Genomic DNA, 229,589 nt, shown 5'->3' on the forward strand with positions numbered 1-229,589 from the left:
CCGGACGGACCGACACCCCGAGGGCGGCGAGCACCTTCACGAGGGCCTCGTCCGGCACGGTCTGGGCCGAGCCGTCCTGCCCGACGTACTCGGGCTGCACCCCGTGGGCTCGCGCGAGCCGGTGCAGCAGTGCGGGGGCTTCCAGGGCCATCAGGTCCTCCATGCCGTCGTGCGGTTCCACCGACGGCGCCTGCCGTCGCACAGACACCACTCTAGAGGGGACGCCGGTCCGGGGAACACGCAGGGCCCCGGTCGTGACGACCGGGGCCCTGCTGCTCGACGAGCGGTGCGCGAGGGGGGACTTGAACCCCCACGTCCTTGCGGACACAGCGACCTCAACGCTGCGCGTCTACCAATTCCGCCACTCGCGCTCATCGGTGGAGCTCTGGGAGAGGCTCCGTCGCCCACCGCGTTCCGGTCCTGTCCGGTCCGTCCCGCTCCGGGCAACTCGAGAAAGATAGCACGGGTTCGGGCTAGGCTCAAAACCATGGTCGAGAACATCGAGAACCCCGCCCGCTCGCGCCCCGAGGACCGCGTCGTGGAGATCTGCCGCGACCTCATCCGGATCGACACCACCAACCGCGGGGGCAACGTCTCCGTCGGTGAGCCTGAGGCCGCGGAGTACTGCGCCCGGCTCATGACCGAGGCGGGGATGACCCCCCGCTTCTTCGAGTCGGCGCCGGGCCGGGTCTCCGTCGTCGGGCACCTGCCGGGCTGGGATCCGGAGGCGCCGGGGCTCGTCATCCACGGGCACACGGACGTGGTCCCCGCCGAGGCGGACGAGTGGAGCGTGGACCCGTTCGGCGCCGAGCTCAAGGACGGCATGATCTGGGGGCGCGGCGCCGTGGACATGAAGGGCATGGACGCCATGGTGCTCGCGGTGCTGCTGCACCTGGCCCGCACGGGCCGCCGGCCGCGGCGACCCCTGACGGTCGCGTTCTTCGCCGACGAGGAGGCCGGCGGCGTCTACGGCGCACGCTGGGTCGTGGACCATCACCCCGAGGTGTTCGACGGGTGCACCGAGGCGATCTCCGAGGTGGGGGGCTTCTCCACCGAGGTGCACGGCTCGCGCGCCTACCTCGTGCAGACCGCGGAGAAGGGGCTCGCCTGGCTCAACCTCACCGCGGAGGGCGCCCCCGGGCACGGCTCGGCCCCGCACCCGGACAACGCGGTCACCCGGCTGGCCGGCGCCATGACCCGCATCGGCGGGCACGAGTGGCCGCTCGTGTACACCAAGACCACGCGCGCGCTGCTCGAACAGGTGGCCGAGATCATGGGCGTGGACTTCGACGAGACGGACCCGACGCCGCAGCTCGACGCGCTCGGGCAGGCCCGTTCCTGGGTGGCCGGCACCCTGCGCACCTCGTCCAACCCGACGGGGCTGACCGCCGGCTACAAGCACAACGTCATCCCGTCCTCGGCCACCGGCACCGTGGACGTGCGCCTGATCCCCGGGGAGGAGGAGTCCGCCCTCGCCACGATCGCCGAGCTCGCCGGTCCCGACGTGACCATCGCACCCGAGCACCGGGACGTCGCCCTGGAGACCCCCTTCTCCGGGGACCTGGTGGAGCTGATGATCGCCTCGCTGCAGGCGGAGGACCCCGAGGCCCAGGTGCTGCCGTTCATGCTCGGCGGGGGCACGGACAACAAGTCCCTCTCCCGGCTGGGCATCACCGGCTACGGCTTCGCGCCCATGCGCCTGCCCGCCGACCTGGCCTTCACGTCCCTGTTCCACGGCATCGACGAGCGGGTGCCCGTGGACGCGCTCGAGTTCGGCTGCCGGGTGCTCGAGCGGATGCTGGAGCCGCGCTGATCCGGGCCGCGGGCGCGACGACGGCCGGGGCGCCGTCGTCGCGCCCGCGCCTCAGACCGTCTGCAGGGTCGAGGCCACGCGCATCACCCGGCGGCGCATCCAGTAGCGGCGCGCCCCGTCACGGTAGTGCACGGAGCGCTGCAGCTCCCATTGGCCGTACTCCGCGTGCTCCACGAGGCGCCGCCGGGCGTCGGCGAGGGACTCGTGGGCGGCGACCGTCATCACCAGGTACTCCCACTTCTGTCCGCGGGAGATCGCGTCAAGGGTCGAGGACATCAGCTGTTCACGCACCCGCCCATCCTGGCAGACGACGTCGGGTCCGGCGGCCGGTCCCGCACGGCCCACCCCTGGCCGCGTCACCGGCCACCGGGTTACCGTTCACCCATGAGCTCTGACGCCCGCATGGCCCTCGAGGCCCTCACCACCGCCCTGAACGAACACCTCGTGGCCGCGCAGAACAAGCGGGGCGAGGACGACCCCGCCGTCGAAGCCGCCTTCTTCGCCGTGGCCGACGCCTTCGAGGCCTACGAGGACGCCCTGTACGCGGACACCGAGGAGGTCACCCCGCTCGACCTCTTCGACGACGAGGACGACGACGACTGACCGTCCTGCTCGTGACGGACCGCACGGCCCCGGGTTCCCACCCGGGGCCGTGGCGTACAGTGACCCTCCGTGACGTGGATCGAAGCCATCATCCTGGGCCTGGTGCAGGGCCTCACGGAGTTCCTGCCCATCTCCTCCTCCGCCCACATCCGCATCGTGGGCGAGTTCCTGCCCTCCGCGACCGACCCGGGGGCGGCCTTCACGGCCATCACGCAGCTCGGCACGGAGCTGGCGGTCCTCATCTACTTCTGGCGCGACATCACCCGCATCATCGGCCGGTGGTGCGCCGCGGTCACGGGGCGGATCCCGCACTCGGACCCCGATGCGCGCATGGGCTGGCTGATCATCGTGGGCTCGATCCCGATCGCGGTCCTGGGTCTGCTGCTGCAGGACTGGATCGACACGGAGTTCCGGTCGCTGTGGATCACGGCGACCATGCTCATCGTGTTCGGCGTCCTGCTCGCCCTGGCGGACCGGCTCGGCCGTCAGACCAAGCCGCTCGAGAAGCTCACCGTGCGGGACGGCGTCCTCTACGGCCTGGCCCAGGCCCTCGCGCTGATCCCGGGCGTCTCGCGCTCCGGCGGCACCATCGCGGCCGGCCTGGCCATGGGCTACACCCGGCCCGCCGCCACCCGCTACGCGTTCCTGCTGGCGGTGCCCGCCGTGTTCGCCTCCGGCCTGTACAAGCTGTACACCTCGCTCACCGATCCCGGCACGCAGGGCCCGTACGGCATGGGGGAGACGCTGGTCGCGACCGCGATCGCCTTCGTGGTGGCCTACGCGGTCATCGCCTGGCTCATGCGCTTCATCAGCACCAACTCGTACCTGCCGTTCGTCTGGTACCGCATCCTCCTGGGCGGCGTCCTGTTCGCCCTGCTGGGCGCGGGCGTCATCAGCGCCTGAGCCCGCTCCCGCCGCCGGGCATGAGGGCCCGGCACCGCCGAACCACCCCGATCTGAGGAGTCCCGTGAAGTCCTGGAGCACCCCCGCCCCGCCCGCCGTGCCGAGCCGCCCCGACCGGCTGCGGCTGCACGACACCGCCACGGGACGGACCCGGCATCCGGGCAACGATGCCCAGCGCGCCTCGCTGTACGTCTGCGGGATCACCCCGTACGACGCGACGCATCTCGGCCACGCGAGCACCTATGTGGCCTTCGACCTGCTGCACCGCTACTGGCGCGCGGCCGGTCTCGAGGTCGCCTACGTCCAGAACGTGACCGACGTGGACGACCCCCTGCTCGAGCGGGCCGAGGCGACCGGCGTCGACTGGCGCGCGCTCGCCGAGGAGCAGACCGACCTGTTCCGTGCGGACATGGCCGCCCTCGAGGTGCTCGCCCCGGGCCACTACGTCGGCGCGACCGAGGCGGTGGGCCTGGTGGTCGACGCCGTCGAGACGATGCTGGCGGCAGGCCGGGCCTACCGCGTGCCGGGCGGCGACGGCGAGCCCGACGGGGACGTCTACTTCGACGCCCGCGCGGCCCAGTCCGCGACCGACTGGCGCCTCGGGCAGGTCTCCGCGATGGGCCTGGACGAGATGGCCGCGGTGTTCCCGGAGCGGGGAGGCGATCCCGACCGCCCCGGCAAGCGCGACCCGCTGGACCCGCTGCTGTGGCGCGTGCACCGCGAGGGGGAGCCTGCCTGGGACGGTCGGTCGCTCGGCTCCGGTCGGCCCGGCTGGCACATCGAGTGCTCCGTGATCTCCCGGGCCCACCTGCCGGCGCCGTTCACGGTGCAGGGCGGCGGCTCCGACCTGCGGTTCCCGCACCACGAGTTCTCCGCCGCGCACGCCACCGCCGTCGACGGCCTGCCGCTCGCGCACACCTACGCGCACACCGGCATGGTGGCCCTGGACGGCGAGAAGATGTCCAAGTCCCTCGGCAACCTCGAACTCGTCTCCCGCCTGCGGGCGCGGGGCGTCGAGCCGGTGGCCGTCCGCGCGGCGATCCTCGCGCACCACTACCGGTCGGACTGGGAGTGGTCCGAGCAGGTGCTGGCCGACGCCCAGGCGCGGGTGGCCCGCTGGCGCGCCGCCCTGGACGGACCGCATGCCGCCGCCGGCGTCGCCGTGCTGGACGCCGTGCACGCGGCGCTCTCGGACGACCTGGACGCCCCCCGCGCGCTGGAGGCCCTCGACGCATGGGCGGCCGGCACCCTGCCGGGCCTGGTCGAGGCCGCCGCCGACCCGGTGCCGGTGGTCGACGTCGTGGCGGCACTGCTGGGTCTGCGCCTGCGCTGACCCCGCCGGGCGCGGCCGGGCGTCAGCGTCCGCCGCGCCCGCGCAGGTAGCGCTCGAACTCCCGCGCGATCGACTCGCCCGAGGCCTCCGGCAGCTGCTGGGTGTCCTGGGCCTCCTCGAGCTGCCGGACGTAGGCGGCGACGTCGGGGTCCTCGGCGGCCAGCTCGTCCACGCCGCGCTGCCAGGCCCTCGCATCGTCCTCGAGCCCGCGCGTGGACACGCTCACGTGCAGCAGGTCCTCGACCGCCTCGACCAGCCCGAGCAGCGTCTTGGGGGAGGGCGCCTGCGCCACGTAGTGGGGCACCGTCCCCCACAGCGAGAGGCTCGGCAGGCCGCGGCGCGCGGCCTCGTCCGCGATGACGCCGATGATCCCGGTGGGCCCCTCGTAGACCGGACGGTCCGCACCGACGGCCACCCGGACGTCCACGAGCGGCGAGGTCGGGCGGGCGCGCAGGGGCCGGGTGTGGGGCACGTCCGCCAGCAGCGCGCCCAGCGTCACGACGGCGTCCACGTCACGCGCGTCGGCCGCCGTGAACAGCTCCTCGAGGAACGCGCGCCACCGCACGTTCGGCTCCACGCCGACGGCGAGGAGCACACGCACCCCGTCCGGCGGGGCAGCCTCGCCCGCGACGGGCCGACCCTCACGGTCCAGGAGCGCCTCGTGCAGGGTGACCGCCGGCCAGTCCAGCGTCCCCAGCCCGTCGGCGTCGCGCCGGACCAGGGGTCGAGTGACCTGGTAGTCGTAGAACTCGCCGTCGCACACCCGTCCCGCGTCCGCCGCGTCCCACTGCTCCCGCAGCGCGCCCAGGGCCCCGGTCGCGGCCTCCCCGGCGTCGTTCCACCCCTCGAAGGCCAGCAACAGGACCGTGGGGGCCCGCCGCCCGGCCTCGAGCTCGTCCACGGTCGCCGTCAGGTGGGTCCGCAGCGGGCCCAGGACGTCGTCCGGCTGGTCCTCGGAGGTAGCGTCGGTCATGGCGGCCAGCCTAGACACGGCCCGACGACGGGGCCACGGCCCGCGACCCGCCCCGCACACCCCGGCGGCGGCGCTCGATAGGATGCACTCCATGCCCCGCCACCCCGCGCCCGCCCCGGACGACCGTGCCCGCCGCCTGCCACGCGCCGTCCTGTGGGACATGGACGGCACCCTCGTGGACACGGAGCCCCTGTGGAACGCCGTCCAGCGCCGCCTGGTGGTCGAGCACGGCGGCACCTGGTCGGATGACCTGGCCGCCTCCCTCGTGGGACGCCCCCTCGACGAGGGAGCGCGCCGCCTGCAGGAGGCCGGGCTGGACCTGCCCGTGCAGCGGATCATCGACCTGACGATGGACGAGGTCGTCCAGGGGGTCGTCCGTGGGGTGCCATGGCGGCCGGGTGCCCGGGAGCTGCTCGTCGCGCTCGCCGAGGCCGGCGTGCCGGGCGCCCTCGTGACGATGTCCCATGCCCCACTGGCCCGCGCACTGGCCGAGCGGGCGCCGGCGGGCACGCTGGACGTCGTCGTCTCGGGGGACATGGTCTCCCGGGGCAAGCCCGACCCGGAGGCGTACCGGCTGGGCCTGCAGCTGCTGGCCGAGCGGACACCGGGGCTGACGGCCGCCGACTGTGTGGCGGTCGAGGACTCCCCGGTGGGCGTCGGCGCGGCCGTGGCCGCGGGCCTGCCGACGGTCGGCGTGCCCAGCGTGCTGCCGCTGCCGGCGGGGCTCGCGACCGTCGAGTGGACGACGCTTGCCGGCCGCACGCCGGCCGACCTCGCCGCGGTCCGTCGGATCGCCGCCGCGCGCGGGCCCGGGGCGGACGGGGCCGGATGAGCGGGCCCGCCTCCGTCCGGCTGGGCACGATCGCCGGCGCGCCGGTGCGCCTGTCCTGGTCCTGGCTCCTGATCGCAGCGGCCATCACCCTCGCGTTCGGCCCGCAGATCCAGCGCGCGCTGCCCTCGATCGGCGGCGGCGCCTACGGGGTGGCCCTGGGGTACGCCGTGCTCCTGGCGCTCTCCGTCCTGGTCCACGAGGCCGCCCACGCCCTCACCGGCCGCGCCTTCGGCCAGCGCACCGAGGAGATCGCGCTCACCCTGTGGGGCGGGCACACCCAGTTCCGCAGCCCGTCCGCCCGACCGCTGGACACGGTGCTCACCGCGATGGCCGGCCCCGCCGCGAACCTCGTGCTCGCGGGCCTCGCCCACCTGGCGGCCCGCGCCGTGGCCGGCCCGTCCGTCCCCGCCCTGCTGCTCGAGGTCACGGTGTGGGCCAACCTCCTCCTGGCCGCGTTCAACGCGCTGCCGGGCACCCCGCTCGACGGCGGCCGCATGGTCGAGTCCGCCGTCTGGGCCGCCACCGGCTCCCGGGCCCGTGGCGTCGAGGCGGCCGGCTGGGCCGGGCGCGTCGTCGCGGTGGGCGTCCTCGCGGCGGTGCTCGGCCCCCCGACCCTCGCAGGCCGCGCGCCGGACCTGTTCGTCGTCGTCCTGGCGGCCTGGGTCGCCCTCACGCTGTGGCGGGGCGCGGACGACGCCGTGCGCCACGGGCGCTGGAGCCGCCGGCTGGAGACCCTGCGGCTCGAGCAGGTCGAGGCGCCCGCCATCGCCCTGCCCGAGCACCTCAGCGTCGCCGAGGCCCTGGCCCAGGCGGACGGCGGCCGCCGCGCCGTCGTGGCCGTGGACGGGGCCGGTCGGCCCCGCGGCGTGCTGGACCTCACGGCCGCGGCGGGCCTGACCCCGGCGCGCCGCACGACCATCGCCCTGGCCGCGGTCGCCGTCGCGCTGGCCCCGGAGGCCGTGCTCGTCCGCGACGACGTCCCCGCCGCCGGTCCCGGCCTGGCCGCCCGCCTGGCCGACCCCCAGACCCCCGTGTGGGTGCTGACCGACGCGCACGGCCTCGTGCGCTCCGTGGTGCCCCGCGAGACGATCCTCGCCGCCGTCGACGCGACGCGGCGTCCCTGAACCGAAGGAGCCCCCCATGACCGAACCCACCGGCGTGAGCGCGCGCCGCGGCCCCCTGCGGGCCGGCCAGCGCGTGCAGATCAAGGACGCGAAGGGCCGCCTCAACACGATCACCCTGCTGCCCGGCGGGGAGTTCCACAGCTACCAGGGCGTGCTGCGGCACGACGACCTGATCGGCGGCTTCGAGGGCGTCGTGGTCGAGAACTCGGCCGGCCAGCCGTACCAGGTGCTGCGCCCCCTGCTGAACGACTTCGTCCTGTCCATGCCCCGCAGCGCCACGGTGGTCTACCCGAAGGACGCGGCGCAGATCGTGCAGCAGGCGGACATCTTCCCGGGCGCCGTCGTGGTCGAGGCCGGCGTGGGCTCCGGCGCCCTGTCCATGTCCCTGCTGCGCGCCGTGGGCGACCACGGTCGCCTGCACTCCTACGAGCGCCGCCCGGAGTTCGCGGACGTCGCCCGGGCCAATGTGGAGGCCTTCTTCGGCGCCGAGCACCCCGCCTGGTCGGTGCACCTCGGCGACGCGCAGGAGGAGATGCCCAAGGTCCACGAGCCGGGCTCCGTGGACCGGGTGGTCCTGGACATGCTGGCCCCCTGGGAATGCCTCGACGCCGTCGCCGAGGTCCTGGCCCCCGGCGGTGTGTGGCTGAACTACGTGGCCACCGCCACCCAGCTCTCCCGCGTGGCCGAGGCCATCCGGGACTCGGGCCGCTTCACGCAGGTCGAGGCCAACGAGACCCTCGTGCGCGGCTGGCACCTGGACGGGCTCGCCGTGCGCCCCGACCACCGCATGGTCGCGCACACCGGCTTCCTCCTCACGGCCCGCCGCCTGGCCTCGGGCGAGGAGGCGCTGCGCCTGAAGAAGCGCTCCAAGGTCTCCGAGTTCAGAGCCGAGGACGTCGAGGCCTGGCAGCCGGCCGACGAGGCCCGGTGGACGCCCGAGGCCCTCGGCGAACGGCCGATCACAGACAAGAAGGCGCGCAAGGCGGCGAAGGAGGCCCGCCTCATGGCCGCGCGGTCACGCGCCGCCGAGCAGGGCGTGGACGCGTACGGTGGGAGGACCCCGACCGGGGAGCAGGACTGAGTGGACGGAGCACCGGTGGACCACCACGCGCAATCAGGCACGGAGCACGCCGAGCAGCGCCTCGCCGAGGCGCGGGAGCTGCTGCGGCAATCCCAGGCCGAGGCCGAACGGCTGCGGCACCAGCTGCAGTCCGCCCAGCGGCACGCCGCCGGCCTGAGCGAACGCCGTCGGGCGGCCGAGGCCCAGACGCAGACGGCCGCCCGCAACAACCGGCGCATGGTCGAGCTGCTCGAGGCCACGCGCGCCGAGATCACGACGCTCAAGGAGAACCTGGACGCCGTCACGCATCCGCCGTTCACCTTCGCCACCCTCGAGGCCGTCCACGCCCCGCGCGAGCCCGAGGAGGGCGTGGAGACCGGCGCCGTGGTGCGCGGGGGAGCGGACGTCGTGCAGAACGGCCGGCGGCTGCGCGTGACGGTCTCCCCGCTGCTCGACGCCGCCCGCCTCACCCCCGGCGCCCAGGTGCTGCTGGACGAGTCCAGCTCGATCGTCGGCGTCGCCCCGGGCACGGGGTCGGGTCAGCTGCTGCGCGTCAAGGAGGCGCTGCCCGACGGCGGCCTCGTCCTGGCCGGCACGGCGGACGAGGAGCGCGTGGTGCGGCGCGCGCCCGCGCTGGAGGGCGTCGACCTGCGCCACGGGGACGCCGTCACCGTGGACGCCCGCGTCGAATGGGCGCTGCGGCGGGTCGAGCTGTCCGAGGTGGACGAGGTGCTGCTGGAAGAGGTCCCGGACGTCACGTTCGAGGACATCGGCGGCCTCGGCCCGCAGATCGACCGGATCCGCGAGGCCGTCGAGATCCCGTTCCTGCACCCCGAGGTCTACCGCGAGCACGGCCTGCGCGCCCCCAAGGGGATCATGCTGTACGGCCCGCCCGGCACCGGCAAGACCATGCTCGCCAAGGCCGTGGCCAACGCCCTCTCGGCCCGCAGCGCGGACGGCGAGCGCTCGTTCTTCCTCAACGTCAAGGGACCCGAGCTGCTGAACAAGTACGTGGGCGAGACCGAGCGGCAGATCCGCGTCATCTTCGACCGGGCCCGCGAGAAGGCCGACGCCGGCTTCCCCGTGGTCATCTTCTTCGACGAGATGGAGTCGCTGTTCCGCACGCGCGGCTCCGGCGTCTCCTCGGACGTGGAGACCACGATCGTCCCGCAGCTGCTCACCGAGATCGACGGCGTCGAGGCCCTCGAGAACGTGATCGTCATCGGCGCCTCCAACCGCGAGGACATGATCGACCCGGCCGTGCTCCGCCCCGGCCGACTGGACGTGAAGATCCGCGTGGACCGTCCCGACGCCGACGGCGCCGCGGAGATCATGGCCAAGCACCTCACCGTAGACGTGCCCCTGCACGCCGACGACGTCGTCGCGGCCGGCTCCGCGGACGCGGCCCGCGCGACGCTCATCGCCCGGACGGTCGCCGCCCTCTACGACCGCGGCGCGGACACCGCGCTGGCGGAGCTGACGGACGTGTCCGGCACGACCCACGCCCTGCACCTGGCCGACCTCGTCTCGGGCGCCGTGGTGGCCGACGTCGTGGACCGCGCCAAGCGGCACGCGGTGCGCGACTACCTGGCCGCCGGCCAGGCCCCGGCCGCGCTCGGCGTCCGCGAGGGCCACCTGCGCGAGGCCGTGGCCGCGGTGCTGGAGGACCAGACGGACCTGCTGGCCACGGTCGCGCCCGCCGAGTGGGCGCGCACCTCCGGCTGGCGCGGTCCTCGGCTGCGCTCGCTGCGCATGGTCCGGGGGGTCGGGGCATGAGCGCGTTCGGCCGCGGGGCCGCGGACGGCTTCACCCGGGCCGTCGCCGTCGACGTCGGCCCGACCCCCGCCTTCGAGGGCCAGCGCCGGCTGTTCCACGGCGCGGCCGTGCCCCCGAACGGGCGGGACGCCGCCGGCTGGGGCGTGCACCGGGTGATGGGCACGGAGACCGAGTTCGGCATCCACGCGCCGGCCAACCCGGGGGCGCACCACAGCGTGCTCTCGGTCGAGCTCGTGAACGCGTACGCGGACCTGGTCACCCGGTCCGGCTCGACGGTGGCCGGCACGGAGTGGGACTACACGGGGGAGTCGCCGCTCGTGGACGCGCGCGGCTGGCGGCTGCCTCGTTCGGCGGCGCATCCCTCGCAGCTGACCGACGAGGCGCTCGTGGGCCCGGACGGGGAGCCCGTGCACCTGCTGCTGTCCACCGTGCTGGCCAACGGCGCGCGCTGGTACGTGGACCACGCCCACCCGGAGTACTCGTCGCCGGAGACGACCACCCCGCGGGATGCCATGGTCTGGGACGCCGCCGGGGACCTGGTCGCCCAGGCGGCGGCCGAGCACATCGGCCAGGCCGACGGCGCCCCGGAGGTGCTGGTCTACAAGAACAACGTGGACGGCAAGGGCCAGTCCTACGGCGCGCACGAGAACTACCTCGTGGCCCGGTCCCTCGACTTCGAGGAGCTCACCGCCGTCCTGCTGCCGTTCTTCGCGGCACGGCAGGTGCTCGTGGGCGCGGGCCGCGTGGGACTCGGCCCGGCGGGGGAGCGGCCGGGCTTCCAGCTGTCCCAGCGGGCCGACTACTTCGAGGAGCCCGTGGGGCTGGAGACCACGATCCACCGGCCGATCGTCAACACGCGGGATGAGCCGCACGCCCGTCCCGAGGCCTACCGCCGGCTCCACGTGATCATCGGCGACGCGACGCTGAGCCAGCACGCCACGTGGCTGCGGATGGGCATGACCGCGCTCGTCCTCGCGATGGCCGAGGCCGGGACCGCGCCCCGGCTCACCCTGGACGACCCGGTGGCCGCGTTGCAGACGATCAGCCACGACCCGGGCCTGCGGGCCACGGTGCCGCTGCTCGAACGCACCGCGGACGGCCCCGTGCGCCGGCACTGGACCGGGCTGCAGATCCTGCGGTCCTACCTGGACGCGGCCCGCGCCCACTGCGCCGCCTTCGGGGTGACGGATCCGCAGACGCGCGAGGTGCTGGAGGCCTGGGCCATCGACCTCGACGACGCCACCGCGGATCCGCTGTCCCTGAGCGACCGTGCCGACTGGGCGGCCAAGCTGCGCGTCCTCGAGGGCCTGCGGGCCCGCACGGGCGCGGACTGGACCGACCCCCGCCTCGCGATGGTGGACCTGCAGTACGCCGACCTGCGCCCGGCCCGCTCCCTGCACCGCCGCCTCGTGGCCGCCGGCGCCCTCCGGACGCTCGCCGACGAGGCGGAGATCCGTGCCGCCGTCGCCACGCCGCCGCGGGCCACCCGCGCGTGGACCCGCGGCAACCTCGTGGGCCGCCACGGTGACCGCGTGGCCGGCGCCGCGTGGGAGACGCTGCTGCTGCGCGGGGCGGGGGAGCGGGTGCACCGGCTGCACCTGGCCGAGCCGCTGGTCGGCGCCGCCGTGGACCTGCCCGGCTGGTGGGAGGACGCCGCCGCGCCCCGGCCCGACGACGAGGCGCTCGTGGCCACGCTGCCGCCGCTGTTCGGCGCGCGGGCCTGAGGCGAGGGCGGGCGCTCAGCCCGTGACGGCCGCGCGCACGCGGCCCAGCAGGGCGTCCGCCCGCGCGACGAGACGGTCCGCCCGGTCGACGTCGGTGCGCACGATGCCCTCCAGGCCCTCGTCGCGGAGGGGGCCCAGGTTGGTCTCGAGGGTCACCGCGGCGGCGGTGAGGCCGCCCCGGACGCAGCCGAGCGCCGCACCGACGTCGGAGAGCACGTTCGGGTTCGCCGCGTCCAGCACACGCTCGGCCAGGTCCAGCGCACGCTCGGCGACGTCGACGATCCCGCGGGGCGGCTGGACGGCCTCGGCCAGGGCGGCCTGGATCGCGGCCGAGCGCCGGGCCCGGTCCTCCAGGGTGTCGCGGGGCAGCCCGAACGCCTCGGCCACGGCGCCGAAGCCCCGCTCGTCGCCGTCGGCGAGGCCGAGGCACGCCGCGATCAGGCCCTCCGATGCCCGGGCGTCCTCCTCGGCCGCGCTGAACCGGGCCGCCATGGCCAGCAGTCCGGCGCCCTCGGCGACCGCGAGCGCGCCCGTCGCGCCGCCGCCGGGGGTGGGCTCGCCGGAGGCGAGGCGCCCCAGATAGCTCTCGATGCTCTCGTCGCGGATCATGCCCCCACGGTGCCAGACCGGGCCCGACCGTGGCCCGCCCTCAGGCGCGCTCCCAGGAGGCGACCGGCCCCGGGACGATCGTGAACAGCGGGTGCACGTCGGGGACGGGCGTGTCCGACCACCGTTCGAGCCAGGCGGGGCTGCGCGCGGCCAGCTTGGCGCACAGGTGACGCCACTCCAGGTCGCGCTGGCCCGTGGTGGCCGGGATCGGTGCGAGACCGGCGGGCGGGATGCGCACCGCGCCGTCGGGGGCGGGGCACGGCCGGTCGATCCGGGAGTGGTCGAAGCGATAGCCGCGCGCCGTGGCCTCGGCCTCGAGGCCGGAGAGGAACGCACCGATCGCGCCGGACGGGTCCGGGTGCTCCCGGAACCTCAGCAGCTGCGGGTGGTCCCGATACCCGCGCGTGCGGCCGGCCAGGACGGCCTGCGCGAGCAGGGCCTCGCGCCAGGCGCCCGTCAGGCCCTGACGGTCGAGGTGGCGGGGGTGAAGGGTCCACAGGCGCATGCCCCCATCCTGCCAGCGCGGGGCAACCCGGGGGCGTGGGGCTGAAACGTGGCCCGCGCGTGGGGCAGGATGGGTGGACGCGGACGGAGCACACCGACCCGCGTCGACGCACGAGGAGGCCACCATGTCCCAGGAGCAGATCCGCCCACGCCCGTCCGGCGGCGACGACGAGACCGGCGCCGCGGCGGGCCAGGCGCACGTGAAGCCCGCGGCCCAGGACCAGCGCCTGGACAGCCTGCTGGACGAGATCGACTCGGTGCTGGAGTCCAACGCCGAGGAGTTCGTCAAGGGCTTCGTCCAGAAGGGCGGCCAGTGACCGACGCGGACCGCGCCCGCCGGATCTTCGGCCTGGAGACGGAGTACGGCGTCCAGCACTGGAACCCGGAGGGGCGCGCGCTCAGCCCCGAAGAGGTCGTCCGCTACCTCTTCCGGCCCGTCGTCGAGTGGGGGCGGTCCTCGAACGTGTTCGTGGCCAACGGCTCCCGGCTCTATCTCGACGTCGGCTCCCACCCCGAGTACGCGACCGCCGAGTGCTCGACGCTCGACGAGCTCATCGCCTCGGACGGGGCGGGGGACCTGCTGCTGCACGACCTCGTGGTCCAGGCCGAGGAGCGCATGGCCACGGACGGGGTCGGCGGCCGGATCCACCTCTACCGCAACAACGCCGACTCCTCGGGCAGTTCCTACGGCTCCCACGAGAACTACCTGCTGCGCCGGCGCACCGAGTACCGGCGGCTCACCGAGGCGCTCGTCCCGTTCCTCGTCTCCCGGCAGATCCTCGTGGGCGCGGGCCGCGTCGTGCCCGCCGGCACGTGGCCCGAGGGCGAGGGCCCGGCCCACTTCGCGTTCTCCCAGCGCGCCGACTTCGTGCAGGACGGCGTGTCCTCCTCCACCACGCGGTCCCGGCCGATCATCAACACGCGGGACGAGCCGCACGCGGACGCCTCCGAGTACCGGCGCCTCCACGTGATCGTGGGGGACACGAACCTCTCCGAGCACACCCACCTGCTGCGCTTCGGCGCCACCGACCTGCTGCTGCGGATGATCGAGGCGGGCTTCCCGCTCGGGGACCGCGTCGTCGCCCACCCCACCCGTGCGGTGCGGCAGATCTCCCACGACCTCACCGGCACGGCCCGCATCGCGCTCCGGGAGGGGGAGGCCTCCGCGCTCGAGCTGCAGGAGCACTACCTCGAGCGGGCCCGCACCTTCGTCGCCGCGGAGGGCGCCCACCACGACCGGGTGGGGGAGGTCCTCACCCTGTGGGGCGAGGTGCTCGACGCCGTCCGCACCGGTGACCGGTCCCGCATCGAGGACCGCATCGACTGGGCGATCAAGCTGCGCCTGCTGGAGGACTACCGGGCGCGCCACGACCTGGGCTGGGACGCGCCCCGCCTCGCCCAGCTGGACCTGGCCTTCCACGACATCGACCCCGACCGGGGGCTGTTCCGCCTGCTGCTCCGGCGCGGCGCCGTCGCCCGCCTGCTGCCCGAGGACGCCGCCCGGTCCGCCGTCGAGACCGCCCCGCCCACCACCCGGGCCCGCGTGCGCGCGGACTTCGTGGCCCGCGCCCGGGAGCGCGGCCTGGACTACGCCGTCGACTGGACGACCCTGAAGCTCACCGACCATCCGCTGCACGCGATCGTGACGAAGGACCCGTTCGACACGTCGTCGGCCGCCGTCGACCGGCTGTTCGGGCGAATCGCCTGACAGCGCACGCCCAGGACGCGCCGTTAGGGTGACCCGCATGAGTTCGTTCGAGACCCCCCAGCCCCCGACGGCCCGCCGCCGTCGCCGCCTGCTGCCGCTGCTGTCCCTCGGCGCCGCGGGCCTGATGCTGGCCACCGCCTGCGCCACCGGCGACGACGGCGCGGACCAGCCCCACAGCGACACCGCGTCGGCCTCCACGTCGGCCGCCCCCGAGCGGGCGGCCGTCGGCGAGGGCCAGGGGGAGCCGGACGCCCTGACGGGTGTCACCTTCACGGAGGGCGACGGCGGGGCGCCGACGGTCGAGATCGACGGGGAGATCGACACCGACCAGCCCACCACGCGCGTGCTGACCGCCGGCGAGGGGGAGCAGGTGCAGGAGGGCGACGTCCTGAAGATGTCGATCGCCGTCGTCGATCCGGCCAGCGGCGAGGTGGTCGCCGAGAACTTCAGCGGCGAACCGGAGGCCGTGCCCGTGGACGACCAGCTCAAGTCCATGAACCCGGAGATCCACGAGATGCTGGTGGGCAGCGGCGCCGGCACGATCGTCGCCGCGTACAGCCCCGAGTACGACGTCTCCGTCCCGCAGACCGAGAGCGCGTCGCCGAGCGCCTCCCCCTCCACCCAGACGCAGCCCGCCCAGCTGTTCGTCTACAAGATCGACGCCATCCTGCCGAAGCAGGCCGAGGGCGAGGAGGTGACCGAGCGGGACGAGCGCCTGCCCGACGTCACCGTGGACGAGCAGAGCGGTCGGCCGAGCATCGCGAAGCCCGACGGCGAGGCGCCCCAGGAGCTGGTGGTCCAGCCCCTGATCGAGGGCGAGGGCCACGAGGTCGGGGCGGACGACACCGTGACCGTGCAGTACGAGGGCGTGACGTGGTCCGACGGCGAGGTCTTCGACTCGTCCTGGGAGACGGGCCAGGCGATCACGTTCTCCCTCAACCGGGTCATCGAGGGCTGGAAGGAGGGTCTGGCCGGCCAGAAGGTGGGCTCGCGCGTCCTCCTGTCGATCCCGGCCGAGAAGGCCTACGGTGAGCAGGGCAGCCCGCCGGACATCGGCGAGAACGAGCCCCTGCTGTTCGTGGTGGACATCCTGGACGCCCAGGCGTCCGCCACCCCGTCGGCCAACTGACCCCGTCCACGAGAACCCCAGAGGAGAGCACCGTGTCCTTCGGACAGCGCGACTACGACCGCACCAAGCCCGAGATCGACTTCCCGGGCGAGACCCCGCCCACCGAGCTCGTGGTGGAGGACCTGATCGAGGGCTCCGGCCCGGCCGTCGAGGCCGGCTCCCGCGTGCAGGTCCACTACGTGGGCGTGGCCTGGTCCACCGGCGAGGAGTTCGACGCCTCGTGGAACCGCGGCACCCCGCTGCCCCTGACCGTCGGCGTCGGCCAGGTCATCGCCGGCTGGGACCAGGGCCTGCTCGGCATGAAGGTCGGCGGCCGCCGCCGCCTCGAGATCCCGCCGCACCTGGGCTACGGCGCCCGCGGCGCCGGCTCCGCGATCGGGCCGAACGAGACGCTCATCTTCGTCTGCGACCTCGTCTCGGTCGACTGACCCCGGGCCCCGTGACCCCACCCGCCCCGCGGCGCGCCGGCGACGAGGCCGCCGAGCGCATCATCTCGCTGCTGTGGCTGCTGCTCTCGGCGCCGCACGGCCTCGAGCGTGACCGGATCCGACGGCAGGTCGTCGGCTATGAGGGGCTCACGGACACCGCTTTCGAGAAGCTCTTCCAGCGGGACCGCCGCGTGCTGCGCGCCGTGGGGGTCCCGCTGGAGACCCTCGAACCCGCGGGCTTAGACGAGGGCGAGGCGGGGGTGCGGCACCGCGTCGTCCGCGACGCGCTGCTGCTGCGCGACCTCGACCTGACCGTGGACGAGCGCCGCGCCCTCGTGCGGGCGCGGCGCCTGTGGGGCGACTCGCCGCTGCGCGCCGACGTCGTCCGCGCCGTGGGCCTGCTGTTCCAGCCGGCCACCGACCTCACGGGCGATGACGAGCTGGCCGGGTACCACACCCTCATGCCCCGGGCCGACCCCCGGCTCGAGGCCCTCACCCAGGCCGTGGCCGACGAGGCCGTGCTGCGCTTCCCCTACCGCGACGCGCGGGGGCGGGCCACCCGGCGCACCGTGCGGGCCTGGTACCTCACCCTCGTGCGCGGCCGCTGGTACCTCACCGGCTGGGACCTCGACCGCGGCGCCGAGCGCAGCTTCCGGCTCACCCGGATGGAGGGGGAGCCGCGCCGCGTCGAGCGGGCGACGGACGCCCCCGGCCGTCCCGAGGACCACGACCACGCCGGCCTCGTGGCGCGCCTGGCCGGGCAGGCCGACGCCGAGCGGGTCCGGGTGTGGCTCGCGCCCGGCCGGGGTCAGGGCGTCCGCGCGGTCGGTGAGCCCGCCGAGCCCCGGGTCGAGGACGGCGCCGCACCGGGGCCCGACTGGGAGCTCTGGGAGGCCCCCGCCGGGCCGCGCGAGGACGGCCTCGCCGCGGAGATCGGCGGCCTGCTGGGCCGGGCCGTGCCCTCCGCCGCGCACCCGGACCTGACCGACCGCGTCCGCGCGGGCCTGGCCGCCGCGGCGGAGGCCCACGCCGGCCCCGCCGACCCGGCCCTGCTCGAGGTCCCGCTCGCCGCGCCCGTCCGACGTCGCGCCCGCGACTCGAGCGAGGACCTCGTGGGCCGCCTGCTGGACATCGTGGGGCTGGCCAACCGGGCCGGTGGGGTGGACCGGGCGGAGCTGCGCGCCCGCCTCGGCATCACCGACGAGCGCCTCGACGCCGACCTCGAGACGCTGCGCTACTGCGGCATGCCCGAGCGGGACTTCCCCGGCTTCCAGTTCGAGGTGGCGGAGGTCGGTGGCCGCGTCCACGTGGAGCGCGCCGCCGACCTGGCCGGTCCCGTGCGGCTGACGCGCCCCGAGGCGCACAGCCTCGTCGCCGCCCTGCAGACGGTCGCGGACCTGCCGGTGCTGGACGAGGCCGACCGCGAGGCCGCTCGCTCCGCCCAGCGCCGGATCCGCGCCGCGGTCCTGGACGCGGGGGCCCCGGATGCGGACGACGCGGACGACGCCGCCCTCCGGGAGGCCGAGGCGCACACCGCCGGCGAGCCCCCGGTCGCCGTCGCCGCCCACTGGGACGTGGCCGTGGACCCCGCGACGGTGCGCACCCTGCTGGCCGCCGTGGCGGAGCGGGCCGTCGTCCATCTGACCTACCGCTCCGTGCATGCCGATGCCCTCACCGAGCGGGACGTGGAGCCGCTGGCCCTCGTGCAGGACGGGGCGCGCCTCTACCTGCAGGCGTGGTGCCGTCGCGCCGAGGACCACCGGGTGTTCCGGGTGGACCGGATCAGCGCGCCCGCACCCACGGGGGAGACGTTCGCGCCCCGGGCTCGGCCCGCGCGCTGGCGGGTCCATCCCGACGACACTGCGGGGGTGCCGGTGCTGCTGCGCTGGGCCCATCCCGTCCGCGACGCGGCCGCCGGCTACCGCCCGGACGCCCAGGCCGACCTGCCCGACGGCGACCGGCTCACCCGGGTGCATCTGACCGACGCCGCCGTGGCGGCCGCGCTGGTCGGACGCCACGGCGGCGCCGTCGAGGTGCTGGCCCCCGCCGACCTCCGGACGTCCGTGGCGGACGCGCTGGGCGATGCCCTCGCGGCCCTGCCGGCGCGGTAGCCTGGACCCCGGAACCCCATCGAAAGGACCCTTCATCATGGCTGGACTCCAGGGCTGGCAGCTCGTCATCATCATCCTGCTCGCGATCCTGCTCTTCGCGGCGCCGAAGCTGCCCGCGATGGCCCGCAACCTCGGCCAGTCGATGCGCATCTTCTCCTCCGAGGTGAAGCAGATGCGCACCGAGGGCAAGGGCACCACGGACGAGCGCTCCGGCGCCGGCTCCACCGCCGCGGACGAGCCGGTCGAGGGCCGCGTCGTCGAGCGTGACGAGACCGACCCGCGCGACCCGCGCTGAGCCGGAAGGACCCCCACCCGATGACCGAGGTCGACGAGGTCGCCCGCCGCACCCGGCGCCGCCGGAAGCGGCGGGACAACCCCACCGGCGAGATGCCGCTGCGCGAGCACCTCACGGAGCTGCGCAACCGACTGCTGAAGTCGGCGCTCGCCGTCGCGGTCGGCATGGTGATCGGCTTCCTCGTCTACCAGCCGGTCATGGCGGAGCTGTTCCGCCCGGTCAAGGAGATCGCCAGCCAGGGACACACGGCGGCCGTCGCCTATGACACGGTGGCCTCGCCGTTCGACCTCATGCTCAAGGTCAGCATGTTCATCGGGCTCATCTTGTCCAGCCCGGTCTGGCTCTACCAGATCTGGGCATTCATCGTGCCGGGACTGAAGAAGACCGAGAAGAAGTACGCCCTGGGCTTCATCGCCGCGGCCGTGCCCCTGTTCGTGTTCGGTATCGCGCTGGGGTGGCTCGTGATGCCGCAGGCCGTCCAGTTCTTCGTGGGCTTCACTCCCGAGGGCGGCGCGAACCTCCCGACGGCGTCGGTGTACATCAGCTTCGTCACGCGTCTCTACCTCGCGTTCGGCGTGGCCATGGTCCTGCCGGTGCTGCTGGTGGGACTGAACATGCTCGGCATCCTGCCGGGCCGCACGATCGTCCACCACTGGCGCATCACCGTCTTCGTGATCATGCTGATCGCCGCGATCGCCGCCCCCGGTGCGGACGCCATCTCCATGTTCTACATGGCGATCCCGCTCGTCGTCCTCTTCGGCGTGGCCATCGTCCTGTGTCTGTGGGGCGACCGGCGTCGCGACCGTCGGCAGGGCCAGCGTGAGATGGACGTCGAGGCGGAGCTCGCCGCAGGCCCGAAGCCGCTCGATCAGATCTGAGCGGCGCCCGCCGCAGCCCTCCCGCCCGGACGCACGAGCACGACGGTGTCCGGACCCGCCAGTAGGGTGGGGCCATGGCCCACCATCCCGCGTCCGCGACCCCGCACGACGAACCCGAGCTGAGCCCGGCGGGGCGCTACGCCCGTGCCCGGGCGGCCCGGCACCATGCCGGCTCCGAGCTCGGCCGGTTCGCCGCACGCGTGGGCTTCCCCCTCGACGACTTCCAGCGCCGCGCGTGCGCCGAGGTCGAGGACGGCCACGGCGTCCTCGTCGCGGCGCCCACCGGTGCCGGCAAGACGGTGGTCGGCGAGTTCGCCGTCCACCTGGCCCTGGCCCGCGGCACGAAGGCGTTCTACACCACCCCCATCAAGGCCCTCAGCAACCAGAAGCACGCGGACCTCGCCCGCGTGCACGGCGCGGAGAACGTCGGCCTGCTCACGGGGGACACCTCCGTCAATCCGGACGCGCCCGTCGTCGTGATGACCACCGAGGTGCTGCGCAACATGCTGTACGCGCAGTCGGACACCCTCATCGACCTCGGCTTCGTCGTCATGGACGAGGTCCACTACCTCGCCGACCGGTTCCGGGGACCGGTGTGGGAGGAGGTCATCATCCACCTGCCCGAGCACGTGCAGCTGATCTCCCTGTCCGCCACGGTGTCCAACGCCGAGGAGTTCGGCGCCTGGCTCGACACGGTCCGGGGCGCCACCACCGTGATCGTCTCGGAACACCGGCCGGTGCCGCTGTGGCAGCACATCATGGCCGGGGGCCGGCTCTACGACCTGTTCGCCGAGGACATCGCCTTCGAGGACGCCGCGGACCGGGACGGGGAGGCCCTGCTCAACCCCGAGCTCAAGCGCCTGGGGGAGGAGGCCGAGCGCCGGTTCCAGCGCGCCGACTGGGGGCGCCCCGGGCGGCAGCAGCACCGCGACGGGCGCGGGGGCGGCACGAAGGGGCGGGCCAGGGGCGGCCGGCACACGGGTCGCGACGGCGGCCGGGGCCGGACCGGCTCGTCCGCACTGGACCGGGAGCGGCCGGTCTCCGGTCGGCCGGGCGGTCACGACGGCGGCCCGCGGCGCGGACCGCGGCTGTCCACGTCGCGCCCAGAGATGATCCGGGTCCTCGACCGCGACGGGCTGCTGCCATGCATCACCTTCATCTTCTCCCGGACCGGCTGCGACGCCGCCGTGGAGCAGTGCCTGCGGGCCGGGCTCGACCTCACCACGGCGCGGGAGAAGGCGCTCGTGGCCGAGCGGGTCGAGGAGGCGGCGCGCCTGCTGCCCGTCGAGGACCTGGAGATCCTCGGGTTCTGGGCGTGGCGGGACGGCCTGTCCCGGGGCTTCGCGGCCCACCACGCCGGCATGCTGCCCCCGTTCAAGGAGGCCGTCGAGGACCTGTTCACCGCCGGCGCGCTCAAGGCCGTGTTCGCCACGGAGACCCTCGCCCTCGGCATCAACATGCCGGCCCGCTCCGTGGTGATCGAGAAGCTGGTCAAGTTCAACGGCGAGAACCACGTCGACATCACGCCGGGGGAGTACACCCAGCTGACGGGCCGGGCGGGCCGCCGCGGCATCGACGTCGAGGGCCACGCCGTGGTGATGTGGCGTCCCGGGCTGGACCCGGCCGCCGTCGCGCGCCTGGCCTCGCGCCGCACGTACCCGCTGCGCTCCTCGTTCCGGCCCACCTACAACATGTCCGCTAATCTGCTGGCGCAGGTCGGCGCGGAGCAGGCGCGGGGCATCCTCGAGTCCTCGTTCGCCCAGTTCCAGGCGGACCGCTCCGTGGTGGGCCTGGCCCGCGAGCTCCGTTCGAAGCAGGCCAGCCTCGAGAAGTACGAGGAGGCCATGCAGTGTCACCTCGGCGACTTCGCCGAGTACCTCACCCTGCGCAAGGAGCTCGCGGCCGCGGAGAAGTCCGGCTCGCAGGGACGCCGTCGAGCCCACCTGGCCGCCGTGAAGGACTCGCTCGCGAACCTCGCGGTCGGGGACGTCGTCGAGCTCGATGCCGGCCGCTCACTCGGCCGGGCCGTCGTCGTGTTCCCCGCCGGCAACCCCCAGAATCCGCGCGTCGGCGTCGTCACGGACAAGGCGCAGCTGCGCCGCATCACGGTGGACGACGTCGCCGGGCCGGTCGAGCCGGTGGCAGGCGCCGCCCTGCCCCAGGTGGTGCAGGTGAAGACGCCCGCGCAGCGCAAGGACGTCGCCGCGCTCATGCGCGAGGCCGTGCGCACGGGCCGCCCGCCCGCCGGAGGCCGCAGCACGGCGGGCTTCCGCCTCCGGGAGGACCCGGCCGCGCCCCGGGTCGAGGAGCTGCGCCGGGCGCTGCGCCGCCACCCGTGCCACGGCTGCCAGGACCGCGAGGAGCACGCCCGCTGGGGCGACCGCTGGTGGGCCATGCGGCGGGAGGTCTCCGTCCTGAGGGAGCGCATCGCGGGCCGCACCAACACCATCGCCCGCACGTTCGACCGCGTGGTCGGTCTGCTGCGCGCCTACGGCTACGTGCAGGAGGACGCGCCCTCACCCCGTGCGGCGCTCACGGAGCGCGGCGGGGCCCTGCGCCGGATCTACGGCGAGCGGGACCTGTTCACCTCGCTGGTGCTGCAGGATCCGGCCATGGACGGCCTGACGCCGGAGGAGTGGGCCGCCGTCGCCGCGCTGCTCGTGTACCAGGGCAAGGGGGAGACCGAGCCCGGACTGGTCCCGATGCCGACCCCCCGGCTCGCGCGCGTCGCGGAGGCCGCCGAGCGCATCGAGGAGCGCCTGCGCACGGACGAGGCCCAGGCCCGGCTCGAGCCGACGCCCCGGACGGACCCCGGGCTGGTGGCACCCATGCACCGCTGGGTGCGGGGCGCCACCCTGCGCCGCACCCTTGACGGCGCGGACCTCGCCGCGGGCGACTTCGTCCGCTGGGCGCGGCAGGTCATCGACGTGCTGGGCCAGCTGGCCAACGTCCCCGGGGACACCCGTCGCAGCCGTGCCTGCCGCCGGGCCGCGGACCTCGTCTCCCGCGGCGTCGTGGCCACCTCGCTGCCGGCGGCCTCGGCGCCGCGCGCGGACGAGGACTGACACGGGCTAGGGTGGGCGGGTGAGCGCACACCTGTTGACCCGCGGCATCATCCACTCGACGACGGACCCGTACGCACAGGCGCTGCTGGTCCGGGACGGGATGATCGCCTGGCTCGGCGCGGACGACTCCGCGGACCGCGTGGCCGACCCGGGTGACGAACGGCGGGACCTCGACGGCGCCGTCGTCGTGCCCGTGTTCGTCGAGCCGCTGGCCCGGCCCGCGGACGCGCGGGACGCGCTGAGCCGCGGCACCGCCGTCGTGACGGTCCTGGCCGGGCCCGAGGACGCGGGCGCCGCGCCCGCCGACGAGGACGTCCAGACGGTCGTCTACCGGCACGCGGACCGCGTGGACGCCGAGGCGGCCGGGGTGTGGCTGCCCGTCGGGACCGACACCGACCCCGCCACGCTCACCGGCCTCCTGACGGCCTCGACCCAGGCGGGGGAGCAGGCCTACCTCGTCCCCGACGGCGGTGCGGACGCCGGGCCCGCCGCCCAGGACGTGGCCCTGACCGCCCTGCGCTCGGTCGCGGAGGAACTCGGCACCGCCGCCCTGGGCCGCGTGCGCCATCGGCTCGTGGTCACCCACCCGGTCACCGCCGAGGACCGCGCCTTCCTGGCCGCCGCCGGGGTCAGCGCCACCGTCGTCCCCGACGCGGACGGCGTGCTGCACGCCCCCGTGGCGAGCCTGCTGGCCGACGCCGTCACCGTGTGCCTGGGCGCCGGCCCGGCCGGGGACCCGTGGGCCGCCGTCCGGTCGGCGCTGTCCCACCCCGACCCGGACGAGCGCATCTCCGCCCGCTCCGCCTTCGCCGCCGCGACCCGCACCCCGCTGCGCGCGCTGCCCGACGCTCCGGCGGCACGCCTGTCCGTCGCCCCGCGCCTGAGCGTGTCGGCCCCGGCCGTGTTCGGCGTCTGGGACGCGGACGCGGTGGCTGTGCAGTCGCCGGACGGCCGGGTGGCGGCGTGGAGCACGGACACCCGAGCCGGCACCCCGCTGCTGCCGGCCCTCGACGCCGAGACCGCCCTGCCCCGCTGGCGGGCCACCTGGGTGGACGGCCGGATCGCCGCGGAGGACGTGGCCCGCGACGCTCACGACGCCGCGACGCCGGCCTGAGACCTCCGCTTCCTATACTCGAACGGATGCGATGGCCCGTCCGACCGGCGGGCCGCCCCCACGACCCCGGCCGGAAGGCGAGAACCGCACATGCGCGTGCTGACCATCATCCCCACGTACAACGAGATCGAGTCGCTGCCGCTGACCCTCGGCCGACTCCGTGACGCCGTCCCGGAGTCCGACGTTCTCGTGGTGGACGACGCCTCCCCGGACGGCACCGGCGACTGGGCCGACGCCCGCGCCGCCGAGGACCCCTCCGTGGACGTGCTGCACCGCACCACCAAGGACGGCCTGGGCGGCGCCTACATCGCCGGGTTCCGCTGGGGCCTGGAGCGCGGCTACGACGTCCTGGTCGAGATGGACGCGGACGGCTCGCACCAGCCCGAGCAGCTGCCGCGCCTGCTGGAGGCCGTCCGCACCGCGGACCTGGTGATCGGCTCGCGCCGCGTGCCGGGCGGCAAGATGGTGAACTGGCCGACCTCCCGCAAGATGATCTCGTGGGCCGGGTCCCTGTACCCGCGGATCATGCTCGGCCTCAACCTGACGGACATCACGGCGGGCTACCGCGCCTACCGGGCCGACACGCTCCGTGCGATCGACCTGGACGCGATCGAGTCCAAGGGCTACGGGTTCCAGGTGGACATGACCTTCCGCACGGCCCGCCTCGGCAAGCGGATCGTCGAGGTCCCGATCACGTTCGTGGAGCGTGAGCTCGGCGAGTCCAAGATGAGCGGCGGCATCATCGGCGAGGCCGTGGTCAACGTGACCCGGTGGGGCCTGGCCGCGCGCTGGGAGGGCCTGCGCGCCCGCCTCGGCCTCTGAGGCGCACAGCCCCCGAACGACGACGGGGCCGGATCCATGGCGGATCCGGCCCCGTCGTGCATGGGGGAGCGGCGGGTCAGGCGTCGACCTCCTCGCCGCGGCTGGCGCGCAGCTTGTTGAGCTGGATCTTGTAGGTCTCCTCCAGCTCCTCGAGGCTGCGGCGCTCGCGCAGCATGTCCCAGTGGGTGCGCACGGGCTTGCCCTCGGTCTCAGCCGGCTTCTCGCCGCTGACGAGGAACGCCTCCTTGCCGGTCTTCGAGGTCCAGGTGGCCGGCACGTCCGCCTCCACGGAGAAGGTCACGAACACCTGCTCGCCGTCCTCCGTGCGGTACTCCACCCGCTGCCGGGCGGCGGGCTCGACGCCGGCCTCGGACTCCAGGGACTGCGCGCCCAGGCGCATGCCCCGCAGGCTGCGATCGCTCACGTTTCCTCCTCGTCAGGCCGCGCCGAGGCCCGCGCGGGGGCGCGGGCCGATCGAGGCGCGGCGGGTCGTCCTCACTGATGGAACCATTCAGTGTCCCACAGCATTCCCGTCGGCCTCGCCGGCCGGGCGGGTGCCGGGGGTGCGGCCGGCCGACGGGTCGGGCTCAATCTCCTGCGGCGTGGCCAGGGCCTCGTCGAGCGAGGTCTGCGGCATGTCCTCCGCCGTCACCGCGCCGGCGGTCATCGCGTCCATGACGCCGCTGGCGCGCAGGGCGTCCGCGGTGGTGGGGCGGGACCCACGCGGCCGACGCGCGCGCTCCGGGGTGACGCCGACGTGCTCGGCGCCCGGCTCGCCCGCGCGGTCCCCGGAGTCCCGACGCCGGGGTGCGCGCTCCGGGGTGGGGCGGTCGCCGTCGCCGGGGGCGAACGCCTCACCGAGGCCCTGCAGGGCGCGGGTGAGCTCGGCGGGGACCACGAACATGGTGGTGGCCTGGCCGTCGGCGATCTTGGGCAGGGACTGCAGGTACTGGTAGGCCAGGACCTCGGAGTCGGCGCCGCCGGAGTGGATGGCGTCGAAGACCACCTCGATCGCCTCGGCCTCGGCGTTGGCGCGCAGCACGCGTGCCTGAGCCTCGCCCTCGGCGGAGAGGATCTGGGACTGGCGCTCGCCCTCGGCCGTGAGGATGGCGGCCTGCTTCGTGCCCTCGGCGGTGAGGATGGCGGCGCGGCGGTCGCGCTCGGCGCGCATCTGCTTCTCCATCGAGTCCTGGATGGACATGGGCGGGTCGATGGCCTTGAGCTCCACCCGCGAGACCCGCAGGCCCCAGCGCGTGGTGGCGTCGTCCAGCACGCCGCGCAGCTGGGAGTTGATGGAGTCGCGAGAGGTCAGCGCCTCCTCGAGGTTCATGCCGCCCACGACGTTGCGCAGGGTGGTGGTGGTGAGCTGCTCCACCGCGTGGATGTAGTTGGCGATCTCATAGGTCGCGGCCTTGGCGTCCGTGACCTGGAAGTAGACGACCGTGTCGATGGAGACGACGAGGTTGTCCTCGGTGATCACCGGCTGGGGCGGGAAGGAGACGACCTGCTCGCGCATGTCCACCATCGGGAGCATGCGGTCCACGAACGGGATGATCAGGGTCAGCCCGGCGCCGGCCGTGCGGTTGTACTTGCCGAGGCGTTCGATGTTGGCCGTCCGCGCCTGCGGGATGATCTTGACCGAGGAGGCCACGATCACCGCCGCGAGGACGGCGAGGACGACGAGGACGATGAGGGTTTCCATCGGGGTCCCTTCTTCTGGGGTCGGTGCTGTCGGAACGAGGACGTGGGGCGGTTCAGGCGCCGTCCGCCTCCCAGTCGATGCGGGGGAGCGGGCGGACCACCAGGGTGGCCCCGTCGATGCGCAGGACGGTCACCTCGTCGCCGGGGGCGACGTCGGGCGCCCCGGGCTCGACGCGGGCGGACCAGGTGTCGCCGTCGACGGCGAGCGTGCCGGCGTCGCCGGTGATCGCGCCCTGGGCCGCGACGCGGCGCCCCGGGAGCGTGTCCAGGTAGGAGGCGCCGGCGCCGGTGTCCTTGCGCAGGTGGCGCAGGGCGACGGGGCGCACGGCGGCGAGCATCAGCAGGGCGACGGCGGCGAACGCCGCGAGCTGGAGCGCCAGCGGGCCGCCCACGAGCGCGACCACTCCCGCCGCGCCGGCCCCGGCGGCGATCATCAGGAAGACGAGGTCGAGGGTCAGCAGCTCGACGCCGGCCAGGCCGGCGGCCAGCACCAGCCACAGCCAGCCCGCGTTCGCCTCGATCCACTCCATGCGTGCGCTCCCCTCCGTGTCGGGTGCGCGGACGGGTCTGCCGCGCGTCGACGTGTGATCCCCATCCTGCCCTACGCAGTGGCGTTGGACACAGCGTGTCCCCAGGCGGTCCTGGAAGGAGGGGGCTACCGCCCGGTAATGTGAGCTGCATGACATCTTCACCCGTCGCGGTCTCGCCCCTGCTCCAGCCGATCACTCTGGGCCCCCTCCGGCTGCCCAACCGGGTGGTCATGGCCTCGATGCACATGGGACTGGAGGATCGGCACGACGACCTGCCGCAGCTGGCGGCGTTCTACGCGGAGCGGGCACGCGGCGGCGTCGGGCTCATCGTCACCGGCGGCCTGGGTGTGGTCCCGGAGGGCACGGTGACGCTGGGCGGGGGGATGCTCGCCAGCGAGGAGGACGCGCGCGCCCATCGCGTCGTCACGGACGCCGTCCACGCCGCCGGGGGCAGGATCCTCGCCCAGCTGCTGCACGCGGGACGCTACGCCCCCAGCCCCGACCTGGTCTCGGCCTCCGCGGTGCGAGCGCCGATCTCGCGGCACACGCCCCGGGAGATGACGGCCGCGGACATCGAGCGGACCGTGAACGCGTTCGCACGCGCGGCCACGTTGGCCCTGGAGGCCGGATACGACGGCGTGGAGATCATGGCCTCGGAGGGCTACCTCCTCAACCAGTTCCTCGCCCCGGCGACGAACCGACGCGCGGACGAGTACGGGGGTGACGCCGAGCGCCGACGCCGGTTCCCGGTGGCGGTGGTCGCGGCCGTGCGCGAGGCGCTGGGGGAGCGCGGCGTGCTCTCGGTGCGCACCTCGGCGGCGGACCTGGTCCCCGACGGGCAGACGCGCGCGGAGATCACGGACACCGCCCGGGCCTTCGAGGCCGCCGGAGCGGACGTCCTGATGACCGGCATCGGGTGGCACGAGTCGCGTGTGCCGACCATCGTGACCTCCGTGCCGCGCGCCGCGTTCCTCGCCGCCTCGGCTGACCTGACCGCCGCCGTCGACATCCCCGTGATCGCCTCCAACCGGCTCACCACCCCCGCCGAGGCGGAGGAGGCGCTGACGTCCGGGGCCGCCGCGCTCGTCGGGCTGGCCCGGCCCCTGCTGGCGGACCCCGAGTGGATGGCCGCGATCAGCGACCCGCGCGCTCGGACCCTGACCCCGTGCATCGCCTGCAACCAGGCCTGCCTCGACCACGTGTTCACCGGGGCCAAGGTCTCGTGCCTGATGAACCCCCGCGCCGGGCGGGAGACGGAGCCGGAGTACGCCGCGCCCGTCCCGGTGGCCCTCGGCCGCCGGCGCCGGATCGCCGTGGTCGGTGCCGGGCCGGCGGGCCTCACGGCGGCGGAGCGTGCGGCCCGGTTCGGGCACGAGGTCACCCTGTTCGACCGGCACGCCGAGCCCGGCGGCCAGTTCCGGCTCGCCCGGCGCATCCCCGGCAAGGAGGAGTTCGGTCCCGCGCTGGAGCACCTGGCGGCCCGCGCGGCGGCGTCCGGGGTGACGCTCGTGACCGGGGAGGAGGTATCCGCACAGACACTCCTGACCGACGACGGGCGGCCGGGTTACGACGAGGTGCTCCTCACCACCGGCGTGCGGCCCCGGCCCGTCGATCTGCCCGGGGCGGGGGAGCCGGGTGCGCCCGCCGTCCATGCGTACGACGACGTGGTCCTGGGCCACGTCGACGTCGGTCCGCGCGTCGCGGTGATCGGCGCCGGCGGCGTGGGCGTGGATGTCGCCGAGGCCCTGGCGGCCGGCACCGAACGGCCGGACGGGACGCCCGAGACGCAGGAGCACTGGCGGGCCCGCTGGGGCGTGGCCCTGACCGCGGAGACGCCGGGCCAGCTGGCGAAGCCGGCCGCGGCCCACCCCGGACGCGAGGTCCACCTGCTCCAGCGCAGCCCCGGACCGATCGGCGTCCGACTGCGCCCCACCACCGGCTGGGTACACCGCGCCGAGCTGCGGCGGCACGGGGTCCACCTGCACTCCGGTGTGACCTACGAGGGCCTCGGCCCCGACGGCCTGCGCGTGACCGCGCCGTCCCCGGAGGACCCCGAGACACGCGTGCCGCTGACCCTGGATGTGACGGACGTCGTCGTGTGCGCCGGGCAGGAGTCCGAGACGGATCTCGTCGAGGACCTGGTGGCTGCGGGCTACGCGCCGGAGGCGGTGCGCCTGATCGGTGGCGCGGCCGAAGCCCGCGAGCTCGACGCCTACCGGGCCATGGACCACGCCGTGCGAGCCGTGCAGGGCTGAGCCGCGCCGCCGGCCGGCGGGCCCTCCCGGGCGGACGACGTCAGGGCTACGGTCGGGGCATGGCTCTCATCTACACCGCACGCCTGGACCCGGACAAGCCCGAATGGATCCGCCGCCGCCTCGTGGCGCACGGACTGCCCGAGGACGTGACCGCCGAGAAGGTCGGCTCGTACCGGCTCGACGATCCCGCCGGCGAGATCGGCGTCGAGTCGATGGTCGTGCGCGTGGGCGACCGGCTCTACCAGACCCCGTTCGCCTACCGAGGCGACGCACCCGCCGAGGGAGACGTCGTGGCCGAGGTGGAGCACTCCGTCCTGGGACACCGCTGGGTCGTGGACGCCGCCACCGACCCGGACGCGCGCCGTATCCTCGCAGCCGCCGTGCGCGGCGAGATCCCGCAGGCCCGGCTCGAGATGCACGACGAGTCCGGGACCTACCTCGAGACGCGCGCCCCGGATCTCACCCTCCGCGTGATCGGCGCCGATGCGACGGGGGAGCTCGAGGTGCCGGTCGAGCTGTCCGAGACGGACGAGGCGGACGTCGACGGCCCGCGATGCCTGGTCGCCGAGGGAGACGGTGTGCGGGCCGTCGTCGCGCGCCTGTCCTGAGGGGCGGTCCGCGCGGTCAGAGGCCGCGCGGACCCCAGGGCCGCAGCCGGCGATGGCTGGTGAGTGACATGTACGGCGCGATGCACCAGCCGAGGACGGTCCACCCCGTGAGCAGGTTCACCCAGAACACCGCCCACACGTTGGAACGGCCGCGGACGGCGGCAATGGCCCACGGAGCCAGGTAGCCCGCCGTGGCGATGGCCAGGACGACGGCGATCGTCGCGTGCAGGGGGCGGTCGCGCTGGTCGGTCATGATCGTCATGGGTCCAGGCTACGCGCGAGACCCGCCGCGCGGGCGTCCCTGTCCGCCGTTCTGCGTTGCGCCGATAATGTACATTATGTCAACTAGCCCGTTCTTCGCCTCCCCTTCGAGCGCCACCCTGCGTGGCACGCGCTGCGTCGTAAGCTGGGCAAGGTGGCCGCGCCGGGCGGTACAGACGCCGCGTGCCGGGGTTCACTCCCCCGGGTCTGCAGACAGCCTTTCCAGCAACGGCAGGACAGCCGACACCGCCGTCCGGCTCTCGTGCCAGAGCCCGTGCCGCAACCGGGAATGGACGGCCTGCTGACTGATCCCGAGCTCCGCCGCCGCCTCTCGCTGACTGGCACCGGCTTCGACCAGCCGCCCCGCTGCATGCTGGTCACCGGACCGGCGCCGTTCCACCGTGGCGACCAGCTGCAGGGTGGCCTCCGCACAGCGCAGATCAGCCTCTCCGCCGGCCTCCGCGGCGCGGCCCGGGCCACGTCCGTGCGGCAGCACCAGCCGTCCCGGTGCCCGCCGGGCGCGTCGTCGCTCGGCTGGAGTCAGGTGTGATAACGATGAGTTTTTGTCGGAGGCACCCTCGGGATTCAGCAGCACCGCCCAGGACCCGGTCCGCACGGCCCACAGCGCCAGGCCCACCGCAGCCGTCATGTCGTCGAGGACGACGGCCAGCTCGCCGTCGTGCGACGCCGCCTCGCCGTCCGGGTCGGATTGGTCGACACGCCACGCCGCCGAGGTCACAGCCGCGTCCGGGCGGGGATCGTCGAGCAGCGCCGCTGCCAGACGTCGGGCGTCGTCGGCCGTGGCGGCGGTCGGTCGGATGGGCACCAGATGCACGGACACCATACAGAGAGCCTATCTCTGACAATTGTCCTGTCTTGTCGTAGGGCGCGTCCGCCGAGCCGCCCCTGGCCGGACGCTGCGTCCGGACGAGTCGGTGGGCCAGACTGGATGCATGACGTCCTCCCCCTCCGCCCGTCGTGCCGTGCCCGCCGAGCACCGTGACCCGCGCGGCGCCCTGCCGGCGCTGTCCGTCGACCTCCTGCTCACCCTCCTCTTCGTGGCCCTGGGCCAGGGGCAGCACGCGACGGAGCGCGGGCCGCTGGGGCTGCTGGTCACGGCGGCGCCGTTCCTCGCGGGTCTCCTGCTCATGACCGGGCTGACCTCCGGACACCGGACCTGGGCCCGCGTGTGGCCCCACGGCGTGATCGTGTGGCTGGGGACCGTCGCCGTCGGGATGGTCCTGCGCGTGGCCTTCGGCCTCGGTGGCGCACCCGTGTCCTTCGTGCTCGTGGCGCTCGGGGTGCTGGGCGTCCTGCTCCTGGGTCGCCGGGCCGTGACCGCCTGGCTGGTGCGCCGCACCCGGAGGTGAGGGGTCGGCGCGCGGCTAGGATCATCGCGGACACCGGACCCGCAGCATCGAGGAAATGAGGACCGCCCGTGGTCACCGCCATCGTCTTGATCAAGACCGACAAATCCAGCATCCCGGAGACCGCCGAGACCCTCGCCGCGCTCGAGGGGGTCGGGTCGGTCTACTCCGTGACCGGCGCGTGGGACCTGGTGGCGATGGTCACGGTGCGCCGCTACGAGGACCTCGCCGACGTGATCGCCGACCACCTCTCCAAGGTCGACGGGATCCAGGACACCGAGACCATGCTGGCCTTCCGGACCTACTCGTCCGAGGACCTCGGCGAGGGATGGGCGCTCGGCTTCGACTCCTGAGCATCCTCTCGACGACGGGCCCCACCTCGCCGGTGAGGGCCCGTGGTCGCACCATCAGGACCGGGAGAAGGCGACCCAGCGGTCCAGGACGTCACGCGCGGCGCCGGAGTCGATCGACTCGGCGGCCCGCGTCATGTTGGCCGCCAGTCGCTCCATCAGCGGAGCGTCCGCGTCGCGGTCCCAGGCCGTCAGGCCCGCGGCCGCGTTGAGGAGGACGGCGTCGCGGATCGGGCCCTTCTCCCCCGCCAGCAGAGCGCGGACGAGGGTCGCGTTGTAGGCGCCGTCCCGCCCGGCCAGAGCCTGGACGGGGGCCAGGTCGATGCCCAGCTCCCGGGGATCGAGCTCGTGGGTGCGCACACCGTCCCGGACCTCCATGACGGTCGACGGCCCCGACGTCGTGATCTTGTCCCGGCCGTCCGCCCCGCGGAAGACGAAGCCGCGCACCCCCCGGTCCGCGAGCACCTGGGCGAGCAGCGGGACCATGGCCTCGCTCGAGCAGCCCAGGGCCTGGGCGGTGACCTGGGCCGGATTGCTCAGCGGGCCGAGGAAGTTGAACACGGTGGGCACGCCGAGCTGCTTGCGCACCGGGGCCACGTACTTCATGGACGGGTGGTAGTTCTGGGCGAAGAGGAACGTGATGCCCACGGCCTCGGCGCACTCCTCGGCCTTCCGGGCCGGCATGGACAGGTCCACACCGAGGGCCTCGATCACGTCGGCCGCGCCGGCCGTGGACGAGGCGCCGCGGTTCCCGTGCTTGACGATCCGCGCGCCCGCGCCGGCGGCCACGAGCGAGGACATCGTGGACAGGTTCACGGTGCCCAGGCGGTCGCCGCCCGTGCCCACGACGTCGAGGGTCTCCCCCGGCACGTGCACCGGGTTCGCCGCCTGCACCATCGCCTCGGTCAGGCCACGCAGCTCCGGCACCGTCACCCCCTTGGCGGCCAGGGCGAGGAGGAATCCGCCCACCTGCCCCTCGGTGGCATCGCCGGCCATCATCTCCCCCATGGCCCACGCGGCGACGTCGTCGCTGAGGTCCTCACCGACGGTGAGGGCGCGGAAGACCTCCGGCCAGGAGGTCCCCAGGACTGCTGCGGTGTTCTCGGGGGTGCTCACGCACTGAGCCTAGCGGCCCGGCCGCACCCGGCACCGCGTCGTGTCATGCGCCGCCCGCCGTGAACCTGGACATCCCCTGGACGCCAGCCCCCGACTGACACTGAAACCCCCCGACGGTGCTGACGACCTGTCCTGCGACACGGTAGGTTCGATTTACCGCCCGGGCGGTGTTTGGGGCCATAATGGCTGGGTGACCACAGCTAACCCCACTCTCCATCAGCCCACCACGGGGCTCCCGAGCCGGCCGAACATGGTGCAGGTCGGGACCATGGTGTGGCTTGCCAGCGAGCTCATGTTCTTCGGTGGGCTCTTCGCCATGTACTTCACCCTTCGCTCCACGTCTCCGGAGCTCTGGGCCGAGCACACCGCGATCCTCAACGTCCCGCTCGCCGCGGTGAACACGACGATCCTGGTGCTCTCCTCCGTCACCGCCCAGTTCGGCGTCCTCGCCGCCGAGCGCCTTCAGCCCCGCCGCACCGGCGGCTTCCTGCAGTTCGGGAAGTGGGGCATGGTCGAGTGGTTCATCCTGACCTTCATCATGGGCTCGATCTTCGTGGCGGTGCAGTCCTACGAGTACGCGGTCCTCGTCTCCGAGGGTGTGACCGTCGCGGCGAACGCGTACGGCTCGGCGTTCTACATCACCACCGGCTTCCACGCCATCCACGTGACCGGTGGCCTGATCGCGTTCCTCTTCATCATCGGCCGCGCCTACATGGCCCGCCGCTTCGGCCACCACGAGGCCACGTCGGCGATCGTCGTGTCCTACTACTGGCACTTCGTGGACGTCGTCTGGATCGCCCTGTTCTTCATCGTCTACTTCCTGAAGTAAGACGACCCCCACTCACCGCACCGACTTCAGGCCAGGGCCGGCAGCATGAGCGGCCCGCCCCGGAAGAGAACGATAGGAAACCCTCGTGAAGGCACTTTCGCAGAACCGACGCCATCCCCTGATGGGGCTGGCGCTCCTCCTGCTGGGACTCCTGGTGACCGGCGGACTGTACTCCGTCGCGAGCACCGTGAACCAGGCGCAGGCGGCCACGCAGGTCACCGCGGCCGCCTCGGCTGATGACATCTCCGAGGGCGAGAAGCTCTTCAACGCGAACTGCGCCTCGTGCCACGGCACGGGTGCCGCGGGGGGTCCCTCCGGCCCGTCCCTGATCGGTGTCGGCGCCGCCTCCGTCGACTTCCAGGTGGGCACCGGCCGCATGCCGATGCAGATGAACGGCCCGCAGGCCCCGGCCAAACCGAACCAGTTCAACGAGGAGCAGACCGCTCAGCTCGCCGCCTACGTCGCCTCCCTCGGCGCCGGCCCGGCCATCCCAGAGGACGAGTACCTGGATGTGAACCACGAGGACGTGGACATCACCCGTGGCGGCGACCTGTTCCGCATCAACTGCGCCATGTGCCACAACGCGGCTGCGGCCGGCGGTGCGCTCACCCGCGGCAAGTACGCCCCGTCTCTGCAGGGCGTGGACGAGAAGCACATCTACGAGGCCATGGAGACCGGCCCGCAGAACATGCCGGTGTTCTCCGACTCGAACATCAAGCCCGAGGACAAGCGCGACATCATCGCCTACCTCAAGACCATCGAGAACCAGGGCTCCCCCGGCGGCCTCACCCTCGGCTCGCTCGGCCCCGTCTCCGAGGGCCTGTTCATCTGGACCGCGGGCCTGGCGCTGATCATCGGCTTCATGGTCTGGCTCACCAGCCGATCCTCCTGATCCCATCGGCGCAGGCGCGCCGACCACCCGTCATCGACATTCATCACTCGAGTAAAGGAAACAGGACATATGGGCGAGAAAGGCTTTGAAGGGACCGAGCACCGCTCGGGTTCCCTCGAGCACGCCGGCGAGGACGCGCCCCGGTACGCGATCGACAACCCGGGCCTGCCTCCGCACCGTCCGCGCCTGGCCGATGAGGATCCGAAGGCCGCGAAGCGCGCCGAGCGTCAGGTCTCGGTCATGTTCCTCATCTCCATCGTGGGCACGGTGCTCTTCTTCATCGGCTACTTCGGTGTGGGGCAGATCGGCAACGGTGAGGCGTTCAGCAAGATCTACCTGCAGAACCTGCTGCTCGGCCTGGGCACCGCCCTCGCCATGTTCGGCATCGGCATCGGCGTGGTGCACTGGGCCAAGACCCTGATGCCGGACCACGAGACCGTGGAGGACCGTCACGAGATCCGCTCGGAGGACGACCGCGTGGCCGCCACCGGGATGATCTCCGAGATCCTGGACGAGTCGCAGATCAAGCGCCGCCCCCTGCTGCGCAACACCCTGATCGGCGCCGCCCTGCTGGCCCCCCTGCCGTTCATCGCCGTGTTCCGCGATCTGGACGACTCGGACAATTTCTCGGACCAGGAGGCTCACAACTTCGGCCCTGAGCGTCTGCGCCACACCATGTGGGCCGAGGGCGTGCGCCTCGTGCGCGACCCCACCGGCTCCCCCATCAAGGCCTCGGACGTCACGCTCGGCTCCGCCGTGCACGTCATCCCCGACGGCCTGAACGACCTGGGCCCTGACAAGCTCAACCAGAAGGCCAAGGCCGTCGTCCTGCTCATGCGCCTCGACCCGGCCAAGGTGAAGATCACCCCGGGTCGCGAGGACTGGAACGTGGACGGGATCTTCGCCTACTCCAAGGTCTGCACGCACGTGGGCTGCCCGATCGCCCTGTACGAGCAGCACACCCACCACCTGCTCTGCCCCTGCCACCAGTCGACCTTCGACCTGACGCAGGAGTGCAAGGTCATCTTCGGCCCGGCCAGCCACGCGCTGCCGCAGCTGCCGATCACCGTGGACGACGAGGGCTACCTCGTGGCCCAGAGCGATTTCCATGAGCCCGTCGGGCCTGTCTACTGGGAGCGTGGCTGACACCTATGAGCACCACCGTGAATGAGTTCCAGCCGGCGACCACGACCGGCCGCATCGCCAACTTCGTCGACACCCGCATGGGCATGTCGCCGATCGTGAAGTTCTTCGGCCGCAAGATCTTCCCGGACCACTGGACGTTCATGTTCGGCGAGGTCGCCCTGTACAGCTTCGTCATCCTGCTGCTGTCCGGCGCGTTCCTCACCCTCTTCTTCGACCCCTCCATGTCGGAGGTCGTCTACGACGGGGCCTACGCCCCGCTGCGCGGCATCGAGATGTCCGCGGCCTACGCCTCGACCCTGGACATCTCGTTCGACGTGCGCGGCGGCCTGTTCATGCGCCAGCTGCACCACTGGGCGGCGCTGATGTTCGTGGCGGCCATGTCCGTCCACATGCTGCGCGTGTTCTTCACCGGCGCGTTCCGTCGCCCGCGTGAGCTGAACTGGCTGGTCGGCTGCTTCCTGCTGATGGCCGGCTGGGCCGCCGGCTTCACCGGCTACTCCCTGCCCGACGAGGTGCTCTCCGGCAACGGCCTGCGCATCATCGACGGCATCCTGAAGTCGCTGCCGCTGGTGGGCACGTACCTCTCCGCCTTCTTCTTCGGCGGCGAGTTCCCCGGCCACTCGGTCATCGGCCGCCTGTACGCCCTGCACATCATGATCGTGCCGGCCGCCATCCTGCTGCTGATCGGCATCCACCTGTTCATGGTCGTCGTGCACAAGCACACCCAGTACCCGGGCCCGGGCCGCACCGAGGACAACGTGGTCGGCTACCCGGTGGGCCCCGTGTACGCGGCCAAGGCCGGCGGCTTCTTCTTCATCGTGTTCGGTGTGCTCGCGCTCATCGCCTCCACGGTGACGATCAACGCCAACTGGAACTACGGCCCGTACGATCCGTCCCCGGTGCAGGCCGGCACCCAGCCCGACTGGTACATCGGCGTGTTCGACGGCGCCCTGCGCCTCATGCCGGGCATGATCGGCGACTACTCCTTCCTCTGGAACATCCCGATGCCGTGGGGCTCCTCGGTGTCCCTGCCCATGGGCGTGCTCGTGCCGCTGATCCCGGTCGGCGTCCTGCTCGTCGGCATGTGCACCTGGCCCTGGATCGAGCGGTGGATCACCAAGGACAACACTGAGCACCACCTGCTCGACCGTCCGCGCAACGCCCCGGCCCGCACGGGCATCGGCGTGGCCGCCGTCGTCTGGTACTGCGTCATGTGGGCGGCCGCGTCCTCGGACCTCATCGCCACCCACTTCCGCCTCTCCCTGAACGACGTGCTGTACGTGCTGCGCGCGCTGTTCTTCCTCGGCCCGGTGATCGCCTTCATCGTCACCCGCCGCATCTGCCTCTCCCTGCAGCGCAAGGACCGTGAGCTCGTGCTCCACGGCCACGAGGCCGGTGTCATCGAGATGTCCCCCGAGGGCGGCTTCCACGAGCGGCACCGTCAGCTCACCGACTACGAGCTGTACCGCCTGGTGTCCTTCGAGGATCGTCGCCCGGTGCCGGCCATCCCCGGCCGCAACGGCAAGGTGGGCATGCTGGAGAAGGCCCGTGCCGGCCTGAACCGCATGTTCTACCAGGATCGCGTCGCCCCGGTCTCCCGCGAGGAGCTGGTGGAGGCCCGCACCCACGGCCAGCACGGCCACGAGGACGGCGGCCACCACGAGCTGGGCGCCGACCCGAGCTCGCACAACCCGAAGATCGACGGCTGACCGCGGATCCTCTCGGACGCAGAAGGCCCCGCACACCGCTCGGTGTGCGGGGCCTTCCGCTGTCCGGACTCCCGCCCCTTCGCGTCCTCTGTGTCTGGACACTTTCGTCCGGGAAACGGGAGCCTCCGGCGGTGCTTTCGTTCGGGATACGGGAGGCTGCGGGTTCTCAGCCTGCGACCGGGCCACGCCGAACCGGCCGTTCTCCTCCCCTGGAAGCGTCGTCCGGCGCATCTGGACGCCAGACCCACGCGCCGTCGTCGGGGTCCCGGCGCCACCCCTGCACGGGTGCATGCGCGGGTCGGACGACGTCGGTCAGCCACAGCGTCGTGCCCGGGTTCCACCCGGCGAGCACGGTCGCGACGCCCGAGGCGACGGGCAGGCAGCGCGCGGCGGAGGCGAGGCAGCCGAGTGCCGTCAGGTGGAGCGCATCCCACTCCTGGGCTCCACGTTTCCGATCCGGGTGCAACCATCGACCCGCCCTCCCGGTCCCCTGCCACTCGGTCCCCGGTCACCCGGTGCCAGTCGTGCCGCCTGGAGGCGCTCACGTCCAGAGGGACGCTACGCCACAGCCGGGCCCGGTCACCCGGGCTGGTCACCTTGTACGTACGTCCGACATCGTTCCACGGGGTCACGGCGGCCGTCCCCGCCCCGGAGTCGTCTCCGATGAGATCCAACCCCGCAGGCACCTGCGAGACGCTTGCGACGATGGCCACCGGGATCGACCACCAGATCCCGTACCGGTTCGCCGTGGGGTCTGCGGGATTCCTGCCGCTGCGCGGGCTTCCTCCCGCCGCTCCACCCGCGCCCCGGCCTCGAGGACGCCTCGGGAGTGCCCGGGCAGCGAACTCCGGCCTTCTCGCTCCCAGCCGTCGATCACCCACCGGGAGTCTGCCCGCGGACGAGCCCCCTGGCGGGCCGGCCCTGAGCCCAGCACGTACTCCGCCTCCGTCTCCAGGACCGCTCGGATGCTCGGGTGCGCTGCCAGCACGTCCTCTCCGTCGGGCTCCTCTGCCAGTACCTCGCGGCCGCCACCGTGCCGACCAGGGCCGCGTGATCGCGTCGTTCCTCGGCCGGGTCCATGTGAGGTCGAGGCCGGCGAGGGCCTGCACGAGCTGACCAACGGAGACCGCTGGACGAGACTCGGCGCCGGGCCGCCCACTGGTGACGGTGAAGAGGCTGCGGGACGTGCCCCGCGACCCGGGTCACGATCATGTCGGAGCCAGGACGCGAGCCCTGTGGCTCGCGGGCTGAGGATCATCCCCCGTTCCAGGCCGAGGCGGCGTCCGCGCGGGCCGGCCACCCGCTCGTGCCCATGCGACGTCGTCGGCCGATCCACACCGGGAGGACGGTGTGATCGAGATCTGCGCCCGGTCCACGCCCCCGCCACCGTCCAGACCCCCGTGCCGTCGTCGTCGGCCTCCTGGGAGCTCTCCCCGGCCTCGGCGGATTCGGGCCGCTCGATACTCGCTTCCCATCCAGAGGGGCCTGGCGAGGCTCCCGTTTCCCGGACGAAAGCGTTCGGGAAGGCTCCCGTTTCCCGCACGAAAGCGCCGGGGCTCAGCGTCCGGGGGCACGACGACGGCGGGCCGGCCCTCCGAAGAGGACCGGCCCGCCGTCGTCGTCAGCGCCGGTGGCGCTGCGTGATCGACCCGAGGTCAGTGGGCGTACTTGCCCCGAGAGAACTCGTAGACCCACCCGAAGGTGAAGTAGGCGGCGGCGACGATGCCGATGATGAAGACCCACCAGCCGACGGCCAGGCCGGTCACGATGATCGCGCAGCCCAGGCCGAGGCCCAGGGGCCACCAGCTCCAGGGAGCGAAGGTGCCGTAGGTGCCGGCGTACTCGACGATCTGACCGTCCTCGTCATCTGCAGGGCCGACGCCGTATTTGTGCTCGGCGGCCCGCAGGTACCAGGCGATCATCCAGGACATCCCGCCCACGGCGTAGATGGCCGGGATGCCTGCCCACTCGGTCCACTCGACCCAGAACCCGTAGAGGGTGGCGGCTGCGATGAAGAACAGGCCGATGATCCAGAAGATGTTGGCTGCGACCTTCACTGGGCGACCTTCTCTCCGAAGGCCTCAGACGTGTTCTGAGGCGAGTGCGGGAAGAGCTCCGGGTGGTGCAGATCCAGCGCCGGACGCTCGGAGCGGATGCGCGGCAGGGAGTGGAAGTTGTGCCGCGGCGGCGGGCACGAAGTGGTCCACTCGAGCGAGGCGCCGAAGCCCCACGGGTCGTCCACGGTGACCTTCTTGCCATAGCGCGAGGTGATGTAGACGTTCCAGAAGAACGGGATCAGCGACGCGCCGAGAACGAAGGAGAACACCGAGGAGAACGCGTTCATCGCCTGGAAGCTGTCCTCCACCATGTAGTCCGCGTAGCGACGGGGCATGCCGATGACACCGAGCCAGTGCTGGATCAGGAACGTGCCGTGGAAGCCCACGAACAGCATCCAGAACTGGATCTTGCCGAGACGCTCGTTCAGCATCTTGCCGGTGAACTTCGGCCACCAGAAGAAGAAGCCGGCGAACATCGCGAACACCACGGTGCCGAAGACGACGTAGTGGAAGTGCGCCACGACGAAGTACGTGTCGGACACCTGGAAGTCCAGGGGCGGCGACGCCAGGATGACGCCGGTCAGGCCACCGAACAGGAAGGTGACCATGAAGCCGAGCGTCCACAGCATCGGGGTCTCGAAGGTGATCGAACCGCGCCACATGGTGCCGATCCAGTTCACGAACTTCACGCCGGTCGGGACCGCGATGAGCATGGTCATTACGGAGAAGAACGGCAGGAGCACGGCGCCGGTCACGTACATGTGGTGCGCCCACACCGTCACGGAGAGCGCGGCGATCGCCGTCGTCGCGAACACGATGGACTTGTAACCGAAGATCGGCTTGCGGGAGAACACCGGGATGATCTCCGACACGACGCCGAAGAACGGCAGGGCGATGATGTACACCTCGGGGTGGCCGAAGAACCAGAAGAGGTGCTGCCACAGGATGGCGCCGCCGTTCTCCGGGTTGAAGATGTGGCCGCCGAAGCGACGGTCCAGGCCCAGCGCGAAGAGCGCGGCGGCCAGCGGCGGGAACGCCATCATGATCAGGATGCCGGTGATGAGCGTGTTCCACGTGAAGATCGGCATGCGCCACATCGTCATGCCAGGAGCACGCATCGTCAGGATCGTGGTGATGAAGTTGACGCCGCCCATGATCGTGCCGAAGCCCTGGAGGACCAGACCGAACACCCAGAGGTCACCGCCGACGCCCGGCGAGTACGTGGTGTTGGAGAGCGGGGCGTAGGCGAACCAGCCGAACGAGGCCGCACCCTGCGGGGTGAGGAAGCCGGCGGTCGCGATGAGCGAGCCGAACAGGAAGAACCAGAACGCCAGGGCGTTCAGACGCGGGAAGGACACGTCCGGAGCGCCGATCTGCAGCGGCACCAGCACGTTGGCGAAGCCCACGAAGAGCGGGGTCGCGAACATGAGCAGCATGAGCGTGCCGTGCATGGTGAACAGCTGGTTGTACTGCTCCTTCGTCTGCAGGATCTGCATGCCGGGCTCGAAGAGCTCCGCGCGGATCATGAGGGCCATGACGCCGCCGATGCAGAAGAAGATGAAGGACGTGATCAGGTACATGTACCCGAGCACCTTGTGGTCGGTCGTCGTCAGCCAGCTGACGACGATCTTGCCCAGCGAACGGGGCACCACACGAGGCTGCGCCTGTGAGCGCACCTCATCCGTTGCGTACTCGTAAGTGGTCATCAGTGGCTACCTCCACCGCGGGGGGTCTGGAGATCGCGCTCCATCGTCCCGGCGCCGTCAGGGTTGTTGTTGGGGTTGCGGCTGTACTCTTCGCCCACCTGACCCGGCTCCATCTCCTCGAGGCGGTCCACGAACTCGGCCTCGTCCACGACCTCGACGTTGAAGAGCATCTCGGAGTGGTACTCGCCGCACAGCTCGGCGCACTTGCCGTCGTAGCTGCCCAGCTCCTGGGGGGTCAGGTAGAGGTGGTTGGTCTTGCCGGGGATCATGTCGCGCTTCTGGAGGAACTGCGGGATCCAGAAGGAGTGCGCCACGTCGCGGGACTTCAGCTCGAAGTGCACCGGCACGTCGTTCGGCAGGTACAGGACCGGAAGGGTGTCACGCACGCCCTCGGTGCCGTCCAGCTGGGCCTGGATGCCGGAGTAGTGGGCCTCGATGACCTCGCCGTTCTCCTGCTCGTAGGAGTAGTTGAAGTCCCAGGACCACTGCTTGCCGTACACGGTGACGGTCAGCGGCGAGTCGTCCACGGGGCGGTCGACCTCGGTCTGGACGCGGTCGGTGAAGCCCCAGAGGGTGAAGACCGTCAGGATCGGGATGGCCGTGAACATGGTCTCGAGCGGCACGTTGTAGGCCGTCTGCTTCGGGAAGCCCTGGTCGTTCTTGCGGCGGCGGTAGGCCACCATGCACCAGATCATGGCGCCCCAGACGAGCAGGCCGACGACCATGGCCGCGATCCAGGAGTTCACCCACAGGTCGGTGAGCTGGGCGTTGTGGTTGGTGGTGTCCCGGGTGCCGGGGTACCAGCCGCGCTGGACCTCTGCCGAACAGCCGGTCAGCACCAGGAGCGCCGTGGTGCCCACGGCACCGGCGGTCCAGCGGCGGCGAGTCCGACGTCCGGCGTCATTCTGTGCTCTCACAGACGGCCTTCCTCTTCATCTCGTGTGCGAGGGGCGTGCCCGCTCCCCCGGCGATTCGGCGACTTCTCGCAACGTCCTCGCAGGGAGCACGGGTATGCCCTGATGATTCAGAGCCAGTCTAAGCCGAAACACGCGGATTCTCCGCACCGTGACACGTGCCGATCGTGTCTGGGAGTCGGGTCCGAGCATCCTGGGCGCGGTGCCCGGACACGACGACGGCGGGCCGGCCGAGGCCGACCCGCCGGTTCGCGGTCCGTGGCGCTCCGGGCGCCCGCAGATCAGTGGAAGGAGTCGCCGCAGGCGCACGAGCCGCCCGCGTTGGGGTTGTCGATCGTGAAGCCCTGCTTCGAGATGGTGTCCTCGAAGTCGATGGTCGCGCCCATGAGGTAGGGCACGCTCATCTTGTCGACGATCACCTCGACCCCGTCATAGTCACGGACGGTGTCGCCGTCGAGGACGCGCTCGTCGAAGTAGAGCTGGTAGATCAGGCCCGAGCAGCCGCCCGGCTGCACAGCAACGCGCAGCCGCAGGTCCGTGCGGCCCTCCTGCTCGAGCAGCGAGCGCACCTTGCCGGCCGCCACGTCGGTCAGCTCGACCTCGTGCGGGGGCAGGCCCTCGGCGTCCTGGGTCGCGCCGATCTCGACGCCGGTCTCCTCTGCGGACAGAGCCATCGTGACCTCCTCAGATCATGGGGCGCGGACGGGGCCGTCACGCGCGTGTGGTCTCCCGGGCAACACTAGCCGCCCACGGAGCATTCCCGGTCCGCCGCACCGGCGGCGGAACGGGCGGCGCTCATGCGGAGAGCCGCGCGAGCCAGAGCGCCTCGGCCACGACGGCCCGCTGGAAGTCGTCGATGTGCAGCGACTCGTTGGCCGAATGCGCCCGCGTGTCCGGGTCCTCCACGCCCGTGATGAGGAGGGTGGCCTCCGGGAAGACCTGGGCGAGGTCCGCGGTGAACGGGATGGAGCCGCCCATGCCGATCGCCCGGGGCTCGACGTCCCAGGCGTCCTCCAGGGCCGCCATCATCGCGGCCGCGGCGGTGGCCGAGGTGTCCGTCGTGAACGGCTGACCGAACTCCCCCGCGGTGACCGTGATCTCCGCCCCGAGCACCGCCGCGGACTGCGCCTCCAGGTGGGTGCGCAGGGCCTCGAAGGCCTCCGCGGGGTCCATGCCGGGGCCCAGGCGCAGCGAGAACTTGGCGCGCGCCGCGGGCTGGATCGTGTTCGAGGACTCCGCGACCGAGGGCGCGTCGATCCCGATGATGCTCAGCGCGGGAGCGTTCCACAGCCGGTCCGCGACCGGACCGCGGCCGGCCAGGGTCACCCCGTCCAGCACGCCCGCGTCCGCACGGAAGACGTCCTCCGGGTAGTCCAGGCCTGCGGTCTGCCGCGGCTCGAGGCCGGGCACGGCGACCGCCCCGTCCGCGTCGTGGAGCGTCGCGATCAGCCGCGAGAGCAGGACGACGGCGTCCAGGACCGGCCCGCCGAACATGCCGGAGTGCACGGCGTGGTCGAGCACCCGGACGGTCACCGTGCCGTCCACCAGCCCGCGCAGGGAGGTGGTCAGCGCGGGCTCCCCCACGGCCCAGTTGGACGAGTCCGCGACGACGATCGCGTCGGCGTCGAGGCGCGCCCGGTGCTTCTCCAGGAAGGTGCGGAAGGTGGGCGAGCCGGCCTCCTCCTCGCCCTCGATGAACACGCGGACGCCGACGCCGGCATCGGGCAGGACATCCCGCAGGGCGGCGAGGGCGGCGAGGTGGACCATGATGCCGGCCTTGTCGTCGGCGGCGCCGCGGCCGTACAGCCGCCCGCCGCGCTCGGTGGCCACGAGCGGCGGGGTGTCCCAGAGGTCCTCGTCCCCGATCGGCTGCACGTCATGGTGGGCATACAACAAGACAGTGGGCTTGTCTGAGGCGCCGGGCTTCTCACCGATCACCGCCGGCCCGCCGGGCCGGCCGTCGTCGCGGGTCTCGGTCACGATCTCCACATGCTGCAGGCCCGCCGCGCGCAGCAGGCCCGCGACGGCCTCGGCGGACCGCTCGAGCTGGGTGCGGTCCGCTGAGTCCCAGGCGATGCCCGGGATCGCCACGAGATCGGTGAGGGTCTGGAGGGTCGTCGGGAAGCGGGCCTCGACGGCCTCACGGACGGCGGAGACGAGGGCCGCGTCCTGCGGCGCACGGGAGGTGATGTCAGTCATGACGGCCAGCGTAGACGGCGGCCGGGCCGAGGGCCGCGCCTCCGGCCGGGCCGGATGCGCCCCACCACTAGACTGGACGGGTGTTCAAGCGAGACAAGACCCCCGAGACCGCGCCCGCCCCCTCGACTCACGGCTCCTCGGCTGCTCCCGCCGAGGGCGCCGTGTCCGGGGCCGCGCCGCGCGACCGCTCGCAGGGCAAGAAGGGCCCGACTCCACGGCGCCGCGACCAGGAGGCCGCGCGCCGTCGCACCCTGGTCCCCGAGGATCGCAAGGCGGCCCGCAAGGCCGAGCGTCAGGCGATGGCCCAGGAGCGGATGCGCCAGCGCGCCGCGCTGGAGACCGGGGACGAGCGCGGCCTCCCGGCACGCGACAAGGGGCCGCAGAAGCGCTGGGTCCGTGACTACGTGGACGCGCGCACCGGCATCGGCGAGTGGCTCATGCCCGTCGTCTTCGCCTACGTCGTGCTCATGTTCATCCCCGGCCGCGAGGCGCAGCTGATCCTGATGATCAGCCTGTACGCCCTCGTGGCCCTCGTGCTCATCGAGAGCTTCCTGGTCAGCCGGCACATCAAGAAGGGCCTCACGGAGCGCTTCGGCACGCCGGAGCCCGGGACCGGCTTCTACGGCATCATGCGGGCCCTGCAGTTCCGCCGCATGCGTCTGCCCAAGCCCCAGGTCAAGCGGGGCGAGTACCCCGCCTGACACGACACCGCGTGACGGCCCGGACCCCCGGTGGGTCCGGGCCGTCGCGGCCCCGGCGAGCAGACCGTCAGCCCCGCAGGGACCGCGCCAGCCCGGCGGTGGTCCGGCCGGCCCAGAACGGCCCCTCGTAGAGGAACGCGGTGTAGCCCTGGACGAGGTCCGCGCCCGCGTCGAGCCGGGCCTGGACGTCGTCGGCGTCCGTCACCCCGCCCACGCTGACGACGGCGGTGCCCGTCGGCAGCGCCGCCCGCAGGACCTGCAGCACCCGCATCGAACGCTCCTGGAGCGGGGCGCCGGACAGGCCGCCCGCGCCCAGGGCGTCCACGTCGGCACGCGGGGTGCGCAGACCCTCCCGGGAGACGGTCGTGTTGGTCGCGATGACACCGTCGAGTCCGAGGCGCTCGGCGAGCGCCCCGACGGCGCGCACGTCGGCGTCCGCCAGGTCCGGGGCGATCTTCACGGTCAGCGGCACGCGACGGCCCGGGACCGCACGGTCGGCCTCCTCGCGCACCGCCGTGAGGATCGGCTCCAGCGCGTCGATCTCCTGCAGCTGACGCAGCCCCGGCGTGTTCGGTGAGGACACGTTGACCGTCAGGTAGTCGGCGTGGGGCGCGAGCAGGCGGGTCGAGGCCCGGTAGTCGTCCGCCGCGTCCTCGAGCGGGACCACCTTGGTCTTGCCGATGTTCACGCCCAGGACCGGCCGGGCCGGGCCGAAGCGGCGCTCCAGCGTCTGCCGGGTCCGCGCCAGGCGGGGGGCGACGGCCGCCGCGCCGTCGTTATTGAAGCCCATGCGGTTGACCAGCGCCCGGTCGTCCACGAGACGGAACAGTCGGGGCTGCGGGTTGCCGGGCTGCGGCTGCGCCGTGATCGTGCCGACCTCGATGTGGCCGAACCCGAGGTCGGCCAGGGCGGCGGTCCCCCGGCCGTCCTTGTCGAACCCCGCGGCCAGGCCGAAGGGCGTCGGGAACCGCAGGCCCATGACCGTGCGCGCGAGCATCGGGTCCGGGCGGAAGGCGGCGCGCAGGGCGGCGGACGCCCCGGTGCGCTCGGCCAGCCGGATCGCGTCGAAGCCCCGATGATGCGCCCGCTCCGCGTCCATGCCGCCGAACACGGCACGGAAGAAGGGCGGGTACAGGCGAGGCGCGCGGGAGGTCAGGATGCCGTCGACGGCGGACTTGGGATCAGGCAGCTGCATGCCCCCATCCTCGCACGGGCCTCCCGCCCGCCCGGGGTCCTCCTACAGTGGTCGGATGGCCCGTGACCCGCTCCAGCCGCCGCCCCCGGACCCCTCCGCCCCGCACGGCGCACCCGCCGGCGGACCGACGGAGGAGGACACCCGCCCGTTCCTCGACGATCCGCCGGGCCTGGGCTGGGTCCCGGACGGGCTGCCGGGCTTCGAACGATGCACGCTCGGCCTCGACACCGATGAACAAGGACAGAACCTTGTCACAGTGGTGCGTCCGCGCACCGACGCCGCCCGTGACCCGGCCCGGCGGCCCATCCTCTCGGTGCACGGCTGGAGCGACTACTTCTACAACGCCCCGCTCGCCCACGCGTTCGAGGCCGCCGGCTACGCCTTCCACGCCGTCGACCTCCGCCACTACGGCCGCTCGCTGCGCACGGGACAGACGCCCGGCTGGACGGACGACCTGGCCCGCTACGACGCGGACCTCGAGGCCGCGTTCGAGACCATCGCCCAGGACCACCCGTTGCCGCCCATCCTCATGGGACACTCCACCGGCGGGCTGATCGCCGCGCTGTGGGCGGACCGGAATCCCGGCCGCCTCGCCGCGCTCGTGCTCAACAGCCCGTGGCTGGAGATGCAGGGCAGCGCGGGGGTGCGCCTGCTGGCGAAGTCCATCGTGGGGCCCGTCTCCGCCATGAAGCCCTACGCCATGCTCACGCTGCCGCGCATCGACCACTACTGGCGCACCCTCTCGGACCAGGCCGAGGGCGAATGGGACCTGCACCCGCTCTGGCGTCCCCCGCACGCGTTCGAGGTGCCGGCCGCCTGGCTGAGCGCGGTCCTCTCGGGGCACCGGGCCGTGGCCGGGCGGCTCGACGTCACCGTGCCGATCCTCGTGCTCGTCTCCGCGCGCGGGCATCGGGGCACGTCCTACGCCGAGGCGATGCTGACCTCGGACATCGTCCTGGACCCCGACGCCATGGCCCGCCGCTCCCTGCGGCTCGGCGACCGGGTGACCGTCCACCGGCTCCCCGACGCGCTGCACGACGTGTTCGCCTCCCCCGCGTCGGTGCGCGAGGCGGCCGGTGCCGCGACGCTCACGTGGCTGGGGGCCTACGCGCCGCCGTCGGCGTCCGCGGCCGAGTCCGGCGCGCCGGACGACGGCGTCGGCTGAGGGGTGTCCACGGCGCCGCCGTAGCGGCGGTCCCGTCGGGCGTAGGTCTCGACGGCGGCCCACAGGGTCCGCCGGTCGACGTCCGGCCACAGCACGTCCAGGAACAGCAGCTCCGCGTAGGCGGACTGCCACAGCAGGTAGTTGGACAGGCGCTGCTCCCCCGAGGTCCGCAGGAACAGGTCCACGTCCGGGACGACGTCGACGTCCTGACCCGTGCGGAAGCCGCGGTCGAGGTAGCGGGTGATGACGTCCTCGCTGATCTCCCCCGGCCGCATCCGGCCGGCCCGGACCTCTTCGGCGATGGCCTGGACGCCATCCAGGATCTCGGCCCGGCTGCCGTAGTTCACGCACATGTGCAGCGTGGTGCCGGTGTTGTGGCGCGTGAGCTCCTCGGCCTCCTGCAGCTCCCGGATCACGGGGGTCCAGAGGCGCGGGGCCCGACCGTTCCACCGGATCCGCACGTTCCACGAGTGCAGGGTGTCCCGCTGCCGGCGCAGCACGTCCCGGGAGAAGCCCATGAGGAAACGCACCTCCTCCGCCGAGCGCCGCCAGTTCTCCGTGGAGAACGCATACGCGGACACGTGGCCGATCCCCAGCTCCACCGCCCCGGCGACGACGTCCAGCAGCGCCGCCTCGCCGGCCCGATGGCCCTCGGTGCGGGGCAGGCCGCGCTGGTTGGCCCACCGGCCGTTGCCGTCCATCACGATCGCCACGTGCCGGGGCACGAAACGCGGATCGATCCGCGGGGCGACCGCACCCGAGGGGTGCGGCGGCGGGGGCTGCGGGGCACGGTCGTCGCTCATGGTCTCCTCTCGACGCGCGGGGCGGGGAGGCCAAGGTTCTGGTCCAGGACGGACAGGGACACCAGGCGCCGCTCGGCGTGGAACTGCAGGTACGCCGCCACGATACCGGCCGCCTCGCGGCGGGCGGGGGCCCCGGAGGCGTCCGCGTTGGCCCAGTCCCCCGCCGCAAGGGCCGAGAGCAGATCGAAGGTCTCCGGGGCCGGGTGCGCGGCACCGGGTGGCCTGCACTCGGGACAGACAGCCCCGCCGAGGCCCACGTGCAGCGCCGTGTGCGGGCCGGGGGCGCCGCAGCGGGCGCACCGGTCGAAGGTGGGGGCCCAGCCGGCCTGGGCGAGCGCGCGCAGCAGGAACGAGTGCAGGATCAGGCGAGGGTCGTGCGCGCCACGGGCCAGCGCGGCCAGCGCGCCGTGGAACAGGCGGTACTGGGCGCGCCGACCGCCGTCGTCGACCGCGGGGACCCGCTCGACGGCCTCGGCGAGGGCGCCGGCGACGGTGTAGGCGTCGTAGTCGGCGGCCAGCATCGTCGCGTACGGGTGCAGCAGCTGCGCCTGGCTCACGGTGTGCAGCTCGCCCCGGCCGCGCGCGAGCTGGAGCGTGGAGTGCATGAACGGCTCCACCACCGAGCCCAGCCGGGAGGAGGCCTTGCGCACCCCCTTGGCCACGGCCCGGACCAGGCCGTGCTCGGGGGTGAGCGCCTCGACGATGCGATCGGCCTCCCCCAGACGGTGGGTGCGCAGCACGATCGCGTCGGTGCGGAACGAGTTCGCCGCGTAGCCGCCGTGCCGCGCACCCCGCCGGGAGGAGCCGGAGCCGCTCACGCGCGCAGGGCGCGGTTCACCGCGGACACCACGGCCTTCAGCGAGGCGGTGGTGGTGTTGTGGTCCAGGCCGACGCCCCAGAGGACACGGTCGCCCACGGCCGCCTCCACGTAGGCGGCGGCCATGGCCGCGCCGCCCTCGGACAGCGCGTGCTCGGAGTAGTCGAGCACGCGGACGTCCACGCCCTCCTCGCCGAGGATGCGCAGGAACGCGTCGATCGGGCCGTTGCCCTGCGCCGTGCGGGTCTGCGTGACGCCGTCGACCTCGAGCTCGGCCTCCATCCGGAACGCGCCGTCCTCGCCGGAGGCCGAGGAGACCGAGCGGAGCCGGTAGTGGCCCCACTGCGCCTCCGCCGCGTCGGCGGGCAGGTACTCGTCCTGGAACACACGCCACAGGTCGGCGCCGGAGACCTCGCCGCCCTGGGCGTCGGCCAGATCCTGGATGACGTGGGAGAACTCGATCTGCGCACGGCGCGGCAGGTCCAGGTTGTGCTCGGACTTGAGCAGGTAGGCGACGCCGCCCTTGCCGGACTGCGAGTTCACGCGGATGACGGCCTCGTAGGAGCGGCCGATGTCCTTCGGGTCGATGGGCAGGTAGGGCACGGCCCACGGGATGCCGTCCACGTCCGTGCCGGCCGCCTTGGCGTCGACCTCCATGGCCTCGAAGCCCTTCTTGATGGCGTCCTGGTGGGAGCCGGAGAAGGCCGTGAAGACGAGGTCACCGCCCCAGGGCGAGCGCTCGGGCACGGCCAGCTGGTTGCAGTACTCGACCGTGCGCTTGATGTGGTCCATGTCGGAGAAGTCGATCATGGGGTCGACGCCCTGCGAGTACAGGTTCATGCCCAGCGTCACCAGGTCCACGTTGCCGGTGCGCTCGCCGTTGCCGAACAGGCATCCCTCGATCCGGTCCGCCCCGGCCAGGTACCCCAGCTCGGCGGCGGCCACGCCCGTGCCGCGGTCGTTGTGCGGGTGCAGGGAGAGGAGGAGCGAGTCGCGGTGCTCCAGGTTGCGGTGCATCCACTCGATCGAGTCGGCGTACACGTTCGGGGTGGACATCTCCACCGTCGCCGGCAGGTTCAGGATCATCTTGCGATCGGTGGAGGCCTCCAGGACCGTGGCCACCTCATCCGAGATGCGCCGGGCGAACTCGAGCTCGGTGCCCGTGTAGGACTCGGGCGAGTACTCGTAGGTGATCTGCGTGCCCTTGAGCTGCTCCTCGAACTTCTTCACCAGGCGCGCGCCGGAGGTCGCGATGTCCACGATCCCGTCCTCGTCCTGCCGGAACACCACGCGGCGCTGCAGCACCGACGTCGAGTTGTACAGGTGCACGATGGCCCGGTCGGCGCCCTCGAGCGCCTCGAAGGTGCGCTCGATCAGGTGCTCACGGGACTGGGTGAGGACCTGGATGGTGACGTCGTCCGGGATGTGGTCGCCCTCGATGAGCTGGCGGACGAAGTCGTAGTCGGTCTGCGAGGCGGACGGGAAGCCGACCTCGATCTCCTTGAAGCCCATGCCGACGAGCAGCTGGAACATGCGCAGCTTGCGCTCGGGGCCCATGGGGTCGATCAGGGCCTGGTTGCCGTCGCGCAGGTCCACGGCGCACCACAGCGGCGCCTTCTCGATGACCTTGTCCGGCCAGGTGCGGTCCGGCAGGGCGACCTCGATCTGGTCCTGGAACGGGACGTACTTGTGGAACTTCATCCCCGACGACTTCTGCAGGTGGGCGCTCATGCGTGTTCTCCCTCGACGTGCGCGCGGCGGGCGCGCGAAAGGTGGATGGTCGGTGGCCGGGCCGGGAGGTCAGGGACTCCGCACGGGGTGTCCGGTCCGGTGGGAGGCGTCCTGCCTCCGCGTGCGCTCAGGCGGCGTGGATCACGGCCTGGCACGGGGACCCCGTGCGGCCGGGAAGTAGCAGGCGGGCCGTGGCCGGCGCTGTCGTCGCGAGGCAGAGGGACATGCCCCCGACCCTAGCACCGAGGTGGGCCGGGCCACAGGAGGCCGTCCCCGTGTGACGCACGACGACGGCGGCCCGCTCCGGCGCGTGCGCGCCCGGGCCGGGGCCTCCGGCTCAGAAGCCGAGTCGGCCGAGCTGTTTGGGGTCGCGCTGCCACTCCTTGGCGACCTTGACCCGCAGGTCCAGGTGCACCTTGGTGCCGAGCATGCGCTCGATGCCCGCCCGCGCCTGCGCGCCGATCTCACGCAGCCGGGAGCCGCCCTTGCCGATGATGATGCCCTTCTGGCTGTCCCGCTCGACGAAGACGTTCGCCCACACGTCCATGAGGGGCCGATCCGCGGGGCGGTCCTCGCGCAGGGACATCTCCTCGACCACCACGGCCACCGAGTGCGGCAGCTCGTCGCGCACTCCCTCCAGGGCCGCCTCCCGGATGAGCTCGGCGACCATGACCGCCTCCGGCTCGTCCGTGAGCTCGCCGTCGGGGTACAGGGGCGGCCCGGCCGGCAGCAGGCCCGCGAAGACGCCCAGGACGTCGTCGACCTGGTGGCCGGCCACCGCCGAGACCGGCACGACGGCCGCGAAGCCCTCCCCGCCGTTCTCCGGCCCGAGGACCTCGTCGCCCAGCGCGGTCACGGCCACGAGCTGCGCCATGAGCTGCTCCGGGCCCACCTTGTCCGTCTTGGTGACCACGGCGACCACCGGGGTGCGGTGCAGGTACGAGAGCTGCTGGGCGATGAACCGGTCGCCGGGGCCGATCGCCTCGTCGGCCGGCAGGCACATGCCCACGGCGTCGACCTCGTTGAGCGTCTCCGCCACGAGGTCGTTGAGGCGCTCGCCGAGCAGGGTGCGGGGCCGGTGCAGGCCCGGGGTGTCCACGAGCACGAGCTGGAAGTCCTCGCGGTGGACGATCCCGCGGATGGTGTGGCGCGTGGTCTGGGGCTTGGAGGAGGTGATCGCCACCTTCTCCCCCACCAGCGCGTTGGTGAGCGTGGACTTGCCGGCGTTCGGCCGGCCCACGAGCGAGACGAAGCCGGAACGGAAGCCGTCCGCGGCGCGGGCCGGATCGACGAGATCGGTCATGGGGTCATCCTTGTCAGGCGGGGCGTGGGGTGGGGCGGCCGGCTCAGGCCTCGGGGTCGGCGGGCTCGGCGCCGTGGGCCTGCTCCTCGCGCCGGCGCAGCCGCACCGGGCGGTCGGGGGTCTCGGAGACGCGCAGGCGCGCGACCCGGTTGCGGCGGGGCTCGAGGGTGTCCGCGACGAGCTCGATCCCCTGGACCACGACGCGCGAGCCCTGGATCGGGACGCGGCCGAGCTCCTTGGCGAGGAGGCCGCCGACCGTGTCGACGTCGTCGTCCTCGTCCTCCTCCGGCAGCTCGAACTCCTCGCGGAAGTCGTGGATGCCCATGCGCGCGTCGACGGAGTAGACGCCGGGCGCGACGAACTCCACCTCGGGGCGGTCCGGGTGGTCGTCCTCGTCGTAGATCTCGCCGACGATCTCCTCAATGAGATCCTCGAGCGTCACGAGCCCCGCCGTGCCGCCGTACTCATCCACCACCACGGCGACGTGGGTGGAGTCGCGCTGCAGCTCCTGCAGGAGGGTCGCCACGGACTTCGACTCGGGGACGAAGCGGACGTCGCGCATGACCTCGGTGACGGGGGTGTCGGTCGCAGCGCCGTCGTGGTGCAGGGCGCGGGTGACGTCCTTGAGGTGCAGCATGCCCCGGATGTCGTCGGCGTCCTCGCCGATCACCGGGATGCGGGAGTTGCCGGAGCGCAGGAACAGGGCCATGGCCTGGCCGAGCGTGTGGTCCGCGTCGATCGTGACGACGTCGGTGCGCGGCACCATGACGGAGCGGACGATGGTGTCGTTCATGGAGAACACCGACTGGATCAGCTCCGCCTCGGAGTCGGCGAGCACGTCCGCGTCGTGGGCGCGGGCGACGAACTCGCGCAGGTGGCGCTCCTGGAAGTCGTCCTCGTCCTCCGGCTCGACCTCGCGACGGCGCCGGTCCCGGTCCAGGCGGGCGGCGAGCGGGCCCAGGGCTCGGCGGAGCACCCACACCAGACCGCCGAGGCGGCGGGCGACGGCGGCCTCGTTGCGGGAGCCGATCGGCCGCGGACTCCAGACGCCCAGCAGGGCGGCCACGCCCACGAGCACGACCGCGGCGATCGCCACGGCGAGCCACGTGTCGTCCACCACCGCGTCGGCGGCCGCGGTCAGGCAGACGGCCGACAGGGCCTCGGCCACGAACCGCCAGACCCGGAGGGCCCCGAGGTGGCTCTCCCGCTCGCGGGCGATCTCCAGTGCCTTGGAGCCGGGCTGCTCGCGGACGATGTCCTCCGCGTCCCGCCGGGAGAGGTAGGAGAACGCGGACTCGGCCAGGGACAGCGTCCAGGTCAGGCCAAGGAAGACCAGGAAGAGGGCGAAGAGGAGGGTGGGCGTCAGCATGGGCGGTGCCTCAGTCCTCGACGGTGGGGGCCGGGGCCGGACGGCCGAGGACCTCGGACACGAGCCGGTCCTGGAGGCCGAACATCTCCTCGCGGTCGGCGTCCTCGAGATGGTCGTATCCGAGCAGGTGGAGCATGCCGTGGGTGAGCAGCAGGAGCAGCTCGTCGTCACGGGAGTGCCCGCCGCGCGCGGCCTGCTCGGCGGCGACCTCGGGGCAGAGCACGACGTCCCCGAGCACGCCCTCGGCCGGCGCCTCGGGCGAGCCGGGGGTCAGCTCGTCCATGGGCAGGCTCATCACGTCGGTGGGCCCGGGCAGGTCCATCCACTCCTCGTGCAGCTCGGCCATGCGTGCGGCGTCCACGACGGTCACGGCCGTCTCAGCGCGCTCGTGGACGTGCAGGCGCGCGTAGACGTGCCGGGCCATGCGCAGCAGCGCGTCCTCGGGGACCTCGATCCCCGACTCGTTCAGGATCTCAACGGCCACGGCGGGCCCCTCCTCGCTTCTGGGACCGCTCCGCGGGGCCGCGGGCGGCGTCGTAGGCGTCCACGATGGCGCTCACCAGCGAGTGCCGGACCACGTCCGAGGAGTCGAAGCGGACCACCTCCAGGCCCTCGATCCCCTCGAGCACCTCGACGGCCTGGGCCAGGCCGGACTGGGTGCCGCGCGGCAGGTCCACCTGCGAGGTGTCACCCGTGACGACCATGCGCGCACCGAAGCCGAGTCGGGTCAGGAACATCTTCATCTGCTCACCGGTGGTGTTCTGGGCCTCGTCGAGGATCACGAACGCGTCGTTCAGGGTGCGGCCGCGCATGTACGCCAGCGGGGCGACCTCGATGGTCCCGGCCTCCATGAGCCGCGGGATCGACTCGGGCTCGATCATGTCGTGCAGCGCGTCGTACAGGGGACGCAGGTACGGGTCGATCTTCTCGGAGAGCCCACCGGGCAGGAAGCCGAGACGCTCGCCGGCCTCGACGGCCGGGCGGGTGAGGATGATCCGGTTGACCTCCTTGGCCTGCAGCGCCTGCACGGCCTTGGCCATGGCCAGGTAGGTCTTGCCGGTGCCGGCCGGGCCGACGCCGAAGACGACGGTGGAGCGGTCGATCGCCTCCACGTAGTCCTGCTGGTGCAGGGTCTTCGCGCGGATGCGGCGACCCCGGCCCGAGAGGATCGAGTCCAGGTGCAGCTGACCCGCGCCGCGCCCGGTGGCGGCTCCGCGGACGTGATGGACGACCTGGCCCATCACCTCGGGGGTGACCGCCTGGTCGCGGCGGGCGATCGAGCGCAGGTCCTCGACGACGCGCCGCACCGTGGCCACGTCGGCCACCGGCCCGGCCAGGTCCAGCCGCTGGTCGCGGACCGTGACGTCCACGGTGGGGAACACGCCGCCGAGGATCCGCAGCAGGGCGTCCTGCGGTCCGAGGGTGCGGACCATGAGGTCGGCGGATTCGAACGCGACGCCCTCGTGCGCAGTGGCGGGCGGGGTCGGGGTCGTGGGGGGCACGGTCACGATGGGGCGGATCACCTCGGGGTCGCGGGGGCGGGACATCGAATCCAGTCTAGGCGTCGGTGCGCGGTCCTGCCGGGGCTCACCAGCGGCCGAGCCGGTGCTGGAGCACGGCGAGGGCGGCGGGGCCGGCCGTGGAGGCGCGCAGCACGTGCGGGCCGAGCCGCACCGGCACGGCCCCCGCTGCCACGCAGGCCTCGAGCTCGGCCGCGCCGATCCCGCCCTCGGGGCCCACGACGACGGCGATCTCGGCGGCCTCGGAGAGTCGTTCCGCCGGCACCGAGGACACCCCGTGCTCCGCGTCCTCGTGCAGCACGAGGACGAGCCGGCCGCCGTCGTCGTCCTGGACCAGCCCGGCCACCGCCGTCCCGGAGACGTGGTCCCGGACCGCGGGCACCCGGGCGCGACGCGCCTGCTTGGCGGCCGCGCGGGCCGTGTCCGCCCACTTCTGGCGGGCCTTGGCGGCCTTGGGGCCCTTCCAGCGGACGATCGAGCGCTCGGCCTCCCAGGGCACCACGGCGGTCACGCCGAGCTCGACGGCGGCCTGGACCGCCATGAGGTCCCGATCGCCCTTGGCGAGGGCCTGGACGAGCACGAGCGCCGGGGTGGGTGCCGGCTCCTCCGCCACCGCGTCCAGCCGCACGGACACCCCGTCCGGGGCGGCCGCGAGCACGGTGCCGTGGCCGAGCGTGCCCGACCCGTCGGCCAGGATCACGGCCTCCCCGGGGGCCAGGCGCATGGCCGCGGCGGCGTGGCGGGCCTCGGGGCCACCGAAGACGACCTCCACGCCGGCGCTCGCGCCGGCCAGAGCGCCCGGCTCGAGGTGGAACAGGGGGGCGGTCACAGGTTCCTCAGGTTCTCCCGCAGCCGGGCGAACATGCCCCTGGCCTGGGGTGCGCCGTGCACGACCTCCTCGCCGCGCACCTCCGCCAGGCGCTCCAGGAGCTGGCGCTGCTCGTCGTCCAGGTCGGTGGGCGTGGTGACCACCACGTCCACCTTGAGGTCACCACGGCCCTGCCCGCGCAGGCGGCCGACGCCCAGGCCCTGGAGGACCTCGACGTGGCCGGACTGCACACCCGGGTCCAGGCTGACGGACTGCTTGCCGTCCAGGGTGTCCAGCGTGACGGTGGTGCCCAGGGCCGCGGCCGCCATGGGGACGGTCACGGTGGTGGCCAGGTGGTCGCCCTCGCGGCGGAAGGTCTCGTCCGGGCGGACCGCGATCTCCACGTAGAGGTCGCCGTTCGGGCCGCCGCCCGGGCCGGCCTCGCCGCGGCCGGCGAGGTGGATGCGGGTGCCGTCGTCCACGCCCGCGGGGATGCGCAGGGTCAGCGACGTCCGGGTGCGGACGCGGCCCTGCCCGTCGCACTCGTGGCAGGGCGTCGGGATGACGGTGCCGAACCCCTGGCAGGCGGGGCAGGCCTCGGTGGCCATGACGGTGCCCAGCAGCGACCGCACGGGGCGCTGGATCATGCCGTGGCCCTGACAGGTCTGGCAGGTCTCCGGCTGGGTGCCGGGCTCGCAGCACGAGCCCCCGCACCGCTCGCAGCGCACGGCCGTGTCCAGCTCAATGGTCTGCTCGCCGCCGAAGACCGCGTCGCGCAGGTCGATCCGCGCGATCACCAGCGCGTCCTGGCCGCGGCGGGCGCGGCTGGCGGGGCCACCGCGGCCGCCCTGGCCGGCCGCGTTCATGAAGGTCTCGAAGATGTCGGCGAAGCCCCCGAAGCCGCCCGCCCCACCGAAGCCGCCCGGGAAGCCGGCCTGGCCGTTCTCATTGCCCGTCGTGTCGTAGGCCCGACGCCGGTCCTCGTCCGAGAGCACCTCATAGGCGTGGGAGATGCGCTTGAACTGCTCGGCCGCCTCCGGGTCGGGGTTGACGTCCGGGTGGTGGGTGCGCGCGAGCTTGCGGTAGGCGCGGCGGATCTCCTCGGTGCTGGCGTCACGGCTGACGCCGAGCGTCTCGTAGTGGTCGGTCACGGTGGGGATTCCTCTCGGGGCGAGCGGGACGTGGGGCGGTGCGGGACGGGGCCCGCCAGGACGCGCGGAGGCACGTCAGGTGGTCAGGATGCGGGAGAGATAGCGGGCGATCGCCCGGACGGCGGCCATGGTGCCCGGATAGTCCATCCGGGTCGGACCGATGACGCCGAGCTTCGCCACGGCGCCGGGGCCGTAGGCGGCCGCGACCACCGAGGTGTCCGCGAGCGATCCGGCGTTCTCGGAGCCGATCCGCACGGACACCCCGTGGGCGTCCTGCTCCATCTCCGTGAGCAGGCGCAGCAGCACCACCTGCTCCTCGAGCGCCTCCAGGATCGGCCCGATGGACGCGCCGAAGTCCCCCGGGGAGCGGGCCAGGTTGGCGGTGCCGGCCAGGACGATGCGGTCCTGCCGGCCGGCCTCGAGCAGGTCCTGGACGGCCGCGGCCACGAGGGCCGCGGCCGGCCGGTGCTCCGGGCGGACCCGGGTGACGACGTCGTCCATCACGGCGGCCGCCTGCACCGGACCGAGCCCCAGCAGGGCGTCCAGCAGGAGGCCGCGGAGCACGGACAGCTCCGCCTCGTCGACCGGCCGGTCCAGGACGGCGTGCCGCTGGTCCACCCGTCCCGTGGACAGGATGAGGACCACGAGCAGGCGCGTGGGCGTGAGGGAGACCAGTTCGAGGTGGCGGATCGTGGAGCCGTCCTCGTGGGGGAACTGCGCGACGGCGACCTGCTGGGTCAGCTGGGCCAGGAGGCGCACCGTGGACTCCATCATGTGCTCGGTGTCCGTCTCCGGGTCCAGCAGGGTGCTCACGGCCCGGCGCTCGGCCGGGGACAGCGGCTTCACCTCGGAGAGGCGGTCGACGAACACGCGGTAGCCCTTGTCCGTGGGGACGCGCCCGGCGGAGGTGTGCGGGGCCACGATGAGGCCCTCCTCCTCGAGCGCCGCCATGTCGTTGCGCACGGTCGCGGAGGACACGCCCAGGGCGTGCCGTTCCACGAGCGCCTTGGAGCCCACGGGCTCGCGCAGCGCCACGTAGTCCTCCACGATCGCCTGGAGCACCTGCAGGCGGCGGGGCTGCTCCGACATCTCGGTCCTCCTCTGGTCCGTCGGGATCCGGGGCGACCCCGGAGGTGCCCCTGACTGGCACTCCGGCGGGTCAAGTGCCAATGCTACCGTCCGACCCGGGTGGACCACCCGACCGGTCCGCACGGCTTCGCTCACGGTGATCGCCCGGCCCCGTTGCTACCGTGCTCTCCCATGGACTGGAGCAGCTGGGGCCCCGCGGGCCACGACGACCTGACGCGCCGCCCCGCCCGGACCGTCCCCGATGTGCCCGCCGCCCCCGGCACGGTGGTCGAGGACGTGGCCTCCGGGTTCACCGGGGCCGTGATCGGCATCGAGCGCTCCGGCGGCGTGCACGTGGTGGTCCTGGAGGACCACCGCGGCGTGCGCCGCGGCTTCCCCCTCGGCGGCGGCTTCTGGATCGACGGCGAGCCCGTGACCCTGGTCCCCCCGACCGCCGCGGCCCCGGCGGCGCCGGCCCGCACCGCCTCCGGCTCGCGACGGGTCGAGGGGGCGCGCGCCCGCACCGCCCGCGCCTCACGCATCTGGGTGGAGGGCGTGCACGACGCCGAGCTGGTGGAGAAGGTGTGGGGCGAGGACCTGCGCCTCGAGGGCATCGTCGTGGAGCCCCTGCACGGCGTGGACGACCTCGCCGGGGCGATCCGCACGTTCGCCCCCGGCCCGCGGCGCCGGCTCGGGATCCTCGTGGACCACCTCGTCACCGGGTCCAAGGAGGAGCGCCTCGCGGCCGAGGCCATGCGCGTGCCGGGGGCCGCGGGCAACGTGCTCATCCTCGGCCACCCCTACGTGGACGTCTGGCAGGTCATCAAGCCCTCCGTCCTCGGCATCCCCGCGTGGCCCGTCGTGCCGAAGGGGCAGGACTGGAAGACGGGGATCCTGCGGGGACTGGGCTGGCCGCACGGGAGCAAGGAGGCCACGGGGCTGGGGTGGAAGCGGCTGCTCTCCCACGTCACCACGTACGCGGACCTCGAGCCGTCCCTGCTGGGCCGCGTGGAGGAGCTCATCGACTTCCTCACCGCAGCACCCGAGCACTGATCTCGGCGCGGCCACCGCCCGCCCGCGCTATGCTGGCCCATGCCCTGCGCCCGGTCCCCGGCGCGCGGGTCCCGCGATCCAGGAGGAGCCCCTCGTGAACACCCGCGCGCAGCCCGACGCCGGCCGCACCGGCCACGGCCCGCCCGCCTGGCTCGTCTCGGCCGGCGGCCGCGGCGCCCCGCTCACGGCGAAGCAGGACCGTGACCGCGCGGCGCTGGCCCACCTCAGTCTGGCGTTCGGCGTGCTCGGCCCGCTGGTCGTGTGGCTGCTCTACCGCGACCGCGGCCCGTTCACCTCGCAGGAGTCGCGCGAGGCCCTGAACTTCTCCGGGCCGCCCACGCTCATCACGCTCCTGTTCTTCTTCCTGTCCCTGCTGCCGGTGGTCGGCCCGATCTTCGCGATCCTCGGCGCGCTCACGTGGGCCGCCATGGCGGTCTACGGCGTGATGGGCGCCTCGCACGTGTCCAAGGGCCGTCCGTTCCGGTACCCGTTCAACCTGCGCATCCTGCGCTGACCCGGGGCCGGCCGGTCAGAAGCCGGCCAGCGCCCGGACGATCGCGTCGTTGCGCAGCCGCCCCTCGAGCGTGGGGATGATGCGCCCGTCGACGGCGGCACGCCCGTCCAGCAGGCCCGCGGCGATGAGTTCGGCGATCGCCCCGCGGATCCGCGCGGCCTCCCCCGGCGTCTCCGAGACGAGCTCCGCGGTCGGGAGCCCGTCCACCGTGCGCACCGCGAGCATGATGCGCTCGAGTCGCCGCGCGTCGGCGTCGGGCCGCTCGCGGCCGACGGCGGGGGTGACCCCCGTGGCCAGCCGTTGCGCGTAGGCGGCGGGGTGCTTGGCGTTCCAGAACCGGACGCCGGCGAGGTGCGAGTGCGCTCCCGGGCCGATCCCCCACCAGTCCTGGTCCTCCCAGTACGCCACGTTGTGCCGCGCGCGGTGGACCCCGGAGCCCTGCGGGTCGCGCGCCCAGTTGGACACCTCGTACCAGCGGTAGCCGGCGGCGCCGAGCAGCTCCTCGGCGAGCAGGTACTTGTCCGCCTGGTCGTCGGGGTCCACGTCCGCCACCTCGCCGCGGGCCACCTGGGCCCCGAGCTTGGTGCCCTCCTCCACGATCAGCGAGTACGCGCTCACGTGGTCCGGGGCCAGGGCGACGGCGGCCTCGAGCGTGGCCCGCCAGTCGGCGAGGGACTCTCCCGCGGTCCCGTAGATCAGGTCCAGGGACACCTCCAGGCCGGCCTCGCGGGCCGCGGCGACGGCGGCGGGGACGGACTCGGGCCGATGGGTGCGCTCGAGCGTGGCGAGCACGTGCGGCACCGCGGACTGCATGCCCAGGGAGAGGCGGGTGAAGCCGCCGGCCGCGAGCTCACGGGCGTACTCCGGAGTGATGGTGTCCGGGTTGGCCTCGGTGGTGACCTCCGCGCCGGGCGCGATCCCGAACCGGTCCACCGCCGCCTGGAGGATGCGCACGAGGTCCGCGGCCGGCAGGAGCGTGGGCGTGCCGCCGCCGAAGAACACCGTGTGCAGCGGGCGGGCGGGCACGTCCGAGGACGCGAGCACGTCCGCGGCGAAGTCCAGCTCCGCGACCGCCGACTCCCAGTAGTCGCCGCGGCCCGCGCCGGGGCCGAGGTCGACGGCCGTGTACGTGTTGAAGTCGCAGTAGCCGCAGCGCACGGTGCAGAACGGCACGTGGACGTACAGGCTGAAGGTGCGCGCCGCGCCGTCGCCGGCGGCCGCGCGCACCCGCTGCCCGACGTCGGCCGGCAGCCGGCCGTCGTCGGGGACCGGCTCGCCGAGGGGCAGGGCGGGCACTTACTTCTTCGCCGCCTGGTCGGCGCCGGCGCCGTCCGAGGACAGGGCGGCGATGAAGGCCTCCTGCGGGACCTCGACCCGGCCCACCATCTTCATGCGCTTCTTGCCCTCCTTCTGCTTCTCGAGCAGCTTGCGCTTGCGGGAGATGTCGCCGCCGTAGCACTTGGAGAGCACGTCCTTGCGGATCGCGCGGATGTTCTCGCGGGCGATGATGCGCGAGCCGATGGCGGCCTGGATCGGCACCTCGTACTGCTGGCGCGGGATCAGCTCCTTGAGCTTGCCCGTCATCATCACGCCGTACGTATAGGCGTTGTCCTTGTGGGTGATGGAGGAGAACGCGTCCACCTGTTCGCCCTGGAGCAGGATGTCCACCTTGACGAGGTCGGCCGCCTGGTCACCGTCGGCCTTCCAGTCCAGCGAGGCGTACCCCTTGGTGCGGGACTTGAGCTGGTCGAAGAAGTCGAACACGATCTCGGCCAGCGGGATCCAGTAGCGGATCTCCACCCGTTCCTCGGAGAGGTAGTCCATGCCCTTGAGGTTGCCGCGCTTGGCCTGGCACAGCTCCATGACGGCGCCGATGAACTCGGCCGGCACGATGATCGTGGCCGAGGCCATGGGCTCGCGCACCTCGAGGATCTTGCCCTCGGGGAACTCGGAGGGGTTGGTCACGGTGACGACCTCACGGTCCTCCCGGGTGACCTCGTAGACCACGTTGGGCGCGGTGGAGATGAGGTCGAGCCCGAACTCGCGCTCGAGGCGCTCGCGCACGATCTCCAGATGCAGCAGACCGAGGAAGCCGACGCGGAAGCCGAAGCCCAGCGCGACCGAGGTCTCCGGCTCGTAGACGAGCGCGGCGTCGTTGAGCTTGAGCTTGTCCAGGGCGTCACGCAGCACGGGATAGTCCGAGCCGTCGATGGGGTACAGGCCTGAGAACACCATGGGCTTGGGGTCCTCGTAGCCACCCAGGGACTGCTCGGCCGGGTGGGCGTGGTTGGTGACCGTGTCGCCCACCTTGGACTGCCGCACGTCCTTCACGCCGGTGATGAGGTAGCCCACCTCGCCCACGGCCAGACCGTTCGTGGGTACGGGCTCCGGGGAGGAGACGCCGATCTCGAGGAGCTCGTAGGTGGTGCCCGTGGACATCATGCGGACCTTCTCCCGCGGGGAGAGCCGGCCGTCCACGACGCGCACGTACGTGACGACGCCCCGGTAGGTGTCGTACACGGAGTCGAAGATCATCGCGCGGGCCGGGGCGTCCGCGTCGCCCTCCGGGCTGGGGACGGCGCGGACCACGCGGTCCAGCAGCTCCTCGACGCCGACGCCCGTCTTGCCGGACACGCGCAGCACGTCCTCGGGATCGCAGCCGATCAGGGAGGCCAGCTCGGCCGCGTAGCGGTCCGGATCCGCGGCGGGCAGGTCGATCTTGTTGAGCACGGGGATGATCTCCAACTCGTGCTCCATGGCGAGGTAGAGGTTCGCCAGGGTCTGCGCCTCGATGCCCTGGGCGGCGTCCACCAGCAGGATCGCCCCCTCGCACGCGGCCAGCGAGCGGGAGACCTCGTAGGTGAAGTCCACGTGCCCGGGGGTGTCGATCATGTTCAGGGCGTAGTCCACCCCGTCCACGGACCAGGGCATGCGCACGGCCTGGGACTTGATGGTGATGCCGCGCTCACGCTCGATGTCCATGCGGTCCAGGTACTGCGCCTTCATGTCGCGGGGCTGCACGACGCCGGTGGCCTGCAGCATGCGGTCCGCCAGCGTGGACTTGCCATGGTCGATGTGGGCGATGATGCAGAAGTTGCGGATCACCGAGGGGTCGGTGGCAGCGGGCACCGGGGGGTTCGACGCCAGGGGCGACACGGGCACTTCCTCTACGGGTGACGGGGACGGGACTCTGACCGCCTAGTCTCTCATGATCCGCCGCCGACCCGACCCGGACGCCGGGCCCGCGCGTCCACTAGATTCACGCCCATGGCCTTCGACCTGCATCGCGCCCTGTCCCTCGGCCGCCGGACGGCACGCCTGATCGGCGCCCTCCGCGACGACGCCCGGCCGCGCCGGGCCGCCTCCGAGGCCGGTCGACGGGCCGGCGACCGGAGCGGCCCGTCGCCCTTCCCGGGCCCGCCCGGGCCTCCCGGGCCCGCGTGGGACCCCACGGAGCCCACCGACTCGTGGCCGATGCCCGGGCCCGGGCAGGAGCGCCGGCCCCGGCGACAGGACGCCGGCCGCCACGTGTCCCTGCCGGACTTCACCGGCACCGTCCGCGTCGAGTACGCGCCCGTGCCCGGGCCGACGGCCGGGCCGGGCGAGGTCGTGTGGACCTGGGTGCCGTACGAGGAGATGGACGGCCGGGGCAAGGACCGCCCCGTGCTCCTGATCGGCCGGGACGGGGCGCACCTGCTCGGGCTCATGCTGACCAGCCGGGACCGGAACAACGCCCTGGCCCGCGACGAGGACTACGTGGACGTGGGCGCGGGCGCCTGGGACCGGTCCGGCCGCGCCTCGGAGGTGAAGCTGGACCGGGTGGTCCGCGTGGATCCGGCCGCGGTGCGCCGGGAGGGCGGCGTCCTGGACCGGGCGGCCTTCGACCGGGTCACGGCCGCGCTGGCCCGCGCCCGGCGGCGGGGGCGCTGAGTCGGCCGCGCGGATCGCGGGGTCTGGGTGGTAGGATCGTCCGCATTGTGTCCGCCGGTCGACGGGCACCCCCGGAACGGGTCATCATCGGTGTTCCCCACGCCGCTCAGTCCACGGATCCGGGCACCCTCCACGACCCCCTGTTCATGCGGCGCCCGGACCCTCGTCCGCGCCGCCGACGACGAAGGACCCGATTTGGCTAACATCAAGTCCCAGAAGAAGCGCATCCTCACCAACGAGAAGGCGCGCCAGCGCAACGTCGCGGTGAAGTCCGAGCTGAAGACCGCCATCCGCGCCGTGGACAAGGCCGTCGCCGCCGGCGAGCCCGAGGCCGCCGCCGCCGCGCTGCGCACCGCCTCCCGCAAGCTGGACAAGGCCGCCTCGAAGGGCGTCATCCACAAGAACCAGGCCGCGAACCGCAAGTCCGGCATCGCCGCCCGCGTGAAGGCCCTCCTCGGCTGATCCACGCCCCCCGGCTGTGACCGCGGCCCCCGCCCCGAGCGATCGGTGCGGGGGCCGCGTCGTGTCCGGGCTGCCCCCGAGGGATGCCGTCCGGCGGCGCCGTCAGCGGCTGACGGCGGTGGCCACGCGGATGACCGCGCGCTCGACGGCGAACTCCGGGTTGCGGGAGGCGCCCTTGGCCTCGGCATCGGCCTGGGCGATCCACTCCACGGCCTGCGCGATGCCGGCCGCCGTCCAGTGCCGCGCCGCCTGCTGGATGTAGCGCACCTGGAACGGGGCCACCCCGAGCAGGGACGGCAGCTCGGCGGCGGGCCGGCGGGCGTCGATCATCCGCGCCACCTGCCGCGCCTTGAGCGCGAGTGCCGCGGTGATCATCACCGGGTGGACGCCGGTGGCCATCGCGTGCCGCACGAGGGAGACGGCCCTCGCCGCCTGCCCCTCGAGCGCCGCGTCGGCCACCGCGAAGCTCGTGGCCTCCACGCGGCCGCTGTAGTACGTGTCCACGGTCTCGACGCTGACGACGCCCTCGGTGTCGTCGACGAGCTGGGCGCACGCGGCCGCGAGCTCCGTGAGCGAGGCGCCGGTGGCGCGGATGAGCGCGCGGGCCGCCTCCTCGTCGATGCGCCGACGCCGGTCGCGGAACTCGGCCTGCACGAAGGCCAGCCGCTCCTCGTCCTTCTTCAGCGGCACGCATTCGACCACCGTGCCGGCCTTCGCGACGGCATCCAGCAGCCTCTTGCCGCGGGTGCCGCCGGTGTGACGCAGCACGAGCGTGACGTCGTCCGCGCCGGGGCCCTGCTGGACGAGGCGCAGGGCGTCCTCGAGGAACGCATCGTTCATGGCCTCGAGGCCCTCGACCGTGATGAGGGTGGGCTCGGCGAAGAGGGACGGGCTGGCCGCGGTGGCCAGCTGGCCGGGCTGGTACTCCCCCGCGCGGAGCCGGTGGATCTCCAGCTGACCGTGACGCTCGCGCAGAGCCTGGGTCACGCGGTCCGTCACCCAGCGGGCGGCATGGTCCTCGGGCCCCTTGAGGAGCATGAGCGGGGCGGGCTCGGCCCTCCGCCAGGCCAGCGGGTCGGTGCGGCCGGCTCGGCCGGAACGGGGGCTGCGGGCGGCGGACATGCGTCCCATCCTAAGGTCCGGTGCGGACGCTCGAGGGCGGGCGGACGGTGTGGACCGCGATCTCGGGCGCGCCGTCGGGGTCGGGGCCGTCCGCGGCCGTGAGGGCCAGCGTGCCGTGCAGGTCCGTGCGGGCCACCGGCCCGAGGCGGCCGAGCGCGTCCACCGTGGCCCGGTGGGGGTGGCCGTACGGGTTGTCGGCGCCCACGGAGACCACGTGCAGGCGGGCGCCGGCCGCGCGCGGCACGGCCGTCCCACCGTTGCGGGCCCCGTGGTGGGCGACCTTGAGCACGTCCACGCGCGGCGGTGCGGCGGCATCGGACCGGCGCCCCGCGACCCACGCCGCGGAGGCGTCCTCCTCCATGTCGCCGGTGACCAGCGTCGTGACCGGACCGGCCCCGCTCTCGACGGTGACCAGCACCTGGGCGGAGGCGTCGTTCTCCTCGGGGGCCCGCGCGTCGGCGAGCAGCACGTGCCACCGCACCGGCCCGGCCGTGCCCGTCGCGCCGGTGCGGAGCCGTGCCGCGTCGGCGAGCGGGTCGACGCCGTCCGCCTCGCCTCCGCGCCCTTCCCGGCCCTGCGCCGGTGCGTCCCGGGTCGCGTAGTGCACCGCCCCGCGGGAGGCGCGGTCGACCACGCCGGCCAGTCCCCCGGCGTGGTCGGCGTGCAGGTGGGTGAGCAGCACGGCGTCCACCCGGTCTACGTCGAGGTCGTCGAGGCAGCGACGTGCGAGCCCCGGCTCGGGCCCGACGTCGACGACGACCCCCGCGCGCGGGCCGGACCGGAACACGGCCATGTCCCCCTGGCCGACGTCGCAGAACGCCACCGCCCAGTCCGGCGGGGCCGAGCCCGAGGACCGCGGCACGAGGACCGCCCCGACCGCCCCCGTGGTGGCCGCGGCCAGGGCGGCGGCGAGCACGACCAGGGCGGGGAGGCGCTCGCGGGTCCGCGGCGCGCTGCGGCCGACACGCCGGACAGGGGCGGTCCGGCGTCGTTCGAGCAGGAGCACGGCGGCGAACCCGAGGAGCGTCGCGGCCACCAGCAGGACGCCCAGCCCGGCGCCGAGGGCTCCGGCCGGCCACGGACGCAGCGCCCCGGGCAGGGAGGCGCTGGTGTGGGCGACCCACCCGATCCAGGCCGCGGGCCACTGGATCACGGCCACGAGGGCGGCCGCGATCCCCGGCGCGGGCAGGGCGAGGGCCGCGGCGAGGGTGCCCAGGACGGTCACGGGCGGCACGGCCGGGGCGGCCAGCAGATTGGCCGGCACCGCGTAGGCCGACACCTCACCGGTCATGGCCAGGATGATCGGCTGGCAGGCCAGGTGGGCGGCCACGGTCACCGCGAGCGACGCCGAGAGCCACCGCGCTACGACGTCGGGCAGCATCCGGCCGAGCCCGGCGTGCAGCGCACGGTCGAGGGGCGCGCCGGCCAGGACGATGCCCGCGGTCGCGGCCAGGGAGAGGTGGAAGGCCGGTTCCACGGCGAGGGCCGGCACCGCGACGAGCAGGGCCGTGCCGCCCACCGTCAGGAGTCCGAACGCCTGCCGCGCGCGGCCGAAGAACACCGCGAGCGCTCCGAGGGCGCCCATCACGGCCGCCCGGAGCACGGACGGCTCCGGCCCCACGACGACCACGAACACCCCGAGGACCGCCAGCCCGGCGCTGAGGACCACCGCCCGGTGCACCCGCGCGCTGCGCAGGGTGATCGCGACCGCGCCGAGGATCATGGCCACGTTGGCCCCGGACACGGCAGACAGGTGCGACAGGCCCGAGGCCTTCATGGCGTCGTCGAGGGCGGCCCCCTGGGCGGAGCGGTCGCCCAGCACCAGCCCCGGGATGAGTTCCGGCGCAGCGCCGACCGTGCCCTCCGCAGACTGACGGAACGCGGCGCGCAGCGCCTCCCGCCGCGGGGGGCCCGGGTCACCGCCGGTGGCCCCGCCTGCCGTCTGCGTCCCGCCGGGGCAGGGTCCCGGCTGCGGGGCGGACGCGGCGGCCAGGAACACGGTGGAACCGGACCTCGACGGCCGGGCCACGACGCACACCCGCGATCCCGGCCCGCCGTCGGGGGCCCACGTCCCGCCCTCCGGCGCGACGATCGTCGCGGGCGGTGCGCCCCCGCCCGTGAGTCGGGCCGTCACGGCCGCCTCGGGGGCCCGCGGCGGATGACCGAACGTCTCGACCCGCACGGGCACGCTCCAGCGTGGGCCGAAGGTCGCCTCGCTCCGGGTGGCGGGCCCGTCCAGGGTCAGCTCGAGCCGCAGCGGTGAGCCCGCGTGCACCGCGCCGGTCCAGCCGCTGCCGCTGGCCGCGGCGGCGGGCCCGGCCGAGTGCTGCAGCATCAGGGCCGCGGCCACGCCGGCCAGCGCCGTCGCGGTGGCCACGCCCCGTATCCGACCGGTCGAGCGGGCGGCGCCCAGGATGGCGGCCGCGGCGACGGCCAGCCCCGTGAGGGCCGCCGCCGACCGGGCCGGGGCGTCCCAGCCGACGCCGAGGATCCCCAGGGTGAGGCACCCGAGCAGGGCGGGCACCCACCGGGCCTCGAGCGGGCCGGGCACCTCGCGGTGCCGGGCGCGGCGGTCCACGGGATCGTTGGGCGGGCCCGGGGCCGGGTTCACCACGAGACGAGGTCGCGGAGCCGGTCAAGCGTGGCCGGGCCGATGCCGGGCACCGCGTCCAGGTCCTGCAGGCCGGTGAACGGGCCGACCGTCTCGCGGTGGGCGATGATCTTCTCCGCCGTGGCGGGGCCGACGCCGGGCAGGGTCTGCAGGCCTGCGGCGTCGGCGGTGTTCAGGTCCACGGTGCCGCGGGGCTCGGCATCGCCAGGCTCGCCAGTGGCACCGGCCCCGCCCGTGGTCGGCGTGGGCTGAGCCTGCGCGGCCCCGGCCACCCGGTCCAGGGCGTCCTGCGGCGTGTGGGCGGAGGGGACGAGGACCTGTTGGCCGTCGTCCAGCGGGGCCGCGAGGTTGATGCGCTCCGCCCGGGCGTGCCGGGTCGGGCCCCCGGCCGCGCGCACGGCGTCGGCCACCCGGGAGCCCGGCGCGAGGCTGACCACACCCGGCCGGGCGACCTCGCCCACCACGTGCACCCGCAGCGGGGTGGACCCGGCGGACCCGGACGCCTCCCCCGACGGCCCCGCCTCGGGCGTCCGCGCGTCGGTGCCGGCCGCCGTCGAGGCGGCGGAGGGCGCGCCGGTCTGCGGGATGCCTGCACCGGCCGCGGCCGCCGGGACCGCCGCGGGCGGCGCCGGGGTGGTCAGCCAGGCCACCGCCCACCAGGCCGCGGCGGCGACGAGCAGCACGGTGACGGCCAGCAGGGCCGGCCGCCACCGCAGCACTGGGCCCCGGGGCGGGGTGCGCTCCCACCGGGACGCGGCGTGCGGGCCGGCCGTGTCGACGTCGGGGACGGCCGCGGGGTCCGGGGCGAAGGCGGGCGGATCGTCGCAGAGGCGGTGGCTGGGGCTCATGCGGGCAGTCTGCGTCCCCGCGTCTGAGCCGGGCGCGTCCCGTACCCGGCCTGGGGATGACCACCGCGGTCCGGGGCGGTGTGCAGGAACGGACGCGCCCGTCTCCGCTGCGCTCCTGCACGGGCGGCCTCAGTCCCCCGAGCCCCCCGTGGGCGATTCCAGTGGGCAGATCACCACGCCCAGCGCACCCAGGCCCAGGTGCGCGGCGAGCACGGCGGGCAGCTCGACGACGGGCACGGGTGTGGTGGAGATCGGCTGCAGACGCTCCGCGAGCTGCATGGCCGTCTCGGGGTCGCCGTACTCGTGGACGGCGATCCGCACCGGGTCCTCTCCGGCCCTCTCGACCGCGAGCTCCACGAGCCGGTCGACGGCGCGGGCCGCGGACCGCGGGCGGTCGACCAGGCCGATCGCGCCGTCGTCGACGGCCATGACGGGGCGCACCTGCAGCAGGGTGCCCAGCAGCGAGGCGAGCCCGCTGATCCGCCCGCCCCGGCGCAGCTGCTCGAGGCTGGGCACCGTGAACAGCACGTGGCTGGAGTCCACGGTGGCCTCGAGCCGCTCGCGGATGCGGGCCACGGGCATTCCCACCCCCGCGTCCACGGCGGCGTCCACCACGGCCGTGCCCAGAGCGAAGCCCACGGTGCGCGAGTCCACCACGGTCACCGGGCGCTCGGCGTCCGCGGCGGCCAGGCGCGCGGCCTCCACGGTGCCGGAGAGCTCGCCGGACAGGTGGACGGAGAGGATGCGTGCGTAGCCGGCGCGGGCCAGCTCGGCGTAGGCCGTCCGGAACGCGCCCGGCGAGGGCCGCGAGGTGCGGACCGGAGTGCCGGCGGCCAGGGCCAGCGGCAGCTCCAGCGCGAGCTCGTCCGTGCCCTCCGTGTGGATCTGCTCGCCCACCATGACGGGCAGCGCCACCTGGCGGATCCCCGCGGCCAGACCGTGTCCGAGGACGGCGCCGGGCAGGGCCGCGGCCGAGTCCGTGACGACGGCCGTGCGGTCCCGGCGGGGCGGGCGCAGCCCGTAGCGTGCCCGCCCGGCCAGCTGGGAGCGGCGGGAGCGCAGGCGGACGAGCGCGTCGTCGCGCCACTGCTCGATGCTCGCCACGGCCTGCCTCCTCTCCCCCGGCTCGGTCGGGGCCGGTCTCACGCGGTCAGCGGATCACCAGGTTCACGAGCTTGGGCTCCCGCACGATCACCTTGACGATCTCAGCGTCCCCGATGAAGTTCCGCACCTTCTGCGACGCGCGGGCGCGCGCCTCGAGGTCCTCGGCGGTGATGTCCGCGGGCACCTCGAGGGTGTCGCGGACCTTGCCCTTGACCTGGACGACGGCCGTGACGGTGTCCTCGACCAGCAGCGCCTCGTCCACCGCGGGCCAGCCGGCGCGGACCACGGAGGGCTCGTGGCCGAGCAGCACCCACATGTCCTCGGCCGTGTACGGCGCCACGAGGGAGAGCAGCACGGCCACGGCCTCGGCGGCCTCGCGGACGGCTGGGTCGGCCGCGCCGGCACCCGCGTCGATCTCCTTGCGGGCCGCGTTGACCAGCTCCATCGTCTTGGCGACGACCACGTTGAACTTGCCGTCGTCCAGCAGCTGCTGGGCCTCGTGCACGGTCCGGTGGGTCACCCGGCGCAGGGCCACGGCCCCGTCCGCCGGGTCCGTGCCGGCCGGGGTGCCCGTCGCGCGGACGTCGCGGGCCAGGCGCCACGCGCGGGCCAGGAACTTGCCGGCGGCCCCCGGGGCGACGTCGGCCCAGTCCACGTCGTCCTCGGGCGGCGAGGCGAACACCATGGTCAGGCGCACGGCGTCGACGCCGAACTGGTCCAGCTGGTCGCCCAGGTCCACGCCGTTGCCCAGCGACTTGGACATGGCCTTGCCGTCGTTGAGCACCTGGCCCTGGTTGAGCAGGGCGCGGAACGGCTCGGTGAAGGGCACCAGGCCGAGGTCGTGCAGGGCCTTGGTGAAGAAGCGGGCGTACAGCAGGTGCAGGATCGCGTGCTCCACGCCGCCCACGTACTGGTCCACGGGCAGCCAGCGGCGCAGGGCCTCGGGGTCGAAGACGCGGGCGTCGTCGTTCGGGGACGCGTAGCGGAGCATGTACCAGGACGAGTCCACGAACGTGTCCATGGTGTCGGTGTCCCGTCGCGCGGGGCCGCCGCACTGCGGGCAGTCCACCTCGACCCACGACGTCGCCGCGGCCAGGGGCGACTGGCCCTTGGGGGCGAGCTGCTCGCCCTTGAGGTCGGTCGGCAGGGTGACCGGCAGCTGGTCCTCCGGCACGAGCACCTCGCCGCAGTCCGGGCAGTGGACCACGGGGATCGGGGTGCCCCAGAAGCGCTGACGGGAGAGCAGCCAGTCGCGCAGCCGGTACGTGGTGGTGCCCCGGCCGGTGCCGCGCTCCTGCACGATCTCGATGGCCCGCGCGATGGCCGCGGTCTTGTCCAGGCCGTCGAGCTCCCCGGAGTTCACCAGGATGCCCTCGCCGGTCGTCGCGACGCCGGAGACGGCCGGGTCCTCCTCGCCGGTGTCCAGCACGGCGCGCACGGGCAGCCCCATGGCGCGGGCGAAGTCGAGGTCGCGCTGGTCGTGGGCCGGCACGGCCATGATGGCGCCCGTGCCGTAGTCGGCCAGCACGTAGTCCGAGGCCCAGATCGGCAGGCGCTCACCGGTCAGCGGGTTCACGGCGTGGCGGCCCAGGAACACGCCGCTCTTCGGGCGGTCCGTGGCCTGGCGGTCGATGTCCGAGACCTTCTTCAGGTCCTCCCGGTACGCCTCGAGTTCGGCCCGCACGTCGTCGCCGGCGAGCTCGGCGGCCAGCGGCGCGTCGGCGGCGACCACCATGAAGGTCGCGCCGTGCAGCGTGTCCGGCCGGGTGGTGAAGACCGTGACGACGGGGCCGTCCTCGACCTGGAAGTCGACGTGGGCGCCCTCGGAGCGGCCGATCCAGTTGCGCTGCATGGCGAGCACGCGCTCGGGCCAGTGGCCGGTGAGCTGGTCCATGTCGTCCAGCAGCGCGTCCGCGTACTCGGTGATGCGGAAGTACCACTGGTTCAGGGTCCGCTTGGTGACCTCGGTTCCGCAGCGCTCGCAGCGGCCGTCCACGACCTGCTCGTTGGCGAGCACCGTCTGGTCCTGGGGGCACCAGTTGACCGGGGAGTCCTTCCGGTACGCCAGGCCCTTGCGGTACAGCTGCTGGAACAGCCACTGGGTCCACCGGTAGTACTCGGGGTCCGAGGTGTGCAGCTCACGGGACCAGTCCACGGCGATGCCGTACCGCTGGAAGGAGCGCTTCTGCGTCTCGATGTTCGCGTAGGTCCACTCGGCCGGGTGGGCGTCGCGCTTGATGGCGGCGTTCTCGGCCGGCAGGCCGAAGGAGTCCCAGCCGATGGGGTGCAGCACGTCGAAGCCGCGCTGCATCCAGTGGCGCGCGACGACGTCGCCCATCGCGAACGCCTCGGCGTGCCCCATGTGCAGGTCGCCCGACGGGTACGGGAACATGTCGACCACGGTGCGGGTCTCGGAGCCGTCCTCGCGCGGGGCGAACGTCCCGGCCTGCTCCCAGTACCCGGCCCAGCGGGCCTCCACGTCACGGAACGAGTACTCCGCGTCGGCGGGGATGCTGGGGGTGGCCGGCACGGCGCTGTCGGGGGTCTGGCTCACGGCGGTTCGAGTCCTCACGCAGTCGGGATGGGGCGCCGGCCCTCGGGCGGCGCGGACGGGGCCGGCGGCACGGCCGGCCACCCCATCCTACGGCGACGGCGCCCCGGCCCGGCCGCAGGGCCGCTCCGAGACGCCGTGCCCGGCCGGGCACGCGGTTTCAGGCGGAGTGGCTGCCGCCTGCCGGACGCTCGGGCCCGGCGTCGGGACCGGGGCGCGCCCCTCCGGAGGTGAGCGCGTCGTCCTCCTCGAGCACCTGGGCGACCTCGTCCTCGAGGGCCTCCGTCACCGCGTCCGGGGCCGCCACGGAGTCCCCGACCGCCTCCTGCAGCTGCACTGCGTGCTGGGCCGTGAAGGTCTTCTCCGGATGCTCACGCAGGCGGAGCAGCGCGAGCAGGCGCAGACGCAGCCCCGACTCGGCGGAGATCTGCCGGCGGTGGGTGAGCCACCAGACGAGGAGCACGAGCGCGAGCACGATCCCCAGGTGGCCCAGCGCCGGGTAGACGACGTTCATCAGGTCGCCGAAGCCGACGAAGCTCACCGCGAAGGCCAGCAGCGTGACGCCGGCGAACACGGGCCGGTAGCGGCCCGGGCGGTCGGCCGTGAGGCGGCGTCCCAGCGCGTAGAACATGCCGATCGCGGTGTTGAAGATCATCAGGTAGATCACCACGACCATCGCCCAGCCCAGCCAGGGCGCGATCGAGGCGAACAGCCGCAGCATGGGGACGTCGGCGCGGCCGATCTCGGCGTAGCCGAGGTAGAGCAGCGTGGAGGCCATCAGGAGCAGGGCGGTGTACATCAGGCCACCGGTGAGGCCGCCGAGGAACGCCTCCCGGGGGTGGGTGATGGACCCGCCGATCACGAGGCACATGGACACGGCCATCACGACGACGAGGCCGAAGTAGTTGACCGAGGACAGCCACCACGGGTCCACCGGCGTGGTGGCCTGGACGGCGAGGGACTCGTGGGCGGTGAAGCCGCCGTCGCGGGTGACCAGGACGTGGACGAACCCGGCCACGACCGCGACGACCACCAGGGGCGTGATCAGGGAGATGATCGCGGAGACCTTCTCCACGTCCAGCATGCCCGTCACGAGCACGAGCAGGGTCATCAGGGTGGAGCCCGCCCACGTCGGCCAGCCGAACTGCTGGGCGAGCGTCGAGCCCGCCCCGGCGAGCATGACGACGCCGATCGCGAAGAGCGTCACCGTCACCACGACGTCCAGGATCCGGGCCATCACGGGGTGCGAGACGCTGCGGAAGACGACCTTGTGGTCGGCCGCGAGGAACACGCTGCCCAGCTGGAGGATGACGGCGCCGCCGGCGGTGACGAGCAGGCCGGCCAGTCCCGCGCCCACGACGCCGATCCAGCCGAAGCCCACGAAGTACTGGATGACTTCGGCGCCGGTGGCGAAGCCGGCGCCGACGAGCAGGCCGACGAAGGCGAGGGCGATCTTCAGGGATCTGAGCGCGACGGGGTGCTGCACGCATGGGCCTTTCGTGGGGGACGGGGTGCGCCCGTGCGGGCCCCGGGACCGAGGACGGGCCGGAGTACGGTAGGCACGCGCGCGCCATCGTGGCCAGGACCAGGCGTCGCCGGGTTCCGGGCAGCGTGGCCTCAGGCCCACCCCAAGGCCGCCCTCCCGCTGGCACGCCGCGGTCGCGATCAGGCCGAGCATCTCGGCGGACCCCGTCCCCGCGTCCAGCGGAGACGAGGCGCCACGGCGTCGGCGGTCGAAGGCCTGGCTAGGGTGGGGACGTGCCTGTCCCGACGCCGTCCGCCGCCCCGGGCCCGCCCGTCCGCCTGCGCGATCTGCTGCGCCCGCCCGCGGCGCCCGCCGATCCCCGCGTGCTCACGGGCCACCCGGCCCGGACGCCCCGCCGGCACACCCTGGCCGTCCCGGACCCCGTCAGCGGGATCCGGTCGTCCGTGGCCGTGTGGGAGTACACCCCCGTTCCGGTGGCCGCGCCGGGATCGCCCGGCGCACCCGAGGGGGACGCGGCCGCTGCCCCGCTCGTGTTCGTGCACGGCTTCCGCGGGGACCACCACGGCCTCGCCCTGCTGGCCGACGCGCTCCCGGAGCATCCGATCCACTCGATCGAGCTGCCCGGCTTCGGGGCTTCGGAGCCCTTCCCCCACGCCGAGCACACCGTGGCCCATCACGCGGACGCGGTGGCCACCGTCGTCGCCGCCCTGGGTCTGCGGGCGACCCCCGTGCTGGTCGCGCACTCCTACGGGACGACGGTGGCGGCCGAGCTGGTCGCGCGGGACCCGTCCCGGTGGGGACGGCTGGTCCTGCTCAACCCCATCGCCGAACCCGCGCTGGAGGCGTCGGCGTCCGTGTCGAGTCGGGTGCTGGCGGCCGTCGCCGAGGGGTACTACGAGGTCGCCGCCCGCCTGCCCGAGCGCCCGGCGCGGCTGCTGCTGGGCGCGCCGCCGGTCGTGTGGGTGACCACGCTCGCCATGACCCGCACCAGGGACAGGGATGTCCTCGCGTACACCCATGACCAGCACCGGCGCCACTTCTCGGACTTCGCCTCCGCACGCATGCTCTCCGAGGCGTACCGCGCCTCGAGCACGGGCTCCGTGGCCGACGTCGCCGCCCGCCTCAGCCTGCCGGTGCTGCTGGTCGCGGGGCGGGAGGATCCGCTGGGCTCGGTGCCGGCACAGGAGGCGCTCGCCGCGGCGATCGACGACGCGGGCGGCACGGCGGAGCTGCACGTCCTCGACGGCGTCGGGCATCTGCTGCACTACGAGCGGCCGGCCGCCTGTGCGGCGTTGATCCGCGACTGGCTCCGCCGCGCCGGCCGCTGACGCCGTCATCGCCCCGGCGTCGCCGCGCTCCGGCCCCTCGGGCTGCGGGTCGGTCCGGCCGCCCCCTCAGAGCACCCCGGCCGGGTCGAGCCGCACCCGCACCGGGGCGGTCTCCCGCCGAGCGCTCGCTGCGGACCGGGCGGCGCGCAGGGCGCCGACGGTGGCCTCGGCCGCCGCGTAGGGGAAGATCAGCAGGGCGCGGGAGCGGGTCTCGTCGGCGGGGTCCGGCACCGGCCCAATCCAGGGCAGCCGCGCCGGGCCGCCATCGAGCGGGGCCGAGTGCGGATCCTCGTGGACGTCCTCGTCCGGCCGTTCCCGGCGGGCGGCCTCCACGAGCTCGAGGTACTCCGCGACGGCGGCGGCCTCCCCCGTGACCTCTGCGAGGCGGCCGGCGGGAGGCAGGTGCAGCTCGCGCCGCTCGGCGACCTGGCGCGCGGCGAAGCCGTCGGGGTCCCGTCGGACGAGCGCGTTCACCGCCTCCCCCGCGTCCGCGGTGACCACCACGACGCCCCCGTCGGAGGCGGGGCGGACCAGGCAGGCGGCCGCGAGCCAGCGGGCGAGCACGCGGCCCGGCACGTCGAGGCCCTCGCGCTGGAGCTGGCTGTCCCCGTCGAGCAGCAGGGCGGCCGCGTAGCCGTCGGGCGTCGCCGGCTCGGCCCCCACGGTCGCCACCACCAGGGAGGGCCCGGGCGGCACCGAGCCGAGCATGTGCTGCGCCGAGGAGGCGTGCACGGGCACGCGCGGGAACGCCCGGCCCAGCTCCTCGGCCGTGCGGTCCACGCCGCGGGCGCCGGCCCGCAGCGTCGTGCCGCCGCACTCGGTGCACCGGAAGCCGCGCTCCCGGGTGCCGCACCACCGGCAGGCCACCTCCCCGTGCCGGGCGGCCCGCGCGTCGCGGAAGCCCAGCGGCCCCGCGCAGACGCGGCAGCGGGCGGGCGTGCGGCACCGTTCGCACACGAGGGCTGGGATGAAGCCGGCCCGGGCCACCTGCACGAGCACCGGGCCCGGCCGTGGCCCGAGCAGCGCGGCGCGGGCGGCGGCCCAGGCGGCCTGCGGCAGCCGCGCCCGCTGCGCGAACGGGTCGCGCGCCGTCTCCCAGGCGTCGGCGGTGGAGACGACCCGTGGCCCGAGCTCGCGCTGGGTCGCGCGGGAGGGGCCCAGGTGCAGCAGCCAGCCCGACTCGACGAGCCGTTGCACCGGGACGGACCGGGAGGGCCCGGCGAAGAGCAGCGCCGCGCCGGTCGCGCGGGCCCGCTCCAACACGACCTCTCGGGCGTGGAAGTAGGGCGCGCGGGGTTCTGCCCACGCGTCGTCGCCGTCGTCCCAGAGCACCACCAGCCTCAGGTCGCGCACGGGCGACCACACGGCGGCCCGGGTGCCGGCCACGATGCGCCGGGTGCCGCGCAGCGCGGCCAGGTGGGCGCGGTACCGGGGCGTGTTGCCGTCCTCGGAGCCGATCCGCGCGTAGGCGTCCTCCCCCACGTGCTCGTCGAGGGCGGCGCAGAGCCGGTCGAGGTCGCGGTGGTCGGGCACCAGCAGCAGGACGCCGCCGTCCGAGGCGGCCACCGTGCGCGCCAGAGCGGCCAGCGCGCCCGCCTCGTCCCATTCGAACAGGCGCGAGGGCACGACGGCGGCCGCCCGCGCGGCGTCCCCGGCCAGCACGGCGGACACGAACGCGGTGCCCCCCTCGAGGGACTCCCACACCGTGGGCACGAGGCCCTCCTCCGCCGCGGGAGGCTCCGGGCGCTCGGCGTCCGTGCCGGTCAGCGTCACAGGGTGGTCCGCGGCGGTTTCCGCGTCCTCCGCCAGGGCGGCCTTCTCGACCTGCGCAACGCGCGGGGGCACCGCGGCCCGCAGCACGTCCGTGACGACGCCGGCCTGGCGGCGGGCCACCGCGCGAGCCGTCGCCAGGACCTCCTCCGTCAGCGGCGGGATGGCGGTGAGCACGCCGGTGAGCTCGGTGAGCTGGGCGCCGGTGGCCGGCTCCTGCTCCCGCGAGACGAGCCAGCCCGTCATGGCCCGTCCGCCGAAGCGGACGGACACGCGGGAGCCGGGGACCGCCCGGTCGTCCAGGGCCACGGGCACGAGATAGTCGAACTCGCGGTCCAGGTGCGGCACGGGCGAGTCCAGCAGGACGCGGGCGATCGGCCGCTCCGGCCACCCCTCGGCCCGCTCCGGCAGTCGGGGCGCGTCCTCCGGCTCCGGGAGGGCGAACAGCGTGTCCGTGATGCCCGCCTCCGGATCAGAGGCCGGCGGCAGCGCGCAGCTGCTCGACGCGGTCCGTGCGCTCCCACGTGAAGTCGGCGTCGTCCCGGCCGAAGTGGCCGTTCGCGGCGGTCCGTCGGTAGATGGGCCGCAGGAGGTTCAGCTCCTTCACGATGGCGGCCGGACGCAGGTCGAACACCGCGTTCACGGCCTCGATGATCTTCTCCTCCGGCACCGTGGCCGTCCCGAAGGTGTCCACGTACAGGCCCACGGGCCGGGCCGAGCCGATCGCGTAGGCCACCTGGAACTCGGCGCGCGAGGCGAGGCCGGCGGCCACCACGTTCTTCGCGACCCAGCGGAGCATGTAGGCGGCGGAGCGGTCCACCTTGGACGGGTCCTTGCCGGAGAAGGCGCCGCCGCCGTGCCGGGCCATGCCACCGTAGGTGTCCACGATGATCTTGCGACCGGTGAGGCCGGCGTCGCCCACGGGGCCGCCGATGACGAACTTGCCGCCCGGGTTGATGATGATCCGCATGCCGGAGGTGTCGAGGCCGGAGCGCTCGATGACGGGCCGGATCACGTGCTCCTCCACGTCCGCCCGCAGCTGCTCCTGCGTGACCCACTCGTGATGCTGCGTGGAGACCACCACGGCCTCGACCGTGGTGGGCACGTGGCCGGGCGCGTAGCCGATGGTGACCTGCGTCTTGCCGTCCGGCAGCAGGTACGGCATGGGCGTGTTCTCCGCCCGGCGCACCGCGGTGAGCCGCTCGGAGAGCCGGTGCGCGAGGTAGATGGGCATGGGCATGTACGCCGGGGTCTCGTCCGTGGCGTAGCCGAACATGATGCCCTGGTCCCCCGCGCCCTGCTCGTCCACCTCGTCCGCCGAGCCGTACTCGCGGGCCTCGAGGGACCGGGAGACGCCGGCGAAGATGTCCGAGGACTGCTGGCCGATGGAGATGTTCACGCCGCACTGGGCGCCGTCGAAGCCGTTGGCCGAGGAGTCGTAGCCGATGTCCAGAATGGTCTCGCGCACGATCTTGGGGATCTCCACGTACGCCGAGGTGTTCACCTCGCCGGCCACCTGCACCAGGCCGGTGGTGGTCAGGGTCTCCACGGCCACCTTCGCCGACGGGTCGGCGGCGAGGATCGCGTCCAGGATGGCGTCGGAGATCTGGTCGCAGATCTTGTCGGGGTGGCCCGCCGTGACGGACTCGGAGGTGAAGAGGCGGAGCTCTCCGCCGCCCACCCCCGAATACGGGTCGGCGTGGCGGGCGGGGCTCAGCGAGGCGGCATCGGTCATGCCGCACAGTCTAGGTCAGCGGCCCGACGCGCCGGCGGGGTCGCGACCGGCGAGGTCATCCACGATCGCCTGCACGACGGCGGCCGCCGCCTGGTCCTTGGAGCCCACGGTCTCCACGGCGGGGCGGCCGTCGGCGAACAGGATGGTCACGGCGGTCTCGTCCCGGCCGAACACCTTGTCCGTGCCGACCTCGTTGACCACGAGCATCTCGCAGCCCTTGCGCGCCAGTTTGGCCCGGCCGTACTCGAGCACGGAGGACGTCGCGTCGCCGGTCTCCGCGGCGAAGCCGACGATGAGCGGGGCCATGGGCCCGCCCTCGGAGCGGGTCCGCACGGCCGTGGCGAGCACGTCCGGGGTGCGCTCGAGCACGATGACGGGCGCGCCGCCGTCGTCGCCCTTCTTCATCTTGGCGTCGGAGACCTCGGCCGGTCGGAAGTCCGCGACGGCCGCCGCCATCACGAGGACGTCGGCGTCGGCGGCCTCCGCCAGCACGGCCTCGAGCAGGTCCTGCGTGGACTCCACGGGCACGACGCGCTCGACGCCCTCGGGCGTCGGGACGGACATGGACCCGGCGACGAACCGCACGGTGGCGCCGGCCTCGAGGGCGGCGCGCGCCAGGGCGGCCCCCTGCTTGCCGGAGGAGCGGTTCCCCAGGTAGCGGACCGGGTCCAGCGCCTCGCGGGTGCCCCCGGCCGTGATCACCACGGTGCGACCGGCCAGCGGGCCGGGTGTCGGCTCGGCGTCGGACCCGGAGGCCCGGGGACGGCGCGGGGCGCCCGCGGCCGCGGCGGCCTGCGCACGCTCCCAGATCTCGGCGGGCTCGGGCAGCCGCCCGGCGCCGGAGTCGGCCCCGGTGAGCCGGCCCACGGCGGGGTCCACGACCGTGACGCCGCGCTCGCGCAGGAGGGCGACGTTGGCGACCGTGGCGGGGTGGTGCCACATCTCGGTGTGCATGGCGGGGGCCAGGACGACGGGGCACGTGGCGGTGAGCAGCACGTTGCCCAGCAGGTCGGGCGCCATCCCCGCAGCGGTGCGCGCGAGCAGGTCGGCCGTGGCCGGCGCGACCACCACGAGGTCCGCACGCCGACCGAGCCGGACGTGGTTCACCTCGTCGACCGCCTCGAACGTGTCCGTGCGGACCGGGCGACCCGAGAGGGCCTCCCACGTCGCCGCGCCCACGAACTCGAGGGCGTTGGCGGTGGGCACCACGGTCACGCCGTGGCCGGCCTCGGTCATCAGGCGCAGCAGCAGCGCCGCCTTGTAGGCCGCGATGCCGCCGCCGACCCCGAGGACGATCTCCATGACGGGCTCAGGCCTCCGGGGCGTCCTCGGAGGTGCCCTCCTCGGCGCGCACCGTCTCGGCGGCCTCCTCGATGGCGGCGGGATCGCCCATCGGCTGGTGGGCGTCGGACGACTCGAGGGTGGCGAACGGGTCGTCCTCGCCCGGCAGGGAGAAGTCGCCGAAGTCCTCGGCGGCCAGCTCGGCCTCCGGGGTGGCCTCGACGGCCTCGTGGGACTCGAGCAGGTCGGTCTCGATCTCGCGCAGGGCGATGGACAGCGGCTTCTCGTTCAGCTGGGTGTCCACGAGCGGGCCGACGTACTCGAACAGCCCCTCGTGCAGCTGGGAGTAGTAGGCGTTGATCTGCCGGGCCCGCTTGGCGGCGAAGAGCACCAGGGCGTACTTCGAGTCGACCCGCTCCAGCAGGGAGTCGATGGGCGGGTTGACGATGCCTTCGTACTGTTCGGTCACGGGGTCTCCAAAGTCTTCATCTCACTGTCACGTCGGCGCCGGGTGCGGCGTCGGTGCGGCCGGTCCTCAGGCCTCGGTCGGACGGCACTCGGGGTCCAGCCCCATGAGTCTCACCAGTTCCTCGGCGGCCCGCTCCACGCGGTCGTTCACGACGACGGCGTCGAACTCGGGTTCCGCGGCGAGTTCCAGTCTAGCCGTTTCGAGCCGGCGGCGCTGTTCCTCCGGGCTCTCGGTGCCGCGGCCGAGCAGTCGGGACACGAGTTCCTCCCAGCTCGGGGGCGCCAGGAACACGAAGGTGGCCTCCGGCAGGGCACGGCGGACCTGGCGCGCGCCCTGCAGGTCGATCTCCAGCAGGACGTGGCGCCCCTGCGCCACGGCCTCCATCACACGGTCGCGCCGCGTGCCGTAGCGGTGGACGCCGTGGACGACGGCCCATTCCAGCATCTCGTCCGCCTCGACGAGGGAGTCGAACTCCTCCGGCGCGGTGAAGTAGTAGTGCACCCCGTCCTCCTCGCCCGGGCGCGCCGGGCGGGTGGTGGCGGAGACGGACAGCCAGGCCTCGGGGTAGTGCTCGCGGACATAGGCCGAGACGGTGCCCTTGCCGACGGCGGTGGGGCCGGCCAGGACGGTGACGCCCGGGCCCGGGGGGCGTTCCTGGACGGCGGTGCGGGCCACCGGGACGGCGGGGGCGGGTCCGGGGTCGAACGTGTCGGTCACGCATCCTCCTGGTGGGACGGGCCTCGCAGGCCCTTCACCCGGGCCGGCGCCGACCCGCCGGGGTGTGGGGGTCACCGGCCAATATAGGCGATCAACGCCTCGCGCTGACGACGCCCCAGGCCGCCCAGCCGACGCCGCGGCGAGATGCCGCACCCCGCCATCGTCTCCCGGGCCCGGACCTCGCCCACGCCTGGCAGGGCCAGCAGCAGGTCCACGGCCCGCAGGCGGGCGACGGCGTCCTCGGCGTCCGCGCGCGCGAACACGTCGGCCAGGCCGACCTCACCGGCGGCGAAGGCCGCCTTGAGCTCCGCCCTCGCCTGGCGGGCCTGGAGGGCCTTCCTCCGGGCCTCCGCCCGCTCCTGCTCACTGAGCTGCCGCAACGCCATGGTCTGACCTCGATGCCTCGTGTTCCTCACCGGCTCCGTCGAGACCCGTCCACGGTCAAGGACAACGAGCACAGCCGATCGACAGGGAAAATACCATCCCGTGCAGAAGGCACGCAGCGCGCCGGGAGGACGCGGGCGTCACCGCAGAGCGGCGCGATTCTCCTCGATCGTGTCCACCAGCGAGGTCACCGAGGGACCCGCGCTCAGGATGCCGCGGGACGAGGTCGCCAAGACCTGCGCCCAGGCCGTGCCGAAGTCGGACCGCATGCCCGGGGCCGTGGCGCCCTGGGCACCGAACCCGGGGGCCAGCAGGGGCCCGCCGAGGGCCGGCAGGTCCAGGCCGAGGCGGTCCGCCTCCGCGGCCACCGTGGCGCCCAGGACGAGTCCCACCGGCCCCCACGCGTCGTCGCCGCGCAGGGCCGCGTTCTCAGCGGCCGCAGCCGCGGCGATGCGCCGGGCCACCGATCCCTCGGCCGACCCCTCGCCCACGTGCTGGACCTCGCGGCCCTCCGGATTGGAGGTGAGCGCGAGGACGAACACGCCGCGGCCGGCCTCGTGGGCGGCGCGGATGGTCGGCACGAGGGTGCCGAAACCCAGGTACGGGCTGAGCGTCACCGCGTCCGCGGCCAGGGGCGAGGCGTCGGAGGTCCACGCGGCGGCGTAGCCGTCCATGGTGGAGCCGATGTCACCGCGCTTGGCGTCCGCGATCGTGAGCACGCCGGCGTCCCGGGCGGCCGCGAGCAGCCGCTCCAGGGCCGCCAGGCCGGCCGATCCGTGGCGCTCGTACAGCGCCACCTGGGGCTTGATCGCCGCCACGCGGGGCCCCTCGGGACCCACCGCCGCCTCGAGGGCGGTCAGGGAGAACGCCTCGAGGCCCGCCGGGGTGTCGCTCAGGCCCCACTGCCGCAGCAGGCCCGGATGGGGGTCCACGCCGAGGCACAGCGGACCGGCCGTCTCCATGGCGTGCGCCAGCCGCCGCCCGAAGGGGGCGCGGGGCCCCGCGCCGCCCGTCGCCGTCGTGGTCACGCCGCGGCCTCCGGCCCGGCGACGGCCTGCTGCAGGCGCGCGTCGTGCTCCTGCAGTGAGGTGACGGACCACTCGTAGGACCGCATGGCCTCGATGGCCTGCAGGCACGCCCCGAACTCGGCCGTGGTCGTGATCACCGGCACGCCGAGCGAGGTCGCGGCCGCGCGGATCTCGTAGCCGTCCGTGCGGGCGTCGCCGCCGGAGGGCGTGTTCAGCACGAGATCGACGGTGCCGGCGTGCAGCTGCTCCAGCACGGTGCCCGCGCCGTCCTCGTGCCCGGCGTCGGCGATCTTCGCCACGACCTCCGCGGGGATGCCGTTGCGCCGCAGCACCTCGGCGGTGCCGCCGGTGGAGACCAACTGGAAGCCGAGGTCGACGAGGCGCTTGGCCTGGCCCACGAGGGTGCGCTTGTCCCGGTTCGCGACCGACACGAACACGCGCCCCGAGGTGGGCAGCGGGCCGCCGGCGGCGGACTGGGACTTGGCGAACGCGGTGTCGAAGTGCTTGTCGATGCCCATGACCTCGCCCGTCGAGCGCATCTCCGGGCCCAGCAGCGAGTCCACCACGCGGCCCTCTGCGGTGCGGAAGCGGGTGAACGGCAGCACCGCCTCCTTGACCGCCACAGGCGCGCCGATCGGCAGGGTGCCGCCGTCGTACGCCGTGGGCAGCATGCCGGCCGCGCGCAGATCGGCGATGCTCTCGCCGACGCCGATCCGCGCGGCCGCCTTGGCCAGCTGGACGCCCGTGGCCTTCGAGACGAACGGCACGGTCCGCGAGGCGCGCGGGTTCGCCTCGATCACGTACAGCACGTCCGAGGCGAGCGCGAACTGGATGTTGATCAGGCCGCGCACCCCGACGCCGGCCGCGATGCGCTCGGTGGCGCGGTGCACGCGCTCGAGCACGTCCGGGCCCAGGGTGACGGGGGGCAGCACGCACGCGGAGTCACCCGAGTGGATGCCCGCCTCCTCGATGTGCTCCATGACGCCGCCGAGGTACAGCTCGGTGCCGTCGTAGAGGGCGTCGACGTCGATCTCGATCGCGTCCTCGAGGAACCGGTCCACGAGCATCGGCTGGTCGGGGGTGATCTCCGTGGCGTGCTCCACGTAGTGGGCCAGCGCCTCCTCGGAGTACACGATCTCCATGCCGCGGCCGCCGAGCACGTAGGAGGGGCGCACGAGCACGGGGTAGCCGATCTCGTCCGCCACGCGTTTGGCGTCGTCGAAGGAGACCGCCGTGCCGTTCTTCGGCGCCACCAGGCCCGCGCGCTCGAGCACGAGCGCGAACTCGCCGCGGTGCTCGGCCAGGTCGATGGCCGCGGGCGAGGTGCCCAGGATCGGCACGCCGGCGTCGGCGAGCTGCTGGGCCAGCTTGAGCGGGGTCTGGCCGCCGAGCTGCACGAAGACGCCGCGCACGCCGCCGGAGGCCTCCTCGGCCGCGATGACCTCCAGGACGTCCTCGAGCGTGAGCGGCTCGAAGTAGAGGCGGTCGGAGATGTCGTAGTCCGTGGACACGGTCTCCGGGTTGCAGTTGACCATCACGGTCTCGTAGCCGGCCTCGCGCAGCGCCATGGTGGCGTGCACGCACGAGTAGTCGAACTCGATGCCCTGGCCGATCCGGTTCGGGCCCGAGCCGAGGATGATCACCGACTCGCCCTCGTGCGGGGCGACCTCGGTCTCGAGGTCGTAGCTGGAGTACCGGTACGGGGTGAAGGCCTCGAACTCGGCGGCACAGGTGTCCACGGTCTTGTAGACGGGGCGCACGCCCAGGGCGTGACGCACGCCGCGCACCACCGCCGCGTCCATGTGCCGCAGCGAGCCGATCTGGGCGTCGGAGAACCCGTGCCGCTTGGCGCGGCGCAGCAGGGCCTCGTCGAGGACCTCGGCGTCGCGGATCTCGTCCGCGACCTCGTTGATGAGCACGAACTGGTCCAGGAACCACGGGTCGATCGCGGTGGCCTCGAAGGCCTCCTCGATCGTGGCGCCGGCGTAGAGCGCCTGCTGGGTCTGGGAGAGCCGGTCCGTGGTGGCCGTGCGCGCCGCCGCGAGCAGGGCCTGCGCGTCGGCGTCCTGCGGGAACGCGAGCTCCGAGCCCTTCTGCTCGAGCGAGCGCAGCGCCTTCTGCAGGGCCTCCGTGAAGTTGCGGCCGATGGCCATGGCCTCGCCGACCGACTTCATGGTGGTGGTCAGCGTGGGGTCCGCCGCCGGGAACTTCTCGAACGCGAAGCGCGGGACCTTCACGACCACGTAGTCCAGGACCGGCTCGAAGGACGCCGGGGTCTTCTGGGTGATGTCGTTGGGGATCTCGTCCATCGTGTAGCCCAGGGCCAGCTTGGTGGCGATCTTGGCGATCGCGAAGCCGGTGGCCTTCGAGGCCAGCGCCGAGGAGCGGGACACCCGCGGGTTCATCTCGATCACGACGACGCGGCCGTCCACGGGGTTCACCGCGAACTGGATGTTGCAGCCGCCGGTGTCCACGCCGACCTCGCGGATGACGTTGATCGAGATGTCCCGCAGCTTCTGGTACTCGCGGTCCGTCAGCGTCATGGCCGGGGCCACGGTGATGGAGTCTCCGGTGTGCACGCCCACGGGGTCCACGTTCTCGATGGAGCAGACGACGACGACGTTGTCGTTCTTGTCCCGCATCATCTCCAGCTCGTACTCCTTCCAGCCGAGGATGGACTCCTCGAGCAGGACCTCGGAGGTCGGGCTGTACTGCAGGCCGGCGCCGCAGATGCGGTACAGGTCGGCCTCGTCGTAGGCCATGCCGGAGCCGAGGCCGCCCATCGTGAACGAGGGGCGCACCACCACGGGGTACTTCAGGTCCTCGACGGCGGCCAGGGCCTCCTCCATCGTGTGCACGATGTGGGACCGGGCGGACTCGCCGCCGGCGCGCTCCACGACGCCCTTGAACAGCTCGCGGTTCTCGCCGAGCTCGATGGCCTCGATGTTCGCGCCGATCAGCTCGACGCCGAAGCGCTCGAGCACCCCGTCCTTGTCGAGGGCGATGGCGGTGTTCAGCGCCGTCTGGCCGCCCAGGGTGGGCAGCAGGGCGTCCGGGCGCTCCTTCTCGATGATCTTGGCGACCACGGCCGGGGTGATGGGCTCGACGTAGGTGGCGTCGGCCAGCTCCGGGTCGGTCATGATCGTGGCCGGGTTGGAGTTGACGAGGACGACGCGGACGCCCTCCTCCTTGAGGACGCGGATGGCCTGGGTGCCGGAGTAGTCGAACTCGGCGGCCTGGCCGATCACGATGGGGCCGGAGCCGATGACCAGGACGGACTTCAGGTCGGTGCGCTTGGGCATGGATCAGGCTCCTTCGGTGGCGGGGGTGGTGGCGGTGCGGTGCTCGGTGAGCAGCTGCACGAAGCGGTCGAACAGGTCGAGGGTGTCGTTGGGACCGGCCGCGGACTCCGGGTGGAACTGCACGGAGAAGGCGGGCCGGTCGAGCAGGCGCAGGCCCTCGACCACCTGGTCGTTCAGGGACCAGTGGGAGACCTCGACGCGGCCGAAGCGTGACTCCGGCGCCTCGATCGGCTCGCCGAGGGGGGCGTCCACGGCGAAGCCGTGGTTCTGGGAGGTGATGGCCACGCGGCCCGTGGCCCTGTCCAGCACCGGCTGGTTCGGGCCGCGGTGGCCGAACTTCAGCTTGTAGGTGTCGAAGCCGAGCGCGCGGCCGAAGATCTGGTTGCCGAAGCAGATGCCGAAGAACGGCAGGCCGGCGTCGAGGACCTCGCGCAGCAGCTCCACCTGGGCGTCCGCGGTGGCCGGGTCGCCGGGACCGTTGGACAGGAAGACGCCGTCCGGGTCCACGGCGCGGATGCCGGCCAGGTCCGTGCCCGCGGGCAGCACGTGCACGCGGATGCCGCGGGAGGCCAGGTGCCGCGGCGTGGCGGCCTTGATGCCGAGGTCGAGGGCGGCGATCTCGGCGATCGGCTCGCCCTCCCACCCGTGCGCGGCCGGCTCGATGACGTACGGCTCCTCCGTGGTGACGGACTCGGCGAGGCGGGCGCCGGCCATCGACGCCTGGGCGCGCACCTCCGCCAGCAGCTCGGCCTCCGGGCGGGCGGCGTGCTCGCCGGAGAACACGCCGGCGCGCATCGAGCCCTCGGTGCGCAGGCGGCGGGTGATGGCCCGGGTGTCGACCTCGCGGATCCCGACGACGCCGAACGCCTCGAGCTCCTCGTCGAGGCTGCGCTCGGCGCGCCAGTTGGACGGACGCCGGGCCGCGTCGCGGACCACGTAGCCGGCGGCGAAGATCGCCCGCGACTCGCGGTCGGCGTCGTTGACCCCGGTGTTGCCGATGTGCGGGGAGGTCTGCACGATGATCTGCCCCGCGTAGGACGGGTCGGTGAGGGTCTCCTGGTAGCCGGTCATGCCCGTGGTGAACACGGCCTCGCCCAGGGTGCGGCCGCGGGCGCCGTAGGCCCGGCCGCGGTGGACGGTGCCGTCCTCGAGGACGAGCAGGGCCAGGTCGTCGGTGGGGGTGCTCATCGGGGGTCTCCTTCTCCTGCGCGGCCGGCCGGGTCGGCCGGGGCGGGGTCGATGATGGTCTGCAGGGCGGCGAGGAGCCGGTCGCGGTCCTCGGGGCGGTCGGGGCGGAAGGCGGAGGTGAGTTCGACGTCGCCGAGGCGCCAGCCCCAGGCGACGAGCCCGCCCGGCTCGACGAACTTGCCGGCGATCCCGGCGGACAGGCCGGCCTCGACGAGGTCGTCCGCGGGGATGAACAGGTTGGCGGCCCCGGGGCGGAGCACGAGCAGGCCGCGGTGGGCGCCGGCGTCGTGGACCTCGAGGACCGCGCGCGAGCGCAGGCCCAGGCCGTGCACCGCCACGCGGTCCAGCCGGTCCTCGCCGCGCACCGTGCCCACGTGCATGCCCTCCGCGGACAGCGTCGGCTCGGCGTCGTAGAGGGCCGTCGGCACGGGGGCCGGGGCCGGGATCCCGGCCTGCGCCCGGCGGCGTGCCCGCCACCCGAGGGCCAGCAGGCCGAGCAGCACGAGGACGACGGCCAGGGTGCCCAGGGTCACCGGCAGCCACACGTCCGCGTAGTCCTTCGTCGGGGTCCGCGGCGGGACGGGTCGGGCCGCCAGGGCGGCGGCCAGAGGGGTGATGCTCACGCGCGCTCCCCCGTCTCCGTCAGGGCCGGGTGGCGGTACGGCCGGGCGGGGGCGCCGTCGGCGACGACGCGGGCGCCGCGATAGACCGTGTGGCGCACCGCGCCCGGCAGCTCCATGCCCCGGTAGGGGCTGTTGCGGGACTTGGTCACGTGCTGCTCGGGGTCCACCGTGCGGCGGGCCTGCGGGTCCACGAGCACGAGGTTGGCCACGGCGCCGACGCGTGGGACACCGCGCTCGTCGGCCTGGCCCTGGTCGGTCAGGCCGGCGATCCGGGCCGGCGCCGTGGACATCACGCGGGCGACGCCGGCCCAGTCCATCAGGCCGGTGTCCACCATCGCCTGCTGCACCACGGACAGGGCGGTCTCGAGGCCCGTCATGCCCATCGCCGCGACCGTCCACTCGCACTGCTTGGTCTCGGCGGTGTGCGGGGCGTGGTCGGTGCCCACGGTGTCGATGGTGCCGTCGGTCAGGCCGGCGCGCAGGGCCAGGACGTCGGACTCGCGGCGCAGCGGCGGGTTGACCTTGAACACGGGGTCGTAGGAGCGGACGAGCTCCTCGGTGAGTAGCAGGTGGTGCGGGGTGACCTCGGCGGTCACGGCCACGCCCTGGGCCTTGGCCCAGCGGATCAGCTCGACGGAGCCGGCCGTGGAGACGTGGCACACGTGCAGGCGGGAGTCCACGTGCTGGGCCAGCAGCACGTCACGGGCGATGATGGCCTCCTCCGCCACGGCGGGCCAGCCGGCCAGGCCGAGGACGCCGGAGAGCTCGGACTCGTTCATCTGGGCGCCGGCGGTGAGGTTCGGCTCCTGCGCGTGCTGGGCCACGAAGCCGCCGAAGGACTTCACGTACTCGAGCGCCCGGCGCATCAGCACGGCGTCGTGGACGCACATGCCGTCGTCCGAGAACATGCGCACGCGGGCCTGCGAGTCGGCCATCGCGCCGAGGTCGGCCAGGGCCTCGCCGGCCAGGCCCACGGTCACCGCGCCCACGGGGTGCACATCGCACCAGCCCGCGTCCCGGCCCAGCCGCCACACCTGCTCCACCACGCCCGCGGTGTCCGCCGTCGGCGTCGAGTTGGCCATCGCGTGGACGGAGGTGAAGCCGCCCATCGCGGCGGCGCGGGTGCCGGTCTCGACCGTCTCCGCGTCCTCCTTGCCGGGCTGGCGCAGATGGGTGTGCAGGTCGACGAGCCCGGGCAGCAGCACCAGGCCGGCGCAGTCGACCTCCTCGGGGGTCGGGTCGAGGCCGGCGGCGTGGGCCGCGGCGTCCGGGCCGAGGGCGGCGATCCGGCCCTCGGCGACGAGCACGTCGGCGGTCTCGCCCGTGGTCAGGCGCGCGCTGCGCAGCAGCAGGGGGGCGGGGCTGGGGGCGCTCACGGGCGGACCTCCTGGTCGTGGTTGAGGACGAGGTGCAGGACCGCCATGCGGACGGACACGCCGTTGGCGACCTGCTCGAGGGCGGTGTTGCGGGGCGAGTCCGCCGCCGCCGGGCTGATCTCCAGGCCGCGGTTCATCGGGCCGGGGTGCATGACCACGGGCTCGTCGAGCAGGGCGCCGCGGCCGGCGGTGAGGCGGGCGAAGCGGTCATCGGTCAGCCCCCAGGTCCGGGTGTACTCCCCCGCGGACGGGAAGAAGGCGCCGCCCATCCGCTCGGCCTGGACGCGGAGCATCATGACGGCGTCGGGGCCGGCGTCGAGGGCCTCGTCGAGCGAGTAGGTGACCTGGCACGGCCACGCGGCCACGCCCACGGGCAGCAGGGTGGGCGGGGCGGCCAGGGTGACCTGTGCGCCCAGCGTGCTGAGCAGCCACACGTTGGACCGGGCCACGCGCGAGTGCAGGATGTCGCCCACGATCACCACGCGCATGCCGGTCAGGTCCCGGCCGACCAGGTCCTCTCCCGTCGCCGCGGCGAGGCGCCGGCGCAGGGTGAAGGCGTCCAGGAGGGCCTGGGTGGGGTGCTCGTGGGTGCCGTCGCCGGCGTTCACGACGGCGGAGCGCACCCAGCCGGAGTCGGCCAGCTGGCGGGCCGCGCCGGAGGACCAGTGGCGCATCACGATGGCGTCCGCGCCGATGGCCTCGAGCGTCTGGACGGTGTCCTTGAGCGACTCCCCCTTGGAGACGGACGATCCCTTCGCGGAGAAGTTGATCACGTCCGCGGACAGCCGCTTGGCGGCGGCCTCGAAGGAGATGCGGGTGCGGGTGGAGTCCTCGAGGAAGAGGTTCACCACGGTGCGGCCGCGCAGGGCGGGCAGCTTCTTGACCTCGCGCTGGTTGACGGCGGCCATCTCCTCGGCGGTGTCGAGGACGGCGAGGGCGTCGGCGCGGGAGAGGTCGGCGGTGGACAGCAGGTGGCGCACGGCTCAGCCCTCCCGGGTCGCGACACGGTCGACGATGCTCACGGCGTCCTCGGTGACCTCGCCGGTGCCCTCGGGGCCGTCGACCTCCATGAGCCGGACCTGGACGCGCTCGGCGGTGGAGGTCGGCAGGTTCTTGCCCACGAAGTCGGCCCGGACGGGGAGCTCCCGGTGCCCGCGGTCCACGAGGACGGCCAGGCGCACGGCGGCGGGGCGGCCCAGGTCGGCGATCGCGTCGAGGGCGGCCCGGACGGTGCGGCCGGAGAAGAGGACGTCGTCCACGAGCACGACGACGGCGCCGTCGAGGGGGACCTCGGGCAGGCGGGTGGGCATCGGGGTGCGGGCCGTGCCGCGGCGGAGGTCGTCCCGGTAGAGCGTCACGTCCACCTCGCCGACGGCGGCGGTGGGGTCGAAGGCCGGTTCGATGCGGGCCAGCAGGTCGCCGAGTCGCCGGGCCAGGGGGGCCCCGCGGCGCGGGATCCCCATCAGCACGAGACCCTCGGCGCCCTTGTTGGACTCGAGGATCTCGTGGGCGATCCGGGTCAGCGCCCGGTCGATCTCGGACGCGGACAGCACGGTCCGGGCAGCACGAGGTGCGGCGGGATCAGTTCCCATGCCGGCGCCTCCTTCCCCGCCTCACAGGACGGCTCTTAAAGGATGCGTGGTTCGTCCCCGGGCGCCGCTGTGGCCCCGTGCGGGACGTCGTCGACTCTACCAGCGAGGCCCGCCCCGCGGCGCGGATGACGCGGTGCGGGACGGGCCTCGTGACGGAGCCCTCGGGGGCTCAGGCGAGCAGTGTCGGCTTGACCTGCTGCAGGCGGCCGAGCAGACCGTTGACGAACTCGGGCGAGTCGTCCGTGGACAGCTGGGCGGCCAGGGCGACGGCCTCCGAGATGGCGACGGCGTCCGGCACATCGTCCTGGAACAGCAGCTCCCAGGCCCCCACGCGCAGGATCGCCCGGTCGACGGCGGGCATCCGGTCCAGGGACCAGCCCCGGGAGTAGGAGCTCAGGGCCTCGTCGAGCCGCTCCTGGTCCGCGATGACGCCCTCCACGAGCCGCTGGGTGTAGGCGTTCACCTGCAGGTCGGTGCTCTCGCGGCGGGTGCGGATGCCCTCCAGCGCGGTGGAGCCGCGCTGCTCGGCCTCGAACAGGATCTCCACCGCACGCTGCCGGGAGCGGCTGCGCGCCGTGGTCCCCCGCTTGGCAGCGGAGCCGGCGGAGGCCCGCTCAGTCATTGACGCGGCCGAGGTAGTCGCCGGTGCGGGTGTCGACCTTGACGCGGGTGCCCTGCTCCACGAAGAGCGGCACCTGGATCTCGGCGCCGGTCTCCACGGTGGCGGGCTTGGTGCCGGCGGACGAGCGGTCCCCCTGCAGGCCCGGCTCGGTGTAGGTGATCTCCAGGACCACGGACGCCGGCATCTCGAGGTACAGCGGCGTGCCCTCGTGCAGGGCGATGACCACCTGGGTGTTCTCGAGCATGTACTTCGCGGCGTCGCCGACCACGGCCCCGGGAACGGTGATCTGGTCGTAGTCCTTGACGTCCATGAACACGTAGTCCGCGCCGTCCTGGTAGAGGTACTGGTAGTCGGAGCGGTCCACGGTGGCGAACTCGACCTTGGCGCCGGCGTTGAAGGTCTTGTCCACGACCTTGCCCGTGGTGATGTTCTTCATCTTGGTGCGGACGAACGCGCCGCCCTTGCCCGGCTTGACGTGCTGGAACTCGGTGACGTTCCAGAGCTGGCCCTCCAGCTTCAGGACGGCGCCGTTCTTGATGTCGTTGCTCGTTGCCACGTGTGTGCTCCCGATCGGTCTCGCGGACCGTCACGGGTCCGCCTGCAGTGGGTGGGGTCTTGGATGTGCGCGGGCCAGTCTACGGGAGGCCCCGCGCGGGGCCGGGGTCAGCGGCGGCTCACTCCGCGATCTCCTGGTACGCCGCGAAGAGCAGGGACGCGTCCGGGATGTCCACGGTGGTGGGCTGCGCGAGCCCGTCCAGCAGGACGAAGCGCAGCTGGTCGCCGCGGTTCTTCTTGTCCCGGCGGATGCCCTCGAGCAGGGTCTGCCACCGGTCCCCGCGGTAGGAGACGGGCAGGCCCAGGGCTGTCAGCACCGACCAGTGCCGGTCCGCGGTGGCGTCGTCGAGCCGGCCGAGGGATCGGGCCAGCTCGGCCGCGAAGACCAGGCCCACGGACACCGCGGCGCCGTGGCGCCACTGGTAGCGCTCGGCGAGCTCGATCGCGTGCCCCATCGTGTGGCCGTAGTTCAGTGCCTCGCGGGCGCCCGACTCGCGGGGGTCGCGGGAGACGACGTCCGCCTTGACCCGGATCGAGCGCTCGATCAGCTCGCGCAGCCGCGGGGAGTGCGGGTTCTGGGCCTGGGCCGGGTCCTCCTCGATGAGGTCGAGGATCGCGGGGTCGGCGATGAAGCCGCACTTCACGACCTCGGCCAGGCCGGAGATCAGCTCGTTGGCCGGCAGGGTGAGCAGCGTGTCCAGGTCGGCCAGCACGCCGGCCGGATTGTGGAACGCCCCCACCAGGTTCTTGCCCTCGGCGGTGTTGATGCCGGTCTTGCCGCCCACCGCCGCGTCCACCATGCCCAGCAGGGTGGTGGGCATGTGCACGACGCGGATGCCGCGCAGCCACGTGGCCGCCACGAAGCCGGCCAGGTCGGACACGGCGCCGCCGCCCACGGAGACGATCGCGTCCGACCGGGTGAAGTCGTTCTGGCCGAGCACCTGCCAGCAGAACCCGGCCACCTGCAGGTGCTTGCCCTCCTCGGCGTCCGGGATCTCGGCGGTCAGTGCGGTCAGGCCCACGGCCTCGAGGTCGTTCTTGACGACGTCGCCGGTGGCCCGGAGGGCGCGCGGATGGATGACCAGCACGCGTCGGACGGTCGGGCCGAGCAGGTCCGGCAGGCGCGCGAGCAGGCCCCGGCCCACCACCACGTCGTAGCCGCCGTGCACGGCCGCCTCGTGGCCGCCGGCCACGGGGATGACCGTCACGTCCTCGGGTGCGGCCGGAGCGGCCGCGGGCGCCGCCCCCGGTGTCTCCTGCTCGGTGATGTCCGGCTCACGGTCGGTCATGGGTGTGACTCACTCCTTCGGGGGCGGTGGGCGTCCCCCACGATACGCCAGGCCGCTTCGGCGGCCGTCAGGCCTGTGGTGTCGAGCACGAGGTCGGCGACCTCGCGGTACAGCCCCTCGCGTTCGGCGAGGATGCGCCGCCAGGTCCCGGCGGGGTCGCCGGCCAGGACGGGGCGGCCCGCGCCGCCGCCCACGCGGCGCAGCGCCTCCTCCTCTCCGACCGCGAGGTAGACGACGTCGGAGTCCGGCCCGGCCAGCGCGCGGCGGGTGCCCGGATGCAGGACGGCGCCGCCGCCGCACGAGAGGACGCACGGGGTGGGTCGGCCGAGCACATGGCCGATGACGCGCGCCTCCTCCGCCCGGAACGCGGCCTCGCCGTGCTCGGCGAAGAACTCCGGGATCGGGCCGTGGACCTGGGTGAACAGCTCGTCGGAGTCCACGAAGGGCAGCCCGGTCACGGCGGCCAGGGCCCGGCCGACCGTCGTCTTCCCGGCCCCCATCGGGCCGACGAGGACGACCCGGCGGGCCGGGCGCGCGGCCGGGTCCTCGTCGGCCGCGGCGGCCACCGTGGCCGCGGCCGTCAGGCGCGCCTCGAGGGCACCGGTCATGCCCTCCCACGGGCACACGGTGACGGGGCCGGGGACGGGACGCGTGCTCGGGTCCGGTCCCGGGGCCGGCGCGGTCCCGGGGGTGTCGGTCACGGCAGGGGGTCGCCCATCGGGCCGTCCGCCACGACGTCGGCGGCCGGCTCCGGCAGGGCGGGGACCGCGGCCTGGAACGCCTCGAGGTTGCGGCGCGTCTCGGCCACGGAGTCGCCGCCGAACTTCTCGAGCATCGCGTCGGCCAGGACGAGGGCGACCATGGCCTCGGCGACGATGCCCGCGGCGGGCACGGCCGCCACGTCGGAGCGCTGATGGTGGGCCGTGGTCTCCGCGCCCGTGGCGACGTCGACCGTGGGCAGCGCGCGCGGCACCGTGGCGATCGGCTTCATCGCGGCGCTCACGCGCAGCAGCTCGCCCGTCGACATGCCGGCCTCGATGCCGCCGGCCCGGTCGCTCGTGCGCCGGGGGCGGCCGTCCGCGCCGCGGGCGATCCCGTCGTGGGCGGCGGAGCCGCGTCGGGCGGCCGTGGCGAACCCGTCGCCGACCTGCACGCCCTTGATCGCCTGGATGCCCATGAGCGCCCCGGCCAGCCGCGCGTCGAGGCGGCGGTCCCAGTGCACGTGGGAGCCCAGGCCGATCGGCACGCCGTACGCCAGCACCTCCACGACGCCGCCGAGGGTCTCCCCGGCGCGGTGGGCGTCGTCGACCTCGGCGACCATCGCCGCCGAGGTCTGCGGGTCGAGGCAGCGGACCGGGTCGGCGTCGAGGCGGGCCTCGTCCTCGGGGACGGGGAACGGGTGGCCCTCCGGCAGGGCGGCCTCCCCGAAGGCCACGGTGTGGGAGACGATCCGCACGCCGAGCTCGCCGAGGAAGGCGCGGGCGACGGTGCCCAGGGCCACACGGGCGGCGGTCTCACGGGCGGAGGCGCGCTCGAGGAGGGGACGGGCCTCGTCGAAGCCGTACTTCTGCATGCCGGTCAGGTCGGCGTGGCCGGGCCGCGGGCGGGTGAGCGCCGCGTTGCGGGCCAGACCGTCGAGCTCCTCCGCGGGGACGGGATCGGCGGCCATCACCTTCTCCCACTTGGGCCATTCCGTGTTGCCCACCTGGATCGCCACGGGCGAGCCGAGGGTGCGGCCGTGGCGGACGCCGCCGAGGATCGTCACCGCGTCCTGCTCGAACTTCATGCGCGCGCCGCGCCCGTACCCCAGGCGGCGGCGCGCGAGCGCGTCCTGCACGTCCTGCGTCGTGACCGGGATCCCGGCCGGCAGTCCCTCAACGATTCCTGTGAGCGCGGGGCCGTGAGACTCCCCCGCTGTCAACCAGCGCACCATGGCGTGCAGTCTCTCACGCACGGGGCACCGCGCCGCCGCGTGTGACCGGACGGGACGCGCCGGATGCGGCGTCCGGCGCTCAGCCGGCGGCCGGCCCCAGGGCGTCCGCCGCGGCGCGCGTCACCGCCGCCCAGTCCGGCTCGGGCATCCCGGCCGCGGCGCGGGGCCGGGCCGTGAACAGCCGCACCTGCTCGACGCCCTGGTGCAGCAGCATGGACAGCCCGGACGCCACCGGACCGCCCTCCCGGGACCAGGCGGCCGCCAGCACGGAGGGCCACGGGTCGTAGGCCGCGTCCAGCAGGGGCGGCAGGGCGGCGTCGGCCGGCACGTGCGCGGCCAGGGCGTCCGCGGCGCGCGGCGGCAGGGTGGCGACGACGGCACGCAGCCCCGGCGCCCGCCGGAGCAGATCCGCCTGGGTCAGGGTCGCCCAGCGCAGCCCCAGCGCGTCGGCCAGGGCCGTCACCTCGGCGGCGCGGGCGGCGTCGCGGACGCCGAAGAGCACCGCGTTCGCGCCGAGCGTGGCGGCGGCGAGGACGGCCGCCGTCGCGGTCCCCCCGTTCCCGAGGACGCCGACGGTCCCGCCCCGGGCGGCACGGTCGAGGCCGGCCGCGGCGAGGGCGCCGAGGATGCCGTCCACGTCCGTGTTCTCGGCGTGGACGACCCCGGGGGCGGCGGGATGGTCGCGCACGAGGGTGTTCGCGGTGCCCAGGAGCCGGACGCGGTCGCTGACGTGCCCGGCGGCGGCGACGACCGCCCGCTTCAGCGGCATGGTGACGGAGCAGCCGAGCCAGTCCTGCCCGCGGGCCGCGGCCGCGCCGCCGTCGGCCGCGCCCGGGGCGCCGAGGTGCTCGGCCGCGAAGGCCAGCACCTCGTCCTCGCCCAGGTCACGGCGGCCGTAGTCGACGTCGAGGCCGAGGACCCGGTAGGCGGCCGCGTGCAGCACCGGGGAGAGCGAGTGGGCGATCGGCCGGCCCAGGACCGCCGCGCGCAGCACGGGGCGCATCAGCACACCCCCGGATTGGACGCGCAGTAGCGCTGCAGGGTGCGCACGTGCTGCTGGTGCTCCTCATAGGTGCGGGAGAACTCGGTGTGGCCGGTGCCGATGTCCGTGGTCACCCAGTAGTAGGCGTCCGTCTCGGCCGGGTCGAGGGCGGCCTCGACGGCCGCGTCGGAGGGCATGCCGATCGGACCCGGCGGCAGGCCCGGGTGCACGTACGTGTTGTAGGGGTTCGAGGCGTCCTGCCGCTGGCCCGAGGTGAAGCTGAGGCTGCGCACTCCGAGGCCGTACGTGACGGTGGCGTCGATCTGCAGGAGCCCGTGCGTCTCGGTGTTGTCCGGGGCGAGGCGGTTCTCGATGGCGCCGGCGACCTGCTGGTAGTCCTGGGGCAGGGCCTCCGCCTCGAGGATGGAGGCGATCGTGAGCACGCGCTGCTGCTCGGCCGGGTCGCGGACGTCGAGGGCCTCGAGCTCGGCGAGGGTGGGCCGGACCAGGGCGTCGAGCACCTGCCCGGCGGTGGCGTCGACGGGGAGGCGGTACTCCCCGGCGTCGAGCCAGCCCTCGAGCGTGCCCGCCTCCCCGGGGACGCCGTAGCGGGTCGGGTCCTGGGCGGCGGCCTCGAGCTCCTCGCGGGGCAGCCCCGTGGCCTCGGCGACGGCGTCCAGCACCTCGGTGAGTCGCCGCCCGCGCTCCACGAGCACGTAGTGCACGGCCCCGTCCGTGGCACCCTGGAGCACCGCGAGGGCCTCGGCCGCGGGCATCCGCTCGCGCAGCACGAAGTCCCCCGAACGGACGAGACCGCTGCCCGTGTCCCTGGCGGCGCGCTCGAAAGCACGGGCTGAGCCCACGATGCCGGCCCGGTCCAGGCGGGCCGCCACGGAGCCCAGGTCCTCGCCCGGCTCCACCGAGAACGTCACCTCGTCGCCCTCGACGGCCGTGTGGTCGGGGCCGCTCAGGAAGCCGCGCACGATCAGCCCGACCACGACGGCGAACGCCACCAGCACCGTGCCCAGCACCAGCGCGGTCCGCCGCCGGCCGGCGCCGCGGTCGACCCGCGAGGCCGGGTGGGACCCGGTGCCCCGGCGGCGCAGGAACGTGCGGGGCCGGCGTGGGCCGGCCGCGCCGACCGGCTGGGACGGGGCGCCGACGTCGGCCTCGTCCGCCTCCTCGTGGGCGAAGCCGAACACGTCGAGGTCGTCGTGGACGTCGGCCTCGTCGTCGAGCAGATCGTCCCAGTGGTCCTCACGCCGAGCGTGCTGGTGGTCGCCGGTCACCGGATCGGCTCCCGGTCCTGGCCGGCCCAGCGCCCGGTGCGGCGCTGCTCGTCCACGGCGGCCTGCAGGATCGCGACGGCGGCCGCCTGGTCGATCACGCCGCGGCTGTCCTTGACGGACCGGCCCGCGGCCCGCAGTCCGGCCTGCGCGGAGACCGTGCTGAGCCGCTCGTCGACGAGCCGGACCGGCACAGGGTGGCCCGCCTCGGCCAGGGCGGCGGCGACGGCGTCCGCGTAGTCGAGGGCGTCCTGCGTGGACGGCGTGTGCTCGCCCCGTAGATTCACCGGCAGGCCGACGTACACGGCGACGACGTCGAGCTCGCGTGCGTGGGCGACGAGCTCGTCCACGTCACGACGTCGACGCGCATCCCGCCGCAGGGTGGCCACGGGGGTGGCGATCAGGCCGTCGGGGTCGGCCGACGCGACGCCCACGCGGGCACGGCCGACGTCGACGCCGAGGGTGCGCCCCCGGCGCACGGCGTCGGTTGCCGCGTTGGCCCCGTCCTGACCTGCGCTCACGTCCGCCTCAGGCCGCGCGCACCGCGGCGACGACGGCGTCGAGCGCATCCCCGACGCGCGTGACGTCCTGGCCGCCGCCCTGGGCGACGTCGTCCTTGCCTCCGCCCCCGCCGCCGAGCACGCCGGTGGCGGTCTTGACCATGGCGCCCGCCTTGAGGCCGGCCGCGCGGGCGGCCTCGTTGGTCGCCACGACCACGAGGGGCCGGCCCTTGGCCTCGGCCGTGAGGGCCACGAGCACGGGGGTGCCCGCCGCGTTGCCGCCGGCCGACTCGATCCGGGCGCGCAGGTCCAGCGCGAGGGAACGCAGCTGGTCCCCGGCCACGTCGCCGACGTGGTGCGCCAGCACCCGCACCGCCGTCCCGGCGGAGGTCGTGACGTCCTGGGCCTGCCCGGCGAGCTGGCCGGCCTGGGTCTGCAGCGCCTGGGCCCGCAGCTCCGCGACCTGCTTCTCGGCCGCCTTGAGCCGGTCCAGGGTGGAGCCGATGCGGTCCTTGAGCTCCTCGGCCGGGGCCTTGAACATCTCCGAGAGCTCGGAGACAAGGGTGCGCTCCGCGGCGAGGTGGCGGAACGAGTCCAGGCCGACGAGGGCCTCGACGCGCCGGTTGCCCGAGCCCACGGACTGTTCGCCGAGCAGGGTCAGCGAGCCGATCTGCGCGGTGCGGCCCACGTGGGTGCCGCCGCACAGCTCGCGGGACCAGGCGCCGTCGATCTCCACGACGCGCACCCGGTCGCCGTACTTCTCGCCGAACAGGCTCATCGCGCCGAGTGCGCGCGCCTCCTCGAGGCTCATCTCCTGGGTGAGCACGGTGTGGTCGTCGCGGATGGCGATGTTCACCACGTCCTCGACCTCGGAGCGGGCCCCGGCCGAGAGCGACTCGGCCCAGCGGAAGTCGAAGCGCAGGTAGCCCTCCTTGTTGAAGGAGCCGGACTGGGTGGCCTCGGGGCCGAGGACCTGGTGCAGCGCGGCGTGCACCAGGTGGGTGCCGGAGTGGGCCTTCTCGCCGTCGAGGCGGCGCTGCAGGTCGATCGCGCCGAGGGCCTGCGCGCCGGCGGCGACCTCGCCGTCGAGGACCTTGACCCTGTGCACGGACAGCCCCCTCACGGGGGCCTGCACGTCGAGCACCTCGAGGCGGAAGCCGTCGCCGGTGATCAGGCCGGTGTCCGCGGCCTGGCCGCCGGACTCCGCGTAGAACGGCGTGGCGTCCAGGACGAGCTCGAGCTCCGTGCCGGCGCCCGCGGACGGGACCTCCTCGCCGTTCTGCAGCAGGCCGCGCACCACCGACTCGGTGGTGTGCTCGGTGTAGCCGGTGAAGTGGGTCTGGCCTTCGGCGCGCAGGCGCTGGTACACGGCCGTGTCCGTGTGGCCGGACTTCTTGGCCTTGGCGTCCGCGCGGGCGCGGTCGCGCTGCTCGGCCATGAGGGCGCGGAACCCGGCCTCGTCCACGGCGACGCCGGCCTCCTCCGCGATCTCCAGCGTCAGCTCGATCGGGAAGCCGTAGGTGTCGTGCAGCTCGAACGCGTCCGGGCCGGCGATGCCGCCGCCCGCCGAGCGGGCCTGGCCCACCGCGGCGTCGAGGCGGGCCGTGCCCGCGGCGATGGTCCGCAGGAACGCCTTCTCCTCGGCGTAGGCGATCCGGGCGATGCGCTCGAACTCGTCCGCGACGACCGGGTAGGTGCCCTTCATCGCGTCCCGGGAGACCGGCAGCAGCTCGGGGAACACGGGCTCGGTGACGCCCATCAGGCGCAGGGCGCGGACGACGCGGCGGATGAGGCGGCGCAGCACGTAGCCGCGGCCCTCGTTGCCGGGACGCACGCCGTCGCTGATCAGCATCAGGGCCGAGCGCACATGGTCGGCCACCATGCGCAGGCGGACGTCGTCGTCGTAGTGCGGGTCGGCCGGGTCCTCGGTGGAGGTGTAGGAGCGACCGGCCAGCTGCGCGGCGCGGTCGAGCACGGGGCGGACCTGGTCCGTCTCGTACATGTTCTCCACACCCTGGAGGATCATGGCGAGCCGCTCGAGGCCGAGACCGGTGTCGATGTTCTTGTGCTCGAGCTCGCCGGCGACGTCGAAGTCGTCCTTCGAGCGCACCGCGGAGAGGCGGTACTGCATGAACACGAGGTTCCAGATCTCGATGTAGCGGGTGTCGTCCGCGGCCGGGCCGCCGTCGACGCCGTACGCGGGGCCGCGGTCGTAGAAGATCTCCGAGCAGGGGCCGCCCGGGCCGGGCTGGCCGGTGTGCCAGTAGTTGTCCTCCTTGCCCATGCGCTGGATGCGCTCGGGACGGACGCCCACGTCCTCGCGCCAGATGCGCTCGGCCTCGTCGTCCTCGCGGTACACGGTGACCCAGAGGCGCTCGGGGTCCAGGCCGAAGCCGCCGTCCTCGACCGAGGACGTCAGCAGCTCCCAGGCCATCGGGATGGCCGTCTCCTTGAAGTAGTCGCCGAAGGAGAAGTTGCCGCACATCTGGAAGAAGGTGCCGTGGCGGACGGTCTTGCCGACCTCCTCGATGTCCGCGGTGCGGATGCACTTCTGCACCGAGACGACGCGCGGGCTCGGCGGGGTCTGCTCCCCCAGGAAGTACGGGATGAACGGGACCATGCCGGCCACCGTGAACAGCAGCGACGGATCCGGCGAGACGAGCGACGCCGACGGCACCACGCGGTGCCCCCTGGACTCGAAGAAGGCGGTCCAGCGGCGGGCGATCTCCTGGGACTTCATGCGGGGGTGTCCTTCTGCGTGGTGGTGGTCTGGGGGCGGGCGGCGCCGTGCGACGGCGGCTCCACGGTCTCCCCGGAGATGATCGGCCCCGTGTGGGGCAGGTAGGGCGCGGCCCAGGGGGCCTCGGCGCGGACGCGCTCGGCCAGGCGCCGGGCACCGTCCTGCAGGGCGGCCGCCGCGGCGTCGGCGGCGGCCTCACCGGCCTGGCGGGCCAGACGCTCCGGGTCCAGGCGGGCGGAGAACCCCGCACGCCCCCCAGCGGAGCCGGGGCCCGACGTCGGCGCGTCGGCCCCGTCCGCGGCCGGGTGGGCACGGTCACCGAGGGCGCGGTGTGCGAACCAGCCGGATGCGGCGCCGGCGCCGACGAGCAGCAGCGAGCGGAGCATGGCGGGGGCCTCCTTCGGACGGCAGGGATTCCGGCCCCACCTTACCGGGCGCGGCGCCGATCCCCGGCGGTGGGCCCGGGGGACGCCGCAGGCCCGGCCACCTCCGAGAGGTGACCGGGCCTGCGGGACGCGCGGGGCGCCGTCGTCCGGGACGGAACCGGACGCGGCGGATCAGCGCGCGTAGTACTCGACCACGAGCTGCTCCTCGCAGGTCACGGGGACCTCGGAGCGCTTCGGGCGACGGGTGAGGGTGGCGCGCAGCTTGTCGATCTCCACGGTCAGGTAGCCCGGGGTGGCGGGCAGGACCTGCTGGTGGGCGCCGGCGGCGGCCAGCTGGAAGGGGACCATCTTCTCCGAGCGCTCGTGCACGTGGATCATCTGGCCCTCCTTCACGCGGAACGAGGGGACGTCCACGCGCTTGCCGTCCACCAGGATGTGGCGGTGCACGACGAGCTGGCGGGCCTGCTGGATGGTGCGGGCGAAGCCGGCGCGCAGCACGAGGGCGTCGAGGCGCTGCTCGAGGAGCTCGACCAGGTTCTCACCGGTCAGGCCGGCGGTGCGCTTGGCCTCCTCGAAGTAGCGGCGCATCTGGGCCTCGCGGATGTTGTACTGGGCGCGCAGACGCTGCTTCTCCTTGAGGCGCACCGCGTAGTCCGAGTCCTGCTTGCGGCGGGCGCGGCCGTGCTGGCCGGGGCCGTACGGACGACGCTCCATGTACTTCTCGGCCTTGGGGGTCAGCGCGATGCCCAGGGCGCGGGAGTGCCGCACGGTGCGGCGGGTGCGAAGGTTGCCACTCATGGTGGACCTGCCTTTCCTTGACGTGCGGCACGGTTCGGGTTTGTCTCGAGGTCTCGTCCGGGCGCCGGGGCGTACGGGTCAAGGGGACTCGAACCTGGCCTCCCCGCGATCCTGAGGAGAGCTGAGGGGCGTGCCGCCGCCCGTCATCCACTGATGCGCTGCGCGTCCCTCGCCCGGGCACGCGGGTGTCCCGTGGACCGTTCGAGGGGGATGCGTCCGGGGCGCAGCGCCTGCCAGACAGCGGACCACTCTACCAGAACCGGGTCGGCGCCCACGCTCTGGCGGGCGGGAGGGCGCCCGCCGTCATTCACCGCGGACGATCCGGCGCAGCGCGGCCACCTGCTCGGCGAGCCGCTTCTCGTGGCCGATGGGCTTGGGCCGGTAGTAGTCCTTCCCCACCAGCGGGTCCGGAGCGTACTGCTGACGCGCCACGGCGTGCGGCTCGTCATGGCTGTAGACGTAGCCCTGGCCGTGGCCGAGGGCTGCCGCACCGGGGTAGTGCGCGTCCCGCAGGTGCGCGGGCACCGCGCCCGTGTGGCCGGCCCGCACGTCCGCGATCGCCTCGTTCACGGCGGTGTAGCTCGCATTGGACTTCGGCGCGGTGGCCAGATGCGTCACGGCCTGCGCCAGGATGATGCGTCCCTCCGGCATGCCGATCAGCTGCACGGCCTGGGCGGTGGCCACGGCGGTCTGCAGCGCGGTCGGGTCGGCCATGCCCACGTCCTCGGACGCGGAGATGATCAGCCGCCGGGCGATGAACCGGGGGTCCTCCCCCGCCTCCAGCATCCGGGCGAGGTAGTGCATCGACGCGTCCACGTCCGATCCGCGGATGGACTTGATGAAGGCGCTGATCACGTCGTAGTGCTGGTCGCCGTCCTTGTCGTAGCGCTGGACGTGGTGGTCCATCGCCTGCGCGGCATCCTCCTCCGTGACCGCGACGGCGCCCTCCCCCGCCCGGCCGGCCTCCCGCGCCTTGTCCAGGGCGACGCCGGCCGCGGCCTCCAGCACCGTGAGCGCCCGCCGCGCGTCGCCGCCGGCCATCCGCACCAGGTAGTCCCGCGCGTCGTCCTCGAGCACCACGGCCCCGTTGAGCCCGCGCTCCTGGGTCACGGCACGGTCCAGCAGCCCGACGATGTCGTCGTCCGTGAGCGGACGCAGCGTGAGCAGCAGCGACCGGGAGAGCAGGGGTGCGATCACCGAGAAGGACGGGTTCTCCGTGGTCGCCGCCACGAGCACGACCCAGCGGTTCTCGACGCCCGGCAGCAGCGCGTCCTGCTGCGCCTTGGAGAAGCGGTGGATCTCATCGAGGAACAGGACGGTCGTGCGGCCGTAGAGGTCGCGTTCGCGCTGGGCCTGCTCCATCACCTGCCGCACGTCCTTCACGCCGGCCGTGATGGCGGACAGCTCCGTGAACGTGCGCCCGGGGGCGCGGGCGATCACGTGGGCCAGCGTCGTCTTCCCGATGCCCGGCGGCCCGTACAGGATGACCGAGCTCGGTCCCGCGGCGGAGTCCGGATCGGGCTCGGCGAGCTTGCGCAGCGGGGAGCCCGGCCGCATGAGGTGCCGCTGACCCAGCACCTCATCCAGCGTGCGCGGGCGCATGCGCACGGCCAGCGGTGCGCCGGGGTGCGGGGCGGCCACGGTGCCGGCCGGGCCGTCGTCGTCGGCCCCGGTGTGCGCGGCGCTGAAGAGGTCGTCCATCGGGTCCAGGGTAGTCCTCGGCCCGCGGGCGCGTGGGTGGCATCATGGCCGCATGAGCCCCGCCGCCCCGCGCGCCGACCACACCCACGTCCTGCTGCTGCGCGGGATCAACGTGGGCCGGAGCAACCGTGTCGGCAAGGACACGCTGATCCGCTGGGCCCAGGCCGCCGGCGGGGAGGCGGTCACGACCCACCTGGCCAGCGGCAACGTCCTGTTCCGGGCGTCCTCCGACGCGGCCGCGGAGGGCGTGCGGCAGGGGTTCGCGCGGCGGGCGCGTGAGGAGGGCGGCCTCGACGTCCCCGTGGTCCTCGTGGACGTGGGCACGCTCCGGCGCGCTCTGGAGCTGCACGACGCGCTCCCCTGGGCCGGCGGCGAGCCGAAACGCACCCAGCTCACCGTGCTCGAGGACGACCCCGCACCCGAGGCGGCCGCCGCCCTGGCCGCGCTCGACCACGGGGACGGCCGACCCGCGGGGCCGGATCGCACGGCCCTGGAGGGACGGCTGCTGTGGATGCGCTGCGCCACGGGGATCGCCGACTCCCCGCTCACCCCGGCCCGCCTCGACCGGGCGCTGGGGGTGCGCGGCACGGCCCGGAACCTCACGACGGTGCGGGTGCTCGCGGGGCTGCCGGTCAGGGACTGACCTCGGCGGACGGCACGCGGGGCGTCCGGCGCCGTCGACACCCGCGGGACACCGCGCGCTGGCCGACGGCTTCTCCGTCCACCCTGAGGGCACGTTCTCCGTGGTCGCCGTGACCTGGACCTCTGCGCTGCGGGCCTGACGTTCGTGCCGGCTGACGGGTCCCCCTCCGGCTCAGCCCCGGTGATCGTGGCCAACGAGGTCTCCGGTCCGGCCACCGTGTACGAGGTGAGCCCCGTCCGCGGGCGCGGAGCCCCGGGCGCGCCGATGGCAGGATGGCGGCATGCGTGCCGTTTGCCAGAGAGCCCAGTCCGCGTCCGTGACCGTCGACGGGAAGGTCGTCGGCTCGTTCGAGGGCGAGGGGCTGGTGATCCTGCTCGGCGTGAGCGTCGACGACACCGAGGCCGAGGCCGTGCAGCTGGCGGCGAAGATCGCCGGGCTGCGGATGCTCGACGGCGAGGTCTCACTCGTCGACGCCGGCGCGCCCGCCCTCGTGGTCAGCCAGTTCACCCTCTACGGGGACGTCCGCAAGGGACGTCGCCCGTCGTGGACCCGCTCCGCCAAGGGCGAGCAGGCGCAGCCGCTGTACGAGCGGTTCATGGCCGAGCTGGAGTCCTCGGGCGTGCGCGTGGAGCGCGGGGTGTTCGGCGCGATGATGGACGTCTCCCTCACCAACTCCGGGCCGTTCACGCTGATCGTGGACTCAGACGAGCTGTCCGGGCCACGGCGCGGCTGAAGCCTGCTCGCAGCACGCCGTCCGTCCTGGATCTGTTGCGGAGACGACCCTTCCGGCTCCTCAGACGAGGCCCGGAAGGGTCGTTTCCGCAGCTGATTCCCCGCACCCGCCCCGATGGCGTGGCCCGCCGCGGGCCCGGGTCAGGCCTCCGACTCGGCCTCGGCCTGCTTCGGCTCCGGCTGCGCGTCGACGCCGGCCTCCTTGCGCTGCTGGGCGGTGATGGGCGCCGGTGCGCCCGTCAGCGGGTCGAAGCCGCCGCCGGTCTTCGGGAACGCGATGACCTCGCGGATCGAGTCGGTGCCGGCCAGCAGGGCGACCACGCGGTCCCAGCCGAACGCGATGCCGCCGTGCGGCGGGGCACCGTACTTGAAGCCCTCGAGCAGGAAGCCGAACTTCTCGTTCGCCTCCTCCGGGGACAGGCCCATGACCTCGAACACGCGCTCCTGCACGTCCCGACGGTGGATGCGGATGGAGCCGCCGCCGATCTCGTTGCCGTTGCACACGATGTCGTACGCGTAGGCCAGGGCCGAGCCCGGGTCGGCGTCGAAGGTGTCCGCGAACTCCGGCTTGGGCGAGGTGAACGCGTGGTGCACGGCGGTCCAGGCGCCCGCGCCCACGGCGACGTCGCCCGAGGCCACGGCGTCGGCCGCCGGCTCGAACATCGGCGCGTCCACGACCCACACGAACGCCCAGTCGGCGTCCTTCGCGGCCACGCCGTCACCGGCATCGGTGAACAGCCCGCAGCGACGGCCGATCTCCACGCGGGCCGCACCCAGCAGCGCGCGGGACTCCTTCGGCTTCCCGGCGGCGAAGAACACGCAGTCGCCCGGGTTCGCGCCCACGGCGGCGGCCAGCCCGGCCTTCTCCTCCTCGGAGATGTTCTTGGACACCGGGCCGGTCAGCTCGCCGTCCTCCTGGATGAGCACGTAGGCCAGGCCCTTGGCGCCGCGCTGCTTGGCCCACTCCTGCCACGCGTCGAGGGTGCGGCGGGCCTGGGAGGCGCCGCCCGGCATCACGACGGCGCCCACGTACTCGTTCTGGAACACGCGGAACGGGGTGTCCTTGAAGTACTCGGTCAGGTCCGTCAGCTCGAGGCCGAAGCGCAGGTCCGGCTTGTCCGAGCCGTACTTCTCCATCGCCTCGGCGTAGGTCATGCGGCGGATCGGCGTCGGCACGTCCACACCGACGAGGGCCCACAGGGCCTTGACGATCTTCTCGCCGAGGGCGATCACGTCGTCCTGCTCCACGAAGGAGGCCTCGATGTCCAGCTGGGTGAACTCGGGCTGACGGTCCGCGCGGAAGTCCTCGTCGCGGTAGCAGCGGGCGATCTGGTAGTACTTCTCGATCCCGCCCACCTGCAGCAGCTGCTTGAACAGCTGCGGCGACTGCGGCAGGGCGTACCAGGAGCCGGGAGCCAGGCGGGCCGGGACGAGGAAGTCGCGGGCGCCCTCCGGCGTCGAGCGCGTGAGGGTCGGGGTCTCGACCTCCACGAAGCCCTCGCCGTGCAGCAGCTCGCGTGCCGTGCGGTTGACCTCGGAGCGCAGGCGCATGATGCGCGAGGGCTGCGGGCGGCGCAGGTCGAGGTAGCGGTGGCGCAGCCGGGCCTCCTCGCCGACCTCCACGTGCTCGTCCACCTGGAACGGCAGCGCGGCGGCGGTGTTGAGCACCGTCACGGTCTCCGCGATCAGCTCGATCTCACCGGAGGGCAGGTTCGGGTTCTCATTGCCCTCGGGGCGGCGCTCGACCGTGCCGGTGACCTGCAGGACCCACTCGTTGCGCAGCGGGTCGAAGTCCGCCTCGTCCCGCACCACGACCTGGGCGAAGCCCGAGGCGTCGCGCAGGTCCACGAAGGCCACGCCGCCGTGGTCGCGCCGCCGCGCCACCCAGCCGGTGACGGTGACGGTCTGGCCGATGAGCGAGGCGTTGAGCTCGCCGAGGGAGTGGGTGCGCAGCACGAGGGTCCTCTCCGTCCGGTCGCCGGACGATGTGCGGGGTTCATGTGATGGTCGACGCCGTGTGATACGCCTGCGGGGCGGGCGCGCGCCGTTCCCGTCAGTCTAGTGCCCCGCCCGCATTGCCCCAGCCCAGGAGGACCCCGTCATGACCGCCGCCCTGCAGCGCCGCCTGACCCTGCTCCACGCCGTCGCGATCGGCCTCGGCTCGATGATCGGCGCGGGCGTGTTCACCGCGATCGGCCTGGCGGCCGCGCTCACCGGCGGCCACCCCGGCCTGCTGTACGGGGCCCTGGCGGTCGCGGCCGTCGCGGCCCTGTGCAACGCCCTGTCCACGGCGCAGCTGGCCACCGTCCACCCCGAGTCCGGCGGCGCCTACGTCTACGGCCGGCGGCAGCTGCACCCGTGGGCCGGCTTCGTCGCCGGCTGGGGCTTCGTCACGGGCAAGACCGCGTCGGTGGCCGCGGTGGCGGCCACCCTCGGCCTGTACCTCGTCCCCGACGACGCCGCCGCGGCCCGGTGGACGGGCGTGGCCGCCGTCGTCGTGCTCACCGGGGTGGCGATGGCGGGCGTGACGCGGACCGCGCAGGCGACGTTGGCGATCCTCGTGCCCGTGCTCGCCGTGCTCGTGTTGGCCATCGGCGCGGGCCTGGCGCGCGAGGCCCCCGGGGGCTCGGCTGCGGCGCTCGGCGTCGACTCCCCTGTGCAGGGCGTGCTCATGGGCGCGGGCGTCCTGTTCTTCGCGTTCGCCGGCTACGCGCGCGTGGCCACCATGGGCGAGGAGGTCATCGACCCCGCACGCACGATCCCGCGCGCCATCCTGATCGCCCTCGCCGTGACCGTGGCGCTGTACCTGCTGCTCGCCACGGCGCTGATCTCGGGCCTCGGGACCTCCGGGCTGGCCCGGTCCCCGGCGCCCGTGCGCGAGCTGCTCGAGACCGCCCTGGGCTCCGGCTGGGGCTGGGTGGCCGTGGCCGGCGCCGCCCTCGCCGCGGCCGGGGCCATGCTCACCCTGCTGACGGGCATCTCCCGCACCGCCCTGGCCATGGCCCGCGAGGCCGACCTGCCCCGCCCCCTGGCTCGGGTCCATGCGGGGACCGGCACGCCGTGGACGGCTCAGCTGACGGTCGCCGCGGCCGTCGTCCTGCTCCTGCTCACCACGGACATCCTCACCGTGGTGGGCTTCAGCTCGTTCGGCGTGCTCGTCTACTACGCGGTGGCGAACCTGTCCGCCCTGACCCTGCGCGGGGACGACCACGGCCACCGCCCGGCCCGGCCGCGCCCGCTGCGCGTGCCCCGGGCCGTCAACGTGCTCGGCCTGGCCCTGTGTCTGCTGCTCGCCTTCAGCCTGCCGCCGATGTCCGTGGCCGCGATGGCGGGCGTGTTCCTGATCGGGGTGGGCGGGCGCGCGTTCGTGCGGGCCGGGCGCCGGGGCGGGTGACCCGACGCGCGGACGGGTGTCGGCGTCGCATGCCGGGCCCGGCGCGCAGGGCGCGCCCCCTCAGTCCTGCGTGCGGGTGATCTGCGGCAGCAGGTCCTCGGTCGGCGGGGTCCAGTCGGCCGGGTCCACGGCGTGCTGCTCACCGGAGCGGATGTCCTTCACCTCGTGGACCCGTGCGCCGGCGTCGTCCCGGCCCATGAACCACACGAACGGGATGCCGCGGCGGTCCGCGTACTTGATCTGCTTGCCGAACTTCTCCGCCGACACCGCGACCTCCGCGGGGATGCCGCGCTCCCGCAGCAGGGCCGCGACGTCCTGGGCCTCGGACCAGTCCTCGTCCGCGGTCAGCGCCACGTACACCGCGGTCGGCACGGAGCGGGAGGCCACGGCCATCTGCTGGGACAGCATGCGCATCACCAGCCGCGTCACGCCGATGGACAGTCCGACACCGGGGAACACGCGGTTCCCCTTGGACGCGAGCGCGTCGTAGCGGCCGCCCGAGCAGATCGATCCGAGCTGCTCGTGGCCCACCAGGACGGTCTCGTAGACGGTGCCCGTGTAGTAGTCCAGGCCGCGCGCGATGGACAGGTCCGCCACGGCGCGCCCGGGGGCGCGGCGGTGCAGGGTGGCGACGACGTCGGCCAGCTCGGTCAGCCCCTCCTCGAGCAGCTCGTGGGTCACCCCCAGGGCGCGGACCCGCTCGACGAACGAGGTGTCCGACGTGCGGATGTCCGCCAGGGCCAGCGCCTGCGCAGCCTGCTCGGGGCTCGCGCCGACCTCCTCCTGGAGCAGCCGCGCGACCTCCTCCGGGCCGACCTTCTCCAGCTTGTCGATGCTGCGCAGCACTCCGGCGGTGTCCTCCAGGCCGATGCCCCGGTAGAAGCCCTCGGCGAGCTTGCGGTTGTTCACGCGGATGAGGAAGTCGCCGATCGGCAGGGCGCCGAGCGCCTCGGCCATCACCAGTGCGACGTCGGCGTCGTACCGGGGCGAGAGGGCGCCGTCGCCGACGACGTCGATGTCCGCCTGGGTGAACTCGCGGGCGCGGCCCTCCTGAGGGCGCTCCCCGCGCCAGACCTTCTGCATCTGGTAGCGACGGAAGGGGAAGGCGAGGTGGCCGGCGTTCTCCACGACGTAGCGGGCGAACGGCACGGTGAGGTCGAAGTGCAGGGCCAGGCGCTTGGGGTCGGCCGGGTCCTTGGGCTCGCGCCGGCCCGCGGCGACCTCCTCGTCCTCGGCCAGGCGCGAGACCGCGTAGACCTCCTTGTCCACCTCACCCTTGCGCAGCAGCTGGCCCAGGGTCTCCACGGCCCGGGTCTCGATGCCGGCGAACCCGTGCAGCTCGAAGGTCCGCCGCAGCGTGTCGAGCACGTGCTGCTCCACGAGCCGCTCGGCGGGCAGCCACTCGTGGAAACCGGACAGGGAGGCCTTGCGGGACATGGCGATCCTTCGAGACGACGACGGCGGGGACGCACGACGGTCCCCCGCCGGCGCACCGGCCCATTCTAGGCGCGGGCGCTGTCCGGCCCGGTACGCTGGCCCTGTTCGTGTCCATCCCGACCGGCCGCATCCCTCGACGACTGCGTGCCGGCGCAGTCAGGGAGAGTTCCAGCGGTGACCAATCACATGCAGCCCGACGACCAGCAGTCCCCCGCCACCGAGGCCACCCCCGCATCGGCCGAGGCCGCCGAGACGACCGTGCCCGCCGAGGCCCGTCCCGTCCCCGAGATCGTCCCCGACGCGCCGGCGCACGGTGATTCCGCCCAGCCCGCCGAGGCGCCCGCCGTGCCCTCCCCGGCCGCGATGAAGAAGGCCAGCCCGGCCGCCGTGCGCCCCGCGACGCCCGCCGCCGCGTCCGCCGCCCCGGCCCCCGTCGTGGCCCCGACCGTGCCGCCCACCCCGGTGGAGGAGGCCGCCAGGTTCGCCCGGGTGAGCGAGGACGGCCACGTCACGCTGCTGGACGGGCAGGAGGAGCACGCGGTCGGCCAGGTGCCGGACGCGAGCACCGAGGACGCGCTGGCGTACTTCGTGCGCAAGTACGACGACGTGCGCGCCCAGATGGCCCTGTTCGAGCAGCGCATCGCCGCCGGCGCCCCCTCGAGTGAGCTGGGCCGGGCGCTGGGTCAGATGACGACCGCGGTGAACGAGCGCCACATGGTCGGCGACATGGACGCCCTCCGCACCCGCCTGGCGGCCCTGGAGACCCTCCTGGCCGACTACCGCGCCGCGGAACAGGAGGCCCGGCAGGCCGCCCAGGCCGAGCAGCTGGCCACCCGCGAGGCCATCGTCGCCGAGGCCGAGACCTTCGCCCAGACCCCGGCCGAGCGGATGCCCTGGAAGACCGCGTCCCAGCGCATGACGGAGCTGTTCGAGGAGTGGAAGGCCGCCCAGAAGGCCGGTCCGCGTCTGGCCAAGTCGGTCGAGGACGACCTGTGGAAGCGCTTCCGCGGCGCCCGCACCACGTTCGACAAGACCCGCCGCGCCCACTTCTCCCGGCTGGACGCCGCCTCGGCCGAGGCCAAGCAGGTCAAGGAGCGTCTCATCGCTCGTGCCGAGGAGCTGTCCACCTCCACCGACTGGGGCGTGACCGCCGGCAAGTACCGCGACCTGATGGACGAGTGGAAGCGCGCCCCCCGGGCCTCCCGCAAGGAGGACGACGCCCTCTGGGCCCGCTTCCGCGCCGCCCAGGACGTCTTCTTCGCCGCCCGCAAGGCCGCGAACCAGGAGATCGACCGCGAGTACGGGGCCAACCTGAAGGTGAAGGAGCAGATCCTCGCCGACGGCCAGAAGCTGCTCCCCTTCACGGACGTCAAGGCCGGGCGGCGCGCGCTCAACGAGCTGCGCGGGCGGTGGGAGGATGCCGGCCGCGTGCCCCGCGGGGACGTCCGTCGCATGGAGGAGGGCTTCCGCAGGCTCGAGGACGCCCTCAAGCAGGCGGAGAACGAGCACTGGCGCCGCACCGATCCGGAGACCAAGGCCCGCACGAACTCCGCCCTCACGCAGCTCGAGGAGACCATCGCCGGGCTCGAGGCGGATCTCGCCCGGGCCCAGGCCCAGGGCGACCAGCGCGCCGTCAAGAAGGCTCAGGAGGCGCTCGACGCGCGCCTGAAGTGGAAGCAGGCCCTCGAGGCCTCGGCCTCCGAGCTCCGCTGAGCCCCACCCGTCTCGAGCACGCCCCCGCGGCCCGTCTGTCCACAGGCGGCCGCGGGGGCGTCCTTGTCTCTGGCAGGCTCCGGGCATGACGACCGTGACGATCGAGGAGACCGCCCCGGCCGGGGCGCTCATGCTGGCGGGCGACCCCTTCACGGAGCCGGAGCTGCAGGCGCTCGGCGCGCGGGGCGCCGTGCGACCGCTGCTGCCCGGAGTGTGGGCGCGGCCGGACGCGGCGGACGATCCCGCGGTCCGGGCCGCTGCCCTGTGGACCCTCGGCGGCCCGCTCCTGGCCGCCGGCTGGACCGCGATCGGCCCGTCGGCGGCCTGGATCCTGGCCGGCGGCGCGGCGCCCGGGCGGCTGCACGCGGCCGTGCCGCACTTCCACCGGCGCCCCGCCGGCGGGGGCCAGCTGCCCTGGACGCTCACGCAGTCGGACGTCGCAGCCGATGCCACGGGCGTCGCCCCCGCCGAACAGGACGTGCTCCGCTTCGGCCCCGTGCGGGTCACCACGCCCGCCCGGACGGTCGAAGACCTGCTGCTCAGCGCCGGCCCGGATGCGGCGCGGCGCGCGGCTGCCGTGATCGGCGCCCACGGCGCCGCCGGGCTGCGGGAGCGGCTGGCCCGCCGGACCCGCCGCGCCGGCGTCGTGGCGGCCCGGCGCCGGCTGGGCGCGCTGCTGACGGCGCTGGACGTCCCCGACTGAGGCCGGGAGGCTCAGGTGCGGTGCACGTCGAACACGCCGTCGATGCGGCGCACCGCGTCGATCACGTGGCCGAGGAACCGGGGGTCGCCCATCTCGAAGACGAACCGGCTCATCGCCACGCGGTCGCGGGTGGTGTTCACGGAGGCCGAGAGGATGTTCACGTGGTTCTCGGAGAGGACCCGTGTGACGTCGGAGAGCAGCGACTTGCGGTCCAGCGCCTCGATCTGGATCTCGACCAGGTAGACGGTGTCCCTCGACGGCGCCCAGCTGACCGGGGTGTGGCGCTCCGGCTCCTGCGCGAGCAGGGTCGCCAGGTTCGGACAGTCGACCCGGTGCACGGAGACCCCGGAGCCGCGGGTGACGAACCCGTCGATGGCATCCGGCGGCACCGGGTTGCAGCACCGGGCCAGCTTGGCCATGACACCGCCGTCGCCGTCCACGAGCACGCCGGCGTCGTTGGTGGCCCGCGCGGGGGCGCGCCGCGCCTGAGCCGGGACCAGCTCCTGCAGGTCCACCTCGCCGACGGTCAGTTCGCCCTCCGGCTCGGCCTGCGTCGGCGTCGGCGGAGCGAGGCGCTCCGCGACGCGTTCCTGCACGGACTGCGCGGACACGTGACCGTCGCCGAGGGCCACGAACAGCCCGTCGAGGTCCGCGTAGCCGAGATCCGTGGCCAGCTGCACCAGCTCCTCGCCGCCGAGCACGTGCTGCACGGTCATGCCGGCCTTGCGCAGCTGACGGGTCAGCGACTCGCGTCCCCGGTCGGCCTGCTCGCCGCGGCGCTGCGTGGCGAAGTGGTGACGGATCTTGGACCGGGCCCGTGGCGAGACCACGAAGCCCAGCCAGTCCCGGCTCGGGCCCGCGTCCTCGGCGCGCGAGGTGAAGACCTCCACGGTGTCGCCGTGGCTCAGCGGCGTGGACAGCGGGACGAGCTTGCCGTTGACCCGGGCACCGATGGTGCGGTGGCCGACGTCGGTGTGGATGGCGTAGGCGAAGTCCACGGGCGTGGAGCCGGCGGGCAGGGTGCGGATCTCCCCCTTCGGCGTGAAGACGTACACCTCGTCCGCCCCGATCTGGGTGCGCAGCGAGGCGAGGAACTCGTCCGGGTCCCGGGTGTCCGCCTGCCAGTCCATCACCGAGCGCAGCCAGGCCGGCGTGGCCTGCACCGGCGCCTGGCCGGCGGCCTGGGCCTTGTACCGCCAGTGCGCGGCGACGCCGTACTCGGCCTGGCGGTGCATCTCCTGCGTGCGGATCTGGATCTCCACCGGCTTGCCGCCCGGCACCATCACCGTGGTGTGCAGGGAGCGGTACATGTTCAGCTTCGGGACCGCGATGTAGTCCTTGAACCGACCCGGGACCGGGTTCCAGCGGGCGTGGATCGCGCCGAGCACGGCGTAGCAGTCACGCACGGAGTCCACGAGCACCCGGATGCCCGTCAGGTCGTGGATGTCGTCGAAGTCCTTCCCGCGCGTCACCATCTTCTGGTAGATCGAGTAGTAGTGCTTCGGCCGTCCGGTGACGGTCGCCCGGATCCGGTGCTCGCGCAGATGATCCTCGATCACGGTGCGCAGCGCCGCGATGTGCTTCTCCCGCTCCGGGTTCCGCTCCCCCACGAGGCGCACGATCTCCGCGTACATCTTGGGCTTGAGGGCGGCGAAGGAGAGGTCCTCGAGCTCCCACTTGACGGTGTTCATGCCGAGCCGGTGGGCCAGCGGGGCGTAGATGTCCAAGGTCTCCTGGGCCTTGCGGGCGCTGGACTCCGGGGAGACGTACCGCCACGTCCGCGCGTTGTGCAGCCGGTCGGCGAGCTTGATGAGCAGGACGTTCACGTCCTGGGCCATCGCGATGACCATCTTGCGCACGGTCTCGGCCTGCGCCGCGGCGCCGTAGGTCACCTTGTCCAGCTTGGTCACGCCGTCCACGAGGAGGGCGACCTCGGAGCCGAAGTCGGCGCGGAGGCGCTCCAGGGAGTAGTCCGTGTCCTCGACGGTGTCGTGCAGCAGGGCCGCCAGGAGCGTCGGGCCCGTCACGCCGATCTCGGCGAGGATCGTGGCGACCGCGACGGGGTGGGTGATGTACGGGTCCCCGGAGCGCCGCATCTGCCCCTCGTGTGCCGCGCGGGCGACCTCGAAGGCGCGGACGATGTCGGCCAGCTCGGTCTTGGTGGCTCGCTGCCGCACGGTGCGCATCAGCGGCTCGAGCAGGGGCGAGTACTCGGTGGCGTGCCGGCCGGTCAGGCGTGCGATCCGGCTGCGGGGCCGGACCGGGGCGGGACGGGCCGGGGCGGGAGTGGGGTCCTGCTCGCTCATGGGCCACGCCTCCTGACTCGTGCGGCCCCGACCGCTCCGGCCGGGATGATCGGCGAGTCTACCCGCGCCCGTCCCGCCCCGCCCCAGAAAGACCGCCGGGCCCGGTGGCAGGTGCACCGGAGCCGCAGCGGCTCCGTCAGAGTCGCGCGCCGTCGTCCCAGGGGGCGACGTCGGGATCGGTGACCGCCTCTGAGGCACGCTCCCGGGCGGCGCGGGCCGCGGCCCGGGCGTCGTGGTCGCGCACGTCCGGGTCGTTGCGGCGCAGCAGGGCGTACAGCGGCGCCTGGAGGAACAGGGTGGACAGGGTGCCCACGATGATGCCCACGAACAGCGCGAGCGCGATGTCCCGCAGCGTGCCGGCACCGAGCAGCCCCGCGCCGATGAACAGGATCGAGCCGACCGGCAGGATGCCGACGACGGAGGTCGTGATGGACCGGACGAGCGTCTGGTTCACCGCGAGGTTCACGTTCTCGACGAAGGAGCGCTCCGGGTCCTCCTCGGCCCCGATCGTGTTCTCGCGGATCTTGTCGAAGACCACCACGGTGTCGTAGAGCGCGTACGACAGGATCGTGAGGAAGCCGATGATGGCCGACGGCGTGATCTCGAAGCCGGTGGCGCCGTAGATGCCGGCGGTCAGCGCGACCACGTAGAGCATGCCGAGCACGGCGGCCAGGGACATCTTCCAGGTGCGGAAGTACACGGCCATGAACAGGGTCACGAGCACCACGAAGATCACCAGGCCGATCAGGGCCTGCTGCGACACCGCGGCGCCCCAGGTCGGCCCCACGAAGGTCGAGGTCACCTGGTCCTGGCCGACGCCGTAGGCCTCCTGCAGGTTCGCGGCCACGGCTCGGGTCTGGGCGTCGTCGAGCTGCTCGGTCTGGACGCGCACGGTGCCCGGGGCGACGTTCGTGACGGTGGCGTGGCCGTCGGCCAGCACGTCGGTCACGGCGCGCTCGCCCGCGGCCACGTCGGTGGAGGCCGTCTGCGAGACGGTGAACTCGGAGCCGCCCCGGAACTCGATGCCGAGGTTGAAGCCACCGCGGAGGGCGGTCAGGCCGCCGGCGAGGACGAGCAGCAGGGCGGCGAGGGCGAACCACCGCCGCCAGCGCTGGATGAACGGGTAGGAGATGCGGCCCGAGTAGAGGGCGTTGCCCCAGTCGGCGAAGCGGTTCACTGGTCCTCCTCCTGGCGGCGGCGCTCGGCGCGGCGTCGCTCGGCGATCGTCATGGGCGGCGCGGTGCGCGAGCGGCGGCCGCCCCGGGCGGACGAGCCCGCGCGGGGGGCGCCCGTCGCGGCGAGCGGGCGCGGGGCGTCGGCGGCCGCCGCGTCGTCGGCGTCGGCCGGCTCGTCGGAGGCCTCCGCCGGGAGCCCGGTGCGGGGGGCAGTGGTGGGCTCGCGGAAGCGCCCGGCGCCCTGGTACAGGGACGGCCCGCCCAACAGCGACGGGTCCAGTCCGGACATCGGGTGTCCCTCGCCCACGAAGCGGGTCTGGGCCAACAGCACCATGAGCGGGTGGGTGAACATGAACACCACGATCAGGTCGGCGATCGCGGTGAGGCCGAGGGTGAACGCGAAGCCGCGCACGTTGCCGACGGCCACGAAGTACAGCACGACGGCGGCCAGCAGGTTCACGGCTTTGGACGCGGTGATCGTCCGCCGGGCGCGCTTCCAGCCCTCGTGCACGGCGACGGGCACGGTGTGGCCCGCGCGCAGCTCGTCCTTGATGCGTTCGAAGTAGACGATGAACGAGTCCGCCGTCAGACCGATCGCCACGATGAGCCCGGCGATGCCCGCGAGGGACAGGCGGTAGTTGTCCGTCCAGCCCAGGATCGCGATGGTCAGCCACGTCAGCACGCCCGCCACGATGATCGAGGCGAAGGTCAGCAGGCCCAGGGCCCGATACTGGAAGAACTGGTACACGGCCACGAGGCCGAGGCCGATCAGGCCGGCGATCAGGCCCCAGAAGAGCTGGTCCCGGCCGAGCGTGGCGGAGATCTGCTGCTCGGACTCGATCGAGAAGGAGATCGGCAGGGAGCCGTAGTTGAGCTGCTCGGCCAACTGCGCCGTCGTCTGCTCGTTCAGGGTGGGGCCGCTGATCTGCGCGCTGCCGTTGGTGATGACCACGTTGGACTGCGGCGCGGAGATCACGTCCCCGTCCAGCAGGATCGCGAACTGCTTGCGCGGGTCGCCCTCGGGGTACGGGGTGAGCTTCTGGGTGACCTCCGTGAAGGCCTTGGTGCCCTCCTCGTCGAACTCGATGTTGACGACCCACTGGTTGGTGGAGACGCCGCTCTGGGCCTGGGCCATGCCGTTGGACGCGCCCTTGATCTGGGTGCCCGGGATGACCACGGGGCCCAGGATGTACTTCTGGGCCGACGTGACGGCGCCGTCGGCGAGCTCCTCGGAGGGCTGGCAGGCGACGATCGCCCGGTCGGACGGCGGCGGGGGCGCGGCCGGGTCCCGCGGGGCGGTGCAGTCCGTGGCCTGGAACTCGGCCAGCAGGGCCGGGGTGACCCAGTTCGGGTCGTAGGCGTCGGCCGGCTCGCCGTCGGGCTTCGGCAGCTGGTCTTCGGGCAGGCGCTGGTCCTCGGGGGTGGCCTCCCCCGGGCCGGACTGCAGCACGGGGCGGAACTGCATGTCCGCGGACGCCTGGATCAGCCGGCGGGTCTCCTCGTCCGGGACCCCGGGCAGGGAGACGACCACGTTCTGGGAGCCCTGCGTGGCGACCTCCGCCTCGGCCACGCCGGAGCCGTCCACACGCTGGCGGATGATCTCCACGGCCTGGTCCAGCTGCTCGGGGGTGACGGACTCGCCCGTCGAGGTCTCGGGGGCCAGCACCATCTGCGTGCCGCCCTCGAGGTCGAGGGCGAGCTTGGGAGCCCAGGAGGCCGCGCCGGAGGCCACGCCCCCGCCGAGGATCGCGGCCAGGACCACGAGGAGGGCGGCCAGCCAGGTCAGGGTGCGCCCGGCGGAGCCGGAGGGTGTTCTCTTCGCCATTGCTCAGGTGCTTCCGTCACATCCGAGCGGCCCCGCCAGGCGGGGCCGCGTGTGCAGGGGTGGGTGGGCCTCAGGCCAGGTCGTCGCGGCGCGGACGCGGGTCGGCGTCGTCGGCGCGGTACTCGGTGCCGGGGGCGTCATCCCGACGCGACGGGTCCGTGGTGGGCGCGGCGGCCGCGGCGGCCGTCTCGGGCTCCACGACGGTGGTGATGCCCTGCAGGTGCACGTCCATGCGCGTGCCCGGGGCGGTCTCCAGCGTCACCCGCTGGGCCTCGGCGTCCACGGCCACGACGGTGCCGAAGATGCCGGCGCCGGTCATGACCTCGAGGCCCGGGGCGAGGGTGCTGCGCATCTGCGCCTGCTGCTGCTGCATCTTCTTGCCCTTGCGGAAGGAGAGGAAGAGCATCACCGCGAGCAGGGCGAAGGCGAAGAGCATGAGCAAGCTGCCACCGCCTCCCTGGGCCTGCTGGGCGATCACGGGCAGGGTCGCGGCGGTGGCGACGGGCATGGGGGACTCCTGATGCTCGGGGTGGGCGGGCCTGTCCAGTGTAGGGGCCCGCCCTGGGCGTCACGGCCCCGGCGTGGCCTCTGGAGCGGCGAGGCCCAGGTGCTCCCAGGCCCCCGGCAGCGCGACGCGGCCACGGGGGGTGCGCGCCACCATGCCCTCGCGGATGAGGAAGGGCTCGGCCACGGTCTCCACGGTCTCGGCCTCCTCCCCCACGGCGGTGGCCAGCGTGCTGAGCCCCACGGGCCCGCCGCCGAACGTGGTGCACAGGGCGGTGAGCACGGACCGGTCGAGCCGGTCCAGGCCCCGCCCGTCGACGTCGTACATGTCCAGGGCGGCGGCGGCGTCGTGCGGGCCGACCTCGGCCAGCCCCTTCACGAGCGCCCAGTCCCGCACCCGGCGCAGCAGCCGGTTGGCGATGCGCGGGGTGCCGCGCGAGCGCCGGGCGATCTGCCGGTACCCCTCCGTGGCCAGCCGCATGTCCAGCAGCAGGGCGGAGCGGCGCAGGACGCGCTCGAGCTCCTCCTCGGTGTAGAAGTCCAGGTGGCCCGTGAAGCCGAAGCGGTCGCGCAGCGGCCCCGGCAGGAGGCCGGCCCGCGTGGTGGCGCCCACGAGCGTGAAGGGCGGCAGCTCGAGCGGGATCGAGGTGGCGCCGGCGCCCTTGCCCACCACGATGTCCACGCGGAAGTCCTCCATGGCCATGTAGAGCATCTCCTCGGCCGGGCGGGACATCCGGTGGATCTCGTCGAGGAAGAGCACCTCGCCCTCGGTGAGCGAGGACAGGATGGCCGCGAGGTCGCCCGCGTGCTGGATCGCGGGGCCGGAGGACAGCCGCAGGGGGGCGTTCATCTCCGCGGCCACGATCATCGCCAGCGTGGTCTTGCCGAGCCCGGGCGGGCCGGAGAGCAGGACGTGGTCCGCGGCGCGGTCCCGCAGCCGGGCGGAGGCGAGCATGAGGTCCAGCTGCTCGCGCACGCGCATCTGGCCCACGAACTCGTCCAGGTGCTTGGGGCGCAGCGCGACCTCGAGCCGGCGCTCCTCCGGGTCGACGGCCGCCGCGGACAGCGGTGAGGACTCCGCGCTCATCGCCCGCCTCGCACCGCGCCGGCCATGCCGACGTCGCGCAGGGTGGCGCGCAGCAGCGCGGCGACGTCGCGGCCCTCGTCCAGCTCCGGGCGGGCCGCCACGGTGGCCTCGACGGCCTTGAGCGCCTCCTTCTCGGACCAGCCCAGGCCGGCCATCGCCTGCACGACGTCGGCGTGCCAGAGCGCCTCGACGGTCGGCTCGGCGCTCGCCTCGGCCTCCGCCTCGGGCACCGGCTCCCCGGTGGGCGCGAGGCGGCCGGAGAGCTCGACGATGATCTTGCGCGCCATCTTCGGCCCGATGCCGGGCACGCGGGTGAGGGTCTTCTCGTCCTCCTCGGTGACCGCCCGGCGCACGGTCTCGGGGTGGTGGACGGAGAGGATCGCCAGGGCGAGGCGGGGACCCACGCCGTTGGCCGTGATGAGCACCTCGAACACCTCGCGCTCGTCGCGGTCCGCGAAGCCGTAGAGGGTCAGGGCGTCCTCCTTGACCACGAGGTGGGTCTGCACCGCCCCCGGCCGGCCCTCGTGCAGGGTGGACAGCGTCTGCGGGGTGGCGGAGAACTGCACACCCAGGCCGCCGACGGCGATGACCGCCCGGTCGAGGGCCACGTGCTCGACGGTGCCGCTGAGCGAGGCGATCATGAGGGGCCCTCCTGTCGGGACGGACGGACGCCGGTCGGCGCGGATTCGAACATATCATCGAACGCCGGCCCGGCAGCGGCCTACCGGCGACGCCCGCCGCCCGCCGAGCGCTCGGCGTCGAGCCAGGCCCGCTGCGCGGCGGTGAGCTGGCCCCGCGGGCGGGCGCGCGCGGGCGCCTTGGCGGCGAACTGCGAGCGCCCCGCCCGGGAGGCGAGGTCTGCGGTGTCGAGGCCGGTCTGGCCGGCGGCCGCGCCGAGGGCGGTGCCGCGCCAGCCGTGGGCGATGGCCAAGGCGAGGGCGTCGGCCGCGTCGGCCGGGCGCGGCGGGGCGTCGAGGCGGAGGATCCGGGTGACCATCGTGGTGACCTGCTCCTTGCCCGCATCGCCGTGTCCGGTGACGGCGGCCTTGACCTCGGAGGGGGTGTGCAGGCCCACGGGGACGCCGGCGCGCGCGGCCGCGGCGATCGCCACGCCCGCGGCCTGGGCCGTGCCCAGCACGGTCGGCGTGTTCGTGTTCGCGAACATGCGCTCGACGGCGGCGCGATCGGGCCGGTGCGCGGCGAGGACCGCGGAGACGGCCTCGTCGATGCGCAGGAGGCGCTGGTCCAGGGGGGCGGTGGGCGGGGTGCCCGTGACCTCGACGTGGACGAGCGCGGCCCGCCGTCGCGCGTCCACGTCCACCACGGCGATCCCGCAGCGGGTGAGCCCCGGGTCCACCCCGAGGATCCGGACGACGTCGGCGGGCCGGCGCGCGCTCAGCGCGATCAGTCCTCGTCGAGCTCGGCGAGGACCTCGGGGGCGATGTCCACGTTCGAGAAGACGTTCTGGACGTCGTCGAGGTCCTCGAGCGCATCGGCCAGCTTGAGGAAGGTGCGGGCGCCCGACGCGTCCAGGTCCACCTTCATGGTGGGGACGAACTCGAGCTCGTCGGACTCGTACTCCACGCCCGCCTCGTCGAGGGCCTTGGCCACGGACTGCAGGTCGGAGGGGTCCGAGAGGATCTCGAAGGAGTCGCCGGAGACGACGACCTCCTCGGCGTCCGCGCCGCCCTCGAGCACGGCCTCGAGCAGGCCGTCCTCGGTGTTGCCCTCGGTGGGCAGGCGCACGAGGCCCTTGCGCTCGAAGAGGAAGGAGACGGAGCCGGAGTCCGCCATGGTGCCGCCGTTGCGGGTGACGGCCGCGCGCACGTCCGCGGCGGCGCGGTTCTTGTTGTCGGTCAGGCACTCGACCAGCAGCGCCGAGCCCTGGGGGCCGCGGACCTCGTACATGATCTCGGCGTAGTCGATGACCTCGCCGGTCAGGCCGGCGCCGCGCTTGACGGCGCGGTCGATGTTGTCGTTGGGCACCGAGGCCTTCTTGGCCTTGGACACGGCCAGGTCGAGGGCGGGGTTGCCGGCGACGTCGGGGCCGCCGGCACGTGCCGCGACCTCGATGTTCTTGATGTACTTCGCGAACGCCTTGGCGCGCCGCGCGTCGATGACGGCCTTCTTGTGCTTGGTGGTCGCCCACTTGGAATGTCCTGCCATCACGCCTCCTCAGGTCTGGATCTCGTCTGCTGGCTCGACCGCCCAGTCTAGCGACGCCCGGTGGGGTGGCGCGGATCACGGCTGACTACACTCGCGCCCATGACCCACACCTCCGCGCCCTCCGTCCTGCCCGCCGACCACCCGCTGGCGACCCCCTCCGACCTGCCCTACGGGCTGCCCGACTTCTCCGCCGTCTCCGACGCGCAGCTGGCCGAGGCCGTGTGCGCGGGGATGGCGGCCCAGCGCGCCGAGGTCGACCAGATCCTCGGGGCGGCCACGGCGCCGACCTTCGAGAACACCGTCCGTGCGCTCGAGCTGTCCGGCCAGCTGCTGCGCCGCTCCGCCGCGATGTTCTTCACGCTCGTCGGCTCGGACGGCACGGATGCGCGGCAGGCCCTGGCCGAGGAGCTCTCCCCCGAGCTCGCGGCCCACGAGGACGCGATCCTGCTGGACCCGCGGCTGGCGGCGCGCGTCGCTTCGATCGACGACGGCGGCCTCACGGGCGAGGACGCCCGCCTGCTGGAGACGCTGCGCCTGCGCCTCTCCCTGGCGGGGGCGGACCTGGACGAGGCCGCGCGCGAGGAGCTGCGCGGGATCAACACGGAGCTGGCGTCCCTCTCGGCCGCCTACACGCGCCGCCTCGTCGCGGACACCGCCGCCCGCGCCGTGCTCGTCACGGACCGCGAGCGCCTGGCCGGTCTGAGCGAGGACGACCTGGCCGCGGCGGCGGGGGCGGCCGCCGAGGCGGGGCACGGGGACGGGGACGCGGCGGCGGGCCCGTGGCTGCTGACGCTGTCCCTGTTCACGTCGCAGCCGTGGCTGGCGTCCCTGCAGGACGAGGGGATGCGGCGCGAGGTGTTCGAGGCGTCGACGGGCCGGGGCGGGTCCGGGGAGCACGAGACGCTGACGACGGCGATGGCGATGGTGCGGCTGCGGCTGCGCAAGGCGCGGCTGCTGGGGGCGCAGAGCTGGGCCGAGCAGGCGCTGAAGGACCGGGCGGCGCCGTCGACGGCGGCCGTGGAGGAGCTGCTGGCCGCGATGGCGCCGCGGGCGATGGCCAACGCGCGGGCGGACGCGGCGACGGCGGCGGCGCACGCGGGCCGGACGGACGCCGAGGTGGCCCCATGGGACTGGCCGGCGCTGTCCGCGGCGTACGCGCGGGAGGAGTTCGCGGTGGACGCGGACGCCCTGCGCCCGTACTTCGAGCTGGACCGGGTGCTGACCGAGGGCGTGTTCGCGGCGGCGACGGCGCTGTACGGGCTCACGTTCGCCGAGCGCCCGGAGCTGGCGCGGCACCTGTACCGCCCCGGGATCCGGGTGTTCGAGGTGACGGGTGAGGACGGTGCCGGGGTGGGTCTGTTCGTCGCGGACCTGTTCGCGCGGCCGACCAAGTCGGGCGGTGCCTGGATGCACACGGTGCGGGACATGGCGGACGCCCTGGGCGAGCGCCCGGTGGTGTTCACCACGATGAATGTGCCGGCCCCGGCGGCGGGGCGTCCGGCCCTGCTGACGCTGGATGAGGCCACGACGCTGTTCCACGAGTTCGGCCACGCCCTGCACGGGCTGCTGGCCCGGGGCGAGTACGCCTCGCTCACCGGGACGAACGTGCCGCGCGACGTCGTCGAGTTCCCGTCGCAGGTCAACGAGGTGTGGCTGCGCGAGCCGTCCCTGCTGGCCGCGTACGCGCGGCACGTGGAGTCGGGCGAGCCGCTGCCGGCGGGGACGCTGGAGCGGCTCGAGGCGGCGGACCTGTGGGGCGAGGGGCACCGCACGGTCGAGTATTTGGGCGCGGCGCTCGTGGACTGGGCCTGGCACTCGCTGACGGAGGAGACGGTGGACGCCGCCACGGCCGACCCGGCCGCGTTCGAGCGCCGGGTGCTGACCGAGGCGGGCATCGACCCGGACCTGGTGCCTCCGCGCTACGGCACCGGCTACTTCAAGCACATCTTCGGCGGCGGCTACGCGGCCGGGTACTACTCCTACGTGTGGGCCGAGGTGCTGGACGCGGACGCCGTGGAGTGGTTCCGCGAGCACGGCGGGATGACGCGGGAGAACGGCCGCCGGTTCGCGGACGAGCTGCTCTCGCGGGGCGATACGCGTGACCTGCTGGAGTCCTACCGCGCGTTCCGTGGCCGGGACGCCGAGCTCGAGCCGCTGCTGCGCCGTCGGGGGCTGGCGGACGCCGCGGCCTGAGCGCGGTCAGCGCCCCCGGCCGCCGGGGCGGGGGGCGCTGAGCACGGCGCGCAGCCAGCCGCGCACGGTGGTGTCCCACTTGCGCGGGTCCACGTTCTGCTCGCGGGTGTGGCGGGCCTGGTGGAAGCGGACGAACCGCACGAGGTCCGGGTTGCGCTCGGCCAGGTCCTGCGAGGGGCCGACGGGCACGTACTCGTCGTCCTCGGAGTGCAGGATCAGCGTGGGCACACGCACGTGGTCGGCGCGGGTCACCCAGTCCAGGGCCTTGAGGTCCACGGGGGCGGCCAGGCCCGTGATGAACCGGCCGGCCCGGTTGGCCAGCAGCCACTGGCCGAGCAGGCCCACGGCTTCGGGGATCCGGTTGAGCCGGGCCTGGTGGCGCAGCACGTCCACCCAGTCGATGACGGGGCCCGTCAGGACCACGCCGCGCACGTGCGGGGCCAGCGGGGAGCGGTCCACGGTCTGCAGCACCACGGCCCCGCCCATGGACCAGCCGAAGAGGACGACGTCCCGGGCGCCGTGGTCGAGGGCGTAGCGGATGGCCGCCTCGACGTCCTCCCATTCGGTGGTGCCGAGCCCGTAGCGGGCGTCGGCGGCGTCCGGGGCGTCGCCGTCGTTGCGGTAGGAGATCAGCAGCGACGTCATGCCCAGGCGGCGGGCGGTCGGCACGGCGCGGATGCCCTCGTTGCGGCGCGCGCCGCGGCCGTGGACCATCACCGCCCACAGCCCCTCCGCGGGACGGGGTTCGCCGTCCTCGCTGGGGTCCGGCTCGATGCGCCATGCGCGGGCGTGGCCGCCGGGCACCGGCACCTGCACGTCCTCGGCGTCGAGCCCGGCGTCGGCGGGGGTCGGGTAGACGAAGCCGGTGAACCGGCCCCGGGTCGCCGTCGTCAGATCGCCGGAGAAGACCTCCTCGACCGCGCGCTGCACCGTGCCGTCCCGGGGGTCGAAGGAGGTGATCTCCCCGATGCGGGCGCATCCGGCGCCGTCGTCGAACGTGAGGGAGTACTGGCCGGGCACGGTGGTGTACTCGTCGGCCTGCAGGATCACGTCCTGCCCGGCGGGCGTGTCGACGACGGCGAGGATCGGCGTGGACTCGGCGTGGCGGCGCACGGGGGTCACCACGGTGCGGGCGAACACGCCTGCGAGCGCCGAGCTCGCCCCGGCCAGCACGAAGGCGGAGGCCGCGGCGACGCTGAGCACGGGCGGGGCCCAGCGGGCCACCGGGGAGGCCACGGCCACGCCGCCGCGCACCGATCCGGTGACTCCGCGGCGGACCAGGCGGCCCGCTCGGCGGACGCGGGAGTCGCGACCCCCGGCCCGCCGGGCTGCCACGGTGACGGCGGCGGCCAGGGCGGGCGGCAGGTCGGCGGGGTGGGGACGGGGACGGCGGGGTCGTGCGGCCATGCGCGCCATTGTCCTCCACGGGCGGGCGCGCCCGCCAATGCGACGCCGGTCGGGAACACGACGGCGCTCCGGACCGTTGCACCGGGCATGACCGAGACTCCCCACACCCCCCATGACGGCCCCACCCCCGACCCCGCGCGGGACGTCCCCGCTCCCGAGCAGACCCTGGCCGCCCCGGGCGGCGCCCGCCTGACGGACGAGGAGTGGGCCCGACGGCTCACGCCCGAGGAGTTCCAGGTGCTGCGCCGGGCCGGCACGGAACGGCCCTTCACGGGCGAGTACTGGGACTCGCACGTGAAGGGCGTGTACGCGTGCCGGGCGTGCGGATCCGAGCTGTTCCGCTCGGACGAGAAGTTCGACGCGCACTGCGGCTGGCCCTCGTTCTTCGCACCGCTCGCGGAGGACCGGGTGGAGTACCTGAAGGACACCACCCTGGGCATGGAGCGGATCGAGGTGCGGTGCGCGGCGTGCGGCTCCCACATGGGTCACGTCTTCGCGGGCGAGGGCTATGACACCCCCACGGACCTGCGCTACTGCATCAACTCGATCTCGCTGCGCCTGGCCCCCGCCGACGACGCGGCGGCCCCGGACGGGGCGCGCTGATCCGGTGCGGGAGCGCCGTGGCGTCCACGGCGCGCCCCCGCGGCCCGCTGGGCCCCGCAGCCTAGGCTGACGGGCATGAGCGTGATCGGGCCCCGTCGCCTCTCCGCCGCCCCCGGGGCGGTCGAGGCGCCCGTGCCGCCGGGGGTGTTCCGGCGTGCCCTGGCGGACCTGCGCGATGCGCGGCCACGGACCGAGGTGCGGCTGCGGGAGATCCCGGCACCCGAGGGGCAGGCGCCCTTCGCCGTCGCCCTCGCCGCCGACGTGTGCGACGGGCCGGGCGCGACCGGCGGCGTGCTGGCCACGGGGCGGTTCGTCCTCCTGCACGACCCGGCCCCGGACGCCCGGTGGCCGGGAGGCTTCCGGGCGGTGACATGGATCCGTGCGAGCCTGGAACCGGACGTCGCACTGGACCAGCTGGCCGGCGCCGTCGCGTGGACGTGGCTCGTGGAGGCGCTCGAGCGCCGCCACGCCGAGCACTCCCACGCCGGCGGCACCGCGACGCGCAGCATCGCGGAGGGCTTCGGGACGCTCAGTGCGGCCCCGGACACCACCGACATCGAGCTGCGCGCCTCGTGGACCCCGGCCCCGCGGGACCTCGGCTCGCATCTCGAGGCGTGGTCGGACATGATCTGCGCGTTCGCCGGTCTGCCGCCCGAGCACGCCGCGGACGTCCACACGGCCGGCCCCTGACCGCGCGCCCGCGCCTCCGACACACCGGGCCCCGGCCCGTCCCCGCCCCGACCTCCCCGAACAGGAGCAGCATGACCGACGCCCCCGAGACGGCCGCCCCGGACGCGCCCCCGCGGCTGATCGCCACACCGGCCGGTGGAGTCCCCCGGCTCACCGACACCCGCGCGGGCCTGGAGGCCTGCGCCGCGGCGCTCGCCGCGGGGACCGGGCCCGTCGCCGTCGACGCGGAGCGCGCCTCCGGGATCCGGTATGGCCAGCGGGCCATGCTCGTCCAGCTCAAGCGCGAGGGCGCCGGCATCTGGCTCGTCGATCCCGAAGCCCTCGACGGGCTGGCCCCGCTGCAGGAGGCCCTCGCGGGCGTCGAGTGGATCCTGCACGCGGCCAGCCAGGACCTGCCCTGCCTGGCCGAGCAGGGGCTGCGCCCCGATCGGCTGTTCGACACCGAGCTCGCGGCCCGGGTGTCCGGCCTGCCGCGCGTCGGCCTGGCCGCGGTCCTGGAGGAGCTGCTGGGGGTCACCCTCGCCAAGGAGCATTCGGCCGCCGACTGGTCGGTGCGTCCGCTGCCCGAGGCGATGCTCACCTACGCGGCGCTCGACGTCGAGCTGCTCGTCCCGCTGCGCGAGGCCCTGATCGCGCGCCTCGAGGCCGACGGCAAGCTCGCGTGGGCCGAGCAGGAGTTCGAGCACGTGCGCACGGCCCCGCCGCCCACGCCGAAGAAGGACCCCTGGCGCGGCACCTCGGGCTCCCAGACGCTGCGCCGCCCCGTGCAGCGCGCGGTCCTCAAGCGCCTGTGGGAGGCCCGCGAGGACCTCGCCCGCCACCGCGACGTCGCCCCCGGCCGGCTCATCCCGGACCGGTCGATCGTCGCCGCCGCGGCCGCCCAGCCGCGCACCGTCCCCGCCCTGCGCCAGACCTCCGGCTTCCACGGCCGCGCCGCGAGCCGCGAGGCCCCGCGCTGGATCGCCGCGATCCGGGCCGGCGTCGAGGACGCCGAGCGGGGCGACGCCCCCGCGGCGCAGATCCGCACCGGGGACGGCCCGCCCCCACCCCGGGCCTGGAAGGACCGGGACCCGGTGGCGGACCGCCGCCTGCGCACGGCCAAGGCCCGCGTCGCCCGACGGGCCGAGCAGCTGGGGATGCCCACCGAGAACCTCCTCACCCCGGACACCCTTCGGCGGATCTGCTGGACCCCGCCCGCCCCGATCACCCCCGAGACCGTCGACGCGTTCCTGACGGAGCGGGGCGCGCGCCCGTGGCAGGTGGAGAACGTCGGCGCGATCGTCACGGTCGCGCTCCTCGACCCCGATCCCGCCGGCGCCTGAGCCCCCGACGCGGCCGGCCGGATCGGTCCGTCGCGTCGCGTCGACGCGGAGGCTACTCGCCGGTAGTGTGACCCGCATGACATCCGTTTCTCTTGCTTCCTTCGACCACCTGCCCGCCCTGGCCCCGGATGAGGTCGTCACCACCGTCACCGTGACCGACCACGCCCTGCCCGAGGGTGCGGGCACGCTCGCGCTGCTCACGCTGGACAACGGGCAGGGACCCCGCCGGCCCGCGACCCTGGGCCCGGCCACGCTCCTCGGCCTCGGCCGGGTGCTCGACGAGCAGGCCGCCCGGGCCGCCGCGGGCGAGATCCAGGCCCTGGCCGTGACCGGTGTGGAGGGGACCTTCGCGGCCGGGGCGGACCTGTCCCTGATCGCGGGCCTCACCGACGACGTCGGCCGCGACCTGGCCCTGCTCGGCCACGCCGTCTACGACCGGCTCGCGGCCCTCGAGATCCCCACGGTCGCGCTCGTGAACGGCCTCGCCCTCGGCGGCGGCCTCGAGCTGGCCCTGGCCGCCGGACACCGCGTGGTGGCCGCCGATGCGAAGGGCTTCGGCCTGCCCGAGGTCCGGCTCGGCCTGATCCCCGGCTGGTCCGGCGTGTGGCGCGTGCCCCATCTGATCGGCCCGGAGGCCGCCGTCGACGTCGTGCTGAAGAACCCCCTCGACGACAACCGCATGCTCGACGCCCGCGCGGCGCACGGGCTCGGCCTGATGGACCGGATCGTGGAGGGGGACCTCCTCGACGCGGGCCTCGAGCTCGCCGCCGCCCTGGTCGCCGGGGACGAGTCCGTGGCGGCCGAACTGGCCGCCCACCGCGACCGCGACGTGTCCGACGCCGCCTGGGACCGCGCCCTGGCGGCGCTGGAGCGGCTGCAGGCCGCTCGCCCCGGACGCCACCTGCCGGCGCGCCGTCACCTGGAGGACCTGTTCACCGGCGCCCGCACGCGCACCCGCGCCGAGTCCGCCCAGGCCGAGGCGGACGCCCTCGGGACGCTGCTGCACTCCCCCGAGTTCCGGCGCACCGTGTACGCGTTCCTCGGCCTCGTCCAGGGCCGCGCCAAGCGCCCCGCCGGCGACCCGGGCCGCGAGCTCGCCCGCGAGGTCCGCAAGGTCGGCATCGTCGGTGCGGGCCTGATGGCCGGCCAGCTCGCCCTCGTCTTCGCCCGGCACCTGCGGGTGCCCGTCGTGATGACGGACATCGACGCCGAGCGTGTCGAGCGCGGCCTGGCGGGCGTGCGCGCGCAGGTCGAGAAGATGGTCTCCCGTGGACGGCTCTCCGCCGAGGACGGCGAGGCCCTGGCCGGGTTGATCACCGCGGACACGGACAAGGCGGTGTACGCGGACGCCGACATCGTCATCGAGGCCGTCTTCGAGGAGCTCGAGGTCAAGCGCACCGTCTTCCGCGAGCTCGAGGGCATCGTGCGTGAGGACGCCATCCTGATGACCAACACCTCGAGCCTGTCCGTGGCCGCCATGGCCGAGGTCCTCGAGCATCCCGAGCGCCTCGTGGGCTTCCACTTCTTCAACCCGGTGGCGGTCATGCCGCTCGTGGAGATCGTGCGGACCGAGGCGACGACGGACGAGGTCGTGGCCACCGCGTTCGAACTGACCCGCCGGCTCCGCAAGACCGGCGTGCTCGTCCACGACGCCACCGCGTTCGTGGTCAACCGCGTCCTGCTGCGCATGATGGGCGAGGTGCAGAACTCCTTCGACGAGGGCACCGACGCGCACGAGGCCGACCACGCGCTGGACCCGCTGGCCCTGCCGATGACGCCGTTCACCCTCCTGGCCATGGTCGGCATCCCCGTGGCCCAGCACGTGTCCGAGTCCCTCTCCGCGTCCTTCGGCGCGGAGCGCTTCCCGGTCTCGGCGAACCTGCAGCGCCTGATCGACGCCGGCAAGACCGCGATCTGGGCCAAGGACGTCCGCCCCGACCGGCGCGACGAGGAGGCCGCCGGCGCGACCGGCGAGCAGATCCCGGAGGCGACCGCGGCCCTGCTGGAGCAGGGCTCGACCCCGCAGACCTCCGAGGAGCTGCTGCGCCGGGTCGAGGACGCGCTGGCCGAGGAGATCGGCCTGCACCTGGACGAGCGCGTCGTCGCGGCCCCCGAGGACGTGGACCTGTGCATGATCCTCGGCGCCAACTGGCCCCTGCACCTGGGCGGCATCACGCCGTACCTGGACGACTGCGGGGCCGCCGAGCGGGTGAACGGGCGGCGCTTCCACCCGGCCGCGCAGGCCTGACCGGCCCCGGCCGGGCCGTCCGCGACGGCCCGGCCCACGGCTCAGGCGATCGGCAGCCCGGCGAACGTCACCACGTGCGCGTCGAGCCCGGCGGTCGCCGCGGCCTGGTCGGCCACGGGGGTCGAGGCGGTGCCCCCGCCCCAGTCGGAGGCGACCACGGCGCCCTCGCGCACGAGGTGCGCCCCCAGCTCCACGCCGTCCGCGACGACGGCCACCCGCACGTCCGACCCGCCCGCGTCCGCCGGGCGCAGCTCGGCGCGGGGCACGCGCAGCCCGCCCTGCAGGGGCGAGGCCTCCTCGAGCCGGTCCACGGCGAGCGGGCCCTCGGCGGCCACCCGCGCGAGGAGGAGGTACTCCGCGTACGAGGGCAGCACCGCGGCGTCGATGCCGGCCCGCTCACGGTCGATGCGCACCCGCTGGGCTCCGGCGGAGTCCTCGTGGGTCGTCCATGCCCAGCCGTCCCCGTCGGGCGTGAAGCCGACCTGCGTCTGGGCGAGGTAGCGCTCGGGCAGTCCACCGCGGGCGGCGCGCTGGGCGGGCGTGGGGGCGAAGCCCATGCGGGTGGTCAGCACGCCGTCCTCCAGCACCCGGTGCAGGAAGCCGACGTGCACGTCGTCGAGGGTCACGGCCTCCCACCGCTCGAAGGGAGTGAGGTCGAAACGGGCGGCGCCGGTGGGGCGCGGGGCGGGGTGGGTCACGGCGGTGCTCCTGGGGCTCGGGGGTCCGTCCCCCCGATCCTCGCACCCGTCGGGCCCGGTCGCATCCGCCCTCGCCACGGGCGATAATGGGTCGATGACCACGCAGGACTCCCCCCTCACCCCGAACTCCTCCCGGTCCGGCTGCTGCGACGACCACGCCCGCCCGGACACCTCCCGCCGCACCGTCCTGGGCCGCGGCGCCGCCGTCGCCGCCGCGGGTGCCGGCACACTCGCGCTGGCCGGCTGCACGGACCGGCTGCGTGAGAAGGACACCGCGCAGGACCACTACACCGGCTCCGACGCCGTCGACGCGCTGCCCGCCGCCGAGCTGCCCGTGGGCGCCTCCCGGGAGGTGCAGGTGCAGGGTCGGACGCTGATGATGCATCGCGTGGACGAGACCACGGTGACCGCCTTCACCAACGTGTGCACGCATCAGGGCTGCCTGCTCCAGGTCGTGGACCGGCAGGAGGGCCCGGCCTACGCCTGCCCCTGCCACGGCTCGCACTTCGACGTCACCTCGGGGAAGCCGTTCGGCGGCCCGGCCCGCAAGGCCCTCATGGACTACGACGCGGCCGTCGTCGACGACCGCATCGTCGTCAAGCTCTGAGCCCGGCTCATTCCTCCGGCGCGCCGTAGCGCCGGCGCGGGGGCACCACGACGGCGGAGCGGTCGTTGGGGTCCCACGCCGGCTGCTCGCGCCGCCGCGCCGGGTAGTAGCGGTGCCGCCACCAGAACCAGATGAGCGCCCCCAGCACCGGCAGCAGCAGCATGAGGCCGACCCACGGCAGGCGCGCCCGGGCGTCCAGGGGGCTGCGGCCCAGCGAGACGAAGCCGGCCACCCACAGCGCACCGGCCACGACGGACACGGTCCAGCCCAGGGCGGCCTCCCCCGGCGTCGGCACGAGCGGGGTCGCGGCGGCCGCGCCGGTCAGCGCGCCGGCCATCAGAAGAGCGCGACCTTCTCCGGGCCCGGGAACAGGGCGTCCAGCTCGGCCAGGTCCTCCGCGGTGGCGAGCCAGTCGGCCGCCGCCGCGTTCTCCACGACCTGCGCGGCACGGGTGGCGCCGGCGATCACGGAGGACACCGGCCCCTGCGCCGCCAGCCACCCGATCGCGGCCTGGACCTCGGTGATCCCCCGCTCCCGGGCGAACCGGCCGAACGCGGCCAGCTGCTCCAGGTCGGCGTCGGCCACCATGTGCTGGCGCACGTGGGACAGGCGCGAGCCCTCGGGGGCGTCGCCCTGCGAGTACTTGCCCGTGAGCAGCCCGTTGGCCAGCGGGAAGTACGGCAGGACGCCGAGCCCGAACTCGGCCGCCGCCGGGACCACCTCGAGCTCGGCCCGGCGGTCCAGCAGGTTGTAGTGGTTCTGCGCGGACACGAAGCGCTCCACGCCCAGCTCGCGGGCCACGTACTCGGCCTGGGCGATCTGCCACCCGGCCCGGTTCGAGTGGCCCACGTAGCGGACCTTGCCGGCGCGCACGAGGTCGTCGAGCGCGCGGAGGGTCTCCTCGATGGGCGTGGCCGGGTCCGGGGTGTGGAACTGGTAGAGGTCGATCCAGTCGGTGCCGAGGCGGCGCAGGGAGTCCTCGACGGCGCGCACGATGTACCGGCGGGAGCCCCGCGCGCCGCCGTCGTCGCCGGCGACACCGCCCATGTCCATGCCGAACTTGGTGCCGATCACCACCTCGTCGCGGCGGGCGCCCAGGGCGCGGCCGAGCCGCTCCTCGGACAGGCCGGGCTCGGCGCCGTAGACGTCGGCGACGTCGAAGAAGGTGATGCCGGCGTCGAGCGCGGCGTGGACGACGGCGTCGGTGCCGGCCTGCTCCAGCGTGGCGGTGCCGGGGCGGCCGAGGTTGTTGCAGCCCAGGCCGACGACGGAGACGGTCAGCCCGGAGCGGCCGAGACGGGTGTGGCGCACGGGTCAGCCCTCCTGCTCTGCGGTGCGGACGTCCACCTTGTTCGGCTGCACGCCGTCGGCGCGCTTGGCGGCCGCCGGGATCTCGGCGGCGGCCTTGCGGGCGTGGGGGGTCCGGACGCGCAGCACGAGGGCACCGGCCTCCTCGACGACGTCCTCGACCTCGCCAAGACCGCGCCAGGCCAGCTGGTGGGTCACCTCGACGCGCAGCCGTTCCACGGTGCGCCGCTCGATCACCGTGGCCTCCCGGCCGCGGAGCCGGTAGGCCACCGGCAGCACGGCGAAGGTCGCGGGGTCCGCCTCGGCGAAGCCCTCCTCCGCGCCCTGCGCCACGAACGCGGCCAGCAGCTGATCACCCTCGGCCTGGTCGGCCAGGGGCTGCTCCCCGACGGTGCCGGGCTGGCCGACCCGGCCGTGGTGGACCACGAACTCCCCGGCCTCCGCGTCGGCCCATGCCTCGCGGTACTCGAAGAGCCGGGTGCCGTCGTCGCCGACGGTCTCACGGTACAGCCGGACGATGCTCATGCCTGCTCCTGGTGGTGGGGGGCGGCCGCGTCCTCGGGGACGGGCCGGGCGTACGGGACCTTGGCGCCGAGGACCTGGGCGACGGTGTCCTGGGTGATGCGCTGCGCGGTGAGGCCCACGCGGGCCAGCACCTGCTCGCGGCTGCCGTGGGCGAGGAACTCGACCGGCAGGCCAACCTCGTTCAGGGCCGTGTCCACGCCGGCCGCACGCATCTCCTGGCGGATCCGCGAGCCGACGCCGCCGGCCCGCACCCCGTCCTCGAGGCACACGACGATCCGGTGGCGGGCGGCCGTGTCGATCACGGATCGGGCCACGGGCAGGACCCACCGCGGGTCGATCACCGTGGCGCTGATGCCGTGCCGCTCGAGCCGTTCGGCGACGTCGAGGCCGAGCTCGGCCATCGCACCCACCGCCACGATCAGCACGTCCCGCTCGGCGCCGTCGCGTCCGCCGGCCTCGCCGCGCCGGGCGAGCACGTCCGTGCCGTCCGACAGCCGCTCCAGGGCACGCACCGACTCGCCGACCGAGCCCTTCGCGAACCGCACCACGGTGGGCGCGTCCTCGACGGCGACGGCCTCGCGCAGCTCCTCCCGGAGCGTGTCCGCGTCACGGGGCGCGGAGATCCGCAGCCCCGGGACCGACTGCAGCAGGGCCAGGTCCCACATGCCGTGGTGGCTGGGGCCGTCCGGCCCGGTGACGCCCGCGCGGTCCAGCACGAACGTCACGCCCGCACGGTGCAGGCCCACGTCCATGAGCACCTGGTCGTACGCGCGGTTGAGAAAGGTCGCGTAGACGGCCACCACGGGGTGCAGGCCGCCGAAGGCCATGCCGGCGGCCGACGTGACCGCGTGCTGCTCGGCGATGCCGACGTCGAACACCCGGTCCGGGTGGGCCAGCGCCATCGGGGCCAGGCCCACGGGGTTCTGCATGGCGGCGGTGATGGCCACGACGTCCGGCCGCTCGTCCGCGATCGCGACCATCTCTTCGCCGAACACGGAGGTCCAGGACTGGGCCGTCGACGAGGTGATGGGCTCGCCCGTGGAGGGGTCGATCACGCCGATCGCGTGGAACTGGTCCGCCTCGTGCGCGACCGCCGGCGCGTAGCCGTGCCCCTTCTCGGTCATCGCGTGGACGATCACGGGCCCGCCGTACGCCCGCGCGTCCTCGAGGGCCTCCTCCATGGCGATGAGGTCGTGACCGTCCACCGGGCCGATGTACTTCATGCCCAGGTCCTCGAACAAGCCCTGCGGCGCCCAGAGGTCCTTGAGGCCCTTCTTCGCCGCGTGCAGTGGCCGGTACACCAGCTCACCCGCGAGGCCAGCCTCCTGGAGGCGGCGCTTGAGGTAGTCGAGGGTCTGCTCGTAGCGGTGGTGGGTGCGCACCTTGTCCAGCACCCCGCGGCGCAGTCCACCCAGGTGCTCGGCGACGCCGCCCACCGTGGGCGCGTACGAGCGGCCGTTGTCGTTGACCACGATCACCACGCGCCGATCCCGGCCGGCGGCGATGTTGTTGACCGCCTCCCAGGCCATGCCCCCCGTGAGCGCGCCGTCGCCGATCACGGCCACCACGGTGCGGTCCCCCTGCCCGGTCTGCGCCCAGGCCCGCGCGATGCCGTCCGCCCAGGAGAGCGAGCTGGAGGCGTGCGAGGACTCCACCACGTCGTGCTCGGACTCGGTGCGGTCGCCGTAGCCGGACAGGCCCCCCTCCTGGCGGAGCGTCGTGAAGTCCTGGCGTCCGGTGAGCAGCTTGTGCACGTACGACTGGTGGCCCGTGTCGAAGATGACCGCGTCCTTCGGCGACTCGAACACGCGGTGCACGGCCAGCGTCAGCTCGACGACGCCCAGGTTCGGTCCGAGGTGGCCGCCCGTCTTGGAGACGTGGGCGATCAGGTAGGCGCGGATCTCCGCCGCCAGCGCGGTCAACTGGTCCTCCGTGAGGGCCGACAGGTCCGCCGGGCGGGCGATCTGCGGCAGCAGCGGGGCGCCGGGGCTCGTGAGGGGCAGATGTTCCATGGTCCGACCAGCCTACTCCGCGGGTCCGCACCCGGGCGGGACGCAGGCGGCGGCGTCGGCCCCGGCGCCCACGACGACGGTGGCCCGCCGCCCTCCGTGCGGAGGGCGGCGGGCCGCCGTCGTGGTGCCCGCGCGCGGGCGGTGTCCCGTGGATCAGTCCTTCGAGGCGATCTGACGGAGCACGTACTGCAGGATGCCGCCGTTGCGGTAGTACTCGGCCTCACCGGGGGTGTCGATGCGGACGACCGCGTCGAACTCGGTGGCCTTGCCGTCCTCGCCGGTGGCCGTGACCTTCACGGTCTTCGGCGTGGTGCCCTCGTTGAGGGCGGTGATGCCGGAGATGTCGAAGGTCTCGGTACCGGTCAGGCCCAGCGAATCGGCGTTCTCACCCTCGGGGAACTCCAGCGGCAGCACACCCATGCCGATGAGGTTCGAGCGGTGGATGCGCTCGAAGGACTCGGTGATCACGGCCTTGACGCCCAGGAGCGCGGTGCCCTTGGCCGCCCAGTCACGGGACGAGCCGGAGCCGTACTCCTTGCCGCCCAGGACCACCAGCGGGGTGCCCTGCTCGGCGTAGTTCTGGGCCGCGTCGTACACGTAGGCCTGCGGGGCGCCCTCCTGGGTGAAGTCGCGGGTGAAGCCGCCCTCCACGCCGTCGAGCAGCTGGTTCTTGATGCGGATGTTCGCGAACGTGCCGCGGATCATCACCTCGTGGTTGCCACGACGGGAGCCGTAGGAGTTGAAGTCCTTGCGCTGCACGCCGTTCTCCAGCAGGTAGCGGCCCGCCGGGGTGTCCGACTTGAAGGAGCCGGCCGGGGAGATGTGGTCCGTGGTCACGGAGTCGCCCAGCTTGAGCAGGACGCGGGCGCCGGAGATGTCCGACACGGGGTCCGGCTGCATGGTCATGCCCTCGAAGTACGGGGGCTTGCGCACGTAGGTGGACTTCTCGTCCCACTCGAAGGTGGAGCCCGAGGGGGTCTCCAGGGACTGCCAACGCTCGTCGCCGTCGAAGATCGTGGCGTACTGCGAGGTGAACATCTCCGTGTCGATCGACGCGTCGATGATCTTCTGGACCTCGGTCGGGTCCGGCCAGATGTCCTTGAGGAAGACGTCGTTGCCCTCGGTGTCCTGGCCCAGGGCCTCGTTCTCGAAGTCGAAGTCCATGGTCCCGGCCAGGGCGTAGGCGACCACCAGCGGCGGGGAGGCCAGGTAGTTCATCTTCACGTCCGGGTTGATGCGGCCCTCGAAGTTGCGGTTGCCGGAGAGCACCGCGGTCACGGACAGGTCGTTCTCCTGGATGGCCTCGGAGATCTCGGACTCCAGCGGGCCGGAGTTGCCGATGCAGGTGGTGCAGCCGTAGCCGACCACGTTGAAGCCGAGGTCGTTGAGGGACTCGCGCAGTCCGGACTTCTCGTAGTAGTCGGTCACCACACGGGAGCCCGGGGCCACGGAGGTCTTCACCCACGGCTTGGACTTCAGGCCCTTGGCGACCGCGTTGCGGGCCAGCACGCCGGCGGCCATCATCACGGACGGGTTGGACGTGTTGGTGCACGAGGTGATCGAGGCGATCGACACGGCGCCGTGGTCCAGCTGGAACTGACGGCCGTCCTCCATGGCCACGTCCACCAGCTTGGACGGGCGGCCCTTGACGGCCACGGCGGCGGTCTCACGGGGGGCGTCCGCGGCGGCGTCGGCGTCGTTCGGGCTGAGGTTCGGGGCGTCGGAGGCCGGGAAGCTCTCCTTGGATGCCTCGTCCACCGTGCCCAGCAGCTCCCCGCCCTGTGCGTAGTCGTGCAGGTCCTTGCGGAACTGGGCCTTGGAGTCGGTCAGCTCGATGCGGTCCTGGGGACGCTTCGGACCGGAGATGGAGGGCACCACGGTGGACAGGTCCAGCTCGAGGTACTCGGAGTAGGCGACCTCGGCGGAGGGGTCGTGCCACATCCCCTGCTCCTTGGTGTAGGCCTCCACGAGGGCGACCTGCTCCTCGGAGCGGCCGGTCAGACGCAGGTAGTCGAGCGTGACCTCGTCGATCGGGAACATGGCGGCGGTCGAGCCGAACTCGGGCGACATGTTGCCGATGGTGGCGCGGTTGGCCAGCGGCACGGAGCCGACGCCCTCGCCGTAGAACTCGACGAACTTGCCGACCACGCCGTGCTGACGGAGCATCTCGGTGATGGTCAGCACGACGTCGGTCGCGGTCGCGCCGGAGGGGATGCTGCCGGTCAGCTTGAAGCCCACGACGCGCGGGATCAGCATGGACACGGGCTGGCCGAGCATCGCGGCCTCGGCCTCGATGCCGCCGACGCCCCAGCCGAGCACGCCCAGGCCGTTGACCATGGTGGTGTGCGAGTCGGTGCCGACGCAGGAGTCCGGGTAGGCGCGCAGCACGCCGTCGACCTCGCGGGTCATCACGGTGCGGGCCAGGTTCTCGATGTTGACCTGGTGGACGATGCCCATGCCCGGGGGGACGACCTTGAAGTCGTCGAAGGCGGTCTGGCCCCAGCGCAGGAACTTGTAGCGCTCGCCGTTGCGCTCGTACTCGATCTCCATGTTCCGCTCGATGGCGGCGTCGTTGCCGAAGGAGTCGATCTGCACGGAGTGGTCGATCACGAGCTCGGCCGGGGAGAGCGGGTTCACGCGCTCCGGGTCGCCGCCCAGGTCCTGGATGGCCTCACGCATGGTGGCCAGGTCCACGACGCAGGGCACGCCGGTGAAGTCCTGCATGATCACGCGCGCCGGCGTGAACTGGATCTCGGTGTCCGGCTGGGCGTTCGGGTCCCAGGCGGCCAGGGCCTTGATCTGGTCGGCGGTCACGTTGGCGCCGTCCTCGGTGCGCAGCAGGTTCTCCAGCAGCACCTTCAGGGAGTAGGGCAGCTTCTGCGCCCCCTCGACCTTGTTCAGACGGAAAATTTCATACTCGGCGCCCTTGACGTCCAGGACGCCCTTGGAGCCGAAGCTGTCGACGGTGGTCACGAGAGGACTCCTCTTCCCGCCCGGTTTCCTCCGGGCGCTCGTCCAGTGGGGGGTGGTCACCCGCGGCCGCGGACCGCGCGCCGTCCGGGACGGGCGTCGTCTGCGTCACAGGTGCCGCACTGTGTCCCAGGGTACCGCGCCGGTCGCGTGTGACGCGGGCATGGCGCGCGGCGGCCCGCAGGCCGCGGCGCGGGCGCCGGATCAGATCTCGACGACGGCCGGGGCCGGTGCGCTCTGGGCGGCCGGCACCAGCACGGTGACCGACTCGAGGTGGTGGGTGTCCGGGTAGAGGTCGAACACGCGGGCGCGCTCCACCTCGTAGCCGCCGTCGCGCAGCCACGCCAGGTCGCGGGCGAACGAGGCGGGGTCGCACGAGACGTACACGATGCGGCCCGGCTCGAGCGCGAGGATGCGCTCGATCGCCCGCCGCCCCGCGCCGGCCCGCGGCGGGTCCAGGACGACGGTGTCCAGCGCGACACCGCCGAGGCCGCCGTCGGCCACGGGGCGCTCGGGGTACTTCAGCCAGCTGCCGAGCACCTTGTCCGTGGGGCCGTTGAGCACCGAGGCCTGCGGCTGCTCGTGCAGGTTGCGGCGGGCGTCCTTCGAGGCCTGACGGGAGGCCTCCACCGAGTACACGCGGCCCTCGGGTCCCACGGCGTCCGCCAGGTACGCGCTGAACAGGCCGGCGCCGCCGTAGAGGTCGGCCACGACCTGGCCCGGCTCGACTCGGGCGTCCTCGAGCACCGCGTCCACGAGGGTGGCCGGGGCGTGCTGGTGGACCTGCCAGAAGCCGTCACCCGTGACGCGGAAGCGCTTGGTGCCGCCGCGCTCGGACTCCACGGTCTCCTCGACCCAGGTCTTGCCGGTGATGCGCTCGACCTTGACCGGCTGGAACTGCTTCGGGCCGGGCAGGGCCAGGCCGGTGGAGACGTCCACGCCGCACGCGTTGGCGGCCTGGCGGATCCGGGTGCGCAGCCGGCCGAGCTTGACCTCGTCCGCCCGCGTCTGCGGGGTGGGCGTCACCAGCACGAGGGGGCGGGAGCCGGAGGCCGGCGTCGCGACGTCCACGCGGGCGGCTCCGGTGAAGTCCCAGTCCCACAGGGCGAGCGCGTCGAGGGCCGGCACGCCGAGCGGCATGTTGCGCACGGGCAGGAGGGTCGCCGAACGGTAGGCGTGCATCGCGATGTGCCCCTGGGGGGTCACCGCGAACGCGTTCCGGGTCCGCCAGCGCTGGCCGGTGGGCTCGTCCTCGGAGCCGGCGAAGCACACCTCCGGCTCCACCGCGAGGTCGGCGATGCGGTGCACCGTGTCCCGGAAGACCTGGGCCTTGAGCCGACGCTGGTGCGGGACCACGATGTGGCCGAACTCGGCGCCGCCCACGGGCGGGCGACCCGAGGCGTGGGCGCGCAGCATGTCCGCGAGCTTCCACTGGTGGATGCGGCGGAACTCGGAGGGCCGCAGCACCTCCACGACGTCGCCGCGCCAGAAGCGGGCCCCGTCCTCGGCCTCGGTCAGGGCCACCCGGACCTTCTCGCCGGGCACGGCGTGGCGCACGAAGACGACCCGCCCCTCGTGCCGGGCCACGCAGTGGCCGCCGTGGGCCATGGCCCCGACCTCCACCTCGATGGTCCTCCCGATCCCGGTGACGTCTGTGGACGTGTCGACGACTGCCATGTCTGGCTCCTCTCGCATCGCAGCGCGCTTCAGGTCTTGCCTTGAGCATCGACTGGTCAGATCGTCACCATCCTTGCAGACCGATGCGGCTGTGTCGCCTCGATCGTGGGCGCGCCGTCGGACGGCGTCATCCGCCGTTCGCCGGGGGCGCCGGGGCGGTCAAGCGCCTTGGCCCTCGTGGACCTGCCACGGCACCGAGCCCACCATCACGCCCGGCTCCCGCTGCAGCCGCCGCGTCTGACGGGTGGCGGTCCGGTTGTGCAGGAGCGTGCGCCAGCCCGGCCGGACCACGTACTCCGGGATGAACACCATGGTCAGGTCCCGCGGGGAACGGCGTCGGTGCTCGCGCACATGCCGCACCAGGGGGGCCACCGTGTCGCGGTAGGGCGAGGCGATCACGGTGAGCGACATCGGCAGGCAGGCACGCTCCCAGGCGTCGATCACCTCCAGGGTGGCGGCGCGCTCGGCGTCCACGACGACGGCCTCGAGGGAGGACGGCCGCGACGCGCGGGCGTAGGCCAGCGCACGCAGCGCCGGCCGGTCCAGCGTGGTCACGACGACCACCACGTGGACCCGCGAGGGCAGGGCCCGCGCGTCGTCCTGGGGGTCCGGTGCGAGCTCGCGGTCCACGTCCGCGTAGTGGCGGCGGATCCGCCCCATCACCAGCGAGCCGAGCACGATCGCCAGCAGCGCCACCCACGCGCCCTGCGTGAAGCGGGTGACCAGGACGACGACCCCCGCCAGCGCCGTGACCACCCAGGCCACCGCCGTGATGATCAGGCGCAGCCGGACGGCCGCGCGGGCCCGGGAGCCCGGTGTGTGCACGAGCCGGCGGCGCCACAGCCGCAGCATGCCGGCCTGCGCGAGCGTGAAGGCCAGCAGCACGCCGATGACGTAGAGCTGCACGAGCAGGGCGGTCCGGGCCTCGAAGAGCACCACGAGCGAGAGGGCCACGGCCCCCATCCCGAGGACGCTCCACGTGTGCACCAGCCGGTCGCTGCGGACCCTCAGCTGCCGGGGCAGGTAGCCGTCCTCGGCCACGCGCGCGGCCAGGGCGGGGAACGAGCGGAACGCCGACTTGGCCGCGAACAGCAGGAGCAGGGCGGTGGCCGCGATGGTGGCGATGGACAGGATGCTGCCCGGGCCGTACACGGTGTCCGCGAGCTGGGCGAGCACGGGGGCGGGGGCGCGGTCGGGCGTGACCTCGGCACCCGCGGCGTCCCGGAGGTTCTCCAGCTCCAGCCCGACGACGACGCCGGTGCGCTGGGCCAGGTGCATGACGCCCACGGTCAGCGCGCCGAGGGTGAGGGCCATCACGGTGAGCACCCACCGCACCGTGGGCACGGCCGGCCGGGCCATCAGGCGGGTGCTCGAGACCGGCACCTCGACGCCGGTGAGCAGCACCGATCCCGCGCTGAACGCTCGCAGGGCGAGCAGCGCCGTCGCCACGGTGCCGACGGTCCCGCCGACCCCGACGCCCTCCTGCGTCCACCCGGCCGTCGGCGCCGCGCCGAGCAGCCCACGGCCCTCCTGCCACAGGCCCGCCAGGACGAGCAGCGCGGTCAGGGCGATGAACACGCTCACGAGCACGGGCAGCACCCACCGGGACAGCCGCACCCCGCGGAGCGCGGCCAGCAGCACGCCCACGAGCGCGGCCGAGGCCACCAGCACGCGGCTGCCGACGGTGAGTCCGGGGGCCAGCGCCGCCACGAAGTGGGCGAAGGCGGCCACGGAGACCGCGGCGGTGAACACGAAGTCCAGCAGGAGCGCGGCCGAGGCGACGACGCCGGCCCTCGGGCCCAGCTTCGTGCCGGCCATGTGATAGATGCCGCCGTGCGGAACGGCGGCGACCGCGGCGCGGAAGGACACGACGATGAGCAGCATCACCGCGACGACGGCCCAGCCGACGGCGGGTCCGAGCGCGAGCGCGGACGTGCCGGCCGCGACCAGGGTGAGGATGACCTCGTCCGGGGCGTAGGCGAGGGAGGACAGGGCGTTCGACGACGTCACGGGCAGCGCCCGCCACCGGTTCATGCGGGGCTCGTCGGCGGCGTGCGACGTCACGGGGCGACCGAGGAGGCCGCGGCGCAGGAGGGAGGACAGCGTGGCCACCGCACCACGGTACCCCCGCCGGGCCCGGGCGCCGCGGCGACGCGGATGCTCCCGGACGTGCCCGCCGGATGCGAGGATGGAGCGCGCGTCGGCTCCCCGGCGCACGGAGCACCGCACGAGAGGCAGGGACGGGCATGGCCCACTACGTGATCGTCGGCGGCGGACGGGTGGGCACCCGGTTGGCGGCCGCGCTGGACGCGGCCGGTCACGGCGTCGCCCTCGTGGACCGCGACCCGCGGACCGTGGAGGGGCTGGCCCCCGGCTTCTCCGGCGAGCTCGTGGCCGGCGTGGGCTTCGACCGCTCCGCGCTGCTCGCCGCCGGCATCGACCGCGCGCAGGGCCTGGCGGCCGTGACCGCGGACGACAACACGAACATCATCGCCGCCCGCGTGGCCCGCGAGACCTTCCACGTGGACCACGTGGTGGCGCGCATCTACGACGCCGACCGGGCCCGGCTGTACCAGCGCCTCGGCATCCCCACGGTCGCCTCGATCCAGTGGACGGCCGACCAGGTGCTGCACCGGCTGCTGCCGGCCGGCACCGCCGATGCGGAGCACCGCGACGCCTCCGGCCGGTTGCTCGTGACCGAGCTGGTCCCCCACTCTTCGTGGTGGGGCCGTCGGCTGACCGACGTCGAGTCCACGGTGGGGATGCGCATCGCCTACCTCACCCGGCTCGGCGACGGCCAGCTGCCCCGGCCGGGCGACCGCCTGCAGGAGGGCGACGTGCTGCACGCCGTCTACCCGGTGGACCGCCGGGACCAGGTGGAGGCCGCCCTGCAGGGCGAGGCACGCGTGCCGGACGGCACGGACGAGGACGAGGAGGGACGGGCATGAGGGCCGTCATCGCCGGAGCCGGCGCCGTGGGCGCCTCCATCGCGCGGGAGCTGCACGCGCACGGCCACGAGGTGGTCGTCGTCGAGGCGCGCACGGACGCGGCCCGCAAGGCCGACGTCGGCGGCGCACGCCTCGTCCTCGGGGATGCGTGCGACCTGACCGTGCTCGAGCAGTGCGGCGCCCTGGAGGCGGACGTGCTCGTCGCGGCGACCGGCGACGACCGGGTCAACCTCGTGTGCTCCCTGCTGAGCCGCTCGGAGTTCGGCGTCGGCCGCACCGTGGCTCGCGTCAACAACCCGCTCAACGACTGGCTCTTCGACGAGTCGTGGGGCGTGGACGTGGCCGTGTCCACCCCCTCGATCATGACGGCGCTCGTGGAGGAGGCCGTGGAGACCGGGGACCTCGTGCGCCTGCTCAGACTGGAGGCCGGCGGCGCGGCGCTGTCCGAGTTCCGGGTCCCGGCGGAGCACTGGCTCGAGGGCCGGCGCATCGGCACCGTGTCCTGGCCGCAGGAGGCTCCGCTCGTGGCGGTCGTGCGCGACGGCGCCCCCCGGCAGGCGTCGGCGGACGAGGTCCTGGAGGTGGGCGACGAGCTCTTCTTCCTGGCCGCCGGCTCCGCCGAGCCGGCCCTGCGTCGCCTCCTCGTCGGCGAGGGCCGCGCTCAGGGACGCTCGGAGGCGGCGGAGTCCGCCGGCACGCCGTCGTCCTGACCGGGCGAGCTGACGGACCAGGCGAGCCAGAGCCCCAGGGCATAGAGCGGCAGGCCCATCACCAGGCGGGCCACCCCGAGCGCGGTGACGGCGTCCCCGAGGTAGAGGGGCACCTGCACCGCCAGGCGCAGCGCGAACACGGCCACGAGGATCCAGGTGGCCGCGGCGTAGGCGCGGCGCCGACGCCGGTGGGCCCGCCAGCGGGTGCCCTCGGCGCGCACGAGGCCGAGCACCAGGCCCGCCGCGGGCCAGCCCACGAGGACGGACACCGCGAACGCGAGGCCGTAGGCGGCGTTGGTGACGAAGCCCCACAGGTAGTAGTCGCGGGCCTGGCCGGTGGTCAGGGAGACCACGACGGACAGGACGACGACGGCGAGGCCGGCCAGCACCTGGACCGGCGACTGGCGCTGGACGAGGCGCGCGACGCCCAGCACGAGTGCGACCGCGACGGCCGCCACGCCGGAGGGCCACACCTGCTGGGTGGCGACGTAGCCGACCATGTAGACGAGGGTGGGCAGGGAGGCCTCGACGATGCCGCGCCAGCCACCGACGCTGCCCAGCGCGTCGAGGCGGCCGCGCTCGTCCAGGCGGGCTCGAGACGGCAGGGGGCCGGCCCCGTCCGGGGCGGCGGTGACGGGGCCACGCGGCTCGGTCATGGGCTCTCCTCTCGGGGCCGTGCTCAGAGCGTGGCCTCGGGCGCGTCGACCAGGTCGAACTCGGGGTTGTGCAGGGTGGGCACGCCATCCATCTGGGTGACGCGGCCGCGGACCGTCAGCCACTCCCCCGGCATGACGCCGGGCACGCGGCGCCGCCCGTGCCAGACCAGCTGCAGCGTCTCGGCGGGCGCCATGCTCCCGGGCGCGGGCAGGCGGTCGGCCAGGGCCGCGCGGAAGACGGTCGCCTCGTCCACGCCGGGCAGCGTGACGGAGGCGATGACGCCGCGGCGCTCGATGCGGCCCGCGGTGCCGGTCGGGTGGGCCGCGACGGCGGGGCTCACCGGGTCTCCGGACCGCGCTCGGGCAGCGCGGTGGCCTCCGGTGCCGTGCCGTCCCCCGGGCCGGCGGCGGTGTCCGCGAGCACGTCCCGGCCCTCGTCCGGGGCCGGGCGGCGACGCTGCAGCGGGCGCGCGTTGGGAGGCGGACGCAGGGGCAGCAGCTCGCGCGGCGGGAGCGGCTCGTCGCCCCGCACCACGACCAGGTCGGAGAACACCTGTTCCAGCGGCTCAGCGGCCTCCGGCTGGAAGGCGGCCTCGCCGTGGAACACACCGCGGACGAACCAGCGCGGACCGTCCACGCCCACGAACCGGGCGACGTTCCACCCCGGCGAGCCGTCCGGCAGCGCCGCCGGCACGCGCGTGAGGATCTCGATGCCGAAGCGGCCGGACTGCTCCTGCACGGTCGCATGGGCGGTGGTCGACAGGGAATCGTGCAGCTCGGCGCGCAGGTCGTCCCACAGACCCGTGCGGCGCGGGGCGCTGAACGCCTGGACCTGCAGCGCCGAGCGGCCGAGGCTGACGGTGGCGGCGACGATCCGCCTCGTCGCGTCCTCCACGTCGAGGCGCAGCTTCATGCCCTGGACCGCCCGCAGGCGCAGCGACCCCAGGTCGATCATGCCGACGGGATCCGGGCGGGTGGCGACGTCGTGCGGGCCGACGTCGACGGCCTCCGGCGCGGCGGCGATCTCGAGGTCGCGCTCCTCCAGCAGCTCGGCCGGCAGGCTGACCTGCTCGTGGCGCACGGTGCGGTTGCGTCCGAAGATCACGACGTCCTCCCAGGGGTGTTGTCGGCGGTGAAGCCGCCGGTCGAGCCGAAGCCGCCGGCCCCGCGCTCGGAGTCGGGCAGCGCGTCCACGGGCTCGAAGCGGGCCCGCACGACCGGCTGCAGCACGAGCTGGGCGATCCGGTCGCCGCGGCGCAGCACGATCGGCTCCGTCGGGTCCAGGTTGATCAGGGGCACCTTGATCTCGCCGCGGTAGCCGGCGTCGATGGTGCCGGGGGCGTTGACGACGCTCAGGCCGTGGCGGACCGCGAGGCCCGAGCGGGGGTGCACGAACCCCGCGTGGCCCTCCGGGATGGCCAGCGCCACGCCGGTCGGCACGAGGGCGCGCTCTCCCGGGGCCAGGGTCACGTCGACGGCGGTGCGCAGGTCCGCGCCCGCGTCGCCCGGCTGCGCGTAGGCGGGTGGGGCCAGGCCCGGATCGAGGGCGTGCAGGGGCACGGGCAGCTCGGCGGAGTCGGTCACGAGGCCCGACCCTACACGAGCACCCGTCGGCCCGGGGCCGCGTCGAGGCGGCCGGGCGGGCGCCCTCGCCGGTGCCGCGCGGCGGGACCGGAGTCCGGATGTGGGAAGCTGGGACCCATGCGTGATCCCCAGCAGCACCCCGTCGCCGATGCCTCCCGCCGCGCCCCCGGGGGCGCCGCGGCGGGACCCGATCCGGTCCTGTTCGAGGAGCGGTTGACGCCCTCCCCGGGGGTCTGGACCGTGGCGCTCATGCTGGCGGCGCTGACGATCCTCGTGTTCGCCCCGATCGACCTCGGGCTGGGCATCGCGGCCGCCGTCGTGTTCTTCGCCGTCGAGGTCCTGATCCTGGTGTCCACCACCCCGCGCATCGTGGTGCGCGAACGCACCCTCCAGGTGGGCCGCGCCAGCATCGAACGGCATCACGTCGGTCAGGTCACGGGGTATCGCGGCGAGGACGCCCGGGCCCAGCGCGGCCCGCTGCTGCACGGGCTGGCCTTCGTGAACGTGCGCGGCTGGATCGCGCCCGTCGTGCGGATCCAGCTGACCGACGAGCGCGACCGCACGCCCTACTGGCTGACCAGCACCCGGCGTCCGGAGGAGCTGGTCGCGGCCCTCGGCGGGACCATGGCCCGGCAGGAGGGGACGGCCGAGGACCGCTGACCGCCCCGGCGGCGGGGGCTCAGCCCTCGCAGTCGGTGCAGTAGATCAGGCCGTTCTTCTCACGCGCGGCCTGCGAGCGATGGCGGACGAGGAAGCAGGAGGCGCAGGTGAACTCATCCGACTGGGCGGGCAGCACCCGCACCATCAGCTCTTCACCCGAGAGGTCGGCGCCGGGCAGCTCGAACCCCTCGGCGGCCTCCGCCTCGTCCTCGTCCACGACGGCGGACTGGGTGTCCGTGCGCCGTGCCTTCAGCTCCTCGATGGAGTTCTGGCTCAGCTCTTCCTCGTTCTTGCGAGGGGCGTCGTAGTCAGTGGCCATGGGGTTTCACGCTCCGCTGGTGGGGGACGGCACCGGGACCGGTGCCGGCACTGCGCGGGCGGCGTCGTGGGCGGACCACGCATCACCGGCCTGCGCCGTTGCGCGTAGATTGTGCACCATGGCCGAACCCGTGCCAAATGTTGTCGGGCATGCTCGCCCAGGGCGGATTCGCGCGGGCGCTCGTCCCTCGCCCGGGCCGTGGTCTGTGGCCCGGCGGCTAGGATCGGGGCATGCCCGGCCGGGCGTCCACATGCCCGGTGACCAGAACACGATGTGGGAGGGACCACCGCCATGGCAGAGCTGCGACTGACCGGACCCACCGAGGACGGCGACGCGCTGCGCCTGTCGGGGCCGGAGGGTGAGGAGCACACGCTCGCCCTCTCCCCCTATCTGCGCCGGCTGGTCATCGAGGGCGCTGCGGCCGAGGACGGGCGACCGGCCGAGGACGGCCCCGCGGCCTGGCACGACATGACGGAGATGGACGCCCCCGGGGCGGACGACGAGGACGCCGAGGGACCGGTGGACGCGACGATGCACGCCGACGATGCCGCGGCGGAGGGCGAGCGGGCTCCCGAGGCGCCCTCCGGCCCGGCCCGGCCGGACGAGGACCTCGCGCTCACCCCGCGCATCGACCCGCGGCCCGTGGCCGACGACGAGACCGCGGACGGACCGACCCCGGCGCCGCTGACCGACCAGGAGTCCGTCAAGGCCGCCGCGACCCAGGAGGCCGTGCCCCTCACCCCCCGGGAGATCCAGCAGCGCATCCGTGCGGGCGCCTCCGTGGAGCAGGTGGCCCGGGAGAGTGGAAACGCCTTCTCGCGCATCCGCACCTACGGTCACCCCGTCCTGGCCGAGCGCGACTGGATCGCCCGGCAGGCCCGCGCCGTCGAGGTCTGGGTCGGCGGGCCCGACCTCTACTCGGACCTCGTCCAGGACGGCGGCCCCACGACGCTCGGGGAGCTCGCTGCGCACCGGCTCGCCGAGCTGGGCGTGGACGAGGCGAGCCTCGAGTGGGACGCGTGGCGCGAGGACCAGGCCGGCTGGACCGTGGCCGCCCGGTTCGCCGTGGCCGGCGCGAGGAGTCTGCCCACCCGCGAGGAGCCGCCGGCGGTCTGGACGTTCCGCCCGGCCGGACGCCACCTCGAACCCGAGAACGCCTGGGCCCGCGCCCTGTCCGAGGCGGAGGCCTGGGACCTGGTCCCCCGCGCCCCCGCGGCCGAACCGGTGACGGACGACGTGGACGCCGAGGACGCCGTGACCCCCGCGGGTGCGCACTCCCCGGCCGCCGACCGCGACGCCGATCTGCTGGAGATCCTGCGGGTGCGCCGGGGTCAGCGTGTGGGCGCGGACCTGGAGTCGGACGACGCGCTCGCGCACCTGATCGCTCGCGAGCACCAGGACCGGAGTCGGCGCGAGGCCGCCCAGGCGCCCGAGCGGCTCGCCCCGGTCGACGCCGAGGGGGCCCTGACGACCGCCGACGACGCCCCGGTCGTCGACGCGCCGGAACCGGCCGCCGAGACCGACCGCGCCGAGGACACTGCCGCAGACGTCGCGGACGCGGGTGTCGAGGACGAGGGGGCGGAGCCCGCGCCTCGCGAGCGTGCCGCGCGCCCTGCCATGCCGGCCGTCACGCCGCGCCCCCGGGCCCGCTCGGCCGCTCGCCGCGCGTCCGTGCCCAGCTGGGACGAGATCGTCTTCGGCCGCAAGGGCGACTGACCCCGGCCCGGCCCCGGCCGCGGGGCGGGCTCAGCGGTGCCAGGTGAGCAACGGGACCTCCCGCTCGGCGCGCGTGGGCGCGCCGTGCTGGCCCACCATCTCGAAGGCGTGCGGGGGCACCCGCCGGCCGTCGTAGAGGGCAAGATCCCCGTGCACGGCGACGAGCAGATCCCCGATGCGGGCACGGACCCGGTCCTCGACGACGGCGCCGAACCAGCCGGCGTCGACGGCCTCGTCCCGCGTGAGCACCCACGCGTGCGCCCCGTAGCGCTCGGCCCAGGCGCGCCGCACCCTCGCGCGCACGTCCGGACCCGCGTCGGACCGGAAGTGCAGCTGCACGAGGCGGGGCTCCCCCGCGGTGTGCGCGATCCCCTCGAGCAGCGCGGGGTCGGCGAGCTCCCCGGCCTCGTCCAGGGCGGCGTAGTCCACGCGGCGCGACGGCGGCACGTCGACCATGCCGTGGTCGCCGGTGGCGAGCACCACCGTCCCGGCGGGCACGCGGTCCACCAGGCGCCGCACCGCCGCGTCGATCTCCTCGAGGGCGTGCAGCCACCGGTCCGAGCCCACGCCGTCCCGGTGGCCGGCCTTGTCCAGCTCGTTGACGTAGAAGTAGACGAGCGTGGGCACGCGCGCGTCCTTCAGCACGCGTTCGACGGCCTGGGCGCGGGCGATCAGGGTGCGACCGGCCACGAACCGGCCGCCACGCAGCCCCGCCCGTGTCAGGGCCGAACGCTCGAAGGCGGGCAGCGAGACCGTGACGGCGTCCACGCCGGCCGCGGCGGCGCGCTCGAACACGGTGGGCTTCGGCTGCCACCCCACCGGGTCGGTGGCCTCGTCCCAGCCGCCCAGCTGGTTGATCACCACGTCCCGGTCCGGGTCGAGCACGTCGTAGCCGGCCACGCCATGCTCCCCGACGTCCAGCCCGGTCCCCAGGCTCGTGAGGGAGGCGGCCGTCGTGGTGGGCACGGCCACCTCGAGGACGCGGCCGCCGTCGGCCATCGCCGAGCGCAGCGTGGGGGCGTGGCCGCCGAAGCGCTTCAGCAGGGACCGTCCGAGGCCGTCCACCAGGGCGACGACCACGCGGCGACCCGCCGGGACCGCGAGCGCGTTCTCACAGTCCGGGACACCGAGGGCGGCCGCGGCGGAGGTCAGGACGGAGCGCAGGGCACGGTCGGCGGGGACCACGCCCGCGGGGGGGGCGGGCCCCGTCACGTGGTGGCCGCCAGGTGGGCGCGGCGCAGGGCCCGGGCGAAGGCCAGGGCGCCGTCGACGGCCCCCTGCCCGTCGGCGTCGGCGGCGACGCGGATCACGAGGTCCTCGCGGGTGGCGGTGCCGGTGTAGCCGTGGTCGAGGTCGCACTGGGGGTCGGCGCAGCCGGCGGGCTGCAGGTCCAGTCGCTGGCCTCCGGCCCACATCAGCCCGAGGGTCATCTCGGCCACGGGGTCGGACGGCCGGAAGCGGGCGGGGTCGGCGTGGCCGGTGGTCAGGACCACGGAGCCGAGGGCGCGGACCGGGACCATCTCGGTGGAGACCTGGGCGAGGACCGCCTGGCCGGCCGGGTCGGCGGCGTGGTCGTCGAGGTGGACGGCCAGCAGGGTGTCCCCGGCGAGCACGAGGGCCGTGATGTGCCGGTGGATCTCCTCGTAGTCGAAGTGCGTGTCCACGTGGACGAGGTGCGCGTCCGGGGTGCGGCCTTCGAGCTCGACGGCGATGGCGTGCGCCACGAGGTCCGGGTAGAAGCCGGCGCGGACGAGCGAGGCGTCGAGGCCGCCGCTGCCGTCCAGGGTGCGGGCCTCGCGCTGCCGGCCCTCGGCCTCGGGGGCGTCGGGGCGGTGGTCGGGACGGCCGGGCTCGTGACTCCTGCGGAACGGGCTCATGTCCCCCATGCTACGGGTCCGGTGCCGGGCCGTCCGGGCCCGCTGTGGACGGCCCGGTCAGCGGCCGCGCAGCGCGCGCCGGGCCGAGTCGGTTCGGCGGGCCGCGTTGGCGACGTGCACCTCGGCCTGCAGCACCGTCACGCCCTCGGGGGCGGCCAGCACGGGCGCGAAGCGCAGGCGGGCGACCTGCGGCAGGTCGTCCTTGAGGACGCTGACGCGGCCCACGAGGTCCTCCAGCGCGGCGAGGTCGACGGAGGGCACCCCGCCGGTGCCGCGCAGCTTCACGGCGGCGCGGGGGGCGCGGACCATGCGGGCCACGTCCCGGTCCGTGAGCGGGGGCACGCGGTGCACCCAGTCCCCCAGCAGGTCCGTGGCGTCGCCGGCGATGCCGAAGGAGACCACGGGGCCCAGCAGCGGGTCCTCGAGCGCCGTGAGCATGCAGGCCTGCCCGGCGGGGGCCATGGCCTGGACCTCGAGCTCGCGCACGCCGAACGGCGCGAGCAGACGGCGCATGTGCTCGACGTTGCGGCGCAGGGAGTCGGCGTCCACCACGTTCAGGCGGACGCCGCCCAGGTCGAGTCGGTGCCGCAGGTGGGGGTCCACGGCCTTGAGCGCCACGGGGAAGCCGAGCCGCTCGGCGGCCGCCACGGCCTCGTCGGCGGTCTCGAACCGGGCCGAGGGCAGCACGGTGATCCCGTAGTGGCCCAGCAGCGTCTCGGTCTCCTCGTCGGAGAGCCGGACGAGTTCGGTGCCCTCGGCACGCGCGGCGGCCGCCTCCACGAGCTCCTCGGCCTCGTGCGGGTGCAGGCCGGTCGGTTCGAGCGGCTCGCCGACCTCCTGGCGGCGCCAGTGGACGTAGTCCGCGAGCGCGCCGAGCACGGTCATGGCCTGCTGCGGCGACGGGTAGAAGGGCAGGCCGGGCTGCAGGGAGCCGGGCTCGGCGTCGTCACCCACGGGCCCGGTGGCGCCGAGCGTGGCGCCGCGGTAGCGCGGGGAGACGACGTCGGTCAGGCAGCCGAGCACGGGGATGCGGGCGTCCCGGGTCGCGTCCGCGAGGGCGTGGGCCAGCCGCTCCGGCTCGTCGTCCGCCTGGTGCAGGCCGAGGCGGGCCAGCACCACGACGGCGTCGGCCTGCTCGTGGCGGACGGCGTCCCGGACGGCGGAGACCAGCGTCTCGGCGGGCGGGGCGATGCCCTGTTCGCTGCCGACGAGGCCGACGGTGGCCGTGACCTCCAGCCCGGCCTCGGCCGCGGCGTCGCGGCCCAGCCGGTCCAGGGCGAGCGAGTCGGCCACGAGGACGACGCGGTGGCCCGTGGGCAGCGGCTGGCTGGCCACGGCCATGAGGATGTCGAGCATGGCCTCGTGCGTGTGGGCCTCGAGCACGCCGGTCTGGTCGAGCATCGAGTCCACGGCGCCCTCGGGGGCCTGGGTGGTGCGGGTCTCGTGGCCCGGGGGCAGGAAGCGCCCGGTGACGTCGGAGCGGACCACCACGACGGGCTTGGTGCGGGAGAGCCGCCGGGCGATGCGGGAGAACTTGCGCGGGTTGCCGAACGACTCGAGGTACACGCCGACGGCGGCGGTGTGGGGGTCCGCCTCGAAGAACTGCATGGCGTCGTTGCCCGAGACGTCCGCACGGTTGCCGGCGCTGATCGAGGTGGAGATCCCCACCCCGCGGCGCTTGACGCCGGCGGAGACCATGGCGCCGACGGCGCCGGACTGGCTGAACAGGCCGACGGGGCCGCGCTGGGCCAGGCCCGGGGACGGGGAGGCGTTGAGGCGGATCGCGGGGTCGGTGCGGACCAGGCCGGCCGAGGCCGGGCCGATCACACGCATGCCGTGGGCGCGGGCGCGGGAGACCAGGCGGCGCTGGGCCTCGAGCCCCTCGGCGCCGGCGTCGGCGTAGCCCGAGGTGAGGACCACGAGGCCCTGGGCCCCGGCCGCGGCGGCCTCGGGGATGAGGGCCTCGACCTCGTCGGCGGGCACGGCGACGACGACGAGGTCGACCGGCTCGCCGATGTCGGCCAGGGAGCGGTGGGCGGTGAGGCCCTGGACGTCCTCGGCGGCGCGGTTCACGGCGTGGACGGCTCCCGTGAAGCCCGCCTCGAGGACGTGGCGCAGCACGAGCGAGCCGACGGCCTGCGGATCGCGGGAGGCGCCGACGACGGCCACGGACGCGGGCTCGACCAGCTCGGCGACGCTGCGGGACTCGGCGCGGTGCTCGCGGGACTCGACGACGGCGCGCCACCGGGCGGTGGGGTCGATGGGGAACTCGACGGCCACGACGCCGTCCTCGAACCGGCGGGTCACCTCGAAGCCGGACTCCTGGAACACCGAGAGCATCTTGCGGTTCTCGGGCAGGACCTCGGCGGTGAAGCGGCGGATGCCGTTCTCGCGGGCGGCGACGGCCAGGTGCTCCATGAGGATGGAGCCCAGCCCGCGGCCCTGCGCGGCGTCGGAGATGTTGAAGGCGACCTCCGCGGCGTCGGAGTCCCCGTAGCGGTCGTAGCGGCCCACGCCCAGCAGGCGGCCGCCGCGGGTGATCACGAACGCCACCCGGTCCCGGTGGTCCACGTGGGTGAACCGGTCCAGGTCCTTGGCGCTCAGCTCGGACTTGTACGTGAAGTAGCGCAGGTAGATGGAGTTCTCGGACTGCCCGGCGTGCATGCGCTGCAGCTCGGCGGCGTCCTCGGGCGAGATGGGCCGCAGGTGGGCCGTCGCACCGTCACGGAGCACCACATCGGCCTCCCAGTGGGAGGGATATCCGCGGACGGCTTCGGTCTCACCCATAGGATCACTGTAGACAATCCCCGACGCCGTGAGGACTCCCCGACCACCATGATGGCCCGTTCATCCCGTTCCCGCCCCGCCGAGCAGGACGCCCCGCGCCCGCTGCCGCTGGAGCAGGAGAACATCGTCGACGTCGACGTCTCCGAGGAGATGGAGGCGTCCTTCCTCGAGTACGCCTACTCGGTGATCTACTCGCGCGCCCTGCCGGACGCGCGCGACGGCCTCAAGCCGGTGCAGCGGCGCATCCTCTACATGATGGCCCGCATGGGCCTGCGCCCGGACCGCGGCCACGTCAAGTCCGCCCGTGTGGTGGGCGAGGTGATGGGCAAGCTGCACCCCCACGGCGACGCCGCGATCTACGACGCGATGGTCCGCCTCGCCCAGCCGTTCTCCCTGCGCCTGCCCGTGGTGGACGGGCACGGCAACTTCGGCTCGCTCGACGACGGCCCCGCGGCCCCGCGCTACACGGAGGCCCGCATGGCCCCGGCCGCCCTGGCGCTCACCGCGGACCTCGACGAGGGCACCGTGGACTTCGTCCCCAACTACGACAACCAGCTCCAGCAGCCGGCCGTGCTGCCCGCCGCCTACCCCAACCTGCTCGTCAACGGCACCACCGGCATCGCCGTCGGCATGGCCACGAACATGGCCCCGCACAACCTGCGCGAGGTCGTGGCGGGCGCGCGCCACCTGCTCGCGGACCCCGAGGCGGACCTCGAGGCGATCATGGCCCACATCCCCGGCCCCGACCTCCCCTCGGGCGGCCGGATCGTGGGGCTCGACGGCGTCCGCGACGCCTACGCGACCGGCCGCGGCACGTTCCGCATGCGAGCCGCTGTCGCCGTGGAGCAGGTCTCCGCGCGTCGCACCGGCCTGGTCGTCACCGAGCTGCCGTACGGCGTGGGCCCCGAGAAGGTCATCGAGCGGATCAAGGCCGGCGTCGACGCGAAGAAGCTCAGCGGCATCGCCGACGTCGTGGACCTGACGGACCGCAAGAACGGGCTGCGCCTGCAGATCGAGCTCAAGTCCGGGTTCAATCCCCAGGCCGTGCTGGCCGCCCTGTACCGGCACACCCCGCTCGAGGAGACGTTCGGGATCAACAACGTCGCGCTCGTCGACGGCCAGCCGCAGACCCTGGGCCTGCTGCCCCTGCTGCGGGTCTACGTGGACCACCGTCTGGACGTGGTGCGGCGCCGCACGGGGCACCGCCTCGGCAAGCACCGCGATCGTCTCCACCTCGTCGAGGGCCTGCTGCTGGCGCTCGTGGACATCGACGAGGTCATCGAGATCATCCGTTCCTCGGACGACACCGCGGCCGCGCGCACCCGCCTCATGGGCGTCTTCGACCTCACCCAGGTGCAGGCCGATCACATCCTGGAGCTGCGGCTGCGCCAGCTGACGAAGTTCTCCCGCATCGAGCTGGAGGCCGAGCGCGACGAGCTGCAGGCCGCGATCGCCGAGCTCGAGGCGATCCTCGCCTCCGACGCGCGGCTGCGCGAGGTGGTCTCGTCCGAGCTGCAGGCCGCGGCCGACGAGCACGGCGACGACCGCCGCACGGTCCTGCTCGAGGCCGAGACCGCCGCGGCCCCCGCCGCCGGGCCCGCGCCGTCCGGGCCGACCCCCGCCGGCGCCGCGGAGGCCGGGGCGGACCTGATGGTCCCGGACACGGCGTGCTGGGCCCTGCTCTCCACCTCCGGACGCCTGCTGCGCACCGTGGACCGCACGCCGATCGCCCCGCAGGGCCGGCGCCGCAAGCACGACGCCTTCGCCTCCGTGGTCCCGACGACGGCCCGCGGCGAGATCGGGGCCCTCACCTCCGCCGGCGCGCTGCACCGCCTCCAGGCCGTCGACCTGCCGGTGGCCGGCGAGCCGTCCGCGGCCCCCGCGATGACCGCGGCCCTCCCCGCCGCGGAGCTGGTGCCCCTGGCCAAGGGCGAGACGCTCGTGGCCCTGGTCCCCCTGGACGCCGTCCTGGCACTGGGCACCGCCCACGGGGTCGTCAAGCGCGTCCGGCCGGAGTGGCCCCTGAACCGCCAGGTCGTCGACGCCGTCGCCCTGAAGGACGGCGACGCGGTGGTCGGCGCCGCCCCCGCTCCGGACGAGGCCGACCAGCTCGTCTTCCTCACCCGCACCGGCCAGCTGCTGCGCTACGCCGCCTCCGCCGTGCGCCCCCAGGGCCCGGCCGGCGGCGGTGTCGCGGGCATCCGGCTGGCCGCCGGGGACACGGTGCTCGCGTTCGGGGTGGCCCCCGCCGCCTCCCTCACCGAGACCGGTGCGGACGCCGCGGCCCACCCGCGGCCCGCCGTCGTGGTGACCGTGACGGACGGCGAGGCGGACGTGCTCGGCTCCGCCCCGGGCTCCGTCAAGGTCACCCCGCTCGGGGAGTATCCGGCCAAGGGCCGCGGCACCGGCGGCGTGCGCGCCCACCGGCTGCTCAAGGGCGAGAGCGGCCTCGAGCTCGGCTGGATCGGCGCTGCGCCCGCGCTCGCGGCCTCGCGGGCCGGGGTGGCCCGCGCGCTGCCGATCGAGTACGGGCGTCGGGACGGCTCGGGCGTGCCCGTGGACCAGCGCATCGAGGCCGTCGGTGCCGGCGCCTCCCCCGACCTCGTCTCGGCCCCGCCCGCCGAGGACGACGCCGTGGCCGTGTCCGCGGACTGACCCCGGTCCGGGGCGAGCCTGTTCGCCTCGGGCCGATCGACGCCCCGGATGGGCGCCCCGCCCGACCCCTCCGATACAGTGGGCTGTCGTCTCACCGCAGGTGAGCGCCCCCCTCCCCCGACCCCCCGCAGATTGGTCCTGGTGACGAACGTGTCCGGCAACGCCAGCTACGAGTACTCCCGCGCCGCCCTCCTGGCGGTCACCGAGGTGGAGGCCCCCGTCGAAGTCACCTCGCGGGACCTCGACGACCAGCTGGCGGAGGTGCTCACCCGCCTGCGCCTGCCCGGCTCCCTCCTGGAGCGGGTGGCCGGTGTGCGCAGCCGACGGAACTGGGACGAGACCGAGGACTTCCAGGAGGCCGCCGCCCGCGCCGGCGTCGCGGCCCTGGAGCAGGCCGGCGTCCCCCGGGAGCGGGTGGGCCTGCTCGTGAACACGTCGGTCACCCGGGCCACGCTCGAGCCCTCCGTGGCCGTGCGGATCCATCACCTCATGGGGCTGCCGACCTCGGCGACCAACTTCGACATCACGAACGCGTGCCTCGGGTTCGTCAACGGCCTCATGCTCGCCTCCACCCTCGTGGACGCCGGCCAGATCGACTACGCGGTCGTGGTCGCCGCCGAGGACGCCTCGAAGGTGCAGGCCGCCACCGTGGCCAACCTGCACGCCGAGACCACGCACCGCGGCAACTTCATGGAGCAGTTCGCGTCCCTGACGCTGGGCTCCGGGGCCGCCGCCGCCGTCGTCGGCCGCATCGAGGACCACCCGGACGCCCATCGGATCGTCCGCGGGATCACCCGCGCCGGCACCGACCACCACGGCCTGTGCGTGGGCGACCACCACGGCATGTACACCGACTCCACCGCCCTGCTCAAGGACGGTCTCGAGCTCGTGATGGACGCGTGGCACGACGTCCCGGCGGAGTGGGCGTGGCCGGAGGCCGACCGGTTCATCACCCACCAGGTCTCGCAGATGCACACCGACGCGATCGCGGAGTCCGCCCACCTGGACCCGGCGCGCATCCCGACGACGTTCCCCACGCTGGGCAACGTCGGCCCGGCGTCGCTGCCCATCACCCTCGTGCGGGAGATGGACGCCCTGGAGGACGGGGACACGGTGGTCTGCCTGGGCGTGGGCTCGGGCCTGAACACCGCGATGCTCGAGATCGAATGGTGAGCTGAAGGAGCCAGAGCCATGCCCCAGATCCCCGCCGCCCCCGCCGCCCTGCCGCCGGCCGACCGACTGCCCGGCTGGGACCCGGCGTGGTCCCGCCTCGTGGAGATCCGCTCCGCCGCGGACCCGGAGGGGACCGTGCGGACGCTGCACGTGGCGGACACCGGTCCCGTGCTCGCCGCGGCCGGGGCGGAGATCGTCGGCACGATCGTGGCGGTGCACGGCAACCCGACGTGGTCCTGGCTGTGGCGGTCCCTGCTCGCGGAGACCGTGCGCCGGGCACGCCGGGGCATGGCCGCGTGGCGCGTCGTGGCGCCGGACCAGCTGGACATGGGCTTCTCCGAGCGCCTCGCGCACGCGGGCTCCCCGTCCGCCGCGTCGATGGGCCGTGCCGGCGACACCTACCGCACGCTGGGCGGCCGCATCGCCGACCTGGACGCCCTGCTGGCGGCTCTCGGGCTGCGCGACCTGGCAGCCACCGGCCACCCGCTGATCACGCTCGGCCACGACTGGGGCGGTGTCGTGTCCCTCGGCTGGGCGGCGCGTCATCCGGAGCTGGTGGCCGGCGTCGCGACCCTGAACACCGCGGTCCACCAGCCCGAGGGGGCGCCGATCCCCGCCCCGCTGCAGGCCGCCCTCGCCGGGCCCGTCCTGCCGGCCTCCACCGTCACCACGGACGCCTTCCTCTCCGTGACGACCTCCCTCGCCACCCCGGCCCTCGACCGCGAGACGCGGGCCGCCTACCACCTGCCCTACGACACGGCGGCCCGACGCGGCGGCGTCGGCGGCTTCGTCGCGGACATCCCGGCCGACCCCGGCCACGGCAGCCATCCCGAACTGCAGCGGGTGGGCGAGGACCTCGCCGCCCTGGGCCGTACCGACGTGCCCGCCCTCATCCTGTGGGGCGCCGACGACCCGGTCTTCCTGGACCGCTACCTCGACGACCTCCGCGACCGCCTGCCCCACGCGCGCGTGCAGCGTTACGAGCGGGCGGGGCACCTGCTCGTGGACGACCGCGACATCACCGCGCCCCTGCTGCAGTGGGCCCAGCTGCTGCGCGGCGGCCAGCTCTCCGACCCCGCCTCGGGGCTGCCGGGCCCCGTCCCGCACGCCACCGCCGACGCGGCCGCCGACCCGGGCCTGGAGGTGGACCTCGGGGAGGAGCCCGGAGCCCGCGAGCCCGGCGTGGTCCGGCTCTGGGACCACCTGCGCGACTGGGGCGCCCCCGGCTCGGACCACCGCGAGTACACCGCGCTGGTGGACATGGCCGGCGCCCAGGCCGGCCGCTCGCTCGTGGGCACCGCCCGCCGCCCCGTGGCCGTCACCTGGGGTGAGCTGCAGGAGATGGTCTCGGCCATCGCGACCGGGCTGTGGGCCGCGGGCATGCGACCGGGCGACCGGGTCGCCATGCTCGTGCCGCCGGGTCGCGACCTGTCGGCGGCCCTGTACGCCGTGCTGCGCGTGGGCGCCGTCGCCGTGGTGGCGGACCAGGGCCTCGGGGTCAAGGGCATGACCCGGGCGATGAAGTCGGCCCGCCCCCGCTGGATCATCGGCCGCACCCCCGGTCTGACGCTGGCCCGCGCCCAGTCCTGGCCGGGCACCCGGATCTCCGTGACCGAGCCGGGCGCCGCCCAGCGCCGCCTGCTCGACGTCTCCGACTCGCTCTACGCGATGGTGGACCGCCACCGCGACCCGGCCACGGGCGACGCCGTCGACGAGTACGGCACCGTGCTGCCCGAGCCCGCCCTGGACGCGGACGCCGCGGTGCTGTTCACGTCCGGCTCCACGGGCCCGGCCAAGGGCGTCGTGTACACGCACGAGCGGCTGGGCCGCCTCGTGGCGCTGATCTCCCGCACCCTGGGCATCCGCCCGGGCGGCTCCCTGCTGGCCGGCTTCGCCCCGTTCGCGCTGCTCGGACCCGCCCTCGGCGCCGCGTCCGTCTCCCCGGACATGGATGTCACCCAGCCAGCCACCCTCACCGCGCAGAAGCTGGCCGACGCCGCGATCGCCGGGCAGTCGAGCGTGCTGTTCGCCTCCCCCGCCGCCCTGGCGAACGTGGTCGCGACCGCCGACGGCCTCGACGCGCCCCGGCGCGAGGCGCTCGACGCCGTGCGTCTCGTGCTCTCGGCCGGCGCCCCCGTGCACCCGCAGCTGATGCGTCAGGTCTCGGACCTGATGCCGAACGCCCGGGTCCACACGCCGTGGGGCATGACCGAGGGGCTGCTGCTCACGGACATCGACGGCGCCGAGGTGCAGCGCCTGCGCGCCGCCGACGACGAGGGCGTCTGCGTGGGCTCCGCGCTGCCCACGGTGTCCCTGGCCATCGCGCCGCTGCTCGAGGACGGCAGCGCCGAGGACGTCATCCTCGACCCCGCGCGGGGCCACGGCGTCCTCGGCGAGATCGTGGTCAGCGCCCCCCACCTGAAGGACCGCTACGACGCGCTCTGGCACACCGACCAGCAGAGCAAGCGCGACGGGCTGTGGCGGCGGGACGGCCGGGTATGGCACCGCACCGCCGACGTCGGCCACTTCGACGCCGAGGGCCGCGTCTGGCTCGAGGGTCGGCTCCAGCACGTGATCACCACGCCCGAGGGCCCGGTCGGTCCGGGTGGGCCCGAGAAGACCGTCGACGCGCTCGGGCCGGTGCGACGCAGCGCCGTCGTCGGCGTCGGGCCCCGGGGCACGCAGGCCGTGGTCGTCGTCGTGGAGGCGGCCGTGCCTGCCACGCGCCCGGCGCGGCGCCCGGGTCACCACCGGGACGGCCGGCCCAAGCAGGGCCTCGCCCCGACCGCGCTGGCCTCCGCCGTGCGCGCGGCCCTCGAGCCGCTGCCGGTGGCCGCGGTGCTCGTGGCCGATGAGATCCCCACGGACATCCGGCACAACTCCAAGATCGACCGCGCCCGGGTGGCCGACTGGGCGGAGGCCGTGCTCGCCGGCGGGAAGGTGGGTGCGCTGTGAGCGGCTTCGGCTACGACGTCGACCTCGACGCCGCCGGGATGCCCGACCTCGTCGAGCGCCTCGCGTCGCGCCGCGTCCTGGTGACCGGCGCCTCGGGGCTGCTGGGTGCGGGCGTCGCCCGGGTGCTCGCCGATGCCGGCAACGACGTGACCACCCTGCAGCGGCGTCCGTCGGGCGTGCCCGGTGCGCGGGACGTGCGCGGGTCCGTGACCGACCCGGCCGCCGTCGAGGAGGCCCTGACCGGCGCGGACACCGTGGTGCACGTGGCCGCGAAGGTGTCCGTGTCCGGCCCCGAGCACGAGTACGAGGCCGTGAACGTGGAGGGCACGCGCATCCTGTTGCACGCCGCACAGCGCCACGGCGTGCGACGCTTCGTCCACGTCTCCTCCCCCTCCGTGGCGCACGCCGGCGACTCCATCGTCGGCGAGGGCGCCGGAGCCGCCAGCCCCGAGCACGCGCGCGGACCCTACGCGCGCACGAAGGCGGCCGGCGAGCGACTGGCCCTGGCCGCCGACCGCGACGACTTCCGCGTCCTGGTGCTGCGCCCCCACCTGATGTGGGGGCCCGGGGACCTGCAGCTCACCGACCGGATCGTGCAGCGCGCGCGGGCCGGGCGAATGCCCGTGCTCGGCACGGGCGCTCCCCTGGTCGACACGCTGTACACGGCCAACGCCGTCGAGGCCGTGGTGGCGGCTGTGTCCGCGGCCGACGTGCACCACGGCGAGGCCCTCGTGGTCACCAACGGCGAGCCGCGACCGGTCGGCGAGCTGATCCGCCAGATCGCGCTGGCGGGCGGCGCCGCGGAGCCCGAACGCCGCGTCCCGGCGGGCCTGGCCCGGCGCGCCGGTGCCCTGATCGAGCGGGCGTGGGAGCGGGATCTGTTCGGGCTGCGGTCCCGGGGCGTGGGCTCCGACGACGGCGAGCCGCCGCTGACCGAGTTCCTCGCCGAGCAGCTCTCGACCGCCCACTGGTTCGACCAGCGTCGCACCCGTGAGGTCCTCGCGTGGACGCCGACCGTGAGCATCGACGAGGGCCTGCACCGCGTCGCGGCGTACTACCGCGACCGCTGACGCCCGCCGCGGCCGGAACGAGCGCCCGTCCCGAGCTTTCGTTCGGAAAACGGCGCGGGTCACGCCGCTTTCGTTCGGGAAACGGCGGCGGCCGCGCCGCCGTTTCCCGAACGAAAGCGGAGGGTCAGGCGTCGATGCGCTCGCGGTCCAGCTCGTCGGCGTGGGAGACGATGAAGTCCTTGCGCGGGGCCACCGCGGAACCCATGAGCAGGTCGAAGACGCGCTCGGCGGCCTCCACCTCGGCGATGTTCACGCGGCGGAGCATGCGGTGGCGCGGGTCCATGGTGGTCTCGGCCAGCTGGTCCGCGTCCATCTCGCCCAGACCCTTGTAGCGCTGGATCGGCTCGCGATACGAGCGGCCCTCCCGCTCCAGGCGGGCGAGCGTCGCGTGCAGCTCCTGCTCGGAGTACGTGTAGATGACCTCGCGTTCCTTGACGCCCCGGGTCACCGCCTCGATCCGGTGCAGCGGCGGGACGGCCGCGTACACGCGCCCGGCCTCGACCATGGGCCGCATGTAGCGGAAGAAGAGCGTCAGCAGGAGGGTGCGGATGTGGGCACCGTCCACGTCCGCGTCCGTCATCAGCACGACCTTGCCGTAGCGGGCCGCATCCAGGTCGAAGCTGCGCCCCGCACCACCCCCGACGACCTGGATCAGCGCCGCGCACTCGGCATTGGCCAGGATGTCCGAGACGGAGGCCTTCTGCACGTTCAGGATCTTGCCCCGGATCGGCAGCAGGGCCTGGAAGTCGGAGGACCGGGCCAGCTTGGCGGTGCCGAGCGCCGAGTCGCCCTCGACGATGAACAGCTCGGAGGAGGCGACGTCGTTGCTGCGGCAGTCCGCCAGCTTGGCCGGCATCGTCGAGGTCTCCAGGGCGTTCTTGCGCCGCTGGTTCTCCTTGTGGGTGCGCGCGGAGATGCGCGACTTCATCTCGGCGACGACCTTCTCCAGCAGCGTGTGCACCTGCTGCTTCTGGGCGCGGGCCGTGGAGGTGAGGCGGGCGGTCAGCTGCTTCTCCACCACTTGGGAGACGATCCGCCGCACCGCGGAGGTGCCGAGGATCTCCTTGGTCTGCCCCTCGAACTGCGGCTCGGCGAGCCGCACCGTCAGGACGGCGGTCATGCCGGCCAGCACGTCGTCCTTCTCCACCTTGTCCGACCCGGCCTTGAGCCGGCGCGCGTTGGCCTCCACCTGGGCCCGGAACACCTTCAGCAGTGCCGCCTCGAACCCGGACTGATGGGTGCCGCCCTTGGGCGTGGCGATGATGTTCACGAAGGACCGGAACACGGTGTCGTAGCCGACGTCCCAGCGCAGGGCGACGTCCACCTCGCACGTGCGCTGCACATCCTGCATGGAGGTGCGCCCGTCCTCGCCGAGCACCGGGACCCGCTCCTTGAAGGTGCCGGAGCCCTGGATCCGCCACACGTCCGTCACCGGGGTGGCGGGCGTGAGGTGCTCCACGAACTCGGAGATGCCGCCGTCGTACTGGAAGACCTCCTCGACCGGGCCGTCGGCGCCGGGCGTGCCGGGTCGGCGGCGCAGGTCCTTGACTGTGATCCGCAGGCCCGGGATCAGGTAGGCGGTCTGGCGCGCCCGCGCCTGGAGCTCCTCGGCGGAGAACGTCGCGTCCTTCACGAAGATCTGCTCGTCCGCCCAGTAGCGCACGCGCGTGCCGGTCTGCCCGCGCTTGGCCTTCCCGACGACGTCCAGCGGCGAGGCGTCCGTGGACGGCTCGAACGGGGCGTCTGGCGACGGGCGCGACCCGTCCTGGAAGCGGCCCGGCTCGCCGCGCCGGAACGACATCTGGTGGACCTTGCCGCCGCGCAGCACCTGCACGTCCAGGCGCGAGGACAGGGCATTGACCACCGACGCGCCCACGCCGTGCAGGCCACCCGAGGCGGCGTAGGAACCGCCGCCGAACTTGCCGCCGGCGTGGAGCTTGGTGAACACCACCTCGACACCGGACAGGCCGGTGCGCGGCTCCACGTCCACGGGGATGCCGCGCCCGTTGTCCTCGACCTCGACGGAGCCGTCCGGATGCAGGGTGATCTCGATCGACTGCCCGAAGCCGGCCAGAGCCTCGTCCACCGAGTTGTCGATGATCTCCCAGAGGCAGTGCATGAGGCCGCGGGAATCGGTGGAGCCGATGTACATGCCCGGCCGCTTGCGGACGGCCTCGAGCCCCTCCAGCACGGAGAGGTGGCGGGCGTTGTACTCGGTGTTCGCGGGCACGGGGCGGGCCTTTCGGTGGACGACGGCGGCCGGTCCAGCCTACTCCGCGGGCCGGACACGCCAGGGTTCGGGCCGGACGTCCCTGGGCAGCCCGGCCCGGCTGCTTGCGTACGCGGGTGGCGAAACGCGGGTGCGGGGCGGGCGCGCGGGGAAGTTCCCTGCCATCCTTGCTGTTCCATGGGACAAGAGGAGGACCGACCCGCCCCACCGGCGTCGTCGCCCTCCAGCCCCGAGAGACCCGAGGAGGACACCATGTCCATCACCGCCGTGGCCGAGCCGGCCGCCCTCACCCGTTCCGACCGCTGCGACCGCTGCGGCGCGCAGGCCTACGTCCGCGCCGTGCTGCACTCGGGCGGTGCCCTCCAGTTCTGCGCCCACCACGCCCGCGCCGTCGAGGACGCGCTGCGTCCCCAGGCCGCGCTGTGGCAGGACGAGACGGACCGCCTCACCGCCGGCGCCTGACGCGCCCGGCATGACGAAGGGCCGGACCCCCGCGGGGGTCCGGCCCTTCGTCATGCCGCTGCGACTCAGTCCAGGTAGTCCCGGAGCACCTGCGAGCGGGAGGGGTGACGCAGCTTGGACATGGTCTTCGACTCGATCTGGCGGATGCGCTCTCGTGTCACTCCGTAGACCTTGCCGATCTCGTCCAGCGTCTTGGGCTGGCCGTCGGTCAGGCCAAAGCGCATGGCGACGACACCGGCCTCGCGCTCGGAGAGCGTGTCCAGCACCGAGTGCAGCTGCTCCTGGAGCAGCGTGAAGGAGACGGCGTCCGCGGGCACGACGGCCTCGGAGTCCTCGATCAGGTCGCCGAACTCGGAGTCGCCGTCCTCGCCGAGCGGGGTGTGCAGGGAGATGGGCTCGCGGCCGTACTTCTGCACCTCGACGACCTTCTCCGGGGTCATGTCCAGCTCCTTGGCCAGCTCCTCCGGGGTGGGCTCGCGGCCGAGGTCCTGGAGCATCTGCCGCTGCACGCGGGCCAGCTTGTTGATGACCTCCACCATGTGCACCGGGATGCGGATGGTGCGGGCCTGGTCCGCCATGGCGCGGGTGATGGCCTGACGGATCCACCACGTGGCATACGTGGAGAACTTGAAGCCCTTGGTGTAGTCGAACTTCTCGACGGCGCGGATCAGGCCGAGGTTGCCCTCCTGGATGAGGTCCAGGAACAGCATGCCGCGACCGGTGTAGCGCTTGGCCAGGGAGACCACCAGACGCAGGTTGGCCTCGAGCAGGTGGTTCTTGGCCTTGCGCCCGTCCGCGATGATCAGCTGGATGTCCCGGCGCTCGCGGTAGTCGTCGGAGGCCTCGTGCTGCACGACGTGCTCGGCGTAGAGGCCGGCCTCGATGCGCATGGCCAGGTCCACCTCCTGCTCGGCGTTGAGCAGGGCGACCTTGCCGATCTGCTTCAGGTAGTCCTTCACCGGGTCCGCCGTGGCGCCCGCCACGACCACCTGCTGCACCGGGGCGTCGTCCTCGGAGTCGTCCATGACGAACGCGCCCTTGGACTGGGCCACCTTCTGGCCTGTGGCGGCCGTCGTGCCGGTCACGGCCTCCGCGTCCATCGCCGGACGCTCCGGAGCGTCCGAGCCGTCCGCGTCCTCATCATCAGAGTCTTCGGTGGCGGTCTCGTCCGCCACCACGTCCTCCTCGACGGCGTCCGCGGCCTCGGTGCGCTCGCGCGCCTGGACGAGCTCCTCGTCGTCCTCGGCCTGCTCGGCGGAGGCGGCGGACGCGGTGGCCTTCTTGCCCCCGGTCGTGGCGGTCTTCTTCGCGGCGGTGGTCTTGGCCGTGGCGGTGGTCTTGGCCGCGGTGGGCTTCCGGGTCGCCTTCTTCTTGGCCGTCGGCGTGGCAGCGGTCTTGGTCGCCGCCGACTTCGTCGCGGTCGTCCGCGTCGTGGCGCCCTTGGTCGTGGCGCTCTTCGTGGCTGCCGACTTCTTGGCTGCCGTGGAGCGGGTGCGCGTGGTCGTGGCCTCGGAGGCAGTGGTCTCCTTGCCGTCCTGCACACCGCTGGTCGTCGAAGTGGTCACTCGAGGCCTTTCCGTCTCGTCCGCGGCCACCCGCGGATCCTTGCAGTCCATAGACACGTGACCCTGTCAAGTCGCGGCCTCGGACGACCGACGTCGTCCGGGCCCGCCGACTGCAGGGTCCGTGAGTGCCAACGACGGCTGAGACCGATCTATTCCGCACCCGGGAAACGGGCTGCGGTCGGCCGTGCCGTCGTGAAGCCGCATCATTCTCTCATGGGCGGCCACCGTCGGGCCGCCACGCGGTGGCCGGGTCGGTCGCCCAGCCTGCGACGCACCCCGCGGCCACGATGCGTCGCAGGACGGAGACGAACGGGTCGCCGGGACTCAGCGCCGCCGCCGCGGTCAGGTGGGCGTCCGCGTCGGAGCCGTGGCCGCGGGCCCAGCCGACCCACCCGGCCAGCGCCAGGGCCTGCGCCGCCACAGCCGGCGTCGCGACGGGCACGAGCGCGCGCAGCCCCGCCCGCAGGGCGTCCAGCCGATCCCAGGCCGGCGCCCGGCCCGAGGCCGCGGTGAGGATCCGTTCCTCGTCCCCCGGATCCCCCGTGGCCGCGCCGGACGGCGCGGCGGCATGGAGCAGCAGGCCGTCGCGCCAGGCCGGACGCGTCAGCGGCGAGCCCAGCACGGCCGGTGCGGGCGCGCCGCGGTCACGAGCCGCGCCGGTCAGCACCGACTCCCACTGCGCCAGCCACGCGCGGCGTGCCGCGGGCGCGTCCTGCTCGGGAGGCCGCCACCGCGCGTCGTCGGCCCGGGCCGCCGCGGGACCGCGGCGCGGGACCGGGTCGGGCACTGCTGCACGGTCCCAGACCGAACCGCGGGTCATCAGGTGCAGGGACAGCGGCGCGGCTCGGGGGTCGAGCGGGCCCTCCTCGGCGACGCCGCTCCCCCACCAGGGGCGCGCCCGTCCCCGCGCGCACGTCCAGGCCGCGGTCAGGGGGCGACCCGCGGACGCCAGGGCGTCGTCGAGCGCCGCGGCCCAGCCGGGACGGGCGAGCGTGGCCCGGGCGCCGTCCGGCAGCGCGAGGCAGAGCGTCGCGTCCGCGGCTGCGTCCCGCCGGCACACCTCGGCCACGGCGCAGGCCCAGGCGCCGACGTCGACCTCCTCGGGAGGCAGGTCGACCCGCACCACGGCGCGCAGGCGCCCGTCGCGCAGGGTGAGGAGGACCAGGCTGCCCTCGGGCAACCGCCCGAGGGCGTGGCCGACGTAGGCGAGCAGGTCCTCCGGGCCGCGGGCCGGCAGGACGGGGACGTCGAGTGAGGTGGGGGCTTCCATGCCGCCACCCTGGCCGACCGGGCGCCCGCGGTGGGATCAGTCCCCGTCGCCGGTGGACGGACGGCCGGGTCCGTCCTCCTGTGCAGGAGCGGACCCGCCGCCGGCGTCCCGCGCGGCGAGGTACGCCTCGACGGCGGAGGCGAGTTCGTCGCCGTCGGGCAGGCCCTGCTCGGTCTCGAGCAACGACCGCTCCTGGTCCTCGGCGTTCTGGTCGTAGTTGCGCTCCAGGCCGGCGATCATCTGCTGGATCTCCCCGGACCCGGAGACCTGGCGCTCCAGCTCGGCCTCGATGTCCCGCGAGGCGTCTCGCAGGTCGTCCGAGGGCAGCATGAGCCCCATGGCGGCCCCCGCGTACTCGAGCGCGGCCACGGCCGCCTGGGGGAAGGACGCCTCGGCCACGTAGTGCGGCACATGGACGGTGTAGCCCGCCGTCGGCAGGTCCGCCTCCTCGGCGCGCAGCTCGAGCATCTGCAGCAGCCCCGCGACGATGTCCGCCTCCGGGCTCCAGGTGGACAGCCCCTCGACGGCGTCGGCGCGGGACCCGTGGGTCGTGACCCCGAGCCGCCGCGTGTGCGGCACGGGCAGCGGGGCCGCGTCGAGGAAGGTGAGCGAGTCCACCTCCCACTCCTGCGCGAGGCCGAGCACGGCCTCCGTCACCGCCTGCCACCGGAAGTCCGGCTCGGGGCCGGACAGCAGCAGGAAGGGGTGGCCGAGCAGGTCCTCGACCAGCTGCACCTCGAGCGCGGGCAGGCGCAGATCACGGTAGCGGTCCCGGTCGAACCGGAGCCGGGGACGCCGGGCGCGGTAGTCGAACATCGAGTCGACGTCGAAGGAGACGACGGTCCGATGGGTCAGGTGCTCGTGCAGCGCGGCCCGCACCTGCCGAGCGACCCGGCCCGCGTCCATGTGCCCGGTCAGGGCCACGAGCATGCCCAGGCCGGGGGGCACGGGCGCCCCCTCATGACGGGTGTACAGCGGCGCGGCGTCCTGCACGTCTCGTTCCCCTTCCGGTGGTCCGTCTGCGGGAGAGCCGTCCCCGCCGCCCGGATGGCGGCGGACGCGGATCCCTCCCTGTCCTCTGGCGTCAGTCAACCACGGCACGGCACCCTCCTATTCCGCGCCCGCGCGCCCTGGACGGGCGCGCGAGCCCTCTGGCTAGGATGACGCGGGACGGCCCGGCCCACCCCGCCGGGCGCATCCCCCACCCCCGGAAGAGAGGCCCGTCCGTGATCACCCTGGACCGCCCGACCCTGACCGCCCGCGCCCTGGAGGACTTGACCGCCTCCGCCCTCGTGGTGGGGGTGGGCACCGGCCCGGACGGCCCCGTGCTCCTGACGGACGCGCTGCCGGCCGAGGCGGCCACCGCCCTCGAGGCCTCGTTCGAGCTGCTGGGCGTGCGGGGCGCCGAGGACGAGGTCCATCGCCTGCCGGGCCTGGGCGGCGTGCCGGTGCCGCTGCTGGTCCTGGCCGGCGTCGGCGGTCTGGACGACGACGGCGAGGCCGCGGACGAGTCCCTGCGCCGCGCCGCCGGGGCTGCCGTGCGCTCCCTGGCCGGCACCGACGCCGTGGCCCTGGCCCTGCCGGCCGACACCCCGGCCCGACTGGCCGCCGTCGCCGAGGGCGCCGTCCTGGGCGCGTACGCCTTCACCGCCCAGAAGTCCGAGCGCGCCCGCGCCGAGACGGACACGTCCCGTCCCGTCCGCGAGGTCGAGGTCGTCACCCCGCTCGCCGCCGCGGACGCCGACCCCGTGCTGCGCCGGGCCGCCGTCGTGGGCGACGCGGTCTGCGCCGTGCGCGACCTGGTGAACACGGCCCCCTCGCACCTCTACCCGGCCACGTTCGCGGACGCCGTCGCGGAGGACCTCGCGGACTCGTCCGTGAGCGTGGACGTGTGGGACGAGGACCGCCTGCGCGCCGAGGGCTTCGGCGGCATCCTCGCGATCGGCCAGGGCTCCTCCCGCCCGCCGCGGCTCGTGCGCATCGAGCACGCGCCGGCCGACGCCGCCGCGCACATCGCGCTGGTGGGCAAGGGCATCACCTTCGACACGGGCGGCATCTCGCTGAAGCCCGCCGCCTCGATGATGACGATGAAGTCGGACATGGCCGGCGCCGCCACCGTCTTCGCCGTCGTGCGCGCCGCCGCGGCCCTGGACGTCCCTGTGAAGGTGACCGGCTGGCTGGCGCTGGCCGAGAACATGCCCTCGGGCACCGCCATCCGCCCGTCCGACGTCATCACGATGTACGGCGGCAAGACCGTGGAGGTCATGAACACGGACGCCGAGGGCCGCGTCGTCATGGCCGACGCCCTCGTGGCGGCCACCGACGAGCGACCCGACGCGGTGCTCGACGTGGCCACCCTCACCGGTGCCCAGCTGGTCGCCCTCGGCGTGCGCCACACGGGCGTCATGGGTGACGACGCGCTGCGCGACGAGGTCGTCGCCGCGGCCGACGCGGCCGGGGAGCTCGCGTGGGGCATGCCCCTGCCGGAGCAGCTGCGCGCCTCGCTCACTTCGCGCGTTGCGGACATCTCCAACATGGGCGACCGCTTCGGCGGCATGATGACCGCCGCCACCTTCCTGCGCGAATTCGTCGACGCCGGACGGTCGGAGGGCGACGCCGCCGCACGGACCCCCTGGGCCCACCTCGACATCGCCGGCCCCTCCTTCAACGAGTCGGCCGCGTACGGCTACACCCCGCAGGACGCCACCGGCGTGATGGTGCGGACCCTGGTGGGTCTCATCGAGGGGCGTGCCCGGTAAGGTTGGTCCCGATGTCCACCGCGTCCCCGGCCGCGCGGCCCGCCGCCGACGGCCGGGGGTGGCGGTGACGCACCACCACCACGATCCACCGACCCCAGCACCAAGGAGCAACACCGTGGCCGACAAGGCAACCGCTCAGGAATTCGACGTCCTCGTCCTCGGCGGTGGCTCCGCCGGGTACGCCGCAGCCCTGCGTTCCGTGCAGTACGGCAAGTCCGTCGCCCTCGTGGAGAAGTCCAAGGTCGGCGGCACCTGCCTGCACTGGGGCTGCATCCCCACGAAGGCCTACCTGCACGCCGCCGAGGTGGCCGATGAGACCCGCAACGCCGCCAAGTTCGGCGTCAACGCGACCCTCGAGTCCGTGGACATGGCGAAGGTGCGCGACTACAAGGACGGCATCGTCGCCGGCAAGCACAAGGGCCTGGCCGGCCTGCTGAAGATGCGCAAGGTCCAGGTCATCGAGGGCGAGGGCAAGCTCGTCTCGAAGAACGAGGTCGAGGTCGACGGCACCCGTTACACGGCGGAGAACATCGTGCTGGCCTCCGGCTCCGTGGCCAAGACCATGGGCCTGCCCATCTCCAAGAAGATCATGACCTCCACGGAGGCCCTCGAGCTGGACTACACCCCGAAGTCGGCCATCGTGCTCGGCGGCGGTGTCATCGGCTCCGAGTTCGCGTCCCTGTGGAACTCCTTCGGCGTCGACGTCACCATCATCGAGGGCCTGAAGACCCTGGTCCCCAACGAGGACCCGGCGATCATCAAGGTCCTCGAGCGCGAGTTCAAGAAGAAGGGCATCAAGACCAACCTGGGCACGTTCTTCGACAAGGTCGAGGAGACCGACTCGGGCGTCAAGGTGACCCTCGCGGACGGCAAGGAGTTCGAGGCCGAGGTCTGCCTCGTCGCCGTCGGCCGCGGCCCGAACACCGAGGGCCTCGGCTACGAGGAGCAGGGCGTCAAGATGGACCGCGGCTTCGTCCTCACCGACGAGCGTCTGCACACCGGCGTCGGCAACATCTACGCCGTGGGCGACATCGTTCCCGGTCTGCAGCTGGCGCACCGCGGCTTCCAGCAGGGCATCTTCGTGGCCGAGGAGATCGCCGGCAACAAGCCGATGGTCGTCGAGGACATCAACATCCCGAAGGTCACCTTCACCGAGCCGGAGATCATGTCCGTGGGCTACACCCAGCCCAAGGCGGAGGAGGAGTTCGGCAAGGACAACGTCGAGGTCGCCGAGTACAACCTGGCCGGCAACGGCAAGTCCTCGATCCTCGGCACCGGCGGCATCATCAAGATGATCCGCCAGAAGAACGGCCCGATCGTGGGCGTGCACGGCATCGGCAAGCGCATCGGCGAGCAGATCGGCGAGGCGCAGCTCATCGTGAACTGGGAGGCCTACCCCGAGGACGTCGCCCAGTTCGTGCACGCGCACCCCACGCAGAACGAGGCCCTGGGCGAGGCCGCCATGGCCCTGTTCGGCCACCCGCTGCACAGCTGACCCACCGCACTGACCATCCCGGGCCCGTGCGTCGGGCCCACCTCGCAACCCCGGGTGGGCGCCCCCGGCGCCCACCCCTCATGAGGAGCATCGGAACCATGTCTGAAACCGTGAACCTGCCCGCCCTGGGCGAATCCGTCACCGAGGGCACCGTGACCCGCTGGCTCAAGGCCGTCGGCGACGAGGTCGCCGTCGACGAGCCCCTGGTGGAGGTCTCCACCGACAAGGTCGACACCGAGATCCCGTCCCCCGTGGCCGGCGTGCTCGAGGAGATCCTGGTCGAGGAGGACGACACGGTCGAGGTCGGCGCCCCGCTGGCCACGATCGGCGACGGCTCCGGCGGCGGCTCCGCCGACGCGTCGGAGGACGACGCCGCGGCCGAGGAGCCCGCCGTCGAGGAGGCGCAGCAGGACGACGCCCAGCAGGAGCCCGCAGGCGAGCCGGCTCCGGAGGAGCGCGCCTCCACCGACCAGGGCTCGGACGGGGCCCCGTCGGCCGGCGGCGAGGCCTCCGAGGTCACCCTGCCCGCGCTGGGCGAGTCCGTGACCGAGGGCACCGTGACCCGCTGGCTGAAGTCCGTCGGCGACGAAGTCGAGGTCGACGAGCCGCTGCTCGAGGTCTCCACCGACAAGGTCGACACCGAGATCCCCTCCCCCGTGGCGGGCACCCTCCTGGAGATCCGTGCGGAGGAGGACGACACCGTCGAGGTGGGCGCCGTCCTCGCACTCGTCGGCTCCGGCTCCGCCGGCGGCGGCTCCGCCCCGTCGGAGGGCTCCTCCGGTCAGGACGAGGCGTCCGCCGAGGAGATCGAGGACAAGGCGACCGAGGCCGAGGCCCCCGAGGAGACCGAGGAGGCCGCCGAGGCCGCCGGCGCCGAGAAGTCGGAGAAGACGCCGGAGGCGTCTCCGTCCGAGGAGGCCTCCCGGCGCGAGTCCGCTGAGCGCGACTCCGCGCAGGCCGAGTCCGCCGAGGCGCCCTCCGCCACCGAGCCCGGCCAGGGCTACGTGACCCCGCTGGTGCGCCGCCTGGCCCACCAGAACAACGTGGACCTGTCCACGGTTCGCGGCACGGGCGTCGGCGGCCGCATCCGCAAGCAGGACGTGCTCGCCGCCGCGCTGGCCTCGCAGGCCGCCGCGGGCGGGTCCGAGGCTCCGGCCGAGCATGCCTCCGAGGCTGCCGCCCCGTCGTCCGCCCCGGCCGCTGCGTCCGCCCCGGCCGCGAGCTCCTCCGTGGACCCCTCGGTCCGCGGCGAGGTGGAGAAGGCGCCGCGCATCCGCCAGGTCATCGCCCAGCGCATGCGCGAGTCCCTCGACCTGTCCACCCAGCTGACCCAGGTGCACGAGGTGGACGTCACCCGCATCGTGCAGCTGCGCAAGAAGGCCAAGGCCTCCTTCCAGCAGCAGGCCGGCGTGAACCTGACGTACCTGCCGTTCATCACCAAGGCGGTCGCCGAGGCCCTCAAGCAGCACCCCAAGCTGAACGCGTCGTTCTCCGAGGACAACAAGGAGATCACCTACCACGCGTCCGAGGACATCGCGATCGCCGTGGACACGGAGAAGGGGCTGCTGGTGCCCGTCATCAAGGACGCCGGCTCCCTGAACCTGACGGGCCTCGCCCAGAAGATCGCCGACGTGGCCGAGCGCACCCGCACGAACAAGATCTCGCCGGACGAGCTCTCGGGCGGCACGTTCTCGATCACGAACATCGGCTCCGTGGGCGCGCTGTTCGACACGCCGATCATCAACCAGCCGCAGGTCGCGATCCTGGGCACCGGTGCGATCGTCAAGCGCCCCATGGTGGTGACCGACGCGGACGGCAACGACTCGATCGCCATCCGCCACATGATGTACCTGTCCCTGACCTACGACCACCGCCTGGTGGACGGGGCCGACGCGGGCCGCTTCCTGACGACGCTGCGTCAGCGTCTCGAGGGCGGCGAGTTCGCCAACGAGCTGGGTCTCTGACGGAAAGGGAGAAGGACTGTGGATATCCTGCACAGCATCCTGGTGGCCGTGCACATCGTGTCCGCCGCAGCGATCGTGGGCGGTTGGTTCGCGCACTTCCGCAACCCGACCGTCACCACCTCGCAGTGGTGGGGCTCCGTGGGCATGATCGTCTCCGGCGTGGTGCTTTTCGGCCTCGCCATGAGCGGGGAGCCGAACCACATGAAGCTGGGCGTCAAGTTCCTGATCGGCGTCATCGTCTTCGTGGCCGCCCTGATCGGCCGCCGCAAGTCCAACCGCGGGGAGGTCGTGCCCACGGGCCTGGCCCACGCGGTGGGCGGTCTGGGCCTGGTGAACATCCTGGTCGCCGTCCTCTGGCAGTGATCAGCCCAGGCGGCTGACGCCGCACCACGCCGCGGGCCCCGGGGAGCTTCTCCCCGGGGCCCGCGGCGTCCCCCCGTCTGGACCGCCGGCCTCCGGCGCTGGATCCGGGCCCGGGGTCAGCGCGGATCGACGGTCTCGACCCGCCACGTCCGACCCGCCGCGCCGCCGTCCCGCCCCTCGGGGCCCTCTCCGTGGCCGCTGCGCAGGACCAGCACGACCTCCTCGGCCGTCGCCTCCCGGTGGGCCGCCACGCGTCCGACGCGGTCCAGCACGGTGTGGGCCGACGTCCGGAGCACGGCGTCGACACGCAGCGCGTCGTCCCCGGCCCGCCGGGCGGGTCCGGCCTGCTCCACCGTCACCTCGAGGCCGGAGAAGGCGAACCCCTCGTCCGTCAGCCGGCGCAGCAGATCCCGGTCGTTCTCCCACGCCGGTCCCCCGGGCACGGCGTAGGCGTCCAGTCGCGCAGGCTCCGGGTCGATGAGCGCGGCCGTCCGGGCTTGGCCGACCGCGGCCAGCGCCTCGCCCACGTCGACGGCGTCCTCACCGGCGGCGTCCTCCCCGGGGGCACCCGCGTCCGGCACCCTCGCCGGCGTCCCGCTCTCCGGCGTCCCGTCCGCCGGGCGCGCCGCGTCCACCGAGGTGCCGGCCGGCACCGCGCCCGCCGGCTCCGGCTCCCCCTCCGTCGCGTCGCCCAGGGACGCCGGCCACCACAGCCCCACGGTGCCGCCGCCGACGGCCAGCGCGGTGGCCAGCCCGGCGGCCACGAGGACGCCCCGGCGTGGCGCCGCCCCCCGTCGGCGCACGAGCGCGCGCCGTCCCGGAGCCGCGCGTCGTCCCCGGCGTCGCCGCGTGGGCCCGGAGCCCGGCAGCACCGTGGGCAGCAGGTGCGCCACCTCGGCGGGGGCGGCCTCTCCCAGCGGGACCGGCTCGGGCCGGGCCGTCGCGTATACGGCGGCGGCGGCCTCTTCCGCACTCGGCCGCGCCGCCGGGTCCGGGGAGAGCGCCGCATCGAGCAGCAGCGCGAGCTCGGGGGACGCTTCGGGGACCAGGACGGGCAGCGGCGCCCGATGCCCGGCGGCGCCCGGCGCCCGACCGGTGAGCGCGTACCAGCCCAGGGCGGCCCACGCATGGACGTCACTCGGCGCCCCCACCGCCGGAGACGCCCCCGGTTCCGCCCCGGCCCCCTGCACCGCGGCGAGCGCCTCGGGGGCCGCGAAGCCCGGCGTCGCCCCGGCCCCCGACGCCCCGCCGACCACGCGGGCGACGCCGAGGTCGGCGAGGGCCGGGCTGCCGTCGACGCCGAACAGGACGTTCGCCGGGGACACGTCGCCGTGCACCACCCCCTCGCGGTGAAGGCACGCGAGAGCCTGCGCGATCGGGACGAGCACGGTGACGGCCTGCCCCGGGCTCAGGGGTCCGACCCGCTGCACCATGTCCTGCAGCGTGCCGGCCGCGCGGTGCTCGGTGAGGACCCCGAGGCCCCGGTCCGTCTCCACCACGCCGAGCACGCGCAGCAGATGGGGATGCGCGACCCGTCCGGCCTGCGCCTCCGCCGCCAGGGCGTCCGGCGCCGCGCCGGCGCGGGGCACCTTCAGGGCGGACCGGACGCCCCGGCCGTCCTCGACGAGCCAGACCTCCGCCTGGGCGCCCGCGCCGAGCAGCCGGACGGGTGCCCAGCCCGGGGCGCGCGGCGCAGCCGTGCCCGGCTCCGACGTCCTCTCCGGTTCCGTCTCCGGCCCGCCGCCGACGCGTCCGGCCGCGCCGCCGTCCGCCTCGTCCCAGTCCCGCATCCGGCTCCCCTCTCCGCCACGCCGTCCGTTCCATCCCAGGGTGCCGCATGTCCCCGGGCGTCACGGCGGTTGTCCACAGGTCCGGGCCCGAGGACTACAGTGGACGTCATGCCCGAGACCCTTCTGCCGCCCCTGCGCGTGCTCGGCCTGGCGCCCGACCTGGTGGACTACCACGCCGCCTGGGACGCCCAACGCGCCCTGCACGCGGACGTCGTCGCCGGCCGCTCCGACGGCGAGTTCCTCCTCCTGGAGCACGAAGCCGTCTACACGGCCGGTCGCCGCACCGAGGACGCCGAGCGCCCCACGGACGGCGCCCCCGTCGTGGACGTGGACCGCGGCGGCAAGATCACATGGCACGGCCCGGGCCAGCTGGTCGGCTACCCCGTGGTCCGACTGCGCGACCGTGCCCACGTCAAGGACTACGTCTGGTTCCTCGAGGAGCTGCTGATCCGCACCGCCGCCGAGTTCGGCGTCACGGCCGTCCGCGTGGACGGGCGGGCGGGCATCTGGGTCCTCGCGGACCGGGACGACGACGGCACGGCCCGCCCGGACCGCAAAGTCGGCGCCATCGGCCTGTCCATCCACGACGGCGTCTCCATGCACGGCTTCGCGCTGAACTGCTCCAACTCCCTGGCCCCCTACGAGGGGATCATCGCGTGCGGCATCACGGACGCCGCCACCACCACCCTGTCGGTCGAGACGGGCCGGACCATCACGCCGGCCGACGTCGTCCCGGTGCTCACCCGTCATCTGGACGAGCTCGGGCCGGCCTTCATCGCCGTCACCCCCACGGAAGGAATCCCCGCATGAGCCTCGCCCCCGAAGGACGCCGCCTGCTGCGCGTGGAGGCGCGCAACGCCGAGGTGCCCGTCGAGCGCAAGCCCGAGTGGATCAAGGCCAAGGTCCACATGGGCCCCGAGTACATCGGCCTGAAGAACAAGGTCAAGTCCGCCGGCCTGCACACCGTGTGCGAGGAGGCCGGCTGCCCCAACATCTTCGAGTGCTGGGAGGACCGCGAGGCCACGTTCCTCATCGGCGGCGACATCTGCACCCGCCGGTGTGACTTCTGCGACATCACCTCCGGCAAGCCGCGTCCCCTGGACATGGAGGAGCCGCAGAAGGTCGCCGAGAACATCCGCGAGATGGACCTGCGGTACGCCACCGTCACGGGCGTGGCCCGTGACGACCAGAAGGACGGCGCGGCGTGGCTCTACGCGGAGACCATCCGCCGCATCCACGCGCTCAACCCGGGGACCGGCGTCGAGATCCTGCCGCCGGACTTCGGCGCGGTGCCGGAGCTCGTCCAGCAGGTGTTCGACGCGCGGCCCGAGGTGTTCGCGCACAACCTGGAGACGGTGCCGCGCATCTTCAAGCGCATCCGCCCGGCCTTCACATACGAGAAGTCCCTCAAGGTGCTCACGATGGCCAAGGCCGACGGGCTCGTCACCAAGTCCAACCTCATCCTGGGCATGGGCGAGGAGGACCACGAGATCGACCAGGCCCTGGTGGACCTGCACGAGGCCGGCTGCGACATCATCACCATCACGCAGTACGTGCGGCCCTCGAAGCTGCACCACCCCATCGACCGCTGGGTGAAGCCGCAGGAGTTCGTCCAGTGGTCCCAGCGCGCCGAGGAGATCGGCTTCCAGGGCGTCATGGCGGGCCCGCTGGTGCGCTCGTCGTACCGCGCGGGCAAGCTCTACGCGCAGGCCATGCAGCGCCTCGGCCGGACCCTGCCGGAGAACCTGGCGCACCTGGCCGGGGAGAAGACCGCCCGCCAGGAGGCCTCCGCTGTCGTCGCCCAGATGTCCTGAGCCGCCCGACTAGACTGGATCCCGTCATGACGAAGAACAGCCAGCCCCCCGCATCCTCCTCCGGCTCCACCTCCGCCACGGTCAAGGAGGTCAAGGCCATGCAGCGCGAGCGTCGCCGCCACGAGAAGGAGCAGACGAAGGCCCAGCGCCGGGACAAGCGCGCCGCGAAGGGCCCGGGCGTGATCTCCCAGCTCAAGCAGGCCTACGCCATGACCAAGGCGCACGACCCCAAGGTCGGTCTGTGGATGCTGCTGGCCTTCCTGGCCGCCCTCGTCGTCGGCCTCGTCATCGGCCTGCTGCTGGACAACTGGATCACGTGGCTGCTCATCGCGATCCCGTTCGGTGTGCTCGCCGCCGTCGTCATCCTGAACCGGAAGGCGCGCCGCGCCGGGTTCGCCCAGCTCGAGGGCCGCCCCGGCGCCGCCGGCGCCGCGCTCTCCACGCTGGGCCGCGGCTGGATCGTGCCCGAGCAGCCGGCCGCCGTGAATCCGAAGACCCAGGACCTCGTCTACCGCGCCGTGGGCCGGCCGGGCGTGGTGCTGGTGACGGAGGGCCCCTCCCCCCGCGTCGCCGCGCTGGTGGTCAAGGAGGAGAAGGCCATGCGCCGCTTCCTGCCCGGCGTGCCCGTCACCGTGGTGGAGTCCGGCAACGGCCAGGGCCAGGTCCCGCTGCACGAGCTGCCCGGCACGCTCAAGGGCATGAAGAAGGCCCTCACGGCGCAGGAGGTCCAGGCCGTGGACAAGCGTCTGACCGCGCTCAACACCAACCGGCTGCCCATCCCCAAGGGCGTCGACCCGAACAAGGTGCGCCCGAGCCGGCGCGCCATGCGCGGCCGCTGAGCGCCGACGCACCCGCGCGAAAGGGGGGCGCCCCGCCGAGGATTCGGCGGGGCGCCCCCCTTTCGTCGTGTCCGGCCTCGCGTCGAGTCGGATCCGGCGTCGTCCGGCGCGGGCCGGTGCGCTCACATGCGGATCTCGACGGTGCCGGCGACCTTGTCGTGCATGCCGCGGCCGTCCGGGCCGACGACGACGGCCGGCAGCACGAGGCACAGCAGCGCCGTGCGCACCACCACGCGGTGCACGGGGGCGGTCCGGCCGCCGAGGCGCACCACCTGGGTGCGGCACACGGCCTTGCCCACGGTGGTGGCCAGCAGGGTGATGCCCAGGATGTGCATGGTGGCGAAGACCATCAGGGTGGCGATCGCGTCGGAGTCGAAGAGCAGCCAGGACACGCCCAGGGCCAGGAACCAGTCGATCACGAGGGCGACGGCGCGGCGGGCCGCAGTGGCCATCGAGGTCGGGCCGTGCTCGGGCAGGCCCAGCAGGTCCCCCGGCCAGCGGCCGCCGGCCAGGCCGCCGCCCGGACCGTCCACCCAGCCGGCGAGGTCGCGCCGGGTGATCAGCGGCTCGTCGCGGCGGGTCGGTTCGGGCTCTTGCGCGGGGTCGGGTGCTCTGCGTGCCACCGGCCCAGCCTACCGGCGCGGAACCGCGAGGCTCGCCGTGGGGCGTCACCGACGCCCACGGAGGCCGCCGGGCAAGTAGGGTGATGACACCCGCCACGCCAGCGCCGCCGTGCCGGACATGCCACCATCGTCACGACCACAGGAGCGCACCATGTTCACCTCCCCCGCGGACGTCCTCGCGTACATCAAGGATGAGGGGATCGAGTTCGTCGACGTCCGCTTCACCGACCTCCCCGGCATGCAGCACCACTTCAACGTGCCCGCCTCGAGCGTCGACGAGGACTTCTTCGTCACGGGCCAGCTCTTCGACGGCTCCTCGATCCGGGGCTTCGCCGGCATCGCCGAGTCCGACATGCAGCTCATCCCGGACGTCGCGACGGCCTTCGTGGACCCCTTCCGGGTCCGCAAGACCCTCACGATGAACTTCTCCATCGTGAACCCCCGCACCGGCGAGCCCTACCTGCGCGACCCGCGCGGCGTGGCCCAGCGCGCGGAGGCCTACCTGAGCTCCTCCGGCATCGCCGACACGGCGTTCTTCGCCCCCGAGGCCGAGTTCTTCATCTTCGAGGACGTCCGCTACGAGTCCTCCCCCCGCGGCTCGTTCTACGCCGTGGACTCGGACGAGGCCTGGTGGAACGCCTCCCGCGAGGACGAGGGCGGCAACCTGAGCCACAAGACCGGCCTCAAGGGCGGCTACTTCCCCGTCTCCCCCACGGACAAGCAGGCCGACCTGCGCGACGAGATCTGCTCGGTCCTGGCCGAGGTCGGCCTCGAGGTAGAGCGCTCCCACCACGAGGTGGGCGCCGCGGGCCAGGCGGAGATCAACTACCGCTTCAACACGCTGACCCACTCGGCGGACGACCTGCAGAAGTTCAAGTACGTCGTCAAGAACGTCGCCAACATGTTCGGCAAGTCCGCGACCTTCATGCCCAAGCCCGTCTTCGGCGACAACGGCTCCGGCATGCACTGCCACCAGTCCCTGTGGAACGGCGGCGAGCCGCTGTTCTTCGACGAGAAGGGCTACGCGAACCTCTCGGACACCGCCCGCTGGTACATCGGCGGCCTGCTGAAGCACGCCTCCGCGGTCCTGGCCTTCACCAACCCCACGGTGAACTCCTACCGCCGCCTGGTGCCGGGCTTCGAGGCCCCCGTGAACATGGTTTACTCGCAGGGCAACCGCTCGGCGGGCATCCGCATCCCGATCACCGGCTCCAACCCGAAGGCCAAGCGCATCGAGTTCCGCGCCCCGGACGCCTCGGGCAACCCGTACCTCGCGTTCGCCGCGCAGCTGATGGCCGGCCTGGACGGCATCCGCAACCGCATCGAGCCGGCCGAGCCGATCGACAAGGACCTCTACGAGCTGCCGGCCGAGGAGGCCGCCGACATCCAGAAGGCACCCGCCACCCTGGACGAGGCCCTGAACGCCCTCGAGGAGGACCACGAGTTCCTCCTGGCCGGCGACGTGTTCACCGAGGAGCTGATCGAGACCTGGATCGCGTACAAGCGCGAGATGGAGATCGCCCCGCTGGCCCTGCGCCCGAACCCCTACGAGTTCGAGCTGTACTACTCGGTCTGATCCGCCCGCCGCGGCCCCGACGACGGCCGTTCGTCTCCCACGCCGGAGGCGGGCGGCCGTCGTCGTGCCCGGCCGCGGAATAGTCCGGGGCCGGTGGGCGCTGGATCTGTGGAGACCTCCGCCCGGCCGGGCGGCCCGCAGACCAGGAGCACCATGACCGAGCACACCGCCCCCACCCCCCTGCCGCTGTCCCTGCTGGACCTCGCCCTCGTCCGCGACGGCGCCCCGATGGGCGAAGCCTTCGCCGAATCCGTGGAGCAGGCCCGCGTCGCCGAGGCCGCCGGCTTCCGGCGCGTCTGGTACGCGGAGCACCACAACATGCCCTCCATCGCCTCCTCCGCCACGGCCGTACTCATCGCGCACGTGGCCGCGCACACCGACTCGATCCGCCTCGGCTCCGGCGGCGTCATGCTGCCCAACCACTCGCCGCTGGTGATCGCCGAGCAGTTCGGCACCCTGGCCGAGCTGCACCCCGGCCGCATCGACCTGGGCCTGGGTCGCGCCCCCGGCACCGACCAGCGGACGCTGCAGGCGCTGCGCCGGGATCCGTCGGCGGCCGAGCGCTTCCCGCAGGACGTGCTCGAGCTGCAGGGCTACCTCACCGGCCAGAGCCTGATCCCCGGCATCGACGCCTACCCCGGCAAGGGCACCAACGTGCCGCTGTACATCCTCGGCTCCTCGGCGTTCGGCGCCCAGCTGGCCGCGCAGCTCGGCCTGGGCTACGCGTTCGCGAGCCACTTCGCACCGCAGATGCTCGAGCATGCGGCGCGCCTGTACCGGGAGCACTTCGAGCCCTCCGAGGCCCTCGCGGAGCCGCACTTCATCGCGGCGGCCAACGTGATCGCCGCGGACACCGAGGAGGTGGCCGAGCGGGAGTGGCAGGCCGCGCAGCGGGCGCGCATCCGGATGATGCTCGGCCGGGGCCGCACCCTCACCGACGACGAGGTCGAGATGCTGCTGCACTCCCCCGCCGGTCAGCAGGTGCTCGGGATGCTCGAGTGCACGGCCGTGGGCACCGGCCCGACGACGGCGGCGTGGCTGCACGACTTCGCGGCGCGGGTCCAGGCGGACGAGCTGATCATCACGACGGCGGCCCAGGACGCCGGCGTGCGGCGACGCACCCTGGAGCTGCTCGGGGAGCACGTCGTGCGCGCCTGAGCCGGCGCTCGCGACACCGGAGCACGGCCGGCCCGCCACCCCGTCGAGGTGGCGGGCCGGCGTCGTTCAGAGCCCGTAGAACCGGGTCTCGAACACCTGACGGGCCAGGCGGGTCACCCGCAGGTAGCGCTCCTCGAGCTCCCCGCCGGCCGTGCCCACCCCGCTGAGGCGGGCCACGGCCTCGAGGTCGCGCATGTTCGTGGGCAGCACGTCCGAGACCTTGCCCGTCCACAGCAGCAGGGCGGCGCGGATCCGGGTGGCCAGCAGCCACGCCTCCTCCAGCACGGCGACCTCGGCCTCGGGCAGCAGCCCGTGCCGGGCGATCGCCCGCAGGGCCGGCAGCGTGCCGGTGACCCGCAGGTCCTCGACCTCTCCCGCGTGGCGCAGCTGCAGGGACTGCACCAGCCACTCCACGTCCGAGAGCCCGCCGCGGCCGAGCTTGACGTGCCGGGAGGGGTCCGCGCCGCGGGGCAGGCGCTCGGCCTCCACACGGGCCTTGATGCGCCGGATCTCCCGCGCGTCCGCGGTGGTCAGGTCCCCGGCGTAGCGGACCCCGTCGGCCCACCGCCGGAAGTCGGTGGCCAGGTCGTCGTCGCCGGCCAGGGGCCGGGCGCGCAGCAGCGCCTGACGCTCCCACATCTCCGCCCAGCGCCCGTAGTACTCCCGGTACGAGTCCAGGGTGCGCACGAGCGGCCCCTGGCGCCCCTCGGGGCGCAGGTCGGCGTCCACCTCGAGCGGCCGCTCGCCGGGCAGCGGCGGGGTCGCGGGGCGGTGCAGCAGGGACATCAGCGTCCGCACGACCTCCTCGGCCTGCTCGCGCGCCCGCCCCTCGTCGACGCCGGGGCGTGGCCGGTGCACGAACAGGGCGTCCAGGTCCGAGCCGTAGGTGATCTCCCGGCCGCCCTGGCGGCCCATGGCCACCACGAGCACGTCGGTGAGCGGGTCGGCGTCCCCGACGACGGCGCGCGAGGCCACGCGCAGGGCGCCGACGACGGTGATCTGGTCGATGTCCGACAGGGCCCCGGTGACGGCCTCGAGGTCCAGCAGCCCCGAGATGTCCGCCAGGGCCACGCGCAGGGTCTCGCTGCGGCGCACCTGCCGCACATGGCGCACGGCCGCGGGGGCCTCCTCCGCGGCCACGCGGCGGTCGAGCCGCGCGTCGACCTGGCGCCAGAGCTGTATGGCGCCCCGGGGGTCGAGCTCCCGGTCGTCCCCCACCCAGGCCACGGCCTCGGGCGAGTGCTCGAGCAGGTCCCCCACGAACCGGGAGCCGGACAGGACCAGGCACAGCCGCCGGGCGGCGTCCGAGGAGTCGCGGAGCATCCGCAGATACCAGGCCGTGCCGCCCAGCGACTCGGAGAGCCGGCGGAAGGCGAGCAGGCCGCCGTCGGGGTCGGCGCCCCGCGCGAACCAGCCGAGCATGGCCGGCAGCAGCTGCCGCTGGACCGCGGCCCGGCGCGAGACGCCCTGCGTGAGGGCCTCGATGTGCCGCAGGGCGCCCTGCGGGTCGCGGTAGCCCAGCGCCGCCAGGCGGTCGCGGACGGCCTCCGCGGACAGCCGCACGTCCTCGGCGGACAGGGCGGCCGTCGTCGACAGCAGCGGCCGGTAGAACACGGTCTCGTGGAGACCGCGCACGGCGCGGCGCACGCGCGTGAACTCGGCCTGGAGGTCCTCGCCGGTGGCGGGGCCCCGGTCGGCGGCGCCGCGCATCGACCGGGCGACGACGCGGCGGGCCTCTTCCTTGACCGGCATCAGGTGGGTGCGCCGCAGGTGCACGAGCTGGATGCGGTGCTCGAGGGTGCGCAGCCACCGGTAGTGCTCGTCGAACGCCCGCGCGTCTCGCGTGGTGACGTAGGAGGCGGCGTGCAGCGCCCGCACCGCGTCGAGCGTGCCGCGCACCCGCAGCGACTCGTCCGCACGGCCGTGCACGAGCTGGAGCAGCTGGGCCGTGAACTCGACGTCGCGCAGGCCGCCGGGCCCGAGCTTGATCTCCCGCTCGCGCTCCGCGGGGGCGAGGGTGTCCAGGACCCGGGCGCGCATGGCCCGGACGGACTCGACGAACCCGTCGCGCGCGGAGGACTCCCACACCCGGGGCCAGATTTCCGCGATGTAGCGCTCGCCGAGCTGTGGCGAGCCCGCGATGGGGCGGGCCTTGAGCAGGGCCTGGAACTCCCAGCCGTGGGCCCAGCGGCGGTAGTACTCGGCGTGGGACTCCACGGTGCGGCTCAGGGCGCCGTCCTTGCCCTCGGGACGCAGGTTGGCGTCGACTTCCCACAGTCCCGGCTCGGGGGCCGCGCCCTGGATCACGCGGCCGATGCCCGCGGCCAGCTCGGCCGCGAGCGCGGCGGCGCGCGGCCCGTCCGGGACCTCGGCGTCGGGGTCCGCGCCGTCCGCGGCCTCGCGGACGGCGTGGGCGAACACGACGTCCACGTCTGAGACGTAGTTGAGTTCGCCGGCGCCGCACTTGCCCATGCCGATCACGGCGAGGTCCACGCGGTCCACCACGGGGCCCTCCCGCTCGGTGAGGACGGCCCGTGAGACGGCGAGCGCCGCGTCCACGGCGGCGCCGGCCAGGTCCGCGAGCCAGCGGCCCACCGAGGGCATGGCCGCCGTGGGCTCGGCGGAGTCGAGGTCGCGCAGGGCGATCGCGGCCAGCTGGCGGCGGTAGGCGCGGCGCAAGGCGACGGCGGCGTCCTTGCCGGTGACGGCCGCGAGGGGGCGGTCGGCGTCCGGGTCGGCGTCCACCGAGTCCAGGAGCAGGCGGCGCAGGGCGGCGGACGCATCACCCCAGGGCTCGCCGGCGGTCGGGTCGGGCTGGGCGAGGGCGGGCGCGGTGGCGGCGGCCGCGTCCGGGTCGAGGACGAGGTCCAGTTGCTCGGGACGGCGGATGAGGAACTCGCCGAGGGCCTCGGAGGCGCCGAGCAGCCGCAGCAGGCGGGCCGTCGTCTCGGGGTCCCGGAGGGCGTGGTGGACGCGGGGCTCGCGCTCGGCCAGGCGCACCCACAGCAGCAGGGCCCGGTCGGGATCGGCGGCGTGGCCGAGGAGCTCGACAAGGGGACGCACGTCCACGCCCTCGAACTCGGGCGAGGTGAGCAGCGTCTGCACGCGGCCGGCGTCGGCGACGCCGGCGTGCGCGAGGGTGCGGCGGTCCGGGGCGTCGGCGGTCGCCGCGTCGGGCAGGGCGGACACGGCCGGCGCCTCAGAGGCCGGAGAGGTAGCGCCGCAGCTCGTACGGCGTGACCTCCACCCGGTAGTCGTCCCACTCCTGGCGCTTGTTGCGCAGCAGGGCGTCGAAGACGTGCTCGCCCAGAACGGATGCCACGAACTCGGACTCCTCGGCGGCGCGCAGGGCGTCGTGCAGGGTGCCGGGCAGGGGGACGTGGCCGAGCACGCGCCGCTCGTGGGTGGTCAGCGCGCTGATGTCCTCGGCGGCGGACTCGGGCAGCTCGTAGCCCTCCTCGATGCCCTTGAGCCCGGCCGCGATCAGCAGGGCGTAGGCGAGGTACGGGTTGGCCGAGGCGTCGATGCCGCGGTACTCGATGCGGGCCGAGCCGGCCTTGTCCGGCTTGTACAGGGGCACGCGCACGAGGGCGGAGCGGTTGTTGTGCCCCCACGAGGTGTACGACGGGGCCTCTCCCCCGCCCCAGAGGCGCTTGTAGGAGTTCACGAACTGGTGGGTCACCGCGGTGATCTCCACGGAGTGGCGCAGCAGGCCCGCGATGAACCGGCGGCCCGTGACGGAGAGCCGGAACTCGTCCGCGGGGTCGTAGAACGCGTTCGCGTCACCCTCGAAGAGGGAGAAGTGGGTGTGCATGCCGGAGCCCGGGTGGTGGGAGAACGGCTTGGGCATGAACGTGGCGTAGGTGCCCTGGGCGGCGGCGACCTCCTTGACGACGGTCCGGAACGTCATCACGTTGTCCGCCGTCGTGAGCGCGTCCGCCGCGCGCAGGTCGATCTCGTTCTGGCCGGGGCCGTTCTCGTGGTGGCTGAACTCGACGGAGATGCCCATCCCCTCGAGGAGGCTGACGGCGTCGCGGCGGAAGTCGGCCGCGTCGGAGCCGGGCACGTTGTCGAAGTAGCCCGCGCGGTCCACGGGCACCGGCTCCCCGTCCGGGCCGGGCTGGTCCGACTGCAGGAGGTAGAACTCGATCTCCGGGTGGGTGAAGCACGTGAAGCCCCGGTCGGCGGCCCGGTCCAGCACGCGGCGCAGCACGTGCCGCGGGTCGGCGGGGGCGGGGCGGCCGTCCGGGGTGAGCACGTCGCAGAACATCCGGGAGCTCTGTCCCTGGTCGCCGCGCCACGGCAGGATCTGGAAGGTCGAGGGGTCGGGCTGCAGCAGCATGTCCGACTCGGAGATGCGGGTGTATCCGTCGATCGAGGAGCCGTCGAAGCCCAGGCCCTCCGTGAAGGCGTTCTCCACCTCGGCCGGAGACAGGGCCACCGACTTCAGGGTGCCGATCACGTCCGTGAACCAGAGCCGGACGAACCTGACGTCCCGGTCCTCGATGGTGCGGAGCACGTAGTCCTGCTGTCGATCCATGCCGCCACTCTAGACGCGCCGCGTAGACTCCGGCCCATGTCTGCTCCCCAGTCCCCCCGGCAGCCTGACGACACCGCCCCCTACGGTCCGCCCGCCCCGTCCCGGTACCGGACGGTCCACCTGCAGCGGGCCAAGGACGAGGGCCGGCGCTTCGCGATGCTCACCACCTACGACGCGATGACGGCGGCCCTGTTCGACGAGGCCGGCGTCGAGGTGCTGCTCGTGGGCGACTCGGTGGGCAACACCATGCTGGGCCACCCGACCACCCTGCCGGTCACCCTGGACCAGATGATCCTGTTCACCCAGGCCGTGGTGCGCGGTGCCGAGCGTGCCCTCGTGGTCGCGGACCTGCCCTTCGGCTCGTACGAGGCCTCCCCGCGGCAGGCCGTCGAGTCGGCCGTCCGCCTCGTGAAGGAGTCCGGCGCGCACGCCGTCAAGGTGGAGGGCGACGAGCGCTTCGCCGAGCACGTGGCCGCGATGACGGCCGCCGGCGTCGCGGTCATGGCCCACATCGGCTTCACCCCGCAGTCCGAGCACGTGCTCGGCGGCTACCGGGTGCAGGGCCGCGGCGCGGGGGCGGCCGAGCGGATGACCGTGTCGGCCCAGGCCCTCGAGGCCGCGGGGGCGTTCGCCGTCCTGATGGAGATGGTCCCCTCGGACGTCGCCGCCGCCGTCGACGCCGCACTGCGGGTGCCCACCGTGGGCATCGGCGCGGGCCCGGGCACCACGGGCCAGGTGCTCGTGTGGCAGGACATGCTCGGTCTACGCGAGGGACGGGTGCCCCGGTTCGTCCGTCAGTACGCCCGCCTGCACGAGGTCGTGGGTGAGGCGGTCCGGGCCTATCGCGCGGACGTGCTCGACGGCGCGTTCCCGGCCCCGGAGCACGGCTTCGAGGGCTGAACCCGCCCCCTGAGACGACCGGGCCCCCGTCCCGAGGGACGGGGGCCCGGTGTCGTCCGGTGCCGCGGTCAGGAGGCGTCGTCGACGGGACGGCTGTCCCAGTCGTCGTCGCGCGCGTCCTCGGCGTCGGCGGCCTCGTTGTTCGCCCGCACGCGGTCCATCGCGGCCTGGGCCTCCTCACGGGTGCCGAACGGGCCCAGCAGCTGGGACCAGTCCGACTGGGCGCCCACCTCCACCTGATGCGTGTTGACGTTGTACCAGAACTCGCTCGTCTCGGTCATGGGGGCCACAGTAGCCGGGCCGATAGGCTGGAGGACATGTCCCAGCGTCAGAACCCCGCCGCCCCGTCCAGCCACAACGGTCCCCGCCCCGCGGGCCCCACCGCACCGGAGCCCGGGTCGCTCGCCCCCGTCGGCACTCTGACGCCCGGGGCCCCGTCCCCCGCCCCGCCCGTGCCGGCCGCGATCCCGCGCCCCGAGTACGTCGGCAGGGCCACCCCGGACGAGGGCAACGCCTCGGACGTCTACGACGCCACCGGCGTCGAGCGGATCCGCGCCGCCGGCCGCCTGGCCGCGCAGGCCATGGAGCACACCGCCGCCCACATCCGCCCGGGCGTCACCACGGACGAGCTGGACCGGATCGCGCACGCCTTCCTCGTGGAGCGCGGCGCCTACCCGTCCTGCCTGGGCTACCGCGGCTTCCCGCGGTCCATCTGCACCTCGATCAACGAGGTCATCTGCCACGGCATCCCGGACGGCACCGTCCTGGAGGACGGGGACATCGTCAACCTGGACATCACCGCGTACCTGGACGGCGTCCACGGGGACCACAACCGCACCTACCTGGTCGGCGACGTGGACGAGGAGTCCCGGCTGCTCGTCGAGCGCACCGAGGAGGCCCTGCGCCGCGGCATCCGCGCCGTGAAGCCCGGCCGTCAGGTCAACGTGATCGGCCGCGCCATCGAGTCCTACGCCAAGCGCTTCGGCTACGGCGTGGTGCGCGACTTCATCGGCCACGGCGTGGGCGTGGACTTCCACTCCGGCCTCGTGATCCCCCACTACGACGCGGCCCCGGCCCACGACCGCCTGCTCGTGCCCGGCATGGTGTTCACCATCGAGCCGATGCTCACCCTCGGCACGATCGAGTGGGACCAGTGGGACGACGGCTGGACCGTGGTGACCCGCGACCGCCGTCGCACCGCGCAGTTCGAGCACACGATCGTGGTCACGGACGACGGCGCGGAGATTCTCACGCTGCCGTGACCCGGCACTAAGCTGGGGGCCGTGACGACGCACACCAGCACCGCCCAGCGCTCCTCCAAGTACCCCACGACGATCGGCATCGACGTCGGGGGGACCGGCATGAAGGGCGGCCTGGTCCGCCTCGGGTCGGGGCCGAAGGCCGGCACCCTGCGCGGGGACCGCTTCCGCATCCCCACGCCGCAGCCGGCCATGCCCGAGCCCGTGGCGGCGACCCTGGCGGCCATCACCGCCGAGCTCGACGGGCGCGAGAAGGCGCCGAAGCCCTCCGCCCCGCTGGGCGTGTGCTTCCCCTCGATCGTCAAGGACGGGGTGTGCCTGTCCGCGAACAACATCGACCACTCGTGGATCGGCACCGATCTGCGCGGCACGTTCGAGGAGCACCTGCGCCGCCCCGTGACCGTGGTCAACGACGCCGACGCGGCCGGCCTCGCGGAGGCCCGCTACGGGGCCGGGCGGGGCGTGCGCGGCCTGGTGCACGTGATCACGCTCGGCACCGGCATCGGCGGCGCGATGATCCACGACGGCGTGCTCGTCCCGAACTTCGAGGTCGGATCCCTGGAGCTCGACGGCGTGATGGCCGAGTCGCGGGCCTCCGCGAAGGCCCGGGAGCGCGATCAGCTCAGCTGGGCCGAGTACGCCGAGCGACTGCAGCGCTTCTTCTCCCACGTGGAGCGGATCTTCTCGCCCGACCTGTTCATCGTCGGCGGCGGCATCTCCAAGCGGCCGGACGACTACCTGCCGCTGCTGCGCCTGCGCACCCCGATCGTCCCGGCCCAGCTGCAGAACAACGCGGGCATCGTGGGCGCCGCCCTGGCCGCGCACGGCTCGCTCGCCGACGGCAACTGAGGGCGCAGACACCGAGGGCGGTTCCGGCTTCCCCTCCGGAACCGCCCTCGGCAGTCTTGCCGGGCCGACCGAGGTCGACCCGGGGATCACTGTAGCGCCTGGAGGCCGTGCGCACCACTGCAGCGTCGATCCCGGCCGCGCCGTCGCATCGGCCCAGGTCAGCGGGTGAACAGCCGCGGCTGCACGGCGGGACGGCCGCGGTCGTCCCCGTCACCGGCCCGGAGCTCCGCGATGGCCTCCTCGAAGTCGTCGAGGGACTCGAAGTCCCGGTAGACGGAGGCGAAGCGCAGGAAGGCCACCTGGTCGAGACGGCGCAGCGGATCGAGGATGGCCAGGCCGACGTCGTGGGCGTCCACCTCGGCGTTGCCCGTGGCACGGACCGTCTCCTCGACCTCCTGGGCGAGCATGGCCAGGTCGTCGCTCGTCACCGGCCGCCCCTGGCACGCCTTCCGGACGCCGTTGATCACCTTGGAGCGGTCGAACGGCTCCGCCACCCCGGAGCGCTTGACGACGGTCAGGGCGGTGGTCTCCATGGTGGTGAACCGCTTCCCGCAGGCCTGACACTGCCGACGCCGACGGATGGCGGAGCCGTCGTCGAGGGAGCGCGAGTCGACCACGCGCGAGTCCTCATGACGGCAGAACGGGCAGTGCATCAGCTCTCTCCTCCTGGGCGGGGCACTCCCATGCTACGTCCGCTCAGCCGAGGCAGGCCGGACCCAGCAGGATCTTGAGGTCCCCGAACAGCGCCGGGTTCGGGCTCACCCGGAACTGCGGGCCCAGCTGGAACTCCTGCGTGGCACGCTGGCCCACCAGGGACAGCCGCACCTCCGAGGAGCCCTCGTGGGTGCGCAGCACGTCCGCCAGCTGGCCCATGACCTGCTCCGTGGCCTTGAACGCGGGCAGCGTGATCCGCACGGGGCCGCCGGGGCCGTCCGAGAGCTCCGGGATGGTCAGCTCCATCGCCGACAGGGACACCGACCCGTCGTCCCGGCGCTGCACCCTGCCCTTGACGGCGACGACGAGGTCCTCGGCCAGCATCATCGCGATGGGCGCGTACACCTGGCCGAAGAACATGACGTCCATCGAGCCGCCGAGGTCCTCGATCTCGCAGCGCGCGTACGCGTTGCCCGAGGACTTGGCGATGCGGCGCTCGAGCGTGGTGACCAGGCCCGCGATGGTGACGATCGCGCCGTCCGCGGGCCCGTCGTCGTCGAGCACGCGGGTGATCTGGACGTCGGCGTGCTGGGCCAGGACGCCGTCGAGGCCCTGCAGCGGATGGTCGGACACGTACAGGCCCAGCATCTCGCGCTCGAACGCGAGCTTCTCCTTCTTGGCCCACTCCGGCAGGTCCGGGACGGCGACGCCGTCCGCGGCGTCGGAGTCGTCCTCGTCGCCGCCGCCGAGCGCGAACAGGTCGAAGGTGAACTCGCCGTGATCCTCCTTGCGCTTCTGCGCCACGGTGGCGTCCACGGCCTCCTCGTGCACGGCCAGCAGGGCGCGGCGGGCGTAGCCGAGGGAGTCGAAGGCGCCGGCCTTGATCATGGACTCGATGGTGCGCTTGTTGCACACCACGAGCGGCACCTTCGCCAGGAAGTCGCCGAAGCCCGTGTACGAGCCCTTGTCCTCGCGCGCCTGGACCATGCCCTTGACCACGTTGGCGCCCACGTTGCGGACGGCGCCCATGCCGAAGCGGATGTCCCGGCCGACGGGGGTGAAGGTCAGGTGGGACTCGTTCACGTCCGGGGGCAGCACCGTGATGCCCATGTGGCGGCACTCGTTGAGGTACATGGCCAGCTTGTCCTTGTCGTCGCCCACCGAGGTGAGCAGCGCCGCCATGTACTCCGCCGGGTAGTGCGCCTTGAGGTAGGCCGTCCAGTAGGAGACCAGGCCGTAGGCGGCCGAGTGCGCCTTGTTGAACGCGTAGTCCGAGAAGGGCAGCAGGATGTCCCACAGGGCCTTCACCGCGGCCTCCGAGTAGCCGCGGTCCAGCATGCCCTGGTGGAACGCCTCGTACTGCTTGTCCAGCTCCGACTTCTTCTTCTTGCCCATCGCGCGGCGCAGGATGTCGGCCTGGCCGAGCGAGTAGCCCGCCACCTTCTGGGCGATCGCCATGACCTGCTCCTGATACACGATCAGGCCGTAGGTGGTGTCCAGGATCTCCCGCAGCGGCTCCTCCAGCTCCGGGTGGATCGGGGTGATCTCCTGCTGCCCGTTCTTGCGCAGCGCGTAGTTGGTGTGCGAGTTCGCGCCCATGGGGCCGGGGCGGTACAGGGCGATGGTCGCCGAGATGTCCTCGAAGTTGTCCGGGCGCATCATCTTCAGCAGCGAGCGCATGGGGCCGCCGTCGAGCTGGAACACGCCGAGGGTGTCGCCGCGGGCCAGCAGCTCGTAGGCCGCCGGGTCGTCCACGTCGAGGGTCTCCAGGTCCAGGTCCACGCCCTGGTTCGCCTTCACGTTCTCGAGCGCGTCCGAGATGATCGTGAGGTTGCGCAGCCCCAGGAAGTCCATCTTGATCAGGCCCAGGGACTCCGCCATCGGGTAGTCGAACTGGGTGATGACCTGGCCGTCCTGGAGACGACGCATGATCGGGATGACGTCGATCACCGGCACCGAGGACATGATCACGCCGGCCGCGTGCACGCCCCACTGCCGCTTCAGACCCTCGAGACCCTTGGCGGTCTCGAAGACCTCCTTCGCCACCGGGTCCGTGGCGATCAGCTCGCGGAAGGGCGCGGCCTCCCCGTAGCGCGGGGCCGCGGGGTCCTCGATGTCCTTGAGCGGGATGTCCTTGGCCATCACCGCCGGCGGCAGCGCCTTGGTGAGGGACTCGCCCATCGAGAACGGCTGGTCCATCACGCGGGCCGAGTCCTTCAGGGCCTGCTTGGTCTTGATGGTGCCGTACGTGACGATCATGGTGACGCGCTCGTCGCCGTACTTGCGGGTGACGTAGTCGATCACCTCGGAGCGACGGCGGTCGTCGAAGTCGACGTCGAAGTCGGGCATGGACACGCGGTCCGGGTTGAGGAACCGCTCGAAGATCAGCCCGTGCTTGAGCGGGTCCAGGTCCGTGATGCGCAGCGCGTACGCCACCATCGATCCGGCGCCCGAGCCACGGCCCGGGCCCACCCGGATGCCGTTCTCCTTGGCCCAGTTGATGAAGTCGGCCACGACGAGGAAGTACCCGGGGAAGCCCATCGAGATGATGACGTCCAGCTCGTAGTCCGCCTGCTTGCGCACGTGGTCCGGCACGCCGTCCGGGTAGCGGTAGGCCAGACCGGAGGCGACCTCCTTGATGAGCCAGCTGGTCTCGTCCTCGCCCTCCGGCGTGGGGAAGACCGGCATGTAGTTGGCCTTCGTGTCGAACTCGACCTCGCACCGCTCGGCGATGAGCAGCGTGTTGTCGCAGGCCTCGGGCAGCTCCGCGAAGAGCTCGCGCATCTGCCGCGGGGACTTCAGGTAGTACTCGGTGCCGGAGAACGCGAAGCGGGAGCCGCCCTGGTCGTAGCTGGGCTCGTTGAGCTTCGAGCCCGACTGCAGGGCCAGCAGCGCCTCGTGCGCCTTGGCGTCGTGCTCGTGGGTGTAGTGCAGGTCGTTCGTGGCCACGAACGGCAGGCCCAGGTCCTTGGCGAGCCGGCGCAGGTCCGTCATCACCCGGCGCTCGATGTCGAGGCCGTGGTGCATGATCTCGCAGTAGTAGTTGTCCTTGCCGAAGATGTCCCGGAAGTCCGAGGCCGCCTGCATCGCCTCCCGGTACTGGCCCAGGCGCAGGCGCGTCTGCACCTCGCCGGAGGGGCAGCCCGTGGTGGCGATCAGGCCCTTCGAGTACTGGCTCAGCAGCTCCCGGTCCAGCCGCGGCCACTTGGCGTACACCGAGTCCAGCGAGGCGATCGAGCCCATCCGGAACAGGTTGTGCATCCCCTCGGTGGTCTCGCTCAGCAGCGTCATGTGCGTGTACGCACCGCCGCCGGACACGTCGTCCCCCCGCTGGTGGGGCTCGCCCCAGCGGGTCTTCTCCTTGTCCGTGCGGTGCTGATGCCCGGGGGCCACGTAGGCCTCGAGCCCGATGATCGGCTTGACGCCCGCCGCCTTCGCCTTGGACCAGAAGTCGTAGGCGCCGAAGAGGTAGCCGTGGTCCGTGATGGCCAGCGAGTCCATGCCCAGCCGCTGAGCCTCGGCGAACAGGTCGTCCAGCTTCGCGGCGCCGTCGAGCATGGAGTACTCGGTGTGCGTGTGCAGGTGGACGAAGCCGCCGTCCTTCACGGCGTCGGCGCGGGCGTCGGCGGACACGGTCATGCGGGGTGGGCCTTTCGACGGGGAGGACAGCGGGGCCGCACCAGCCTACTCGTGGTGCCCGGGCGGCGGGGCCGGACCGGGACGGGGGTCACGTCGACGGTGCAGGCTCAGTCCTCGTCGCCGCGCAGCGCCGCCAGGGCGTGGGCGAGGTCCTCCGGATACGGGGAGGTGATCGTCACCGGCTCCCCCGTGACCGGGTGCGGGAACGCCAGCCGGTGGGCGTGCAGCCACTGGCGGGTCAGCCCGAGCTCGGCCGCCAGGCGCGGATCCGCCCCGTACGTGAGGTCGCCGACGCACGGGTGGCGCAGCGCCGAGGTGTGCACGCGGATCTGGTGGGTGCGCCCGGTCTCCAGGTGGACCTCGAGCAGGGTGGCCCGGCCGAACACCTCGAGCGTCGCGTAGTGGGTCACGGACGGCCGGCCGTCGTCGAGCACCGCGAACTTCCAGTGGTGGCCGGGATGCCGCCCGATGGGCGCATCCACGGTGCCGCTCAGCGGGTCCGGGATGCCCTGGACCACGGCGTGGTAGACCTTCTCCGGCACGCGCTCGCGGAACTGGTCCTTCATGGCCGTGTAGGCGCGCTCGGTCTTGGCCACGACCATGACCCCGGTGGTGCCGACGTCGAGCCGGTGCACGATCCCCTGGCGCTCGGGGGCGCCCGAGGTGGTGATGTCGTAGCCGAGGGCGGCCAGGGCGCCCACCACGGTGGGCCCGACCCAGCCGGGCGAGGGGTGCGCGGCCACGCCGGTGGGCTTGTCCACGGCCACCAGGTCCTCGTCCTCGTACAGGATGCTCAGCGCGTCCACGCGCTCTGCCCTCACTTCCAGGGGGTCGGGGTCGTCGGGGACGTCGACGGCGAGGGTCTCCCCCGCCACGGCCTTCGCGGACTTGGCCAGGACGCGGTCCCTGCGGCCGGAGCGCGACTCGGCCCGCACCAGGCCCCGGGAGAACCAGTCCGCCAGCAGCGAGCGGGAGACGCCGAACGCGTCGGCGAGCACCGCGTCGACCCGTCGGCCCGCCTCGGCTTCGGCGACCTGGAGCCGCTCGGTGAGTCCCGGTCTCATGCCCATGTCCTCACGCCTCCCGTGTGCCGTCCAGGCGGCGGCCGGTCATCACGAGCAGGGCGACGCCGATGACGGAGCAGACGATGAACGAGTCCGCCACGTTGAAGATCGCGAAATGCGGGACGGAGATCATGTCGACCACGTGGCCGCGCCCGAACGCCGGGGGCCGGAACAGCCGGTCCGTGAGGTTGCCGAGCACGCCGCCGGCGAGCCCGCCCAGCGCCAGGGCCCACGGCGTCGAGCGCACGCGGGCGATCCCCACGAGGGCGGCCACCGCCACCACGGCTTGGATGACGGTGAACACCCAGGTGTGGTCCTCGCCGATGGAGAACGCCGCGCCCGGGTTCAGGATGTAGTGCCATCGCAGCACCCCGGGGATCACCGCGACGGAGTCCCCCAGCTGCATCGTGCTCTCGACCGCGTACTTGGTCAGCTGGTCGAGGGCGTAGGCCAGCACCGCCACGACGAGGGCGGTGAGCACGGCTCGCCGGCCCGCGCGAGGGGATCGCGGGGCCGGCGTGGCGTCGACGGCTCGGCTCACGCCGTGGGCGTGGGGGGCTCGACGCGCTTCTGGGCGCGGATCTCGCGCAGCTGGCCCTCGATGTAGGAGGTGAGGCGGCTGCGGTAGTCGGTCTCGAAGCTGCGCAGCTGCTCGACCTCGCCCTCCAGGCCGGCCCTCTCCTCGGCCAGGGCCTCGAGCGTGCGGGCCTTCTGCTCCTCGGCGTCGCTGACGAGCCGGGCCGCGGTGGCCTCGGCCTCGGCGACGAGCTCGGTGCTGCGCTGCTCGCCTGCGGCGACGTGCTCGTCATGCAGACGCTGGGCCATGGCCAGGACGCCGGCGGCGGAGGTCGCGGCCGCGTCGGCGGCCTCGGGGGCGGCGGCCGGGGCCGGCTCCTCGACGGGGGACGGCGTCTCGGCGGCCTCCGGGGTGTCTGCAACCGGGGCGGCGCCGCCGGCGCGCAGCTCCGCATTCTCGGACTCGAGCTGCTCGTTGAGGGCGATCAGGCGCTTGAACTCCGCCACGATCTCGTCGAGGAAGTCATCCACCTCGGTCTGGTCGTAGCCCTCGCGGAACTTCGTGGGCTGGAACTGCTTGTTGACCACGTCTTCCCAGGACAGCGCCATGGAACCGTCTCGCTCTCTGCTCGATGCTCGGGGACTGCCGGGCGGCCCGGCGCGTCGGCGGTCGGCGCGCCGGTGAGTGGCGACGCCGACCCTGCCGCGAAGACTACCACCGGGGCCGGGAGCCGCCCCGGGCCGCGGGTCAGGCCACGCCGGCCAGGCTCAGCACCAGGACCCGCAGCAGCACGACGCCGAGGAACACGATGAGGAAGGCCACGTCCAGGCCGATGCCGCCCAGGTTCACCGGCGGCACGGCACGACGCACGGGGCGCAGCAATGGATCGGTGGCCCCGTACACGCCGCTGGCCAGCACGAGGGCCGCCCCGGTGGGGCGCCAGTGGCGGGCGAACGACTGGGTGACGTCCAGGACGATCCGCACGGTCAGCGCCGCGAGCACCACCGTCAGGGCGATGTAGGCGAGGGCGAGGAGCAGCTGCATGGGCACCTCAGTCGCCGTCGAACGGGGAGTCGGCCACGCCGGACTCGCCCTGTTCGGCGCCGACGACGTCCACGGTGGCCGGGGTCAGCAGGAACACCTTGCTGGTGATGCGGGAGATCGAGCCGTGCAGGCCGAAGACGAGGCCGGCCGCGAAGTCCACGAGGCGCTTGGCCTCGTTCTCACCGAGGTCGGTCACGTTCATGATCACGGGGACGCCGGAGCGGAAGGACTCGCCGATCGCCTTCGCGTCGTTGTAGGAGCGGGGGTGGACGGTGGACAGGGTGTGCACGGAGGCTCCTTCGGCAGACGACGCTGCGGCTCGCTTGATGGGGGTCACCGGGGCCCGGTAGCCCGGGTCGACCGGCTCGGGACGCGCCGGACGCCGGGGTTCGACGGGCTCGGCCGCGGTGGAGCCGGACGGGGTCACGGGCTCCGGCCGCTCGGCCGGCTCGGGATCGCGGACCGCAGCCGGGCGGACGGCCTCCATGTGGGGGTCGGTGTCCGGCTCCGCGGGGCGGCGCGCCTCGACGACCTCGTGTCGGGGCGCGGCCTCCCGCTCGGCGGCACGCGGCTGCTCGTCGTACTCGTCGCCGTCGGCCAGGCCGAGGTAGATCATCGTCTTCTTCAGGGCGCCAGCCATGAGTCTTCCTTCACCACGTCCTCCGGCCCCGGGGGCCGCCGTCGTTCGTCGTCGGTGCGCGTGCGTCCGCACGGTCCTGTCGCGTCCCGCCGGGACGCGCGGGGTCAACGTTAGCCCACCGCGTCCCGCGCCCCCAGAACGTCGGAGCCGATGCGCACCTGTGTCGCCCCGGCGCGCACGGCCGCCTCGAGGTCCGCGCTCATCCCCATGGACAGTGCAGTGGCCTCCGGATGCGTCTGCCGCAGGTGCGCGCCGAGTGCGGCGAGGCGGCGGAACGCGTCCTCCGGGTCCAGGCCGCGCGGTGCCACGCACATCAGCCCGCCCAGCCGTAGGCCCGGCAGGCCTGCGATGGCGTCCGTGAGGGCGGGGACGTCCTCGGGGCGGGCGCCGCCGCGCGGGCCGATACCCTCGGGGCGGTCCTCGTCGGCGCGGTCGTCGACGTCCACCTGCACGAGGCACTCCAGGTCGGGGATCGCGGCCTCGGGCTCGCGCTCGCGCCGCAGCAGGAGCGCTCGCGAGAGCGCCTCGGCCAGTTCGGGTCGGTCCACCGACTCCACCACGGACGCGTAGCGCACCACGTACTTGGCCTTGTTGGTCTGCAGCTGGCCCACGAAGTGCCAGCGCGGGGCGTCCGCCCCCAGGGCCGCGGCGACGGCCTCGGCCTTGGGCCGGGCCTCCTGGTCGCGGTTCTCCCCCACGTCGGTCACGCCGAGGGCGGCGAGGCGCACGACGTCCTCGGCGGGGTGGGTCTTGGTCACGACGACGAGCGCGGGCTCCGCCTCGCGCCCGGCGTCCCGCGCGGCGTCGGCGAGGCGGGCGCGCACCGCGGCGAGCGCGTCGGCGATCTCCCGGGTGCGGGGGTCCGTCGGGGTCGGCCCGGCGGTGGCGGGGGCGGTCATGCCTCTCCTCTCGGGGTGGTGGCGTCGGGGTCGGCGCGCCAGACGAGGCCGGCGAACCTGCCCTCACCGGGCGCCCGGCGGTGCGAGAACAGGCGTTCGTCCTCGCGCGTGCACACGTCGATCGTCGCGGTGGCCACCCCGCGGGCGCGGAGGACCTGTGCGGCGCCGGCAGGCAGGTCGAGGGCGGGGGTGCCCCAGGACGTGGTGGCCGCGGTCGCCGGGAGGCGGGCGGCGGCCTCGGCGCGCATGGCGGCGGGCACCTCGTAGCAGCGGCCGCACACGCCGGGGCCGATCCAGGCGCGCAGGCCGGGACCGGTCCGGTCGGTCTCCGGGCGCAGGGAGAGCAGCCGATCGACGGTCGCCTCCAGGACGCCGTCCAGCAGCCCGCGCCGCCCGGCGTGGGCCACGGCGGTCGCGCCGGTCGTCTCGTCGACGACGACCACGGGGAGGCAGTCGGCCACCATGACGGCCAGCGGACGGGACCCGTCGCGGCTCACGGCGGCGTCGGCCACGGGGGCCGGGGCACCGCCGCGCCCGGGCCCGTCCGCCCACACGACGTCGGCCGAGTGCACCTGGTCCAGATAGAGCGTGGCGCCCTCGGGGACCCCCATCATGCGCTCCAGGGCGCGACGGGCGGCGCTGACGCGAGCGGGCCCCTCGGCCTCGTCCGGCGGGACCACGTGCAGCGCGAGGTTGCCGGCGGCCACGGACGTCCAGGCCACGTGCACGGCGCCCGTCGCCGTGCGGACGGTCTCGCGGTGCACGAAGGGGCCGGCGGGGACCCGTGCGGTCCCGGCCGGCCCCCCCGCGGCCGTCACTTGAGGAAGTCCGGGACGTCCAGGTCCGAGGACCCGGCGCCGAGGTCCGGCTCCACCACGGTGGGCAGGTCCTGCTGGCGGCGCGGCTGCTGCTCCTGCGGGGCCAGCGGCACGGTGCCGCGCACGGCGGGGCGCTCGGCCTGCTGCGGCTGGGCGGGGACGGGCTGCGGCTGCGCGGGGGCCGCGGCCCGCTGCGGGGCCGCCTGCTGCTGCGCGGCCTGCGGGGCGGCCGGGGCGGAGGTGACGTCCACCTTGTCGAAGCCCGCGGCGATCACGGTCACGCGCACCTCGTCGCCGAGGGCGTCGTCGATGACCGCGCCGAAGATGATGTTGGCCTCCGGGTGGGCGACCTCCTGGACGAGGCGCGCGGCCTCGTTGATCTCGAAGAGGCCGAGGTCGGAGCCGCCCTGGATGGAGAGCAGCACGCCGTACGCGCCGTCGATGGAGGCCTCGAGCAGCGGCGAGGCGATCGCCAGCTCGGCCGCCTTGACGGCGCGGTCCTCGCCCTGCGCGTGGCCGATGCCCATGAGCGCGGAGCCCGCGCCCTGCATCACGGACTTCACGTCCGCGAAGTCGAGGTTGATCAGGCCCGGGGTGGTGATCAGGTCGGTGATGCCCTGGACGCCGGAGAGGAGCACCTGGTCCGCCTGCCGGAAGGCGTCCATGACCGAGACGTTGCGGTCCGAGATGGACAGCAGGCGGTCGTTCGGGATCACGATGAGGGTGTCGACCTCGTCCCGCAGGGCGTCGATGCCCGCCTCGGCGGAGCCGGCGCGACGGCGGCCCTCGAACGTGAACGGACGGGTCACGACGCCGATGGTCAGGGCGCCGAGCGAGCGCGCGATGCGGGCCACGACGGGCGCCCCGCCCGTGCCGGTGCCGCCGCCCTCGCCCGCGGTCACGAACACCATGTCCGCGCCCCGCAGGACCTCCTCGATCTCCTCCGCGTGGTCCTCGGCGGCCTGGCGGCCCACCTCGGGGTTCGCGCCCGCGCCGAGTCCACGGGTGAGCTCGCGGCCCACGTCCAGCTTCACGTCCGCGTCCGACATCAGCAGCGCCTGGGCGTCCGTGTTGATGGCGATGAACTCCACGCCGCGGAGCCCCACCTCGATCATGCGGTTCACGGCGTTCACGCCGCCGCCGCCGATGCCGACGACCTTGATGACGGCCAGGTAGTTCTGGGGTGCAGCCACGGTGTTGGTTCCCTTTGTTCGAGATCTCGAGAGGTCAGCGCGAGGCACATCGCCCCGGTGATCGGCGGCCACCCGGGGTGGACACCTTCAAGCACAGCGTGAAGCGAGCCTCGCGCGCGTTCGGATCCACCGTACTGGGAGGCCCGCGTCACGTGCAAAAGAAAACGGCGTTTCCACGCGGAAAAGGCGGCCTCCGCATCAACCTTCACGTGAGGCTCCAAGGACCAGCCGCCGCGGTGCTGGCACCCCGACGCGCGCGAGACCCCGCGCCCCGACCTTCACCTTCACGTTCTACTGGAGACTCCTGCGGCCCCGGTTCAGCGCGTGATCGGCCGCGTGGGCACGGAGATGTCGATCTCGGCGACGCCAGCCTCCGCGGACCCGTGCCGCTCATCCGCCAGGAACGCCTCGGCCACGGACCCCTTGAGGCCGGCGTCCTGCGCGTCGCCCCAGACCAGGGTCACCCCGCCCTCGAGCGCCAGACGGACCTGGCCCGGGCCCCGGGAGTCGGCCGTCTCGACACGATCGGCCACGGACTCCGGCAGGGCGGCCAGCACCTCGGCCACCTCGGCGCGCTCCTCCTGCACCCGCTGCGCCAGCTCCTCCGAGAACGCGGGGAGGTCCTCGCCCTCGAGCCGCTCCTCCGGCACTCCCGTCAGGACGGTGCCGTCCGCGAGCAGCAGCTGCACGCCGTCGCCGCCGTCCCGCCGGGCCCGCGCCTCGTGCTCCCGGACCACGACCTCCAGGCCGGTGGGCAGGCGGGGCACGGTCTGGACCTCGGCCACTCCGGGCAGACCGCCGGCCAGCTCGCCCACACGGCCGGCGCCGACGCGGGACAGCGGCACGCCGTACACGGGCGCCAGGCGCTCCTGGACGTCGGTGGCGGAGACATGGCGGGTGCCGGTGACCTCGACGCGGTCCACCGCGAGCACGGGCGAGAAGAACACGACCCAGCCCAGGGCGGTCAGCACCGCGAGCACCGCGGCCGCCACACCCCAGCGCGTGGCGCGGCGCCGGCGCGCGGTGCGGCCCGGGAATCGGACGACGGTGGAGGCGTCGGCCCCGGCCGGTGCGACCGGCGGCGTCCCGCGGCCGAGCCTCACGGGTGGGCGACGCCGGGCGCCGCGTCCCGGCCGAGCTCGGCCAGCAGGTCCGGACCCAGGGCGGTGACGTCCCCCGCGCCCATCGTCAGGACGACGTCGCCGGCCGTGGCGCCCGCCGCGAGCGAGCGCACCGCCTCGGCGCGGTCCTCGGCGACGACACGGTCCTCGGCGGCGCCCGTGGTGAGGCGAGAGGCGATGAGGGACGAGTCGACGCCGGGCATCGGCTCCTCCCGAGCCGCGTACACGGGCAGCACGCGCACCGCGTCCGCCCCGGAGAGGGCGGCGGCGAACTCGGCGGCGAAGTCCCGGGTGCGGGAGAACAGGTGGGGCTGGAACAGGACGTGCACGCGGGCGTCGCCGGCCACGGCACGGCCGGCGGAGACCGCGGCGGCCACCTCCGTGGGATGGTGCGCGTAGTCGTCGAAGACCCGCACGCCGCGCGCGGCGCCGCGGAACTCGAAGCGGCGGGCCGTGCCCCGGAAGGCCTCCACGCCCCGCACGGCGGCCTCGAAGGCCATGCCCGCCCGGACGGCGGCCAGGACCACGGCGGCGGCGTTCAGCGCGTTGTGCCGGCCGGGCACCTGCAGGTGCAGGGTGCGCTCCGGGCCGCCCGCCATCCGGAACGTGGCGCGCTGGCCCACTCCGGTCTCGCCCGGCTCCACCGCGAGGTCGGTGACCAGCAGGTCCGGCGCCACGCCGTCACGGGGCGCCGAGCCGTAGGTCACGACGTCGGCGGCCGCGTGCTCCCGTGCCCAGGCGGCCAGGTCCGCCGCGCCGGCGTCGTCGAGGCAGGCCACGAGGACCCCGCCCTGGGCGGCGGCCGGCAGCCCGCCCGCGAAGTCCCGGAAGACCTGGTGCACCGCCTCCTCGGTCCCGTAGTGGTCCAGGTGGTCGGCCTCCACGGTCGTGACGATCCCGATCGTGCTCGGGTAGTTCACCAGGGTGCCGTCGGACTCGTCGGCCTCCGCGATGAACCACTCGCCCTGTCCCGCCCGGGCGTTGGTGCCGAGCCCGGCGACGGCGGCGCCGACCGCGAACGTGGGGTCCCAGCCGGCGTCGGAGAAGGCCATGGCCGCCATGGAGGACGTGGTGGTCTTCCCGTGCGTGCCGGCGACGGCCAGCACCCGGTGGCCGCGCATGGCCAGGGCAAGGCCCTCGGAACGGTGCAGCACGCGCAGTCCGCGCGCCACGGCGGCGTCGTGCTCCGGGTTGCCCGGCCCCGCGATCGAGGAGGCGATCACCGTGGTGACGTCCCGGCCGAGGTGCGCCGCGTCGTAGCCGACCGTGATCCGGGCGCCGCCCGCGGCGAGCTCGCGCATCACGGGCAGGTCCTTCGCGTCGGAGCCGGACACCGCGACGCCTTGCTCCTGCAGGATGCGGGCGACCCCCGACACGCCGACGCCGCCGATCCCCAGCAGGTGCACGCGGCCCAGGTCGGCGAAGCGGCCCTCGGCCGCGGGACGGGTGCTCTCGTCTCGGCTCATCGCCGGGCTCCTTCCTGGGCGGCCGAGCGCACGAGGCCGGCCATGGTGACGTCCGCGTCCCGGACGCCGAAGCGGGCGGCCGCCTCCCCCATGCGCGCGAGACGCTCGGGGTCGGTCGCCAGCGGGATCAGCTGACGCTGCACCCATGCGCGCCCGAAGGCGTCGTCACGGACGAGCAGCGCGCCCTCCGCCTCCACCACGGGGCGGGCGTTGAGCGCCTGCTCGCCGTTGCCGATGGGCAGGGGGACGTAGACGGCGGGCAGGCCGACCGCGGACACCTCGCAGACCGTGCCGGCGCCCGAGCGGGCGACGATCAGGTCGGCGGCGGCGTAGGCCTGCTCCATGCCCGCCAGGTACTCCCGCTGGACGTAGCCGTCCCGGACCAGCAGGCTGCCGTCGTCCTCGGTGAGGGCCTTGTCCCGACCGGTCAGGTGGAACACCTGCAGACCGGCGTCCAGGAGGTCGCCCAGCGCGGCGCGCACGGTGCGGTTCACGGCCAGCGCACCCGAGCTGCCGCCGGTCACCACGACGGTGGTCCGGTCCGGGTCCAGGCCGAGGGCCTCACGGGCGGCACGGCGGGCGGCCGCCCGGTCCAGGCCGGAGATCTCGGGGCGCATCGGCATGCCCACCCAGCGGGCACCGCGGAGGCGGGTGTCCGGCAGGGCGGTGCCGACGTGCGCGGCCCGCAGGGCGCCGATGCGGTTGGCCAGGCCGGGGCGGGCGTTGGCCTCGTGGACCACCACGGGCACACCGGCCCGGAACGCGGCGAGGTACACGGGCGTGGCGACGTAGCCGCCCACGCCCACGACGACGTCGGCGCGCCGGTCCCGCAGGATCCGGGCCGCCGTGGCGACCGCGGCGCGCATGCGGGCCGGGAAGCGGACGACGTCCATCGACGGGCGGCGCGGCATCGGGACCCGGTCGATCAGGTCGAGCTCGTAGCCCGCCTCGGGGACGAGACGCGTCTCCATGCCGGAGGCGGTGCCGACCATGGTGCACTCGACGGGACCGCCGCCGTCGCCCTCCAGGGCGCGGGCGATCGCGAGCATCGGGGAGATGTGGCCGGCGGTGCCGCCGCCGGCCAGCACCACCCGCAGGGGTCCGGAGGGATGAGAGGTCTGCGTCATCGGGGCTCCTGGAGGGCGGGGGTGGGGATCACGGGGAGGGGGTCGGTGTCCGGCTCGTCCGCCTGCGGGCGGGCGTCCGGCTGCGCGGCACGGCGGCGCTCGTGACGGGCGAAGGCCAGCACGATGCCGACCGCGCTCAAGGACAGGGTGAGCGCGGAACCACCATAGGAGATGAAGGGCAGGGGGACGCCCACCACGGGGATGACCCCGGAGACCATCGCGATGTTGACGGACGCCTGACCCACCAGCCAGGCCAGGATCCCCCACGTGGACAGGCGGATGAACGTGGACGTGGTCCCGGCGGCGACGCGGTAGATGCCGATCGCCAGGCCGAGGTAGGCCAGCAGCACCACCAGCGTGCCCACGAGCCCGAGCTCCTCGCCGAGGATGGTGAAGATGAAGTCGTTCTCGGCCTCCGGGATGTAGCTCCACTTCTGGCGGGACTGGCCGAGGCCCGCGCCCCACCAGCCGCCCGAGGCCAGGGCGTACATCCCGTGCGCCGGCTGGAAGCAGGGGTCGGTGGCGTCCGAGCAGTCCCCCATCCAGGCCTGCACCCGGACCATGCGGTGCGGGGCGAGGAGGGTCAGGGCCAGGATGCCCAGCACGCTCAGCGCCAGGAAGGTGAGGAAGACCCCCCAGTGGGTGCCGGCCACATACAGCACCGTGGCCAGCACGATCGCGAGGATGATCGCGGTCCCGAGGTCGCTGCCCGCCATCACCAGGCCCAGCAGCAGCAGGCCGCCGGGCAGCACCGGGATCAGGGCGTGCCGCACCTGGGTGACGAGGCGGTGCTTGCGCTCCAGGACCGCCGCCGCCCACAGGGCCAGGGCGAGCTTGGCGGCCTCGGAGGGCTGCATCCGGAACCCGCCGATGCCCAGCCAGTTGCGATTGCCGCCCACGGTGACGCCGAGCGGGGAGAACGCGACCAGCGCGAGCAGGATCACGGCCACGCCGAACGCCGGCCAGGCGAGCGCCTTGAAGACGCGCACCGGCAGGCGCGAGAACACGAGCAGGGCCGCCACGCCCGCCACCGCCCAGGCGCTCTGGCGCAGGAACAGCGCGTACGAGCCGCCGCCGGTGCCGATCGCCTCGACGGAGGACGAGGAGAGCACCATCACGAGCCCCAGCACGGTGAGCAGGGCGGTGCAGCCGCTGATGAGCAGGACCGACAGGTCGAGGGCGCGGCGACCCTCGAGGACCCGCCACATCCGGTGCAGGAGCCGCTCCCGGTGCTCGGGGGCGTCGTCGTCCGCGCGGGGGCGGACCGGGCGGAGCTCGATCGGGGACATGGCCCTCCTCACGGGGGAAGCGAGACGGTCGGGTGGGCGGCGGGTCAGTCGGTGTCGGGGGCGGCGTCGTCGTGCACGTCCCAGCCGTGCTCGCGCATCAGCCCGGCGACGGCCTCGATGAATGCGTCGCCGCGGGCCGCGTAGGAGCGGAACTGGTCCATCGACGCCGCGGCGGGCGCCATGAGCACGGTGTCACCGGGGCGGGCCAGGCCGTCGGCCACGCGCACCGCCTCGGCCATCACGGCCGCGCCGTCGGCGGGGCCGGTGCCGTCGGCCGCGGCGAGGGGGGCGTGGACGGGGACGTCCGGGGCGTGCGCGGCCAGGGCAGCGCGCAGGGCCGAGGTGTCCCTGCCCAGGAGCACCACCGCCCGGAGCCGGTGGGCGTGCGCGGCCACCAGCTCGTGATAGGTCACGCCCTTGGGCAGGCCGCCGGCCAGCCACACCACGGAGCTGAACGCCGCCAGCGACGCGTCCGCGGCGTGCGGGTTCGTCGCCTTGGAGTCGTTGACCCACATGATGTCGCGGGAGGTGGCCACGAGCTGGATGCGGTGCTCCCCGCGGTCGTAGGAGCGCAGGCCCTCGGCCACGGCCGCGGGGCTCACCCCGACGGCCCGGGTCAGCGCCGCCGCGGCGGCCGCGTTGGCCATGGTGTGGCGCGGCGCCACCGGGCCCAGGTCGGCGCGCTCGGCCAGGGCGATCGCCTCGTGGCGCCGGTTGTCCAGGAACGCACGGTCCACGAGGATCCCGTCCACGACGCCGATGTCGGACAGGCCCGGGGTGTCCGTGGTGAAGCCGATCGCGCGGCAGCCCTCCTGGACGTCCGCGCGCTCCACGAGGGTGCGGGTCACCGGGTCCTGCTCGTTGAACACGCAGGCCACCCGCGTGTTCGCGTACACCTTGCCCTTGGCGGCGGCGTACTCCTCCATCGAGCCGTGCCAGTCCACGTGGTCCTCGGCCAGGTTCAGCACCGCCGATGACGCCGGGGCCAGGCCGTGCGTCCAGTGCAGCTGGAAGCTGGAGAGCTCGAGGGCGAGCACGTCGAAGCCCTGCGGGTCGCGGATCGCGTCGAGCACGGGGGTGCCGACGTTGCCGCAGGCCACCGCCCGACGGCCGTCCGCCCGCAGGATGGCCTCGACCATCGTCACGGTCGTCGTCTTGCCGTTCGTGCCCGTCAGGCACACCCAGTCGGCGGTCTTCCGGCCGGCGCGCTCGCGCAGCCGCCAGGCCAGTTCGACGTCGGACCAGATCGGCAGGCCCGCCGCGTGGGCGGCCATCAGCAGCGGCTGGTCCGGCCGCCAGCCCGGGGAGGTCACGACGAGGTCCGCGGCGGCGCCGTCGACCTCGGGCAGCACCTGCGTGGCCGCCCGGTCGAGCAGGACCTCGCGGACCCCCACGATCCGCAGGGTCTCGGCGCGCGCCCGGTTCTCCGGCCCGTCGTCGCCGTCCACCACCACGACGGCGGCGCCCAGCTCGGCCAGGGTGTCGGCCACGGAGAAGCCGGTGACGCCCAGGCCCGTGACGACGACACGCAGGCCGGCCCACCCCGGAGCGTCCCAGGACGTGAGGTCGGCGGTGCGGGCGGTGTCGGCGCGGGGCCGGCGCACCGGTGCGGGCGCGGCGGCGGACGCGGGGCCGGTCACGGGGTCACCCCCGCGAGGCCGCCCTGGCGGATGAGCCAGTCGCCATAGAAGATCGCGAGCCCCACGGTGACGCACATCAGGGACAGCAGCCAGAAGCGGACCACGACGGTCACCTCGGCCCAGCCCTTGAGCTCGAAGTGGTGCTGCAGCGGCGCCATGAGGAACACGCGCTTGCCGCCGGAGACCTTGAACCAGCCCACTTGGATGATGACGGAGAGCGTGATCGCGACCATGAGGCCGGCCAGCACGGCCACCAGGATCTCGGTGCGCGTGAAGATCGCGAAGCCGGCCAGGGCGCCGCCCAGGCCCAGGGAGCCGGTGTCCCCCATGAAGATCTTGGCCGGGGAGGTGTTCCACCAGAGGAAGCCCAGCAGGCTGCCCGTGAGGATCGCCGCGAGCAGGGCGAGGTCCATGGGGTCGCGGACCTCGTAGCAGCCGCGGGTGCCCTCGAGCGCGCAGGACTGGCTCGACTGGAAGAGCGATATCAGGACGTAGGCGCCCGTGATCATGGCGGTGGCGCCCGTGGCGAGCCCGTCGAGGCCATCCGTGAGGTTCACGGCATTCGTGGTGGCGGTGGTGATGAGGTTCGACCAGATCACGAACAGGATGACGCCGCTCGCGGGTCCGGCGAAGGCCAGGTCGAGCCACGGGATGTCCCGGGCGAAGGAGATCGCCGTCGAGGCGGGGGTCAGGCCCCGCTCGTCCGGGAAGTTCAGGGCGAGGACCGCGAAGGCGGTGCCGATCAGGGCCTGGAGGATGATCTTGCCGCGTGGCGTCAGGCCGAGCGAGCGCTGCTTCGTGATCTTCGTGAAGTCGTCCACGAAGCCGACGAAGGCCATGCCCACCGTGAGCAGCAGCAGGATCAGGCCGGAGGCCGTGGGCCCGCCGAAGTCGACGCCGAGCACCGCGAGCAGCCCGTGGGTGATCAGGTACGCCAGCACCAGGGAGCCGATGATGACCGCGCCGCCCATCGTGGGCGTGCCGCGCTTGGTCTTGTGGGTGGTCGGGCCGTCGTCGCGGACGAACTGGCCGTATCCGCGCTTGACGAGGAACCGGATGAACAGCGGGGTGCCGGCGGCCGAGAGGACCAGGCCGAGCACGCCGCCGATGAGCAGTCCGATCACGGTCGGGACTCCTTCGGGGAGGCGGAGGGGGCGGCGACGGCATCGGCCGTGGCGAGGCGCTCGCCGAGGGCCGCGAGCCCGACGCCGTTGGAGGACTTGACGAGGACGAGGTCGCCGGGGCGCAGGTGCTCGGCGAGGAACGCCTCGGCCTGCGCGGCGTCGTCGACGAAGTGCGCCTCCTCGCCCCAGCTGCCCTCGTTGAGCGCGCCGATGTAGAGCGGCCGGGCTCCGGCGCCCACCACCAGCAGCTGGGCGATGTTCAGGCGCACCACGGACTCGCCCACGAGGGTGTGCTCACGGACGCGGGCATCGCCGAGCTCGAGCATCTCCCCCAGGACGGCCCAGGTGCGGCGGCCGCTGGAGCGGCCGAGGGTGGCCAGCGTCCGGAGCGCGGCGCGCATGGACTCGGGGTTGGCGTTGTACGCGTCGTTGATGATCGTGACGCCGTCCGCGCGGTCGGTGCGCTCCATCCGGAAGCGGCTGGCGGGCCCGAGCCCGTCGAGACCACGGGCGATCTCGGCCGGGTCCATGCCGGCGGCGTGGGCGGCCGCGGCGGCGGCCAGCACGTTGTGCACGTGGTGCAGGCCGGTCAGTCCGGAGGCGACCGGATGCCGCACGGCGGCCTCATCCGTCCCGACCTGCAGGTCGAAGACGGGGCGCTCCTGGTCGTCGGATCGCACGTCCCGTGCGGCGACGAGTCCCGACGCGCGGCTGGCGGCCACGTCCTCGGCCGCGCGGGCGACGCCCCGCTCGTCCGCGGTGAACCAGGTGATCGGGGCGGCTGTCCGTGCCGCCATGCCGGCGACACGCTCGTCGTCGAGGTTGAGGACGGCGACGCCGTCGGGGCCGAGGGCCTCCACGAGCTCGCCCTTGGTGCGCGCGATGTTCGCCACGCCGCCGAAGCTGCCCGCATGGGCGGTGCCCACCATGAGCACGACGCCGATGTCCGGGCGCACGATGTCGCAGAGGTACGCGATGTTGCCGACGTGGTCCGCGCCCATCTCGACCACGAGGAAGCGCGTGTCCAGCTCCGCCCGGAACACCGTGAGCGGCACGCCGACCTCGCCGTTGTACGAGCCGACCGGTGCGACGGTGGGGCCCTGGGTGGCCAGCAGCGCGGCGAGCAGGTCCTTGGTGGTGGTCTTGCCGGCCGAGCCGGTGATGCCGATGACGGTGGTCGGGGAGTGCTCCCGGACGCGGCGCACGACCTCCCGGGCGAGCGCGCCCATCGCGAGCACGGCGTCCTCCACGATGATCGCCGGGTGCGCGGCGCCGTCGGGGGCGTGCGTGGCGCGCTCGGCGAGCACAGCGGCGGCGCCGGCGCCCAGCGCGGCGTCGATGAAGTCGTGGCCGTCGGCGCGCTCCCCCGGCTTCGCCACGTAGAGCGTGCCCTCGGCGGTGACCTCCCGCGAGTCGGGGGTGACGTGCACCAGCACGGTGGCGGGGTCGAGGGTGGCCGAGAGCGTGCCGGACACGGCCTCGGCGATCTGGGCTGCGGTGAGAGCGATCATGACTCGATGACCTTACCCTCGCGGACTGGGCCGGAGACCGAGGCGGAGGCCACAGCGGCACCGGCGGCCAGGGCCTCGCGCAGGGCCACCCGATCGTCCAGCGGGACGAGCTCGCCGTCGTAGTCCATCGTGGTCTCGTGCCCGCGGCCGGCCAGGAGGATGCCGTCCTGCGGCCCCGCCAGCTCCACGGCGCGGCGGATGGCCGCGGCACGGTCGGCCACCTCCTCGATCACGACCGTGCGGCCCTCCTCCCGCGCGATGCGGTCGGCCTCGGCCCGGGCGCCGGCGAGGATGTGGGCACGGATCGGGGCCGGGTCCTCCGAGTGGGGGGTGTCGTCGGTGACGATCACCACATCCGCCGCCCGGGCCGCGATCGCGCCCATCACGGGCCGCTTGTCACGGTCACGGTCACCGGCGGAGCCGAACACGATCAGGGTGCGGCCGCGCGTCCCGGCCGCCGCCCGGGCGTCGGCGAGGGAGCGCAGCGCCTGGACCATGCCGTCCGGGTTGTGCGCGAAGTCGACGACGGCGTCCGGCTCGCGGCCCACGACCTCCATCCGTCCCGGGACGGCGGCGGCCAGAGGGCCCTCGCCCGCGGGCACGTCCAGGACGGCGGCGAGCGCGTCCAGGTGCTCCTCCCCCACGGCGTGCAGCACGAGCAGGACCGCGAGGGCCGCGTTGGCCACGTTGAAGCGGCCCGGCAGACCGACGGAGGCCCGCAGCTCCCGGCCCGTGGCCGCGTGGCGCAGCGTGAAGCGATGGCCGAGGCCGTCCGGCGCGAGCTCGGCGACCTCCCAGTCCGCCCGGAGGCCGGGGTCGTGTTCGGCCAGGGCGCCCGGCGTCGGCGCGGCCGGCCCGAGGGCGAGCGTGGTGACGGGAGCGCCGGCGGCCCGGGCCATGGCGACGCCCCAGCGGGGCCCCTCGCCGCCGTCGAGCGTGATGACGGCGTGGTCGGTGCGGGCGGGGTCGAACAGACCGGCCTTGGCCGCGAAGTACTCCTGCATCGAGCCGTGCATGTCCAGGTGGTCCTGGGTCAGGTTGGTGAACCCGGCCACCGCGTAGCGCAGGCCGGCGATCCGCTGGTACGCCACGGCGTGGGAGGAGACCTCCATGACGGCGGTGTCCACCTCCTCCTCGCGCATGAGCGCCATGAGGGCGTGCAGCTGGGTGGCCTCGGGCGTGGTGAGCGTGGAGGGGACCTCCCGCTCCCCCGCGCGGATCAGGATCGTGCCCACGATGCCCGACCGGCGCCCCAGGGCCTCGAGCAGGGCGGCGGCGAGGAAGCTCGTGGTGGTCTTGCCGTTGGTGCCGGTCACGCCGAGCAGGCGCGGGCCGGCGTCGCCCCCGCCGCCGTAGACGCGGGCCGCCACGGTGCCGGCGGCGGTGCGCACGGCGTCGACCTCGAGCACCGGGACGTCGGCCAGGCCCTGCTCCGCCAAGAGCGCGCGGCCCGCCGCGTCCGTCAGGACGCCGACGGCGCCGGCCTCCAGCGCCGTGGCCGCGAACGCGGCACCGTGGGCGTGCGCCCCCGGGACGGCGACGTAGAGGTCGCCCGGGCGCACGACACGCGAGTCGAGGCTGACCCCCGTGACGCCGTCGGCCGGGGCCGCGCCGTGGACGTGGGCCGCGATCCCCGCCTCGGCCAGCGCCTGTGCGAGGGCGGGCCAGGGCGTGGCGGGGGTGTGGGAGGGCCGGAAGGCGGCGTCCTGCTGGGCCGGGGTCAGCGGCGCAGGGGGGTCGCTCGGGGTGGTCATGGGGGTGCTCCTGGGGTGCTCGGGGCCGGCGGCGTGGGTCACCACGGCCGGTCCTGTGGATCGTCCACGAAGACGCGGTAGTCGTTCGGCTCGGCTCCGGTGGCGGGCACGTCCGCCTGGCGGAGCATGTACTCCATGATCGTGGCGGCCGCGACGGACACGTCCCGGGAGCCCTGCTTGGACGGCGGCCGATGCATGGACACGGACACCACGAAGCGGGGGTCGTCGAGCGGGGCGACGGCGGTGAAGCCGAGGTTGTAGCCGTCGTACGTGCCGGTGTCGCTCGCAGCCTCGGCGGTGGAGGACTTGCCGCCCACGCGATACCCGGGGATCGCGGCGGCCTTGCTGGTGCCCTGCGTCACGACGGTCTCCATCATGCGGAGCATCTGCGCCGCCGTCTCCTCGGAGACCACGCGGTGGGGCTCCGCGGACGACTCCCAGCGCTTCTCCGCGCCGTCGCCGTCCACCGTGGCGTCGATCAGCCGGGCCGGGATCAGCACGCCGCCGTTGGCGAGGGCCTGATACATCTGGGCGGTGTGCAGGGTGGTCTGGGTGTAGCCCTGGCCGAAGGCCGTGGTCAGGCGCTGGCGGCCGTCCCACTGTTCGGGCGGGACGAGGACGCTGCCCGCCTGCTGCGGCAGGCCGAGGTCGATGGGCTGGCCGACCCCGAAGGAGCGCATGTACTCGTAGCGCTGCTCGTCCGTGATCTTCTCGGCGATCTGCACCGTGCCCGTGTTGTAGGAGCGCGCGTAGATGCCTGCGACGGTCATGTCGAACGTCGGGTGCGGGGAGAAGTCCCGGATGGTCTGCCCGTCGAAGTCCTGGCTGCTGGGGACGGTGAAGCCGTCCGTGGCGGTGACCTTCCCGGCGTCGACGGCGGCCGCGATCGGCAGCGCCTTGCCCGTGGAGCCCGGCTCGTACGGGGTGCTCATCACGGTGGAGGTGCGGAAGTTCCCCTCGGTGGCGTCGGGGTCGGCGGGGTCCACCGTGGTGGAGTCCGCCATGACGATCACGTCGCCCGTCTTCACGTCCATCACGACGGCGTTCGCCCACTCCGCGTCGTACTCGGCGGCGAGGGCGCCGAGGGTCTCCTGCGCGAACCACTGGGCGTCCTTGTCCACGGTCAGGCGCAGGTCGGCGCCGTCCACGGCCGGAACCTCCTCGAGCGGGGCGTTGGGGATGCGGATGCCGTCTGCGCCCACCTCGAACGTGCGGGTGCCCGGGGTGCCGGTCATGACGTCGTCCTGGCTGAGCTCGAGGCCCTCGAGGGCGGTGCCGTCACCGCCCATGAAGCCGATGATGCTGCCGGCGACCGACCCGTTCGGGTAGGTGCGGCGGTCCACCGCCTCGGAGAGCAGGCCCGGCACGTTGAGCGCCATGGCCTTGTCCCGGACCTCCGGGGTCACGGAGCGACGCACCACGGCGTACGGGCGGGAGCCGATGGTGGCCTCGCGCACCTCCTCCTCCGTCATGCCGAGCACCTCGGCCAGGCTGGCCAGGCGGGAGTCCACGTCCACGAGCACGGTCTCCCGGGCCTCGCGGTCCCATTCGTTGAAGTCCTTGACGAGGCGCTGGTCCACGACGATGTCGTAGCGGCGCACGCTGGCGGCCAGCACGTCGCCGTCGCGGTCCAGGATGGACCCGCGCTGCGGCAGGGTCTCCTGGTGGGTCAGGCGCTGGTCCATGGCCGCCGCGGCCTGCCCCGTGGGGTCGATGCCCTGCACGTAGACGAGCCGCAGTGCGAGCCCGCCGAGCAGGACGAAGACGAGCAGGAGAAGGATGCGGGTGCGCACGGCGGGGTGCCCGGGAGCGGGCCCGACCGTCGATCCGCCGCGGGGAAGGTGCGAGGCGGGACGGTCGATCAACGGTCGGCGGCGTCCTGGTCGGGGGCGGCGGAGGCGTCCTCGCCGCCGAGGGTGCGCGGTCCCTCGATCTCGTCCTGGCCGTCGCCGGCCGTCCCCTGGCGGACCGCGTCCGCGTCCGCCGGCGGCGCGACGTAGGTGGCGGAGATGTCGCCGTCCTGGGCCGCCTGGGCCTCGCCGCTGAACTGGCCCGTGCCCGCGTCCACGGAGGCGGTGCCGGCGGGGGCGACCATCCCGAGGGCGTCGGCGCGCGCGGCCAGGTTCTGCGGCGCCTCGAGGTGGCCCACCTGTTCGGCCAGCCGCTCATTGGTCTCGGTGACGGCCTGCTGCTCCTGGCGCAGGTCCAGGAGGGCGTACTGCCGGTTGGACATCGTGATGTTCATGACGAGCACCGCCGCGAGCGCGGCGAGCACCACGAGGACGCACAGCACGGTCACGCCGGAGCGGGATCGGGGCAGCGGGGCGGGCACCACCGAGAGCGGCGTGCGCTCCTGCGGAGTCGGCCGCGCAGGGGCGACGGGGGTCGACCCGGGGCGCAGCGACTCTGCGATCCGTGCGTGTGCGGCCATGCTCATCTCCTCGTGCAGCGTCATGCCGTGGTCCTGGACGTCCTGATCTTCTCAACCGCACGCACTCTCGCGGAGGAGGCGCGACGGTTCTCGGAGATCTCTTCTTCGGTGGGCTTCTCGGTGCCGCGGGTGAGCACCCGCACCACGGGTTCGTGCTCCTCCAGCACCACTGGGAACCCCGGGGGCGCCGTGGACGTGGCCCACGCGCTCAGGTGCCGCTTCGTGATGCGGTCTTCGAGGGAGTGGTAGCTCATCACCACGAGGCGCCCGCCCACGTGGAGGGCGTCGAGGATGGCGGGCACGGCGGCGTCGAGGATGTCGAGCTCCTCGTTCACGGCGATGCGCAGGGCCTGGAAGGTGCGCTTGGCCGGGTGCCCGCCGGTGGCCCCCGCGGCGACGGGGACGGCCGAGCGGATCACCTCGACGAGGCGGCCGGTGGTCTCGATGGGGGCCTCGGCGCGGGCCCGGACGATGGCCCGTGCGATGGGGCCGGCGAAGCGCTCCTCACCGTCGCGACGGATGATCCGGCGCAGCTCCTGCTCGTCCAGCTCCGCCACGAGCGTCGCGGCGGAGCGCTCGGCGGTGTCGTCCATGCGCATGTCCAGCGGAGCGTCGTAGGAGTAGGCGAAGCCACGCTCCCGGTCGTCCAGCTGGTAGGAGGACACGCCGAGGTCGTAGAGCGCGGCGTCGACCTTCGTGACGCCCGCGGCGGCCATGGCCTCGGGCACCCGGTCGTAGGTGCCGTGGAAGGGGATCAGACGGTCGGCGAGGGGGCCGAGGCGCTCGGCGGCCATGGCCTGGGCGTGGGCGTCGCGGTCGATGCCGATGACGCGCAGCTGGGGGAACCGCGCCAGCAGGGCCTCGGTGTGCCCGCCCATGCCCAGCGTGCCGTCGACGGCGACGGGCGTGCGGCCGGCCTCGAGCGCGGCCTGGACGGCGGGGGCGAGGAGGTCGACGACGCGGTCCCGCATCACGGGCAGGTGGCGGTCCTCGGGGCGCGGCTGGCCTGCGTCCACTCTCGACCTCCTGCTCACATCGCGGTCCTGGCGGACCTCAGGCGGGATCCCCATCCGTCCGCCGCCGCGCCTGGCCCAGGGGAAGACGGGTCAGGTGCGGCGGCGTCGGCTGGAGGTCTCGCTCGAGGTCGGGTGGTCACGGTCAGAAGACGCCGGGCAGGACGTCCTCGTCGGTCTCGGAGAAGGCGGCTTCCTGCTCGGCGAGGTAGGTGTTCCAGGACTCCGAGTCCCAGATCTCCACTCGCGTCCCCGCGCCGATCACGGTCACGTCCCGGTCCAGCCCCGCGTACTGCCGCAGCGGCGCCGGCACGGTCACCCGACCCTGCTTGTCCGGGACCTCGTCCGACGCCCCCGAGAGGAAGACGCGGATGTAGTCACGGGCCTGGCGGGAGGACAGTGGAGCCGACCTCATCTGCTCGTGGACCCGCTCGAACTCACGAGCGCTGAACACGTAGATGCAGCGCTCCTGACCCCGGGTCAGGACCAGCCCCTCCGCCAGCTCCTCGCGGAACTTGGCGGGGAGGATCAGCCGGGACTTCTCGTCGAGCCGGGGAGTGTACGTGCCCAAGAACACGGCACACCCCCTGGCTCGTCGAGCGGTCCCTCCCGACCAAGGTCGGGACCCATGCTCTCTCCTTTCCTCCACATTACCCCACTTCCCTCCACCCTCAACCCCGGAACGCGGGTCACGGCGCCACGGGCGTGTCGAGGCCCCCGGGTCCGGCGCGCCATCCCGCGGATCCCGGGACCGGTGTCGTCGTGGAGGGAAGTGGAGGACCGGTGGGCCCCGGTGGAGGGCCGCGGCGACGACGGAGCCTCGGGCAGCGGAAAGGCCCCGATCCGGAGCGGATCGGGGCCTGGAGTGGAGGATAGTGGGGGCCCGGCGGGCCAGGCGCTCAGTCGCCTCCGGCGCGCCGCTCGTCCCAGCGCCGCTCGAGGCGGCCCATGAAGTCGCCGCTCCCCTGCCGCCGCTGTGCGCCCGACCGGCGGGCCTCCGGGCCCGAGGCCCCGGAGGCGACAGCGCGGGGCCGCGTGGTCAGCAGGAAGATGCCGGCCCCGATGACGACGACGCCGAGCACGCCCAGGAGGATCGCGTGGTGGGCGACCCCGAGGACCACGACGAGCAGCCCGACCACGGCGAGGACGGCCCCGGCCACGACGCGACCCACGGGCAGCCGATGCCGCCCCGTGTCCGCCATCTGGGTGGCCAGCCGGGGGTCCTCGGTGCGCAGCTGCTGCTCCAGCTGGTCCAGCATCCGCTGCTCATGCTCTGAGAGGGGCATGGCGACTCCTTCGAACGCGGCCTCCGACACCTCCGGGACCGGGAGGGGACGCCCGCGCGTCCGACTTGCCCTCCAGGATAGGACCTGCCGCCCCACCCTAGCCAGGTGGCGACGTCGCCGGCCCCGGAACCCCTCACTCCCGATCCGGGCCTCCGGGGCCCGGCCGCGGCGCGTCCCGGCGGGCGTCGGCGCGGGCCTCGCGTCGTCCCAGCAGCGACGCCGGCCGCACGGCCGCCGTCGGGAAGCGCCGGGCGACGGCGTCCAGGGCGGCCTCGGCACCGGCCCAGTCGCCCTCCTCCGACGCCTCGTCCTCCGTCCCCCAGGCGGGACCGCCGAAGAGCGCCTCCTGGGCCGGAGGCTGATCGGCCTCGCCCCCGAGGCGCTCGGCGCGCACGCCCACGAGCCGGATCGGATGCGGCCGTTCGGCGTGCAGCTCGCGGACGAGCCGCCGCGCCGGGCCGAGGAGGTCGTGGCCCGTGGCGGTCGGCCGGGCGAGGCGGGCGGTGCGGCTGCGGACCGACCCGTCCGGCGCCTTGAGGCGGACCGTGACCGCGCCGGCGGTGACCCCCTCCGCGCGCAGCCGGGCCGCGACCCGGTGACACAGGCGCAGGACCTCCGGGTCGACGCCCGCGACGTCGACGGGGTCGACGTCGAAGGTGTGGTCCGCGCCGATGCTGCGGGCCGCCGGGCGCGGGGCGACGGGGCGCGGGTCGATGCCCCGGGCGAGCGACGCCCACTCCCGGCCGGCGGCCCCGAACGACGCCTCCAGCCGCGCGGGGTCCACCCGGGCGAGGTCGCCGATGGTCGCCACCCCCCGCCGGGCGAGCCGCTCGGCCGCCTTGGGGCCCACGCCCCACAGCCGGCCCACGGGCAGCGGATGGAGGAAGTCCAGGGTGCGCTCCGGCGGCACGATCAGCAGGCCGTCTGGCTTGGCCGCGGTGGACGCCGTCTTGGCCACGAACTTCACGGCCGAGCCGCCCACGGTGCACGGCAGCCCCAGCTCGGAGCGGACGCGCTCCCGGATCAGGTGGCCGATGTGCTCGGGCGGGCCGAGCCGGCGGCGGGCGCCGGCGACGTCGAGGAACGCCTCGTCCACGCTGAGCTGCTCCATCACGGGGGTCACGTCCGCGAACACGGCCATCACCTCGGCGGAGACGGCCCGGTAGAGCTGCTGGCGCGGCGGGATGACCACGAGCGGCGGGCACAGGGCGCGGGCGTGCGCCAGGGGCATCGCCGAGCGGATCCCGTAGGCCCGCGCCGCATACGAGGCGGAGAGCACCACGGACCGGCCGCTCGGGGCGGCGACGGCGGCGGGACGCCCCTCGAGGTCGGGCCGTTCGCGCAGCTCGACGGACAGGAAGAACGCGTCCATGTCCACGTGCAGGATCGTCGCCTCATCGCGGGGTGCAGCGGGCGCGGTCTCGGACATGGACCGAGCCTATCCGGGACCGGCGAGCCGCCGCGCGGCGCGGCTAGGGTGGGGCCATGCCCGCCGACGTCGCCGTCCCCCGCCCCCGTCCCGCCGACCAGGACCGCTTCCGCGCCGCTGTCGCCGACGCCCTCGACCGCCTGCTGGCGGAGCACCGCGAACGCGCCCGGGACGTCCACCCGCTGACGGCGCCCCTCGTGGACGCGATCGCGGACCTGACCGCGGGCGGCAAGCGCCTGCGCGCCGTCCTGGCCTGGCTCGGCTGGCGGGCGGCCGGCGGCGAGGCGGAGGACCCCCGCATCGCCGAGGCGGGCGCGGCGTTCGAGCTGTTCCAGGCCGCGGCGCTGATCCACGACGACATCCTGGACCGCTCGGACACCCGCCGCGGGATGCCCAGCGTGCACCGCCGCTTCGAGTCCCTCCACCGGGAGGCGGGCTGGCGCCACGCCGCGGAGCACTTCGGCGTCTCCGCCGCGATCCTCGCCGGCGACGTCGCCCTGGGGATGAGCGAGACGGCCTTCGCGCGCGTCCTCGCCGGCACGCCCCGGGAGGACCGGGCGCGGGCCGAGCTCGAGCGGATGCGCTTCGGCGTGATGGCGGGTCAGTACCTCGACGTGGTGGCCGAGATGGCCCCGGCGGCGCGCGACGCCCGCGAGGCCGAGGCGGCCGCCGAGGCGGTGGTGGAGCACAAGTCGGCGCGCTATTCGGCGGTGCACCCGCTCGCCCTCGGGGGGCTGCTGGCGGGGGCGGACGACGGGCTGGTGACCGCGTTCGCCCGGGTGTCGCTGCCGTTCGGCATGGCCTTCCAGTACCGCGACGACCTGCTCGGCGTGTTCGGCGATCCGGCGACCACGGGCAAGCCCGCGGGCGACGACCTGCGGGAGGGGAAGCAGACGGTGCTCATCGCCCGCGCCGTCGAGCTGCTCGCCCCGGACGAGGCCGCCGCGCTCGACGCGGACCTCGGCGACCCGGACCTCGGCGCGGACCGGGTGGCCCACTGGCAGGCCGTCCTCGAGGCGTGCGGCGCACGCCGGGCCGTCGAAGAGCGGGTCGCGGCGCTCTCGCACGAGGCGGCCGGGGCCGTGGCGGGCCTGCTCGCGCACGGCGTCCCCGAGGACGTGAGCGCCGAGCTCACGCGGCTGATCGACGCCTACACGTCGCGCCGCCACTGAGCGGCACGGACCCCGCGGGCGGATGACCGCCCGCGGGGCCGGCTCACCAGGCCAGGGCCTGGGCGCGGCGCCGGATCTCGGTCTTCCGGCCGTCCCGGAGTGCGTCGATGGGCCGGCCGGGCAACGACTCGTCCTCGGTGAACAGCCAACGGAGGGCCTCCTCGTCGGAGAAGCCGGCGTCGGCCAGCAGCACGAGCGTGCCCTGCAGGGAGTCGAGCACGCCGGTCTCGGTGAGGAACAGGGCCGGCACGGACCGCACCGCGGGCTCGGGACGACGCACGGCCAGCAGGCGGCGATCATGCACGAGGTTGTGGACGCGGGTCACGCGCTGGTCGAGGTGTTCCGCCACGTCGGGCACGGAGAGCCACTCGCCCACGAGGGCGTCGAGCTCGGCGGGGATCGCGTCAGCGGGGACCGGGGTGTCGGAGGAAGTGGTGCTCACGGGCGCCAGCCTACGTGGCCGCCGACGGGCCCGGCCCACCGCGCCCCGGACGGCATGGATCTCGGTATGGTCACGAAGATCACATTCCGATAACATCGCCGAGGCTCCACGGCCGGGCGCCGACGTCGTCGGTCGACCGCGGGGGGCCACGGGTCCCGCCCGTCACTTCCCCGTCGTGTTCCATCCGTCCGATCCGATGCCGAGGTCTGCCGTGTCCCACACCCCGTCCGCTCCCGCCGCCTGCGCTCCGTCCTGACCGGCGGCGCGGTGCCCCTGCTGCTGCTCACCGGTCTGCCCGCCCAGGCCCACGCCCAGGAGGCTGCGGTGCACACCGTGCGCCCGGGCGACACCCTCACCCGGATCTCGGCCGCCCGCGGCGTCTCCGTCGCCGACCTGCTGCGGTTCAACGGCCTGGGCCTGGAGACCGTGCTCTACCCGGGTGACGAGCTCCGCCTGACCGGCGCGGCGGCCCCGGCCCCGGCCGTCGGGACCTACACGGTGCAGCCGAACGACGGGTGGTGGATCATCGCCCGCCGCACCGGCGTCTCCGCCGCGCAGCTGCAGCGGCTCAACGGCATGAGCGCGTCGAGCATGCTCCACCCGGGCATGGTCCTGACCACGCAGCGCACGGCCGCCGCACCGAAGACCCCCGCGTCGACCGCCCCCGCGCCGGCCTCGAAGGCCCCGGCGGCCGCCGGCGAGACGGTCCGGTACACCGTGGTCTCCGGCGACTCCCTCTGGGGGATCTCCCAGCGGTTCGAGGTCTCCATCCCCCGTCTGCGCGAGCTCAACGGCCTGACGCGGGCCTCGACGCTACACCCCGGCGACGTGCTCGTGATCTCCGACGGCACCCTCGAGGTGGAGCCGGTCTCCGCCGTCCAGGCGGTCGGCGACACCTTCCTCGGCCGCACCGACGCGCCGCACGTCACGGCCTCGGCGAACGAGAACCTGCGCCTGCTGCGCTCCGTCCCGCAGCCCACCCCCGAGCAGATGCAGCAGATCGTCCGCGAGACCGCCGAGCGGATGGGCGTGGACCCCCGCCTGGCCCTGGGCCACGCGTACACCGAGTCCCGCTTCCGCATGGCCTCGGTCTCCCCCGGCAACGCCGTGGGGGCGATGCAGGTCATCCCGATCACGGGCGAGTTCGCCTCGGAGCTGGTGGGCCGCGAGCTGAACCTGCTGGACCCCTACGACAACGCGGTGGCCGGCGTCGCGTTCATCAAGTACGTGCAGGACCGCACCCCCACACTCGATGAGGGCATCGGGGCCTACTACCAGGGCCTCGGCGGGGTGCTGGACAGCGGCCTGAACCCGGAGGCACGGGACTACGTGGCCAAGGTGCGCGCCGCCATGGCGATGTTCTGATCCGCCGGCGGCGGACCGCCCCGAGGGGGTCCGCCGCCTGTCCTACCCTGGGACGATGAGCAGCGCACGCCGGGACCCCCTCGTGGGGGACATCGTCGACGGCCGCTACCGAGTCGTCGAGCGGCTGGCCCGGGGCGGCATGTCCACCGTCTACCTGGCCGTGGACGAGCGTCTCGACCGCGAGGTGGCGCTCAAGGTCATGCACCCGCACCTGGCGGAGGACCCCGTCCTCGTCGGCCGGTTCGAGCAGGAGGCCAAGACGGCGGCGCGGCTGTCCCATCCGCACGTCGTCGCGGTCCTGGACCAGGGCCACACCGAGGCCGAGGACGGCGACGTGCTGGCCTACCTCGTGATGGAGCACGTGCCCGGCCGCACGCTGCGCACCGTCATCCGGGACCGTGCACCGCTCTCACCCCGGGAGGCGCTGCGGTTCCTGCGTCCGCTCGTCGACGGCCTGGCCGCCGCGCACCGCGCCGGGCTGGTGCACCGGGACGTGAAGCCCGAGAACGTGCTCGTCCGCGACGACGGGCGGGTGACGGTCGCGGACTTCGGCCTGTCCCGTGCCGCCACGGCCCACACCCTGGCCGGGCAGGCCGTCGTGGGCACGCCCGCCTACCTCGCCCCCGAGCACATCGCCGGGGCGCCCGCCGACGCCCGCTCCGACGTGTACGCCGTGGGCATCATCCTGTTCGAGCTGCTCACGGGCCGCCAGCCGTACACCGCGGCGACCGCGTTGCAGGTCGCCTACCGGCATGTCCACGAGCGGGTCCCCGTGCCGTCCACGCTGCACCCCGGGCTCCCCGAGGATCTCGACGACCTCGTGCTGTGGTGCACCGAGCCGGACCCGGCCGACCGGCCCGCCGGTGCCGGCGAGCTCCTGCACCGCATCGACGCCGTGGCGGCGGGCCTGGACCCCGACGAACCGGACCGCCACCCCGCCGAGGGCCCGGATGCGGAGCCGGCGGTGGGCGCCCCCGCCGCCGATGGCCCCGAGGACGCAGCCCCGGACGGGAACCTGGAGACCCGGGCCCTCGACGCCGGCGACCACCACGCGACGCGCCTGCTCCCCGCCCTGGCCGAGTCCGACCTCGACGCGGACATGACCGACGTCATCGACACCCGTGCGGCGACGCGCGGGGCCGACCGGCGGCCCGCCGCGCATCCGGCGGAGCCGATCGGCCCGCTCGGGCTCGACCCCGCTCCGGCGGACCGGCATCCGGGGCGCGAGTCCCCGCGGCGGCTGCGTCGGGCGGCCCGCCGCCCCGCCCTCGACCTCGGCCAGGGCACCGGCCGGACCGCCGCGATCGGCGCGGCCGTGACCCTGCTGCTCACCGGCGTCGCCCTGCTGCTGGGCTGGACGCTGGGCTCCGGCGGCCTCGGAGTCGGAGGTGTGGCGGTGGTCCCCGACCTCGACGGGCTGGCCCGGGAGGCGGCGGAGGAACGGCTGACCGCCGCGGGCTTCACCGCGGCGGTCACGGCCCGGCACGACGAACTCCGCACGGAGGGCACGGTCGTCGCCAGCTCGCCCGCGGCCGGGGAGCCGGCAGGGCGCGGCACCCCCGTCGAGCTCACCGTCTCCGCCGGCCCCGCGCCGGTGCCGGTGCCGGACCTGACCGGCGTCGTGATCCGGCGGGCCCACGGCGTGGCCCGGGACGCCCGATTCACCGTGGAGGTCGCGGAGCGCCGCACCGATCCCGCAGTGCCGGCCGGGGCCGTGATCGAGCAGCACCCGGCCCCCGGCGAGCAGGCGACGCCGGGCACCGCGGTCCGCGTGGTGCTCTCCGAAGGCCGCGCCGTGCGCCCGGTGCCGGACGTGACCGGGCAGGATCCGGAGATGGCGGGCACGACGCTGGCGGACGACGGCTGGGACGCCCGCGTGCATCGCCTGCCGCTGCCGCTCTCCGGCCGGGGCGAGTCCCGGGTCCTGCACCAGTCCCCCGCCGCCGGGACCGCCCTGCCCGAGGGCACCGCGGTCCACGTCTGGGTCGGCTGAGCCGGGGCGTGCCCGGCCGCGCGGTCAGGCCCGCGGCGCGCGGCGCTCGGGGTGGGAGAGGGCCTCGGTGACCTTGAACGCCATCTCCAGGGACTGCTGGTGGTTCAGCCGCGGGTCGCACAGCGTCTCGTAGCGGGCGTCGAAGTCGGCCTCGTTGATCGGGTCGGAGCCGCCCAGGCACTCGGCGACGTCGTCGCCGGTCAGCTCGACGTGCATGCCGCCCGGGTGCGTGCCGAGCTCGCGGTGCACCTCGAAGAAGCCGCTGACCTCGTCCATCACGTCCTCGAACCGGCGGGTCTTGTAGCCGTTGGCCGCGGTCACGGTGTTGCCGTGCATGGGGTCGGTGACCCACACCGGCTCCAGCCCCGCGTCCCGGACGCCCTCGACGATGCCGGGGAGCACGTCCCGGATCCGCTCCGCGCCCATGCGGGTGATGAAGGTCAGGCGGCCCGGCTCGCGCTCCGGGTCCAGCCGCTCGGCGAGCTCGAGCGCGTCCGCGACCGTGGTGGTCGGGCCGAGCTTCACGCCGATCGGGTTGCGGACCCGGGAGAGGAAGTCGACGTGGGCGCCGTCCACCTGGCGGGTGCGCTCGCCGATCCACAGGAAGTGGGCGCTCGTGGCGTAGGGGTCGCCGCTGCGCGAGTCCACGCGGGTCAGGGCGCGTTCGTAGTCGAGCAGGAGCGCCTCGTGGGCCGAGTAGAACTCGGTGCGGCGCATGGCCTCGAAGTCCACGCCCGCGGCGTTCATGAAGCGGACCGCGCGGTCGATCTCGGCGGCCATCTCCTCGTACTGGGCGTAGGCCGGGTTGGCCATGAAGCCCTGGTTCCACTGGTGCACGCTGCGCAGATCGGCGAAGCCGCCCTGGGTGAAGGCGCGGACCAGGTTCAGGGTGGAGGCGGAGGTGTGGTAGGCCTGCACCATCCGTCGGGCGTCGTGCCGGCGGGCCTGCTCGGTGAACTCGTAGCCGTTCACGATCTCGCCGCGGAAGCTGGGCAGCGTGACGCCGTCGCGGGTCTCCGTGTCCGAGGACCGCGGCTTCGCGAACTGGCCGGCGATCCGGCCCATCTTCACGACCGGCATGGAGGCGCCGTAGGTCAGCACCGCGGCCATCTGCAGGATGGTCTTCACCCGGGCGCTGATCCGGTTGGCGGTGGACCCGGCGAACGTCTCGGCGCAGTCGCCGCCCTGCAGGAGGAACGCGCGGCCCTGGGCGACGTCGGCCAGACGGGCGCGCAGCAGGTCGACCTCGCCCGCGAAGACGAGCGGGGGCAGGGCGCTCAGCTCGGCGACGGCGGCGCGGTGATCGGCCTCGTCCGCCCAGGACGGCGCCTGCGCGATCGGCAGCGAGCGCCAGTGGTCCAGGCCGGGGATGTCGGCGGCGCCCTCCGAGATGGCGGTGCCGAAGGCCAGGATCTTCTCGCGGGGGTCTTCAGTCATGTGCACCAGGCTAGGGGCCGCGTGCCGCGCCCCGGTCTGAGCGTCCCCGGATGACGACGCGCGGGCCCCGCTCAGTCGCGGGCGCGTGGCGGAGCGGCCGTACGGCCCGCCTTCACGTCCGCCGCGTAGGTGTCCACGTACTCCTGGCCCGACAGGCGCCGGATGGCCTCCATGATCTCGTCCGTCACCTCCCGCAGCACCCGGGGGTCGCCGACGGCCTCGGCACGGTCGGAGAAGTCCAGCGGCTCACCGAAGATCATGCCCAGGCGCCGGATCCGCGGCAGCACATGGCCGATCGGCTGGACCTGGTCCGTGCCGATCATCGCGATGGGCACCACGGGCGCGCCCGAGGCCAGCGCGAGCTTGGCCACGCCGATCTTGCCGCGGTGCAGCCGCCCGTCCGGGCTGCGGGTGCCCTCCGGGTAGATCCCGAGCAGCCGGCCCTCCCGCAGCGCCTCGAGGCCCGCGTCCAGCGAGCGCAGGGACGCCTCTCCGCCGGAGCGGTCCATGGGCAGCTGGTTCGCCGCCTCGAAGAACCGGCGGGTGACCCAGCCCTTCACGCCCGGGCCGGTGAAGTACTCACGCTTGGCCAGGAAGTGCACCTGGCGGTCGAGCATGGCCGGCATGAACACCGAGTCCGAGACGGACAGGTGGTTGCTGGCCAGGATCGCCGGGCCCTCGGCCGGCACGTTCCCGAGGCCCTTCACCCAGGGGCGGAACAGCAGGCGGGTGGCCGGAGCCACGGCGAACGTCTTGGCGGACCAGTAGAACGTGGACACGAGGGCCTTCCGGTCGGGGCGGTCGGGTGCCTGCCCATCGTATGGTCCGCCTGCCTTACCCTGGCACCATGCCCCGCCCCGTCGCCGTCGCCCCCGAAGACCTCCCCCTGCGCCTCATGCCCGCCGCTCCCGCCCGGCGCGACCACTGCGTCGTGCTCCTGCACGGGTTCACCTCGACTCCGGCCTCCGTCCGCGCCTGGGCCGAGGGGCTCGCGGCAGGCGGCTCCCCCGTGAGCGTGCCCCTGCTGCCGGGGCACGGCACCCGGTGGGAGGACCTCGCCGCCACCGGTGCGGACGAGATCCGCGCCGCCGTCCGGGCCGTCGTGGACCTCGAGCTCGCCCGACACGGCCGCGTGGTCATGGCGGGCATCTCGATGGGCGGCGCCCTCGCGCTCGACGCCGCCGCCCACCGACCCGTGGCCGGGGTGCTCGTGGTGAACCCCGCGCTGCGCTTCGCCAGCCCGCTCGCCCCCTTCGCCCCGCTGCTGGCCCCGTTCGTCCCCACGGTCGCCCCGATCGCGGACGACATCGCGGACCCGACGGCGCGCGAGCGCGCCTACCCCCGCACGCCGGTGGCCGGCGTCGCCGCCCTCGGCCGCATCCAGCGGGCCGCCCGCCGCGCCCTGCCGCGGATCACCGCTCCCGTGACGGTCTACCGGTCCGCCCGCGACGCCGTCGTGCCCGCCTCGAGCCACCGGACCCTGGTGCGGGGCCTGCGCCAGGCCCCCGTGGAGGTGGTGGGACTGCCCCGCAGCCGCCACGTCGCCACGCTCGACCACGACCTGCCGCTGCTGATCGACCACGGCCGGAGCGCGGTCGCCGCCATGACGACGCACTGAGTCGCGCCCGGACCCTGCCGCTGCCGGTTGTAGAGTGTGCGTGACACGACTCACACATACTTCCGTTCCGCCGACCATCGGTCGGCGGGACCGACCCGACGCCCGAGGAGTCCCATGCACGAGATCAGCGAGCCGTACCACCACCCCCGCCTGTCCCCGGAGGCGAACATCACGGACTTCCTGGAACGCCAGGCCACGGAGCGTCCCGACCACGGCCTCTTCGCGGTGCCCGACGCGCAGGACCAGTGGACGGACGTCTCCGCCCGGGACGCCCGCGAACGCGTGCGGGCCCTGGCCAAGGGGCTCATCGCCGCCGGGATCCAGCCCGGGGAGACGGTCGGTCTCCTGGCCTCCACCCGCCTGGAGTGGACACTGGTCGACTTCGCCATCTGGTATGCCGGCGCGGTCACCGTGCCCGTGTACGAGACCTCCTCCGTCAGCCAGGTGTCCTGGATCATCGAGGACTCGGACGTGCGCGCCGTCGTGACCGGGAACGAGGACCTCGCCAAGACGGTGCGGGACGCGGTGCAGCGCGAGGGCCTGCCGGAGCTGATCGGCCTGTGGACGATGGACCCGGCCGACGGCGCCCCCGGCTCCGGCCTCGAGGCGCTCGTCGCCCTGGGCGCGGACGTCACCGATGAGGAGCTCGAGACGCGCCGGTCCTCCGCCGGCCTGGCCGACCTGGCGACCATCATCTACACCTCCGGCACCACGGGCCGGCCCAAGGGCTGCGAGCTCACGCACGAGAACTTCGCGGAGCTCGTCAACCAGACCCTGTCCTCCTCGCTCGGCGACGTCGTCCGCGAGGACACCTCCACCGTGCTGTTCATCCCCCTGGCGCACGTGTTCGCGCGCTTCGTCTCGGTGCTCACCGTCGCCGCGGGCGCACGCTGCGGGCACGTCTCGGACATCAAGCGGCTCTCGGTCTCGCTGCAGACCTTCCAGCCGAGCTTCGTGCTGGCCGTGCCGCGCGTGTTCGAGAAGATCTACAACGCGGCGCTGCTCAACGCGCAGAGCGGCGGCAAGGAGAAGATCTTCCGCCGTGGCGCGGACGTGGCGATCCGCTGGTCCCGGGCGCTGGACTCGGGCCAGATGACGGCGCCCCTGCGGCTGCAGCGCGCGTTCTACTCCGCGCTGGTCTACCGCCGGATCCGGACGGCCATGGGCGGCCGGCTCGCGTACGCGGTCTCCGGCGGCGGCCCCCTCTCCACCGACCTGGCGCACTTCTTCCGCGGCGTGGGCGTGACCATCCTCGAGGGCTACGGCCTCACCGAGACGACGGCCCCCATCACCGTGGGCCGGCCGGACCGGCTGAAGATCGGCACGGTCGGACACCCCCTCGGCGGCAACCAGGTGCGGATCGCCGAGGACGGCGAGATCCTCACGCGCGGCACGTCGCTGATGCGCGGCTACCACAACCGGCCGGAGGCGAACGAGGAGGCCTTCGAAGACGGCTGGTTCCGCACCGGCGACCTCGGGGCCCTGGACGACGACGGCTTCCTCACGATCACCGGCCGCAAGAAGGAGCTGCTGGTGACGGCCGGCGGCAAGAACGTGGCACCGGCGATGCTCGAGGACGCGATCCGCAGCGACGCGCTCGTCTCCCAGGTGATGGTGGTCGGCGACGGCAAGCCCTTCATCGCGGCGATCGTCACCCTCGACACCGACACCCTGCCCGCGTGGCTCGCCGCGAACGGGCTGCCGAAGGACCTCGACGTCGCTGCGGCCGCACGCGAGGACGCGGTGCGCCGTCACATCCAGGAGGCCGTGGACAAGGCCAACAGCCTGGTCTCGCGCGCCGAGGGGATCCGGGAGTTCCGCATCCTCGACCGCGACTTCTCCCTGGAGGAGGGCCATGTGACCCCGTCCCTGAAGATGCGCCGGTCGGCGATCATGAAGGACTTCGCCGCGCAGATCGCGGACATCTACGGGGAGCCCGCCCCGCAGAACTGAACGCCCCTCGACGACGGCGCCCGGCCCCCGCGGCCGGGCCTCGTCGTCCCCGCGGGTCCGGTCAGAGCAGACCGGAGTCCGGCACGTCCAGGCCCAGCAGCGCGTTCTCGACGACCTCGGTGAGGGCCGGGTGGGGCCAGTACTGGCCCCGCGCGAGCCGGTGGGCGTCGATGCCGAACGCCATGCCGGTCACGAGCGGCTGGATGAGGTTCGCGGCCTCGTGCCCCAGGATGTGCCCGCCCAGGATCCGTCCGGTGGCCTTCTCCGCGACGACGGTGCACACACCCTCGGTGTCCTCCATGGCCCAGCCGTAGGCGACGTCCCCGAAGGGCTGGGTCTTCACCGTGATCGCGTCCGCGCCGTAGTCGGCGAGCGCCTGCTCCACCGTGAGCCCGACGGAGGCCGCCTGCGGGTGGGTGAACACGGCCGCCGGCACGGGGCCGAGCGTGTTGGCGCGGAGGTCGTCCGGATGCTCCAGGTTGTGCGCGACGACGCGGGCCTCGTGGTTGGCCACGTGCTTGAGCTGCCACGTGTTGGCGACGTCCCCGAGCACGTAGACCCCCTCCACCGGCGCGCCGTCGGAGAGTGCGCGCTGGTGCTCGTCGCTGGCCAGGATGCCGTCGTCGGTGACGTCCAGTCCCGCGGCGGCGGGGTCGAGGCGGTCCGTGTTCGGCGTCCGGCCGACCGCGATCAGCACCGCGTCCGCCTCGATGGCCTCCTCCACGATGCCGGTCTGCTCCTGGCCCTCCGCGCGATCCAGGCGCACCCGGACCCAGCCGTCCGCGGCCCGCTCGGCGTCCTCGACCGGTTCGATCCCGGCCGGGGTCCACCCCGTGCGCAGGTCCCACCGCCGGGCCGCGATCTTCGTGAACGTCGTGGACACGGACATGTCGTGCTGCTTGAGCAGCCGGTGGCCGCGGTTGACCTGGACGACCTCGGTGCCCAGCCCGGCGAAGACGGACGCGAACTCGCAGGCGATGAACCCGCCGCCCACCACGAGCAGCCGCCGCGGCAGCCGATCCAGTCGCATGACGGTGTCCGAGGTGTGCACCGACGGCAGGTCCAGGCCCGGGATCTCCGGGAGGGTGGGCCGCGACCCCGCGGCGACCACGACCTGGTCCGCCGTGATCTCCCGACCCGAGGCGGTGCGCACGCGGCGGGGACCGACGAAGCGCACCTCCTCCTGGATCACGCTCGTGTAGTCCAGATCATCCCGGCGGTGGCGCAGCCCGTCCCGGCTGATGCCGTCGATGCGCGTGAAGATGCGGTCCCGGATGGCCGGGAAGTCGGCGCCCGTGAACTCCAGCCCCACCCCGAGGCTCCGGGCCTCGGGCGGCAGCGCCGCCAGGCTGGCCGGGTAGGCGTACATCTTGGTGGGGATGCAGCCGACGTTCAGGCAGGTGCCGCCGAACGGGCCGGAGTCGGCGATCACGACGCTCCGGCCCTTCCAGTGTTCGCTGACCAGGGAGTTCCCCGATCCGGATCCGATGATGAGCAGGTCGTGGTGTTCCGCAGTGGTGGCCATGCCTCCCAGGATAGGCACGGGCCCGGACGCGGTGGCGTCCGGGCCCGTGGGGCGGCCCGCCGGCGGCGGGCTCACGCGGGGCTCACTCGATCACGAGCAGCAGGTCTCCGCCGTTGACGGGCGTGATGCCCTCCGTGACCACGCGGCGCACGGTGCCCGCGACCTGGGCCGTGATCGCGGCCTCCATCTTCATCGCCTCGATCGTGGCCACCGCCTGGCCGACCTCGACGGCGTCGCCCTCGGCCACCTGGACGGTGACCGAGCCCGCGAACGGGGCGGCGACGTGGCCGGGGGTGCCGGGGTCCGCCTTCTCCGCGGTCCGCACGGTGGACTCGATCGAGCGGTCGCGGACGGTCATCTGGCGCAGCTGGCCGTTCAGGGTGACCATCACGGTGCGCATGCCCTTCTCGTCCGGCTCGGAGACGGACATGAGGGTGGCGAGCAGCCGCACACCGCGTCCGAGCGAGATGACGTGCTCGCGCCCGGGGACGAGGCCGTAGAGGAAGTCGCGGGTGTGCAGGGTGACGGTGTCCCCGAACTCCTCGCGGTGCGCCTCGAACTCCTTCGTGGGGCCGGGGAAGAGCAGGCGGTTCAGCACCCCGCGGCGGGTCTGTCCGGCCTCGCCGAGGGCGCTCGAGTCCTCCGCGGAGATCTCCACCATGCCCGCGCCCTCGCGGCGACCCTGGAGGGCCTTGGTCCGGAAGGGCTCCGGCCAGCCGCCGGGCGGGTCGCCGAGCTCGCCGCGCAGGAAGCCGATCACGGAGTCCGGGATGTCGAACTCCTGCGGACGCTCCGCGAACTCCTTCGGGTCCACGCCGGAGCCGACCAGCTGCAGCGCCAGATCGCCCACCACCTTGGAGGACGGGGTGACCTTGACGAGGTGGCCGAGCAGGTCGTCGGCCGCGGCGTACATCGACTCGATGGCCTCGAACCGCTCCCCCAGGCCGAGCGCGATCGCCTGCGTGCGCAGGTTGGACAGCTGGCCGCCCGGGATCTCGTGGTGGTACACGCGGCCGGTCGGGGCGGGCAGCCCCGCCTCGAAGGGCGCGTACGCCGAGCGGACGGACTCCCAGTAGGGCTCCATCGCGGTGGCGGCCTCGAGGCCGAGACCGGTGTCCCGCTCCGTGTGCTCGAGCGCCGCCACCAGGGCGGACAGCGGCACCTGGCTGGTGGTGCCCGCCATGGACGCGGTGGCCGCGTCGACGGCGTCCACGCCGGCCTCCGCCGCTGCGAGCAGGGTGGCCAGCTGACCGCCGGCGGTGTCGTGCGTGTGCAGGTGCACGGGCAGGTCGAACTCGGCGCGCAGGGCGGTGACCAGCTCGCGCGCCGCGGCGGGCCGCAGCAGGCCCGCCATGTCCTTGATCGCCAGGACGTGGGCGCCGGCGTCGACCATCCGGCGGGCGAGGCCCAGGTAGTAGTCGAGCGTGTAGAGCGTCTCCTTCGGGTCCGTCATGTTGCCCGTGTAGCACAGGGCCGCCTCGGCCACGGCGGTGCCCGTGGCACGCACCGCCTCGATGGCCGGGGTGATCTGCTCGACGTCGTTGAGGGCGTCGAAGATGCGGAACACGTCGACGCCGGACGCCGCGGCCTCGGCCACGAACGCGTCCGTCACCTCGGTGGGGTACGGCGTGTATCCCACCGTGTTGCGGCCGCGCAGCAGCATCTGGATCGGGATGTTCGGCAGCTCCGCGCGCAGCAGCTCGAGGCGCTGCCACGGGTCCTCGTGGAGGAAGCGCAGCGCGACGTCGTACGTCGCCCCGCCCCAGGCCTCCACCGAGAGCAGCCCCGGCAGGGTGTGCGCGACGGCGGGGGCGGCGGCCAGCAGGTCGCGCGTGCGGACGCGGGTGGCCAGCAGGGACTGGTGGGCGTCGCGGAACGTGGTGTCCGTGACGGCCAGCGCGGTCTGCTCACGCAGGGTGCGGGCGAAGCCCTCGGGGCCCTGCTCCAGCAGCACCTGACGCCAGCCGCGCGGGGGCACCGCGTCCTCGTTCCGGCTCGGGCCGTCGAAGGGCGAGCGGTCCGGCTCCTGGTGCTTGTCGCCCGGGTGCTCGGGGAGGCGGTCGCGAGGGTCGATGCCCTCGACGCGCGGGCCGTGCGGCTGGTTGACGGTGACGTCCACGAGATACTGCAGGGCCTTGGATCCGCGGTCCTGGGAGCGGTTCACCGTGGCCAGCTCGGGGTGCTTGTCGATGAAGTCCGTGGCGACGTCGCCGCTGAGGAACTGCGGGTCGTCCATCACGTTCATCAGGAACGGGATGTTGGTGGCCACGCCGCGCACGCGGAACTCTGCCAGGGCGCGGCGCACGCGGCGCACCGCCGTGGCGTAGTCGCGTCCGCGGCAGGTGAGCTTGACCAGCATGGAGTCGAAGTGGGGGCTGATCTCCGCACCGGCGTAGATGGTGCCGCCGTCGAGGCGCACACCGGAGCCGCCGGCCGAGCGGTAGGCGGTGATGGTGCCGGTGTCCGGGCGGAAGCCGTTGGCCGGGTCCTCGGTGGTGATGCGGCACTGGATGGCGAAGCCGCGGACCTGGAGGGCGTCCTGGGTGATGCCCAGCTCGGGCAGGGTGGCGCCG

196 protein-coding genes and 1 tRNA gene (2 of these 197 running past the window's edge) are annotated in these 229,589 nt (G+C 74.1%); 71 read left to right on the forward strand and 126 right to left on the reverse strand.

Annotated features, from left to right (window positions below):
* Positions 1-202, reverse strand: partial view of a 4-alpha-glucanotransferase gene (gene malQ, locus ACUW6W_RS04405; RefSeq protein ID WP_101965456.1) — the start only. The gene continues 3,308 nt to the left of window position 1, outside the view; 202 of the gene's 3,510 nt are visible here — the first part of the coding sequence; its start codon is at positions 200-202; its stop codon lies beyond the left edge, outside the window.
* An 85-nt stretch (positions 203-287) separates the two neighbouring features.
* Positions 288-371: transfer RNA gene (locus ACUW6W_RS04410), tRNA-Leu, on the reverse strand.
* Positions 372-487: 116 nt separating this feature from the next.
* Between ACUW6W_RS04410 and ACUW6W_RS04415 the strand changes: the two genes are divergently transcribed.
* Complete coding sequence (locus ACUW6W_RS04415) at positions 488-1,813, forward strand: M20/M25/M40 family metallo-hydrolase (RefSeq protein ID WP_036384810.1); 1,326 nt, start codon at positions 488-490, stop codon at positions 1,811-1,813.
* A gap of 51 nt (positions 1,814-1,864) precedes the next feature.
* Here ACUW6W_RS04415 and ACUW6W_RS04420 read toward each other — a convergent pair whose 3' ends face one another.
* Positions 1,865-2,104 (reverse strand): DUF5703 family protein, encoded by a 240-nt coding sequence (locus ACUW6W_RS04420; RefSeq protein WP_036384809.1) that lies wholly within the window; start codon positions 2,102-2,104, stop codon positions 1,865-1,867.
* A gap of 93 nt (positions 2,105-2,197) precedes the next feature.
* Between ACUW6W_RS04420 and ACUW6W_RS04425 the strand changes: the two genes are divergently transcribed.
* The 3 genes from ACUW6W_RS04425 (at position 2,198) to mshC (ending at position 4,652) form a co-directional block, all read left to right on the forward strand.
* Positions 2,198-2,416: a hypothetical protein gene (locus ACUW6W_RS04425; RefSeq protein WP_036315190.1), complete on the forward strand. Its 219-nt coding sequence runs from the start codon at positions 2,198-2,200 to the stop codon at positions 2,414-2,416.
* A gap of 69 nt (positions 2,417-2,485) precedes the next feature.
* Positions 2,486-3,319 (forward strand): undecaprenyl-diphosphate phosphatase, encoded by an 834-nt coding sequence (locus ACUW6W_RS04430; RefSeq protein ID WP_454179854.1) that lies wholly within the window; start codon positions 2,486-2,488, stop codon positions 3,317-3,319.
* 64 nt (positions 3,320-3,383) lie between these two features.
* Entirely contained in the window at positions 3,384-4,652 is a 1,269-nt protein-coding gene (gene mshC, locus ACUW6W_RS04435) for a cysteine--1-D-myo-inosityl 2-amino-2-deoxy-alpha-D-glucopyranoside ligase (protein ID WP_454179855.1), read from the forward strand.
* Between the two features lie 22 nt (positions 4,653-4,674).
* Here mshC and ACUW6W_RS04440 read toward each other — a convergent pair whose 3' ends face one another.
* Entirely contained in the window at positions 4,675-5,625 is a 951-nt protein-coding gene (locus ACUW6W_RS04440; RefSeq protein ID WP_036315178.1) for a proteasome assembly chaperone family protein, read from the reverse strand.
* 91 nt (positions 5,626-5,716) lie between these two features.
* On the opposite strand from ACUW6W_RS04440, the gene ACUW6W_RS04445 reads away from it, so the two are divergent.
* Genes ACUW6W_RS04445 through dop form a run of 5 tightly spaced genes read left to right on the forward strand, consistent with a single transcriptional unit; the run spans position 5,717 to position 12,141 of the window.
* Complete coding sequence (locus ACUW6W_RS04445; protein ID WP_095695724.1) at positions 5,717-6,457, forward strand: HAD family hydrolase; 741 nt, start codon at positions 5,717-5,719, stop codon at positions 6,455-6,457.
* Positions 6,454-7,581 carry a site-2 protease family protein gene (locus ACUW6W_RS04450; RefSeq protein ID WP_095695725.1) on the forward strand — a complete coding sequence of 376 codons (1,128 nt, stop codon included), beginning with the start codon at positions 6,454-6,456 and terminating at the stop codon, positions 7,579-7,581. Before ACUW6W_RS04445 ends, ACUW6W_RS04450 begins: the two co-directional genes overlap by 4 nt.
* A gap of 16 nt (positions 7,582-7,597) precedes the next feature.
* Positions 7,598-8,662: a tRNA (adenine-N1)-methyltransferase gene (locus ACUW6W_RS04455; protein ID WP_095695726.1), complete on the forward strand. Its 1,065-nt coding sequence runs from the start codon at positions 7,598-7,600 to the stop codon at positions 8,660-8,662.
* Entirely contained in the window at positions 8,663-10,417 is a 1,755-nt protein-coding gene (arc, locus tag ACUW6W_RS04460; protein ID WP_061867271.1) for a proteasome ATPase, read from the forward strand.
* Positions 10,414-12,141, forward strand: a complete 1,728-nt coding sequence (gene dop / locus ACUW6W_RS04465; RefSeq protein ID WP_061873144.1) for a depupylase/deamidase Dop — start codon at positions 10,414-10,416, stop codon at positions 12,139-12,141. Before arc ends, dop begins: the two co-directional genes overlap by 4 nt.
* 15 nt (positions 12,142-12,156) lie before the next feature.
* Here dop and ACUW6W_RS04470 read toward each other — a convergent pair whose 3' ends face one another.
* Positions 12,157-12,750, reverse strand: coding sequence for a cyclodeaminase/cyclohydrolase family protein (locus ACUW6W_RS04470; RefSeq protein ID WP_036336873.1), 594 nt, complete (start codon positions 12,748-12,750; stop codon positions 12,157-12,159).
* 40 nt (positions 12,751-12,790) lie between these two features.
* Positions 12,791-13,255, reverse strand: a complete 465-nt coding sequence (locus ACUW6W_RS04475) for a pyrimidine dimer DNA glycosylase/endonuclease V (protein WP_036336875.1) — start codon at positions 13,253-13,255, stop codon at positions 12,791-12,793.
* Between the two features lie 124 nt (positions 13,256-13,379).
* On the opposite strand from ACUW6W_RS04475, the gene ACUW6W_RS04480 reads away from it, so the two are divergent.
* The 10 genes from ACUW6W_RS04480 to ACUW6W_RS04525 all read left to right on the forward strand — a co-directional run bounded on the left by ACUW6W_RS04480 (position 13,380) and on the right by ACUW6W_RS04525 (position 24,804).
* Entirely contained in the window at positions 13,380-13,571 is a 192-nt protein-coding gene (locus ACUW6W_RS04480) for a ubiquitin-like protein Pup (protein ID WP_036336876.1), read from the forward strand.
* Positions 13,568-14,962: a Pup--protein ligase gene (gene pafA, locus ACUW6W_RS04485; RefSeq protein WP_036336878.1), complete on the forward strand. Its 1,395-nt coding sequence runs from the start codon at positions 13,568-13,570 to the stop codon at positions 14,960-14,962. The genes ACUW6W_RS04480 and pafA overlap by 4 nt, the downstream gene beginning before the upstream one ends.
* 37 nt (positions 14,963-14,999) lie before the next feature.
* Positions 15,000-16,091, forward strand: a complete 1,092-nt coding sequence (locus ACUW6W_RS04490; RefSeq protein WP_036336886.1) for an FKBP-type peptidyl-prolyl cis-trans isomerase — start codon at positions 15,000-15,002, stop codon at positions 16,089-16,091.
* 32 nt (positions 16,092-16,123) lie between these two features.
* Positions 16,124-16,519, forward strand: coding sequence for an FKBP-type peptidyl-prolyl cis-trans isomerase (locus ACUW6W_RS04495; RefSeq protein ID WP_010078659.1), 396 nt, complete (start codon positions 16,124-16,126; stop codon positions 16,517-16,519).
* A gap of 11 nt (positions 16,520-16,530) precedes the next feature.
* A complete protein-coding gene (locus ACUW6W_RS04500; RefSeq protein ID WP_078025540.1) occupies positions 16,531-18,630 on the forward strand; it encodes a helix-turn-helix transcriptional regulator in 2,100 nt (699 codons plus the stop codon).
* A gap of 37 nt (positions 18,631-18,667) precedes the next feature.
* The gene (locus tag ACUW6W_RS04505; protein ID WP_002855080.1) at positions 18,668-18,925 is read left to right on the forward strand and encodes a twin-arginine translocase TatA/TatE family subunit; all 258 of its coding nucleotides are present in this window, start codon (positions 18,668-18,670) and stop codon (positions 18,923-18,925) included.
* 20 nt (positions 18,926-18,945) lie between these two features.
* The gene (gene tatC, locus ACUW6W_RS04510) at positions 18,946-19,803 is read left to right on the forward strand and encodes a twin-arginine translocase subunit TatC (protein WP_135019377.1); all 858 of its coding nucleotides are present in this window, start codon (positions 18,946-18,948) and stop codon (positions 19,801-19,803) included.
* Between the two features lie 74 nt (positions 19,804-19,877).
* Positions 19,878-22,868: a DEAD/DEAH box helicase gene (locus tag ACUW6W_RS04515; RefSeq protein WP_041103785.1), complete on the forward strand. Its 2,991-nt coding sequence runs from the start codon at positions 19,878-19,880 to the stop codon at positions 22,866-22,868.
* Positions 22,869-22,887: 19 nt separating this feature from the next.
* On the forward strand, positions 22,888-23,982 hold the full coding sequence (locus ACUW6W_RS04520) for a hypothetical protein (protein WP_454179859.1): 1,095 nt from the start codon (positions 22,888-22,890) through the stop codon (positions 23,980-23,982).
* A gap of 90 nt (positions 23,983-24,072) precedes the next feature.
* The gene (locus tag ACUW6W_RS04525) at positions 24,073-24,804 is read left to right on the forward strand and encodes a polyprenol monophosphomannose synthase (RefSeq protein WP_152743477.1); all 732 of its coding nucleotides are present in this window, start codon (positions 24,073-24,075) and stop codon (positions 24,802-24,804) included.
* Between the two features lie 76 nt (positions 24,805-24,880).
* Here ACUW6W_RS04525 and ACUW6W_RS04530 read toward each other — a convergent pair whose 3' ends face one another.
* The 3 genes from ACUW6W_RS04530 to ACUW6W_RS04540 form a co-directional block, all read right to left on the reverse strand.
* A complete protein-coding gene (locus ACUW6W_RS04530; RefSeq protein ID WP_060774975.1) occupies positions 24,881-25,228 on the reverse strand; it encodes an RNA polymerase-binding protein RbpA in 348 nt (115 codons plus the stop codon).
* 87 nt (positions 25,229-25,315) lie between these two features.
* Positions 25,316-26,506, reverse strand: coding sequence for an SPFH domain-containing protein (locus ACUW6W_RS04535; RefSeq protein WP_036315078.1), 1,191 nt, complete (start codon positions 26,504-26,506; stop codon positions 25,316-25,318).
* A gap of 52 nt (positions 26,507-26,558) precedes the next feature.
* Positions 26,559-27,035, reverse strand: a complete 477-nt coding sequence (locus ACUW6W_RS04540; RefSeq protein WP_061867282.1) for an NfeD family protein — start codon at positions 27,033-27,035, stop codon at positions 26,559-26,561.
* Positions 27,036-27,184: 149 nt separating this feature from the next.
* Between ACUW6W_RS04540 and ACUW6W_RS04545 the strand changes: the two genes are divergently transcribed.
* Together ACUW6W_RS04545 and ACUW6W_RS04550 are read left to right on the forward strand one after the other, a co-directional pair.
* A complete protein-coding gene (locus tag ACUW6W_RS04545) occupies positions 27,185-29,290 on the forward strand; it encodes an oxidoreductase (protein WP_454179862.1) in 2,106 nt (701 codons plus the stop codon).
* A 59-nt stretch (positions 29,291-29,349) separates the two neighbouring features.
* Positions 29,350-29,898, forward strand: a complete 549-nt coding sequence (locus tag ACUW6W_RS04550) for a maltokinase N-terminal cap-like domain-containing protein (RefSeq protein WP_073116899.1) — start codon at positions 29,350-29,352, stop codon at positions 29,896-29,898.
* A gap of 16 nt (positions 29,899-29,914) precedes the next feature.
* Here the strand turns inward: ACUW6W_RS04550 and ACUW6W_RS04555 are convergent, their stop codons facing one another.
* Positions 29,915-30,160: a superinfection immunity protein gene (locus ACUW6W_RS04555; RefSeq protein WP_152743475.1), complete on the reverse strand. Its 246-nt coding sequence runs from the start codon at positions 30,158-30,160 to the stop codon at positions 29,915-29,917.
* A gap of 192 nt (positions 30,161-30,352) precedes the next feature.
* Positions 30,353-31,003: a hypothetical protein gene (locus ACUW6W_RS04560; RefSeq protein WP_123243832.1), complete on the reverse strand. Its 651-nt coding sequence runs from the start codon at positions 31,001-31,003 to the stop codon at positions 30,353-30,355.
* A gap of 109 nt (positions 31,004-31,112) precedes the next feature.
* On the opposite strand from ACUW6W_RS04560, the gene ACUW6W_RS04565 reads away from it, so the two are divergent.
* Both ACUW6W_RS04565 and ACUW6W_RS04570 read left to right on the forward strand, forming a co-directional pair.
* Complete coding sequence (locus tag ACUW6W_RS04565) at positions 31,113-31,529, forward strand: DUF3054 domain-containing protein (RefSeq protein ID WP_123243831.1); 417 nt, start codon at positions 31,113-31,115, stop codon at positions 31,527-31,529.
* A 68-nt stretch (positions 31,530-31,597) separates the two neighbouring features.
* A complete protein-coding gene (locus ACUW6W_RS04570; RefSeq protein ID WP_123243830.1) occupies positions 31,598-31,879 on the forward strand; it encodes an Lrp/AsnC family transcriptional regulator in 282 nt (93 codons plus the stop codon).
* A gap of 54 nt (positions 31,880-31,933) precedes the next feature.
* Here the strand turns inward: ACUW6W_RS04570 and trpD are convergent, their stop codons facing one another.
* Positions 31,934-32,992 carry an anthranilate phosphoribosyltransferase gene (trpD, locus tag ACUW6W_RS04575; RefSeq protein WP_123243829.1) on the reverse strand — a complete coding sequence of 353 codons (1,059 nt, stop codon included), beginning with the start codon at positions 32,990-32,992 and terminating at the stop codon, positions 31,934-31,936.
* A gap of 190 nt (positions 32,993-33,182) precedes the next feature.
* On the opposite strand from trpD, the gene ctaE reads away from it, so the two are divergent.
* From ctaE to qcrB, 4 genes are all read left to right on the forward strand, one after another.
* Positions 33,183-33,821: an aa3-type cytochrome oxidase subunit III gene (gene ctaE / locus ACUW6W_RS04580; RefSeq protein WP_428842618.1), complete on the forward strand. Its 639-nt coding sequence runs from the start codon at positions 33,183-33,185 to the stop codon at positions 33,819-33,821.
* 85 nt (positions 33,822-33,906) lie between these two features.
* Complete coding sequence (gene qcrC, locus ACUW6W_RS04585; RefSeq protein ID WP_123243828.1) at positions 33,907-34,713, forward strand: cytochrome bc1 complex diheme cytochrome c subunit; 807 nt, start codon at positions 33,907-33,909, stop codon at positions 34,711-34,713.
* 69 nt (positions 34,714-34,782) lie between these two features.
* Positions 34,783-35,859 (forward strand): cytochrome bc1 complex Rieske iron-sulfur subunit, encoded by a 1,077-nt coding sequence (qcrA, locus tag ACUW6W_RS04590; RefSeq protein WP_069941590.1) that lies wholly within the window; start codon positions 34,783-34,785, stop codon positions 35,857-35,859.
* A gap of 5 nt (positions 35,860-35,864) precedes the next feature.
* Complete coding sequence (qcrB, locus tag ACUW6W_RS04595; RefSeq protein WP_269600123.1) at positions 35,865-37,568, forward strand: cytochrome bc1 complex cytochrome b subunit; 1,704 nt, start codon at positions 35,865-35,867, stop codon at positions 37,566-37,568.
* A gap of 1,655 nt (positions 37,569-39,223) precedes the next feature.
* On the opposite strand, the gene ACUW6W_RS04600 is transcribed toward qcrB, so the two are convergent.
* The 5 genes from ACUW6W_RS04600 to ACUW6W_RS04620 all read right to left on the reverse strand — a co-directional run bounded on the left by ACUW6W_RS04600 (position 39,224) and on the right by ACUW6W_RS04620 (position 44,444).
* Entirely contained in the window at positions 39,224-39,625 is a 402-nt protein-coding gene (locus ACUW6W_RS04600) for a cytochrome c oxidase subunit 4 (RefSeq protein WP_002854636.1), read from the reverse strand.
* Positions 39,622-41,331, reverse strand: coding sequence for an aa3-type cytochrome oxidase subunit I (gene ctaD, locus ACUW6W_RS04605; RefSeq protein WP_095346459.1), 1,710 nt, complete (start codon positions 41,329-41,331; stop codon positions 39,622-39,624). Before ctaD ends, ACUW6W_RS04600 begins: the two co-directional genes overlap by 4 nt.
* On the reverse strand, positions 41,331-42,248 hold the full coding sequence (gene ctaC / locus ACUW6W_RS04610; RefSeq protein WP_370448943.1) for an aa3-type cytochrome oxidase subunit II: 918 nt from the start codon (positions 42,246-42,248) through the stop codon (positions 41,331-41,333). Before ctaC ends, ctaD begins: the two co-directional genes overlap by 1 nt.
* A 278-nt stretch (positions 42,249-42,526) precedes the next feature.
* Positions 42,527-42,919: an iron-sulfur cluster insertion protein ErpA gene (gene erpA / locus ACUW6W_RS04615; RefSeq protein WP_002854644.1), complete on the reverse strand. Its 393-nt coding sequence runs from the start codon at positions 42,917-42,919 to the stop codon at positions 42,527-42,529.
* Between the two features lie 121 nt (positions 42,920-43,040).
* A complete protein-coding gene (locus ACUW6W_RS04620; protein ID WP_036315118.1) occupies positions 43,041-44,444 on the reverse strand; it encodes a dipeptidase in 1,404 nt (467 codons plus the stop codon).
* 80 nt (positions 44,445-44,524) lie between these two features.
* On the opposite strand from ACUW6W_RS04620, the gene ACUW6W_RS04625 reads away from it, so the two are divergent.
* Positions 44,525-45,145: a DUF3043 domain-containing protein gene (locus ACUW6W_RS04625; RefSeq protein WP_036315121.1), complete on the forward strand. Its 621-nt coding sequence runs from the start codon at positions 44,525-44,527 to the stop codon at positions 45,143-45,145.
* Positions 45,146-45,212: 67 nt separating this feature from the next.
* Here the strand turns inward: ACUW6W_RS04625 and ACUW6W_RS04630 are convergent, their stop codons facing one another.
* Positions 45,213-46,340 carry a quinone-dependent dihydroorotate dehydrogenase gene (locus ACUW6W_RS04630; RefSeq protein WP_051995260.1) on the reverse strand — a complete coding sequence of 376 codons (1,128 nt, stop codon included), beginning with the start codon at positions 46,338-46,340 and terminating at the stop codon, positions 45,213-45,215.
* A gap of 55 nt (positions 46,341-46,395) precedes the next feature.
* Here ACUW6W_RS04630 and ACUW6W_RS04635 point away from each other — a divergent pair, with 55 nt between their 5' ends.
* Positions 46,396-47,505: an alpha/beta hydrolase gene (locus ACUW6W_RS04635; protein WP_454179865.1), complete on the forward strand. Its 1,110-nt coding sequence runs from the start codon at positions 46,396-46,398 to the stop codon at positions 47,503-47,505.
* On the opposite strand, the gene ACUW6W_RS04640 is transcribed toward ACUW6W_RS04635, so the two are convergent.
* The 10 genes from ACUW6W_RS04640 to hrcA all read right to left on the reverse strand — a co-directional run bounded on the left by ACUW6W_RS04640 (position 47,445) and on the right by hrcA (position 58,096).
* Positions 47,445-48,308 (reverse strand): isoprenyl transferase, encoded by an 864-nt coding sequence (locus ACUW6W_RS04640; RefSeq protein ID WP_454179867.1) that lies wholly within the window; start codon positions 48,306-48,308, stop codon positions 47,445-47,447. The genes ACUW6W_RS04635 and ACUW6W_RS04640 overlap by 61 nt on opposite strands.
* Positions 48,305-49,126: a DNA repair protein RecO gene (gene recO / locus ACUW6W_RS04645; RefSeq protein ID WP_206496430.1), complete on the reverse strand. Its 822-nt coding sequence runs from the start codon at positions 49,124-49,126 to the stop codon at positions 48,305-48,307. Before recO ends, ACUW6W_RS04640 begins: the two co-directional genes overlap by 4 nt.
* The gene (gene leuA / locus ACUW6W_RS04650) at positions 49,123-50,856 is read right to left on the reverse strand and encodes a 2-isopropylmalate synthase (RefSeq protein ID WP_158183781.1); all 1,734 of its coding nucleotides are present in this window, start codon (positions 50,854-50,856) and stop codon (positions 49,123-49,125) included. The genes recO and leuA overlap by 4 nt, the downstream gene beginning before the upstream one ends.
* 337 nt (positions 50,857-51,193) lie before the next feature.
* Complete coding sequence (gene era / locus ACUW6W_RS04655; RefSeq protein WP_095346471.1) at positions 51,194-52,159, reverse strand: GTPase Era; 966 nt, start codon at positions 52,157-52,159, stop codon at positions 51,194-51,196.
* 43 nt (positions 52,160-52,202) lie between these two features.
* A complete protein-coding gene (locus tag ACUW6W_RS04660; RefSeq protein ID WP_095346473.1) occupies positions 52,203-53,528 on the reverse strand; it encodes a hemolysin family protein in 1,326 nt (441 codons plus the stop codon).
* A 10-nt stretch (positions 53,529-53,538) separates the two neighbouring features.
* On the reverse strand, positions 53,539-54,012 hold the full coding sequence (gene ybeY, locus ACUW6W_RS04665; RefSeq protein ID WP_095346475.1) for an rRNA maturation RNase YbeY: 474 nt from the start codon (positions 54,010-54,012) through the stop codon (positions 53,539-53,541).
* Positions 54,002-55,075 (reverse strand): PhoH family protein, encoded by a 1,074-nt coding sequence (locus ACUW6W_RS04670; RefSeq protein WP_060774993.1) that lies wholly within the window; start codon positions 55,073-55,075, stop codon positions 54,002-54,004. Before ACUW6W_RS04670 ends, ybeY begins: the two co-directional genes overlap by 11 nt.
* A 40-nt stretch (positions 55,076-55,115) precedes the next feature.
* Positions 55,116-55,877 (reverse strand): 16S rRNA (uracil(1498)-N(3))-methyltransferase, encoded by a 762-nt coding sequence (locus tag ACUW6W_RS04675; protein ID WP_036336562.1) that lies wholly within the window; start codon positions 55,875-55,877, stop codon positions 55,116-55,118.
* Entirely contained in the window at positions 55,874-57,007 is a 1,134-nt protein-coding gene (gene dnaJ / locus ACUW6W_RS04680; RefSeq protein ID WP_036336564.1) for a molecular chaperone DnaJ, read from the reverse strand. Before dnaJ ends, ACUW6W_RS04675 begins: the two co-directional genes overlap by 4 nt.
* A 75-nt stretch (positions 57,008-57,082) precedes the next feature.
* Positions 57,083-58,096: a heat-inducible transcriptional repressor HrcA gene (hrcA, locus tag ACUW6W_RS04685; protein WP_036336566.1), complete on the reverse strand. Its 1,014-nt coding sequence runs from the start codon at positions 58,094-58,096 to the stop codon at positions 57,083-57,085.
* A gap of 171 nt (positions 58,097-58,267) precedes the next feature.
* On the opposite strand from hrcA, the gene ACUW6W_RS04690 reads away from it, so the two are divergent.
* Both ACUW6W_RS04690 and ACUW6W_RS04695 read left to right on the forward strand, forming a co-directional pair.
* Positions 58,268-59,128 (forward strand): DUF3097 family protein, encoded by an 861-nt coding sequence (locus tag ACUW6W_RS04690; RefSeq protein ID WP_036336568.1) that lies wholly within the window; start codon positions 58,268-58,270, stop codon positions 59,126-59,128.
* Between the two features lie 94 nt (positions 59,129-59,222).
* Positions 59,223-59,642: a DUF4870 domain-containing protein gene (locus ACUW6W_RS04695; protein WP_002854682.1), complete on the forward strand. Its 420-nt coding sequence runs from the start codon at positions 59,223-59,225 to the stop codon at positions 59,640-59,642.
* A gap of 15 nt (positions 59,643-59,657) precedes the next feature.
* Here the strand turns inward: ACUW6W_RS04695 and hemW are convergent, their stop codons facing one another.
* Together hemW and lepA are read right to left on the reverse strand one after the other, a co-directional pair.
* Positions 59,658-60,938, reverse strand: coding sequence for a radical SAM family heme chaperone HemW (hemW, locus tag ACUW6W_RS04700; protein WP_036336572.1), 1,281 nt, complete (start codon positions 60,936-60,938; stop codon positions 59,658-59,660).
* Positions 60,939-62,798: a translation elongation factor 4 gene (gene lepA / locus ACUW6W_RS04705; RefSeq protein WP_454179870.1), complete on the reverse strand. Its 1,860-nt coding sequence runs from the start codon at positions 62,796-62,798 to the stop codon at positions 60,939-60,941.
* Positions 62,799-62,909: 111 nt separating this feature from the next.
* Here lepA and ACUW6W_RS04710 point away from each other — a divergent pair, with 111 nt between their 5' ends.
* Both ACUW6W_RS04710 and rpsT read left to right on the forward strand, forming a co-directional pair.
* A complete protein-coding gene (locus ACUW6W_RS04710; protein WP_036336575.1) occupies positions 62,910-63,572 on the forward strand; it encodes a type II toxin-antitoxin system PemK/MazF family toxin in 663 nt (220 codons plus the stop codon).
* A 195-nt stretch (positions 63,573-63,767) separates the two neighbouring features.
* Entirely contained in the window at positions 63,768-64,034 is a 267-nt protein-coding gene (rpsT, locus tag ACUW6W_RS04715) for a 30S ribosomal protein S20 (RefSeq protein WP_036336578.1), read from the forward strand.
* 102 nt (positions 64,035-64,136) lie between these two features.
* Here rpsT and holA read toward each other — a convergent pair whose 3' ends face one another.
* The 6 genes from holA to ACUW6W_RS04745 form a co-directional block, all read right to left on the reverse strand.
* Positions 64,137-65,156 (reverse strand): DNA polymerase III subunit delta, encoded by a 1,020-nt coding sequence (holA, locus tag ACUW6W_RS04720; protein ID WP_036336580.1) that lies wholly within the window; start codon positions 65,154-65,156, stop codon positions 64,137-64,139.
* Between the two features lie 10 nt (positions 65,157-65,166).
* Positions 65,167-67,734, reverse strand: coding sequence for a ComEC/Rec2 family competence protein (locus ACUW6W_RS04725; RefSeq protein WP_036336627.1), 2,568 nt, complete (start codon positions 67,732-67,734; stop codon positions 65,167-65,169).
* Positions 67,735-67,763: 29 nt separating this feature from the next.
* Positions 67,764-68,615 (reverse strand): helix-hairpin-helix domain-containing protein, encoded by an 852-nt coding sequence (locus tag ACUW6W_RS04730; protein ID WP_454179871.1) that lies wholly within the window; start codon positions 68,613-68,615, stop codon positions 67,764-67,766.
* A gap of 129 nt (positions 68,616-68,744) precedes the next feature.
* On the reverse strand, positions 68,745-69,719 hold the full coding sequence (locus ACUW6W_RS04735; RefSeq protein WP_036336584.1) for a DegV family protein: 975 nt from the start codon (positions 69,717-69,719) through the stop codon (positions 68,745-68,747).
* Between the two features lie 46 nt (positions 69,720-69,765).
* Entirely contained in the window at positions 69,766-72,273 is a 2,508-nt protein-coding gene (leuS, locus tag ACUW6W_RS04740; protein WP_036336586.1) for a leucine--tRNA ligase, read from the reverse strand.
* Between the two features lie 157 nt (positions 72,274-72,430).
* The gene (locus ACUW6W_RS04745; protein ID WP_036336588.1) at positions 72,431-73,756 is read right to left on the reverse strand and encodes a YkvI family membrane protein; all 1,326 of its coding nucleotides are present in this window, start codon (positions 73,754-73,756) and stop codon (positions 72,431-72,433) included.
* Between the two features lie 272 nt (positions 73,757-74,028).
* On the opposite strand from ACUW6W_RS04745, the gene ACUW6W_RS04750 reads away from it, so the two are divergent.
* Entirely contained in the window at positions 74,029-75,084 is a 1,056-nt protein-coding gene (locus tag ACUW6W_RS04750) for an alpha/beta fold hydrolase (protein ID WP_036336590.1), read from the forward strand.
* Between the two features lie 66 nt (positions 75,085-75,150).
* On the opposite strand, the gene ACUW6W_RS04755 is transcribed toward ACUW6W_RS04750, so the two are convergent.
* The 25 genes from ACUW6W_RS04755 to ACUW6W_RS04875 form a co-directional block, all read right to left on the reverse strand.
* Complete coding sequence (locus ACUW6W_RS04755; protein ID WP_309225964.1) at positions 75,151-77,313, reverse strand: primosomal protein N' family DNA-binding protein; 2,163 nt, start codon at positions 77,311-77,313, stop codon at positions 75,151-75,153.
* Positions 77,314-77,326: 13 nt separating this feature from the next.
* Positions 77,327-78,589, reverse strand: coding sequence for a methionine adenosyltransferase (gene metK / locus ACUW6W_RS04760; protein WP_010078605.1), 1,263 nt, complete (start codon positions 78,587-78,589; stop codon positions 77,327-77,329).
* 15 nt (positions 78,590-78,604) lie between these two features.
* The gene (gene coaBC / locus ACUW6W_RS04765) at positions 78,605-79,891 is read right to left on the reverse strand and encodes a bifunctional phosphopantothenoylcysteine decarboxylase/phosphopantothenate--cysteine ligase CoaBC (RefSeq protein ID WP_044659810.1); all 1,287 of its coding nucleotides are present in this window, start codon (positions 79,889-79,891) and stop codon (positions 78,605-78,607) included.
* Between the two features lie 7 nt (positions 79,892-79,898).
* On the reverse strand, positions 79,899-80,339 hold the full coding sequence (rpoZ, locus tag ACUW6W_RS04770; protein ID WP_049159169.1) for a DNA-directed RNA polymerase subunit omega: 441 nt from the start codon (positions 80,337-80,339) through the stop codon (positions 79,899-79,901).
* A 66-nt stretch (positions 80,340-80,405) separates the two neighbouring features.
* Positions 80,406-81,056 carry a guanylate kinase gene (gmk, locus tag ACUW6W_RS04775; RefSeq protein WP_454179872.1) on the reverse strand — a complete coding sequence of 217 codons (651 nt, stop codon included), beginning with the start codon at positions 81,054-81,056 and terminating at the stop codon, positions 80,406-80,408.
* A 71-nt stretch (positions 81,057-81,127) separates the two neighbouring features.
* The gene (mihF, locus tag ACUW6W_RS04780; RefSeq protein ID WP_036334906.1) at positions 81,128-81,442 is read right to left on the reverse strand and encodes an integration host factor, actinobacterial type; all 315 of its coding nucleotides are present in this window, start codon (positions 81,440-81,442) and stop codon (positions 81,128-81,130) included.
* Positions 81,443-81,580: 138 nt separating this feature from the next.
* Positions 81,581-82,468, reverse strand: a complete 888-nt coding sequence (gene pyrF, locus ACUW6W_RS04785) for an orotidine-5'-phosphate decarboxylase (protein ID WP_454179874.1) — start codon at positions 82,466-82,468, stop codon at positions 81,581-81,583.
* Positions 82,465-85,770, reverse strand: coding sequence for a carbamoyl-phosphate synthase large subunit (carB, locus tag ACUW6W_RS04790; protein ID WP_454179875.1), 3,306 nt, complete (start codon positions 85,768-85,770; stop codon positions 82,465-82,467). Before carB ends, pyrF begins: the two co-directional genes overlap by 4 nt.
* Before the next feature lie 3 nt (positions 85,771-85,773).
* Positions 85,774-86,958: a glutamine-hydrolyzing carbamoyl-phosphate synthase small subunit gene (gene carA, locus ACUW6W_RS04795; RefSeq protein ID WP_454179876.1), complete on the reverse strand. Its 1,185-nt coding sequence runs from the start codon at positions 86,956-86,958 to the stop codon at positions 85,774-85,776.
* Entirely contained in the window at positions 86,955-87,581 is a 627-nt protein-coding gene (locus ACUW6W_RS04800) for a PH-like domain-containing protein (protein ID WP_036380937.1), read from the reverse strand. The genes carA and ACUW6W_RS04800 overlap by 4 nt, the downstream gene beginning before the upstream one ends.
* Positions 87,578-88,957, reverse strand: coding sequence for a dihydroorotase (locus tag ACUW6W_RS04805; RefSeq protein WP_454179877.1), 1,380 nt, complete (start codon positions 88,955-88,957; stop codon positions 87,578-87,580). Before ACUW6W_RS04805 ends, ACUW6W_RS04800 begins: the two co-directional genes overlap by 4 nt.
* A complete protein-coding gene (locus ACUW6W_RS04810; protein WP_036313715.1) occupies positions 88,954-89,937 on the reverse strand; it encodes an aspartate carbamoyltransferase catalytic subunit in 984 nt (327 codons plus the stop codon). Before ACUW6W_RS04810 ends, ACUW6W_RS04805 begins: the two co-directional genes overlap by 4 nt.
* 3 nt (positions 89,938-89,940) lie before the next feature.
* Positions 89,941-90,549, reverse strand: a complete 609-nt coding sequence (pyrR, locus tag ACUW6W_RS04815) for a bifunctional pyr operon transcriptional regulator/uracil phosphoribosyltransferase PyrR (RefSeq protein ID WP_002857026.1) — start codon at positions 90,547-90,549, stop codon at positions 89,941-89,943.
* Positions 90,550-90,718: 169 nt separating this feature from the next.
* Positions 90,719-91,171 (reverse strand): transcription antitermination factor NusB, encoded by a 453-nt coding sequence (gene nusB, locus ACUW6W_RS04820; protein ID WP_049159157.1) that lies wholly within the window; start codon positions 91,169-91,171, stop codon positions 90,719-90,721.
* Positions 91,164-91,727 carry an elongation factor P gene (gene efp / locus ACUW6W_RS04825; RefSeq protein ID WP_002857030.1) on the reverse strand — a complete coding sequence of 188 codons (564 nt, stop codon included), beginning with the start codon at positions 91,725-91,727 and terminating at the stop codon, positions 91,164-91,166. The genes nusB and efp overlap by 8 nt, the downstream gene beginning before the upstream one ends.
* 118 nt (positions 91,728-91,845) lie before the next feature.
* A complete protein-coding gene (gene aroB / locus ACUW6W_RS04830; RefSeq protein WP_041103694.1) occupies positions 91,846-93,015 on the reverse strand; it encodes a 3-dehydroquinate synthase in 1,170 nt (389 codons plus the stop codon).
* The gene (locus ACUW6W_RS04835; protein ID WP_240968317.1) at positions 93,012-93,623 is read right to left on the reverse strand and encodes a shikimate kinase; all 612 of its coding nucleotides are present in this window, start codon (positions 93,621-93,623) and stop codon (positions 93,012-93,014) included. The genes aroB and ACUW6W_RS04835 overlap by 4 nt, the downstream gene beginning before the upstream one ends.
* A gap of 89 nt (positions 93,624-93,712) precedes the next feature.
* Positions 93,713-94,948: a chorismate synthase gene (gene aroC / locus ACUW6W_RS04840; protein ID WP_041103692.1), complete on the reverse strand. Its 1,236-nt coding sequence runs from the start codon at positions 94,946-94,948 to the stop codon at positions 93,713-93,715.
* Positions 94,949-95,027: 79 nt separating this feature from the next.
* Positions 95,028-95,951, reverse strand: coding sequence for a shikimate dehydrogenase family protein (locus ACUW6W_RS04845; protein WP_063188948.1), 924 nt, complete (start codon positions 95,949-95,951; stop codon positions 95,028-95,030).
* Complete coding sequence (gene mltG / locus ACUW6W_RS04850; protein WP_063188937.1) at positions 95,951-97,219, reverse strand: endolytic transglycosylase MltG; 1,269 nt, start codon at positions 97,217-97,219, stop codon at positions 95,951-95,953. Before mltG ends, ACUW6W_RS04845 begins: the two co-directional genes overlap by 1 nt.
* Positions 97,216-97,785 carry a Holliday junction resolvase RuvX gene (ruvX, locus tag ACUW6W_RS04855; RefSeq protein ID WP_041103686.1) on the reverse strand — a complete coding sequence of 190 codons (570 nt, stop codon included), beginning with the start codon at positions 97,783-97,785 and terminating at the stop codon, positions 97,216-97,218. The genes mltG and ruvX overlap by 4 nt, the downstream gene beginning before the upstream one ends.
* On the reverse strand, positions 97,745-100,456 hold the full coding sequence (gene alaS, locus ACUW6W_RS04860; RefSeq protein ID WP_152743867.1) for an alanine--tRNA ligase: 2,712 nt from the start codon (positions 100,454-100,456) through the stop codon (positions 97,745-97,747). The genes ruvX and alaS overlap by 41 nt, the downstream gene beginning before the upstream one ends.
* Positions 100,453-100,842, reverse strand: a complete 390-nt coding sequence (locus ACUW6W_RS04865) for a hypothetical protein (RefSeq protein WP_036336611.1) — start codon at positions 100,840-100,842, stop codon at positions 100,453-100,455. The genes alaS and ACUW6W_RS04865 overlap by 4 nt, the downstream gene beginning before the upstream one ends.
* A gap of 171 nt (positions 100,843-101,013) precedes the next feature.
* Positions 101,014-101,640: a 30S ribosomal protein S4 gene (rpsD, locus tag ACUW6W_RS04870; protein WP_020621561.1), complete on the reverse strand. Its 627-nt coding sequence runs from the start codon at positions 101,638-101,640 to the stop codon at positions 101,014-101,016.
* 303 nt (positions 101,641-101,943) lie between these two features.
* Positions 101,944-103,341 (reverse strand): replication-associated recombination protein A, encoded by a 1,398-nt coding sequence (locus ACUW6W_RS04875; protein WP_036336613.1) that lies wholly within the window; start codon positions 103,339-103,341, stop codon positions 101,944-101,946.
* Between the two features lie 52 nt (positions 103,342-103,393).
* Between ACUW6W_RS04875 and ACUW6W_RS04880 the strand changes: the two genes are divergently transcribed.
* Positions 103,394-103,984, forward strand: a complete 591-nt coding sequence (locus ACUW6W_RS04880; protein WP_036336615.1) for a DUF1697 domain-containing protein — start codon at positions 103,394-103,396, stop codon at positions 103,982-103,984.
* A 280-nt stretch (positions 103,985-104,264) separates the two neighbouring features.
* On the forward strand, positions 104,265-104,717 hold the full coding sequence (gene dtd, locus ACUW6W_RS04885; RefSeq protein WP_036336617.1) for a D-aminoacyl-tRNA deacylase: 453 nt from the start codon (positions 104,265-104,267) through the stop codon (positions 104,715-104,717).
* Positions 104,718-104,857: 140 nt separating this feature from the next.
* Here the strand turns inward: dtd and aspS are convergent, their stop codons facing one another.
* A complete protein-coding gene (gene aspS, locus ACUW6W_RS04890) occupies positions 104,858-106,672 on the reverse strand; it encodes an aspartate--tRNA ligase (RefSeq protein ID WP_036336619.1) in 1,815 nt (604 codons plus the stop codon).
* Between the two features lie 145 nt (positions 106,673-106,817).
* On the opposite strand from aspS, the gene ACUW6W_RS04895 reads away from it, so the two are divergent.
* Positions 106,818-108,110, forward strand: coding sequence for an APC family permease (locus ACUW6W_RS04895; protein WP_036336621.1), 1,293 nt, complete (start codon positions 106,818-106,820; stop codon positions 108,108-108,110).
* 60 nt (positions 108,111-108,170) lie between these two features.
* On the opposite strand, the gene hisS is transcribed toward ACUW6W_RS04895, so the two are convergent.
* Positions 108,171-109,547 (reverse strand): histidine--tRNA ligase, encoded by a 1,377-nt coding sequence (gene hisS / locus ACUW6W_RS04900; protein WP_036336623.1) that lies wholly within the window; start codon positions 109,545-109,547, stop codon positions 108,171-108,173.
* A 174-nt stretch (positions 109,548-109,721) separates the two neighbouring features.
* Between hisS and ACUW6W_RS04905 the strand changes: the two genes are divergently transcribed.
* Together ACUW6W_RS04905 and ACUW6W_RS04910 are read left to right on the forward strand one after the other, a co-directional pair.
* A complete protein-coding gene (locus tag ACUW6W_RS04905) occupies positions 109,722-111,260 on the forward strand; it encodes a DUF349 domain-containing protein (protein WP_454179882.1) in 1,539 nt (512 codons plus the stop codon).
* A gap of 85 nt (positions 111,261-111,345) precedes the next feature.
* Positions 111,346-111,963, forward strand: coding sequence for a hypothetical protein (locus tag ACUW6W_RS04910; protein ID WP_454179884.1), 618 nt, complete (start codon positions 111,346-111,348; stop codon positions 111,961-111,963).
* Between the two features lie 11 nt (positions 111,964-111,974).
* Here ACUW6W_RS04910 and ACUW6W_RS04915 read toward each other — a convergent pair whose 3' ends face one another.
* The 8 genes from ACUW6W_RS04915 to ACUW6W_RS04950 form a co-directional block, all read right to left on the reverse strand.
* Positions 111,975-114,269, reverse strand: a complete 2,295-nt coding sequence (locus tag ACUW6W_RS04915) for a RelA/SpoT family protein (protein ID WP_454179886.1) — start codon at positions 114,267-114,269, stop codon at positions 111,975-111,977.
* A gap of 136 nt (positions 114,270-114,405) precedes the next feature.
* Positions 114,406-115,446 carry a protein translocase subunit SecF gene (gene secF / locus ACUW6W_RS04920; protein WP_036317952.1) on the reverse strand — a complete coding sequence of 347 codons (1,041 nt, stop codon included), beginning with the start codon at positions 115,444-115,446 and terminating at the stop codon, positions 114,406-114,408.
* Positions 115,443-117,269: a protein translocase subunit SecD gene (gene secD, locus ACUW6W_RS04925; protein ID WP_454179887.1), complete on the reverse strand. Its 1,827-nt coding sequence runs from the start codon at positions 117,267-117,269 to the stop codon at positions 115,443-115,445. Before secD ends, secF begins: the two co-directional genes overlap by 4 nt.
* Positions 117,270-117,339: 70 nt before the next feature.
* On the reverse strand, positions 117,340-117,777 hold the full coding sequence (gene yajC / locus ACUW6W_RS04930) for a preprotein translocase subunit YajC (protein ID WP_144862042.1): 438 nt from the start codon (positions 117,775-117,777) through the stop codon (positions 117,340-117,342).
* Between the two features lie 60 nt (positions 117,778-117,837).
* A complete protein-coding gene (gene ruvB / locus ACUW6W_RS04935) occupies positions 117,838-118,860 on the reverse strand; it encodes a Holliday junction branch migration DNA helicase RuvB (protein WP_095353336.1) in 1,023 nt (340 codons plus the stop codon).
* On the reverse strand, positions 118,857-119,501 hold the full coding sequence (gene ruvA / locus ACUW6W_RS04940; protein ID WP_049147639.1) for a Holliday junction branch migration protein RuvA: 645 nt from the start codon (positions 119,499-119,501) through the stop codon (positions 118,857-118,859). Before ruvA ends, ruvB begins: the two co-directional genes overlap by 4 nt.
* Positions 119,502-119,581: 80 nt before the next feature.
* The gene (ruvC, locus tag ACUW6W_RS04945; RefSeq protein ID WP_036317938.1) at positions 119,582-120,217 is read right to left on the reverse strand and encodes a crossover junction endodeoxyribonuclease RuvC; all 636 of its coding nucleotides are present in this window, start codon (positions 120,215-120,217) and stop codon (positions 119,582-119,584) included.
* A 47-nt stretch (positions 120,218-120,264) separates the two neighbouring features.
* The gene (locus tag ACUW6W_RS04950; RefSeq protein ID WP_049147641.1) at positions 120,265-121,026 is read right to left on the reverse strand and encodes a YebC/PmpR family DNA-binding transcriptional regulator; all 762 of its coding nucleotides are present in this window, start codon (positions 121,024-121,026) and stop codon (positions 120,265-120,267) included.
* 99 nt (positions 121,027-121,125) lie between these two features.
* On the opposite strand from ACUW6W_RS04950, the gene ACUW6W_RS04955 reads away from it, so the two are divergent.
* A complete protein-coding gene (locus ACUW6W_RS04955; RefSeq protein ID WP_144862044.1) occupies positions 121,126-123,219 on the forward strand; it encodes a M3 family metallopeptidase in 2,094 nt (697 codons plus the stop codon).
* A 6-nt stretch (positions 123,220-123,225) separates the two neighbouring features.
* Here the strand turns inward: ACUW6W_RS04955 and ACUW6W_RS04960 are convergent, their stop codons facing one another.
* Positions 123,226-124,626 (reverse strand): alpha/beta hydrolase family protein, encoded by a 1,401-nt coding sequence (locus ACUW6W_RS04960; RefSeq protein ID WP_020627847.1) that lies wholly within the window; start codon positions 124,624-124,626, stop codon positions 123,226-123,228.
* An 87-nt stretch (positions 124,627-124,713) separates the two neighbouring features.
* On the opposite strand from ACUW6W_RS04960, the gene msrB reads away from it, so the two are divergent.
* The 4 genes from msrB to ACUW6W_RS04980 all read left to right on the forward strand — a co-directional run bounded on the left by msrB (position 124,714) and on the right by ACUW6W_RS04980 (position 129,489).
* Positions 124,714-125,229 carry a peptide-methionine (R)-S-oxide reductase MsrB gene (msrB, locus tag ACUW6W_RS04965; protein WP_020627848.1) on the forward strand — a complete coding sequence of 172 codons (516 nt, stop codon included), beginning with the start codon at positions 124,714-124,716 and terminating at the stop codon, positions 125,227-125,229.
* 75 nt (positions 125,230-125,304) lie between these two features.
* On the forward strand, positions 125,305-125,919 hold the full coding sequence (locus tag ACUW6W_RS04970; RefSeq protein ID WP_020627849.1) for a DUF3000 domain-containing protein: 615 nt from the start codon (positions 125,305-125,307) through the stop codon (positions 125,917-125,919).
* Between the two features lie 71 nt (positions 125,920-125,990).
* Complete coding sequence (locus ACUW6W_RS04975; protein ID WP_020627850.1) at positions 125,991-127,241, forward strand: ribonuclease D; 1,251 nt, start codon at positions 125,991-125,993, stop codon at positions 127,239-127,241.
* 76 nt (positions 127,242-127,317) lie between these two features.
* Positions 127,318-129,489: a 3-hydroxyacyl-CoA dehydrogenase NAD-binding domain-containing protein gene (locus ACUW6W_RS04980; protein ID WP_454179889.1), complete on the forward strand. Its 2,172-nt coding sequence runs from the start codon at positions 127,318-127,320 to the stop codon at positions 129,487-129,489.
* A 41-nt stretch (positions 129,490-129,530) separates the two neighbouring features.
* Here the strand turns inward: ACUW6W_RS04980 and ACUW6W_RS04985 are convergent, their stop codons facing one another.
* Positions 129,531-130,187 (reverse strand): hypothetical protein, encoded by a 657-nt coding sequence (locus ACUW6W_RS04985; RefSeq protein ID WP_036382836.1) that lies wholly within the window; start codon positions 130,185-130,187, stop codon positions 129,531-129,533.
* Between the two features lie 94 nt (positions 130,188-130,281).
* On the opposite strand from ACUW6W_RS04985, the gene ACUW6W_RS04990 reads away from it, so the two are divergent.
* Positions 130,282-130,794, forward strand: a complete 513-nt coding sequence (locus ACUW6W_RS04990) for a Rieske (2Fe-2S) protein (RefSeq protein WP_020627853.1) — start codon at positions 130,282-130,284, stop codon at positions 130,792-130,794.
* 7 nt (positions 130,795-130,801) lie between these two features.
* Here the strand turns inward: ACUW6W_RS04990 and ACUW6W_RS04995 are convergent, their stop codons facing one another.
* From ACUW6W_RS04995 to ACUW6W_RS05025, 7 genes are all read right to left on the reverse strand, one after another.
* Positions 130,802-131,131, reverse strand: coding sequence for a PLD nuclease N-terminal domain-containing protein (locus tag ACUW6W_RS04995; RefSeq protein WP_020627854.1), 330 nt, complete (start codon positions 131,129-131,131; stop codon positions 130,802-130,804).
* Entirely contained in the window at positions 131,131-132,105 is a 975-nt protein-coding gene (locus tag ACUW6W_RS05000) for an aldo/keto reductase (protein WP_036317666.1), read from the reverse strand. The genes ACUW6W_RS04995 and ACUW6W_RS05000 overlap by 1 nt, the downstream gene beginning before the upstream one ends.
* A 3-nt stretch (positions 132,106-132,108) precedes the next feature.
* Positions 132,109-132,627 (reverse strand): hypothetical protein, encoded by a 519-nt coding sequence (locus ACUW6W_RS05005; protein WP_095694651.1) that lies wholly within the window; start codon positions 132,625-132,627, stop codon positions 132,109-132,111.
* On the reverse strand, positions 132,624-134,639 hold the full coding sequence (dxs, locus tag ACUW6W_RS05010) for a 1-deoxy-D-xylulose-5-phosphate synthase (RefSeq protein WP_145950611.1): 2,016 nt from the start codon (positions 134,637-134,639) through the stop codon (positions 132,624-132,626). Before dxs ends, ACUW6W_RS05005 begins: the two co-directional genes overlap by 4 nt.
* A 153-nt stretch (positions 134,640-134,792) precedes the next feature.
* Positions 134,793-137,612: an aconitate hydratase AcnA gene (gene acnA / locus ACUW6W_RS05015; RefSeq protein ID WP_145950612.1), complete on the reverse strand. Its 2,820-nt coding sequence runs from the start codon at positions 137,610-137,612 to the stop codon at positions 134,793-134,795.
* Positions 137,613-137,813: 201 nt separating this feature from the next.
* Positions 137,814-139,286: a class I SAM-dependent RNA methyltransferase gene (locus ACUW6W_RS05020; RefSeq protein ID WP_095694654.1), complete on the reverse strand. Its 1,473-nt coding sequence runs from the start codon at positions 139,284-139,286 to the stop codon at positions 137,814-137,816.
* Between the two features lie 159 nt (positions 139,287-139,445).
* Positions 139,446-141,398: an APC family permease gene (locus ACUW6W_RS05025; RefSeq protein WP_145950613.1), complete on the reverse strand. Its 1,953-nt coding sequence runs from the start codon at positions 141,396-141,398 to the stop codon at positions 139,446-139,448.
* A 134-nt stretch (positions 141,399-141,532) separates the two neighbouring features.
* On the opposite strand from ACUW6W_RS05025, the gene ACUW6W_RS05030 reads away from it, so the two are divergent.
* Together ACUW6W_RS05030 and ACUW6W_RS05035 are read left to right on the forward strand one after the other, a co-directional pair.
* Positions 141,533-142,234 (forward strand): potassium channel family protein, encoded by a 702-nt coding sequence (locus tag ACUW6W_RS05030; RefSeq protein WP_020625081.1) that lies wholly within the window; start codon positions 141,533-141,535, stop codon positions 142,232-142,234.
* Positions 142,231-142,944 carry a potassium channel family protein gene (locus ACUW6W_RS05035; protein WP_036382825.1) on the forward strand — a complete coding sequence of 238 codons (714 nt, stop codon included), beginning with the start codon at positions 142,231-142,233 and terminating at the stop codon, positions 142,942-142,944. The genes ACUW6W_RS05030 and ACUW6W_RS05035 overlap by 4 nt, the downstream gene beginning before the upstream one ends.
* Here the strand turns inward: ACUW6W_RS05035 and ACUW6W_RS05040 are convergent.
* The 4 genes from ACUW6W_RS05040 to dut are packed head-to-tail and all read right to left on the reverse strand — an operon-like array spanning position 142,896 to position 145,184.
* Positions 142,896-143,600, reverse strand: coding sequence for a DUF3159 domain-containing protein (locus ACUW6W_RS05040; protein WP_020625079.1), 705 nt, complete (start codon positions 143,598-143,600; stop codon positions 142,896-142,898). The genes ACUW6W_RS05035 and ACUW6W_RS05040 overlap by 49 nt on opposite strands.
* A 23-nt stretch (positions 143,601-143,623) precedes the next feature.
* A complete protein-coding gene (locus tag ACUW6W_RS05045) occupies positions 143,624-143,941 on the reverse strand; it encodes a single stranded DNA-binding domain-containing protein (protein ID WP_145950614.1) in 318 nt (105 codons plus the stop codon).
* Positions 143,938-144,705 carry a DUF3710 domain-containing protein gene (locus ACUW6W_RS05050; RefSeq protein WP_145950615.1) on the reverse strand — a complete coding sequence of 256 codons (768 nt, stop codon included), beginning with the start codon at positions 144,703-144,705 and terminating at the stop codon, positions 143,938-143,940. The genes ACUW6W_RS05045 and ACUW6W_RS05050 overlap by 4 nt, the downstream gene beginning before the upstream one ends.
* Positions 144,702-145,184 (reverse strand): dUTP diphosphatase, encoded by a 483-nt coding sequence (dut, locus tag ACUW6W_RS05055; RefSeq protein ID WP_020625076.1) that lies wholly within the window; start codon positions 145,182-145,184, stop codon positions 144,702-144,704. Before dut ends, ACUW6W_RS05050 begins: the two co-directional genes overlap by 4 nt.
* Before the next feature lie 117 nt (positions 145,185-145,301).
* On the opposite strand from dut, the gene ACUW6W_RS05060 reads away from it, so the two are divergent.
* Positions 145,302-145,844, forward strand: coding sequence for a DUF3093 domain-containing protein (locus tag ACUW6W_RS05060; protein ID WP_098092592.1), 543 nt, complete (start codon positions 145,302-145,304; stop codon positions 145,842-145,844).
* Positions 145,845-145,863: 19 nt separating this feature from the next.
* On the opposite strand, the gene ACUW6W_RS05065 is transcribed toward ACUW6W_RS05060, so the two are convergent.
* A complete protein-coding gene (locus ACUW6W_RS05065; protein ID WP_002858157.1) occupies positions 145,864-146,163 on the reverse strand; it encodes a DUF4193 domain-containing protein in 300 nt (99 codons plus the stop codon).
* Positions 146,164-146,454: 291 nt separating this feature from the next.
* Between ACUW6W_RS05065 and sepH the strand changes: the two genes are divergently transcribed.
* Positions 146,455-147,879, forward strand: coding sequence for a septation protein SepH (gene sepH / locus ACUW6W_RS05070; protein WP_145950616.1), 1,425 nt, complete (start codon positions 146,455-146,457; stop codon positions 147,877-147,879).
* A 30-nt stretch (positions 147,880-147,909) separates the two neighbouring features.
* Here the strand turns inward: sepH and ACUW6W_RS05075 are convergent, their stop codons facing one another.
* From ACUW6W_RS05075 to ACUW6W_RS05085, 3 genes are read right to left on the reverse strand one after another with little or no spacing between them, the layout of a single operon-like run.
* Positions 147,910-149,091, reverse strand: a complete 1,182-nt coding sequence (locus ACUW6W_RS05075; protein ID WP_145950617.1) for a nucleotide pyrophosphatase/phosphodiesterase family protein — start codon at positions 149,089-149,091, stop codon at positions 147,910-147,912.
* Complete coding sequence (locus tag ACUW6W_RS05080; RefSeq protein WP_036382843.1) at positions 149,088-149,756, reverse strand: DUF5998 family protein; 669 nt, start codon at positions 149,754-149,756, stop codon at positions 149,088-149,090. Before ACUW6W_RS05080 ends, ACUW6W_RS05075 begins: the two co-directional genes overlap by 4 nt.
* Positions 149,757-149,813: 57 nt before the next feature.
* On the reverse strand, positions 149,814-152,543 hold the full coding sequence (locus ACUW6W_RS05085) for a bifunctional acetate--CoA ligase family protein/GNAT family N-acetyltransferase (protein ID WP_044659531.1): 2,730 nt from the start codon (positions 152,541-152,543) through the stop codon (positions 149,814-149,816).
* 48 nt (positions 152,544-152,591) lie between these two features.
* Here ACUW6W_RS05085 and ACUW6W_RS05090 point away from each other — a divergent pair, with 48 nt between their 5' ends.
* From ACUW6W_RS05090 to ACUW6W_RS05105, 4 genes are all read left to right on the forward strand, one after another.
* Positions 152,592-155,198, forward strand: a complete 2,607-nt coding sequence (locus ACUW6W_RS05090) for a DNA gyrase/topoisomerase IV subunit A (RefSeq protein ID WP_454179891.1) — start codon at positions 152,592-152,594, stop codon at positions 155,196-155,198.
* A 141-nt stretch (positions 155,199-155,339) separates the two neighbouring features.
* Positions 155,340-156,371, forward strand: a complete 1,032-nt coding sequence (locus ACUW6W_RS05095; protein WP_044659529.1) for a 3-oxoacyl-ACP synthase III — start codon at positions 155,340-155,342, stop codon at positions 156,369-156,371.
* A gap of 18 nt (positions 156,372-156,389) precedes the next feature.
* Positions 156,390-159,326 carry an alpha/beta fold hydrolase gene (locus tag ACUW6W_RS05100; RefSeq protein WP_061867234.1) on the forward strand — a complete coding sequence of 979 codons (2,937 nt, stop codon included), beginning with the start codon at positions 156,390-156,392 and terminating at the stop codon, positions 159,324-159,326.
* The gene (locus ACUW6W_RS05105) at positions 159,323-160,396 is read left to right on the forward strand and encodes an NAD-dependent epimerase/dehydratase family protein (RefSeq protein ID WP_044659527.1); all 1,074 of its coding nucleotides are present in this window, start codon (positions 159,323-159,325) and stop codon (positions 160,394-160,396) included. Before ACUW6W_RS05100 ends, ACUW6W_RS05105 begins: the two co-directional genes overlap by 4 nt.
* Before the next feature lie 124 nt (positions 160,397-160,520).
* Here the strand turns inward: ACUW6W_RS05105 and ACUW6W_RS05110 are convergent, their stop codons facing one another.
* A complete protein-coding gene (locus ACUW6W_RS05110; RefSeq protein WP_044659526.1) occupies positions 160,521-162,626 on the reverse strand; it encodes a DNA gyrase/topoisomerase IV subunit B in 2,106 nt (701 codons plus the stop codon).
* Positions 162,627-162,878: 252 nt separating this feature from the next.
* On the opposite strand from ACUW6W_RS05110, the gene ACUW6W_RS05115 reads away from it, so the two are divergent.
* Positions 162,879-163,088, forward strand: coding sequence for a DUF7455 domain-containing protein (locus ACUW6W_RS05115; RefSeq protein WP_002858172.1), 210 nt, complete (start codon positions 162,879-162,881; stop codon positions 163,086-163,088).
* 65 nt (positions 163,089-163,153) lie between these two features.
* On the opposite strand, the gene ACUW6W_RS05120 is transcribed toward ACUW6W_RS05115, so the two are convergent.
* From ACUW6W_RS05120 to ACUW6W_RS05130, 3 genes are all read right to left on the reverse strand, one after another.
* Positions 163,154-164,704, reverse strand: coding sequence for an RNA polymerase sigma factor (locus tag ACUW6W_RS05120; RefSeq protein WP_239074670.1), 1,551 nt, complete (start codon positions 164,702-164,704; stop codon positions 163,154-163,156).
* A 160-nt stretch (positions 164,705-164,864) separates the two neighbouring features.
* Positions 164,865-165,923, reverse strand: coding sequence for a DUF4192 family protein (locus ACUW6W_RS05125; RefSeq protein WP_044659524.1), 1,059 nt, complete (start codon positions 165,921-165,923; stop codon positions 164,865-164,867).
* 36 nt (positions 165,924-165,959) lie between these two features.
* Positions 165,960-166,916 carry a PAC2 family protein gene (locus tag ACUW6W_RS05130; RefSeq protein ID WP_044659523.1) on the reverse strand — a complete coding sequence of 319 codons (957 nt, stop codon included), beginning with the start codon at positions 166,914-166,916 and terminating at the stop codon, positions 165,960-165,962.
* Between the two features lie 233 nt (positions 166,917-167,149).
* Here ACUW6W_RS05130 and ACUW6W_RS05135 point away from each other — a divergent pair, with 233 nt between their 5' ends.
* The 4 genes from ACUW6W_RS05135 to ACUW6W_RS05150 all read left to right on the forward strand — a co-directional run bounded on the left by ACUW6W_RS05135 (position 167,150) and on the right by ACUW6W_RS05150 (position 172,504).
* On the forward strand, positions 167,150-168,682 hold the full coding sequence (locus ACUW6W_RS05135) for a leucyl aminopeptidase (protein ID WP_044659535.1): 1,533 nt from the start codon (positions 167,150-167,152) through the stop codon (positions 168,680-168,682).
* A 115-nt stretch (positions 168,683-168,797) separates the two neighbouring features.
* Complete coding sequence (gene lpdA / locus ACUW6W_RS05140; protein WP_036383063.1) at positions 168,798-170,177, forward strand: dihydrolipoyl dehydrogenase; 1,380 nt, start codon at positions 168,798-168,800, stop codon at positions 170,175-170,177.
* Between the two features lie 98 nt (positions 170,178-170,275).
* Complete coding sequence (sucB, locus tag ACUW6W_RS05145) at positions 170,276-172,141, forward strand: 2-oxoglutarate dehydrogenase, E2 component, dihydrolipoamide succinyltransferase (RefSeq protein WP_454179893.1); 1,866 nt, start codon at positions 170,276-170,278, stop codon at positions 172,139-172,141.
* An 18-nt stretch (positions 172,142-172,159) separates the two neighbouring features.
* Complete coding sequence (locus ACUW6W_RS05150) at positions 172,160-172,504, forward strand: hypothetical protein (RefSeq protein ID WP_010078527.1); 345 nt, start codon at positions 172,160-172,162, stop codon at positions 172,502-172,504.
* 116 nt (positions 172,505-172,620) lie between these two features.
* On the opposite strand, the gene ACUW6W_RS05155 is transcribed toward ACUW6W_RS05150, so the two are convergent.
* Positions 172,621-174,294, reverse strand: coding sequence for a serine/threonine-protein kinase (locus ACUW6W_RS05155; protein WP_136939965.1), 1,674 nt, complete (start codon positions 174,292-174,294; stop codon positions 172,621-172,623).
* A 108-nt stretch (positions 174,295-174,402) separates the two neighbouring features.
* Between ACUW6W_RS05155 and lipB the strand changes: the two genes are divergently transcribed.
* From lipB to ACUW6W_RS05170, 3 genes are read left to right on the forward strand one after another with little or no spacing between them, the layout of a single operon-like run.
* The gene (gene lipB, locus ACUW6W_RS05160) at positions 174,403-175,104 is read left to right on the forward strand and encodes a lipoyl(octanoyl) transferase LipB (RefSeq protein WP_070709269.1); all 702 of its coding nucleotides are present in this window, start codon (positions 174,403-174,405) and stop codon (positions 175,102-175,104) included.
* Complete coding sequence (gene lipA / locus ACUW6W_RS05165; RefSeq protein WP_002857341.1) at positions 175,101-176,108, forward strand: lipoyl synthase; 1,008 nt, start codon at positions 175,101-175,103, stop codon at positions 176,106-176,108. The genes lipB and lipA overlap by 4 nt, the downstream gene beginning before the upstream one ends.
* Positions 176,109-176,134: 26 nt before the next feature.
* On the forward strand, positions 176,135-176,947 hold the full coding sequence (locus ACUW6W_RS05170) for a DUF4191 domain-containing protein (protein ID WP_044659516.1): 813 nt from the start codon (positions 176,135-176,137) through the stop codon (positions 176,945-176,947).
* Positions 176,948-177,069: 122 nt separating this feature from the next.
* On the opposite strand, the gene ACUW6W_RS05175 is transcribed toward ACUW6W_RS05170, so the two are convergent.
* Positions 177,070-177,570: an RDD family protein gene (locus ACUW6W_RS05175; RefSeq protein WP_049146950.1), complete on the reverse strand. Its 501-nt coding sequence runs from the start codon at positions 177,568-177,570 to the stop codon at positions 177,070-177,072.
* A 151-nt stretch (positions 177,571-177,721) separates the two neighbouring features.
* Here ACUW6W_RS05175 and glnA point away from each other — a divergent pair, with 151 nt between their 5' ends.
* Both glnA and ACUW6W_RS05185 read left to right on the forward strand, forming a co-directional pair.
* Positions 177,722-179,146 carry a type I glutamate--ammonia ligase gene (gene glnA / locus ACUW6W_RS05180; protein WP_036314201.1) on the forward strand — a complete coding sequence of 475 codons (1,425 nt, stop codon included), beginning with the start codon at positions 177,722-177,724 and terminating at the stop codon, positions 179,144-179,146.
* Between the two features lie 153 nt (positions 179,147-179,299).
* Entirely contained in the window at positions 179,300-180,304 is a 1,005-nt protein-coding gene (locus ACUW6W_RS05185) for an LLM class flavin-dependent oxidoreductase (RefSeq protein ID WP_036314199.1), read from the forward strand.
* A gap of 66 nt (positions 180,305-180,370) precedes the next feature.
* Here the strand turns inward: ACUW6W_RS05185 and ACUW6W_RS05190 are convergent, their stop codons facing one another.
* On the reverse strand, positions 180,371-183,493 hold the full coding sequence (locus ACUW6W_RS05190; protein ID WP_082067608.1) for a bifunctional [glutamine synthetase] adenylyltransferase/[glutamine synthetase]-adenylyl-L-tyrosine phosphorylase: 3,123 nt from the start codon (positions 183,491-183,493) through the stop codon (positions 180,371-180,373).
* A 10-nt stretch (positions 183,494-183,503) separates the two neighbouring features.
* On the reverse strand, positions 183,504-184,844 hold the full coding sequence (locus ACUW6W_RS05195; RefSeq protein WP_044659515.1) for a glutamine synthetase family protein: 1,341 nt from the start codon (positions 184,842-184,844) through the stop codon (positions 183,504-183,506).
* A 36-nt stretch (positions 184,845-184,880) separates the two neighbouring features.
* Here ACUW6W_RS05195 and panB point away from each other — a divergent pair, with 36 nt between their 5' ends.
* Complete coding sequence (gene panB, locus ACUW6W_RS05200) at positions 184,881-185,744, forward strand: 3-methyl-2-oxobutanoate hydroxymethyltransferase (protein WP_044659514.1); 864 nt, start codon at positions 184,881-184,883, stop codon at positions 185,742-185,744.
* A gap of 68 nt (positions 185,745-185,812) precedes the next feature.
* On the opposite strand, the gene ACUW6W_RS05205 is transcribed toward panB, so the two are convergent.
* Positions 185,813-186,025, reverse strand: a complete 213-nt coding sequence (locus ACUW6W_RS05205; RefSeq protein ID WP_036340724.1) for an SPOR domain-containing protein — start codon at positions 186,023-186,025, stop codon at positions 185,813-185,815.
* Positions 186,026-186,061: 36 nt separating this feature from the next.
* On the opposite strand from ACUW6W_RS05205, the gene map reads away from it, so the two are divergent.
* Together map and ppgK are read left to right on the forward strand one after the other, a co-directional pair.
* The gene (gene map / locus ACUW6W_RS05210) at positions 186,062-187,006 is read left to right on the forward strand and encodes a type I methionyl aminopeptidase (protein WP_127435149.1); all 945 of its coding nucleotides are present in this window, start codon (positions 186,062-186,064) and stop codon (positions 187,004-187,006) included.
* A gap of 21 nt (positions 187,007-187,027) precedes the next feature.
* Positions 187,028-187,852, forward strand: a complete 825-nt coding sequence (gene ppgK / locus ACUW6W_RS05215) for a polyphosphate--glucose phosphotransferase (protein WP_049146942.1) — start codon at positions 187,028-187,030, stop codon at positions 187,850-187,852.
* 158 nt (positions 187,853-188,010) lie between these two features.
* Here ppgK and nrdR read toward each other — a convergent pair whose 3' ends face one another.
* From nrdR to dinB, 24 genes are all read right to left on the reverse strand, one after another.
* Complete coding sequence (gene nrdR / locus ACUW6W_RS05220) at positions 188,011-188,505, reverse strand: transcriptional regulator NrdR (RefSeq protein WP_002855838.1); 495 nt, start codon at positions 188,503-188,505, stop codon at positions 188,011-188,013.
* A 43-nt stretch (positions 188,506-188,548) separates the two neighbouring features.
* A complete protein-coding gene (gene dnaE / locus ACUW6W_RS05225) occupies positions 188,549-192,145 on the reverse strand; it encodes a DNA polymerase III subunit alpha (RefSeq protein WP_044659512.1) in 3,597 nt (1,198 codons plus the stop codon).
* Between the two features lie 107 nt (positions 192,146-192,252).
* Positions 192,253-193,215 carry an RluA family pseudouridine synthase gene (locus ACUW6W_RS05230; protein WP_454179897.1) on the reverse strand — a complete coding sequence of 321 codons (963 nt, stop codon included), beginning with the start codon at positions 193,213-193,215 and terminating at the stop codon, positions 192,253-192,255.
* A gap of 4 nt (positions 193,216-193,219) precedes the next feature.
* Positions 193,220-193,690 (reverse strand): signal peptidase II, encoded by a 471-nt coding sequence (gene lspA / locus ACUW6W_RS05235; RefSeq protein ID WP_010078511.1) that lies wholly within the window; start codon positions 193,688-193,690, stop codon positions 193,220-193,222.
* Positions 193,691-193,746: 56 nt separating this feature from the next.
* On the reverse strand, positions 193,747-194,334 hold the full coding sequence (locus tag ACUW6W_RS05240) for a DivIVA domain-containing protein (RefSeq protein WP_087115015.1): 588 nt from the start codon (positions 194,332-194,334) through the stop codon (positions 193,747-193,749).
* A gap of 139 nt (positions 194,335-194,473) precedes the next feature.
* Entirely contained in the window at positions 194,474-194,770 is a 297-nt protein-coding gene (locus ACUW6W_RS05245) for a YggT family protein (RefSeq protein ID WP_010078509.1), read from the reverse strand.
* A 7-nt stretch (positions 194,771-194,777) separates the two neighbouring features.
* Positions 194,778-195,410, reverse strand: a complete 633-nt coding sequence (sepF, locus tag ACUW6W_RS05250) for a cell division protein SepF (RefSeq protein WP_115260969.1) — start codon at positions 195,408-195,410, stop codon at positions 194,778-194,780.
* A 110-nt stretch (positions 195,411-195,520) separates the two neighbouring features.
* Positions 195,521-196,309, reverse strand: a complete 789-nt coding sequence (locus tag ACUW6W_RS05255) for a YggS family pyridoxal phosphate-dependent enzyme (protein WP_010078507.1) — start codon at positions 196,307-196,309, stop codon at positions 195,521-195,523.
* Entirely contained in the window at positions 196,306-197,127 is an 822-nt protein-coding gene (locus ACUW6W_RS05260; RefSeq protein WP_122054365.1) for a polyphenol oxidase family protein, read from the reverse strand. Before ACUW6W_RS05260 ends, ACUW6W_RS05255 begins: the two co-directional genes overlap by 4 nt.
* Entirely contained in the window at positions 197,124-198,320 is a 1,197-nt protein-coding gene (ftsZ, locus tag ACUW6W_RS05265; RefSeq protein ID WP_087115019.1) for a cell division protein FtsZ, read from the reverse strand. Before ftsZ ends, ACUW6W_RS05260 begins: the two co-directional genes overlap by 4 nt.
* Positions 198,321-198,637: 317 nt before the next feature.
* Positions 198,638-199,423: a cell division protein FtsQ/DivIB gene (locus ACUW6W_RS05270; RefSeq protein ID WP_223247541.1), complete on the reverse strand. Its 786-nt coding sequence runs from the start codon at positions 199,421-199,423 to the stop codon at positions 198,638-198,640.
* Positions 199,420-200,907, reverse strand: a complete 1,488-nt coding sequence (murC, locus tag ACUW6W_RS05275; RefSeq protein WP_101962590.1) for a UDP-N-acetylmuramate--L-alanine ligase — start codon at positions 200,905-200,907, stop codon at positions 199,420-199,422. Before murC ends, ACUW6W_RS05270 begins: the two co-directional genes overlap by 4 nt.
* A complete protein-coding gene (gene murG / locus ACUW6W_RS05280) occupies positions 200,904-202,034 on the reverse strand; it encodes an undecaprenyldiphospho-muramoylpentapeptide beta-N-acetylglucosaminyltransferase (protein WP_036314165.1) in 1,131 nt (376 codons plus the stop codon). The genes murC and murG overlap by 4 nt, the downstream gene beginning before the upstream one ends.
* The gene (gene ftsW, locus ACUW6W_RS05285) at positions 202,031-203,323 is read right to left on the reverse strand and encodes a putative lipid II flippase FtsW (RefSeq protein WP_036314163.1); all 1,293 of its coding nucleotides are present in this window, start codon (positions 203,321-203,323) and stop codon (positions 202,031-202,033) included. The genes murG and ftsW overlap by 4 nt, the downstream gene beginning before the upstream one ends.
* Positions 203,324-203,367: 44 nt before the next feature.
* A complete protein-coding gene (gene murD, locus ACUW6W_RS05290; RefSeq protein WP_186313169.1) occupies positions 203,368-204,963 on the reverse strand; it encodes a UDP-N-acetylmuramoyl-L-alanine--D-glutamate ligase in 1,596 nt (531 codons plus the stop codon).
* Positions 204,960-206,087, reverse strand: coding sequence for a phospho-N-acetylmuramoyl-pentapeptide-transferase (mraY, locus tag ACUW6W_RS05295; RefSeq protein ID WP_115260965.1), 1,128 nt, complete (start codon positions 206,085-206,087; stop codon positions 204,960-204,962). Before mraY ends, murD begins: the two co-directional genes overlap by 4 nt.
* A complete protein-coding gene (locus ACUW6W_RS05300) occupies positions 206,084-207,598 on the reverse strand; it encodes a UDP-N-acetylmuramoyl-tripeptide--D-alanyl-D-alanine ligase (RefSeq protein ID WP_122054367.1) in 1,515 nt (504 codons plus the stop codon). Before ACUW6W_RS05300 ends, mraY begins: the two co-directional genes overlap by 4 nt.
* Entirely contained in the window at positions 207,595-209,352 is a 1,758-nt protein-coding gene (locus tag ACUW6W_RS05305; RefSeq protein ID WP_454179900.1) for a Mur ligase family protein, read from the reverse strand. The genes ACUW6W_RS05300 and ACUW6W_RS05305 overlap by 4 nt, the downstream gene beginning before the upstream one ends.
* A gap of 38 nt (positions 209,353-209,390) precedes the next feature.
* Positions 209,391-211,145, reverse strand: coding sequence for a peptidoglycan D,D-transpeptidase FtsI family protein (locus tag ACUW6W_RS05310; protein ID WP_235186536.1), 1,755 nt, complete (start codon positions 211,143-211,145; stop codon positions 209,391-209,393).
* Positions 211,146-211,213: 68 nt separating this feature from the next.
* Positions 211,214-211,783, reverse strand: a complete 570-nt coding sequence (locus ACUW6W_RS05315) for a hypothetical protein (RefSeq protein WP_230297511.1) — start codon at positions 211,781-211,783, stop codon at positions 211,214-211,216.
* Between the two features lie 20 nt (positions 211,784-211,803).
* Entirely contained in the window at positions 211,804-212,799 is a 996-nt protein-coding gene (gene rsmH / locus ACUW6W_RS05320; RefSeq protein ID WP_036336975.1) for a 16S rRNA (cytosine(1402)-N(4))-methyltransferase RsmH, read from the reverse strand.
* Between the two features lie 142 nt (positions 212,800-212,941).
* Positions 212,942-213,373 (reverse strand): division/cell wall cluster transcriptional repressor MraZ, encoded by a 432-nt coding sequence (gene mraZ, locus ACUW6W_RS05325; protein ID WP_002854575.1) that lies wholly within the window; start codon positions 213,371-213,373, stop codon positions 212,942-212,944.
* Between the two features lie 322 nt (positions 213,374-213,695).
* On the reverse strand, positions 213,696-214,082 hold the full coding sequence (locus tag ACUW6W_RS05330) for a DUF3040 domain-containing protein (RefSeq protein ID WP_036336976.1): 387 nt from the start codon (positions 214,080-214,082) through the stop codon (positions 213,696-213,698).
* A 133-nt stretch (positions 214,083-214,215) separates the two neighbouring features.
* Complete coding sequence (dinB, locus tag ACUW6W_RS05335) at positions 214,216-215,511, reverse strand: DNA polymerase IV (RefSeq protein ID WP_144819695.1); 1,296 nt, start codon at positions 215,509-215,511, stop codon at positions 214,216-214,218.
* A gap of 56 nt (positions 215,512-215,567) precedes the next feature.
* On the opposite strand from dinB, the gene ACUW6W_RS05340 reads away from it, so the two are divergent.
* Positions 215,568-216,683, forward strand: a complete 1,116-nt coding sequence (locus ACUW6W_RS05340; RefSeq protein ID WP_098092497.1) for a polyprenyl synthetase family protein — start codon at positions 215,568-215,570, stop codon at positions 216,681-216,683.
* 43 nt (positions 216,684-216,726) lie between these two features.
* On the opposite strand, the gene ACUW6W_RS05345 is transcribed toward ACUW6W_RS05340, so the two are convergent.
* Positions 216,727-217,125 (reverse strand): Rv2175c family DNA-binding protein, encoded by a 399-nt coding sequence (locus tag ACUW6W_RS05345; protein ID WP_044659490.1) that lies wholly within the window; start codon positions 217,123-217,125, stop codon positions 216,727-216,729.
* A gap of 267 nt (positions 217,126-217,392) precedes the next feature.
* Here ACUW6W_RS05345 and ACUW6W_RS05350 point away from each other — a divergent pair, with 267 nt between their 5' ends.
* Both ACUW6W_RS05350 and pknB read left to right on the forward strand, forming a co-directional pair.
* The gene (locus tag ACUW6W_RS05350; RefSeq protein WP_230297513.1) at positions 217,393-218,490 is read left to right on the forward strand and encodes a LysM peptidoglycan-binding domain-containing protein; all 1,098 of its coding nucleotides are present in this window, start codon (positions 217,393-217,395) and stop codon (positions 218,488-218,490) included.
* A gap of 55 nt (positions 218,491-218,545) precedes the next feature.
* Positions 218,546-220,483 (forward strand): Stk1 family PASTA domain-containing Ser/Thr kinase, encoded by a 1,938-nt coding sequence (gene pknB / locus ACUW6W_RS05355; RefSeq protein ID WP_237069081.1) that lies wholly within the window; start codon positions 218,546-218,548, stop codon positions 220,481-220,483.
* 24 nt (positions 220,484-220,507) lie between these two features.
* Here the strand turns inward: pknB and ACUW6W_RS05360 are convergent, their stop codons facing one another.
* Both ACUW6W_RS05360 and ACUW6W_RS05365 read right to left on the reverse strand, forming a co-directional pair.
* Positions 220,508-221,920, reverse strand: coding sequence for a class II 3-deoxy-7-phosphoheptulonate synthase (locus ACUW6W_RS05360; RefSeq protein ID WP_036316682.1), 1,413 nt, complete (start codon positions 221,918-221,920; stop codon positions 220,508-220,510).
* Between the two features lie 71 nt (positions 221,921-221,991).
* Positions 221,992-222,699, reverse strand: coding sequence for a lysophospholipid acyltransferase family protein (locus ACUW6W_RS05365; protein WP_036384573.1), 708 nt, complete (start codon positions 222,697-222,699; stop codon positions 221,992-221,994).
* 68 nt (positions 222,700-222,767) lie between these two features.
* On the opposite strand from ACUW6W_RS05365, the gene ACUW6W_RS05370 reads away from it, so the two are divergent.
* Positions 222,768-223,538: an alpha/beta hydrolase gene (locus ACUW6W_RS05370; protein WP_170080066.1), complete on the forward strand. Its 771-nt coding sequence runs from the start codon at positions 222,768-222,770 to the stop codon at positions 223,536-223,538.
* 114 nt (positions 223,539-223,652) lie between these two features.
* The gene (locus ACUW6W_RS05375) at positions 223,653-225,491 is read left to right on the forward strand and encodes an AMP-dependent synthetase/ligase (protein WP_036340491.1); all 1,839 of its coding nucleotides are present in this window, start codon (positions 223,653-223,655) and stop codon (positions 225,489-225,491) included.
* 61 nt (positions 225,492-225,552) lie between these two features.
* Here ACUW6W_RS05375 and ACUW6W_RS05380 read toward each other — a convergent pair whose 3' ends face one another.
* A complete protein-coding gene (locus ACUW6W_RS05380; protein ID WP_036316674.1) occupies positions 225,553-227,016 on the reverse strand; it encodes a mycothione reductase in 1,464 nt (487 codons plus the stop codon).
* An 82-nt stretch (positions 227,017-227,098) separates the two neighbouring features.
* Positions 227,099-229,589 carry the 3' portion of a pyruvate carboxylase gene (locus ACUW6W_RS05385; protein WP_095347340.1) on the reverse strand. Its footprint extends 1,028 nt past the window's final position, so only the last 2,491 of its 3,519 coding nucleotides appear in the window; its start codon lies beyond the right edge, outside the window — the gene reads right to left on this strand; the stop codon is at positions 227,099-227,101.

The sequence above is a fragment of the Micrococcus sp. 093350064-1 genome (assembly GCF_053627955.1).

What these genes read in the sequence shown, in the direction of transcription:
- ACUW6W_RS04415 (WP_036384810.1), top strand. Translation starts at nt 488, where the DNA reads ATGGTCGAGAACATCGAGAACCCCGCCCGCTCGCGCCCCGAGGACCGC.
- ACUW6W_RS04425 (WP_036315190.1), top strand. Translation starts at nt 2,198, where the DNA reads ATGAGCTCTGACGCCCGCATGGCCCTCGAGGCCCTCACCACCGCCCTG.
- ACUW6W_RS04440 (WP_036315178.1), bottom strand. Translation starts at nt 5,625, where the DNA reads ATGACCGACGCTACCTCCGAGGACCAGCCGGACGACGTCCTGGGCCCG.
- ACUW6W_RS04445 (WP_095695724.1), top strand. Translation starts at nt 5,717, where the DNA reads ATGCCCCGCCACCCCGCGCCCGCCCCGGACGACCGTGCCCGCCGCCTG.
- ACUW6W_RS04450 (WP_095695725.1), top strand. Translation starts at nt 6,454, where the DNA reads ATGAGCGGGCCCGCCTCCGTCCGGCTGGGCACGATCGCCGGCGCGCCG.
- ACUW6W_RS04455 (WP_095695726.1), top strand. Translation starts at nt 7,598, where the DNA reads ATGACCGAACCCACCGGCGTGAGCGCGCGCCGCGGCCCCCTGCGGGCC.
- dop (WP_061873144.1), top strand. Translation starts at nt 10,414, where the DNA reads ATGAGCGCGTTCGGCCGCGGGGCCGCGGACGGCTTCACCCGGGCCGTC.
- ACUW6W_RS04470 (WP_036336873.1), bottom strand. Translation starts at nt 12,750, where the DNA reads ATGATCCGCGACGAGAGCATCGAGAGCTATCTGGGGCGCCTCGCCTCC.
- ACUW6W_RS04475 (WP_036336875.1), bottom strand. Translation starts at nt 13,255, where the DNA reads ATGCGCCTGTGGACCCTTCACCCCCGCCACCTCGACCGTCAGGGCCTG.
- ACUW6W_RS04480 (WP_036336876.1), top strand. Translation starts at nt 13,380, where the DNA reads ATGTCCCAGGAGCAGATCCGCCCACGCCCGTCCGGCGGCGACGACGAG.
- ACUW6W_RS04490 (WP_036336886.1), top strand. Translation starts at nt 15,000, where the DNA reads ATGAGTTCGTTCGAGACCCCCCAGCCCCCGACGGCCCGCCGCCGTCGC.
- ACUW6W_RS04505 (WP_002855080.1), top strand. Translation starts at nt 18,668, where the DNA reads ATGGCTGGACTCCAGGGCTGGCAGCTCGTCATCATCATCCTGCTCGCG.
- tatC (WP_135019377.1), top strand. Translation starts at nt 18,946, where the DNA reads ATGACCGAGGTCGACGAGGTCGCCCGCCGCACCCGGCGCCGCCGGAAG.
- ACUW6W_RS04515 (WP_041103785.1), top strand. Translation starts at nt 19,878, where the DNA reads ATGGCCCACCATCCCGCGTCCGCGACCCCGCACGACGAACCCGAGCTG.
- ACUW6W_RS04525 (WP_152743477.1), top strand. Translation starts at nt 24,073, where the DNA reads ATGCGCGTGCTGACCATCATCCCCACGTACAACGAGATCGAGTCGCTG.
- ACUW6W_RS04535 (WP_036315078.1), bottom strand. Translation starts at nt 26,506, where the DNA reads ATGGAAACCCTCATCGTCCTCGTCGTCCTCGCCGTCCTCGCGGCGGTG.
- ACUW6W_RS04540 (WP_061867282.1), bottom strand. Translation starts at nt 27,035, where the DNA reads ATGGAGTGGATCGAGGCGAACGCGGGCTGGCTGTGGCTGGTGCTGGCC.
- ACUW6W_RS04545 (WP_454179862.1), top strand. Translation starts at nt 27,185, where the DNA reads ATGACATCTTCACCCGTCGCGGTCTCGCCCCTGCTCCAGCCGATCACT.
- ACUW6W_RS04550 (WP_073116899.1), top strand. Translation starts at nt 29,350, where the DNA reads ATGGCTCTCATCTACACCGCACGCCTGGACCCGGACAAGCCCGAATGG.
- ACUW6W_RS04555 (WP_152743475.1), bottom strand. Translation starts at nt 30,160, where the DNA reads ATGACGATCATGACCGACCAGCGCGACCGCCCCCTGCACGCGACGATC.
- ACUW6W_RS04560 (WP_123243832.1), bottom strand. Translation starts at nt 31,003, where the DNA reads ATGGTGTCCGTGCATCTGGTGCCCATCCGACCGACCGCCGCCACGGCC.
- ACUW6W_RS04565 (WP_123243831.1), top strand. Translation starts at nt 31,113, where the DNA reads ATGACGTCCTCCCCCTCCGCCCGTCGTGCCGTGCCCGCCGAGCACCGT.
- qcrA (WP_069941590.1), top strand. Translation starts at nt 34,783, where the DNA reads ATGGGCGAGAAAGGCTTTGAAGGGACCGAGCACCGCTCGGGTTCCCTC.
- qcrB (WP_269600123.1), top strand. Translation starts at nt 35,865, where the DNA reads ATGAGCACCACCGTGAATGAGTTCCAGCCGGCGACCACGACCGGCCGC.
- ctaD (WP_095346459.1), bottom strand. Translation starts at nt 41,331, where the DNA reads ATGACCACTTACGAGTACGCAACGGATGAGGTGCGCTCACAGGCGCAG.
- erpA (WP_002854644.1), bottom strand. Translation starts at nt 42,919, where the DNA reads ATGGCTCTGTCCGCAGAGGAGACCGGCGTCGAGATCGGCGCGACCCAG.
- ACUW6W_RS04620 (WP_036315118.1), bottom strand. Translation starts at nt 44,444, where the DNA reads ATGACTGACATCACCTCCCGTGCGCCGCAGGACGCGGCCCTCGTCTCC.
- ACUW6W_RS04630 (WP_051995260.1), bottom strand. Translation starts at nt 46,340, where the DNA reads ATGCAGCTGCCTGATCCCAAGTCCGCCGTCGACGGCATCCTGACCTCC.
- ACUW6W_RS04635 (WP_454179865.1), top strand. Translation starts at nt 46,396, where the DNA reads ATGGCCCGTGACCCGCTCCAGCCGCCGCCCCCGGACCCCTCCGCCCCG.
- ACUW6W_RS04640 (WP_454179867.1), bottom strand. Translation starts at nt 48,308, where the DNA reads ATGAGCGACGACCGTGCCCCGCAGCCCCCGCCGCCGCACCCCTCGGGT.
- leuA (WP_158183781.1), bottom strand. Translation starts at nt 50,856, where the DNA reads ATGAGCGCCCACCTGCAGAAGTCGTCGGGGATGAAGTTCCACAAGTAC.
- era (WP_095346471.1), bottom strand. Translation starts at nt 52,159, where the DNA reads ATGACCGATCTCGTCGATCCGGCCCGCGCCGCGGACGGCTTCCGTTCC.
- ACUW6W_RS04660 (WP_095346473.1), bottom strand. Translation starts at nt 53,528, where the DNA reads ATGCTGACGCCCACCCTCCTCTTCGCCCTCTTCCTGGTCTTCCTTGGC.
- ACUW6W_RS04670 (WP_060774993.1), bottom strand. Translation starts at nt 55,075, where the DNA reads ATGTCCCGCCCCCGCGACCCCGAGGTGATCCGCCCCATCGTGACCGTG.
- hrcA (WP_036336566.1), bottom strand. Translation starts at nt 58,096, where the DNA reads ATGTCGGAGCAGCCCCGCCGCCTGCAGGTGCTCCAGGCGATCGTGGAG.
- ACUW6W_RS04690 (WP_036336568.1), top strand. Translation starts at nt 58,268, where the DNA reads ATGGACTGGAGCAGCTGGGGCCCCGCGGGCCACGACGACCTGACGCGC.
- ACUW6W_RS04710 (WP_036336575.1), top strand. Translation starts at nt 62,910, where the DNA reads ATGGCCTTCGACCTGCATCGCGCCCTGTCCCTCGGCCGCCGGACGGCA.
- holA (WP_036336580.1), bottom strand. Translation starts at nt 65,156, where the DNA reads ATGTCCGCCGCCCGCAGCCCCCGTTCCGGCCGAGCCGGCCGCACCGAC.
- ACUW6W_RS04730 (WP_454179871.1), bottom strand. Translation starts at nt 68,615, where the DNA reads ATGAGCCCCAGCCACCGCCTCTGCGACGATCCGCCCGCCTTCGCCCCG.
- metK (WP_010078605.1), bottom strand. Translation starts at nt 78,589, where the DNA reads ATGACCGATGCCGCCTCGCTGAGCCCCGCCCGCCACGCCGACCCGTAT.
- coaBC (WP_044659810.1), bottom strand. Translation starts at nt 79,891, where the DNA reads ATGGAGATCGTCCTCGGGGTCGGCGGCGGCATCGCGGCCTACAAGGCG.
- mihF (WP_036334906.1), bottom strand. Translation starts at nt 81,442, where the DNA reads ATGGCGTTGCGGCAGCTCAGTGAGCAGGAGCGGGCGGAGGCCCGGAGG.
- carB (WP_454179875.1), bottom strand. Translation starts at nt 85,770, where the DNA reads ATGCCCAAGCGCACCGACCTGAAGTCCGTCCTGGTCATCGGCTCCGGC.
- carA (WP_454179876.1), bottom strand. Translation starts at nt 86,958, where the DNA reads ATGAGCACCCCCACCGACGACCTGGCCCTGCTCGTCCTCGAGGACGGC.
- pyrR (WP_002857026.1), bottom strand. Translation starts at nt 90,549, where the DNA reads ATGGGAACTGATCCCGCCGCACCTCGTGCTGCCCGGACCGTGCTGTCC.
- nusB (WP_049159157.1), bottom strand. Translation starts at nt 91,171, where the DNA reads ATGACTGAGCGGGCCTCCGCCGGCTCCGCTGCCAAGCGGGGGACCACG.
- aroB (WP_041103694.1), bottom strand. Translation starts at nt 93,015, where the DNA reads ATGACCGACCGTGAGCCGGACATCACCGAGCAGGAGACACCGGGGGCG.
- ACUW6W_RS04835 (WP_240968317.1), bottom strand. Translation starts at nt 93,623, where the DNA reads ATGACCGGTGCCCTCGAGGCGCGCCTGACGGCCGCGGCCACGGTGGCC.
- aroC (WP_041103692.1), bottom strand. Translation starts at nt 94,948, where the DNA reads ATGGTGCGCTGGTTGACAGCGGGGGAGTCTCACGGCCCCGCGCTCACA.
- ACUW6W_RS04845 (WP_063188948.1), bottom strand. Translation starts at nt 95,951, where the DNA reads ATGCGCCCCGTGCTGCGCGCGGCGGTCCTGGGCCGGCCGATCGCCCAC.
- ruvX (WP_041103686.1), bottom strand. Translation starts at nt 97,785, where the DNA reads ATGCGCTCGACGCCGTCGTCGCCGCGGTGCGCGCGGCCTGAGGCGGAC.
- alaS (WP_152743867.1), bottom strand. Translation starts at nt 100,456, where the DNA reads ATGAAGTCCCAGGAGATCGCCCGCCGCTGGACCGCCTTCTTCGAGTCC.
- ACUW6W_RS04865 (WP_036336611.1), bottom strand. Translation starts at nt 100,842, where the DNA reads ATGCTCCGCTCGCTGCTGCTCGTCGGCGCCGGCGCCGCATCCGGCTGG.
- rpsD (WP_020621561.1), bottom strand. Translation starts at nt 101,640, where the DNA reads ATGAGTGGCAACCTTCGCACCCGCCGCACCGTGCGGCACTCCCGCGCC.
- ACUW6W_RS04875 (WP_036336613.1), bottom strand. Translation starts at nt 103,341, where the DNA reads ATGGACGACCTCTTCAGCGCCGCGCACACCGGGGCCGACGACGACGGC.
- ACUW6W_RS04880 (WP_036336615.1), top strand. Translation starts at nt 103,394, where the DNA reads ATGAGCCCCGCCGCCCCGCGCGCCGACCACACCCACGTCCTGCTGCTG.
- dtd (WP_036336617.1), top strand. Translation starts at nt 104,265, where the DNA reads ATGCGTGCCGTTTGCCAGAGAGCCCAGTCCGCGTCCGTGACCGTCGAC.
- ACUW6W_RS04895 (WP_036336621.1), top strand. Translation starts at nt 106,818, where the DNA reads ATGACCGCCGCCCTGCAGCGCCGCCTGACCCTGCTCCACGCCGTCGCG.
- hisS (WP_036336623.1), bottom strand. Translation starts at nt 109,547, where the DNA reads ATGTCCCGCAAGGCCTCCCTGTCCGGTTTCCACGAGTGGCTGCCCGCC.
- ACUW6W_RS04910 (WP_454179884.1), top strand. Translation starts at nt 111,346, where the DNA reads ATGACGACCGTGACGATCGAGGAGACCGCCCCGGCCGGGGCGCTCATG.
- ACUW6W_RS04915 (WP_454179886.1), bottom strand. Translation starts at nt 114,269, where the DNA reads ATGAGCGAGCAGGACCCCACTCCCGCCCCGGCCCGTCCCGCCCCGGTC.
- secD (WP_454179887.1), bottom strand. Translation starts at nt 117,269, where the DNA reads ATGGCGAAGAGAACACCCTCCGGCTCCGCCGGGCGCACCCTGACCTGG.
- yajC (WP_144862042.1), bottom strand. Translation starts at nt 117,777, where the DNA reads ATGCCCGTCGCCACCGCCGCGACCCTGCCCGTGATCGCCCAGCAGGCC.
- ruvB (WP_095353336.1), bottom strand. Translation starts at nt 118,860, where the DNA reads ATGAGCGCGGAGTCCTCACCGCTGTCCGCGGCGGCCGTCGACCCGGAG.
- ruvA (WP_049147639.1), bottom strand. Translation starts at nt 119,501, where the DNA reads ATGATCGCCTCGCTCAGCGGCACCGTCGAGCACGTGGCCCTCGACCGG.
- ACUW6W_RS04950 (WP_049147641.1), bottom strand. Translation starts at nt 121,026, where the DNA reads ATGGCAGGACATTCCAAGTGGGCGACCACCAAGCACAAGAAGGCCGTC.
- ACUW6W_RS04955 (WP_144862044.1), top strand. Translation starts at nt 121,126, where the DNA reads ATGACCCACACCTCCGCGCCCTCCGTCCTGCCCGCCGACCACCCGCTG.
- ACUW6W_RS04960 (WP_020627847.1), bottom strand. Translation starts at nt 124,626, where the DNA reads ATGGCCGCACGACCCCGCCGTCCCCGTCCCCACCCCGCCGACCTGCCG.
- msrB (WP_020627848.1), top strand. Translation starts at nt 124,714, where the DNA reads ATGACCGAGACTCCCCACACCCCCCATGACGGCCCCACCCCCGACCCC.
- ACUW6W_RS04970 (WP_020627849.1), top strand. Translation starts at nt 125,305, where the DNA reads ATGAGCGTGATCGGGCCCCGTCGCCTCTCCGCCGCCCCCGGGGCGGTC.
- ACUW6W_RS04975 (WP_020627850.1), top strand. Translation starts at nt 125,991, where the DNA reads ATGACCGACGCCCCCGAGACGGCCGCCCCGGACGCGCCCCCGCGGCTG.
- ACUW6W_RS04980 (WP_454179889.1), top strand. Translation starts at nt 127,318, where the DNA reads ATGACATCCGTTTCTCTTGCTTCCTTCGACCACCTGCCCGCCCTGGCC.
- ACUW6W_RS04990 (WP_020627853.1), top strand. Translation starts at nt 130,282, where the DNA reads ATGACCACGCAGGACTCCCCCCTCACCCCGAACTCCTCCCGGTCCGGC.
- ACUW6W_RS04995 (WP_020627854.1), bottom strand. Translation starts at nt 131,131, where the DNA reads ATGGCCGGCGCGCTGACCGGCGCGGCCGCCGCGACCCCGCTCGTGCCG.
- ACUW6W_RS05005 (WP_095694651.1), bottom strand. Translation starts at nt 132,627, where the DNA reads ATGAGCATCGTCCGGCTGTACCGTGAGACCGTCGGCGACGACGGCACC.
- dxs (WP_145950611.1), bottom strand. Translation starts at nt 134,639, where the DNA reads ATGGAACATCTGCCCCTCACGAGCCCCGGCGCCCCGCTGCTGCCGCAG.
- ACUW6W_RS05020 (WP_095694654.1), bottom strand. Translation starts at nt 139,286, where the DNA reads ATGGCAGTCGTCGACACGTCCACAGACGTCACCGGGATCGGGAGGACC.
- ACUW6W_RS05030 (WP_020625081.1), top strand. Translation starts at nt 141,533, where the DNA reads ATGGCCCACTACGTGATCGTCGGCGGCGGACGGGTGGGCACCCGGTTG.
- ACUW6W_RS05035 (WP_036382825.1), top strand. Translation starts at nt 142,231, where the DNA reads ATGAGGGCCGTCATCGCCGGAGCCGGCGCCGTGGGCGCCTCCATCGCG.
- ACUW6W_RS05040 (WP_020625079.1), bottom strand. Translation starts at nt 143,600, where the DNA reads ATGACCGAGCCGCGTGGCCCCGTCACCGCCGCCCCGGACGGGGCCGGC.
- ACUW6W_RS05060 (WP_098092592.1), top strand. Translation starts at nt 145,302, where the DNA reads ATGCGTGATCCCCAGCAGCACCCCGTCGCCGATGCCTCCCGCCGCGCC.
- ACUW6W_RS05065 (WP_002858157.1), bottom strand. Translation starts at nt 146,163, where the DNA reads ATGGCCACTGACTACGACGCCCCTCGCAAGAACGAGGAAGAGCTGAGC.
- sepH (WP_145950616.1), top strand. Translation starts at nt 146,455, where the DNA reads ATGGCAGAGCTGCGACTGACCGGACCCACCGAGGACGGCGACGCGCTG.
- ACUW6W_RS05080 (WP_036382843.1), bottom strand. Translation starts at nt 149,756, where the DNA reads ATGAGCCCGTTCCGCAGGAGTCACGAGCCCGGCCGTCCCGACCACCGC.
- ACUW6W_RS05085 (WP_044659531.1), bottom strand. Translation starts at nt 152,543, where the DNA reads ATGGGTGAGACCGAAGCCGTCCGCGGATATCCCTCCCACTGGGAGGCC.
- ACUW6W_RS05090 (WP_454179891.1), top strand. Translation starts at nt 152,592, where the DNA reads ATGATGGCCCGTTCATCCCGTTCCCGCCCCGCCGAGCAGGACGCCCCG.
- ACUW6W_RS05100 (WP_061867234.1), top strand. Translation starts at nt 156,390, where the DNA reads ATGCCCCAGATCCCCGCCGCCCCCGCCGCCCTGCCGCCGGCCGACCGA.
- ACUW6W_RS05115 (WP_002858172.1), top strand. Translation starts at nt 162,879, where the DNA reads ATGTCCATCACCGCCGTGGCCGAGCCGGCCGCCCTCACCCGTTCCGAC.
- ACUW6W_RS05120 (WP_239074670.1), bottom strand. Translation starts at nt 164,704, where the DNA reads ATGGACTGCAAGGATCCGCGGGTGGCCGCGGACGAGACGGAAAGGCCT.
- ACUW6W_RS05125 (WP_044659524.1), bottom strand. Translation starts at nt 165,923, where the DNA reads ATGGAAGCCCCCACCTCACTCGACGTCCCCGTCCTGCCGGCCCGCGGC.
- sucB (WP_454179893.1), top strand. Translation starts at nt 170,276, where the DNA reads ATGTCTGAAACCGTGAACCTGCCCGCCCTGGGCGAATCCGTCACCGAG.
- ACUW6W_RS05155 (WP_136939965.1), bottom strand. Translation starts at nt 174,294, where the DNA reads ATGCGGGACTGGGACGAGGCGGACGGCGGCGCGGCCGGACGCGTCGGC.
- lipB (WP_070709269.1), top strand. Translation starts at nt 174,403, where the DNA reads ATGCCCGAGACCCTTCTGCCGCCCCTGCGCGTGCTCGGCCTGGCGCCC.
- lipA (WP_002857341.1), top strand. Translation starts at nt 175,101, where the DNA reads ATGAGCCTCGCCCCCGAAGGACGCCGCCTGCTGCGCGTGGAGGCGCGC.
- ACUW6W_RS05170 (WP_044659516.1), top strand. Translation starts at nt 176,135, where the DNA reads ATGACGAAGAACAGCCAGCCCCCCGCATCCTCCTCCGGCTCCACCTCC.
- glnA (WP_036314201.1), top strand. Translation starts at nt 177,722, where the DNA reads ATGTTCACCTCCCCCGCGGACGTCCTCGCGTACATCAAGGATGAGGGG.
- ACUW6W_RS05185 (WP_036314199.1), top strand. Translation starts at nt 179,300, where the DNA reads ATGACCGAGCACACCGCCCCCACCCCCCTGCCGCTGTCCCTGCTGGAC.
- ACUW6W_RS05195 (WP_044659515.1), bottom strand. Translation starts at nt 184,844, where the DNA reads ATGGATCGACAGCAGGACTACGTGCTCCGCACCATCGAGGACCGGGAC.
- panB (WP_044659514.1), top strand. Translation starts at nt 184,881, where the DNA reads ATGTCTGCTCCCCAGTCCCCCCGGCAGCCTGACGACACCGCCCCCTAC.
- ACUW6W_RS05205 (WP_036340724.1), bottom strand. Translation starts at nt 186,025, where the DNA reads ATGACCGAGACGAGCGAGTTCTGGTACAACGTCAACACGCATCAGGTG.
- map (WP_127435149.1), top strand. Translation starts at nt 186,062, where the DNA reads ATGTCCCAGCGTCAGAACCCCGCCGCCCCGTCCAGCCACAACGGTCCC.
- nrdR (WP_002855838.1), bottom strand. Translation starts at nt 188,505, where the DNA reads ATGCACTGCCCGTTCTGCCGTCATGAGGACTCGCGCGTGGTCGACTCG.
- dnaE (WP_044659512.1), bottom strand. Translation starts at nt 192,145, where the DNA reads ATGACCGTGTCCGCCGACGCCCGCGCCGACGCCGTGAAGGACGGCGGC.
- ACUW6W_RS05230 (WP_454179897.1), bottom strand. Translation starts at nt 193,215, where the DNA reads ATGGGCATGAGACCGGGACTCACCGAGCGGCTCCAGGTCGCCGAAGCC.
- ACUW6W_RS05240 (WP_087115015.1), bottom strand. Translation starts at nt 194,334, where the DNA reads ATGGCGCTGTCCTGGGAAGACGTGGTCAACAAGCAGTTCCAGCCCACG.
- ACUW6W_RS05245 (WP_010078509.1), bottom strand. Translation starts at nt 194,770, where the DNA reads ATGCAGCTGCTCCTCGCCCTCGCCTACATCGCCCTGACGGTGGTGCTC.
- sepF (WP_115260969.1), bottom strand. Translation starts at nt 195,410, where the DNA reads ATGGCTGGCGCCCTGAAGAAGACGATGATCTACCTCGGCCTGGCCGAC.
- ACUW6W_RS05255 (WP_010078507.1), bottom strand. Translation starts at nt 196,309, where the DNA reads ATGACCGCCCCCGCCACCGCCGGGCCGACCCCGACGGACCCCCGCACC.
- murC (WP_101962590.1), bottom strand. Translation starts at nt 200,907, where the DNA reads ATGAGCCGAGACGAGAGCACCCGTCCCGCGGCCGAGGGCCGCTTCGCC.
- murG (WP_036314165.1), bottom strand. Translation starts at nt 202,034, where the DNA reads ATGACGCAGACCTCTCATCCCTCCGGACCCCTGCGGGTGGTGCTGGCC.
- ftsW (WP_036314163.1), bottom strand. Translation starts at nt 203,323, where the DNA reads ATGTCCCCGATCGAGCTCCGCCCGGTCCGCCCCCGCGCGGACGACGAC.
- ACUW6W_RS05300 (WP_122054367.1), bottom strand. Translation starts at nt 207,598, where the DNA reads ATGATCGCTCTCACCGCAGCCCAGATCGCCGAGGCCGTGTCCGGCACG.
- ACUW6W_RS05305 (WP_454179900.1), bottom strand. Translation starts at nt 209,352, where the DNA reads ATGACCACCCCGAGCGACCCCCCTGCGCCGCTGACCCCGGCCCAGCAG.
- ACUW6W_RS05315 (WP_230297511.1), bottom strand. Translation starts at nt 211,783, where the DNA reads ATGGCCGCACACGCACGGATCGCAGAGTCGCTGCGCCCCGGGTCGACC.
- ACUW6W_RS05330 (WP_036336976.1), bottom strand. Translation starts at nt 214,082, where the DNA reads ATGCCCCTCTCAGAGCATGAGCAGCGGATGCTGGACCAGCTGGAGCAG.
- dinB (WP_144819695.1), bottom strand. Translation starts at nt 215,511, where the DNA reads ATGTCCGAGACCGCGCCCGCTGCACCCCGCGATGAGGCGACGATCCTG.
- ACUW6W_RS05340 (WP_098092497.1), top strand. Translation starts at nt 215,568, where the DNA reads ATGCCCGCCGACGTCGCCGTCCCCCGCCCCCGTCCCGCCGACCAGGAC.
- pknB (WP_237069081.1), top strand. Translation starts at nt 218,546, where the DNA reads ATGAGCAGCGCACGCCGGGACCCCCTCGTGGGGGACATCGTCGACGGC.
- ACUW6W_RS05360 (WP_036316682.1), bottom strand. Translation starts at nt 221,920, where the DNA reads ATGACTGAAGACCCCCGCGAGAAGATCCTGGCCTTCGGCACCGCCATC.
- ACUW6W_RS05370 (WP_170080066.1), top strand. Translation starts at nt 222,768, where the DNA reads ATGCCCCGCCCCGTCGCCGTCGCCCCCGAAGACCTCCCCCTGCGCCTC.
- ACUW6W_RS05375 (WP_036340491.1), top strand. Translation starts at nt 223,653, where the DNA reads ATGCACGAGATCAGCGAGCCGTACCACCACCCCCGCCTGTCCCCGGAG.
- ACUW6W_RS05380 (WP_036316674.1), bottom strand. Translation starts at nt 227,016, where the DNA reads ATGGCCACCACTGCGGAACACCACGACCTGCTCATCATCGGATCCGGA.